Here is a 166805-nt window from a genome sequence, read left to right as displayed (position 1 = left end):
CTGCAGCGGCACCTTGAACTCGGTGTCCTCGTTGCGGCGGGCGATCTCCAGGAGCTGGTTGCGCGTCAGCACCAGCTCCGAGACCATCGTCATCAGATGTTCGAGCGTGTCGACGTTGACGCGGATCGACTGGTTGGCGACCTTGTCGTTCTCGTGCACCTCGCCGTCGGCATTGACCTTCGGCCGCGCCGCCTTCTTCGGCTCGGCCTTGGCCTCTGCTTCCGCCTTGGCAGGCCCGGCCTTGGCGACCGGCGCCGGGGCAGCGGCCTTGGGCTCAGGCGCCTTCTCATGCGCGGGCGGCAACTCGATCGCGGTCTCGCGGAAGGCCCGCTCGAGCTCGTCGAGCGACACTTCGCCCGGACGCAGCGGACGCTCCAGCGTCTGGTCGATCAGCGAGCCGTGCGTCACCGCGGGGGCGGGCGGCGCGGCCGGCACCAGCGGCGGGGCCGCCTCGCCGGCGGCCATCGCCGCCATGCCGCGCTCGACCATGGCCTCGAGCTCGCTGATGAGGTCGCGGTCCTCGCCCTCGGGCTCGGCCTCGTTGGCCTCGAGCTGTCCCAGGATGTCCTTGATGCGGTCGATCGTGGTCAGGATCAGCGTCACGGCCTCGCCGGTCACCGGCATGCCGTCGCGGAATTTGCCCATCAATGTTTCGGCGGCGTGCGCCAGCGCCTCGAGCCGAGGCAGGCCGAGGAAACCGCAGGTCCCCTTGATCGTGTGCACCAGCCGGAAGATGTTATCGAGGATCTTGGCGTTGTTCGGCTCCTGCTCGAACCGTACCAATTGATTGTCGACGGTATCCAGGCTCTCGCTGGTCTCCGTCAGGAACTCACGCAACAGGTCATCCATGAAACTGGCCTTCGCACGCAACGGAACGCGACATGACGCGCCCTTCAAACCGTGGCCAGTTTCGGTGCAAAGCGTTTAATATTAGTTGAGTAAGCGCAAATGAACGGACTCAACAAAGAGATAAGATGCATCCGGACAAGTTCGGACACATCGGCAAGGCTTGATTAACCATGGTGAATGGATTGTTGCGTCTGTCCCACGACACGAGGTCGCAGGGACTGACGCGGCAGGACGTCCGCCCGATCAGGCCGCCTGCACGACCATCGCATTGCCGTCGGCGGTGAGCGTCACCTTGAGGCCGCAGGCATCGGCGAGCAGACGGGTGTAGTAGGGCTGCACCGCGTGGGCATCGATGGTCGATTGCAAGTCGCCACCGAGCAGATTGACGATGTTCTGCGGCAGCCGGGCATTGAGCCCGGTGGCGGCGACGCGGAAGCTCATGGTCTCGCCATCGCCGATCGGGTCGACCGTCAGCATGCCGCCGCGCGGGATCGTCTGCTGCGCCACCACCATCATGTTGAGCAGCAGCTTGACCCGGTTCTTGGGCAACAGCAGCCGCGGCAGATTCCAGGTGATCGAGGTCTTGGCGTCCTCGATGTGGCCGCGCGCCATGGTCTGGGCGTCGCCGAGATCGATCTGCGCGCCCGCAGAGCCGGCCGCACCGAAGGCGAGGCGACAGAATTGCAGCCGGGCCGACGCCGTCTTGGCGCTCTTGCGGATCAGCTCCAGCGCGAAGTCGCGATCCTCCGGCTTCGGATTGTCGTCGAGCACCTCGAGCCCATTGACGATGGCGCCGACCGGACTAATCAGGTCGTGGCAGACCTTCGAGCAGAGCAGAGCGGCAAGTTCGAGCGTATCGGGAGCGGGAATCGGATTGGCGATCTCGGGAGAGGACGTGCCGGACATTCGATGTTCCTGAAATCCGCGAACCTGGGCGAATCATGCTTGCGTTAACGCTTGATACACTGCGAAAGCATGGACCGCCACCGAACTGAGAGCGGGACACGGGAAAGTACGTAGCGGTTTTCCCGGCAGCCGCAATGAACGTGCGAACGGCCGTACCCGGATGCGCCGGGCGCCAGAACAGGGATACGATGATGCCAGCTGCGTACGGAATGGCCGGAAGGAGCACCGCGCAATGACGACGGCACCGACTGCAGGAACCGTCGGGGTCGAGGCCGCCGCGGCGCTGATGACGCCCCTGACGGAGCTCGTCGTCGAGGCGGCCTACGCGATCCTCGCCGTCAACCGCCGCGCCATGGCCGTTACCGACAAATCCGACGGCTCGCCGGTCACCGAGGCCGATCTTGCCGCCGACCGGGTCATTGCCGAGGGGCTGGCGCGGCTGGCGCCCGCGATTCCCGCGCTGTCGGAGGAGCGGGTCGGGGCGAGCGCAGGACCGTTCGAGGGCAGCTTCTTCCTGATCGATCCGCTCGACGGCACCAAGGAGTTCGTCGCCGGGCGCGGCGAGTTCACGGTCAACCTGGCGCTGGTTACCGACGGCAGCCCGCTGCTCGGCATCGTCTGCGCGCCGGCGATCGGCCAGATCTGGCGCGGCCTGGTCGGCCGTGGCGCCGAGCGGCTGTCGTTCACCGAGGCGGGTCTGGCGGCCGCCGAGCCGATCCGCACCCGGCCGATGCCGCCGCAAGGCGCGGCATGGGTCGCCGCGGTCAGCCGGTCGCATGGCGATGCCCGCACCGAAGCCTTCATTGCGGCGCGTCCGGGCGCGGTGCGCCTGCCGCTCGGCTCGGCCGTGAAGTTCGGCCGGCTCGCCGAAGGTCTGGCCGACATCTATCCCCGGCTCGGCCCGACCTCGGAATGGGACGTGGCGGCAGGCCACGCCGTGGTCGCAGCCGCCGGCGGCACCGTCACCAGCGAGACCGGCGCGCCGTTGCGCTATGGCGAGCGCCCCGACGGCTTCATCGTGCCGTCCTTCATCGCCTGGGGCGACCCGGCTGCGGTGAAGGTTTGAGACAGCCCTGCCGCGCTATTGCGGCAGGTCGCCCTCGAGCGCCGGCCAACGGGCCTCCGCACCCGGCAGATAGCGGCTCGGGTCGGCCGCGAAAGCGTCGCGGCTCTCTTCGCGGTTGAACAGGAACAGCCGTTCCTCGACCACGACGAAGAAGCGCGGGTTGCCGGCCACCGTCACGCCGCGAGCCACATCGGTCGGGTCGTAGCCGCCGAATTGCGGGCCATAGACCTCCGGATGGGCCAGGAACGAGGCGCGATTGCCCTCGTTGCGAAACCGCCAGACCACTCCACCCTGGGACGCCTCAAAATCCGGCAGCCCCGGCATGGCCCTGCCATCCACGAAATAGGAAACAGGGTCGAAGCCGTCGATCGCCAGCCCGCTGAAGCGGTCGGAGATGATGCGCTGCGTCGTGGCCGCCGGCGCGCCGACCGGCGGCAGCGCAGCGAGCGCGATAGCGGCAATTACAAGGCGAAACAGCGACTTTGACCCGGTCTGGGGCGGTTGTTGCCGTTGTGCGGTCATAGTTGGTGCCGATAACATGGGAGTCGCAGGGGCATCGCCCCTCGCCCGACAATCGCCCGATGTGATTGGCGTCAGGTTAAGGCGAGGCTCGGGCAGCCGATAGCAGGGGATTTCCATCGATGAGTTTCGCATCCCGCCTTGCCGCCACGACGTTCGCGGCCGTGCTGGCCATGACCGCGTCGGTCGCCGCGCAGCAGGCGCCCCCGCCTGCCGCGCCGCCGTATCAGCAGCCCGCCCCCCCGCCGCGCCCTGCGCCGAGCCCGGACAGCTTCAACCCGGACGAGCTCGTCAATGCCGGCCACCGCTTCTTCGGCAACGTCTCGCGCGGCCTCGCCTCGGTGATCGAGCGCGCCGTCAGCCAATGGGGCCTGCCGAATGGCTACATCCTGGGTGAGGAAGGCGCCGGTGCCTTCGTCGCCGGTCTCCGTTACGGCGAAGGCACGCTCTACACCAAGAACGCCGGCGACCTCCGCGTCTATTGGCAGGGTCCCTCGCTCGGCTTCGACTGGGGCGGCGACGGCGCCCGCACCATGACGCTGGTCTACAACCTGCCGGCCACCAGCGCGATCTACCAGCGCTTCGTCGGCATCGACGGCTCGGCCTACATCGTCGGCGGCTTCGGCATGACGGCGCTCACCGCCAACAACATCGTGCTGGTCCCGATCAGGTCCGGCATCGGCCTGCGGCTCGGCGCCAATGTCGGCTACCTCAAGTTCACGCCGAGCGCGACCTGGAACCCGTTCTGAGGCGGCCGCCGATACCGCCAATTGATGCCGCGAGGACACGTTCTCCCGTGACGGATCAAGGTTAACACGGCATTGGGCTGGCGTTGAATCAGCCCGCCGTGCATTGTGATTCCGTTAATCATTTCTGACCGGGAGTTGTGCGTCATGGTCGAGCCGATCATGTATTTTGCGATCGGTTTTCTGATCGCCATGCTCTGTGCGCTGATGATCGTGCCGCTGGTGCACAATCGTGCGGTGCGGCTGACGACGCGCCGGCTCGAGGCGGCGACGCCGCTGTCGATGGCCGAGATCCAGGCCGACAAGGACCAGCTGCGCGCGGAGTTCGCGATGTCGGCGCGGCGGCTGGAGATGAGCGTCGACGCGCTCAAGAACAAGGCCACCGGCCAGCTCGCCGACCTCGGCAAGAAGACCGACGCCATCAACCGCATGAAGATCGAGCTCGGCGAGAAGAACGCCGCGATCTTTGCGCTGGAGGCGCGCGAGAAGGCGCTGAAGGATCAGCTGCGCGCCACCGAGGAAGAATTCGCCGCCAAGACGGAGGCGCTACGCGCCGCCGAGCAGGCGCTGAAGGAGAAGCAGGCCGAGCAGGTGCGCCTGACTGCCGAGCTCAACGACAAGGCTCTGCTGGCCGACAGCCGGCAGGTCGAGCTGGTGTCCGTCAGGACCCAGGTCGAGGAGCTGCGCAGCCGCGTGGCCGACGCCGAGAAGGAATTCTCCGCGACCCAGACGCGGCTCGCGCTGGAGCGCGACGAATCCGACACCGCGACCAAGGCGCTCAACGACGCCCGCGCGCGGGTCGAGAATCTCAGCCAGCGCGTCACCGAGCTCGACCGCCAGCTGATCGTCCAGGTCAAGGAAGCCGAGATGCTGGCGAGCCGCGTCGCCGACCTCGAGGGCCGGCTGTCGACCCAGGGCAAGCTGCTTGCCGAACGTGATTTCGAGAACAACCAGCTGCGCGAGGCCAACGTGGCCGCCGACCGCGCCTTGAAGGAGCTGCGCGAGGAGCTGGCCGGGATGGGCAGCGGCAAGTCGGCCGCGTTCGAGCGGCTCAAATCCGAGAAGGCCGCCCTCGAACAGCAGCTGCAGGCCGCCCGCGACGAGCGCACCAAGCTGCAGCGCGAGATGAACGCCATCCAGCAGCAGGCCGAGAGTACCTGGGCCCAGGAGCGGATGGAGAACGCGCTGTTGCGCGAACGTATCAACGACATCGCCGCCGAGGTCGCCAAGCTCGCGATGCAGATCGAGGGCCCGAACTCGACGATCGAGGCCATGCTGGCCGCCGAGCCGGCCCCCGCCAAGCCTGCCAACGCCAATGGCGTCACCGCGGCGCCGGCTGCTGCGGCCGGCGGTGCGCCCCAGGGCGGTACCCTGGCCGACCGCATCCGCGCGCTGCAGTCTCATGCCTCGCGAGCACGGCAGCTCGGGGCCTGAGGCCGCCGGATCGGAGCCGAGTGCGGCGGATATCTGCCCCTCGCTTCAGTATGGAGGCCGGCCCGCGAGAGGGCCGGTTTCGGCCCCGATCGAGGACGGGCCACCGCACCCCGGCAGTTTTCCTCGCCATCTCCGCCGCAAATCCTTGACACCCCCTGCCCGCGCTTCGTAAATCGCGGGCTCCGACGGACTGCTTCGGCGGCTCGCTGGCTCACAGCCACGACCGCCACCGGCAACCGGGCGCATAGCTCAGCGGGAGAGCGTTCCCTTCACACGGGAGAGGTCCAAGGTTCGATCCCTTGTGCGCCCACCATTTGCCGTCGCCATCCTTTTCCTTTCATGCGATCGCTTGTGCTGGTCTGGCCCGTCGTCATGCCTCCGGCGACGCGACGGTCACGCAGGATTGAGCGGGATCAACGACTGCGTCGGCGCCTGGCTTATGTTAGCTGTCTTGCTCTGCGACCGGAAAGGTAACTCCATCTCGATGCGGCTCGTCCGTACCATCCTGGCGTTCGCGATTGCCCTGTCCGTGGCGATGCTGCCGATCGGCGCATCGGCGGCTGTGATGGCGTCGTCGGACGAGATGCAGACGAGCATGCAGATGGACGACGGGGCCGGCATGTCGATGGACGAATGCTGCCCCGACGACATGAAGGGCACCGGCTCCCCGTCGCACAACACCAAATGCAGCATGGGTTTCTGCTGCGCGGGAGGGACGGTTGCGCTCGGCGATGTCAGGGCCGTTGCCTTCGCGCCCCTCGCCGTGAGCGCGACCAGGATCGCCATTCCCGCCGATCAGGTCGCTTCTCTTCACAGCGGCAGTCCTCCGTTCCGACCTCCTCGAGTCTGATCTCGCACGAGCCGACGCGCACAATGTCTGCGCGCCGATGACTGACGTGCGCGCCGCGGGCGCCACGGCCGAGATCCATTCATGAGGACAGGACCATGCTTTCCAGAATCAGCACCGCGGCCCTCGCCGCCACCCTTTCGCTCGCCGCACCGGCCGCCATCGCCGGCGCCGCCGACTACAGCTTCGAGCCCGTCACGGCCGAGATGAAGAAGGGCGACGACGTCACGGTCGCCGTTCGTCTCACCCATAAGCAGACCGGCAAGGCCGTAACTGACGCGGTCATTTTCAAGACACGCGTCGACATGGCGCCGGATGGGATGGCCGACATGGTGTCGGAGGTGGCGCCGCTGCCGTCCAAGGAGCCCGGCGTCTACGCCTTCAAGACCGACCTGCCGATGGCCGGGCGCTACCAGGTCACACTCTCCGCGAAGGTGCAGGGCGAGCCGGAGACGGTCACCGGCAAGGTCGTCGTCAAGGCGACGAAGTGAGCCTGCGGGGCGCTCCCCGACGAGCGCCCCGCCCTTCCCAACGGATCGCGCGCGTCGCGCGCCTCACGGTGATGTCATGAACACATTGCGTCTGCTCGCGGCCGTTACGCTCGGCGCCGGCCTTGGTTTGGGTGGTCTCTGGTCGATCCAGACATCGCCGCCGTCGCTCCGCCCCCATCTTGCCGCCACGGCGGCGGAGCGGATGCCGCTGTATTATCGCGATCCCAGCGGCGCCCCTGCCTGGTCGGCAGGCCCCAGGAAGGACGAGCGCGGGCGGGACTACCTGCCGGTCTACGACGACGATCAAGCCGCGCCCGCCCCCGCCAAGCCGAAGCAGCAGGCGGACTCCTCGCGCCGGATTCTCTACTACCGCAATCCCATGGGCCTACCTGACACGTCGCCTTCTCCGAAGAAGGACCCGATGGGAATGGACTACGTTCCCGTCTACGAGGGCGACGATGCCGAGGATGGCGTGGTGAAGCTGTCGCCCGGCAAGATCCAGCGGACGGGCGTGAGATCCACGCCGGTCGAGCGGCGCACGCTCCGCATCGCCGTCAAGGCACCGGGAACGATCCAGCTCGACGAGCGCCGAGTCTCCGTGATCGCGATGCGGGCCGAAAGCTTCGTGCAGAAGGTCGCCGACGTGACCACGGGCACGCGCGTGAAGGCGGGCCAGCCGCTGATGGAGATCTACAGCTCGGCGATGGCCGCGGCCGCAGCCGAGTATCTCTCCACCATCAATTCCAACATCGTCGGCGGCAACGCAGCCTACGGCCGCGGCGCGCGCCAGCGCTTGACCAATCTGGACGTCCCGGAGCCGGTGATCATGGCGATGGAGAGGTCGCGCGTCGCACCGATCACGGTTCAATGGTCGGCGCCGCGCGATGGCGTCGTGCTGGAGCGCAATGCGACCGAAGGCATGCGCGCCAATCCGGGCGACGTGCTGTTCCGGATCGCCGACATCTCGACGGTCTGGGCCTTGGTCGATGTCGCCGAACGCGACCTCGGCAGCATCGCCGTCGGACAGCCCGTGACGATCCATGCGCGCAGCTTCGCGGGCCGAACCTTCGCCGGCACGATCGCAGTCGTCTATCCCCAGGTGAACAAGGACACGCGGACGGCGCGCCTACGGATCGAGCTCGCCAATCCGGACCTCGCGCTGCTCCCCGACATGTATGTCGATGCCGAGATCGACACCGCGGACCCGGCGCCGCTCTTGGCCGTGCCCGCTGATGCCGTGCTCGACACCGGCAGGCGCCAGGCGGTCCTCATCGACAAGGGCGGCGGCCGCTACGAGCCGCGCGCCGTGACGCTCGGCCGGCGCGGCGCCGGCTATGTCGAGGTGCGCGATGGCCTGTCGGATGGCGAGGCGGTCGTCACCTCGGCCAACTTCCTGATCGACGCCGAAAGCAACCTGAAGGCCGCGCTGAAGAGCTTCGCGGACTCCGACGAAGCGCAATCCGCCGGCAGCGACCACGCCGGCATGGGAGACCACAAATGATCGCCCGCATCATTGCCTGGTCGGCGCGCAACCTGCTGCTGGTCCTGTTCGGGACCGGCTTCGCCGCAGCAGCCGGGCTCTACGCACTCATTCACCTGCCGCTCGACGCAATTCCCGATCTGTCGGACACCCAGGTGATCGTCTACACCGAGTATCCCGGTCAGGCGCCTGAGGTCATCGAAGACCAGGTCACCTATCCCCTGACGACCGCGATGCTCACGGTGCCGAAGTCGAAGGTCGTGCGCGGCTTCTCGTTCTTCGGCGTGTCGTTCGTCTACGTCATCTTCGAAGACGGCACCGACATCTACTGGGCGCGCTCGCGCGTGATGGAGTTCCTGAACAGCGCGGCCTCGCGGCTTCCGGCGGGGATCACGCCGACGATCGGCCCGGACGCGACCGGCGTCGGCTGGGTCTACCAATACGCCGTCATGTCGAAGGAGCTGAATCTCGCCGACACCCGCACGATCCAGGACTGGAACCTGAAGTTCGCGCTCGCCAAGGCCGAGGGTGTCGCCGAGGTCGCGAGCATCGGCGGCTTCGTCAAGCAGTACAACGTCGTGCTCGACCCGCAGCGCATGCGCGACCGCGGCATCAGCCTGCAGAAGATCCGCGATGCGATCCGCGCCAGCAATGCCGATGTCGGCGGCCGGACGGTCGAGCTGTCCGAGTTCGAATACGTCATCCGCGGCAAGGGCTATCTGAAGAGCATCAACGATCTCGGCAACATCGTGCTCAAGAGCTCAGGCGGCACGCCCGTGCTGCTGCGCGACGTCGCCAATGTCGAGCTTGGCCCCGACGAACGGCGCGGCATCGCCGAGCTCAATGGCGAGGGCGAGGTCGCCAGCGGCATCGTACTACAGCGCTTCGGCGTCAACGCGCTCGACGTGATCGAGAACGTCAAGAAGCGCCTGCATGAGATCGCGAGCAGCCTGCCCAAATCGGTCGAGATCGTTCCGGTCTACGACCGCTCGAACCTGATCTATGCCGCCATCGACACGCTGAAGCACACGCTGCTCGAGGAGAGCATCGTCGTCGCCTTCGTCTGCATCGTGTTCCTGCTGCACGTCCGCAGCGCCCTGGTCGCCATCCTGATGTTGCCGGTCGGCGTGCTGATGGCGTTCGGCGCGATGAAGCTGCTCGGACTCGGCTCGAACATCATGAGCCTGGGGGGCATCGCGATTGCGATCGGCGCCATGGTGGATGCCGCGATCGTCATGATCGAGAACGCCCACAAGCATCTGGAGCGTGCCGAGCCCGACGCATCACGCGTCCAGATCCTGATCGACGCGGCCGCGGAGGTCGGTCCCGCCCTGTTCTTCAGCCTGCTGATCATCACCGTGTCGTTCATGCCGATCTTCACGTTGGAATCGCAGGAAGGCCGGCTGTTCAGCCCGCTCGCCTTCACCAAGACGTTCTCGATGGCGGCAGCGGCGCTACTCTCGGTGACGCTGGTGCCGGCGCTGATGGTGATCTTCGTGCGCGGCAGGATCGTTCCCGAGCATCGCAATCCGATCAACCGCTTGCTGATCTGGATCTACCGGCCGGTCATCAAGGGTGTGCTGCGGGCCAAGACGCTCGTGATCCTCGCCGCGGCCGCCGTGCTCGCCATCACCGTCTGGCCGGCACGCCAGCTCGGCACCGAATTCATGCCGAGCCTGAACGAGGGCACGCTGCTCTACATGCCGACCACCCTGCCCGGCATCTCCGTCACCAAGGCCGCCGAGCTGATGCAGATGCAGGATCGGATCATCAAGTCGTTCCCCGAGGTCGCCTCTGTCTACGGCAAGGCCGGGCGGGCGGCGACCGCCACCGACCCCGCGCCGACCGAGATGTTCGAGACGGTCGTCAACCTCAAGCCCAGGGAGCAGTGGCGGCCCGGCGTCACGATCGACAGCCTCGTTGCCGAGATGGACAAGGCGCTGCAATTCCCCGGCGTCTCCAACGCCTGGACCATGCCGATCAAGGCGCGCATCGACATGCTCTCGACCGGCATCCGCACGCCGATCGGCGTCAAGGTAATAGGCACGGACCTGACCGAGATCGATCGTCTGGCCAAGCAGATCGAGCGGGTGATCAAGACCGTCCCCGGAACCTCCTCGGCCTATGCCGAGCGCGGCATCGGCGGCTATTACCTTGAGATCACGCCCGACCGCGAGGCCCTCGCCCGCTACGGACTCCTGGTCCAGGACGTCCAGGATACGATCGCGGCCGCGCTCGGCGGCCAGACGGTCACCACGACGGTGGAGGGCCGGCAGCGCTTCAGCGTGAACATGCGCTATCCGCGCGATCTCCGCGACAATCCGAAGGCCATCGCCAGCGATGTCCTGGTGCCGATGCCCTCAGGCGGCGCCGTGCCGCTCGGCGAGGTCGCGAAGGTCGAGCCGGCACGTGGCCCCACCTCGATCCGCACCGAGAACGGCCAGCTCGCGACCTACATCTATGTCGACATCCGCGACCGCGACATCGGCAGCTACGTCGCGGACGCGCAGCGCGCCGTCACCGAGAGCATCCAGTTTCCGGCCGGCACCTATGTACTCTGGAGCGGCCAGTATGAGTATCTGCAACGCGCGACTGCCCGGCTCAAGATCGTCATTCCCGTGACGCTCACCATCATCTTCCTGCTGCTGTATCTGAACTTCAGGGCCATGACCGAAACCCTGATCGTGATGCTGTCGCTGCCGTTCGCGCTGGTGGGCGGCATCTGGATGATGTGGTGGCTCGGCTTCAATCTGTCGGTCGCCGTCGCCGTCGGCTTCATTGCGCTTGCCGGCGTCGCCGCAGAGACCGGCGTCGTGATGCTGATCTATCTCGATCACGCGCTGGCCGCGGTGAAGGCGAGGCGCAGCGTCGAAGGCTGTCCGGTGAATCGGCAGGATCTCCAGGACGCGATCATGGAAGGCGCGGTCGAGCGCGTGCGCCCGAAGATGATGACCGTTGTCGCGATCATGGCGGGCCTGCTGCCGATCATGTGGAGTACGGGCACAGGGTCAGAGATCATGCAGCGCATCGCCGTGCCGATGATCGGCGGCATGATTTCGTCGACCCTGCTCACCCTCATCGTGATTCCGGCCATCTTCGGTCTGGTCAAGGGACGCAGCCTGTCGACCAGAACCGGGACGGCGGCAAGCGCCTCGAGCGGGTCGCAGGACGTGCAAAGGGCAGCTTGATCCACCGACAGCGAGAGGAGAGACGATGAGAAATTTCGCGACAGGAGCTCCGGTGGTCGCGGCGTTGCGGCTAAGGCGCCCGATCACGGTCAGCGACTAGCCGTACCGGCGCTGACAACGAACGATCGTCACCCCTGAGCCCGCCGACCGTTGATGTGGATCAACCTGAATGGCCCAAGTCTGGCCATTGTTGGTCGCCCCCTGAAGGAGGACTTGGTCATGCAAAAATTGCCCCTGGCTTTTCTGTTGGCGTTTTCTGCTTTGGCGCATCCCGCCTTTGCTCAATCCTCTAGTGACCATTCGGCCCATCATCCTGATCAGAAGGAAGCGCCAGCAACTGATACCGGCAAATCGACCAGCGGGGCGAGTTCGTCACAGACCATGATGGGCGGCGGCATGATGAAGATGATGGACGGCATGCCGATGTCCAACATGATGCCGATGATGTCCGGCATGACGCGGCCGTCCGACGATTGTATGGGCGGCATGGAGGTGCTCGATCATGTGGAGGGACGAATCGCATTCCTGCGGGCGGAGCTGAAGATCACGGACGCCCAGATGCCGGCATGGAACGGCTTCGCCGACGCGTTTCGCGCGCGTGCGAAGACGCTCGGCGATCTGCGGACTGCGATGATGTCGCAGGCCGGCTCGGAGACGGTGCTCGACCAGCTGACCGCACAGGAAAAATCGCTATCGGCTCGCCTCGACGCCACGCGAGCGATCAAGACCGCCCTGAGCGACCTCGTCGCAACCTTTTCCGACGAGCAGCGAAAGGTGGCCGACGAACTGCTCGCGCCCAATCTCGGCATGCCGCCGATGGGGATGCGGGGCGGCCGAATGAGCTCCATGCGGATGCAGCGGGGCCATTAGGAGAGGACCTGCTCCATGAAGCCGTCGACTCCGCCTCCGCCTGGCAGTCGTCAATCCGAACGGGGGATCCGCGGCGCTCGTCGGTTTCGTGCAATGACCGGTACGAAGGGGCTGCCGGGGGCCGATCGGCAAGCGGATACGCCGCGAGCGTCGCATTCGACGTCTGCGGTCGACATGGGAAGTTGACCTATATAGGGTACCCCCCTATATTATCCCGATGTCGCACACCATCAAACACAAGTCCAAGCTCCTCGCACGGGTCCGGCGCATCAAGGGCCAGATCGATGCGGTGGAGCGCGCGCTCGAAGCGGAGTTGGGCTGCGCCGACGTGCTCATGCTCGTCGCGTCGGTCAGGGGCGCAATCGGAGGCCTGACCACCGAGCTGCTGGAAGATCACATCCGGCACCATGTCGTGGACCCCGCGCACGAAAGCGATCCCGACAAGGCCAAGGGCGCCGCCGACCTGATCGAAGTGGTCCGGACCTATCTGAAGTGAGACTGGCATTGACCGATCTGTCTCAACTGCTCCAGCAAGGCAGCGCGCATGCGTGGCTGTTCGTGCCCAGCGCGATTGCCCTGGGTGCGCTGCATGGCCTGGAGCCCGGTCATTCCAAGACCATGATGGCCGCCTTCATCGTCGCAATCCGCGGCACCGTCCTGCAGGCCGTGCTGCTCGGCCTCTCGGCGACCATCTCCCACACCGCGATCGTATGGGTGATCGCACTCGCCGGTCTTCACTTCGGTCAGGAGCTTTCGGGCGAGCGCAGCGAAGCCCTTCTGCAACTGATCTCGGCCGTCGTCATCATCGGCATCGCGGCCTGGATGGTCTGGCGCACCTGGCGGGACCAGAGTGGACACCATGACCATGACCATCATCACCATCACGACGCGCTGCGATCGGTCGCGCTTGCCGGCCACGCGCTGTCGGTGGAGATCTTCGAAGATGGCGTGCCGCCGCGTTGGCGGATCCGGAACGACACCGGCGCACTCCCACCCGCCGACACGCTCCACGTCACGACCGTTCGTGGAGACGGCCGCGAGCAGCAGTTCAGTTTCCGGGCCAGCGGCGACGCCTTGGAGAGCATCGAGGAGATCCCGGAGCCGCACGCGTTCAAGGCGCGGATCACGCTTGCTGGCGCCTCCGTCGAGATCCTGTTCGAGGAGCATACCCACGATCACATGGACCTCGGCGACGAGGACGATGCCCATGCGCGCGCCCACGCCGACGACATTCGACGGCGCTTCGCCGGCCGTACGGTCACGACCGCACAGATCGTCCTCTTCGGACTGAGCGGCGGTCTGATCCCTTGCCCCGCCGCCATCACGGTCCTGCTGTTGTGCCTTCAACTGAAGCAGTTCAGCCTGGGCTTCATCCTGGTGCTCTGCTTCGGCATCGGCCTGGCCATCACCATGGTGTCCGTCGGCGTTCTGGCCGCACTCAGCCTTCGGCATGTCGAGCGCCACTGGTCCGGCTTCAGCCGCCTCGCGCACCAGGCGCCCTATCTCTCGGCTGCTCTGATCGTACTGGTCGGGACCTATACGGGTTGGCTGGGACTGCACCAACTGATGACTTGAGGCGAAAGCGCGACCTAAGCCGATCCGGCGCCACAGAGGATCCATGGGCGAATTCGTCCGTGAATGTCGGCCGGACTAGCCTCTCATCGGCAGATCGAACCGCCGCCGATCGATCGCCTCGCGCTCCAACAGTCCCGCCGCCCGCGCAGAGATCCGGCGTAGATCTGACGGCGGCGCTCCTGGCTCTCCGTAGCGGCGTCGATGCGAGATCATCGATGTCGCGCGCAGCTTCCAGGCAGCGCCCGAGCTTGGCGGGCATGCCGAGGTCCTGGTCGTGGGCTCGAGCGACCTCCGCCAGGATCTCGGCACCGCGCTGAGGCCGATTGGCATGCCATTCATTCCCATGACGCCGCGAGCCCACCGCACCGCGATGAGAGCCCGAAGCTCGCAGCCGCAGTTGGAGGCTGCTGTGTCGATGCACTGGGCCAAATTGGCCTCGCTCACCCGCGCATGGGCTCCCTGCGTCCGGCACAATCGTCACAGAATGCCCTCGCCGCTGCCCGTGCCGCCGGTGCAAGTCGGCTTTTGCGGGGCGGAACTCTCACGTTTTCCTGATTCCTGCGTCAGAACGCCGCTGGTCGAATTCGCCTATGGTCCGGCGCGTTTCCAACCCACGGAGGTTTTCCGCATGCGTAAACTGATCATCGCTACCGCCGCCCTCGCGTTCGTCTCGTCGGCCGCTCTTGCCCAGTCCACCGAGAAGCCGATGACGACCACCGGCCAGTCGGCGAAGAGCGGCGACGCCATGGGCGGGGGCGACGACATGAAGATGAGCAAGACGAAGAAGAAGTCGGCGAAGAAGTCGTCCGGCGACGCCATGTCGAAGTAAGGCGTGGGAGCGCCTGTCCGCAGGCTCCACATGCGCGACGAGATCGGGCCGCTCCTCTCAGGGGCGGCCCTTGTTCATTCGCGTCGACCGGCGATCACGCACCTCTTCTGCGAGATGTCTCAGCCGGCGGCGAGTCCCATCTGCTGCAATCGCCCCGCGAACCAGGCCGACAAGACCGGATCGATCCGGGCGCCGACATAGACCTCCGGCGTGATCACGCTGCGGCGGTCGAGAATCACCAGCACGCCGATCCAATAGGCGAACCACAGATGCGGATCGGTCAGCGCCATCAGCTTGTGGCGGTCATGCGCCAGCGGCTGGTGGTTGCCGGCCTTGCGGACCTCGATCGCCAGCAGATTGTCGGGCACGGCACGCTTGTGCACGACGATGTCCGGGTAGACCGATTTTCCCAGCTCGTCGTCGGTCGAGACGATGGTGCCACGCGGCAGCAGCATGGCGCGGTCGCCGAGCCGGTTGTAATCGCAATCGACGTCCCACCCCAGGAAGTTGCGTTCGAGATGCACCGCCAGCCGATGCGTCAAGGCGCGCTCGCCGAGATCACGGTCGAGGATGAAGCGCTCGCGCGCATAGAACTCCTGCAGCGCAGAGATCAGCCGGTTCAATTCACTGTGCATGCCGCTCAGATACAGGAGAGAAGGACACCTCACCATCAACACGCGATCGGCGTGAGTCGCCAACCCCATAAATGAGGCGATGCGCCTTCCCTCGGCCGGCGGCCGTTTTGCGGCCGCCAGCGTTGCGGATTTACATCTGCACTTCGATCAGGCGCGGACCATATTCGGCGTTCGCCTCGGCCAGCGCGGCATTGAACTCGTCGGCCGAGGTGACGGCGCGGCCGGGGACGCCCATGCCCTTCGCCATGGCGACGAAGTCGAGCGTCGGACGGTCGATCTTGAGCATGTCCTGGGCGCGCTGGCCGGGCTCACCGGCGCCGACGCCGTCGAACTCGCCGCGCAGGATCTGGTAGATCCTGTTGGCGAACACCACCGTGACGACGTTGAGGTTCTCGCGCGCCTGGGTCCACAGCGACTGGATCGTGTACATCGCGCTGCCGTCGCCCACGAGGCACATGACCTTGCGGTCCGGGCAGGCCACCGCGGCGCCGGTCGCGACCGGGGTCGAGAAGCCGATCGAGCCGCCCATGTTCTGCAGCCAGTCATGCGGCTTGGCGGCCGCCGTCGGCGGGAAGAAGCCGCGGCCCGTGGTGATGGATTCGTCGACGACGATCGCGTTCTCGGGGATCGCATAGGCGATCGCCTGGGCGATGGTGGTGTGGTTCAGCGCGCCGGTGGGCTTGATCAGCTCGGCGAGCGGCTGCGGCTTCACGTCGGCCGGCTTGGCGCCGAGATGGCCGGCCAGCGCCTCGAGCGCCGCGGCCGAGTTCTCGCCCCAGGCGGTCATGCGGTGTACCTCGGTGCCCTCGGCCTTGAGCATGCTCGGCTTGTTCGGATAGGCGAAGAAGGCGACGGGGTCGTTGGCCTCGACCAGCACGATGTGCTTGTAGTTCTTCAGGATCGGCAGCGCCTGCTCGATCACGTAAGGGATGCGGTCGATCGAGAAGCGGCCGGCGCCGCGCGCCATGCGCGGGTGATAGGTCTGGCCCATCACGCGGCAGCCGGTCTTGCCGGCAATCTGCTGGGCGAAGGTCAGCGCCTGCTCGGTCAGCGCGCCCGCCGTCATCAGCACCAGGGTCTCGGGGCCGTGGGCATGCAGGATCTTGGCCGCCTTCTCCACCGCGTCAGCCGAATAGCTCGGGCGCTGCGCCTCTCCCGGAACCTGGGCAATGCCGTCGGCCTCGTTCCAGGCGGTGTCGGCGGGCAGGATCAGGGTGGCGATCTGCGGCGGCGCGCTCTTGGCGGCGGCGATCGCGGCGGCGCCGTCGGCGGCCACGGCCTTGGCGCTCGGCGAGGTCCGCACCCAGTCCGACATCGGCCGCGCCAGGCCTTCGATGTCCGAGGTCAGCGGCGCGTTGAAGCCGATGTGGTAGGTGGCGTGCTGGCCGACGATGTTGACGATGCCCGAGCGGGCCTTCTTGGCGTTGTGCAAATTGGCAAGGCCGTTGGCGAGGCCGGGGCCGAGATGGAGAAGCGTCGAGGCCGGCGTGCCCTTCATGCGGAAATAGCCGTCGGCGGCGCCGGTCACCACGCCTTCGAACAGGCCGAGCACGCAGCGCATGCCCTCGACACGGTCGAGCGCGGCGACGAAGTGCATCTCGGAGGTGCCCGGATTGGTAAAGCAGACGTCAACGCCGCCCGCGACCAGGGTCCGCACCAGGCTTTCCGCACCGTTCATCCTATTCTCCTGCTGATTCCGCGCGCCATTTGCAATGCTGGGCAGATCAATCATTGTTCGCCGGCGGCGTCAAAGGGGCTGGCCGCATTGCTGCCATCGCCGCGGCGCTCATGCGCGGGCTTGGCTAACAGGATGTTGGTCCAGGACGCGCGCGATTTTCCGTGGGATTTGGGTCACGGACCGTCGCCACATACCGGCCTCACGCCGCCGTGGGTTGCGAAGTGCAACCGTTTATGGCCTGTCTGCGAACGGAATTTGATGTTTGCCAGGGGATGGAAATGAAGCGCTGTTTGGCTTTGGGAATTGCTGTGGTCGCCTCGGTGGCAAGCGCCGGGATGGCGCGGGCGGAAATGTTCGACACCAGGGACCTCTTCGGCGGCGGGCCGAACTTCTACCAGAGCGGCGTGAGCCCGATTCCGCGCCAGACCGTGATGTTCCAGAGCCAGTATGCGCCGGGCACCATCATCGTGAACACCAGCGAGCGCCGGCTCTATCTGGTCCTGCCCGGCGGCCAGGCGTTGCGCTACGGCATCGGCGTCGGCCGTGACGGGTTCCGCTGGAGCGGCGTGCACCGCATCACCGCGAAGAAGGAATGGCCGGCCTGGACCCCGCCGTCGCAGATGCTGCGGCGCCGGCCCGATCTGCCGCGCCACATGGCCGGCGGCATCGAGAACCCGCTCGGCGCCCGCGCGATGTATCTCGGCTCCACGCTGTACCGCATCCACGGCTCGAACGAGCCCGAGACGATCGGCCAGGCGGTATCGTCGGGCTGCTTCCGCATGACCAATGACGACGTCGCCGACCTCTACGACCGCGTCTCGGTCGGCACCACCGTGATCGTCAAGAACTGAGAGCCGCACGCGACCACGACGATGAGGCAATGTCACAGCGCGCATCCTCGCCGGCAGCACCGGTGCTCCGGGCGTCCCCTGCGGAGCGCGGTGGCTGCCGCGCTGGCTGCGCTCGTGACCGTGGTGGTCCCGCTGCCGGCGTCGGCCGCCGAAATTCCGGCGATCGCCGCCCGCCAGCGCATCGAGAAGAAGAGCTTCACCGACGCCGAGATCACCGACGGCTTCTTCAAGACCGCCTTCGGCGCCGAGTATCACCTGGCGGGCCGGGTTGACCGCATCCGGAAATACAGCGCGCCGGTGCGGGTGTTTGCCGACGGCCGCCGCGCCGACCGCAAGGCGCAGCTCGCCAAGGTCGTCAAAGATATCGCCGCCCGCATCCGCAACCTCGACATTGCGATGACCGAGACCGACGGCGACGCCAATGTCCGCGTCAAGCTGGTGCGCGACCGCGACCTCTACCACACCATCAGCCAAGCCTATGGCAGCGAGCGCGCGCGCGAGATCAAGACCTCGCTGGATCCGCAATGCCTGTCCGGCTTCCGCAAGAACGAGGCGTTCGAGATCGAGCGCTCCGACGTCATCCTGACCGTCGACAACGGCGATTTCGTCTTCCTCGATTGCGCCTATGAGGAGCTGCTGCAGTCGCTCGGGCCGATCAACGACACCTCGAGCGTGCCCTGGACGATGTTCAACGACAACGTCTCGATGGGCTATTTCGACGTCTACGACCAGTACATCCTCAACCTGCTGTACGACCCGCGCGTCAAGGCCGGCATGACGCTCGCCGACGTCAAGGCGGTGCTGCCGGACGTGCTGGTCGATGTGCGGGCCTGGGTCAGGAAGACCAACAATCTGGCGGAGTGAGCGGTCGGTTGATCCGAACGCGCTTGTGATCGCCTCATTGAGAGCCCGGACGCCGCCTCAGCCTCCGCTGTCGTCCCTGCGAACGTAGGGACCCATACGCCGCGGCCTCTGCAAGTGGCAAGCTGAGCGACGCCCGCTTCCAACAACAAGGTTCGGTGGTTATGGGTCCCTGCGTTCGCAGGGACGACACCAAATGTATGGCAACGCTGTCGGCACAAATCGACGCCAAGCGCAGCCGTCGCCCGAACGCCAAACGCGTCCCAATGCCTAGCGACAAATCTCCTTCAGCGCCTTCCACTCCTCCGCACTGAGCAGCGGCGGGCCGCTCGGCGGCCGGTCCTCGGCACGCATGCGGGCGAGACGGTCCTCGCTGAGCGGATGGCTGGCCCACAGCGACGGGCGCTTGCCGTCCTCCTTGCCGGTGATGCGGAACAGCAATTCACCCATCGGGCGCGTCGGCCGTCCGAGCTTATGCATCACCTCGATGGCGAAGCCGTCCGCGGCCGCCTCCGCCTCGCGCGAATAGGACGCGTTGATCATGGCCCGCGAGGCGAAGATCGCCGCACCCGCGCCGGTGACGTCGCCGAACAGCAGGCCGATCAGGAACGAGCTGCCGCCATTGTGGATCAGCTGCCTCAGGTTGTCGCGGTGCTTGAGGTGGCCGAGCTCATGCGCCAGCACGCCGGCGACCTCGTCGGGGTCATTGGCCTTGTCGAGCAGCCCCCTGAACAGGAAGAATCGCCCGCCCGGCAGCGCGAAGGCGTTGGGGATCGGCGTGTCCAGCACCTGCGACGCGATGCTGTCGTCGAGGCCGGCGGGGTGGCGCAGCGCCGTCACCAGCTTGGCGAACGCGGCCTGCCCCGCCGCCTCGCTGCAGAGCTTGTCGCCGAACACGGTCTGGATCTGCACCACGGCGGCCTCGCCGAGATGCCGCTCCATGGTCGGCGGCACCAGGGGCGTCAGCCGGTCGGAGGCGAACGGAATCACCACCAGCACGACGGCGACGATCGAGGCGGCGGCGGCCAGCGACCAGCCGACGATGCGCGTGATGGCGCCGCGGGTCATCCTGTTCTGGTCGATGTGGCTGCAGCGCGCGATCAGCTCGGCCGACAGCGCTGCGTCGCGGATCTCCAGCCGCGCCAGCGGCGACGCCGACAGGCAGCTCATGCGCAGCGTGCCGCTCGGTCCATCGACGCGGCGGATGTCGGCATAGGGCCAGGAGACGAAATTGTCGGCGCTGCGCATCACGAGCTGATTGGCAAAGCCGATCGTGACCACCTGCCGCCGGTTGGACAGGCCGTCGAAATAGACCGCAGGGCCGCCGAGCGGAGCGGCAGGCTCGACCGGCGTGGCGGCGGCCGGCGCAGCAGCGCCCGCCGGCCCGGAATCAGAATCCGGCGACGTCGAGTCCATCGGCAAATCCTTCGCCGAGCGCGCTGGCCAGATCGCCCTTGGCGGCGACATTGGCCATGGCCTCGATGCCATGCACTTGAACCGACTGCAGCACGGTCGCCCACATGTCGCGCACCAGATAGAGCCGCATCACGACGTTGAGCGCCAGGATCCAGGCGACGTAGCCCAATCCGACCAGCACCAGCATCGGTATGTTGTCAGACAGCGCCTGCACCTGAGGCAGGCCGTCGCTTCCCGGCCCCAGCAGTTTGATCATCAGCGCGGCGACGCCACTGAAATAGGCGCCGGAGGCGACCGACAGCAGAAACCACCAGCCGATCACCTTCCAATACAGACCATAGAACGCGTTGCCGGGCAGGTCCGATTCCAGACGCACGCCGCCGAAGCGGATGCCCGACAGCCACCAGCGCCACTCGATCGCTTTGAACTGCGCATAGACGAACGGAAACAACGGAAACAGCAGCAGCGCAAACGGCGCGATGACCCACAGATACCAGGCGCGCTTGAAGAACTCCCAGCCGCGTCCCTCGAAGTCGCCGCTGAGATCGCCATAGTGCGAATGCCGCATCTTGTAGCGCTCGAGCGCGGCGGCGCGCCACGGCCAGGCCAGCCCCAGCGTGACCACCGTCAACAAGGTCCACAGCATGGCGCGCCCGGCATAGGCCCAGCCCGAGCCGGTCATCCAGAATCGGATGCCGCGCCAGACCGTGCGCGTCAGGCGGTAGCGGCGCGCGCGGAAGATCGCGAACTGGCCGAAGGCGTAGAAGGCGATCACCAGCGGCACGCTGGCGAAGGCCTTGAAGCGCTCGGCCTCGACGCCGACGAGGAAGTAGGCAAGGTAGATCGGGACCAGGATCGCCATCGCGAACAGGAAGCCAATCAGGAGCTCCTTGCCGCGGCCGGTATATTCGGCGGCATCACCGTCGACGGCCGTGTTGACCCAGAGATGACGGCGGATGTCGGTCGCGAGCCAGAACCGGTAGAAGCCCAGCGTGATCAGTTCGATGGCCGCCCCGCGGCTGACCAGCCGGAAGAACTCGCCACGCGCACCCGAGAAGGTGGCGGTGAGAGGCGGAAGCGGCGGCGGCTGCTCCGGAACGTAGCTCATCTGGTTCACGGCTCAAGCCTCCGACACCCGCAAAAGATCTACAATATACCTCGATGGTTCGTCGCCGGGACGACTTCGAGGTTCGACGTATTTTCTACGCAAGTCGGCCGGAAAAAAACACCGGCCTCGACGAGGATGACTAAAATATCTGCATCCGGCCGGTTGGCGAACGCATGTCCCGCATACGCCAACCGCTTGGTCTGCGCCTCAAGACGTCTTCTCGAACAATTCCCGCCCGATCAGCATGCGGCGGATCTCGCTGGTGCCGGCGCCGATCTCGTAGAGCTTGGCGTCGCGCAGCAGCCGCCCGGTCGCATAGTCGTTGATATAGCCGTTGCCGCCGAGCAGCTGGATCGCATCGAGCGCACATTGCGTCGCCTTTTCGGCGGCGAACAGAATCGCGCCGGCGGCGTCCTCACGCGTCGTCTCGCCCCGATCGCAGGCCTTGGCCACGGCATAGACATAGGCGCGCGCGGCATTCATCGTCGTGTACATGTCGGCAACCTTGCCCTGCACGAGCTGGAAGGTGCCGATCGGCTGGCCGAACTGCTTGCGCTCGTGCACGTAGGGTAGCACCGCGTCCATGCAGGCCTGCATGATGCCGAGCGGACCTGCCGCGAGCACCGCGCGCTCGTAATCGAGGCCACTCATCAGCACGTTGACGCCGCGGCCGACCTGCCCCAGCACGTTCTCCTCCGGGACCTCGCAATCCTCGAACACCAGCTCACAGGTGTCGGAGCCGCGCATGCCGAGCTTGTCGAGCTTCTGCGCGGTCGAGAAGCCCTTCATGCCCTTCTCGATGATGAACGCGGTGATGCCGCGCGGGCCTCCTTGCGGATCGGTCTTGGCATAGACCACCAGCGTCTCGGCGATCGGACCATTGGTGATCCACATCTTGTTGCCGTTGAGGACGAAGCGGTCTCCCTTCTTGTCGGCGCGGGTCTTCATCGACACCACGTCGGAGCCGGCCTGCGGCTCGGACATCGCCAGCGAGCCGACATGCTCGCCCGAGATCAGCTTCGGCAGATATTTGCGCTTCTGCGCCTCGTTGCCGTTGCGGCGGATCTGGTTGACGCAGAGGTTGGAGTGGGCGCCGTAGGACAGGCCCACCGAGGCCGAGGCGCGCGAGATCTCTTCCATGGCGATGCAGTGCTCGAGATAGCCGAGGCCGGCACCGCCATACTCTTCCTCCACCGTGATGCCGTGCAGACCGAGCTCGCCGATCCTGGGCCAGAGATCGCGCGGAAACTGGTTGGAGCGGTCGATCTCGGCAGCGCGCGGCGCGATCTGCTCTTGCGAAAAGCTCGCCACCGTCTCGCGAATCGCGTCTGCGGTCTCGCCGAGATCGAAATTGAACATGCGCTGCGCGTTGGCGATCATGGGGCGGCCTCCTGCTAGTCTTCTGCTTTGCAACAATCGCCCAAAGCCATATTCCGTGACGTGGCGCTTGTCACGCCCGACGTCCGGACAAATACCAGCGTTGCGACGCAAGACCGGCCCGGCGGCCCCACTCCGCGCTTGCCCCGCGCTCCCGGGCAGGATGTAATCGCACCCAACATCGCCGGACAGCTCAAATCCGGCCATCAGGGAGACGTCCATGCACGGGACCACCACGACGGCCGAGGCACAGCGACACGCCGCAGCAGGCGAGCGCGTCGACGACACGGCCGCCAGCCGCGCCGCATCGTTGCCGCTCGCCGAATTCGACCCCGGTCATCCGGAGTTGTTCCGTACCGACACGCACTGGCCCTATTTCGACCGGCTGCGTCGCGAGGATCCGGTGCACTACTGCAAGGAGTCGATGTTCGGTCCCTACTGGTCGATCACCCGATACGACGACATCATGGAGATCGAGACAAACCACGCGGTGTTCTCCTCGGCGTCCGCGCTCGGCGGCATCACCATTCGCGACGTCGATCCTGACCTGCGCCGCGAGAGCTTCATCGCGATGGATCCGCCGCGCCATGCCGCGCAGCGCAAGACCGTGGCACCGATGTTCACGCCGACACATCTCGACGAGCTCGCGATCAACATCCGCAAGCGCTCCGCCGAATGCCTGGACAATCTGCCTGTCGGCGAGGTGTTCGACTGGGTCGATCGCGTCTCGATCGAGCTGACCACGCAGATGCTGGCGGTGCTGTTCGACTTCCCCTGGGAAGACCGCCGCAAGCTGACGCGCTGGTCGGATATCGCGACCACGATCCCCGGCCCCGATGGGCTTGTCGCGACCGAGGACGAACGGCAGGCCGAACTGATGGACTGTGCGCGCTATTTCGCCCGGCTCTGGCAGGAGCGCGTCAACCAGCCGCCGAAGAGCGACCTGCTGTCGATGATGGCCCACAGCGAGGCGACCCGGAACATGGACCCGAAGAACTTCCTCGGCAATCTCGTGCTCCTGATCGTCGGCGGCAACGACACCACGCGCAATACCATGTCCGGCAGCATCTATGCGCTCAGTCAGAACCCTGATCAGTACCGCAAGCTCAAGGACAACCCCGCGCTGATCGACAGCTTCGTCCCCGAGGTCATCCGCTGGCAGACCCCGCTCGCCCACATGCGCCGCACCGCGCTGGAAGACATCGAGTTCCGCGGCAAGCAGATCAAGAAAGGCGACAAGGTCGTGATGTGGTACGTCTCGGGCAACCGCGACGAGGCCGCCATCGAGCGTCCCTACGACTTCATCATCGACCGTGTCAGGCCGCGCCAGCATCTGTCATTTGGCTTCGGCATCCACCGCTGCGTCGGCTTGCGATTGGCCGAACTGCAACTCAAGATCATCTGGGAGGAGATCCTGAAACGATTCGATCATATCGACGTGATGGACGAGCCGAAGCGGGTCTATTCGAGCTTCGTGAAGGGATATGAGACGTTGCCGGTACGGATTGCAGTGTGAACTGATTGCGGTGCAGATCAACTTTGCCGTCATGCCCCGCGCAGGCGGGGCATCCCGTATTCCGGAGAACGATATTGCAATATGATTGACGTCTCGACGTACTGGATCGTCCGCCTTTGCGGAGGATGACGTGAGTACGATCGGTACGGCAGCAAGAAACAGCAGCAAGCAAAGGACCACCCCATGACCGTCCAGGCCGCGCTTCGCTCCGATAAGGCCGATCTGCTGCGCGACGCGCGCCTCGAGGCCTACTCGACGCCGATCGAGGACTTCCATCCCGGCGCGCCCCGGCTGTTCCAGAACGACACGATCTGGCCGTGGTTCGAGCGGCTGCGCAAGGAGGCGCCCGTGCACTACTGCACCAAGGCGCCGATCGAGCCCTATTGGTCGGTGACGCGCTATCACGACATCATGCATGTCGATACCAACCACGCGGTCTTCTCGTCGGACGTCAGCAATGGCGGAATCATGATCCGCGACGTGCCGCCGGGCTATGAGTGGCCGAGCTTCATCGCGATGGACGAGCCCCGCCATGGCGAGCAGCGCAAGACCGTGCAGCCGATGTTCACGCCGGACCATCTCGACGAGATGGCGGTGCTGATCCGGCAGCGCTCGGCCAAGGTGCTGGATTCGCTGCCGCGCAACGAGACCTTCAACTGGGTCGAGAAGGTCTCGATCGAGCTGACGACACAGATGCTGGCGACCCTGTTCGACTTCCCGTTCGAGGAGCGCCGCAAGCTGACGCGCTGGTCGGATGTCTCCACCGCCCTGCCCAAGAGCGGCATCGTTTCGTCGGAGGAGGAGCGCCGCCGCGAGCTCGGCGAATGCGCCGAGACCTTCGGCCGGATGTGGAAGGCGCGTCAGGCCGAGCCCGGCCGCGACCTGATCTCGATGATGGCGCACAGCGAGGCGACGCGGCACATGACGCCGGACAATCTGATGGGCAACCTGATCCTGCTCATCGTCGGCGGCAACGACACCACCCGCAATACGATGACGGCATCGGTGCTGGCGTTGAACGAGAACCCGGCCGAGTATCAGAAGCTGCGCGACAATCCGGCGCTGATCGAGACCATGGTGCCCGAGGTGATCCGCTGGCAGACGCCGCTCGCCCACATGCGCCGCACCGCGCTGGTCGATACCGAGCTCGGCGGGAAGACGATCAAGAAGGGGGACCGCGTCGTGATGTGGTACGTCTCGGGCAACCGCGACGGGGAGGTGATCGAGAACCCCGACGCCTTCATCATCGACCGCAAGCGGCCGCGCATTCATCTCTCATTCGGCTTCGGCATCCACCGCTGCGTCGGCATGCGACTCGCCGAGTTGCAGCTGCGCATCGTCTGGCAAGAGATCCTCAAGCGTTTCGACCGCATCGAGGTCGTGGGCGAGCCGAAGCGGGTCTATTCCAGCTTCGTCCGCGGCTATGAATCGCTGCCGGTGCGGATCCCGGGGTGAGTTCCTGTTGCTCCCGCCACTCCACATGACGATCGCGTGGTCGGCCGCATGGGGCCTCATGGTTCGAGACGCGCCGCGAGCGGCGCTCCTCACCATGAGGGTGAGGAGCCGCGCAGCGGCGTCTCGAACCATGAGGCCTCCCAAGCCGGACCACGAGGCCCTAGGCTGCCTATGAGAATCCGGCATGGCGGGTTGAACGAGATTCAATGGGCTTCGACGGTCGTTTCTGGCTAAATCATCCGCTGCACCATCGGTGCTCATGAACCTCAGGACGCCATGGCCGCTTCCGACACGCCCACCACCGACTGGCCGCTCGCCATCTACGAGGCGCTGAAGGCGGCCGACGTCCGTCAGCTGTGCTACGTCCCCGACGCCGGCCATTCCCGCCTGATCGGCCTCGCCCATGACGATCCCGCGATCGCCACCACGGTCCTGACCACCGAAGAGGAAGGTGTCGCGCTCTCCGCCGGCGCCTGGCTCGGCGGGCAGCGCGCAGTGCTGCTGATGCAGTCGAGCGGCGTCGGCAATTGCGTCAACATGCTGTCGTTGCTTCAGAGCTGCCGCTTCCCGTTCCTCGCCTTCGTGACGATGCGCGGCGAGTGGGCCGAGTTCAATCCGTGGCAGGTGCCGATGGGCAAGGCGACGCAGGCGGCCTTCGAGATCATGGGCGTCACGGTGTTCCGGCTGGAACGTCCCGAAGACGCCGGCGAGATGGCGGCCGCTGCAGCGAGGCTCGCGTTCGACAGCGATCAGCCGATCGCGGTGCTGATCTCCCAGCGCATGATCGGCGCCAAGAAGTGGACGGAGGCGAAGTGATGGGAGCACCGCTCGACCGCCGCACCGCCGTCAAGGCGCTGCTGCAGAACCGTGGCGACCTGCTGGTCGTCAGCGGCCTCGGCTCATCGTCCTACGACGTGTTCGCCGCGGGCGATCACGACGCCAACTTCTATCTCTGGGGCGCGATGGGCGGCGCGGCCATGATCGGCCTGGGTCTCGCACTGGCGCAGCCATCGCGCCCGGTCGTCGTCATCACCGGCGACGGCGAACAACTGATGGGGCTCGGCAGCCTCGCGACTGCAGCCGCGAAGAAGCCCAAGAATCTCTCGATCGTCGTGCTCGACAACGCCCATTTCGGCGAGACCGGGATGCAGATGAGCCATTCCGGGCTCGGCGCAAATCTCGAGCTGATCGCGACCGGAGCCGGCTTTCCCTCCGTCAGCACGCTCGAGGACAGCGCGGCGCTCGACGCCTTCCGGCCAAAGCTGCACGCGTTCTCCGGGCCGCACTTCGCCCGCGTCGCGATCTCGACCGATCACGTTGACCGCGCGCTGCCCGCACGCGACGGTGTCTTCCTCAAAAACCGTTTCCGCGGTCATCTCGGATTTCCCGTCAGCTAGAACGTCGCCGCAGGCGGCCTGCTCTGTCGCTCCGGCAAGGCTGCTCGGCTGCAACGCTGGCATTCCAAGCTTGCCAAGCGTGACCCGCTTGGTCATAGGCTATCAGGAAACAAGTCCAGGGAGAGAGCCCAGGCCGCGTCACGGCGGCCGGCGGAGCAACACATGACAGACCAGCATCAGCACGACGATTACGCCGATATCCGCGACGCGGTGGCCAAGCTGTGCGCGCAGTTCCCTGGTGAATATTGGCGCAAGCTCGATCGCGAGATGGCCTATCCCTCGGCCTTCGTCGATGCGCTGACCGAGGCGGGCTATCTCTCCGTGCTGATTCCCGAGGAATATGGCGGCGCGGGATTGAAGCTGTCGGCCGCTGCGGCGATCCTCGAGGAGATCCAGCGTGCCGGCTGCAATGGCGGCGGTTGTCACGCCCAGATGTACACGATGGGCACGGTGCTGCGCCACGGCTCCGCCGAGCAGAAGGCGAAGTGGCTGCCGAAGGTCGCCAGCGGCGAGTTGCGGCTGCAGGCTTTCGGCGTCACCGAACCCACTTCGGGCACCGACACGACGTCGCTGAAGACGGTCGCGAAGCGCGACGGCGACAGCTATGTCGTCAACGGCCAGAAGATCTGGACCAGCCGCGCGGAGCATTCCGACCTGATGATCCTGCTCGCGCGCACTACGCCGAAAGAGCAGGCGCAGAAGCGCACCGATGGTCTCTCCGTCTTCATCGTCGACATGCGCGAGGCCAAGAAGGCCGGGCTCACCATCCGCCCGATCCGGACGATGATGAACCACGCCACGACGGAAGTGTTCTTCACCGACATGCGGGTGCCGGCGGAGAACCTGATCGGCGAGGAAGGCAAGGGCTTCCGCTATATCCTCTCCGGCATGAACGCCGAGCGCATCCTGATCGCGGCCGAATGCGTCGGCGACGCCAAATGGTTCATCGCGAAAGCCACCGCCTATGCCAAGGAGCGCGTCGTGTTCGGCCGCCCGATCGGCCAGAACCAAGGCATCCAGTTCCCGATCGCCAAGGCCTATGCGTCGATGCGGGCCGCGGAGCTGATGGTCAAGGAGGCCACGCGCAAATACGAGGCCGGGCTCGACTGCGGCGCCGAGGCCAATATGGCCAAGATGCTCGCGGCCGATGCGTCGTTCGAGGCGGCCAATGCCTGCATCCAGACCCATGGCGGCTTCGGCTTCGCCGAGGAATACGACGTGGAGCGCAAATTCCGCGAGACGCGGCTGTATCAGGTGGCGCCGATCTCGACCAACCTCATTCTCTCCTACGTCGCCGAGCACGTGCTCGGCATGCCGCGCTCGTATTGAGGTCGGGCCATGCTGCCGCTTGAAGGGATCATTGTCGTCGCCGTCGAGCAGGCGGTGGCCGCGCCGTTCTGCTCGTCGCGTCTCGCCGATGCCGGCGCTCACGTGATCAAGATCGAGCGGCCCGAGGGCGATTTCGCCCGCGGCTACGACGCCGCCGCCAAGGGTCAGAGCAGCTATTTCGTGTGGCTCAACCGCGGCAAGGATTCCGTCGTCGTCGACCTCTCAAGGCCGGAAGGTCGCGCCGAGCTGGAGAAGCTGATCGCCGGCGCCGACGTGCTGCTGCAGAACCTGAAGCCCGGCTCGATGGACAGAATGGGCTTTGCCCGCGAGCGGCTGCGCAAGGACTATCCGAAGCTGATCTGCTGCACCATCACCGGCTATGGCGACTCCGGTCCCTACGCCGATCGCAAGGCTTATGACCTGTTGATCCAGGCCGAGAGCGGGCTGGCCTCGATCACCGGCGGGCCGGACGGCCCCTCCCGCGTCGGCATGTCGATCGTCGACGTCGCGACCGGCGCGACGGCGCATGCCGCGATCCTGGAGGCGCTGATCAGGCGCGGCCGCACTGGCGAAGGCGCCGACATCAGGATCTCGATGTTCGACGTGATGGCCGACTGGCTCACCGTGCCGCTGCTCAACGCGGAAGCCGGCAATGCGCCGAAGCGCATCGGCCTCGCCCATCCCTCGATCGCACCCTATGGCGTGTTCACCTCGAAGGACGGCAAGGACATCCTGATCTCGATCCAGAGCGAGCGCGAGTGGAAGACGCTGTGCGCCAAGGTGCTGGACCAGCCCACATTGCCGGACGATCCGCGCTTCGCCAACATGGTCGCGCGCGTGCGCAACCGCGCGCTGACCGACGGGATCGTTGCGGAGCGCTTCGCGGCGCTGTCGCGCGATGAGCTGCTGGCGAAGCTCGCGAGCGCCGACATCGCCTTTGCCGAGGTCAACAGCATGGCCGACCTCGCGGTTCATCCGCATCTGCGGCGGATCGAGGTGAACACGCCGAACGGCGTCGTCAGCTATCCCGCGCCGGCGGCGATCGTGGTCGGCGACGACAGGCATTACGGCGCCGTGCCCGCGATCGGCGAGGCCGCCTCGCCGCATCAGCGAAAGGGATGATCATGACGGACACGCTCGATCTCGATCACCTCCGGCAATGGGTCGGCCGCAGCGCCGAGGCCACCGACCTCGTCACCCCGCAGCTCACCAAGGGGCTGCGCGCGACGCTGTTCCAGGAGATCGGTGAACCGACAACCGGCGACATCGCGCCCTACACCGTGCACTGGTGTTTGGGCCAGCCGGTGTTTCCACACGATCAGCTCGGCCCCGACGGCCATCCGACCCGCGGCGGCTTCCTGCCGCCGGTGCCGCTGCCGCGCCGCATGTGGGCGGGCGGCGAGGTGCAGTTCATCGATCCCTTGCGCGTCGGCGATGTCGCGACGCGCCTTTCGACCATCACCGACGTCACCCTGAAGAGCGGCTCGACCGGCCAGCTCTGCTTCGTGTCGGTGGAGCATGTCGTATCGACGCCGCGCGGCGTCGCGATCCGCGAGCGCCAGGACATCGTCTATCGCGACATGGGTGGCGCCCAGGCTGCGCCGGCGAAGGCGCCGCCGCCTCCGCCGGTCGCGCAGCACAGCGAGACGCGCGTCTCCGATGCCGTGCTGCTGTTTCGCTATTCCGCCCTGACCTTCAACGGCCATCGCATCCATTACGACCGCGACTACGTCACCAGGGTCGAAGGCTATCCGGGCCTGATCTTCCACGGACCTTTGCAGGCCGCGCTGCTGGTCGAGTTCGCCGCCAGACTTAAGGGCAAACCGCCGGCCAAGTTCGCCTATCGCGGCGTGCAGCCTTTGTTCGAGGGCAGCGCGTTCTCGGTGAATGCGAATGACAAGGATGGCGGCCTGGAGCTGTGGACCGCCAACGCCGAGCGACAGCCGACGATGAAGGGCACCGCGAGTTGGTGACATAGACTCTGTCGTTCCGGGGCGGTGCGTCGCGACAGAATGGCGAAGCCATTTTGGCGCAGAGCATCGAACCCGGAACCTCGAGGTGAGGGAGAAGAACCGCTCGAGATTCCGGGTTCGATGCTTCGCATCGCCCCGGAATGACGACCCACAAAAAGCACCCGAGGGAACGCCTTTGGCCAAAACAACGAAAACAACAACCAAACCCGTCACCGTCAAGCAGGCCACCTTCGAGCTGCTGCGCGCCTTCGGCATCAAAAAGGTGTTCGGCAATCCCGGCTCGACCGAGCTGCCGTTCCTCAGCGACTGGCCCGAGGACATCGACTACGTGCTCGGCCTGCAGGAGGCTTCCGTCGTCGGCATGGCCGACGGCTATGCCCAGGCGACGCGCAATGCCGGCTTCGTCAATCTGCATTCGGCGGCCGGCGTCGGCAACGCGCTCGGCAACATCTACACCGCGCACCGCAACCAGACGCCGCTGGTCATCACCGCCGGCCAGCAGGCGCGCTCGATCCTGCCGCTGCAGGCCTTTCTCTATGCCGAACGCCCGTCCGAATTCCCGCGCCCTTACGTCAAATACAGCGTCGAGCCGGCGCGGCCCGAGGACGTGCCGGGCGCGATCGCCCGCGCCTACTACACCGCGATGCAGCCGCCTTGCGGGCCGACCTTCGTCTCGATCCCGATCGACGACTGGATGCATCCGGCGCAACCGATCACCGCGCGCAAGGTAAGCCGCGAGCTCGGCCCCGATCGCGCCGCCATGGACGACCTGGTGAGCGCACTTGCCGCCGCGAAGAATCCCGCGCTCGTGGTCGGCCCCGGCATCGACCGCGCCGGCTGCGTCGAACTGATGGTCGAGGTCGCCGAGAAGGCCAAGGCCGCGGTCTGGGTCAGCCCGTTCTCGGCGCGCTGCTCGTTTCCCGAGCGCCATCCGCAATTCCAGGGCTTTCTGCACGCCTCGCCCGGACAATTGTCCGACGCCCTGAAACCGCACGACCTCGTCGTCGTGATCGGCGCGCCGGTGTTCACCTTCCATGTCGAGGGCCACGCCGCGATCTTCGACGGCGCCACCACGCTTTATCAGATCACCGACGACGCCGAAGGCGCCGCGGTGCCGCCGGTCGGCACCAGCATCATCGCCACGATGCGGCCGGCGCTGTCGCTGCTGCTGGAGCTGCTGCCGGAGACCAGGCGCGCGGCGCCGAAGGGCCGCGTGCTACCCGACGCGCCGAAGCCATCCGATCCGATTCCGGTCGACTATCTCCTGCACACGCTGGCGCAGGCGCTGCCGGCGGGCAGCGCCGTGGTCGAGGAGATCCCCTCGCACCGGCCGGTGATGCACAAGTACATGCCAATGCCCGGCGCGGAGTCGTTCTACACGATGGCGAGCGGCGGGCTCGGCTACAGCCTGCCGGCGGCGGTCGGCATGGCGCTGGGCCGTCGCACCGGCCGCACGGTGTGCCTGATCGGCGACGGCTCGGCGATGTATTCGCTGCAGGCGCTGTGGACCGCCACGCAGCGCAGGCTGCCGCTGACGGTCGTCGTCATCAACAATTCCGGCTATGGCGCGATGCGCTCGTTCAGCCAGGTCATGCAGGTGCGCAACGTGCCCGGGCTCGAGCTGCCCGGCCTCGATTTCGTCAAGCTCGCGGACGGCATGGGCTGCGACGCAGTGCGCGTGAACCATGCCGCCGATCTCGCCGGTGCGCTGACGCGAGCCCTCGCCCATGCCGGCACGAGCCTCGTCGAGGTGATGGTCGACGCCGCGGTCCCGCTGCTCTACGCCCAGAAGGGCTGAGCCGCCGTTCGCACAGCGGACGACTTTCACGACATATGCGACAATGCGTCGCATCTTCAATGGCGGCGGCATGGCTCGCCGCGAAATGCTCATCGGCCCGCCGCAACCGTGCAACCGGCGTTCCGACTGCAACCGTTTGTTTCAAAAGCTTTCTGTTCCCCTGCGCCATCTCGTCGCGGCCGGCTTGCCGCAAACATCGCGAAATCCTGCCGTCAGCTTGCAGGCAGACGCCTTGCTGCTTGCAAGGTCCGACCATTCTGCAAGCCAAAATCATTTTCAAAAGGTTCCATCATCCAATCCAGCGTACCAAGGGAGTTGAGCTGATGGCGGATAAGAAGAATCTTCAAACCGCGGCGTCGAGGACCGATCTCTATCGCCATGTCAGCGTGCTGGCCCTGATGTCCGCTCTGGCGGTGACGGCGCTGCCGCATCAGGCCAATGCGCAGGCCATGACCACCGCCCTTGCCACTTCGGCCACCACCAACGCCGCCGCGAAGGCGGCGCAGGAGGCGGCGGCGAAGGCCGCAGCCCAGGCAGCCGCCAAGGCGGCCCAGGATGCCGCTGCCAAGGCTGCAGCCGCTGCCGCCGCCAAGGCCGCGCAGGACGCCGCCGCCAAGGCTGCGGCAAACGCTGCGGCCAAGGCTGCAGCGAATGCTGCCGCGAAGGCGGCGACCGACGCGGCAGCGAAGGCCGCAGCCAGCGCCGCTGCGAAGGCCGCGGCCGGCGCCGCCGCCAAGGCTGCGAACACCGCTGCGACCACGGCCGCCACCACCGCCGCGGCGACCGCGGCGAGCACCGCCGCCAAGACGGCGGCCGTAACGACCGGCACGGCTGCGGCCAAGCCCGTCGCTGCCGTCGCCACGGCCGCGACGACCGCCGCCAAGCCCGCCGCTGCCGCCACCGCCGCAACGACGACGACCGGTGCGGCCAAGACCGCAGCCGCGACCAGCACCACGACGAGCGCGGCGAAGCCGGCCGCTGCGGCCGCCGCGGCAGCGACCACCACCGTCGCGGTCGCCAAGGCCACCGCGACACCCGCAGCCGCAGCGACGCCGGCCAAGGCGGCTGCCGCGGCGTCGAGCAGCACCGATGCCGTCGCCAAGGCCAACGCAGCGGCCGCGGCCGCCGCGCAGACCGCCGCCGCCGCCGAGGCGCAGGTCGCTGCCGACCGCAAGGCAATCGACGTCGCTCGTCAGGCCGAGCAGAACGCACGCGGCGCCGCGATCGAGGCCCAGGAGCAGGCCGAGAAGAACCCGACCGCCGCCAACCAGGCCGCGGCGACCGCGAACGCTGCGAAGCTGACGGCAGCCTCGGCCGCGCTGCAGGCCGCGTTCCAGAAGCTCGACAAGGACATCGACGTCTCCAACGAGGCCAAGGAAGCCGCCAACGCCGCCAAGGACACCGCGCGCGAGACGGCCGAGGCCGCCGGCAAGGCGGCCCAGCAGGCCGGCCAGGCGGCCGGCAACGCCAACAATGGCGGCAATGCCAACAATGGCGGAGCGGCGGCCGGCAACGGCAACAACAATAACAACAATCAGCAGAACCAGGCGGCCCAGGAAGCCGCCGAGCAGGCCGCGCTGCAGGCGGCGTTGAAGACCGGCGAGCAGGCACGCGCGGTCGCCCAGCAGAAGACCCAGGCCGCGCAGGCGGCTGCGACCCAGAACCAGAAGACGGTCGAGGCCGCGCTGAACCAGAAGATCGGCACGATCGATGCGACGGTGGAAGCGGCCGAGCAGAAGGTGAACGCCGACCGGCAGGCGCTGGAGCAGGCGCGTCAGGCCGCGCAGCAGGCCAAGCAGGACGCACAGGAGGCCGCCGAGGTCCTCGAACGCGCCAACAATGCGGCCAACCAGGCCGCACTGGCGGCGGCCCAGGCCAAGGCGCAGACCACCGCCAACGCCTTCAACCAGGCCAATGCGACGCTGAATGCCGACAATCAGGCCCTGACCCAGGCCCGCGAGACCGGCGAGCAGCAGGAGCAGGCGCTGCGGGCCGCGGCTCAGCAGCAGATCCAGGCCGGCTACACCGCCGCCCAGCAGGCCACCCAGGCCGCCTGGGCCGAGGCGCAGCAGATCGGCAACGCTGCCCTGGCCGCGCTCGAACAGTGAGACCGCTGCGCTCCGCGCCGCCTGTCGGCTTACGCCGGGCGGCGCGGACACGGATAACGATAACAAGACCATCACCAGCCGCATGCCGAACCAATCCGGGACGACCCACGCGTCGGCGACCTGACCTCATCCCGCCGCGTGAGACGCCCGGGTCCCCCCCACCCGACCGGCATGCATTGCCTTCAAGCCCCGTCCCCTGCGGGGCTTTTCTTTTGAGCGCGACCAGCCGCTTGTGGTCGATGCAGACCAGCCGCGTCGTTCGCAATCCGGTCAGACATCCGTCGCGGCGTCTGGGTCCCCGTCGGCGTCGCACCCGCGCTGTCGCGCGGCTTGCCCGGGACGACGGCGGAGATGCAGGGCGGGGAAGGTGCGCCACCGGACCCGGCCGCTGCTCAATATTGGAATCGCACGCCGACGACGCCGACCACCGTCATGAAGTTGTTGAGAGCGATGTTGGAGCGGGTCCATTCGGTCCGGACCTCGCTCTTGAGCTGAACGTTGCGGTTCATCTTGTAGGTGCCGCCGGCGGCGACGAACATGCGCTGGTCGACGCGGCCGATGCCGACGAACTGATCCTGGCCGTAGCCGCCGCGCAGCGTTCCGATCAACCACGGCTCGAACTGATGGTCCATCTGCAGGATCACGTCGCGCGACAGGATGCCCGAGACGTTCATCGCCGGCGTCTCCGAGGCCTGCGAGCGCGCCACCAGCACGAACGTCGTGGCGTCGGTCGCGGCCCAAGCGAGCGTCGCATCCGCGATCACGCCGTTGATGTTCGGCATCAGCGGCGAGTCCATGCGGCGCGAGAGATAGCCGACCGAGGCCTCGCCGGTCAGCGATCCCATGTTGACGACGGCGCCGCCGCGCGCGGTGATGCCGCTGGAATCGCGGCGCTGGCCGTTGAAGTCGACCTGCAGATCGTGGTTGCGCCGATCGAAGCTCATGTCGACGAACGGCGAGATGTTCGGCGTGAGCACATAGGTGACGCGGACCTGCGCGCCCGGCTGGGTGTAGTTGCGGTCCTGCGTCCGCAACGGCACGTTGGCCAAGATCAGCGCGTCGTTGAACATGACGCGGTCGGCCGATCCCTTGAATGCGATCTCGGCGGGACCGATCTTCTGCAGCACGCCGGCGCTGCCGCCGAACGTCGTGGCGCGGGGCAGCTTGAGCGCGCCCGGAAGCGCCAATGCATCGTTGACGAAACGCGCCTCGCCGGTGATCGCAGTGCCCTCGGTGACGTCGTAGCGTCCTTGCGCCCGCGCCTCGAACGTCGGATGGCTGAGCGAGCGGACGTTGCTGTCCTCGGTGTAGGCGCCGCGGAAATCGGCGTTGAGCTGATGCCGCTCCCATTGCGAGCGGACCGCGACCTCCGTCGCCACGATGGCGACCGTTGAGCCCTGCCCGCCGTTGCGCCGCGTGGGATTGGTGTCATAACCGGCCTGGATCTCGACGGCCGGTTTCACCAGGAACGACCCGACCGTCACGCCCGTCGGATCATAGGGCTTCGCGTCGGCGGTCACCGGCTGCGGCTTCACCGTATTCAGGTTGCGATCGGGAAGAACGTCACGGTTGCGCAGCACGGCCGCGGGCTGGGCGGTTGCCACGGTCTCGTCTGGCTTGGCCGGCGGCGCCTCGGCGGCTGCCGCGGGCTTTGCCGCGATCTGCCGCGCAGCCGGTTGCGGCGCGGCGCGTTGAGCGTCTCCCGCCGGCTCGGCCGTGGCCATGCGCTCGCCACGGGCGGGCTGAAACGCGGAGAATCCGAAGCTGCCGACCGGCGCGCCGGGCCTGCCCGGCGCGGCCAGCGACGGCGCACCGGCCTCGCGCACCGGACGCAGCAATGCGCTCACGCCACGCGGGTCCTGGCGCATCATCAGCGTCCGGCTGTCGTTGGTGATCCGCGGAACGTTGTAGTAGATGCTGCGCGCCGTCACGTGACGAAAGAACAGCCGGTCGGCGCGTCCCGGGACGACGTCCGTCGGCTTGGCCTTGATGGTCTGCTGTGCGGACGCGCCGTCCACCACCATCACGGTCAGCAGCAGCACCTCGACGAGCGCGAGCGTGACCCCGCGGTGGGATCGCGTCACCATGAGCCGCTTGGTCCGCACCGCGAACGCGCCGGTCTTGTGTGGTGAATGAGCCTGCAAAGCAAATGCCGGGGTATGCCAATATCACGCGACGAGGTCGGGTCAGGGCGCCGTCGCGATGAATACGCAGCGCATGCACGCGACGAAGCCCCTTGCCTTGGAGATAGCCGGCAAACGTCGGCGGAAGTTTTGCCGAGCTGGGAACATTTCAGGCGAGATTGAGAGCTGTTCGCAACGAGCCGCCGCGGAGCGGCGCCTAAGCATCTTCGCGTTCGTAGAAAGCACTAATTAGTTGAAACGGTGACGATCGCTGCGCGGCTTCGCGGAAGCTGGCGAAATTCCGACTTCAGCATGAAGCTGTTTCGACCACGATCGCTCGCGTCCGAGACCGCTCGGCGATCGCGGGCCTTGCGCCATCGGCGACAGCCGACGCCTTTCAGATTCAGACCGCGAGGAAGCCGCCGTCGGCCGCCAGGACGTGGCCGACGACGTAGGGCGACGCGTCTCACCGCGATGCAGCTCGGCGCGGTCCTGCACCTGGAAAAATCCGGCGTCAGCCGCATGGTCCGCAAGCTGATCGACAGCGGCGAGTTGCAGGAGACAATCGATTCCGGCGACGCCCGCATCAAGCCGCTCTGCCTCACCGCGAAGGGACGGAAGAGGGTGGCCACGCTGCACGCCTTCGGCCGCCAGCAGGTCCGCGGCGCCCTGTCGGCCCTGTCGAAGACCGAGCGGCGCACGGTGCGCGAGGGCCTGTTGCTGTACGCCCGCGCGCTCGAAGCCTGGCGCGCGGCAGAGCAGGACATGCAACCGTCGGAGCCATGAGGGCGCCCGACGGGCAGATTGCGCATACACACCATGACGAAACTGCCCGTCGTGTTGAAATGCCGCAGCATGCGGCCTTGCGCCGTCGGGCAAATCAGGACGATCTTTCCGCGCATCCCGCCTCACCACGGAGGGGCGTTGCGCGCGATCGTCACGACACGCGAGGCGGGATGCGATGGCCGTGGCCATGCCGCAGCGTAGCTTGCTACGCGGACGAACGGCGTGGCCGCGGACGTGAAGTCGCAGCGTCCTGACCCCCCGATGCTGGTGTTACGTTCGCGATGGCGCTGATGCACCGCGCGGACAATGGTGGCCAACAGCCCGGCGCACCAGGGAGACTGCGTATAAGCGTGAAGACCATCGCGCAGGGAATGCCGGTGATCGGCTGCACCTGTGGTACCTGCCGCCTGCATTTTTTGCTGCAGGCGGGCCATGGGTGAGGCCTTCACCCGGCATTCCCTGCGCCCTTCGAATCTTGAAGGGACAAGTCAACTGTACAGCTCGGGCATGATGTGCCGCGAGAAGGCGCAATGATGTCTATCGATGTCGGATCAAGTCCGCTGCCCATGATGTCCGCACGATCTCTCCTTAGCGTCATTCCGGCGAACGCCGGATCCATACGCCGCGGTCGAAAACCTCGGGCGAGATGGTCGACGCGCGTGGCTCGAACTGCACCCTGGACTATGGGTCTCCGTGGTCGCGGGGACGACCGCGGAGGGCGTTGAGGCCGGGCGCCGTCACGTCGACCGACGATGGTCGCAGACCTACTTCCCGAACTCCTCGCGCATCTTTGCCTGGATCTTCGCCATGCCGCCGAGCCAGCGGTCGTAATTCTCGGTCTTCTTGCGCATGTAGCCGAGGACCTGCGGATGCGGCAGGATCAGGAAGCTCTCCTCGGCAAGGCCTTTCAGCACGTCCTGCGCGACCTGCTCCGGTGTCAGATCGCCGTCGCCGGATTGCGGCCCCTTCGGAATCGATCGCAGCATGTCGGTGTCGACGCCCTGCGGGCACAGGATCGAGACCTTGATGTTGTCGGCCTTGTGCGAGATCGCGAGATTCTCCGCAAATCCCACCGCGGCATGCTTGGTGGTGGAGTAAGGCGCGCTGCCGACCTGCGACAGCAGGCCGGCCGCCGAGATCGTGTTGAGGAAATAGCCGCCGCCGCGCGCCTTGTAGCGCGGGATCAGATGCCGCGCCGCGTAGACATGCGCCATCACGTGAATGGCCCAACTGCGCGCCCACGGCTCGTCGGAGGTGCCGCCGACATTGACCGACAGCGGGTCAAAGCCGCCGCCGATGCCGGCATTGGAGCAGAACAGCGCAATGGGCCCGAACTGCCGCTCGGTTTCCTCGATCACGTGCCGGATGTCGGCTTCCTGGGAGACGTCGCATCTGAAGGCGGCGCCGCCGATGCCATCAGCGACGGCCTTGGCGCCGGCTTCGTCGAGATCGGCTACGATCACCTTGGCCGCACCGGCGGCCGCGAAGGCCTCGCACAGCGCCTTGCCGATGCCGCGGGCTCCGCCGGTGACCACAACAATCTTGCCGGTCACCTGCATGCAAAGCCCTCCTCGTGGAATTTTCTAGGTCAAGACCAGGTCGAGCACTGCGGTATAATGAAAGCCGGCGCCCAGCAACACGAAACCATGCCAGATCGCGTTCTGGAAGCGCAAGCGCCGCCACGAGTGGAAGATGACGCCGAGGCTGTAGAGGATGCCGCCTGTGAGCACGCAGGCCAGGACCGAGGGCGGCATCACCGAGATCACCCGGTCGTACATCATGACGCCGCTCCAGCCGAGCGCGAGATACAGCCCGATCGAGAGCGCGTCGAAGCGGCCCGGCCAGCGCAGCTTCAGCACGATGCCGAAGATGGCGACGCCCCAGACCCCGAGCAGCAGCGCGGCCGAGAACACCGTATCCTTCAGGGCGGCGATGAACGGCGTATAGGTGGCTGCGATCAGCACGTAGATGGCGGAGTGGTCGAAGCGGCGCAGCACCCATTTGGTCGGCGACACCGGCCACAGATTATAGGTTGCCGACAGCGTCAGCATCGAGAGCAGTCCCGCGACGTAGATCGACACCACCACGATGTCGACGGCGCTGGCATAGATCGAGGTCAGCACGACGAGCACGGTTGCGGCGACCAGGCCGGCGGCGATGCCGACGACGTGGACGACGCCGTCCGCGATCATCTCGACCTTGTCGTAGTTCCAACGCATCGCGCCGGTGGCGGCATGGACGGAGGTCGAGGCGAACTGCTTCAGTTGAAATACGGTCATGTCAGAACCTGGTGCCGGTTTTCCGGGACAATTGTGCCGGAAGGATTATGGTTTCCAGTGGTCAACGTTCCGTTCAAAGTCTGGTTCTATCCGGAAACGGGCCGGAATTGTGAGCTTGAATCCGGCGTTTTGCATCGCCACCTGTCAAAAATCGCTCACGCCCTTTTCAACTGGCGAATTCCCCTCCTCCCATGGTGACCTTTTCCGAACTCGTCGAGGAAGCGCGGCTGTCGGCCCGTGCCCTGCTCGATTATGGCGAGAGCTTCCTCAACCCGACCGTCCGCCTTGGCGTCACCGGGCTGTCGCGGGCCGGTAAGACCGTGTTCATCACGGCGCTGATCCACGACCTCGTTCGCGGCGGGCGCATGCCGGTGTTCGAGGCCTTGGCATCGGGCCGCATCGCCCGCGCATATCTGACGCCGCAACCCGACGACGGCGTGCCGCGCTTTGCCTATGAGAGCCATATGCGGGCGCTGGTCACCGAGCGACGCTGGCCGAGCTCGACCGTCGACATCAGCGAGCTCAGACTGGTGATCGAATTCCAGCGCGCCAATGGCGCCGAGCGGACGCTCACGCTCGACATCGTCGACTATCCCGGCGAATGGCTGCTCGACCTGCCGCTGCTGAACAAGAGCTATGAGCAGTGGGCGCGGGAAAGCCTCGCGCTGTCGCGCAGCGAGCCGCGCGCGCATGTCGCCAAGGACTGGCACGCGCATCTGGCGACGCTCGCCCCCGAAGGCCGCGAGGACGAGTCGGCGACACTTGAGGCCGCACGGCTGTTCACCGACTACTTGCGTGCCTGCCGCGACGAGCGCTTCGCCATGAGCCTGCTGCCGCCCGGCCGCTTCCTGATGCCCGGGAATCTCGCGGGCTCGCCGGCGCTGACCTTCGCGCCGCTCGATGTCCCGGCCGACGGCCAGGCGCCGGCCGGCTCGCTATGGGCGATGATGGCGCGCCGCTACGAGTCCTACAAGGACATCGTTGTCAGGCCGTTCTTTCGCGACCATTTCGCCCGGCTCGATCGCCAGATCGTGCTGGTCGACGCGCTGGCGGCGTTCAATGCGGGCCCCGAGGCGCTGCACGATCTCGAGGCCGCGCTGACCGGCATTCTCGATTGCTTCCGCGTCGGACGCGGAAACATGCTGACGGCGCTGTTTCGGCCGCGCATCGACCGCATCCTGTTCGCGGCGACCAAGGCCGACCATCTGCATCACACCAGCCACGACCGGCTCGAAGCCGTGCTGCGGCGCGCGGTCAACCGCGCGGTGGCCCGAGCCGAGAGCACGGGCGCCGCAATCGACGTGGTGGCGCTGGCCGCCGTCAGGGCGACGCGCGAGGCGCTGGTCGCCCGCGGCCGCGACAAGCTGCCGTCGCTGCTCGGCACGCCGGCGGCCGGCGAAAGCGCCAATGGCGAGATCTTCGACGGCGACACCGAGGTGGCAACCTTTCCGGGCGAGCTGCCGGCCGATGCGGAGGAGCTGTTCAAGGGCGGCGCCTATCGCGGCCTGTCGAGCGCTGCCGCCGACGGCACCGACTTCCGCTTTCTTCGCTTCCGTCCGCCTTTGCTGGCCCCCGATCCTGGCGGCGAGCCCGCTTTGCCCCATATCCGCATGGACCGCGCCCTTCAGTTCCTGATCGGAGACCGGCTGCAATGAGCGAACGCGCCAAGCATCGTCGTCCCCAGACCTTCCGGCTCGATGATCCCGACGTCGTCGTGGTCGATGCCGAAGAGGCCGCCCGGCCGGGCCGCGGCACCATCCAGGTCACGCCAGAGGCTGATCCGGCGCAATTGCCGGTGCCGGTCGAGACCGTCCTGCCGGCGCGGCGCAGCTTCGGCTGGGGCGCACTTTTTTGGGGCTCGGTCGCAGGCCTCGTCCTGCTCGGCCTCGGCCTCGGCGTCGTCAGACTGATCGAGGATCTGTTCGCACGCAGCGAGGCCCTCGGCTATGTCGGCGCGGGGTTCGCGGCCGCAGCCGCGATCGCATTGGCGGCCGTCATTGCCCGAGAGACTTACGGGCTGGTGCGTCTCGCCACCATCGAGAAGCTGCACCAGCGCGCGGCCGCGGTGCTGCTGTCCGACGATCGCGCCGAGAGCCGCGAAGTGGTCGCCGAGCTGTTGCGGATCGCACATGCCAATCCCCGCCTGGCGCGTCCGCGTGCCGCGCTCGCCGGCCACGCCGACGACATCATCGACGGCGGCGACATGATCAAGCTTGCCGAGCGCGAGCTGATGGCGCCGCTCGACAGCGAGGCGCGGCGTCTGGTGTCGGTTGCGGCGCAACGGGTTTCCGTGGTCACGGCCGTGAGCCCGCGCGCGCTGATCGACGTGCTGTTCGTCTTCGTGGCAAGCTTGCGGATGATCCGGCAGCTCGCGCGGCTCTATGGCGGACGTCCCGGCGCGCTCGGCATGATCAGCCTGTTGCGCCACGTCGTCGCGCATCTCGCCATCACCGGCGGCATGGCCGCGAGCGACAGCCTGATCCAGCAGGTGCTGGGGCATGGCATCGCGGCAAAACTGTCGCAGCGCCTCGGCGAAGGCGTGCTCAACGGACTGCTCACGGCGCGGCTCGGCCTCGCGGCCATCGACGTGACGCGGCCGATGCCGTTCGCCGCGCTGCCGCGGCCGGCGCTGGCGGATCTCGCCAAGGATCTGCTGCGCAAGCAGGACGACCGGGAATGAGGCTCAGGCCCGCGGCGTGGAATCGAGGGCGCCGGCGAGCCAGCGCCATTGGTACAATGGCGAGTCCGGTGGCGGCGCCAGTTCAGGAGTCCAGCCCGTCAGCCTGCCGAACGCGTAACTGTCCATGACGCGGCCGCGCCAGCTCCGCTCGACGTGTCCGAGCGGCTCGCGGTGCGCGGTCGTGTCCGCCAGCAGCGGGCCGGTATTGTCCGGCTCGCGCACGACATAGAGGCCGGCATGTCCTGCGATCAGGTCCATGCCGGGATCACGGAAGCCGATGAAGCGGGCCCGCTCGTTGATCTGGAGCACCGGCACGCGGCCGCGAAAGAACCACCGCATCATCGCATAGGTGCGATAGTCGGAGGTCGCGATCCAGGTCGCCCCGGTCTTTTGGAGCTCCTGCTCGACCCGCGCCGCCACCTGCTGATAGCCCGCCTCGGCGCCGATCGGATCGGCCCGCCCGAGAAAATTCCACGGTGCGACGACGTAGTAGAGAAAGATCAGGACCACCATGGCAATGCCGCTGACGACGGCGATCCGCGCCCAGCGCACGGTCGATCGGACGAACCAGGCGGACGCGCCGTCCTGCGGCAGCTTGACGATGTTGATCGCGACCGCCGCAAACCCGATCGGCCACATGAACATCGGCCAGGTGTCGCCGATCCGCAAGGTGAACGATTTCCAGAGGAAGTAGAGAAACGGCACCAGCACCGCCGTCGACAGCAGGATGGCGACCGGCTCACGCGTGCGATAGCCGCGCCAGGCCGTGAAACTCAGCGCCGACAATGTGACCGGCAGCAGGACGAAGCCGACCTGTCCGAACTGCAATCCGAGATAATCGCCAAGCGTCCGCAACGAAAACTCATGCGGCGCGGTGGCGCGAACGAACTGGAAGCGGAACGAGGCCCAGTCGTGCTGCGCGTTCCAGATCAGCACCGGCGAGAACAGGGCCAGCGCAATCAGTGCTCCGCACCATGGATAGGGACTGAGAAGCCAGCGGCTGCGCCATGCCGGAACGAGCAGGAACGCCGCCACGCCCGGCAGCAGCATGACCACCGTGAATTTGGACAACAGCGCCAGTCCGCCGAACAGTCCGGCGGCGAGCCACCAGCGTTCATCGCCGCTCTCGGCGAGGCGCACCAGCGCCCAGATCACCGCGAGTGCAAACGGGATCGCCGCGACGTCCGGCGCCACCTTGGCCATCAGCAGGCCATAGTAGAGCGCGGCCTCGGGCAGCAGCACCGCGAGGATCACGGCCCGCATATCGTGAGTGGTACGGCGAACGATGTCGGCGAGCAGGAGCTGCGTCACCCCCATCGCGAGGATGCCGGCAAAGCGAACGCCGAGATTGGTATCGCCGAACAGGGCAGTGCCCAGCCGGATGAACCAGGCGATCATGGGCGGATGATCGAGGAAGCAGAGCTGCAGCTCCTTCGACCAGGTCCAGTAATAGGCCTCGTCGGTGCGCAGATCGAGCGTCCCGGCATAGACGATGCGGATGATCGTCATGCTTGCGATCACGGCCGCAGCCATCAGCCACGCAGAGCGCGTGGATCGAGACTTTGGGCTGTCGATGCCTGGGGAAATGGCCGTCACGCGGTGCTTTTCCCCGACTCCACCGGGCGAGTCAACGTTCCCGCGCAGCTCGCGCCGCCGGATGACCGCCGCCACCAGCCCTCTAGGACAACAGGGAATAAATCTCTAGCATTGCGGCTCCAGATCATACGGGCCACATGACCATTTCGATTTACCATCGTTTGCGGTCGACCTGTCGCGGCATCGGTGTGCGGCAGGTGCGGCTGATCTGCGGCTTCATACTCTTCAGCTACCTGCTCAGTCATTTTCTCAACCATGCGCTCGGCAACATCTCGCTGCAGGCGCTCGCCGAGGGCGTGTCCTATCATGTGGCGTTCTGGCAGTTTCTTCCGATCGCCGTGCTGTTCTATGCGGCCGCTCTTACCCATGGCGGGCTCGGCGTATGGGCGCTTTATCAGCGCCGGCAATTCAGCCGCAACACGATGGAGCCGCTGCAACTTCTGCTCGGCCTAAGCATTCCGGCGCTGATCTTCAGCCACATCGCCGGCGTCCGCATCGGACAGACCCTGTACGGACAGGAGAAGCTGTACCCGCAGGTCCTGTACTCGTATTGGACCGGCCCATCCTGGCGGATCTGGTTGATGTCGGCAGCCCTGCTGACGTCATGGGCGCATGGCTGCATCGGGCTGCACTTCTGGCTGCGGCTCAAGCCGTTCTACAAGCGCGCAGCGCCGTGGCTGCTCGCCTGCGCCGTGCTGCTCCCGGCGCTGGCGCTGCTCGGCTTCTATCGTGGGGGCCGAGACGTCATCGCCGCCAACGCAACACCGCGGTGGCGCGCCGAAAATCTTTCATTAAGGCAGACCGGCACGCCATCTGAACAGGCGGTGCTGGAGACCATCATGAACGGCTTCCTGGTCGGCTATGGCGGCCTGATCGGCTTGGCGCTCGCCGCGCGCGGCGTGCGCGCGGTGCATGAGCGACGTGGCGGCATGGTCACGCTATCCTACAACAATGGCCGCTCCATCCGGGTGCCAAAGGGTTTGTCCGTGCTCGAGGCCAGTCTGCGCAACAACGTACCGCATGCCAGCATGTGCGGCGGCCGCGCACGTTGCTCGACCTGCCGCATCAGGGTGATCGGAGATCCCGGCGCGCTGCCGCCGCCCTCGCCTCGCGAGGCCTTCGTGCTCGCGCAGATCGGCGCGGCGGACCCGTCGGTCAGGCTGGCCTGCCAGTTGCGCCCCACCGGCGATCTTTCATTCTTCCAACTGTTCATGCCGAACCCGACACCCGGCGAGCGCGGCAGCTCGCGCGCCGGAATCGGGCAGGAGCGCTACCTCGTCAGCCTGTTCGTCGACATGCGTGGATCGACCGGCCTCGCTGAGAAACGGCTGCCGTTCGACGTGGTGTTCATCGTCAACCGCTTCCTCAGCGCCGTCTCCCAGGCCGTGCTGGCGAATGGCGGGCAGCCCAATCAGTTCGTCGGTGACGGTATGCTCGCGCTGTTCGGACTAGCCACCGATTCACATGTCGCCTGCGGCCAGGCGATCCAGGCGGCGCGTGACATCGCGGCCAATATCGCCGAGCTGAACGCGTTCCTCAGCCATGATCTGCATGACCCGATCCGCTTCGGCATCGGCATTCACGGCGGCGAGGTGATCGTGGGCGAGATCGGTTATCGCGACCACATGGTGTTCACCGCGCTGGGCGACGCCGTCAACGTCGCATCACGACTGCAGGACATGACGAAGACCCTCGGCTGCCAGGTCATCATCTCGGACGAGGTCTACGCGCGGGCGCGACTCGGCTCCGACGTGCTGCCGGAGCGCGAGGTCGAGATTCGCGGCCGCGCCGAGCCGATGCGCGTCAGGACGGCCATGGACGCCGCTGAACTCGCGATGCTCTCGGACGAGGGGACGGCTGCGTGACGAGTTGCGTTGAACCTGTTTGCAGCCTGCGCTGTCATACCGAGAACGGTTGCAGCGGGTCCGCGGCGACTGGCGGAACGGTGGCACTGCGGTCAAAAGCCGCAAAGTCGCCACGATATCGATCATTTCGGGCCAAAACCGCCCGCTGTTTGCGCTATCACGCCTGTCACAACCGCAGTAGTCTCGAATTCCGGGCCTGACGGTTTGCGGGGACCGTGGCTCGTACTCGGATTGGTCCCGCGGAGGCGACGTATGGCTAAAGGTACGGTCAAGTGGTTCAACCCGACCAAGGGCTATGGCTTCATCCAGCCCGCGGCCGGGGGCAAGGACATTTTCGTTCACATCTCCGCAGTGCAGAAGGCCGGACTGGCGACCCTCAACGAGGGCCAGACCATCGAGTACGACGAGATTGCCAACCGCGGCAGGAGTTCGGCCGAGAACCTGAAAGTGTAGCGGATCAATTGGCGCGCCATTCCGCCTCGCGGCTTTTCGGCGCGATCGTTTCCCTCACCAAACCAGCATGATTGTCGACACGTCGAAATAGACAGGAGCGGTGCCCGCTCCTGATCACATCTTTGCGTTTGTTTGTAGTTTCAGCTCCCTCCCCGCCATTGCCTCGCCCGCCCGACCCGGGTCAAATGCGCCTCGAACCGCGCCGTCAACGTAATTCCAGCGCGCGGAAACAAGCGACGGGAGCGACGCAACATGGACGACAAGGGCATTTTCCATGGCCTGAAGGTGCTGGACTGCGCGAGCTTCATCGCGGCCCCCGCAGCCGCCACCGTTCTTTCCGATTTCGGCGCTGACGTCATCAAGATCGAGCCGCCCGGCGCCGGCGATCCCTACCGCAACCTGCCGAACCTGCCGGGCTATCCGCGCAGCGAGCATAACTACGCGTGGTATCTCGAAGCCCGCAACAAGCGCAGCCTCGCACTCGACCTGTCGAAGCCGGAAGCGCAGACCGTGCTGCAACGGCTGGTAAGTGAAGCCGATGTCTTCATCACCAATTTCCCGCCGTCGGTCCGCGCCAAGCTCGGCCTCACCCACGAAAAGCTGGCGCCGCTCAATCCGCGGCTGATCTATGCGTCGTTCACCGGATATGGCGAGAAAGGCGAGGAAGCCGACAAACCCGGCTTCGATAGCAATGCCTATTGGGCGCGCTCCGGACTGATGGACCTGGTCCGTGCCGACGAGAGCACGACACCCGCCCGCTCCGTCGCCGGGATGGGCGACCACCCCTGCGCAATGGCGTTCTATGGCGCGATCGTCACGGCGCTTTACCAGCGCGAGAAGACCGGCAAGGGCTGCCACGTCGCCTCCAACCTGATGGCCAACGGGGTCTGGGCGGCCTCCGTGCTTGCTCAGGCCAAGCTTTGCGGCGCGACCTTCGTCGAGCGGCGGCCGCGCGAACGCGCGCTGAACGCAGTCGCCAATCACTACAAATGCCAGGACCGCCGCTGGATCATGCTCTCGCTCCTCAATGAGGAGAAGCAGTGGCCGATCCTCGCCCGCTGCCTCGGCCGAGAGGAGCTGATCGACGATCCGCGCTTCGTCACCAAGGCCGATCGCCACGCCAGCTCGGTCGAACTGATCCACGAGTTCGACGCGGTGTTCGCGACCAGGCCGCTGGCCGAATGGCGCCGGATCCTCGACGGCAGCGGGCTCGTGTTCGGGGTGGTCGGGATTCTCGACGACATTCCAAACGACAGGCAGATGATCGAGAACGAGGTGCTGGTGCCGTTCGAGAACGACACCATGCTGACGGTCAACAGCCCGATCTTCATCGACGGCCAGCGCAAGGTCACCCCGCGCAAGCCGCCCGGCATAGGCCAGCACAGCGACGAGATCCTGCGCAGCGCCGGCTTCGACGACGAGGCCATCCGCGACCTGCGCGCGCGCGGTGCGGTGGCCTGAGCTAGCGCGTCGCGATGAAGCACATGCCGAACCGCGTCGCCGGGCCGGTCTGACAGGACAGGTTCGCGGCGCAGGTCCAGCTCGAGAAGCTCTTGTCGTTGTCCGCGGCCGCGGCGTGGCTCGCGTAGCAATGCCCGCCCCAGCCGTCATTGTAGACCGTGCCGGCGAGCTCATCGCTGCCGCGCAATTGCGGGCGGCTGGCGAAGCCGCGCGAGAAATCCGGAGTCCGCCCCTCGGCAAAGGCGGTGAGGATGTCGCGCCGGCGGACCTGGTCGCCGAAGAAGTGCGGCGAGCCCGGCACCACGACGGTGTTGGACGGCTTCTCCGCCATCCAGTCGACGCCGGGAAAGTGAAAGCCGCCGATGCCGCGGGTCTGATGGCAGCCGCCGCAGCTCGAATCGTTGAGGCGTCGCTCGAAGCCCGCGACCGACCGGATGTTCTGCAGCACGATGCCCTGCGCGGCCGCCTTCTCCAGCGCACCGACCACGTCGGCCTCGGTGAACACCGCGCCCTGCCCGGCCGCGCTCCCCTGCACCAGCCCGTAGGCCGGCAGCAGATCGGAATTGACGAATCCGACCGGGGTCGGCGCCACCGCAACCTTGGCCAGGAACTGCTCGGGGATCACCGCGGTGCCGCGGTCGAGCTCACCGAGATGGACGGGGTCGAGCAGCCAGGCCTTGAACTCGCGCGCCAGCGCGGCATCCGCCAGCAGCCGGTCGCGATCGACCTGATCCTCCAGCACCGCCTCCTCGAACGTCCCGCTCGCGGCCTGATAGTCGAACACCTTCATCATGTAGTCGGTGCGGAAATCGCGGATCGCCGATTTCGGCGCATGCGCGATCTGCAGGTTGGTCTCGATGCGATGGATGTTCTCCGACCTGATCAGCGCCAGCGGGCCGTCCGGCGCCGTCAGCTTCGCGGCAAGCTCAGGCCCGGTCAGTTGCAGATCGGACGTCGCCAGCCACCGCTTGGCGATCTCGGCACAACTCGGCGAATTGCTCTTGGCCTCCGCATCGCTGCGCGCCTTGAGCACGATGTTGAGCGTCATCGGCAGCCGCGGCGAGGCGACCTCGCCATCTTTGGCCTCGGGCGGCGTGGTCCGCGTCAGGCGGTACAGCAGCCGCACCTCGCCGCAATGATCGGGATCGACGAAGGCGCGATCCATGCGATTGACGACGCCGGCCAGCACGAAGCGGGCATCGGGCGAATCGAGCACGGTGCGGTCGAACAGCTGGAACGCGTAGGACGTACCGACGCCGATGCTCTCGTTCGGCAACGTCGTCTTGTGCTTGTCGACGTAGCGGTCGAACTCCGTGTCGAGCGCCTTGCGTACGGGCATCATCGACGGCAGCGCAAACAACGCCGCGTCGGTCAGCGGCGCATCACTGGCGTGCGCAAGCATCTTCCCGAGGCCGAACGCGCCGTTGTCGAGCTCACGCAGCGCGAACGGCTCGAGGATGGCGGCGCCGCGCTCGACCGGCGGGCTCTCGTCCGCATGAGCGAGCGGGCCGCAGCACAGCATGACAAGGCCGAATACCGACAGTCGCAAGACGCGCCTCCTCACTTCCACGAACATGCAATTGAGGGCCTGCTAGTCCTCGAAGATAGCCGAAAGGCGGGCGGCTTCGGACAATTGTGCGACGAGGCGCCTCACGTCGCGGTGAGGCGCCTCGTCCAGATTCGTCTCCAAAAACAGATGGTCCGTCAGCGTGCGACGACAAGCCCCTTGGTGGTGACGACCACCCAGCGACCGTCCTGCTTGCGAATCGCGTCGACCTTGCCGAGGCCCGGCACGGGATCGCCGGCATAGACCTCGTAGAGGCCACCGCGGCCCTCGATCAGCGCGCCGCCACGACCGACGTCGCGCAACACCCAGCCCTCGACGACCTTGGGCTTGGTGGCCTCCGTGCGGTTCGGCTCGGGGCGAGCGGTCTCCGCCCTGGCCGGCTCGGCCCGGCTCGCCTCGGTACGGACTGCCTCCGTCCTGGCTGCCTCGGCGGTCCTGGCCGCGTCGGCCCGGCTCGCCACGCCCGCGGGCGGCGCCGCCGCATTGATCGCACCCACCGCCTGCGGCGCGGACGCGGCGCTGTCACGCGCGGGGGCCTGCGCGGTCGCGGACGCCTGCGCGGCGCGCAGCCGGTCCACGGCCTCGCTCAGACGCTGCAACTCGCTCGGCTTGGCCGACGATTTCGTCGACAGGTCACCCAGGATCTTCTCGAGCCGGTCGAGACGCTCCGCGGACTTGTTGAGCTCGACGAGGCTCGTCTGATTGGTCTGGTCGAGGCTCGCCTTCAGCGCGGCGACATCATTGTCGATTCGCGCCACGGTCGCGCCAAGCGTGGAGTCTGCAGCCTCGCCGGCCGTCGCATCGGCCGCGTCGCCGCCGCCGGAGCGCGTGACGAATTTGGCCGTGACCAGACCACCGGCAACGCCGCCGACAACCATCGACAGCAGCAGGATCGCAGCCATGGCCGGTAGGCCGAGCCTGCCGTTTGCGGCATGCGGCGGCGGGGTCTGGCCCGGTTGCGGAGGTGGCAGCGTCGCTCCCGCAGCGGCCGTGCTGGCCGCCGTTGCGGCAGCGGCCGCCGGCTTGGACGCCGCATTGAACTTGAAGGGCTCGGTCTTGAACTTCGCTTTGGCCCAGGCCGCGGCCTTGTCGACCGCGGCAAAAGCACCCGCCCTGGTCGCCGGTCCGGCATCCGCCTGGACTGGCGTGACCGGGCGCGTCGCGGACGCCCCGGGTTTGGCCGCGGATGCCTGCTTGGCAACGGGCTCCGACTTGGCATCCGGTTTGGCATCCGACTTGGCAACAGTCTCCGGCTTGGCAGCCGGCTCAGGCCGAACGACGGCTTCTGTCTTGGTGGCAGCCACCGACTTGATCGGCGCGTCCGGCTTGATGGCCGTCTCCGGCTTCGGCGCGGCCGCTGCCATCGGGCCGACTTTCGGCGCATTGGCCGCGAGCATCGACAGCTTTGGTGTCTCGACCTTGAGGAGCTCACCGGCCGCAGCCGTCTTGATCGGGTCCGACTTGACCGGCTCCGTCCTGATCAGATCCAGGATCGTCGAGGGAGGTTTCGCAGCACTCGAGGCCACTGCAGCTTCGACTTTGCCCGGCGCCGCAACGTTGCCCCCCACCGCCTGGGGCTTGGTCAGCTCCGGCTTGACCTTGTCGGATTTGCCCTTGTCGGACTTGACCAGGTCGAGCCGCGCGGGCTCGGGTTTGGCTCGCTCCGGCTTCACCGCTTCGATCTTGGAGGGCTCGATTTTTTCCTGCTCGGCCGTGAGGGTTTCGACCTTGACCTGCTCGGGCTTGACCGGCTCGACCTTGGTCGTCCCGATCTCGGTGTCGGCCATCACCTCGGTCTTGATCTCGGACTGGCTGGCCTCCGGCTGTGGCCCGGGCGCGGTCACCGCTTCCACGATCTTCGCCTTCGGGTCGATGCCCGGACGGTCAGCCGCCGGCGCTTCGTGATCCGGCGCGATCATGGGCGGGGCGACGGTCGCGATCGCAGGCACGGCCAGGTCGACTGCATCGGGGACTGCGGATGTCTTCGGCATCGGGTCGACACTCGCACTGGCCGCGCCAGTCGTACCGGCCACGCCAAGGCTGGCCCGCTCGGGCTTTTGGTCGCTCACGTTCAGAGTCTCCGCATGACGTTGAGCACTTGGTAACCTTAGTTAGCGTTCGATTGATTGCCAAAATCTTACTTTTGCAGGGCTTACCTGAGTTTTAGGGATTCATACCGGGCGGATTTGCGCCGACAAAGTGGAGCAGATGTGGCGAGCGGTGCCCGAATATTCAGCTCTGGGGGCCCCATCCGGCGGCAGCAGGCACGATCGGCACGCGGCACAGCGTGGTCGACGCAGAGTCAAACGCGGAGTCAAACAGAGCCGCTCTCGCGGCGCGATTGCACCCGAGCTTTGACCATCATTCCCTCCGGATCGGTCGGAGGGTGCAGGGAAGGCCGGGTGCCGACTGGCACCCGTGGCCCCCGTGCGGAAAGATTGCACGGGGCAGGAACCACAGGTTCAGCCGGAACGACCCGGCCCTCCCTGCGCGATGGCGTTACGGCTGCTTCGTAGTCTCCCCGGTGCGCCGGGCTTTCTGGTCACCGTCATCCGCACGAGGCGAAGCCTGCATGCGAACTTGGCATCGGCGTCGGGATGCCAGGACCCTACGACTTGACCGTCCGTACCTCGCTTGCTCGCCGGCCCGCTCGCGCAGAGCCCCAAGCCTGATACGGCCACCGCTCCCCGCTGCTACGCCTCGTGACGATCGGCCGAGCCGCCCCTCCTCATCGCGAACGGGATGGCCGGGATCATCGTCGTGATTTGCCCGACGCTGCAAGGCGGCGCACATGCGACAAACTGGCTCGACGGGCAGTTGGCGCATGGACGGATTGCCGGAATTGCCCGTCGGGTGGGTGGGCGATGGGCGACTGCAGGCTCGCGAATGTTGTAGTCCTGCAATGCAATCGACAGATGGAAGGCGTGCACCGTCAGCGAAATCACCTCCGGCCGAAGCGGCAACCACCGATTGCATAATGTCCCGTACAGCCCGCCGTTTTCGATGAACGCTCTGGTTGCTTTCGTAGACTAATACTCTGCGTTCGGGCTATTTTTCATTTCCAGCATTTCAAGGGGAGCGCTCATGCGAAAGCTCATTTCTTCGATCGGATTTTTGTGCGCCGCGTTTTTGATCCTTGCCTCGCCAGAGGCTCACGCGCAGGCGACGCGGACCTGGGTGTCCGGCGTCGGCGACGACGTCAACCCGTGCAGCCGCACGGCGCCCTGCAAGACCTTCGCCGGAGCGATCTCGAAGACCGCCGCGGGCGGTGAGATCGACGTGCTCGATCCCGGCGGCTACGGCGCCGTCACGATCACCAAATCGATCACGATCGACGGCGGGGGGACGATGGCCTCGATCCTGGCATCGGCGACCAACGGCATCAACGTGAATGCCGGCGCCAACGACGTCATCATCCTGCGCAATTTGAGCATCAACGGCGCCGGCACGACCCTCGGCCTCAATGGCGTCAATTTCCTGGCCGGCCGAAAGCTCGTCGTCGAGAACTGTACCTTCGAGAACTTCTCGCAAAGCGCGATCTCGGTCGCGCCGACCGGTGCGGCCCAGGTGGTGATCGCGGACTCCTCGCTCAAGGCGTCCGCGTTCGGCGTCACGGTCTCGACCGCGAATTCGAGCAGCGCGATCAGCGTGCTCGTCTCTAACACCAAGGCCATCGAAAATGGCAATGCCGGGATATCCGCCACGGTCCCGGCCGGAAAGCCGGGGATGGGCGTGTTTCTCGACCGGCTGACCTCCGAGTTCAACAACACCGGCGTTCTGGCGAGCGGCAGCGGCGCCATCGTGACGTTGGGAAATTCCGTCATCCAGGGCAATTCCAACGGCGTCGTCCAGACCGGCGGCGGCTCCGTCTCGTCCTTCAAGAACAACGCAATCAGCAACAACGGCGTCGACGGCACGCCGCTCACGGGGATCAGCCTGAACTAGCGACGCCGCCGCGGGAAGCCCGGCATTTGGCGAGCTGCGCCTGCCGGACAACGTGCAATCACATCAGTGAGGTCCCGTTGCCGGCGGGACCTCGCTCGATTGCGTCGATGCTGGCGCTCAAACGCCGGGGGCGGCCGCGTGCTGGGCCGCCATCTCGGCATCCGCGGCGGTGACGCGCTGGAACGCCGGACGCTGGGTGATGCGCTCGGCGTAACGCGCGAACACGTCCTTGCGCGGCACGACGCCGAACATCATGGTCCAGTTGAAGGCGACGCCCCACAACACGTCGGCGGCGGTCATGCGCTCGCCGAGGAGATACGGCCCCTTGGCGAGCTGCTGCTCCAGCGCGCCCAGCATCGTATCGTAGTCGGCATAGGGTGACTGCGTGATCGGAGCCGGTTCGCGCTTCATGAAATGGTCGATCACGGCGGGCTCGAACGACGCACCGTAATAGGCGATCCAGCGCAGATAGGGCCCGCGCATGGCATCGTCGAGCGCCGGCGTCAGCCCCGCTTGCGGAAACAGATCGGCGAGATAGATGAAGATCGCGACCTGCTCGGTCACGATCTGGCCGCGATGCCCGATCGTCGGCACCTTGCCGAGCGGATTGACGGCCAGGAACTCCGGCTTGCGCTGCTCGCCCGCTTTCATGTTGAGGACATGCAGATCGTAGGGCGCGCCCAGCTCCTCGAGCAGGACGCGGGTGCCGGCGGCGCGGGTCTGCGGCGAGTAATACAGCGTGATCTTGTCGTCGGCGGTCATGATGGTGTCCTCCCATTGCCGGCTGCGGTGCTGGCTTGTCGCACACCATACCTGACAAGGTGTGTCAGGTATGTTTAAAGAAGGGCATGCGCGCGAGCCGGCTGCTCTCCATCCTCACCACCTTGCAGGCCAAGGGACAGGTCACGGCGCCCGAACTCGCAGGCGCCTGCGAGGTCTCGGTGCGCACGATCTATCGCGACATCGACGCGCTCGCCGCGGCGGGCATCCCGGTCTATGCCGAGCGCGGCGCCGAAGGCGGATTCCGCCTGCTCGACGGCTATCGCGTGCGGCTGAACGGGCTGTCGCCGACGGAAACCGACGCACTGTTCATGGCGGGCCTGCCGGGCCCCGCCGCCGCGCTCGGGCTCGATGGCGCGATGAGCGCGGCGCAGACCAAGCTGGTGGCGGCACTGCCGCAAAGCCTGCGCGCCAATGCCGGCCGCATGCAGGCGCGCTTCCATCTCGACGCGCCTGGCTGGTTCGGCGAGTCCGAGGAGCCGACGCATCTGCGCGCCATTGCCGACGCCCTGCTCCGCGACGTCATGGTCGACGTCCGCTATCAGACCTGGCGTGCCGAGAAGCGCCGCCGCGTCGCGCCGCTCGGCCTCGTGCTGAAGGGCGGCAATTGGTATCTCGCCGGGCAGGTCGAGCGCAGCGTGCGCACCTATCGCGTCGCGCGCATTCTCGACTGTGCCGTGACCGACGAGTGCTTCGCGCGACCTGCAGACTTTGACCTCGCCGCCTATTGGCGCGCCGCGACGGAGCGGCTGGAGGCGGAGCTGCATCCGAAGCAGGCGACGGTGCGCCTGTCAGCGCTCGGTGTGAAGCTGCTGGAGGTGTGGAGCCAGCCTTACGTGCGCGCCCGCACGCGCCTCGCCGACGACACCGATGCCGACGGCTGGCGCATCGTGACGATCCCGATCGGAACGACGCTGTGGCATGCCGCCGGCGAGCTGCTGCGCTTCGGGCCCGAGGCCGAGGTGCTCGACCCGCCCGAGCTGCGTGCGAAAATGGCCGAGCTGGCGCGGGCGATGGCGGAACGCTACGGCGCATGAGCTGCGGCGGCGTGAGTTGTGGACGTATTTTCCATCCGCATCATTGGCGAGAGGGGTGCGCGCTCACGTCCAGCCAGGATGAGCGCGACCGGCAAGTGAGCGCGACCCGTATGATCGGAGCTAAAGCACCACTGGTGTGTCGGGCAGCTCGTTGGGATCGCCGGCATGCGGCGGGTAGTGCCTGGCGAGCTCGCGTGACACCGCGGCAATGCCATCGACCACGCCCCGCTCAAAGCGGCCTGCGCGAAACTCCGCTTCCATCGCGCGGCAGATCGTCTCCCAGCCTTCGGCGCCGACATGTCGATGAATGCCGCGATCGGCGATGATCTCGACGTCGCGATCGGCCAAGAGCAGGTAGATCAGGACGCCATTGTTGTGCGCGGTGTCCCAGATCCGCAGGTTGGAAAAGATGTCCAGCGCGCGCTCGCGCGGCGGCTGGTCGCGCCACAACGGCCGGCCGTCGAGCGCGCCCTCGACGACGAAGCGAAGCTGGCCGGCATGGGTGCGCTCGCCGTCCTTGATCGCCTGCTCGATGCGTGCCAGCACAGCCGGCGTGAAGATGCGCTTCAGCTGCCAGTGATGATGCAGGAGATGCCGGCCGATCCGCCTGATGCTCATGGTCGCGCGCCTCGTCCTCACCAGTTGCCCGAGGCGCCGCCGCCACCAAAACTGCCGCCGCCGCCCGAGAAGCTGCCGCTGTCGCTCGAGCTGCCGCTGCTCCAGCCGCCGGATGACGAGCCGCTCGACCAGCCGCTGCCGCGGCGCCCGCCCGACGTCGGCATCGACGAGGACAAGCCGCCGGCGATGAAGGCAATGACGATGCCGGCCACGCTGGACAGCAGCGCAAGCGTGATCGATCCCACGAGCACCCAGGTCAGAATCCCCAGCGCGCCGCCGGTCGCAAGCGAACCCAGCAGCCGCCCGAACAAGGCCCGCAGCACGCCACCAATAAAGATCGCACCGAAGAAGGCGACAGGTGCGAACGAGGAGATGGTGTCGATATCAATATCCGTGCCGTGCGAGGCCTGCGGCTGCGGCACCGGCAGACTCTCGCCATTGATCACGCCGATGATGCGGTCGACGCCGGCGTCGATGCCGCCGGCGAAATCGCCGCTGCGAAATCTTGGCGTGATGACCTCGTCGATGATGCGCCGCGCGGTGACGTCGGTGAGGCTACCTTCGAGGCCGTAGCCGACCTCGATGCGCAGCTTGCGGTCGTTCTTGGCGATCACCAGCAGCGCGCCGTCGTCGACCTTCTTGCGCCCGATCTTCCAGGTCTCGACGACGCGGAGCGAAAACTGCTCGATGGTCTCCGGCTGCGTCGTCGGCACGATCAGCACCGCGACCTGGCTGCCCTTGCGGGTTTCCAGGTCCTTCAGCTTCTGCGTAAGGCCTGCGATGTCCGAGGAGGACAGCGTGCCGGTCTGGTCGACGACGCGGCCGGTGAGCTGCGGCACCGCGACGTCGGCCAGCACCATCGTGGCGAAGCAGACGAGCAGCGCCGCAAGCAGCGCCTTGAGGACCGGCAGCGCACGCACGATTCCCTGCTCCGGCTATTTCGACGGCGCAGGCGACGGCGCGTTGAAATCGACCTTCGGCGCGACCGATATCTCGCGCTCGTTCTCGACGGTGAAGTTGGCCTTTTCCTTGTAGCCGAAGACCATCGCGGTCAGGTTGTTCGGGAAGGTGCGGATGCCGACGTTGTACTCCTGCACCGCCTTGATGTAGCGGTTGCGCGCCACCGTGATGCGGTTCTCGGTGCCTTCGAGCTGGGACATCAGGTCGCGGAACAGCGCGTCCGATTTGAGCTGGGGGTAATTCTCGGTGACGACCAGCAGCCGCGACAATGCTCCGGTCAGTTCGCTCTGCGCCGCCTGGAACTTCTGCAGCGCCGCGGGATCGTTGACGACGTCGGGCGTGGCCTGCACGCTGCCGACCTTGGCGCGGGCGTTGGTGACGCCGAGCAGCACGTCCTTCTCCTGCTGGGCAAAACCCTTCACGCTGTTGACCAGGTTGGGCACGAGGTCGGCGCGGCGTTGATACTGGTTGACGACCTCGGACCAAGCCGCCTTGACCTGCTCGTCATTGGTCTGGATGGCGTTGTAGCCGCAATTGGTCAGGCTCAGCGTCATCAGTGCCGCCAGCACGGTCAGCAATCTCCGCATCGCGCGTCCCCCTCTTCATCCGGTTGTACCGCCTTCACACAGCACAGCTTTGGCGACGGCGCAATGACGGCAGCCGGCCGCCGGACATGGGTCGCGGCGGCCGGTGCGTCGGTTCAGGGAGGTTCCGGGTCTGCCGCGGATGCGGGTCATTCGCGCGGAATGACCCGCGGAGAGAGGCAATGTCGTCTTTGCAGCGGGACTCGCGGCTGGATGATGGGCCTGCGCCAACCACACACCCCGTCATTCCGGGGCATCCGCGCGCCCCGGACGACACCATAGGCGCTTACGCTCAACTGCCCTTGCGGTCGCGTAGCTGGGTCACGAACATGTCCTGCCAGCTCGCCGGTTTGACCTTGATCGAGCCGACGCCGTGCATGAACTCGGCGATCTTCAGCACGCCCTCCGGCGTCGACGAGAACCAGGTGTCCTTGTCCTGCAGCATCTCCAGCACGTCCTCCTTGGTGGTCTTCACCTTGGCGGTGCGGGCATAGATCTCGGCCGCGGCAGCCTTGTCGTTGGCGATCAGCGTGCAGGCCTCGTCGAGCGCGTCGAGGAACGCCTGCACGACCTTGGGATTGGCGTCGACGAAGCGCTTGGGCGCGAACACCACGTCCATCGTCATCCGTCCGAGCACGTCGGCGGAATTGGCAACGCGGCGAATCTTCGAATCCTTCAGCTCGATGTAGGAGAACGGCGGCGAGGTGAAATGCGCCGTGATCTCGGTCTTGCCCGAGGTGAGCGCCGCCAGCGCCTCCGGATGCGGCAGGCCGACGGTCATCGGATCGAGCTTGGCGTAATTCTCCTTGCCGAACTCCTGCGCCGCCATCATCTGCAGCATGACCGCCGACAGCGAGGTCTTGATGCCCGGCAGGGCGATCTTGTCGCTCGGCTTGAAATCCTTCAGCGACTTGATCTCAGGATTGTTGGTATTCATCCACAGCGAGGTCGAGCTGAGGCCGCTGACGCCGACCACCTCCACCGCCGGAATGCCCTTGGCCTTGGCCCACAGCGTGATGAAGCCGGGGGCGCCGGTGCCGGCGATGTCGAGCGAGCCGGCCATCATCGCGTCGTTGATGATGTTGCCGCCGTCGAGCATCTGCCAGTTAACCTTGAACGGACCGAGCCCGGCCTTCTCCGCCTGCTTCTCCATCAGCTTCTGATCCTCCATCACGATCAGCGGCAGATAGAGGATGCCGTAGCCCTTGGAGAGCCTGATCTCCTTGACCTCGGCCTGCGAAGCACCGGTGGCGCCGAGCAGCGCGGTGAGGCCGAGCGCGGCGGCCGTGAATGATTTGCTCCAGGACATGGTCGTCTCCTTCCCTGTTGTTGTGCTTATAACTCGAAATTCAGTGCTGCATGCCCCAGCGCCGCACCGTCTTGCGCTCGATGGTCGCGAACACGACGTTCTCGACGACGAGGCCGATGAAGATCACGGTGAACAGGCCGGCGAAGACGTTGGCCGTCTCCAACTGGTTGCGGTTCTCGAAGATGAACCAGCCGAGGCCGCCGGACCCCGAGGACACGCCGAACACCAGCTCGGCCGCGATCAGGGTGCGCCAAGCGAAGGCCCAGCCCACCTTCAGGCCGGTGAGGATGGCCGGAAATGCGGCGGGGATCAGGATGAAGCGCACCAGCTTCAACCCGCGCAGGCCGTAGTTCAGGCCGACCATGCGCAAGGTGTTCGACACCGAGCGGAAGCCGGAATGGGTGTTGAGCGCGATCGCCCACAACACCGAATGCACCAGCACGAAGATGATGCTGCCCTTGCCGAGGCCGAACCAGATCAGCGCCAGCGGCAGCAATGCGATCGCCGGCAGCGGATTGAACATCGAGGTCAGCGCCTCCAGCATGTCGGCGCCGATCCGCGAGCCGATCGCGATCGTGGTCAGCACGGCCGCCAGCGCGATGCCGATGCCGTAGCCGATCAGCAGCGTCTCCAGCGACACGAGGGTGCGCGCAGGGATGATGCCGTTGCCGATGTTCTCGAAGAAGGCTGAGAGCGTGTCGGTGAAGGTCGGAAACAACAGGGGATTGCCGAGCCACAGGCCATAGGCCTGCCACAGCGCGGCGAGCGCCACCAGGATGATGGCCTTGCGGACCGCACCGACGTGGTAGATGCGTTCCAGCCAGGACAGGCTCGCCTCGACCTTGACGTCGCCGAGGGGCGTGTCTGCATTGACGATTTCGGGGCGCAGCGCCAGCGTCTCGCTCATGGATGCTCTCCTCGTCTCAGTGTTGGCCGAACAGCATGTCGTTGATGCGCCCTTCGAGGGCGACCTGTTCGGGCGAGCCCATCGTGCCCGGCGGCACGCTGTTGAGCTCGGCGCGGACGCGGCCGGGATGCGGCGACAGCAGCAGGATGCGGGAGCCGATCTTGATCGCCTCCTCGATCGAATGCGTCACGAACAGCACGGTGAAGCGGGTGTCCTGCCAGAGCTGCAGCAGCTCGTCCTGCATCTTGCGCCGGGTCAGCGCGTCCAAGGCGGCGAACGGCTCGTCCATCAAGAGCACGTCGGGCTCCATCGCCATGCCCCTGGCGATCGCGACCCGCTGCTTCATGCCGCCGGAGAGCATATGCGGATAGGAGTCGATGAACTTGGTGAGGCCGACCTTGTCGATATAGGACTTGGCGCGCTCGTTGGCTTCCGCGGTGCCGAGCCGGCCGCTGGCGGTCAGCGCGAACACGACGTTCTCGCGCACCGTCTTCCACGGCAGCAGCTGGTCGAACTCCTGGAATACCATCATGCGGTCCGGGCCGGGCTCGCTGACATCGTGGCCCTTGAGGCGGATGCGGCCCTCGGTCGGCTTCAGATAGCCGCCGATCGCCTTGAGAAGCGTGGATTTGCCGCAGCCGGAGGGGCCGAGCAGCACGAAACGGTCGGAATCGAAGACCTTGAAGTCGACGCGGTAGGTCGCCGTGACCAAGGTGTCCGGCGTCTTGTACTGGAGCGTCACGCCCTCGACCGAGAGCAGCGGCTCGAACTGAGATGGCGATTGATGGACGGTCATCGTCCTCCCCTCCTTTATATTGCAATGCGAAATTTCGCTCGGTGCACTTCGGCGCCCTTATTCGAAGTGATAGAGGAGGAGACTGACGCGAACCTGACTCCGAGGCGGACAACAAGACCTTGCGCATCCTGCTGGTGGAAGACACGCCCGAGATCGGCGCCGCCGTGACCAGCCGGTTCGAACGGATCGGCTATGCCGTCGACTGGGAAAAGGACGGCCGCACCGCGAGCGAGCTGATCGAGGTGCAGACCTATGACCTTATCGTGCTCGACGTGATGCTGCCGAACATGGACGGCTTTGCCGTGCTCAAGCACCTGCGCAAGCGCGGCCTGCGCACGCCGGTGCTGGTGCTGACCGCGCGCTCGGCGGTCGACGACCGGATCGGCGCGCTCGACCTCGGCGCCGACGACTACCTGATCAAGCCGTTCGACTATCGCGAGCTGGAGGCGCGGGCGCGGGCGCTGCTGCGCCGGGCCGCCGGCCAGTCCGACAATCTGCTGACCCTGGGGCCGCTGGTGATCGACCGCGCCGGGCGCACCGCCAGCGTCGCCGGCCAACCGCTGGACCTGACGCGGCGCGAGCTGACCGTGCTGGAAATCCTCGCCGCACGCCCTGGGCGTTACGTCGCCAAGGAGGAGCTGGTCGAGCAGCTCTTCAGCTTCGACCAGGATCCGAGCCCCAACGCCGTCGAGCAGTTCGTCGCGCGTCTCAGGCGCAAGCTGGCGGCGACATCCGTCGAGATCAAGACCGAGCGCGGCCTTGGCTATCAGCTCCACGCTTCGTGACCTCAGGACCTCGCTGCGCGCGCGGCTGCTGATCGCGATCGGCGCGATCCTGGCCGTCGGCGCCGTCGTGCTGAGCCTCGCCGCCTGGCAATATGCAGCCACCGCCGCGCGCGACGCCTATGACAAGCTGCTCGCCGGCGGCGCCGTGCAGATCGCCGAGAACATCTACATGCAGGGTGGCGTCGTGACGCTGGATCCGCCGGCGGCGGCGTTTGCGACATTGTCGGCCTATGACCTCGTGTTCTATCGCGTCACCGATCCGCGCGGCGTCGTCGTCGCCGGCTATGACGATCTCGCCGTCACCGCGCCCGCCAGGGCGCTGCGTGAGGGCGTCGTCCTGCGAGACGGCATCTATCGCGACCAGGCGGTGCGCATCGCGGCCGTGGCGCGCAAGCTCGACGGCGCGCCCGGCGACGGCTGGAGCGAGATCGTGCTGGCGCAGACCCTGCGCGCCCGCGACGCGCTGACCTGGGATCTCGCCTCCAAGGCGATCGGCCTGATCGCTGCGATGAGCCTGCTGGCGCTGGTGGCGACTGCGCTCTGCCTGCGGCTGGTGTTCGCGCCGCTGACGCGGATCGAGGCCGAGATCGTCAAGCGACGGCCGGACGATCTCAGCCCGATCGCGATCACGCCGCCGCGCGAGGTGCGCGCGCTGGTCGGCGCGATCGACGGCTTCATGCAGCGCCTCGCCGAGCGCATCGCGCTGATGCAGCGCTTCATCGCCGACGCCACCCACCAGCTGCGCACGCCGCTGGCGGCGATCGATGCTGAGGTCGAGCTGCTGAGCGATCAGACCAAGGACCCGAAGGCGCTCGACAGGCTGCGCGGTCGCATCGCGGATCTCGCCCGCCTCACCAGCCAACTGCTCGATCACGCCATGATCCAGCACCGCGCCCAGGCACCGCGCTTCGCCGCGGTCGATATCAACGCGCTGGCGAAATCGGTGCTGTCGCAGAGCGTGCCGCTCTCTCTCGATCGCGAGGTCTCCGTCAGCTTCGTGCCATCGGAGGACGAGGTGATGCTCGCCGCCGACGCCATCAGCCTGCGCGAGGCGCTCGCCAATCTCATCCACAACGCGCTGGCGCATGGCGCGCGGACCCGGCTGATGGTGACGGTGGGAAGAACCGCGACGCATGTTGCGATCATGGTCTGGGACGACGGACCTGGGATCGCAGCCGACGCGCAGCAACGCCTGCTGACCCCGTTCCAGAAGGGCGACGGCTCCCACGGCTCAGGCCTCGGCCTCGCCATTGCGAGCGAGGTCGCGCAGGCCCATGGCGGCCGTCTGCGGTTCAGCGGAGTGGCAGGCGACTTCAGTGTGCGACTGGAGCTGCCGGTGGATCGGTCGACGGCAGTCGATCCACGTCCAGATTCACAGCTCAAACAGCAGCAGACATGACGTCGTCGTCCCGCGGCGGATCACGCCCGAGTCTTGCGATCGACATGCCCTTTCGAAGATCGAGAGGGCGCAGGGAAGGCCGGGAGCATTCCAGCGTGCACTTGCAAAGTGTAAAGGCTTGGCGGAATGAGTTGGCAGAATAGCGAGACCGTGGAATTCTGACACGAACTCCGTCGAGGATCGTTAAGCCCATCTTTTGGGAGAACCTCTCATGGCCTGGGTGATCTTATTCATTGGCAGCCTTTGCGAGGTGGGTTGGCTGATCGCTCTCAAATATTCCGAAGGTCTCTCGCGCCTGCCGTCGATCCTGGTCACCGTGGGTTTTATGGGCGCCAGCGTCGGTTGTCTTGGCCTCGCCGTGAAGACGATCCCGATGGGCACGGCCTACGCCGCGTGGACCGGCGCGAGCATCGCCGTCGCCACTCTCTTCGGAATCTATCTGTTCGACGAGCCGACGACCGCGACCCGGCTCGCCTCGATTGGTCTCATTGTACTTGGAATCGTCGGACTGCGCCTCGAGTCCGGATAGGCGTGCCAATCCTCAAAAATAGCTCTCGAGGGCCCCGCGCCGCCTGATGTCGAGTGTCGCGCAATGGAATGCGCCGCCAAATGCGGCGTAATGCAGGAATTCGCAGGGGATCGGCTCGAAACCCCATTGCTCGATCGCACGCATCGTTCGCACATGATGCGGATCAACGATGATGCGCTTTTCGTCCACCATCAGTACATTCATGTTGAGCCATTTTCCGCAGAGCGACGTGATATTGAGCAAGCGATCGGTGATCGGATCAGGCTCGGGAGCGACGAGAATGTCCCATTTCTTCAGTATGTCCGGGAGGCGGCTGACGTCGATGTATTCGGGATTGATCAGAAGCCTGCCCGGCCCCAGCGGCAAAATGGTCGTGTCGATGTGCATCGGGCTACGACAGCGGCTCTCGATCTCGTGGATGCGATAGCCGTCGCCGAGATGGCGGCGCAGCCATTCGATGCCGGATGCATTGGTGACATTGCTGAGGGTTACAAACAGATCGCGCCCGCAGCGGACGAAATCGGCAGCGTCGAACACCGGTTCGAATTCAGTCAGAATATATGACATCGGCTCACCGTTTTCGGGCCGTCTGAAATCGGCGTTATACAGTTCGTCCGTGAGTTGCGGCCGTGGCGCGGCAGTCCAGCGGGCGCCGCGACGGAAATAGTCCTTCAGGACCGGACGAAAGGAATGGGTCTCGAAATAGCGGCTGGGCCACGCCATAGGCGTTTCAATGATTTCGTCTCCGATCACCAGCATGCTATCGCGCGGGCAGGAGTTGCAGAAACCGCGCGAAGACCATTCGGGCGTGCTGAAGCGCTTCTTGAAATCAACCGGTTCCGGCCGGGTGACCACCACGCCAAGCGACTGCAACAGCGCAATAAAGCCATCGAGCTCGCGCTGAGCCGGTTCAATCAGCATCCTTGGATAGCGAAAGCCCCCGAGCAGCGCTTGCGCCCGTGCAGCCATTCCCGGAATGTTACAGGCGACGACCGGATGAGCGGATGGAATCGTCGCGCCTTCGAGCCTTCCGACAATCACTTCCTCGAGTGGATCCCACTCATTGTGCGAGTTGACCGGAGAAATCCTTACCTTGCGGTCGGCATCCGGGCCGCTGTCGTGCGTGATCATGGCATGACCAAAGCAAGAGGTGCTGATGTGGCACGAATACTCTAATGCGGTAGCATCGCCGGCGCATAGCCTCAGTGCAGCAATGCACCACAATCCGTCCTTAACAAACGGCGCGGCGCTTCCAGCCCAGTGCGGTGGCAGGGCTTCACGGCGAGCGCTCCGCAGTCATGTCGCGCGGCGTGCGAGCGCCACAACGCGGATATAAAGATGACGTTGTATCTGTCCGTAGGGCTCTGCCCTGTCAGGAGCCGCCTTTCTTGAATTCCAGCGGCGCGGCCGGCTTGAACTGGCTGCTCACCTCGCCGACCAGATCCCTGTCCGCCCCGGACAGGTCGAGCTTGCGGATCGGAGCGCCGACGGAAAGGTCCAACAGCGGCAAGTTGACCCAGACGATGTTCGGGCTGAGTGTCGATTCGAAGAAATAGAGCCGGTCGGTCGAGTCGGCGACGGCACGCCAGATCGTGTGCGACGCCTCCGGCCGCTTCGGGTCTGGCCGCACGAAAGGCTGCGCCACGTTGCGCATGACCGACAACATGCGGGCCACGGTCTGGCGGGTGTCCGACGGCTTGGTCTGGTTCTGGATGTAATAGGCGGCGCGGACGAAGCGGTCGGCCGCTTCGCTCGTCCCCGGCAGCGCTTCGGTGCCGCCAAAGACGTGGTATTTCTTCAGATTGGCGAGTTGCTCGGGGAAGGGCGGCGAGTTCGTCATGACCAGATAGCGGCGGTCGTGATGAACGCGCACCTTGCCGCCATCGACGATTTCGATGATCGCCGAATCGCCCGTCGCGTCCGAAAGCGACAGATGCACGGTCGCCGTCGCGTATCCGGGCATGCCGGCGGCGATGAGTTGATAGCGACCGGTTTCGATGTCGGCCACCGCCTCGGCAACGGTGGCAAAGTTGTCGAGGTTGTATTGCGCCCATAGCGACAGCGCGAGGCCGGGGCGCTTGAGATCGCGCTTTCCGTAATCGCTCTCGGAGAGCCACAGCAGGTTGGCGACAAGACCTTTTTCATTCATGCCGTCGGCGATCGCCAGATTATAAACCGCCCCGCCGACGCTGCCGTATTTCGACGTCCAGCTCAGTTCGTTGTCGTCGCCGCTCTCGCCTTTGCGCGCAAGGCCGCGCGGGAAGGCCCAGAGATCGGTGCGCATGTCTTCGGGCCAATCCATGTTGCGCCCGGTGACAACGGCCTGACCATTATCGGCCCAGAGGACGCGCGAACACGCGTCCGCCAGAGATGATCCAAACACGACGATTGCCAAAGCCATCGCCCCGCTCATCACGCCCGCACACCGCCGCATGGTCGCGCTCCTCGTCGTGTTCAATACAATCTAGAGGCGAGTGCGAGTCGGCGACCTTGATCTGGGTCAATCATCGTCGGTCGCGGCGCCGCGACGATTCGCATGAGATCGCTGTCTTGCCGAGCGTGGCGGCGCGATCCGACAGCATCGTCCCCTCAGGTGCACAATTGCACCGAAAATCTCGAGATTCCGGATTCAGCCCTGACGGGCTGCCCGCGGAATGGCGAGCTATGACGGCAGCAAGATCAGTCGCCGCTGCGCATGCAGGGGCGCGACCAGATGCGGGCGTAACCCTCGCCGCCCTCGTCACCGAACAGCCCGGCGCAGATCGGCGCGTTGAGCGACGCAACAGGAGCACGTCCGGCGCGGGAGCGTCCCGCGCGCTCGCTCAGGCCGGCGCTTTGACCTTTGCCGCCTTCGCCTCGGAGATCGCCGCCCACACCTTCTCCGGCGTCAGCGGCGTCTGCAAATTGGTGATCCCGAGCTCGAACAGTGCGTCCATCACGCCGTTGGTGACGCAGGGCGGGCCGCCGATGGCGCCGGATTCGCCGCAGCCCTTGGCGCCCAGCGGGTTGGTCTTGCACGGCGCGGAATCGTCGAGCGTGACCACGATCGGCGGCACGTCGTCGGCGCGCGGGATGCAATAGTCCTGATAGGTGGCGGTCAGGAGCTGGCCGTCGGCATCGTAGGCGACGTTCTCGTACAGCGCCTGGCCGATGCCCTGGGCGACGCCGCCATGGATCTGGCCGGCGACCAGCATCGGATTGACCGCGACGCCGACGTCGTCGACCGTGGTGTAGCGCACCACGCGGCTGATGCCGGTCTCCGGATCGATCTCGACCTCGCAGACATGCGTGCCGTTCGGCCAGCTCGGACCGTCGACCTCGCCCTCGCTGTCGACCGACAGCTTGGCGCCCTGCTCCTTCCCGGCGATGTCGAACAGGCTGATGCGGCGGTCGGTGCCGACGACGGTGAGGAAGCCGTCGCGATATTCGATGTCCTCGACCGCGGTCTCCAAGAGGTTCGACGCCTTCTCCCGCGCCTTGGTGATGAGGTCGTTCGACGACACCGCCACCGCCGTGCCGCCGACGAACAGCGAGCGCGAGCCGACGCTGCCGAAGCCGGTGGCGAGATCGGTGTCGCCCTGCACGACGTCGATCTTGTCCAGCGGAATGCCGAGCGTATCGGAGATCATCTGCGTGTAGGTGGTCTGCAGGCCCTGCCCCATCGCCATGGTGCCGGAATGCAGGATGACGCGGCCCTCGGAGGTCGCGTGCAAGGACACCTTCTCGGTGTGGGCGCGGCCGCCGGTCCATTCGATATAGCTGGTCAGGCCGCGGCCGTAGAGCATGCCGCGCTTCTTCGCCTCGCGCTTGCGCGCGTTGAAGCCGTCCCAATCGGCAAGCTTGGACGCGCGCTCCAGCATGTGGGCGAAGGCGCCGGAATCATACACCTGGCCGACGGCGTTGGTGTAGGGGAGCTGCGCCGGCTTGATGTAGTTGGTCTTGCGGATGGCGCGCGGATCGATCCCGATCTGGCGCGCGGCCGCATCGAACAGCCGCTCGACGATGAACACCGCCTCGGGGCGTCCGGCACCGCGATAGGCGCCGACCGGCGCCGTATGCGTCATCACGGTCTTCACCTCGAAATGCACCAGCGGCAGATCATAGACGCCGGTCTGCACGAATGGCCCGAGCACCAGCGGGATGATGTTGGCCGCGCCCGACGAATAGGCGCCGGTGGCGCCGATCGAGCGCACGCGATAGGCCAGCACCCTGCCCTTGGCGTCCAAAGCGAACTCGGCGGTGGAGGTGAGGTCGCGGCCATGCGTGCCGCCGACGAACTCGTCGGTGCGCTCGGCGCGCCAGCGGATCTTCTTGTTAAGCTTGGTGGCGGCATAGGCGACGATGCCGTCCTCAGGATAGAGGTTGGTCTTCTGGCCGAAGCCGCCGCCGATGTCGCCCACCAGCACGCGCACGCTCTCCTTCGGGCGCTTCAGCACGGCTTCCGCCAGCACGTCGCGGGTCGAGGCCGGGGTCTGCGACTGCACGTGCAGCAGCAGCCGGCCGGTCTTCTTCTCGATCTCGGCGATGGTCGAGCGCGGCTCCATCGCCGAGGGCACCAGGCGCTGGCTGGTGATGTCGAGCGAGACCTTGTGCGCGGCGCCGGCGAACGCCGCCTCGACCTTGGCGGCATCGCCATAGCTCATCGCGGCGACGACGTTGTCGGGCGCCTCCGCCCAGACCACGGGCGCGCCTGGCGCGATCGCCTTCACCGGATCGGTCACCGCCGGCAGCACCTCGTAATCGACGACGATCGCTTCCGCGGCCTCCTGCGCGACCGTGCGCGAGGTCGCGACCACGGCGGCGACCGCCTCGCCGGTGAAGCGGACGATCTCATGGGCAAGCAGGCGGCGCGGCGGCACCGTCATCGGCTTGCCGTCGGGACGCTTGAAGATTGCCAGGGTCGGAATGGTGCCGACATCGTCAGCGACGAGGTCCGCGCCGGTGTAAATCGCCTGCACGCCCGCGATCTCGCGGGCAGCGGCGGTGTCGATCGACAGGATCCTGGCATGCGCATGCGGGGAGCGCAGCACGTAGAGCCACAGCGCGCCGTCCTCCGCCTTGTCGTCGATGAACTGCCCCTTCCCGGTCAGCAGCCGCTGATCCTCCAGACGCTTGAGGGGCTGCCCCGCACCAAACCGCATATTGTTGGGAAGAATGTTCATTCGTCAGTCCTTGGTCAGTTCAATGAATTTGGCAGGGTCTTAGCGGATCGGCGTTGCGGTGGCCAACACGTGTTTAAGCTGATGCGTCATGACGAACCGTCATTCCGGGGCGCGCGCAGCGCGAGCCCGGAATCCATAACCACGACCGGTAGTTTGGAGGCTCGATGTCTCCCGGTCTGCCCACCCGAGAGGTCGCGGAGTATGGATTCCGGGCTCAGCCCTTGGGCTGCCCCGGAATGACGATGAGGAGAGAGCGGGGGCCAAAGCCGGGGCTAGCTCACCCCAGGCTGCGCAGTACCTCTTCGACGACCTTGCGCTGCTCGGGCGAGAGCGGGGCCTGCGGCGGCACGGGATCGCCGACGTCGTAGCCCTGGATCGACAGGCCGGCCTTGATGCAGGCCGCGAGGTTGAAGCGGGCGAAGGCCTCGTTGACGCGCCACAGCTTCTTCTGCAGCAGCATCGCATCGTACCAGCACGACGCCTTGCAGAGATTGTAGAGCTCGACGCTCTGGCGCGGGATGATGCAGGCCGGCCCGGCCATCCAGCCCTTGCCGCCGATCAGCATCACCGCGGCCGGAATGTGTGAGGACGCCGCGAACACCTTGATGGCGTCGCCGCAGCGATTGATGATCGACAACAGCCGGCCGGTGTTGGTCGAAGCGTCCTTGATGTAGTTGATGCGCGGATGCTCGGCGAGGCTCGCGATGACGTCGAGCGACAGGTCGGAACGCTGGAACTGGGGATTGGTGTAGATGACGACGGGAACGTCGACGGCATCGGCAATCGCCCGGAAATACGCCTCGATGCCGGCGTCGTTGACCGGGAAGTAGGCTTCGAGCACCGCCAGGATGCCGTTTGCGCCGCGCTTCTGGTAAGCCTTGGCCTGCGCCACCGCGTCAGCGATCGCAGTCGAGGCCACGCCTGCGATCACGGGAACGCGGCCCTGGGCGGCATCGATGGTCGTCTCCACGACGGTCATGCGCTGGGCACGATCGAGATAGGCGAACTCGCCGGTGGAGCCGAGCGGCGTCAGGCCGTGCACACCGGCAAGGATCAGATCGTCGCAAAGACGCCCCAGCACCTCCGTACGGATCGTTCCATCCGCGCCGATCGGCGAGGCCAGGTAGGGAAAGACACCATGAAATTCAGTCATGCGGCCGGTATAGCGGCCGGGTCGCTGGTTCCGCAAGGCGGCCGCCGAAGCGGGAGGCGCCCTTCTCAGGCCCGGCCTGTTGCCCGCAGCGACATCTGCCTCAGGGACCTGACACCAGCGGACAAGAGCCGGTGTGTAGCAGCGCCACACTGCCGCGATGGAATGCGGGGTGTTGCCGCAAACCGAGCTGCCAATCAGCTCACGTTAAATCCGGCTTCAAACTTTCTCTTCACCATAGGTGCATGTCCCGCGGCGGAGGCGGTCAGAGGGCAGCGATTCAATCTGGGATTGCGCGCACCGTGGCGAAGAAGGACGAGCGCGATGACCTCAAACACGGCAAAAATGGCTACGAACTTCGCCATTTTCAGTCATTTTTCCGCCGGATTGACCAACCATCATGCGAAGCGGAAAGAGTTAGTACGAGTGCTCCAGCGTAAATTCGCCGTAGGAATTTCGATCGGAGACGAGGGAAGCCTGCAGCGAGAACGACGATGAAGACGCTTTACGATTTACTCGGAGCTCTTCCGGACGATGACGCTGACGATATCCGGGCGGCCTTCCGCAAAGCGGTCAAAGAGAGCCACCCCGACGTCAATCCCGGCGATCCGGATGCCGCGCTGCGGTTTCGACAGATCATCCGCGCCAACGACATTCTCGGCGACAAGGAGCAGCGCACGGCCTATGACCGGCTGCTCGGCGCCGCGCAGGACGAGCATCAGCAGGATTCCAAGCTGGCCGTCGTCGCCAAGGTCCACAAGGTTGCGTCCGGCGTGATGGCGCTGGCCGGTGCGTCCGCCGTGGCGCTAACCGGCTACCTGCTGTTCACCCACATGTCGTCGGCTTCCGTCGCGCCGCTCAAGCCGATCGTGGTTGCGACCAACAAGGTCAAGCCGAACGAGGTTCCCGCCAAACCGATCGATAGCGCCACTGAGGCGGCGACGGCCGGCGATGCGGCCGCGAATTCCGGCGGCGAGACGGCTGCCAGCGCAACGGTCGGCAGCGCATCGGGCAGCAATGCCTCGGTATCCGCCGATCCGCTTCCGCTACGCGTCAGCAAGATCGACACGGTCTATTCTGCCGAGCAGGAGCGTGCGCCCTGCGCGGCAGGCGCGACCGCGCCATGCACGGCGGATGCAATGCTCGCCGGGGGTACGGCTTCGAACGAGGCCCAGGCCCATCACGATCGCGGCATGGCCGCGTTCCAGAAGGGCGACTTCGCGGCGGCGCTGGCCGATCTCGACGCGGCGATCCAGCTCGATCCCCGCTACCATGAGGCCTATATCGACCGCGGCATCGTGTTCTATCGCATGCGCAAGTTCGACCGCGCCTTTGCCGACGTTGCGGCCGCAAAGCGCATCGAGAAGACGAACCGCGCCGTACTCGACGCGATGGCGAAGCGTCAGCCGCTGCGGCCGCTGAAGCTCGAGCCGCCAAAGTCCGACATCAAGGCGGAGACGCCGAAGGCAGAGGCGCCGAAAGTGGCGGCGGCGGCGCCGATGCCCTCGCGGATGTCGACGGCGACGCCGGTCTATCCAACCACCGACCCCAGCCGCGCCCCCTGAGCGATTGACGAAGATTTAAGGTAACTCCGAACCTTCGTCGCGCGAATCGTTCGCGCCCATCAACTGTTAGGAAAGGTGTCCCATGGTGTTCCCATGGGACATGGGCTGCTTTCCAGATTCATCCATCCGAACCCGGCGATCCGGCGCGAGCTCGTCGATCTGCTGTACACGTCTCTGCCGCAGGTCATGTCGATCAACGCGGCCGCCATCACCGGCTCGGTCACGCTTGCGGTCCTGCACGGCGATCCCGGCTACATCGCGATCACGTTCGCGATCATCGTCAACGCCATCGGTCGCGTGGTCAGCCTGCTGCGCTACAAACAATATGCGGGACGCCTGTCCGATCGCGACGTGATCCTCTGGGAGAAAGTCTACGCCGCGGGCGCCGCCGCCTTCGGCCTTGCGCTTGGCGCTCTCACCTTCCGCGCGTTCCAGCTCAACGATGCTCCGGGCGCATGGATCGCCTTCGGCCTGTCGATGTCCTATTGCGTCGGCATGGTGTCGCGCGCGGCGATCCGCCCGTGGGTCGTGCTGACGACAACCGCCGTGCTGCTCGCCCCGACGCTCATCGCCGGATTGATGCGCCCGGAGCTGCCCTATCAGCTCGGGGCCGTCCTGCTGGTGCTGTTCTGGTTCTCGATCCGCGAAGCCTCGCGCCATCTCAGCACCGCGTTCATCGAGCGGCTCGAGGCCAAGCACGCGCTGGCCCGCCAGGCCAACCATGATTTCCTGACCGACCTGCCCAACCGGGCGGCCTTCCTGGCTGCGCTCGAACGCACGACCCGGACTGTCGCGATCATTGCCATCGATCTCGACGGCTTCAAGCCCGTCAACGACCGCCATGGCCACCACGCCGGCGACGACCTGCTGCGTCAGGTCGCAGCCCGGCTGTCGAGCTGTGTCGGCCAGGGCGGTCTCGCCGCGCGCTTCGGCGGCGATGAGTTCATGCTGCTGAAGCCGGTGACGGGCGGCGCGGACGGACGCGACGAGGCGCTGGCGCTGGCGCGCGAAGCAATCCGCTCGCTGTCGATGCCATTCCTGCTGTCCGACATCCCCGTGGTGATCGGCGCCAGCGCCGGCCTGCTGGTGAACGACCGGCCGCTCACGGACGAGTCCATGGACGAGGTGCTGCGCCAGGTCGACAGCGCGCTCTATGCCGCCAAGCGCGCCGGGGGCGGCTGCTGTACCTGGGCCGAGGCCGCGGACGGCGCATTGCGGCAGGCGGGCTGACGCGCGGCCTTCGATCTCAGGCGACGATCACCTCGTGCAGCAGCGCGTCGATCTCGCCGGCGTCGAGCTCACCTTCGCGTCCGATCAGCACGAGCTGGGCCGTGAGGCCATCGGCGGGCGACACCGGCGACGGCGCCAAGGTGCCGCGCGTCGCCACCGACTGAAACAGGATCGGCTGTCCCGGATGGTCGGTGAACAGCAGGATGCCCTTGATGCGCAGGGTGCGCGGCGCGAGCTTTCCGATCACCTGCTGAAAGCGGGCCAGCGACAGCGGAGCACGGGAGGTCCAGGTGAGGGTTGCGAAAGGTTGCGACATCGTCGGCACCTGCTTGGGCAGCTCTCGCGGCGCGCGAATGTCGCGGCTGAACAGCAGGTCCGGCGCGACGACGCCATGCGCGATCTCGAAGATCGCCGATTGCGGCTTGGTGCCGCCGACGACGGCGCGGGCCGCATCGAGCGCGGCGCGGTCGAGCAGATCGGCCTTGGTCAGCAGCACGAAATCCGCGGCCCGCAACTGCGAGCGCCACAGCACATCCTGTTCGATCTCGGGATCATCGCGCAGCCGCTGCGGGTCGACCAAGGTGACGACGGTCTCGAGCGGCGCCACCTTGAAGATCACGGGATCCATCAGGCTGCGGATGATTTCGGCGGGATCGGAAATGCCCGATGTCTCGATCGCAATCGCGTCGGGTGCCGGATCGCGCTTGATGACGGAGGACAGCGTGCGCAGCAGGTCGCCCTGCAGCGAGCAGCAAATGCAGCCGTTCTTGAGGCTGATCACCTCCGCGGTGACGGAGCCGAGCAATTGCGCGTCGATGTCGACCGCGCCGAAGTCGTTGACAACAGCCGCGATACGCCGTCCGTCCGGATTGGCGAGCAGATGATTGAGCAGGGTCGTCTTGCCGGCACCGAGCGATCCGGCGACCAGCAGGACCGGGACGATCATGACAGGACCGGACGGCGTACCGCCTGCCCCGGCCTGACGTCGCGAACGAGCTCGCCATCAGTGATGACGGCGCGGCCATTGACGAGCAGATGCCGCACGCCCTCGGACGGCCGGTTCATGTTGAGGAAGTCGGCGCGGTCACGCAGGCTGGCGAGATCGAGCACGGCGATGTCGGCGTCGCAGCCGGCCTGCAGCCGTCCCTTCTTGCGCATCGCGGGCGTCGACGGTTCCAGAATCCGGGCCGGGATCAGCGTGCACTTGGCGAGGCCCTCCATCAGCGGCACCGCCTTGCGGTCCAGCACCCATTCGCGCAGGAATTTGGTGAACGTCGCCGATGAGCGCGGATGCGACACCGCGTCATCCGGCAGCGGCCAGGCGTCGCCGGTGTAGTCCGTGCCGTTGGACAGGATCCACGGCATCGCATCGGAGGCGATGGCGCCGCCCGGAAACAGCACGGAGACATCGAGCAGGTCGCGGTGGCGCTGGTTGACGGCGACATCGAGGAAATGGATCAGCACCAATGCGCCGGGATCGTCCTGCTGCCGCGCCAGCAATTCGTCACGGCTGCCGAGCCGATGGCGCTCGGCGACCATCTCGATTGCGTCATAGCCGGTGCCCATGCGCTGGCAGAACGCGGGATCGGCGAAGAAGCCGGCGCCGACCACGGTCGAGCCGGTGCCGTAGGGATAGGCTTCGGTCGTGACCTTCAGGCCTTGCTTCTGCGCGGTCTGCACCAGCTCGGCGCAGCGCTCGACATCCTGCAGGCTGGTGCTGTTGAAATGGCAGATGTGCATGTGGGCGCCGGTCGAGCCGGCCAGCCCGATCAGCCGCGTGTAGGCATCGACTGAGCTGCGCGGATCGACGTTCGACATATAGGCGATGTGCGTGTAGGTCGGCACGTCGTGCTTGGCCGCCAGGCTGCACAGCTCCGACAGCTCCTTCATGCCGGTGCCGGGCGCGTAGGCGTTCGGGAAGGCAATGCCGAGACCGCCCTGCTCCAGACCCTGCCGCGTGCGCTCGACGATCTCGGCGGTCTCGGCAGCCGTGGCGACCTCCTCGACCCAACGCTTGTCGCGCATCGCCTCGCCCATGCCGGCGATGTTGGACGCGGTCTGCTGCGTCGTCATCGTCGCGATCCGCGCGAACACCCAGCCCGACGCTGCGCCGTAGTTCAGAAGGCGGCCGATCGCCGCCTGCTCGTCATACCAGCGCGCCACCGGCATCACGCCGATCTCGAGCTCGAGCGTGGTGGTGACGCCGTCGAAGGCCTGCATGCGGTCGGCCGGCAGCGACTGGCCATGCGCGTGCAGATCGATGAAGCCGGGCACGACGGCGAGGCCGGCCGCATCGACCACCTGATCGGCGGCCCCGCCGACATCGCCCACGGCAGCGATCGCGCCATCCTTGATGGCGACATCGGCCGTGGCGTCGAGCTTCGTTTCCGGGTCGAGCACGCGACCGCCGCGAATGATCAGATCGTAGTGAGGCATGAAATCAGCTGGGCTCGCGAGGTGGAACTGCGCCCAGGCCTAACACAGATGCGCGGCGATGAGAACGCGGCGGGAGAGATCGATGCTCTCCGAGCCATGCGTGGCGCACTTATCAGTTCGTCGAGCTGGGGCGCCGCTCTTCCCCTTGCGCAAAGGATCGGTCAGGATTGCGAAAGACGACCTCTCGGCATCCGCCGTTCGACAGAGGAGACCCGAATGGCTTCGCACATACGGCGCATCGCCGACTTCACCTGCGAGAAGCAGCCGGCGACGGGCTCGCGCGGCATGGTGGTGACCAATCATCCGCTCGCCTCCAGCGCCGGTGCCGAGATGCTGATGCGTGACGGCAACGCGATCGATGCCGCGGTCGCCGCGCTGTTCGCGCTGACGGTGGTCGAGCCGATGATGGTCGGCATTCTCGGCGGCGGGCTGTCGCACATCCGCCTTGCGGATGGACGGCACATCGTGCTCGACGGATTGAGCACCGCGCCGCGGCGCGCCACGCCAGGAATGTATGATCCGGTCTCCGACGAGATCACGCTGGCGCGCGAGACCCGCGGCCGCCGCAACGTCGCAGGCGCGCTCGCGGTCGCCGTGCCCGGCGCGCTGAAGGGATGGTGCGAGGCCCTGTCGCGCTTCGGCCGGCTGCCGCTGGCCGAAGTGATGGCGCCGGCGATCCGGCTCGCTGAGCACGGCTTCATCGCCAGTCCCTATCTCAACGATTGCGTGCGGCTGGTCGCGGACGACCTCGCGCGTGACCCGCATCTGTCGACGCTGTTCCTGCCGGGCGGCGAGCCCGTCAGGCCAGGCACGCGCGTGATCCAGACCGACTATGCGGCATCGCTGCGGCTGATCGCGGAGCAAGGACCGGACGCTCTCTATGGCGGGCCGCTCGGGATCGCGCTGGCCGACTACACGGCCGACAATGGCGGGCTGATCGATGCGAGCGACCTCGCCGCCTACAAGGTGATCGAACGCGCGCCGATCCGCGGCCACTATCGCGGCCATGAGATCATCGGCCCGCCGCCGCCCTCCTCCAGCGGCGTGCACATCGTGCAGATGCTGAACATCCTCGAGGGTTTCGACGTCGGCGGGCTCGGCTTCGGTTCGGCCGATGGCGTGCACGTGCTTGCCGAAGCCTTGAAGATCGCCTTTGCCGACCGGGCGGTCGCCACCGCCGATCCCGCTTTCGTCGACGTGCCGGTCGAGCGGCTGACGTCGAAGGCCTATGCCGCGCAGCGGCGGGCGCAGATCGACATGAGCCGGGCCCGGAGCTTCGGCCCGGGCCTTGCGCCGACGGAGTCCGCCAACACCACCCATGTCACGGTCGCCGATGCCGAGGGCAACGTCGTCGCGGCGACCCAGACCATCAACGGCCTGTTCGGCGCCTGCGTACAGATCCCGGGCACCGGCATGACCGCCAACAACTACATGTACAATTTCGATCCGCATCCGGGCCGCGCGCTGTCGATCCAGCCGGGCAAGCGCGTCTTCACCTCGATGGCGCCGATGATGGCGCTGCGCGACGGCCGCTTGCGCTATGCGCTCGGCCTGCCCGGCGGCCTGCGCATCTTTCCCTCGGCCTTCCAGGCGCTGGTCAACCTGATCGACCACGGCATGTCGCTGCAGGAGGCGGTCGAGGCGCCGCGGCTCTGGACGCAGGGCGGCGTGCTCGAGCTCGAGCCGGCGTTTCCCGACCATGTGGCGCGGGAGCTCGCCGCACGCGGGCACGAGATCAAACGCGAGCCGGTCGTGGCCGGCGGCATGAACGCGATCGCGTTCGGCGACGACGGCACGCTGACGGGAGCCGCGTGCTGGCGCGCCGACGGCACCCCGATCGCGATCTCCGGCGGGCGCGCCCGCGCCGGGCTTCGCTTCGCCATCGCGTGAGCTCTACAGGCGCTCTCGCATCATCCGCGCGATCGCCTCGCCGATCACGACGGTGGTGAAATGCGTGTTGGCGCGGCAATCGGACGGCATGATCGAGGCATCGGCGACGCGCAGGCCGGCAATGCCCTTCACGCGGCCGTCCGGATCGACCACGCCGTCGCCATCGTCGAATCCGCTCATGCGGCAGCTCCCCGCCGCATGCTGGATGTCGCCGGTGACCTGCCGCAGCAGCGCATCGAGCTCGGCCTCGGGCAGCGCAGCCGCCTGCGGCAGCGTGAACTCCGTATCGCCGAGGCGAATCCAGTCGGCGATGTCGCGCAGCGCCGGCTGCACCGTGATCACGGCCAGCCGCTTCACCGCGTCCCGCATTCGCGCCACGTCGCGCGGATCGGCCAGCATGTTCTCCTCGACGATCGGATCCACGCTCGGATCGGTCGAGGCGAGCCTGAGCGTACCGCGCGAGAAGGCGTTGAACAGTCCGGCGCCGATCGCGCCCGGCACGCCGATGCCCCGATGGTTGAACGCGATCAGGATCATGTCGCGCTTGCCGCCGCCGGCGAGGCCCGACGAGTAGGTGACGCAGCAATTGGTATGGCGCGTGTCGCGGTCGGTCGGACGCAGCGCCTCGCGGAGCTGGATGGTGGTGCGGAACAGCGGATGATCGAAGAAGTGCCGGCCGACCGGAAGATCACGCACGACCGCAATTCCCATCTCCAGCAGATCGGTCGCAGGGCCGATACCCGAGCGCAGCAGGATCGCGGGGCTGTGGATCGCGCCGGCGCACAGCACGACCTCGCGCGCCGCGACGTTTTTCACGCCTTCACCTTCGACGTGGACGCGCACGCCGGTCGCCCTGCCGTCGCTGATCAGCAGCCGATCGACCAGCGCCCGCCCTCGGATCTCCAGGTTCGAACGGCCGCGGGCGGGCTCGAGATAGCCCTCATTGGTGGAGATACGGCGGCCGTTGCGGCTGTTGATCGGATAGCAGGCGACGCCCTCGCCATCGGGCCCATTGAGATCGTCGCACGAGCGATAGCCGCTCGCCAGCGCGGCATCGCGCAAGCCACGATCGATCGGGCCCCATGTGTCAGGCGGTGCGCGAGTGACCGGAAGCGGGCCGCCGCGACCGTGCCCCTCGCGATCACCGAATGCGAGATCGTCCTCGATCACCGCGAACAGCGGCATGATGTCCTTGGCCGACCATCCCGTGCAGCCATTGGCCGCCCATTCATCGAATGCGTCGGCCACGCCGCGGATCGCGATCTGGCCGTTCATCATCGAGCTGCCGCCCAGCCCCTTTCCGCGCCAGTAGAAGCGCATGTCCTGCCCGGCGACGCGGCGGGACATCAACTGCGGCCACTGCCATTTCTCCTGGAAGGCGCGATCATGGATGATCGGAATCGGGTTGGGCGTCACGATCTCCCACGGCGCGTCGTCCGCGCGCCAGTCCGCGCCGGCTTCGAGCAGCAGGACCCGCGTCCGGGGGTCTTCGGACAGGCGCGCAGCGACGACCGCTCCCGCGGAGCCGCCGCCGACCACAATGACGTCATACATGGACTGAATTCTCGCTGTTCTCAGGCACCGCAACCATGACGGCCAGCTTGCGCTGCCGAGAGCGATCCGTGAAGCCCTTGAAAACTCAGGCCGTCAGCATACCGACGCAGAGCTGCGGCGCATCCTCGGCAACGAGACAGGAGGCGACGGCGATCACCTCGCGAGCCGATTTCCAGGCGCCGCCGCCACCTGCCGGGCCATTGGTGTAGAGCGTCTCGACCTCGTTGCCGATACGGATCGCCTCCGCCATCGTCTCGGTCCGCCCGGCGACACGAACGCGCACCTCGTAGGGCTCGGTACCCTGTGCGCGATCGTCGCCATGCAGCGCATTCAACCCGATCAGGTCGCAGCGCAGCTCGTTCACCGCCACGCCGGTGAGCGCGAGGCGCTCCCTGACGACATCGAGCGCAAGGCGGCCGCGCGTGACCGCGCCAGGGCCGGCATAGGAGATCTGACCCTCGCCGACATAGGAATCGAGATAGCCGACCGAGGTCTTCAGCAGTCCCGTCTTCGGCCGGCCGCGACCGCCGACCACCCTGACCCGGTCCGGACCAAGCTCCTCGACGGTCACCTGCGAGAAATCCGCCACGACGTCGGGTTGGAAATATTGCACGGGATCGTGGATCTCATAGAGCAGTTGCTCCTTCACGGTCGCCGGCGTGACGCAGCCGCCGGAGCCCGCGACCTTGGTCACGATCAGTTCGCCATCCTCGCGCACCTCGCCGATCGGAAAGCCGAGCCGGGCGAGATCGGGAACATCCTTCGCTCCGGGATCGGCGAAATAGCCGCCGGTGATCTGTCCAGCGCATTCGAGCAGATGACCGACGACGGTGCCCTGCCCGAGCCGGTCCCAATCATCCAGGGCCCAGCCGAACTCGTGGATCAGAGGTCCGAGAAAGAGCGCCGGGTCGGCGGCGCGCCCGGTGATCACGACATCCGCGCCGGCCGCGAGCGCCTCCGCGATCGCGCCCGCCCCGACATAAGCGTTGGCCGAGACGACCCGATTGCCGAGGGCCCGGATCGTGTCGCCGGTGTCGAGCACGACATCCGCTGTCTTCAACGGCTCCAGAACATCGTCGCCGGTCACGGCCGCGATCTTCAGCCCCGTCAGTCCAAGCCGGCGCGCGATGGTGCGGGTGGCTTCGGCCGCGGCGACCGGATTGGCCGCCCCCATGTTGGTGATGATACGGACCTTGTTGGCGCGGCAGATCGGCAGCACGGCCTGCATGCGCGCCGCCAGCAGCGGATCATAACCGGCGGCCGGATCCTTCATGCGCGCCTGCTGCGCCAGCGCGATCGTGCGCTCCGCCAGGCACTCGAACACGAGATAGTCCAGGCCGCCCTTCGCCGCGAGCTCCACCGCAGGCTCGATCCGGTCACCGGAATAGCCCGCTCCGGCGCCGATCCTGATGCTCCGCATCGGCCGCTCCTCCTGACATCGTGCGCCGTTCGTCGGCTTCTGCCGGCCACATTAGCGGCCACGGTCCGAGCTTGCCAGCGTCCGCGTGGAACGGTCAGGCTGCGATCGTGCTGCTAGTCCGCGAGCGCCAGCGTCGGCGCCTCGCTGCTCGCCGTGCATGCGACGGCAACGGCCATGTGCTCGTCGGCCCAGCACCAACGCTGGCCGCCGGCACGCTTGGCCGCATAGAGCGCGCGATCGGCCTGGTCGAGCAGCGCCTCGGTGTCCGCCTGCCGATCCTCGGTGACCAGGATGCCGGCGCTGGCGCCGATCTGAACGCGCGTTCCAGCCAGCGTGAAGGGTTGCGACAGCGCCGTCACCGCCGCTTGCGCGAACGCGAGAGCGGCGTCACGTCCCACCGCAGGCAGCAGCAGCATGAATTCGTCGCCGCCGAACCGCGCCGCCAGGCCCGTTTCGCCGAGGCAATCCTGCAGACGTGCGCCGACCTGGCACAGCAGCTCGTCACCGGCCTGATGGCCGAACCGGTCGTTGACGAGCTTGAAGCCATCGAGATCGACCGCGATGATGGCGACGGGGCGATCGCACCGGCCGAGCGCGGCGATGAACGCGGCGCGGTTCGGCAGGCCGGTGAGGAAATCGCGCAGCGCCTGCCGCGCCAAGGCCTGCTGCGCCGTGATCCGCTCGGTGAAGGCGGCCGTGAGTCGATACGACGTGCCGCGCAGCGTGATCCAGAACAGCACCACCATGCCGGCGCCCATCCGGTACACCGGCTCGGGCTGCATCAGGCAGGCCACCACGGTCGGAATCAGCAGCACCGCCGAGGAGGTCATGACGATCCATGGGCTGACCCGCGATACGATGCCGACGCAGAAGGCCATCGACAGGCCGAAGCACATCCAGATGCCCGGCCCGTCGCCGATCTGAAACGCGCGTGCCGACAACGCACCGACGGCCAGACCGAAGGCGGCGGCGCCGAGGCCGTAGAGGCGTTCCCAGCGAATGATCGCATCGTGATCGAGCCGATCGAAGCGCGCGGCGAACATCCGTAGCTTGAGAACACGAAGGGCGCCGATCACCAGCAGCACCACCGTGATCGCGGCGTAGCCCGGATCGCGCGCAACCCAGGCCATCACGCTGCCGATCACGACGGCGGCGGCCGAGATCGTCCCGACCAGCGGCATCGAGCTGTACAGCAGATGCGCGAGATCGCGACGAATGTCCGGGTCCAATCGATGCATCGCAATTCCAGTTCGCAAACGCGCGCACTCTCGTACCCGCGCCTTAACGAAATCTCGCTGCACCCGCGAAGGGCTGCCATGCGCCGCGGATGCTTAAGAGATCCTCACCGCGACGATGACAATGCAAGTGGATACAATGCGAATGATGGTGCGCGCACGCGCGCATGAGCGATGCAGGGCCGGGATCAGCTCGCCCAATTGTCTCGGAATTCGCCGAACAGCGTGATGCCGCCGCATGCATAGATCGTCTGTCCGGTGATGTAGCTCGCTTCGGACGAGGCGAGAAAGGCGAACACGCCGGCGATCTCTTCCGGGCTCGCCACCCGCCCCATCGGAATGTGGGACTCGACCGCCGCGCGCTTGGCCGGGTCCCCGGTCCAGGCCGCGTTGATCGGCGTGTCGACGGCGCCCGGCCCGACCGAATTGACGCGGATGCCGCGCCCGGCGAATTCGAGCGCCAGGGTCCGCGTGAGGCCCGCCATCGCGCTCTTACTGATCGAATAAGCGAGATAGCCGGGCTTCGGAATGATCTGGTGCACGCTTGAGGTGTTGATGATGTTGCCGCCGCCGCGCGTGACGAAATGCGCCAGCGCGTGACGCGCGCAGAGCACGGCACCGTTGAGGTTGACCTCGAGGATCTTGCGATACGTGTCGACGTCGAGCGCCTCGCTGGGCGATTCCCGCTGAAAGCCGGCATTGTTGACCAGGCAGTCGAGCCGGGGCCAGCGCTTCAGCACCGTCTCGAACATCTCGGCGATCTCGGCCTCGACGCCGATGTCGGCCTTCACGGCAACGTGATCACGCGAGCCGTGACCATGCGCGGCAGAGGCGGCCTGCACCAGCGCCAGGGTTTCGTCGCCGGACGGCGACGGGCCGCCGAAATTGATCGCGACATGCGCACCCTCCTCGGCAAACCGCACCGCGATCGCGCGGCCGATGCCTTGCGTTGCGCCCGTCACCAGCGCGTAGTGTCCGACGAGACGCGACGCCCGTTCGGCTGGTTGGTCAGATGGCTCCATGTCTCGACTCCGTGAAAATGATCTCGCCTCAGCACGCTGCGATGACTCGCGTTCGGATGACAAGGCTATCAGGAGTCTGGTATCGCTCCACTCCGTATCCGTCGTTGCGCACGCAGGCGTGAGACGTCATGTATCTCGGCATCGATCTTGGAACATCCGCGGTCAAGACGATCATCGTCGATGACACGCAGCGCGTCGTTGCGAGCCGCAGCCACGCCTTGACGATGGACGTGCCGCGACCGGGCCGGGCCGAGCAGGACCCCGCCGCATGGATCGGCGCGGTATTCGCCACGCTCGATGCGCTGAAGGCGGATCATCCCGGCGCGTTGGCGGCGGTGGACGCCATCGGCCTGTCGGGCCAGATGCATGGCCCGGTGCTGCTCGATGCCGCGATGAATCCGTTGCGGCCCTGCATTCTCTGGAACGACGGCCGGTCGGAGCGCGAATGCGCTGCGCTGGAGCAGCGCTGGTCCGCCTTGCGCACGATCACCGGCAACAAGGCGATGCCCGGCTTCGCCGCGCCGAAGCTGATGTGGATCGCGGCGCACGAGCCCGAGATCTTCGCGGCCACGCGGCTGGTTCTGCTGCCGAAGGCCTATGTCCGGCTGGTGCTGACGGGCGATGCGATCGAGGACATGTCCGATGCGTCCGGCTCGCTCTGGCTCGATGTCACCAGGCGCGACTGGTGCGACGAGGGCCTCGCCGCCACCGGCCTCACCCGTGCGCAGATGCCGCGCCTCGTCGAAGGCTGCGCGCCGGCAGGCCGGCTGCGCAGTAACCTCGCGGAACGCTGGGGCATGACGAAGCGCCCAACCATCGCGGGAGGCGCCGGCGACAACCCGGCCGGCGCCATCGGCATCGGCGCGATCCGGCCGGGCGCCACGTTCATCACGCTCGGCACGTCCGGCGCCGTGATCTCGCCGGTCGACGCCGTCACGGCCAATCCCGAGCGCGTCGTTCACACCTTCTGTCATGCCATCCCGGCGATGTGGCTGCAGGCTGGCGCGATGCTGTCGGCGGCCTCATGCCTCGCCTGGGTCGCGCGGCTGCTCGGCGCGAGCGAGACCGAGCTGCTCGCCCCGCTGGGCGCGGGGCCCGCCGCGCCGTCGCCGGTCAGCTTCCTGCCCTATCTCGCGGGCGAGCGCACGCCGCATGACGATCCCCATGTCCGCGGCCTGCTCGACGGCCTGAGCCACGCCACCGACCGCAACGCCATCGTCCAGGCAGTGCTCGAGGGCGTTGCCTTCGCACTGGCCGACTGCCGCGACGCGCTGACGGAAACCGGGCTCGTCATTGCCGAAGCGGATGCGATCGGCGGCGGATCGCGCTCGGACCTTTGGCTGGCGATCCTGGCGAATGTGCTCGGCATTCCCGTTCATCGGCTGGCCGAGGGCGAGACCGGCGCCGCCTTCGGCGCGGCGCGGCTGGCACGTCTTGCCGTCACCGGTGAGGACATCGGCGCGGTCTGCACGCCGCCGGCGCGCGTGCGGACCTTCGCTCCGGACGTCGCGCTGTCGGCAGCCTATGCCGAGCGGCGGCCGCGCTGGCGACAGCTCTATCGTCGGCCGAGCTAACCGGATCTCCGAAAGGCATTCGTCGCGGCGACGTGTTGCGGCGGCGTCTCTTTCATATTGTATTCGGCAACAGCCTCTAGTTTAATGGCTTCCCGCGCCAGCGATCAACGAGCCGCGGACGACGAGACGACGTGCATTGGGAGGCACGATGAGCGGTCCGATCCTCGAGATGCGCGGGGTGTCGAAGTCATTCTTCACCATCAAGGCCCTGCACAAGGTCGACCTCACCGTCTACGCCGGCGAAGTCCATGCGCTGATGGGCGAGAACGGTGCCGGCAAATCCACGCTGATGAAGATTCTCTCCGGCGCCTATCGCCCGGATCCCGGCGGTGAGATCCGCATCGAGGGCCGGCCGGTGCGCATCGAAGGGCCGATGGGCGGCCGCAACGCCGGCATTTCGATCATCTACCAGGAGTTGTCGCTGGCGCCGAACCTGACGGTCGCCGAAAACATCTATCTCGGCCGCGAGCTGTCGCAGAGCGGCCTGCTCGCGCGCAGCACGATGCGCGAGGGCGTCGGACCGATCCTGGACCGGCTCGGCGCCGATTTCACGGCCTCCACCTTGGTGGCCGAGTTGTCGATGGGCCAGCGCCAGCTGGTGGAGATTGCCCGCGCGCTGCATGCACGATCCAAGATCCTGATCATGGACGAGCCGACCACCTCGCTGTCGGCCGGCGAGAGCGAGAAGCTGTTCGCGCTGATCCGCCAGCTCCGCGCCGAAGGGCTCGCCATCATCTACATCTCGCATCGCATGGACGAGGTCTATGCGCTCGGCGACCGCGTCACCGTGCTGCGCGACGGCCGGCTGGTCGGCTCGCTCGACAAGCCGGAGATCCGCGCCGACAGCATCGTCCGCATGATGGTCGGTCGCGACGTGTCGTCGTTCTACAAGAAGGACCACGACCCGCACGCCAAGCGTGATCGCGCGGTGCTCAGCGCCGTCGACCTCGGCGACGGCCATCGCGTCAAGAATTGCTCGTTGACCGTTCATGCCGGCGAGGTGGTCGGCCTCGCCGGGCTGATCGGCGCCGGACGCACCGAGCTCGCGCATCTCATCATCGGAGCCGCGCCGAAGACGACCGGACACATCGAGCTCGACGGTGAGAAAGTCAGCATCGACACGCCGCGCGATGCGCTCGATGCCGGCATCGCCTATCTGACCGAGGACAGGAAGGCGCTCGGGCTGTTCCTCGACATGTCCTGCGCCGACAACATCAACCTCGCCGTGATCGGACGGGACGCGAAGCCCGGCGGCATTCTCGACCGCGATAAGGCGCGCGCACGCGCCGACGAGGCGTTCAGCGCGCTCGGCATCCGCGCTCCCAATCCTGGCGTAACCGTCGGCGGCCTGTCGGGCGGCAATCAGCAGAAGGTGCTGCTGTCGCGCCTGCTTGCGACCGCGCCGAAGGTCCTGATCCTGGACGAGCCGACCCGCGGCGTCGATGTCGGCGCCAAGTCCGAGATCTATTCGATCATCGACAATCTCGCCAAGTCCGGCACCGCGATCCTGGTGATCTCGTCCGATCTGCCGGAGATTCTCGGCATCTGCGACCGCGTGCTGGTGATGCGCGAAGGGCATCTGGCCGGCGAGTTGCAGCAGAGCGCGACATCCCCCATCACCCAGGAAGACATCATGGCGCTGGCCACCGGGACGGAGCACGTCGATGCCTGACAACAGTTCGTCGCAAGCCAAGACCGCGCCTTCATCCGGCCTGCCGTCCGCATCGGACAACAAGCAGCAGCGGCTACGGCTGATGATCCGTGCCGCCGGCATGCTGCCGGTGCTGCTGATCCTCTGCGTCGGCTTCCACATGCTGTCCGACGGACGCTTCTTCTCAGGACAGAATCTCGGCATCGTGCTGCAGCAGGCCGCCGTGAATACCGTGCTCGCCGCCGGCATGACCTTCGTCATCCTGACCGGCGGCATCGATTTGTCGGTCGGCTCGATCCTAGCCGCGGCTGCCATGGCCGGCCTGACACTGTCGAAGATGCCCGATCTCGGCGCACTGTGGCTGCCGGCCGCGGTGCTGACGGGCCTTGCCTTCGGCGTCGTCAATGGCGCGCTGATCGCGCTATTGCGGCTGCCGCCGTTCATCGTGACACTCGGGTCGCTCACGGCGGTGCGCGGTCTCGCCCGCCTGATGGGTGGCGACACCACCGTGTTCAACCCATCGATTCCCTACGCCTTCATCGGCAACGCCTCGCTGACGATCATTCCCGGCGTCGTCTCGATCCCCTGGCTGTCGGTGATCGCGCTGCTGGTGATCCTGGGCTCCTGGCTGATCCTGCGCCGGACCGTGCTCGGCGTGCACATCTATGCCGTCGGCGGCAATGAGAGCGCCGCGCGGCTCGCCGGCATCAAGGTCTGGGCGGTGCTGATCTTCGTCTACGGCATGTCCGGCCTGCTCGCCGGCCTCGGCGGCGGCATGCAGGCGGCGCGGCTCTATGCGGCGAACGGCCTGCAGCTCGGCCAGTCCTACGAGCTCGACGCGATCACCGCCGTCATTCTCGGCGGCACGTCGTTCGTCGGCGGCATCGGCTCGATCTGGGGCACGCTGGTCGGCGCGCTCATCATCGCGGTGTTGTCGAACGGGCTCATCTTGGTCGGCGTGTCCGACATCTGGCAATACGTCATCAAGGGCCTCGTGATCATCGGCGCCGTCGCGCTCGACCGCTACCGGCTGCAGGGCTCGGCCCGCACCTGAGACAACATGGCGGGCGCCACCGGGGCCCGCCACAACGCATTCTTCCACGGCCACTGGTCCGCCGTGCGTAGACGAACAGGAAGGACCAGGGAGGAAACACATGGTCAAGTCGATGTTATCAGCCGGTGCCGCGCTGGCGCTCGTGATGAGCTCCGCGCCGTCATCGGCCAAGGAGCTGAAATCGATCGGCGTGTCGCTGGGCTCACTCGGCAACCCGTTCTTTGTCGCGTTGTCGAAGGGCGCCGAGTTCGAGGCCAAGAAGACCAATCCCAACGTCAAGATCACCGCGGTCGGCTTCGAATATGATCTCGGCAAGCAGGTCACCCAGATCGACAATTTCATCGCCGCCGGCGTCGACATGATCCTGCTCAACCCGGGAGATCCCAAGGCGATCGGCCCGGCGATCAAGAAGGCGCAGGCGGCCGGCATCCTCGTCGTTGCGGTCGACACCGCGGCCGAGGGCGCCGATGCCACCGTGACGACCAACAACGTGCAGGCCGGCGAGATCTCGTGCCAGTACATCGTCGACAAACTCGGCGGCAAGGGTGACGTGATCATCGAGAACGGGCCGCAGGTGTCGGCGGTGATCGACCGCGTCAACGGCTGCAAGAGCGTGTTCGCCAAGGCCCCCGGCATCAAGGTTCTCTCCAGCGACCAGGACGGCAAGGGCTCGCGCGAGGGCGGCCTCACGGTGACGCAGGGCTATCTCACCCGCTTCCCGAAGATCGACGCCATCTTCGCCATCAACGATCCGCAGGCGATCGGCACCGATCTCGCTGCGCGTCAGCAGCAGCGCACCGGCATCATCATCACCGCGGTCGACGGCGCCCCCGACATCGAGGCGGCGCTGAAGGATCCGGCCTCGCAGCAGATCCAGGCCTCGGCCTCACAGGATCCGTTCTTCATGGCCCGCCGCGCCGTGCAGATCGGCGTCGGCCTGCTCAATGGCCAGAAACCGGCCTCGACGGTCGAGCTGCTGCCCTCCAAGCTGATCACGCGCGACAATGTCGGCGAGTACAAGGGTTGGACCTCGGAGCGGAAGGAATAGAGTTCGATCGTCGACCCGCATCTGATTGAAAGCAATGAGAAGCGCCGCCCTCTCTGGGGCGGCGTTGTGCTTGGAACCGCATTCTGTCTCGTCGGCGTGCCTTCAACGACCGATCGCCGCGGACTCGCGCGTCGATGGGAGATGTGGCAAACAATGTTCTCGACGGGGGAATTCAACCTGCGCTGGAATATTACCTGCCTGCGTTCCAGGAAGTGGCGGTGGCCCCGGACGAGTTGAGGGACATCTTCACCGGCATGGTCGCGCTGGTGCTGCAGGAGATAATTCGGCGGCAGGCCAACGGCGCCGCCCACCTCAGACCTCGGCCGCGGCCTGGTGCGGGCGCAGGGCCTGTTCCATTCCACAGCAGGAATTCCTCGCCGCGCTCGGCCGCGCATAGGACCGCGCTCAATCAGCGCCCTGTCGCGTTTGCGACAAGACTCCCCTGTTTGTCCCCGCTTTCCGCTGGTCCGGAACTTGCGTGGGCCTGCCTGACCGCATCAATCAGCAGGCGATCCGATGGCTTTCACCGCAGTCTGTCCGACAAGCGCCATGACCGAAGGCGGCATGGGCCTGTACCAGGTCGGCAAGAAGAGCGTGCTGCTGCTCTGGCCCCGTGACGGCGAGCTGAAGGCCTACCGCGGCCGCTGCCCGCATGCCGACGTGCCGCTGGCGGAAGCGACCTTCGACGGCCGGACGATCACCTGCCCGCACCATCAATGGGGCTTCGACGCCACCCATGGCAAGTGCGTCACCCATCTCGTCCGCAATGCGCTGCACGCCTACCCGCTGCAGGTCGAGGGCGATGAGATCCAGGTGGATGTCGGGCCGGTGAAGCCGGCACGCGCCGCGAACTGATCGGGCCCCAGGCGGGGCGCTCGACGGTCGCGCGGCAGACACCTGCCGGCACGCCGCCGCAGCTATCCCGTTGCCATCAGCCGCTTCATGAACTGGTCGACCTCGCGACGCAGCGTCTCGACCTCACCATGGACCCGCTCGGAGGCATTGTTGACCCGCGCCGCGATCCGGCCGGTGTCGGCGGCAGCGCTGCTGATCGCGCCGACATTGGACGCGACCCGTGCCGTGCCGGACGAGGCTTCCTGAACGTTGTGCGCGATGTCTCGCGTCGCCGCCGCCTGCTGGTCGACCGCGGCGGAAATGGCGGAAGCGATCTCGTCGATCTCGGCGATCGTTCGCGCGATCGCCTCGACCGACGCGACCGACGTGGAGGTCGAGTGCTGCATCTCGTTGACCTTGGCGCTGATCTCTTCGGTCGCCTTGGCGGTCTGATCGGCAAGACTCTTGACCTCGGCCGCAACGACGGAAAAACCGCGCCCGGCGTCGCCGGCCCGCGCCGCTTCGATCGACGCGTTCAGCGCCAGGAGATTGGTCTGTTCCGCGATCTCGCTGATCAGCTTGACCACGTCGCCGATCCGGACTGCGGCATCGGCAAGTTCGCGGATCTCCCCGCCGGCACGATTGGCCTCGCTGACCGCACGCCCGGCGCTTTCGGTGGAGCGTGAAACCTGCCGGCCAATTTCGGCGATCGAGGACGCGAGCTGATCGGCCGCGCCCGCCGCCGTCTGGACATTGGACGACGCGCGCCCCGAGGCGGCGATCACATCCTCGGTCTGGCGGCTGGTTTCCGTCGCGGCCGTCGCGACGTGGCCGGCATCGGACTCGAGATCCTCCGCCGCACCGACGAGGCTGACGACGATCTGATCGAGTTGGGTGCCGAACTGCCGTGCCAGACCCGCAATGTCGACCACCCGGCGGCCGAGGCTGTCGGTGCCCTGGTTGATGATCGCCGCGGACCGGCGGAATGCGCCAGGCAGGCCTCGCGCCATGATCTTGCGGAAATGCTTGCCGCGGCTGGCATAGTCCATCGACGCCGACGCTTCGCGCACGAAGGCGTCGGTGATGTCGAGCATGTCGTTGATCGATTTCTGCAACAAACCGATGTCGCCGTGCTGGCGCCGGCTCAGCACCCGCGGCTCGAGGTTGCCTTTGGCCGCGCTGTGACACACCATGGCCGCTTCCGCGACCACGGCGGCCGCCAACCGCAGCTGCCACAGGGCAAGGCCGAGCAGCAGCGCGACCGCGATGAGCAGCGCTCCGCCTGCCGCGGGCGGGGTCGCGCCGGCGACGACGAGCCAGGCCAGCGCGCCGAGTGTCAGCAGCGCCGCCGCCGCGATCGCGATCTGCGCCTTAGAGAGAGAGCACGAACTCATCATATTCAACGCCTTGTTGTTTGATCACCGCGACCATCATGTCAAAGCTTGCGCGCAGGCCGTCCTTGGCATTGGCGTGGCGCGCCTCTTCGTCGCACAGCGCCTTGTAGATGGACTTGAGCCGCTCGATCGGCGCACGCTCGGGTCTGCGGCGGTTGGAATGGTAGCCGATGATATTGCCCTGGTCGTCCAGCGTCGGCGTCACATGGGCGAGCACCCAATAATGGCTGCCGTCCTTGGCCAGGTTGACGACATAGGCGAAGATCTCGCGCTTGGCCTCCAGCGTGTCCCACAGCAGCTTGAAGACGCAGCGCGGCATCTCGGGATGGCGGATCAGGCTGTGAGGCGCTCCCAGGAGCTCGTCATAGCTATACCTGGCCATGCGAACGAAGACGTCGTTGGCGTAGGTGATGCGTCCCTTGCGGTCGGTCTTCGAGACGATCAGGTCTTCTTCGCCGAGCATGTGCTCGATTCCCGTCGGCTTCACAACGTGGGCCATGGCTGGTCCTCCTTGCGGTCATCACGATGCGGGGCGGACAGACGGGATGTCCCGGCCTTCACGGACGGTCCGGTCGACGCGCTGGCGGAACCGGCGTCGTCCGGCATGCGGCCGGGTGTCGCCGAGACCCCCATCGACCGGCTTTCGTCGGCTCAGGAAAAAGGCTGTCCGCCTCACCGGCCTCAATCTGACGTTAACTGTCAAACATCGCGTTAACCGGGAGGTCCGCCAAACTACAGAGACCGCCCGCGGCAGGGACGGGACGCGCCGGCTCGATGGTCGGCGTTGGGTCTGGACCGCTGGCCGGAGGATCGCATCGGCCGTCGCCTTGTCGGAAGATGTGGCACAAGGACCAGGAGGTGCGTACGTGACGCCACGCAACCTCGTGAGACGCGCACGGGCCGGTCGGGGCGCTCATGCCCGACCGGCCCGGCGCCCCCTGCCTCAGAAGAAGCCGAGCTTCTTCGGGCTGTAGCTGACCAGCATGTTCTTGGTCTGCTGGTAGTGGTCGAGCATCACCTTGTGGGTCTCGCGTCCGACGCCGGACTGCTTGTAACCGCCGAACGCCGCATGCGCCGGATAGGCGTGATAGCAGTTGGTCCAGACGCGCCCCGCCTGGATGTTGCGGCCGAAGCGGTAGCATGTGTTGGCGTCGCGGCTCCACACGCCGGCCCCCAGGCCGTAGAGCGTGTCGTTGGCGATCGCCAGCGCCTCGTCCTCGGTCTTGAAGGTCGTGACCGAGACGACGGGTCCGAAGATCTCCTCCTGGAACACGCGCATCTTGTTGTGTCCCTTGAACACCGTCGGCTTGACGTAATAGCCGCCGGCGAGATCGCCGCCGAGCATGTTGCGCTCGCCGCCGATCAGGAGCTGCGCACCCTCGTTCTTGCCGATGTCGATGTAGGACAGGATCTTGGTGAGCTGCTCCGAGGAGGCCTGCGCGCCGATCATGGTGGCGGGATCGAGCGGGCTGCCCTGCACGATCGCTCCGACGCGCTTGAGCGCACGCTCCATGAAGCGTTCATAGATCGATTCATGGATCAGCGCGCGGCTCGGGCAGGTGCAGACCTCGCCCTGGTTGAGCGCGAACATCACGAAGCCCTCGATCGCCTTGTCGAGGAAGTCGTCGTCCTCGGCGCAGACGTCCTTGAAGAAGATGTTGGGCGACTTGCCGCCGAGCTCGAGGGTAACCGGGATCAGGTTCTGCGACGCGTATTGCATGATCAGCCGCCCCGTCGAGGTCTCGCCGGTGAAGGCGATCTTGGCGATGCGGTTCGACGATGCCAGCGGCTTGCCTGCTTCGAGGCCGAACCCGTTGACGACGTTGAGCACGCCCGGCGGCAGCAGGTCGCCGACGATCTCCATCAGCACGAGGATCGAGGCCGGTGTCTGCTCGGCCGGCTTGAGCACGACGCAGTTGCCGGCGGCGAGCGCGGGCGCGAGCTTCCAGGCCGCCATCAGGATCGGGAAATTCCACGGAATGATCTGGCCGACGACGCCGAGCGGCTCGTGGAAGTGATAGGCGATGGTATCGTGGTCGATCTCGGCGATCGAGCCTTCCTGCGCGCGGATCACGCCGGCGAAATAGCGGAAGTGATCGATGGCGAGCGGGATATCGGCGGCGGTCGTCTCGCGGATCGGCTTGCCATTGTCCCAGGTCTCGGCGAGCGCGAGCTTGTCGAGATTGGCCTCCATGCGGTCGGCGATCCGGTTGAGGACCATCGCGCGCTCGGTGACGCTGGCGCGGGCCCAGCCGTCCTTGGCGGCATGCGCGGCGTCGAGCGCGGCCTCGATGTCAGAGGCATCGGAGCGCGCGATCTGGCACACCGGCTGGCCGGTGATCGGCGAGATGTTGTCGAAATATTTGCCGGCGTTGGGGGCCTTCCAGGCGCCGCCGATGAAATTGTCGTAACGCGCAGCGAACGGCGGCTTGAACGCCGCATTGACGTCAACCTTGGTCATCTGTCTCTCCCATTCACGCCGATGCACACGGCGTTGGAGACAGGCTCGATCAAACCGACGCAACAGACCAGAGGCCGGAGCGAGCGCGTCCGAGGAAGTGTCGCAGTTCTGCGACATCTTGGCTGCGATTCGACAGCCGCGGCGCGTTCACCGCTCGAGCCCGAGCCGCTTCATCTTCCGGTGCAGGGTGGCGCGCGACATGTCGAGCTCCTTCGCCGCCTTCGAGACGTTGCCGCCGGCGCGCGCCAGCGCGCGCTTCAGAACAGCACGCTCGGCGGCGTCGATGTCGTCGCCCTCGGTGGTTGCGTCCTTGATCAGGTCGCCGGCTGGCACCGGGCGCGCCAGCGCGGACGAAGAAAGGTTGAGCGCACGGCGCGCCGCCCGTGTGGCACCGATGACGAGGTCGTTGCGATCGACTGCCAGCAGCGAGTTGATCTCGCGCTCGCTGTCCGGCGTGAGCACGATGCGGGCGTGCGGAAAGGCCTGGCGGAAATTCTCCGCCTCGATCAGGCGCGCGGCATCCGCGACGGTGGTCGCGATCAGCCGGCTGAAGCCTTCGGTCAGATCGGCACGACAGGAGGAGACGTCGAGCGCGGCCTTGAGCTGACCGTGCTCGTCGAAGATCGGCGCCGTGGTGCAGAACAGGCGCGCGTTGCGCGACAGGTAGTGCTGATCTCGGTCGATGGTCAGCGGCCGCTTCTCGACCAGGCAGGTGCCGATGGCGTTGGTGCCCTCGTGCCGCTCGCTCCACACCGCGCCGGTCCACAGGCCCCAGGATTCGAAGGTGGCGTCGTCCCCGCGGGCGCCGCGGCGCTCGAGCACGGTGCCGTCGGCATCGGCGAGCAGCACCGAGCAGCCGACGCCCCCAACCGCCAGGAACAGCCGGTCGAGGCTCGCCTGCGCGATCGCGAGCAGCCGCCCGAGCCGCGCGCGCGCGTCCGCGATTTCGGCGGCCGTCAGGCGAGCCGGCAGCTTCGGCGTGGCGGGATCGAGCGCATGGAGATGGCCGGAGCGGCGCCATGATGCCGCGAGCGCCGAGACCGCCGGCGCGCCTCTGTCGGCTCTGCTGTCAGCGTCAGCCTTCGCATCCCCCTTGGCCAAGGCCGCCAGGACGCGATCCGAATGGGCATTCCCGGGCGAACGCCCCATGTCCCTCCTCCCGGCTCTCCCCGCGTTGGCGCGGCTTGTTGCTAGACTAGCGCAACTACAGCACCGCGGTTTGACCGGCGTCAAGGAACGCCGACCAGGCTGCAATCCTTCGCTCGCCGCCGGGGCCGCGACCGATGCCTCACTTTCCCCGGACGACTACGGGGGTGTCGCAACACTGCGACACTCCCTCGCCCGAACTGGTCCGTGCGCCCTGAAATGGAGCCGGTGCCTTAAAGCGCATTAATCCTCAGTCCGGATGGTTCCCGCACACGCTTCGCACCGACGAACGTCATTGCCGGTGTCGCGAGGCAACCATGAGAGGGAAACATGCGCCTATCCTTTGCGGCAATACGCTCCATCCAGACCAAGATCGCCTTGATCGCCGGCTTCTGCCTGGCGCTCACCTGCGTCATCCTGATCGGCTACGGTCTGTTCTCGACGCAGAGCATGAACCAGTACGTCAACCACGAGGTGATGCAGCTCGTCGATCGCCAAACCAAGGAAAGCCTGATGAACCGGGCCTCCACCGAGGCCAACGTCATCAAGGCCGAGCTGGAGGTCGGGTTCGACTCCGCGCGCACCCTGGCGCAGTCCTTTGCGGTGTTGGCGGACGCCAAGAACGGGACCGCCACGAGCGCCCGCCGCGCGCAGCTCAACGCCGTGCTGCGGCATGTGCTGGAGCTCAATCCCGCCTTCAACGGCACCTATTCGGCCTGGGAGCCCGACGGGCTGGACGGCAACGATGCGGCCTTCAAGGCCAACAAGGAAATGGGCTCCGATCACACCGGCCGCTTCCTCCCCTATTGGACGCGAAGCGCCGGCGGCGCAATCGCCGTGCAGCCGCTGGTCGAATACGACAGCAGCGAGCGCCATCAGAACGGCCTCGTGAAGGGCGCCTGGTACATCAACCCGAGCACCACCGGGAGGGAGAACATCCTCGGACCGCTGCCCTACATCGTCCAGGGCAAGCCGGTGTTCCTGGCCACGATGTCCGTTCCCGTCATGATTGACGGCAAATTCCGCGGTCTCGCCGGCGCCGACTACAATCTCGACTTCGTGCAGAAGCTGGCAGTCAAGATCAACACCTCGCTGTTCGACGGCAAGGGCAAGGTCGTGATCCTCAACGACACCGGCCTCGTCGTCGCCGACAGCGCTGACCAGAACGTCATCGGCAAATCCGCCGCCGAGGCCGACTCGCGCTGGGCCGACAGCGCCGCCATCGTTCGAACCGGCAAGGGCACCGTTCTCGACGAGCCCAACAATCCCAACGTCGACATCTACGCCCCGATCACATTCGGTCTCACCGACACGCCCTGGTCGGTCGTGATCTCCGTCCCGCGCGACGTCGTTCTCGCCTCCGCACGGCAGCTCGACGCCTCGCTCAGCGGCCGCTCGACCAACAACACGCTGTGGCAGCTCGGGGTCGGAACGGTGATCACGGCGCTTGCGATCTTCCTCATCTGGGTGGCGGCACGGGGCATTGCCCGTCCGATCCAGGATTGCGCCGTGTTTGCCAATGGCATCGCCAAAGGCGACTTCAACCAGACCCTCACCATCGAGCAGGCGGACGAGGTCGGAGCCCTCGCCACCTCCCTGAAAGCCATGCAGGGCGACCTGAAGCAGAGCATCGCGCAGCGCGCCGAGGACCAGGCCGCCGCCGACGCCCAGCGTCGCCACGCGATGAGCCAGATGGCGGATCAGTTCGAGGCGTCCGTCGGCGGCATCGTCGAAACCGTGTCGGCTGCCTCGAGCACGCTGGAGACGTCGGCCGGCTCGTTGAGCGCCACCGCGGAGCGGGCGCAGACGCTGGCTACGACGGTCGCCGTGGCATCGGAGCAGGCGTCCACCAACGTGCAGTCGGTGGCGTCCGCGACCGAGGAGATGGCCTCCTCGGTGACCGAGATCAGCCGCCAGGTGCAGCAGTCCGCGCGCATGGCCAACGAGGCCGTCACGCAGGCACGCTCCACCACGGGGCGGGTCGGCGAGCTGTCGAAGGCGGCCGCGCGGATCGGCGACGTCGTCGAGCTCATCAACAGCATCGCCGGCCAGACCAACCTGCTCGCCCTCAACGCCACCATCGAGGCGGCACGGGCGGGCGACGCCGGACGCGGCTTTGCCGTGGTCGCCACCGAGGTCAAGGCGCTTGCCGAGCAGACCGCGAAGGCGACCGGCGACATCGGCCAGCAGATCGCGGGCATCCAGACCGCCACCCAGGAGTCCGTCGGCGCGATCCGCGAGATCAGCGAGACCATCGAACGCCTGTCGGAGATCTCGGCCACCATCGCCGCCGCAGTCGAGCAACAGGGCGCGGCGACGCAGGAGATCTCGCGCAACGTCCAGCAGGCGGCCCAGGGCACGCAGCAGGTCTCCTCGAACATCACGGATGTGCAGCGCGGCGCAAGCAGCACCGGGACCGCGTCCTCCGAGGTGCTGTCGGCCGCGAAGCTGCTGTCGCGTGACAGTGGCCGCCTGAGGGACGAGGTCGGCAAGTTCCTGAGCTCGGTCCGCGCGAGCTGAGCGCCGGCCGACCAAAACCGAAAAGGCCGCCTGGATGAACCAGGCGGCCTTTGTCGTGTGGGATGCAATGCGTCTGCTGCTGATCTCAGCGGCCGCCGCGCGACAGCATCTCGAAGCGGTAGTTGACACCGACCATCGCCGTGTGGAGCTGGGTCTTCTGGCTGACGACGTTCGGCCCCCCGGTGATCGCGGCGGCGCCCGGCAGCGTGCCGGTCACGGTGCCGAAATCGGCGTAATCATATTCGGCGAAGGCCGACCAGTTGCGGGCGAACATCCACTCGACGCCGGCGCCGACCGTCCATCCGCTGCGGTTGAACGCCACGCTCGCCGACTGCCCGGTGGCGGTGTTGACGACCGAAACGTTGGTCCGTGTCCACGCCGCACCACCGCGCACGTAGGCCAGGATCTCAGGTGTCACGAGATAGCCGGCACGCACCGTGGCGGTGTAGAGGTTGCTCGTCCGCGTGTTCATCGTCAGCGCCGGCCCGAGCGGGCTCGACGCGTTGATGATGCCGATATCGGCCATGGCCTGGATGCCGACGACGAAGCGGTCCATCTGATAATCGCAGCCGAGCTGCAGGCCGCCGATGACGTCGCTGCCATTGCTCGAGATGGCGGTCGGAATCTGCACGGCAGCGACGGGCAGCGGCGCCACGTTGCCGCCGCCTGCCACCGGCGGCTGGTTCTGCGGCGGCGGGTTGCCATTGTTGCCCTGCGGCGGCGGGTTCGGCTGGCCGCCGCCATTGTTCGGCGGCGGATTCTTCGGCGGCCAGGGCTTGTCCGGATGATACGGCCATCCGCCATGATGGTAGTTGCCGCCCTGCTGCTGCCAATGATCCTTGTCGGGCTGCTTGTCGCCATAGCCGCCCTTGCCGTCATCATTGTCGCGCGGCTTGCCGCCCCAGCCATAGCCGCCATGCTTGTCGTCGTCGCGTTGATCCGGCTTCAGCCAGGCGTAGCTGTCACGCTCGCTCTTCAGCGGCTGCTTCGACCAGCCGAAACCGAGTGGCTTGTCGTATCCGTCGTCCTTCTTCCCACCCCATCCGGAAGCCGGCTTGTCGTGATCGTCCTGCCGATCACGGTGCAGCCAAGCCGATCTGTCGGAGTAGCCGTTCGAATGCAGCTGCGACCAGCCGCTCGACTTGTCATGGTCGTCGTCGTGATGCTTGTCGAACCAGCCGCCACCATATTTGACGTCGTTGTAGTTGTTGTCCTTGTTCTTGGATGGCGCCGACGGCCAGGACGACTTGTTGTCGCCGCCTTTCGATCCAACCTTTGGCCAGTCGTGATCCTTGTCGCCGTACGGCTTGCCGGGCTGCCACCAGCCCTTGTCGCCGCGCTCACAGATCGGGGGCTTTTGCGGCGGCTTATGCGGCGGCTTCCATCCGCCGTTATTCCCGCCGGGGTTGTTCGGCGGCGGCGGGTTCGGCGCAGGGTTTGCAACCACAGGCGGTTTGACCACAGGCGGGTTGTTCGCGTTGCCGACCGGCTGCTGCACGGGCTGAACGGGCGCGGCGGCGGCATTGGCGACCTGGCTCCACGTCTGCTGCTGGCGCGACCAGGCCATCCCGGCATTCGCGCCGGCATGGCAGCCACTCCACCTGTAGGCGAAGACGTCAGGCGGCGGGAGCGGGGGAGGCAGGGCGAGATCAGTCGCCCAGACCGATGTCGTACTTCCTGCGAAAGTAGATAGGCAAAGGCATACGCCAAATACGCGACGCATCGAACTCACAACTCCTGAACACGTGCCGCAACAAACGGCGGCCGCATCAGGAGGGTGAGATTGTGTCGCGAACTGAATTGAAAAATGTCATTCGGAAGGAATGCAGATCGGGCCCCCGACGCGATCGAGATTCGGCTTTGACTGTTGCACGCAAGATGCAGGATTCTGGCGAAAAGAAGCAGCGCGCGACACGATTGCGACAAACGGCGCGATGCGCGATGCCGTCGCGGCTCATGAGTTCATTCGTAGACGAACGTGCGCACCGAACTCACTGGAGGCGCAGCGCGCGGCCCCGCGCTCGACGGCATGCTTCCTAATCGCGCGCACCTCGCGATCGTCGTCCTTCACATCTACTACACGCCTCGATTGCATCACATCGAGCGGGGCGGCACATCGGCTGCACGGTCGCCATCGTCTTCGACGCGCCGACGCTCGGCGGTCCATGCGTGTCGACAACCCCTGCTCTTGGTTTCGCCGTTATCGCGCAGCCTGTGCGACGTCATCGATCGGGAGAGAAAGCGGCGGACGCCGCCGCAATCGCACCGAATGAGGCGTGGCTTCGTCAACGTTGCGGCAACTCATCGGGGGCGCGTGCCGCGAAGCATCCATAATTGCGGCCGGTTGTGTCGTGCTCACTCGCCGGGCTCGAAGGCCCCAGAGGGGGGTCGATCCGATCCTGCACTCCGCAGAGATGCACCCATTTCCGCTCGTTCTGGATTGCGATGAGGATGGAACGAAGCAAGGTCACGGCCGATCGCGTCCGGAAATACGGATTTGAGCTCGCCGCTAAATCGTCCGGTCATCAGCGCAAGCGCCGCCTGCGGCGCGCAGCATCATGGCGGGGCTCGCCTCGGCCATGACGACAGACTGAGGCCCGTCGGGCGGATCAGCGCAGCGTGATCCGCCGCACCGCGCGGTGCGCACGGCACATGGCGTGTCATGCCACCATCATCACGGATTGCGCCGGGAGAACGAGATGGCATAGGCGCCGTTGCGGATGTCGATCATCGGATCGTCGGAGGCCTCGATGCCGTCGGTGAGCTGGCCCGGCAGGAACAGCAGCTTCTTCTGCGCGGCGTCACTGTCTTCGACCGCCTTGTCGATCGTCAGCACGCCGAGCTCGACCAGCTTGCGATCGTCAGGCCACGGCTTTGCCGGATCCTTGGTGTCGTCGCCGGCCGCGGCGAGCTGCGCCTTGAAGCGGAACGTCACCGGCCCCTGCTTCAGCCGCGCCGGCAGCTCGGCCATCAGGAAGTCCGGCGCGCGTTTCGCCGCGTCCTCCTGGTCGATATGCACGACCTTCTCCGGCAGCATCTGCCAGCGCACCGCCTGCTTCTCGCCGGCCTTGTTGACGAGGACGAAGGCGTTGACACCGAAATAGGCCTCGTCTGCAAGACTGTCTGGCGTCGCGATGGTGCCGAGCGCCGCCGGCACCGAGGGATGGCTGGCGATGAACTGCTCGAGCCTGGTCGGCTTGGCAGCGTTCGGTCCGGAGTCCGCGATCGCCAGGAACAGATCGCGCAGCTCCGCAGCGGTCGAGACGGGGAAGAATTTCAGCGAGTTGATCACGAGGTCCATGTCGCTGCCGTCGGCGAGATGAAACTTCACCGCCATGCCGTGCGGATTGGCGTCGCCGGATCCGTCCGGCAGGTTCGGCACGCCGGTGGAGTCCGAGAACCGCACCGTCACCGGAATCTCGCCGCCGCTGAACAGCGACGCCTTGCTCAAGGTCGCCGCCTCGGTCGACGGCTTGAACTTGCCCTCGACCACGACGCCCTTGGCGTGATTGGCGCGAAAGCCGGCGTGCACGCCGAACACCTTGTTCATCGCATTGACGAGTTGCTCCTCGACCGGCGGTTCCTGCGCGAGGGCAGCGGCGGGCAACGCGAGAGCAATCCCGGCCAGCGCGGCAACGAGTGTGCGTATCGTCATGAGCGGCGTCCTCCTGTATGAGCGATGCAGCATAGCAGCATGAATTGACGCGTGAGCGATTTTCGAGCGCGGCCGATTGGGCGCCCATCACAGCGGCATGATCCACCTTGCGGTCTGACAGGAGCCATCACGCCCCATCACCGCTCCTTGCGGCGAGATGGCGAATGTCTCTATTGTAGCCGCACGTGCCCGGTCTGCCTCCCTCCGCCCTGCGGTGCGGATCCGGGGATCGTGCCCCCTCCGACCCTGACGCCGGACGGCGCGCCCACGACGGAGTTTCGACTGTGTCCGCACCGGAAAGCTTCCCCATCGACAAGATCCACATCCCCGACAAGAAGCGCAAGGCGCTGAAGCAGGACGCGATCGACGCGCTGGCCGAAAGCATTTTGGAGGTCGGCCAGCGCGAGCCGATCCTCGTCCGCCGCGACAAGGACCATTTTGTCCTGGTCGAAGGTCTGCACCGCCTCGAAGCCTGCAAGGCCCTCGGCGAAAGCGCCATCATGGGTCTGCTGATCTCCGCCGAGGAAGCCCGCCAGCGCGAGCTGCCACCGCCGCCCGTCGATCCGGAGCGCGAGAAGATGGAGCGGCTGCGCAAGCTGCGGCTGGAGAAGGAGGAAGCGGAGAAGCTCACAACGGCGCCGAGGGGCGTCTCTGGCGCCCATGCCGCGACGCGCCCGCGCGCGCCGACGGAGACGACGAACCGGAGCAACAGGCCTGCCACCGCGAAACCATCGCGCCCCGGACAAGGATCGTCGCCCCGGACCTTGTCGGATTGGATCAAGCAACAAGAGCGCAGCGGCGGGCGATACTGACGGTTTCAACGCGCGAGTTCCTCCCCGGCCACGGTCTGATTGAGCGGCAGTCCGTCTGGCGGGTCAGCGCAGCGTGATCCGCCCGGCGGCCTCTCCGATGCGCCTTGCGCAGCGGGATCACGGCAGGCTGCATGCAGATCGGACCGGCCTGGTTCTGCCCGTAGGCGCCGCGAGTCCGTCCCGCATGTTGCTCCGCGGAGGACGGTGCGGGACGGGATCGCTAGGCAACTCGGATCAAGCCCATCTGACTCAGCGCGACGCGAGGGAGCGCGGCAATCACTGCGAGCATGCCAAAGGCTGCGACGTTGGCCCCCACGTCCCTCGTCGCAGCCGCCTTCGGCTGAAAAAGCCTATTCTCGGAGAAGATGCTCGCCGTCTGGATCATCGACTTTTTGCGCGCTTACGGGTTCGGACGCCGTTTCCGGTATTTCACGATTGCGCCGATGCGAGGTCTGTCGCTCGGCCAGGGGCTTATCGCGGCCGCCAAGGCCGATACGATTTCGATCGCGTCTTGGCAGGTCGGAATGCACGGCGTCACACTTGCCATTTCCACGGCCTCCGACACGTGCTCGGCACGCGACTGGAGGTCTACGGCTCGTGAAGGTCAGCAGCCCGGAGTTCCGTGCTCCTGGGTTCCTTCCCACCCGGCGAACTGGTGGCTTCTGACTCGGGGCTCGAAGGAGAAGAAGTAGCGACCTCCGCGGCCGATCGAGGCCCGTTTGGTATTGAGCTGCGGATTGTCTCACGCCCCCCGCTATACCGACAGTGCCAGAGATAGTCCGCCATGCGCCGAGGAATTGGGTTGGCAAACCGGATGGGGGCCCTTCTCGGCCCCGAACGGGTACGGATGCGGCGCGTGGAACCCCTGCTTCGACGAGACATTCTTTTCTCGTCCGTTGAATCACCGCCGCTGCCCCGCGCTCGTCGGCCATGAATCTTGGAGCGTTGACTTGACCTCATTTGAGCAGAGGCCGCTCGGCCCGATCATCATCCTCGTGGCAGCCGCCGCCGGCACGCTGCTCGGCCTCTACGACTACCTAGCTCCTTTGACCGGGGTCACTGGCGCCCCGGGCGCGTTGCTCGTCATCGGATCCAGTCTGGCACTCGTCGTCGACGCCTTCGTCCTGTGGTTTGGTCGAAGCGGGTGGCTCTTCTGGGTGTTCTGGTCCCTCGGGCTGCTCGGCGCGCTCGGCACAATAACCGCCGCCTGCTTTCTGCATGCGTGGTGGCTGGCGGCGGCCACGGTCGTCGCACTCGTCGGATTGATTGTGACGCTTGCCGCCCCACCCCAGCCAAGAAGAGCCGTGGCATGAGAATCCGTTCATTCTGCCGTAGCGCCCCATTTGCGGCGCTCACGCTGGCGGTCATGGTCGCGCTGCCGCCGGCGATTGCACAGAACGACACTGCTCATCCGGCTGCCACCCCCGGAAGCATTCCAGGCCCAGAGCAGCATGGGCCTTCGAGCACTGACTCGGAGCAGCCCCACAGCAATGCCGGTCGCGCATCGTCAGCACCGGGCAACGAGCAATCGGGAGCTGCCGACGCAGGCGCTCAGCTGCCGTCCGGCAGCTTGCCCACGCCGAAGCCGATCCCGCTCGTCCCGACCCATGCCGTCTGGAATACGTTTCACGGTCAGCTCAATGCCCAGAAGTACTCTCCCCTGACCCAGATCACAGCCGACAATGTCCGATCGCTGGTAAAGGTGTGGGAGTATCACACCGGCGACGTTTCGGATGGGTCGGGCAAGCTGCCGACCAGCGTCTGGTCCGCCACGCCGATCTTTGCCAATGACACGCTCTACATCGGCACGCCGTTCTATCGCGTTGTTGCGCTGGAGCCCGCGACCGGAAAGGTCAAATGGACCTTCGACTCCAAATCGACGCTCAAGGCCTTGACCCAGCCGGCGCTGAAGAACCGCGGGGTCGCCTATTGGGAGGCAGCGAATCCCGTCGCGGGCCAGCCGTGCCAGAAGATCGTCTATCTCGGCACCATGGACGCGCAGCTCTTTGCCATGGACGCGGATACTGGCAAGCTCTGTCGTGATTTCGCGAACGGCGGCGTCCTCAACGTCGATCAGTGGAACGACGTGAACAACAAATATCCGCTTTCGTTGCTTCAGCCGCCGACGGTCGCGGGCAATCACGTGATCCTGGGCTGGGCCGGCAAGGACTGGGCCTATGCTGAAGCACCGCCCGGCACCGTATTCTCGCTCGATCCGCAAACGGGCAAGCGACAATGGTCCTTCGCTACGCTGCCGCCGAAGATCGCGTCCCGCACCGGCACCGCCAATGTGTGGACGGGCATGTCGGTCGACGAGGGACTTGGATTGGTCTATCTCCCGGTCTCCAGCCCCTCCCCGAACTACTGGGGCGGCAACCGCACCGAGCCGATCCCGTTGGCCACATCGACAACGGCCCTCAACCTCGAAACCGGCGAGGTCGTTTGGTCTCGCCAGTGGGTGCACCATGACATCTGGGACTACGACATCAACTCCGCGCCGACGTTGATGGACATCACCGTCGATGGGAAGCAGATCCCAGCGCTGATGCAGGCAACCAAGATGGGGTTCCTCTTCGTCGTCGACCGACGCACTGGCAAGGACGTCTGGCCGATCGAGGAGCGCAAGGTGCCTGGTGGCGACGGCTCGATCCAGGGCGAAATCTACGCGCCGACGCAGCCGTTTCCGATCAGGCCGGCGCCGCTGCTCGACCAGTCGAAGAAGCCTCCCATCTGGTGGGTCGCCGACGCCCTCGGGCTCGGCCAATGCTCGAGGCTCTGGAAGAGCCTCAATTACGCCGGCATGTACTCACCGCCGACCCACAAGGACAGCGGCGTGCTCGCCTATCCCGACTCGGCCGGCGGCGTGCAATGGGGCGGCGTAGCCTTCGATCCGCGCGGCAAGACCGCGATCGTCAACTTCTCGCACGTGGTGCAATCCATCAAGCTCTACCCCCGGAAAGAATATGAGCAGCGCGCAGCCGGCTCGGGCAACGAGCAAGGCTTCTATCCTCAAGAGGGTGCGCCATACGGCATGTCACTCGACAACGCGCTGAACTGGCTCGGCATGCCCTGCTGGAAGCCGCCATTCGGCGAGATCGCCGCCATCGACATGACCACCGGTGACATCAAATGGCGCCGTCCCATCGGCGCCTCCCAGAAGTGGGGCTTCTACATGCCGGAGTCGATGGGATCGGTGACGATCGGCGGCCCGGCGGTTACGGCCGGAGGCGTGATCTTCATCGGAGCCTCGATGGACGCCAAGGTGCGGGCCTACGCGCTGGCCGACGGCAAGGAGCTCTGGTCCGACATCGTCCAGGCCCCCGCGGTCGCCAATCCCGCCGTCTATGAGTACAAGGGCCGCGAATACGTCGCCTTCATCGCGGGCGGCAACACGATCCTCAAGGACCAGGTCGGCGATCAGGTCGCCGTCTACGCTCTACCGTAGTGCGGCGGTGCTCGCCAGCTGGCTTGCGCTGAACCGGAGCGGAATGGCTTCCGTGCCTACGCCGCGGCGATACAGCTGCCGTCGCATTCGCTGCGCAGATGGCGCGGCCGACTGGACCGCGGCGAGGTCGCGATCGCCGGCGGGCGCATCCTCATCCCTCCGCCCGCCGTTACCACGTCTTTAGGCGAGGTCCGCCTTCATCAGGTCGCGCAGCGCTTTCGGTATGGGCTGCGCCCTGCCGCCGCTGATGAACGCAACTCTGACGTCGGCCTTGACGAGCACCTCCTCGCCGCGCCTGACCTCCTGCGCCAGCGTGATCGACGCGCCCTTCACCGCCACGGGCCAGGTGACGACGTCGAGCACGTCGTCCATACGGGCCGGCCGCAGGAAGTCGAGCGTCATCGAGCGCACCACGAAGGCGAAGCCCGGGGCCTCGCTTGCCGCCTCCGCGAACAGCGCGTGCTGCTCGGCGCCCATCAGCCGCAGATGATTGGTGCGGCCGCGCTCCATGAAGCGGAGGTAGTTGGCGTGATAGACGATTCCGGAGAAATCCGTGTCCTCGTAGTAGACCCGCACCTGCATGTGGTGGCGGCCGTCGCGGATCGCGCCGTCGAGATGTCGTTGGGTCAAGGGAAGCCCTCGATAGCCGGAAATGGCGATCGTTTCGCCCAGTTCAACGGCCAACGCAAGAGCAGGCCAGCGCGAGCCGGCTAGGACGTCACCTCGACGGGTTCCCTGCCGACGTTGACCAGCACGATCTCCGGCGGCATGCCGATCCGGACTGGCATGATGCTGCAGCCGAGGCCGCCGGAGACGATCACGTCGCATTGGGTGCGGATGTGGCCGTAGGCCAGATTGACGCCATTACGCGCGGGAACGGCCGGCGACCAGCCGAGCACGCGGATCTGGCCGCCATGCGTATGCCCCGACAACTGCAGCGCCACGCGCGGCGGCACCCGGAGCGCGACGTCGGGCTCGTGCGCCAGCAGAATTACCGGGGCGCTGTCCGTCACCTTGCGCAGCGTCGCTGCGAGATCATCGATGCCGATCCGCGGCATCGGCCGGAAGCGCCGCGCTGGCATGTAGGCCAACTGATCGCCGAGGCCAGCAAGCCAGAAGGCATGGCCATTCTTGGTGAGACGCACGACGTCGTTCTCGTAGACGGGAATACCGGCGGCCTCGAGCGCCTTCTGGGCATACGGCGCGCCGCGGCCGTCGCGCTGCACGGTTCGATCATCCCAATAATCATGATTGCCCAGGATGGCGTGCACGCCCAACGGCGCCTTCAGGCCGCCGAGCACCGGCGCCCAGGCATCGGCGTCGATGCGTCCGATGTGATGACGATGACCGGCGACGTAGTCGCCGAGCAGAACGATCAGATCCGGCTGCAGCGCGTTGGTTCGCTGGACGATCCCGTCGATATGAGCGAGCGACATCCAGGGATCGCAGGCATGGATGTCGGCGATGGCCGCGATCTTCAGTCTTAGCCCAGCCGGCCAGTTGCGTGGATGGATGTGATAGTCGGTGACGCCCAGGCGGAGCGGCTCGACGCCGACGCCGTAGGTCGCGGTCGAAAAACCGGTGGCGGCAAGACCGCCTGAGAATGACAGAAAGCGACGGCGTGACAGCATCGATAAACTCCTCGCAGCGGCTCCCTTCTCCCTGATCATTGCAACCGATTTCGGGTGCGTCTGTGCAGATTGTCAGCAGTTTCGTTAATCATCGTCCTCGCTGCCGAACAGACCGAACTGGCCGGGATCGCGGTTCGAGGGCTCGGCCAGGCCGAGATGCCTGAACGCGTGCGACGTCAGCAGCCGGCCGCGCGGCGTACGCTGCAGATAGCCGCATTGGATCAGATACGGCTCGATGATGTCCTCGATGGCATCGCGCGGCTCCGACAACGCTGCCGCCATGGTCTCGACGCCGACCGGCCCGCCGCCGTAGTTCAGCGCGATGGTCGAGAGATAGCGCCGGTCCATCGCGTCCAGCCCGGCGGCATCCACTTCGAGCGCGCTCAGCGCGTGATCGGCGATGGCGCGATCGATCGCACTGGCGTTGGCGGCCGACGCGAAGTCGCGCACGCGGCGCAGCAGCCGGCCGGCGATCCGTGGCGTGCCACGGGCGCGCCGCGCGATCTCGTTCGCGCCGTCGGCGGTCATGCCGACCCCGAGCACGCGGGCACCGCGCGTGACGATGCCTTCGAGCTCCTCCACCGTGTAGAAGTTCAGTCGGATCGGAATGCCGAACCGGTCACGCAACGGATTGGTCAGCAGGCCTGCGCGCGTCGTCGCGCCGACCAGCGTGAACTTCGACAGGTCGATCTTGACCGAGCGGGCCGCGGGGCCTTCGCCGATGATGAGATCGAGCTGGAAATCCTCCATCGCCGGATAAAGGACCTCCTCGACCGCCGGGCTGAGACGATGGATCTCGTCGATGAACAGCACGTCGCGCTCTTCGAGATTGGTCAGCAGCGCGGCGAGATCGCCGGCCTTGGCGATGACCGGGCCCGAGGTGGCGCGGAAGCCGACGCCGAGCTCACGCGCCACGATCTGCGCCAGCGTCGTCTTGCCAAGTCCGGGCGGACCGACGAACAGCACATGGTCGAGCGCCTCGCCGCGCTTGCGCGCCGCCTCGATGAAGATCGAGAGGTTGGCGCGCGCCTGCTGCTGGCCGACGAACTCCGACAGCTGCTGCGGACGCAGCGCAGTGTCGCCGACATCGTCGGAGCGCCGCTCCGGACTGACCATGCGCGCCGGCGGCTTCATCATCGTTCACCCGCCGGCAACTGCTGATGATCTAGTGGAAACGACATCTTTGAAACATACCATGCGCAAATTAGCTCGGCAGGAGTAACAACCATCGTCCAGTAGAGCAGCTTCTGGACATCGCTCGGCACGAGCCGGTCACAACAGTCCACGATATCCCTGTAGGTGATGGTCAGGGCAGCCACAGGAATCACGAAAAACAAAGCGAACGGCCACGAAATCCGCTTCGAGAATGAAACCTGAAGAGCCGCCGCTGTGGCAACGAACAGTTGCGCGGGTAGTATCCAGGCAAGACTGAGCGCGAACGCAGCAAATAGGTCAACGACCGCACCCTCTCGAGGGCGTTCGACCTGCAAGAGCAGCGGTCCGGTCAGCCATATCACGGGAGCTGAAATCAGCGTACCTCCGAGCAAGAAGATTGCGAATACGCGCGGCGTCCTAAAATTCATCCGGATTGCTCCGAAGTCAGGACCGCAGTGGGCGCAGACTGCCAACGGACGGTGTCCGCCCGCTGCCCGGTCAATCTGCGCGCCGGCGGCTTCATTCGTTGCCGCGCCTGTATTTGTTTGGCAGCAGTTCGCCGATGGTCACCGCCGCAGGCCCCTTGCCGTTCGACGGCACGATGACGCGCGCCTTGGCATCATAGTCGTGGATCAGCTCGCGGCAGGTGCCGCAGGGCGAGACCACGGCGACCTCGCCGGGCTCGCCGGGCTTGGGATGGCGCACCGCAACGATGGTCTCGATGCCGTGGTCGCCAAACTCGGTGATGGCGCGGCCGATCGCGATGGCCTCGGCGCAGACAGCGTTGCGGCCGAGATAGGCATCGATGTTGACGCCGGTGATGATGCGGCCGTCGCGCGTGCGCATGGCGGCGCCGACCTCCTGCCAATCGTTGCGATAGCGGCTCTTGACCGCTGATGCGGCCGCCTCGATCAGCTCCTTGTCCTTCTTGCTCACCATGGGGGAAACGGATGTCCTTCTGCTCGCCCGGCCGGGCGACGATTGCCTATTTCGCCAGCTCCTTGAGGCCGAGGCGAATGAGTTGCGCGGTCTCGGCCTTGTCGCCGGCCGCGCGTGACGCGGCGGCAATGGCGGCAGCCGCCTGCGGCTGGCCATAGCCGAGATTGATGAGCGCGGAGATCGCGTCCGCGATCGGCTGCGGCGCGCGGGATTCTTCGATGGCGCCGGACAGCCTGACGACACCGGGATCGACATCGGCGAACGCCGGCGCCTTGTCCTTGAGCTCGGTGACGATGCGCTCGGCGACCTTGGGACCGACGCCCGGCGTGCGCGCTACCGCGGCCTTGTCGCGCAGCGCGATCGCATTGGCGAGGTCTGCCGGCGGCAGAGTGCCTAGGACCGCGAGGGCGACCTTGGCGCCGACGCCCTGCACCGTCTGCAACAGGCGAAACCATTCCCGTTCGACATCCGAGCGAAAACCGAACAGCTTGATCTGGTCCTCGCGCACATAGGTCTCGATCGACAATGTGGCGGCTTCACCGGGCGACGGCAAGGCCTGCAGCGTCCGCGCCGAGCAGTGCACCTGGTAGCCGACGCCGCCGACGTCGAGGATGACGAAATCCTCCGCGTAGGAATCGATCAGCCCCTTCAGCTTGCCGATCATAGCCCGGCCACCTTCATGCGCAGCGCCTGGCCCTGGCGGTGATGGGCGTGGGTGATGGCGATGGCGAGCGCGTCCGCCGCGTCGGCCGACGGCGGCTCGGCCTTCGGCAGCAGGATCTTCAGCATCACCGCGATCTGGCCCTTGTCGGCATGACCGGCGCCGACCACGGTCTTCTTGACCTGGTTGGGGGCGTATTCGGCGACCGAAATTCCGAACATCGCCGGCGCCAGCATGGCGATGCCGCGGGCCTGGCCGAGCTTCAGGGTGGCGACGCCGTCCTTGTTGACGAATGTCTGCTCGACCGCGGCTTCCATCGGCGCGAACCGGCCGAGCACCGCCGATAGCCCCTCATGGATCGCCAGCAGCCGGCTCGCCAGCGGCAGATCATCGGGCGGCTCGACCGAGCCGCAACCGACATAGATCAGCCGGTTGCCCTCGCTCTCGATCACGCCCCAGCCGGTGCGGCGGAGGCCGGGATCGATCCCGATGATGCGGATTGCTGCGCGAATCGGCTGGGCTTTCATGGATTAGAGATAGCCTCGCGCCGCACCGATGGAAACATAAACGGAACGCACGAACGACGTGGTTGATCGTCCGTCAACCGCCCATCTTCGCCATCAGGGCGTCCGAGATCTCGAAATTGGCGTAGACGTTCTGGACGTCGTCGTGTTCGTTCAGGAGGTCCATCAGCTTCAGCAGCTTCTCGCCGGTCTCGTCGTCGACGGCCACCGTGTTCTGCGGCTTCCAGGTCAGCGCCGCCTTGCGCGGCTCGCCGAACTTGGCTTCGAGGTTCTTGGCGACTTCATGGAAACTGTCCGGCGAGGCATAGACCTCGTGGCCGCCCTCGCCCGAGATCACGTCGTCGGCGCCGGCCTCGATCGCGGCGTCCAACACGGCATCGTCAGAGGCGACGCTGCGGTCGAATTCAATGATTCCGACGCGATCGAACATGAACGAGACCGAGCCGGTCTCGCCGAGGTTGCCGCCTGATTTGGTGAAGAAGGAGCGGATGTCGGACGCGGCGCGGTTGCGGTTGTCGGTCAGCGCCTCGACGATGACGGCGACGCCGCCCGGGCCGTAGCCCTCGTAGCGGATCTCGGCATAGTTGTCGCCCTCGCCGCCGAGCGCCTTCTTGATGGCCCGCTCGATGTTGTCCTTGGGCATGTTCTCGGCCCGGGCGGCGACCACGGCGGCGCGCAGCCGCGGGTTCATCGCCGGGTCGGGCGTGCCGAGCTTGGCGGCGACGGTAATTTCGCGCGCCAGCTTGCCGAACAGCTTGGACTTCATCGCATCCTGCCGGCCCTTGCGATGCATGATGTTCTTGAATTGGGAATGGCCGGCCATGCGAGGTCTCTTGAAATCGTAGGGGATCAGGTGGGGAAGCGCGGCCTTATAGGCCGGGAATCGTCAAAATCAAAGATTTGAGGTGGTTTCAGGGTGGCTGCCCCCTCCTCGGAGAGCCAGTTGGCTGCCCCGCACCATAAGCCAAATGTTAACCATGGCTTCACAGTCAAGTGCAACGATGCCGCCCCTCTGCACCTTTTCACCCGCACCGGGGCCTACCCCATGGCGTTTGGTTTCTTTGCAAGACGAGCCTCTGCGCCCGAGCCGGTGGCCGAACCGAAGCCGGTAGCCGCGCCGGAGCCGCTGGCGTCGTCGGATGCCGATTCGGCCAAGGCCATCCTCGACCTGCTGGAGCTGGAACTCGGCGGCATGATTCGCCAGCTGGAGCGCGCCGCCGATGCGGTCGCCAGCGGCGCCGAGGCGACGGCGGGGACGCTGACGGACATTCGCCAGCGCGCCGATGCGCTGAGCGGACGCAGCAGCACCGCGCAAGGAACGGCGGCGACGTTCGCCCACGCCGCAGAGAAGGTGACCCAATCCGCCCACGGTATCCGTGCCCAGGTCCAGGACGCCGGCCAGCTCGCCGACCAGGCCAGCGCCGCCGCCTCGGAAGCCCGGGCCAACGTCGACCGCCTGCGCGAATCCTCGGCGGCGATCGGCAACGTCGTCAACCTGATCTCCCAGATCGCGCGCCAGACCACCTTGCTCGCGCTCAACTCGACCATCGAGGCCGCCCGCGCCGGCGAGGCCGGCCGCGGCTTTGCCGTAGTGGCCACCGAGGTCAAGGCGCTTGCCGTCCAGACCCAGAACGCGACCGAGGAGATCACCCGCAAGATCGAGGCACTGCAGAAGGACGCCGCCGGCTCGGCCGACGCCGTCCACCGCATCGCCCAGGCGATCGAGGCGATCCGCCCCGTCTTCACCAACGTCAACGGCGCCGTCGCCGAGCAGAACCAGACCACCGGCGAGATGTCGAACAATGCGGCCCAGGCCTCGCAGTTCATATCCTCGGTGGTCGACAGCGCCGCCGACATCAGCAGCGCCACCCAGCAGGCCGAGAGCTATGGCGAGCGCGTCACGAACGCCGGCCGCGCCGTGACGATGTACGCCCAGAAGCTGAAGGCGCGCTGCGCCGTGCTGCTGCGGCAGGGCGATCGGCCCGTGCGCAGCGGCAGCGAGCGTCTGCCCTGTCACCTCAAGATCGAGATCAAGTCGGGCGCACGCACGATCGGTGCGCCGGTCTATGAGATTTCCAACGACGGCCTTCTGATCACCGGTCCGGATGCGAGCCGCCTGCCCGTGAACGAGCGTCTCGACGCCGTGCTGGAGGACGTCGGCCCGTGCCGCCTGCGCGTCACCGAGCAGGTCAAGGCCGGCGCCCAGGCGCGGTTCGATGCGCCCAGTGCCGAGCTGCGCGAAAAGATCGAGGACAAGCTCTGGGCGCTGCACGAGGAGAACAACGAGTTCGTCACCCGCGCCATGGAAGCCGGCACCGAGCTGAACCGGATGTTCGAGAGCGCCGTTGCGCGCGGCGAGATCACGCTCGAGGACATGTTCGATACCAACTATGTCGAGATCCCCGGCACCAATCCGCAGCAGCACCGCAGCCGGATCCTCGACTGGGCCGAGCGCGTGCTGCCGTCGTTCCAGGAGGCCTTCCTTGCCAAGGACCAGCGCATGGCGTTCTGCGTGGCGATCGACCGCAACGGCTATCTGCCGGTGCACAACCGGATCTATTCGCATCCGCAGCGACCGGGCGATACGGCCTTCAACACCGCCAACAGCCGCAACCGCCGCATCTTCAACGATCCGGCCGGGCTCGCGGCAGGCCGCAACCAGCGGCCCTATCTGATCCAGAGCTACGCGCGCGACATGGGCAACGGCAACACCGTCATGATGCGCGAAATCGACGTGCCGATCCGGGTTCGCGGCCGGCACTGGGGCGGCTTCCGCACCGCCTACAAATTGTGAGCCAAGCCGTGATTTTCTGATCCTTTCAAGCCCGGGAGTCTGGACATGTCGGTCGCGCAACGCGCCATTCTGGAAAGTCACGACGCGCGCACCGGCGCCGAACGGCTGATGGACGAGATCGCCGACCGCATCGGCGGTCTCGGCGTCGAGCTCGCCGATGTCGCCGGCAACGTCCAGGAGGTCGCCAACCGCGTCAGCTACCAGTCGCAGCGGTTCGGGCATCTCCAGGCCACCGCCAAGACCATGGTCGCGGCCAATCACGACATCGCCACCGCCTCGCAGGCGGTGCAATCGGCCACGACCGCCGCGGTCGGCGACATCGCCCAGTCGCGCAACGTGGTCGACACCGCGGTGCGGCACATCGCCGAATTGGTCGAGTCCGTCGAGCGCATCGAGCAGCGGCTCGGCTCGGTCGGCGATGCGCTGTCGCAGGTCGCCAAGGTCTCGGTCGCGATCGAGGCGATCGCCAAGCAGACCAACCTGCTGGCGCTGAACGCAACCATCGAGGCGGCCCGTGCCGGCAGCGCCGGCCGGGGCTTCGCTGTCGTCGCGAGCGAGGTGAAGTCGCTCGCCGAGGCGACGCGGCAGGCCACCCAGGAGATCGGCGATACCTTGCGCGGGCTCGACTCGCAGGTGAAGAGCCTGCTCGGCGAGAGCGGCCAGGCCTCCTCCCGCGCCAAGACCGCGGGTGAAGGCGCCCAGCAGATCGGCGGCATCATCGTCCGCGTCCAGGACGGCTTCACCAGCGTCGGCCAGGAGATCGACGGCGTGGCGAAGGCCGCGACCTCCAACCTCGCGCATTGCGACGCCGTGATCAGCGAGCTCAACGAGCTCGCCAAGGGCGTCGACCAGTCCTCGGTCGAGCTCAAACAGGCCGACAGCCGGATCGCCAAGCTGCTCGATCATTCCGAGGCGCTGATCGGGCTGATCGCCGAGAGCGGCGTACAGACCGCGGACGCGCCGCTGATCAAGACCGTCGTCGACACCGCCCGGCAGATCTCGGCGACCTTCGAAACGGCGATCGACCGCGGCGAGATCACGCTCGCCGACCTGATGGACGAGAGCTATCGCGAGATCCCCGGCACCAATCCCAAGCAGTACATGACGCGCTACGTCGAATTCACCGACCGCGTCCTGCCGGCGATCCAGGACCCGATCCAGGGCAGCGATCCGCGCATCGTGTTCTGCGTCGCCTGGGCGCGCGGCGGCTACCTGCCGACGCACAATCCGAACTACCGCAAGCCGCAGGGGCCCGATCCGGTCTGGAACAACGCCAACTGCCGCAACCGCCGGCTGTTCGAGGACCGCGCGGTGAAGAAGGTCGCCGCCGCCAGCAACAAGCCGTTTCTGCTGCAGACCTACCGCCGCGACATGGGCGGCGGGCAGTTCGTGCTGATGAAGGACCTCTCGGCGCCGATCTTCATCAAGGGCCGGCATTGGGGCGCGTTCCGGATGGGTTTTCGGCTCAAGGCCTGATCCAGGCTCTCATCCTCCCCAGAACGAAGGCTTCGCCGGCGACAGCCGGCCGCCGATGCGCACCGGCGCGATCTTGATCGCAAGCCCGGTGCCGTTGTCGGTCTCGACCGCCACGCCGCTCAACGTCGCCTCGCCGGAGGCCGGCTCGAAGCGCGCCGACGGGATGCCCGACTGGAAGCGGCGCAGCGGCTCGTCCTTCTGCATGCCGATGATGGAGTCGTAATCGCCGGTCATGCCGGCATCGGTCATGTAGGCGGTGCCGCCGGGCAGGATCTGGTGATCGGCCGTTGGCACATGCGTATGGGTGCCGACGACGAGGCTGGCGCGGCCGTCGCAGAAATAGCCCAGGCCCTGCTTCTCGCTGGAGGCCTCGCAATGCACGTCGACCACGATCGCATCCGCCGCCTCGCGCAGCGGGCAGGCGCCGAGCTCGCGGCCGACAGCCGCGAACGGATCGTCGAACGGCGTCATGAACACGCGCCCGAGCACGTTGACCACCAGCGCGCGGGCGCCGTTCTTGGCGTCGACCAGCGCCGCGCCACGGCCGGGCGTGCCTGCCGGATAATTCGCGGGGCGCACCAGGCGCGGCGCGCGCTCGATGAACACCAGCGCCTCGCGCTGGTCCCAGGAGTGGTTGCCGAGCGTGACCGCGTCGGCGCCGGCATCGACCAGCTCCTGATAGATCGCCTCGGTGATGCCGAATCCGCCGGCCGCGTTCTCGCCATTGACGATGACGAGATCGAGCGCCCAATCGCGGATCAAGCCTGGCAGGTGGTCCGAGACGGCGCTGCGGCCGGCCCGGCCGACGACGTCGCCGACGAAGAGAATTCGCAACTCAATTGCTCCGGAAATCCAAGGTCTCGCGCTCGGTTAGCACATAATCCAGCGCCGCGTCGTGGGCCAAGGCCGGGATCGCCTCGGTTTCCTGCACGGCAAAGCCGAGGCCGACGCCGATGAGGTGATGCGATTTACGCAAGTGCGAGAAGGTGTAGTCGTAGTAGCCGCCGCCGTAACCGATGCGATGGCCGGAGCGGTCGAAGGCGGCGAGCGGGACCAGCATCACGTCCGGCACCAGCTCGGCCGCAACGGGCGACGGCTCGGGGATGCCGAGCGAGCCCAATGTCAGCCGATCACCCGGCGACCACGCCCGGAAGGAGAGCGAATGGCCGCGGGCCAGGATGACCGGCAGCGCCAGCCGCGCGCCCTTCGCCGCCAGCACGCGCATCAGCGGCACAGGATCGAGCTCGTTGCGAATCGGCGCATAGCCGGAGACCACCTGGCCCGGCTCCAGCGCGAAGGGGAGCCCGCGCGCCGCGATGGCCTGCGCGGCGGCGCTGCGCGCCTCGTCGCTCAGCGCGTCGCGCGCGGCGAGGGCTGCAGCTCGCAGCTGCTGCTTGGTGTGCTGGACGGCCTTCATCGGCATGCGGCGGGATCTCCGTCAAGAGCTCGCGGACGCGGGCACTCCAACGTTCTCAGAAACGCAGCAGGTCGGCAATCAAGGGGACAGAACAGAGGAGAGAGACAAGCGCGAAGCCGCAATCGCCGTTGAAACGCTCGATCCCGGAGTTCCCTACGAAAGTAGGTGGGCACCATATGTCCAGGTCCACGGACCTGGCCAGGGACAGTTCCCTAAAGGATCGATAAGGCCCCGGGGATATGTTGGTTCCGGACGCGCGTCGCAGCCTCGCTGACGCAATGTAACCATGGCGGGGTGATTTTGCCAGCGGTGGAAGCGGATTGACGCGCGCTGCCGTTGTCCAACCTCGGCGTCGTCGCCCGGCTTGACCGGGCGCCCCCGTACGCCGAGGCAGCAGTGGTTGAGCCGACAGGCCGCGGCGTACCGGATCGCCCGCTTTTCGCGGGCGATGACAGTTGTCGGGTGGTAGGAGCCGGGCCGAACACGGCAGAGCAGATCAGAATAGGCATGGCATCGCGTCCTCGTGGCGCTCGGCGTCCGAGTTGTTCATTTGGCTCGCCCTCTCGACACAGAGGGCACAGGGAAGGCCGGGCGTCGGCTGACGCCCGTGGCCCGCCTGCGAAAAAATGCAGGCGGCAGGTACCACAGGTGCAGCCGGAAACACCCGGCCTTCCCTGCGCGACAGTTTGAACGGCTGCTTCGCGATCTCCCTGGTGCGCCGGGCTTGTTGGCCACCATGCGCGACAACGCGCTTGCGCGCGTTGCGCGGGGACACCAGCATCGGGGTGTCAGGACCACGCGACTTGACCGTACGTGCATCGCCGTTCGTCCGCGCGATCAACTCACGCTGCGGCAATCCACGCCCATCGCATCCCACTGCCAATGCCTCGTGACGGTCGCGACACGCCCCTCATGCGGCAGCAGGACGAGCGGAAGCATCCGCCTGATTTGCCCGACACGGCAAGCCATGCGGCCTGCGACATCGTAACGCGACGGGCAGTCTGCGCATGATCGACATGCGCGGTTTGCCCGTCGTGCAGTTTACGACGTGCATCTGCTCGCGTGCCGCCAGCCCAACATTCCGCCGTCGTCCCGGCCTCGCGCGCCGTTGCGGCGAAGCAATTCAGGATCTCTCCGCAGATGCAGCCTGGATTGCTTCGCCTCGCCACTGCGCTCGCAATGACGCCCGTGGTGATGACGGCGCTCGCGCGGCAGCGCCGCGTCGGCAGCGCATAGTCTTGCCACGATTCAGGCTCATCGACTTGGAGCTGAGGTTGTGGCAGATCATGCCTACATCCCAATGCCCTGTATCGTACATTGGAGTCCTGGCATGCGCTTCGATCTCAAAACCGTCACGGCCGCCTGCGCGCTACTGATCGCGTCGGCTGCTGCGAGCCTCGCCGCCGACGTCAAGATTCATCGCGTCTCGATCCAGGTCGATCAGAACGATCCGGCGATCATGAATCTGGCGCTGAACAACGCCACCAACATCATGGAGACGTTCAAGGAGAAGGGCGAGGAGGTCGAGATCGAACTCGTCACCTATGGACCCGGGCTGAACATGCTGCGCGAGGATACCTCGCCGGTGAAGGACCGGCTCAAGCAGATCGCCGAGCTCAGCTTTCCCGCCAAGATCAAGTTCTCCGCCTGCAACATCACCAAGCGCGGCATGGAGAAACGCGAAGGACATCCGATTGCGATCGTCGCCGAAGCGAGCCTGGTGCCATCGGGCGCCGTCAGGCTGATGGAACTGCAGGAGAGCGGCTGGAGCTACCTGAAACCTTAGGTAGTTTCTGCCCCAAAACTGCCAGCTTTAGGGCTCATTGAGATACGACCTTGGATTGAGCTGTGTCATCAGTCTGCTCGGGGGATGGCGAGCAGGCGCGATCGGGGACTAGTCACATGCACAGAGTACTCGCCCGGCCGGCGCTGCTGGCGCTGGCAACGCTTTCGGCTGCCTTGCTCACCCCCGTCGGCGCGGTGCTTGCGCAAGGGCAGTCCGCCGCTCCGCTCTCGATCAAGCCTGCGCGCGCGTCGGAACGGCGGGCCGTCGAGCCTCGGGTCTCCGAGACCCGCGCGCCCGAGCCACGGAGCGCCTCGGACGAAGCCGCCATCAAGACGCGCATGAACCAATGGACCGTCGGCCTGGCCGCGGGCCTGCCCGACGGCGGCTTCGTGCGCTTCGCCAGCGAGATGGCGCGGACCATGGACGACGGCGACAACATGCGCCTGATCCCGATGGTGACGCGCGGCACCACCTCGAACATCGCCGACCTGCTCTATCTGCGCGGTGTCGACGTCGCGATCACCTATGCCGATGCATTCGACTTCTATGCCAGGCAGGCCGGCCTTTCCAACATCAACGACCGCATCCGCTACGTGCTGCGCTTCTTCATCTCCGACGTGCACATCTATGCGCGCGAGGAGTTCAAGTCGCTGCAGGACCTGAAGGGCCAGAAGGTCGCGGTGGGCACGGCGGGCGTCGCCGCCGCCCACACCGGCCCACTGATCTTCCGGCGCCTCGGCATCGACATCGAGCCGGTCGCGGTCGGTGGCCCCGTCGCACTGGAGAAGCTGCACAAGGGCGAGATCGCCGCGATGGTGTATGTCGCCTCCAAGCCCGGCGAACTGTTCAGCGGCAAGAAGGCGGATCCTGGATTCCACTTCGTGCCGGTGCCGTACACGCAGCAATTCTCGGACTTCTACTATCCGACCAGCATCAAGGCCGACACCTATCCGGGGCTGGTCGCACCCGACACCGCCGTGGAAACCATCGCCGTGCCGTCGGTGCTGGCCGTCTACAACTGGAAGCCGGGCAGCGACCGCGCCGACCGCGTCAACCGCTTCGTCGACACGCTGTTCACCAACCTCGCGCGGCTGCAGCAGCCGCCGTTCCATCCGGGCTGGAAGGATCTCAATCTCGAGGCCCAGGTGCCGGGCTGGCAGCGCTATCCGTATGTCGACGCCGTGCTGGAGCGGATGAAGAAGGAGGCCAATGTCGGCCTGCCGCCCGCCGCGGCCGGCAGTCTCTCGCAGCAGGAGCGCTTCGATGCCTTTCTCGAATCGCAGGCCAAGGCGCCGACCTCGAAGGCGGAGAAGGAGGAGCTGTATCGCTCCTTCCTGGACTGGAGCCGCAAGCGGCAGAAGTGAGCAGGCGATGGGCCGATGACAGCGGGCGAGGTGGTGGGCTGTCGACCATAAGTTCATTTGCATTCTCGCCCTAACGCTGGCGTGTTGCGAGACGCTGAAAAATAGTGAGACGAGATATGGCGGCTCGGGCAGTCTGCTCCCTCTCCCCGTTCTCGCGGGGAGAGGGTTGGGATCAGGGGTCGACGCACGGGGAGTGTACGTGGTGAGACCTGTCCCCCCTCACCCGGATTGCATCTGACGATGCAATCCGACCTCTCCCCGCAAGCGGGGCGAGGTACACCAAGCAAGCCGCCAAAGCGATCTTCCGACCCGCGACGATCAGCTCAACAACAACACCATGCCGGGATCGCCCTTGGCCATCGCGCGCTGATAGGCCGGGCGCGCGGCGATGCGGGCGAGATAGGCGCGGATGTTGGGGAAGGGTCCGAGATCATAGGGCAGGAAGTAGCGCATGGTGGTGAGCGAGAACACCGTCATGATGTCGGCGGTGGTGAGCGCGTTTCCCGCGAGATAATCCGCCTCGCCGCAACGCGCCTCGACCAGCGCGAAGGCACGGTCGAGCCTCGCCCTGATGGCGCCGAGAACCGGATTGTCGTCGGGCAGATGCAGCCGGTTGAGGATCATCAGTCGGCCCATCGCCGCCTGCAACGTACCGTTGGCGAAATGAAGCCAGTAGAGGAACGGCGCGAAGCTGGGGTCATCAGGCCCAGGCCGTAAGCGGTCTTGGCCGTAGGTCGCGGTGACGTAGTCGACGATCGCGCCGGATTCGGCGAGCACGAGATCGCCATCGGTGATCACGGGAGCCGCGCCGATCGGATGCAGCGCCTTGTACTCGGGCGGCGCCAGCATCGTCCGGGCGTCGCGCGTGTAGCATTTCAGTTCGTACGGAATTTCCAGCTCCTCGCAGAGCCAGACGATGCGTTCGGACTGCGACTTGCCGAGGTGATGAACCGTGAGCATGCGCTATTTCACCATCGCGCCATAGACGATGTCCTGCACCTGCTCGCGATAATATTTGCGCAAGTCCCCGGGCGCCGCCGTGCCGACCACGACGACGAGACGCTCCCTGGGATCGCAGAAGAACTGCGTGCCATAGGCGCCGTTCCAGCTGAACTCACCGGGATTGCCGGGCACCGCCGACAGGCCCTCGCTGACGCGCACGGCGACGCCGAGCCCGAAGCTGAAGCCGGCGCGATGCGGCTCCACATTGGCGACGGTGTTCTTGATCTCGGGCCCGAGATGGTTGGAGGTCATGTGGTGCACCGTCTTCGGACTCAGGATGCGCGCGCCGTCGAGCTCGCCGCCATTGAGCAGCATCTGGCCGAAGCGGACGTAGTCGCCGATGGTGGCGAACGAGCAGGCGCCGCCGCAGTCCGACCTGGTCGGCGTGTCCAGCAGCTTGATCGCCTGCGGCTTGCCGGTCAGCGGATTGTTCGGAAACGGATGCGCCAGCCGCGGGCGCTGTGCGTCGGTCGGCGCGAACGTCGCGTCCTGCATGCCGAGCGGCTTCCAGAGATTGGCCGACAGATATTCGCCGAGCCGCTGTTCGCTGACCTTCTCGATCACGGCGCCGAGCACGTCGATGGAGAAGCCGTATTCGAACTGCGTGCCGGGCTGATGCGCCAGCGGCAGTTTGGTGATGCGCTCGATGAACGCCTGGGTGTCGCCTTCGATCGCAGGCGCGGTGCCGTCGGGATAGAGCCGCGCCACCGCGCTCGAGCTGTCCGGCCGCCCGCCATACATCAGGCCCGAGGTGTGGCGGTAGAGATCATGGATCAGGATGGGGCGAGCCTGCGGCACCAGCAGCAGCGCTCCGTTCTCCTGGGTGACGCCGACCTTCATGTCGGCGAATGCCGGATAGTAGTCGGCGAGCCTGGCCTGCAGCGGCAGCCGCCCCTGCTCCATCAGCATCAGCCCGCCGACCGTAGTCATCGGCTTGGTCATCGAGGCCAGGGCGAAGATCGCGTCGAGCGGCATCGGCGTGCCCTTGACCGGATCGAGCTGGCCGTAGGCCTTGTAATGCACGAGCTTGCCGTCGCGCGCGATCGCCACGACCGCGCCGGGCACGCGCTTGGCGGCGATCTCGCGGGCGAAGAAATCATCCATTCGCGCGAGACCCGCCGGCGAGAAGCCGACCTCGTCGGGCTTGGCTTCGGGCAGCGGCGCGGCCGCGAGCTGCGTGATGATCATGGTGAAGGCTGTGGCTACGGCCGCCTTGAGCAGCGTCTTCATGGGCACTCCCTGATGCGCGGGCGATCCCGTTTGTCGCCACGGGATTCAATGGCTCCGCCTGGACAATGAGTAGAGGACACAGGGAGGAACGACAAGCGGTCGCAACACGATCGCATCGCGATGACGTGATCGGCTTCGCTGCCGCACAACGGCGTATCCGCGCGACCAATCGGAGGAGACGGGTGAGACCGCTGACACGCGAGATCACGCATGCTGAGGACAATCGGACTCATCCTTCACACGCTCTGGGCCATCTGTACGCTTGCGACCGGTGCCTTCGTCGGCGCAGCCGTCGGCTTTCACTATCATGGCTGGATCGGCGCCATTGTCCTCGGCGTCATTGGCCTGGGCGTCGGTAGCCTGGCGGCGGCCTACCCGCTGGAGACGATCGCGACGCTGTTGGAGGGTCTTTGACACGAGGGCCATGTAGCCCGCATGAGCGAAGCGACGCTCGGGAAAGCGCGGGCACCGAGATGGTTTCGGATATCGCTGACCTTCATTGAGGCTACGGGCTGGGAACCGCCATGCCGGCCCCGTGTTGTCCGGTGCAACGCGTTCGTCCAAACAGCCGCGCCATGACCGGACCCGAGCTCGCCAATCACTATCGCGGCTATATCGTGTGCCTGAATGCGCAGGCTTGGCCGCAGCTCGGCGATTTCGTGCACGAGCACGTCGTTCACAACGGCCGGCAGCTCGGACTCTCCGGCTATCGCGACATGCTGATCGGGAACTTCGCCGACATTCCCGATCTCCGTTTCAACATCGGCCTGCTGCTATCAGACCCGCCCCGCGTCGCGAGCCGGCTGGACTTCGACTGCACGCCATCCGGCGAATTTCTCGGGCTCGCCATCGACGGCCAGCGCGTCGCCTTCACCGAGAACGTGTTCTACGAATTCCGCGAGCGCAAGATCGTGGAGGTGTGGTCGGTCATCGACAAGGCCGCAATCGAGGCGCAGCTGTGAATGCGAACGCGCGGCGGCACCAGCCGCCCCAATGGGCTCAAGGCCGGGACGACACCTTGGATGAGGCGGCAAGTCAGACAATCGCTGATGGAGAGACTCACAACACGATGATACGTTGTCGCGAGGGCTTGAATCGTCTCACCCGATCGCCACCCCGCCACCGATCGTGCGGTTCAGCACCTGTGTGGTGCGCTCGATGCGCTCGGCGGCGGCGTTGAGGGCTTTGGCCACCGCGACCTGCGTGGCACGGGCGCGGTCGCTGGCCTGGTTGCGGACGTTGCGCAGGCCTTCGAGCTCCTGCTCCAGCACCTGGACGCGCTGATTGGCATCGATCAGCTCATCGCACACGGTGAGCGCCGCCATCACGGTGAGCCGGGCGTCGCCGATCTCGCCGAACTTGCCGCGCAGATTGGTGATGCGCGACTCGAGACTCTCCGCGAGCTTCAGCAGCCGCAGCTCCTGGCCCTCCTCGCAGGCCATGCGATATTGGCGGCCGTTGATGGTGACGTTGATGTGGCTCATTCCTCGTCCTCATCATCATGCGCGGCGTCCTGCCCGTCGCCGCCAGCGAGCACCGCGCGGATGGTGCCGATCGCGGTGTCCAGGCGCTCGGCGATCTCGCGGTTGGTGCGCTCGAGCCGGCGCGTCTTCATCAGGGAGCCGTCGAGCTCGTCGGCGAGACGCGAGCGGTCGGCGCCCAGCGCCTGGATGCGCGTCGCCAGCTCGTCCTCGTCACGATCCGCCTCGCGCCGCCGCTCGACCGCGCTCTCCAGCGCGTCGAGGGCCGTCATCAGTCGCCGCGTCGCCGCCTCGAGATCGGCGGCGCCGGGTTCCACCTGGCCGGTAAGATTGGCAGGGTGATCGTTCATGGCACGGATGCGAGGCCCTCGGAGCAAGCGGGAGGCGACAAAAGCGCTGTCCGGCAAGCGGTTACGGGCAAAATCTTACGTGGTGGGCGAGCCAAGCGCAACGCTCGGCCGAAACTATGCACTACTAAGCAACTTTTGGGAGGTTCCCGGCGTTGCAGAACCTTTGATTCCCGGAACCGAGGTGCTAATCAGCCCGCAAAATCCCGGCCCGCCAGCAATACCGGCGGCGCTCCTGTCATCAGCATTTCACGTTTGGACGGATTCCAGCATGACGCAGGTCGATCATTCCCGCATGGCCAACGCCATCCGCGGGCTCGCAATGGACGCCGTCGAGAAGGCCAAATCGGGCCATCCGGGCCTGCCGATGGGCGCGGCGGACGTCGCCACCGTGCTGTTCACCCGCGTGCTGAAATACGATGCCGCAGCGCCCGCCTGGCCGGATCGCGACCGCTTCGTGCTGTCGGCCGGCCACGGCTCGATGCTGCTCTATGCGCTGCTGTATCTGACCGGCAACGAGGAGATGACGCTCGACCAGATCAAGCGCTTCCGCCAGGTCGGTTCGCTCACCCCCGGCCATCCGGAGAATTTCCGCACCAAGGGCATCGAGACCACCACCGGCCCGCTCGGCCAGGGCATCTCCACCGCGGTCGGCATGGCGCTGGCCGAGAAGATGCTAGCTGCGGAATACGGCAAGAAGATCGTCGACCACCACACCTATGTGCTGGCCTCCGACGGCGACCTGATGGAGGGCATCTCCCAGGAAGCGATCGCGATGGCCGGGCACTGGAAGCTCAACAAGCTGATCGTGCTGTGGGACGATAACGGCATCTCGATCGACGGCCCGCTGTCGATCGCCGACTCGGTCGACCAGGTGAAGCGCTTCAAGGCGTGCGGCTGGGCCGCCGAGCTGATCGACGGCCATGATCCCGAGGCGATTGCGGCCGCGATCGCGCGAGCGCAGAAGTCGTCGAAGCCGTCGCTGATCGCCTGCAAGACCACCATCGGCTACGGCGCGCCGACCAAGGCCGGCACCTCCAAGGTGCATGGCGAGGCGCTCGGCGCGGAGGAATTGAAGGGCGCCAAGGAGAAGCTCGGCATTTCGCAGGAGCCGTTCTCCGTGCCCGACGACGTGCTCGCCGCCTGGCGTGAGGCCGGCCGCCGCGGCGCAACCGCACGGGCCGAGTGGGAGACCCGGCTCGCCGAGATGGGCCCGCGCAAGCGCGCCGAGTTCGAGCGCCGGCTGCGCCACGAGCGGCCCGCCGCGCTGGCGAAGGCGCTGAAGGACCACAAGAAGGCGCTGCTGGAGACCCCGCTCAACGTCGCCACCCGCAAATCGTCGGAGGCCGCGATCGAGGTGATCGCAGCCGCCATGCCGTTCGAGTTCGTGGCCGGCTCCGCCGACCTCACCGGCTCCAACAACAACAAGGCGAAGTCGGCCGTCTCGTTCTCGGCCAAGACGCCGAAGGGGCGCTTCATCCATTACGGCATCCGTGAGCACGGCATGGCGGCCTGCATGAACGGCATCTTCCTGCATGGCGGCTTCGCGCCCAACGGCGCCACCTTCCTGGTGTTCTCGGACTACGCGCGCGGCGCTATCAGGCTGTCGGCGCTGATGGGCGCGGGCGTCGTCTATGTGCTGACGCATGATTCGATCGGCCTCGGCGAGGACGGCCCGACGCACCAGCCGGTCGAGCATCTGGCCGCGCTGCGCGCGATCCCGAACATGCGCGTGTTCCGGCCGTGCGACGCGGTCGAGACCGCCGAATGCTGGGAGCTGGCGCTGAACCGCACCAACGGCCCGACGGTGCTGGCGCTGACGCGGCAGAACCTGCCGCAGCTGCGCACCTCCGCGCCGTCGGACAACCCCTGCAGCCGCGGCGGCTACGAGCTCGTCGCCGCGCAGGGCGAGGCCAAGGTCTCGCTGTTCGCGACCGGCTCCGAGGTCGAGATCGCCGTTGCGGCGCAGAAGCAGCTCGCCGAGCGTGGCATCCCAGCCCGCGTCGTCTCGGTGCCCTCGCTGGAGCTGCTGCTCGAGCAGCCGGCCGAGGCCAGGGCCAAGATCATCGGCAATGCTCCGGTCAAGATCGCCATCGAGGCCGCGGTGCGCTGGGGCTGGGATGCAGTGATCGGCCAGGACGGCATCTTCATCGGCATGCATTCGTTCGGCGAGAGCGGCCCGGCCAAGGAGCTCTACAAGCATTTCGGCATCACCGCCGAGGCGGCTGTTGCGGCGGCCGTACAGCGGCTGGCGTAAAGCCCACTCGCTCCTCCGCGGCGGTTCACCAAATCAGGAGCGCCGCGCGAACATGATTCGCGACGGTTGAGCGAGCGCAAAAAAAGGACTACGAAAGGGCCATATCGTCCGCTCGCGCCCGGCAGAACCGGGCGTCAACAGGTCCAAACCCTCGTAGAGCCCTTGCCAGGGGCCGGCTACGAGGGACGAGAAACGTCATTGAAGGAGACGAAAATGGCAGTCCGGGTCGGGATCAACGGGTTTGGCCGCATCGGCCGCAACGTTCTGCGCGCCATCGCGGAATCGGGTCGCAAGGACATCGTGGTGGTCGGCATCAACGATCTCGGCCCGGTCGAGACCAACGCCCACCTGCTGCGCTTCGACAGCGTGCACGGCCGCTTCCCCCATACCGTGACCGTCGACGGCGACACGATCGATATCGGCAACGGCAAGATCAAGGTCACCGCCGAGCGTGATCCGTCGAAGCTGCCCTGGAAGGACCTCGGCGTCGACATCGCGCTGGAATGCACCGGCATCTTCACCTCCAAGGACAAGGCCTCCGCGCATCTGACCGCCGGCGCCAAGCGCGTGCTGGTCTCGGCCCCGGCCGACGGCGCCGACGCCACCATTGTCTACGGCGTCAATCACACGACGCTGACCAAGGATCACCTGGTCGTCTCCAACGGCTCCTGCACCACCAACTGTCTGGCGCCGATCGCCAAGGTGCTGAACGACACCGTCGGCATCGAGACCGGCTTCATGACCACGATCCACGCCTACACCGGCGACCAGCCGACACTCGACACCATGCACAAGGATCTCTATCGCGGCCGCGCGGCGGCGATGTCGATGATCCCGACCTCGACCGGCGCGGCCAAGGCGATCGGCCTGGTGCTGCCCGAGCTGAAGGGCAAGCTCGACGGCGTCGCGATCCGCGTGCCGACGCCGAACGTCTCGGTGGTGGATCTCAAGATCGTCGCCAAGCGCAACACCGACCCGAAGGAGATCAACGAGGCGATGAAGCGCGCCGCCGAGCAGGAGCTCAAGGGCGTGCTCGGCTACACCACCGCGCCGAACGTCTCGATCGACTTCAACCACGATCCGCACTCCTCGACGTTCCACATGGACCAGACCAAGGTCATGAACGGCAACCTCGTGCGCGTGATGTCCTGGTACGACAACGAGTGGGGCTTCTCCAACCGCATGGCCGACACCGCCGTCGCGATGGGCAAGCTGCTCTAACTCTCGCCCAGTCATTCCGGGGCGCCTTGCAGAGAGGCCCCCGGAATCTCGAGATCCGGGTGCGGTCCTGCGGACCGCCCCGGAACGACGGCTGAGGAAGCGCGATGACCCTTCCCAACTGGCTTGGAATCCCCGGCGCGCTGCTGCTGATCGGCCTGATTGCCTATGGTTTCCGCCAAGGCATGCGGGTGACGACGAAGCAGGAAGGCGATCCGCCGGAAAACACCAACGGCTACAATCAGCCCTGATAGTCCCTCGTTCAACGGTGGCTTCAATGAAACAATTCCGCACCCTCGACGACGTCGACGTCAAAGGCAAACGCGTGCTGCTGCGCGTCGACCTGAACGTGCCCATGGAGAATGGCCACGTCAGCGATGCGACGCGCCTGGAGCGCGTCGCGCCGACCATCAATGAGATCGCGACCAAGGGCGGCAAGGTCATCCTGCTCGCGCATTTCGGCCGGCCGAAGGGGCGCGATGCCAAGGACTCGCTGAAGCCGGTCGCCACTGCGCTCTCGCAGGTGATCAAGCGTCCTGTCGCCTTTGCCGACGATTGCATCGGCGAGCCGGCGGCGACCGCCATCGCCGCGATGAAGGACGGCGACGTGCTGTGCCTGGAGAACACGCGCTTCCACAAGGAGGAAGAGAAGAACGATCCGGCGTTCGTCGCCGAGCTCGCCAAGCTCGGTGACATCTGGGTCAACGACGCCTTCTCCGCCGCGCACCGCGCCCACGCCTCGACCGAAGGCCTCGGCCACAAGCTGCCGGCCTATGCCGGCCGCACCATGCAGGCCGAGCTCGACGCGCTCGACAAGGCGCTGGGCCGGCCGGCCAAGCCGGTCATCGCGATCGTCGGCGGCGCCAAGGTCTCGACCAAGATCGACCTGTTGGAAAACCTCGTCACCAAGGTCGATGCGCTGGTGATCGGCGGCGGCATGGCCAACACCTTCCTGCATGCACAGGGCGTGCAGATCGGCAAGTCGCTGGCTGAGAAGGATCTCGCCGCCACCGCGCTCAGGATCATGGAGAAGGCCGAGGCCTCGAACTGCGCCATCATCCTGCCGGTGGATGCCACCGTTTCGTATCACTTCGCGGCCAACTCGCCGTCCTTCGCCTATGGCCTCGACGCCATCCCGCCGGACAGCATGATCCTCGACGTCGGCCCGCAATCGACCGCCCGCATCCATGCCGCGATCGACGACGCCGCGACGCTGGTGTGGAACGGTCCCCTCGGCGCCTTCGAGCTGACGCCGTTCGACCGCGGCACGATGGTCGCCGCCAAGCACGCGGCCGAGCGTACCAAGGCCAAGAAGCTGGTCTCGGTGGCCGGCGGTGGCGATACCGTCGCCGCGCTCAACCAGGCCGGAGTTGCCTCGGACTTCACCTATGTCTCGACCGCCGGCGGCGCTTTCCTGGAGTGGATGGAAGGCAAGCCGCTGCCGGGCGTTGAGGTGCTGAAGGCCTGATCTTTCCACGCTTGTCGGCCATGGATGTTTCTGTTATGTTCCATTCATGGCCGAGAGCCCCACAGACGCCGTCCACTCGATCCTGATCAAGATCCAGGAGAGCATTGCTGCGTTCCGATCGGAGTTTGGACAGTTCAGACAATCGACCGAGACGCGGCTCGATAGCTTGGAAACCTTGATCCGCAAGCAACGTCGCGATGCGGCCGGCATGCTGGTCATGATGCGCGCGGCCGCCAGTGACTTCGATGAGCGGGTCAGTGCGGTCGAGGAGCGCATCGCGGCTCTCGAAGCCAGGAAGAGCTGAGCCAGCTCTTACGTGTCCGTTGCGACGGATTTGGCTGCTAACCTGTGAATGGCAGCTGACAGCCCGGTCTGGTCGCCTGCGTCGCCCGCAACCCTTGGAATCTCCCGACCACCGCGTTATGCACGGTGCAGCAGTTTCGACACGTGCGTCAGCCGCCGCACCGTCCAATTCTTAATCAGGGAGTTCCAGCCATGGCTCGTATCACGTTGCGTCAATTGCTCGACCACGCGGCGGAAAATGACTACGGCGTCCCGGCCTTCAACATCAACAACATGGAGCAGGCGCTGGCGATCATGGAGGCGGCCAATGCGGTCGACGCGCCCGTCATCATCCAGGCCTCGCGCGGCGCCCGCTCCTATGCCAACGACGTCATGCTCAAGCACATGATGGACGCGGTCACCGAGATCTATCCGCACATTCCGGTCTGCGTGCATCTCGACCATGGCAACGGCCCGGACACCTGCATGACCGCGATCCAGGCCGGCTTCACCTCGGTGATGATGGACGGCTCGCTGAAGGCCGACGGCAAGACCCCGGCTGACTGGGACTACAATGTCGGCGTCACCAAGACGGTCGCCACCATGGCGCATCTCGGCGGCATCTCGGTCGAGGGCGAGCTCGGCGTGCTCGGCTCGCTCGAGACCGGCATGGGCGACAAGGAGGACGGCCACGGCGCCGAGGGCAAGCTGTCGCACGACCAGTTGCTGACCAATCCGGACGAGGCCGTGAAGTTCGTGCGTGAGACGCAGGTCGACGCGCTCGCGATCGCGATGGGAACGTCGCACGGCGCCTACAAGTTCACGCGCAAGCCGGACGGCGACATCCTCGCCATGAACGTGATCGAGGAGATCCACCGCAAGCTGCCGAACACGCATCTGGTGATGCACGGCTCGTCCTCGGTGCCGCAGGATCTGCAGGAGATCATCAACACCTATGGCGGCAAGATGAAGCCGACCTGGGGCGTGCCGGTCAGCGAGATCCAGCGCGGCATCAAGAACGGCGTCCGCAAGATCAACATCGACACCGACAACCGCATGGCGATGACCGGCCAGATCCGCAAGGTGCTGTCGGAGCACCCGGAGGAATTCGATCCGCGCAAGTACCTGAAGCCGGCGATGGAGGCGATGGCCAAGCTGTGCAAGCAGCGCCTGCAGGAGTTCAACACCGCCGGCCAGGCCTCGAAGATCAAGCGCGTGCTGACGACGGCCGAGATGGCCAAGCGCTACGCCAACGGCGAGCTCGCCCCGAAGGTCGCGTGAGCGTTCGTCGTGTAGTTCGACCTTCGCCCTGAACTCGGTGTGCTCCCCTACCCCTTGCGGGTAGGGCTATCGCATCTGGCGCTTTACGTCTTGCGCCCGCCTTTTTCCACTTCGTCATGGCCGGGCTTGTCCCGGCCATGACGGAGTAACTCGTTGGCAGCAGTTCGTGCCGCGATTGCCGAATTTCGTCAAATGCGATCGCCCTGCCCGTGCGGGGAGGGGAGCCGACTGCCGCTGAGTTGACAAGGTTGCCCCATCAGCAACCTCCCCTTCACCTCTCCGAGAGTCCGCCTCACCTACGGCCAATGTTTGCTCGGCAACCGCCCGAGAACCGTCTATTTTGATGGGCAGGGCAGGTGCGTCTGGAGCCAAGCATGAACCTCTCCGCACTGAACACCACGGCCCTTGCCATGGTCGCGCCGGGCAAGGGCATTCTCGCCGCCGATGAATCCACCGGGACGATCAAGAAGCGCTTCGATGCCATCAAGGTCGAATCGACCGAACAGAATCGCCGCGACTATCGCGAGATGCTGTTCCGCAGCGCAGGCATGTCGTTCATCTCCGGCGTCATTCTCTATGACGAAACCATCCGGCAGAACGCCGCCGACGGCACCCCGCTGGTGAAGCTGATCGAAGCGGCCGGCGCCATTCCCGGCATCAAGGTCGACGAGGGAACGCAACCGCTGCCCGGCTGCCCCGGCGAGCGGGTCACGGCCGGGCTCGACAGGCTTGCGGATCGGCTGGCGACGTACTACGCGCTGGGTGCGCGCTTCGCCAAATGGCGGGCCGTGATCGATATCGACAAGGACAATATCCCTTCGATGACAGCGATCCATGTCAACGCGCATGCGCTCGGCCGCTATGCCGCCCTGTGCCAGGCCGCGAACATCGTGCCGATCGTCGAACCGGAGGTGCTGATGGACGGCGATCATGACATCGCTCGCTGCTTCGACGTCACGCGCCGCGTCCTGAACGAGGTGTTTCGTGAATTGCGCATCCAGCGCGTCGCGTTGGAAGGCATGATCCTGAAGCCCAACATGGCGGTCCCGGGCAAGCAATCGCCGGACCAGGCCGGGGTGCAGGAGGTCGCCGAAAGGACCGTCCAACTGCTGAAGGAATGCGTGCCTGCGGCGGTGCCCGGCATCGCCTTCCTGTCCGGCGGACAATCCGACGAGAGCGCGACCGCGCATCTCGACGCGATGAACCGGCTCGGTCCGCTGCCCTGGAGGCTGACCTTCTCCTATGGCCGTGCGTTGCAGGCCGCGCCGCAACAGGCATGGGCCGGCAAGGCGGCGAACGTCGCTACCGGCCAGCGGGCCTTCACCCACCGCGCTCGCATGAACGCGCTTGCCAGCCGCGGCCAGTGGACCGCCGCGCTCGAGAAAGAGGCCGCCTAGTGTCCGGCAAGACGACATCCGCGCGGCCCGCGCCGCGCCTGTATCTGGCAACGCCGGTCGTGACCGACGCGGCGGCGCTGGCCGCCGGCCTGCCGGCGATCCTCGCCAGCGCCGATGTGGCAGCGGTGCTGGTGCGGCTGAAGGAGAGCGATCCGCGCAGCATGATCACGACGGTCAAGACGCTGGCGCCGGCGATCCAGGGCGCCGGTGCGGCGCTGCTGATCGACGGCCATCCCGACATCGTGGCCCGCGCCGGCGCCGATGGCGCGCATCTGACCGGCGTCGCCGCGCTGGAAGAGGCGCTGCCCGGCCTGAAGCCGGACCGCATCGCCGGCTGCGGCGGCCTGTCGACACGGCATGATTCGATGCGTGCCGGCGAGCTTGGCGCCGACTATGTGCTGTTCGGCGAGCGCGACGCGCAGGGCCGGCGGCCCTCGCCGGATGCCGTCAACGAGCGCCTGGCCTGGTGGGCCGAGCTGTTCGAGCCGCCCTGCGTCGGCTATGCGATCTCGCTCAAGGAGGCCGCGGACTTCGTCGCCGCGGGAGCCGATTTCGTGCTGGTCGACGACCTCGTCTGGAACGACGCCCGCGGTCCGGCCGCCGCTCTTGACGAGATCAGCGCCGCGATCCGGAGCGCGCATACGGCCGTGCCGGCCGACGCGCCGGGACAGAGCTGAACGGCCGCCGATGACGATCCTGCGCCTGACATGTGTTGTTGCTGCGCTCGCCATGGCGACGACGGGCGCGGCCGCGCAGATCTCGTTGACGCCGCCTGCTCAGCAGCCGCCGACGGAAAAGCCCAAGCCGGTCGAAAGGCCGGCGGAGAGGCCCAAGCCGCCGGCACCGTCCGCTGCGAAGAAGCCAGCCCCTGCCCCGTCGGCCAAGCCGGCCGCCCCGGCGCCGGCCGCGACGCCACAGCCCGCCGCCAATGATCCCAATGTCGACGTGGTCTACGGCGCCTATCAGCGCGGCCAGTACAAGACCGCGTTCGATCTGGCGTCGCCGCGCGCCCAGGCCGGCGACCCCAAGGCCATGGCGATGCTCGGCCAGCTCTACGAAAACGCCATGGGCATCCGCCGCGACTACGACAAGGCGGCGATCTGGTACAAACGCGCCGCCGAGGCCGGCGACCGCGAAGCGATGTTCGCGCTGGCGATGATGCGGCTGGCCGGGCGCGGCGGCCCTGTCGACAAGCTCGAGGCGGTCAAGCTGCTGGCCTCCGCCGCCAAGCTCGGCGAGCCCAAGGCGGCCTACAATCTCGCGCTGCTCTATCTCGACGGCCAGACCTTTCCGCAGGACCTCAGACGCTCGGCCGAGCTGCTGCGCCTTGCTGCGGATGCCGGCAACGCCGAGGCGCAATACGCGCTGGCGACCTTCTACAAGGAAGGAACCGGCGTGCCGAAAGACCTCGAGAAGGCCGCCCAATTGCTGAAGGCGGCCGCGATCGCCGACAATATCGACGCCGAGGTCGAATACGCGATCGCGCTGTTCAACGGCACCGGCGTGCCGAAGGACCAGCCCGCGGCAATCGCGCTGCTGCGCAGGGCCGCGCGGCAGAACAGCCCGGTCGCCCAGAACCGACTGGCATGGGTGCTGCTGTATGGAATCGCCACCCAGATGGACAAGGTCGAGGCCTACAAATGGCACCTGGTGGCCAAGACAGCCGGCAAGGGCGATCCCAAGCTCGACGAGAAATTCGCCGACATGCCCCCCGAAGACCGCGCCAAGGGCGAACAGGCCGCCAAGCGCTGGCTGGGCACCATCAAGTGATCGGCCGCTGATCCGGCCTTGACGCGGCGGCCCCGGCAGGGCACCCACAGCCAGCCATTTCACCCGCCTTCGTCCGCTTCCGGGGAAGGCGCGCACCGCGAGGTGCGGTCAGCCCAGCGCATCGAGCTCATGATCCATTCCGCCCTCATCAATGTCATGGTCAAGGCCGCGCGCCGCGCCGGCCGCAACCTCAAGCGCGATCTCGGCGAGATCGAGCACCTGCAGGTGTCGCTGAAGGGCCCGGCGAACTTCGTCTCCCGCGCCGACAAGAAAGCCGAGGAGATGCTGTACGAGGACCTCTCGAAGGCCCGGCCCGGCTACGGCTTTCTCGGCGAGGAAGGCGGCAAGCGGGAAGGCAGCGACAAGTCGCACACCTGGATCGTCGATCCGCTCGACGGCACCACCAACTTCCTGCACGGCATCCCGCAATTCGCGATCTCGATCGCGCTCCAGCGCGAGGACACCGTGATCGCCGGCGTGATCTACAATCCCGCCAATGACGAGCTCTACATCGCCGAGCGCGGCAAGGGCGCGTTCCTCAACGACCAGCGGCTGCGCGTCGCCGCACGGCGCCAGCTCCATGAATGCGTCATCGCCTGCGGCCTGCCGCATATCGGCCGCGGCGACCACCAGCTGTTCCTGCGCGAGATGACCTCGCTGCAGGTCAAGGTCGCAGGGCTCCGCCGCTTCGGCGCCGCCTCGCTCGACCTCGCCTTCGTCGCCGCCGGTCGCTTCGACGCCTATTGGGAACGCGACCTGCAGCCCTGGGACATCGCGGCCGGCCTGATCATGGTGCGCGAGGCCGGCGGCACCGTGTCGGGCATCGACGGCAAGGAGGACGCGCTGGCGACCGGGCACGTCGTGTGCGGCAACGAGGTCATTCACCGCGAGCTCGTGAAGGTGCTGAAGGCGGCGGCGTAGCTTTGCTTCTGCGCGGCCACGCCGTTCGCACCGCTCGCTTCACATACGGTGTCGTCCCGGCCTTGAGCCGGGACCCATAACCACCGGCTGTTCTGATGGAGCGAGATGGGGCGACCTGCGCGCCTCAAACATCTCCCTGGGGGTATGGGTCCCGGATCCGCGCGCGCATACGCGCGCTTCTCCGGGACGACGCCGAGGATGGAGTTGGCGGCCGAGCTCTACCGCCGGAAAGCTATCTACAGGCTGAACGCTATCGCCGCCCGCTGGTGAACGCCTGTGGCGTCGCGCCGGGCAATGCCGGGGAATTGATGTCGCTGTCGATGCGATCGGACGACTGGCCGGCATAGCTGAAGCCGAGCGACAGGCTGACATTGGATGTCGGCTTGAACTCGACGCCGCCATTGATCGCGTAGGCCGGCGCAGACGTCGAGCGTCCGTCGAATGTTGCGAACGGGCCGCCCAGGCCGGGATTGTATTTCAGCGTGTCGAAGCCGCCGTAGAGGCTGACGCCGCTCTTGAACGTGTAGCCGTATTGCGCGCCCTCGGTGGTATACGAGCCGAGCGCCCCATAGCGATTGACGATGTTCGGGCTCAGGCCGACTCCCGAAAGCGCCGCCCAATTGTTCGTCACGCTGTAGCGCCGCGAGAAGAAGCCGCTGTCGCTGCCGTTCGTCGTGAAGCTCGGAAAGTTGCCGTAGGAGTCGAGGCTGCCGGCATCGCTGAAGCCGACCGGCCAGCCCGGCAGCCAGTATTTCACGGGGCCCGACTGGGCGTGAGCCGCGTGGCTGACAAAGGAGAAACCAGCAAGCGCGATTGCGAAGACAGATTTGCGAGAGACCATCGACATGCCGTGACCGTTTACATGCTGTGGGAGCATACACGCGGAGAGTGGCGAACTCCAGCCGGCGTCGGTGGAGTTCCGTTCTCCCGGCACGAGCGGTGTGCTCCCCTCCCCCTTGCGGAGAGGGAAGCGGAGCGCCTGTGAGGCAAGACCGCGGCACAATCCTCCGAAAAGGCCTATTCAACCTCACTCACGGCTTCACCGGCGCCGGCGGCCCATAAGCCTCAAGCTCCGCCACCGGCTCCGTCTTCTCCCGATCCCCCGCGAGCACGCGCTGGACCGAGACGAAGAACACGGGGACCATCAACAGCGCCAGGATCACCACCGCGATCATGCCGCCCATCACGTTGGTGCCGAGCGCCTGCTGGCTGGCACCGCCGGCGCCCGTCGCCATCGACATCGGCAGCACGCCGCAGACGAAGGCGAGACCGGTCATGATGATCGGGCGGAAGCGCAAGGAGCAGGCCTCGATCGTCGCCGCGACCAGCGGCTTGCCGTGGGCGCGCAGATCCTTGGCGAACTCGATGATCAGGATCGCGTCCTTGGCGGCGAGACCGATGATGGTGATCAGCGCCACCGTGAAGTACACGTCGTTGGACAGGCCGCGCAGATTGGCGGCGACGACGGCGCCGAGGATGCCGAGCGGCACGGTCAAGAGCACCGCGAGCGGGATCGTCCAGCTCTCGTAGAGCGCAGCGAGACACAGGAACACGACCAGCGCCGAGAGACCGAGCAGCAGCGGCGCCTGCGAACCCGACAGCTTCTCCTGCAACGACTGTCCGGTCCATTCATAGCCGAAGCCACGCGGCAGCTTGGCGGCGAGCCGCTCCATTTCCTTGAGCGCATCGCCCGAGGTGTAGCCCGGCTTGGCCTCGCCGGAGATGCGGATCGCCGGATAGTAGTTGAAGCCGGCGATCTGGCTCGGTCCCTTGGCCCATTGGATGGTCGCGAACGACGAGAACGGCACCAGCTGCCCCTTGGCGTTCTTGACGCTGTAGTTGAGGATGTCGTCCACGTTCATGCGGCTGATGCGGTCGGCCTGCACCACGACGCGTTGCATGCGGCCGCGGTTCGGGAAGTCGTTCACGTAAGTAGAGCCGAGATTGGTCGAGATCGTGGTGTTGATGTCCTCGAAGGTGACGCCGAAGGCGCCGGCCTTCTCGCGGTCGATCATCAGATTGACCTGGGGTCCCGGCGGCAGACCCTCGACATAGACCTTCTGCAGCACCGGGCTCGCATTGGCTTCCGCGATCAGCTGGTCGGCGGCAGCGATCAGCGCAGCATAGCCCTTCTGGCCGCGGTCCTGCAGGCGGAAGCTGAAGCCCGAGGAGTTGCCGAGATTGTCGATCGGCGGCGGCTGCAGCGCCGTGATCTTGGCGTCGCGCAAGCCGGCGAGATCGCGATTGATGTCGGCGACCAGCGCCGCGGCGCTGTCACGCTTGCCGCGCTCCGACCAGTCCTTCAGCGAAATGAAGGCCTGGGCGGTGTTGACGCCCTGGCCGGCATAGCTGAAGCCGGTCAGGAAGGTGACGTCCTCGATCCCTTCGCGCTTGGCGAGATACCTCTCGACGGCCTCCACCGCGGCCTGCGTCCGCGCGTAGGACGAGTCCGCCGGCGTCTGGACGTCGGTGGTGATGAAGCCCTGGTCGTCGACCGGCAGGAAGCCGCCGGGCAACTGGATGAAGGCGAAGGTCAGCCCGACCAGGAAGATCGCATAGATCAGCACCAGCCGTCCGGTGCGCTTCAGCGCGCCGCCGACCACGCCGGTGTAGCGGTTGCGGCTGTTGTCCATGAAGCGGTTGAACCAGCCGAACACGCCCTTCTTCGCGTGGCCGTGGCCGGCCGTGACCGGCTTCAGCAGCGTCGCGCACAACGCCGGGGTCAGCGACAGCGCCAGCAGCGCCGAGAAGCCGATCGCCGCCACCATGGTGACCGAGAACTGCCGGTAGATGATGCCGACCGAGCCGGGGAAGAACGCCATCGGCACGAACACCGCCATCAGCACCAGCGTGATGCCGATGATGGCGCCGGTGATCTGGCCCATCGCCTTGCGCGTCGCCTCCTTCGGCGACAGCCCCTCCTCGGTCATGATGCGCTCGACGTTCTCGACCACGACGATGGCGTCGTCGACGAGGATGCCGACCGCGAGCACCATGCCGAACATCGTCAGCATGTTGATGGAGTAGCCGACCAGCATCAGCGTCGCGCAGGTGCCGAGCAGCGCCACGGGGACGACGATGGTCGGGATGATGGTATAGCGGATGTTCTGCAGGAACAGGAACATCACCACGAACACCAGCACCACGGCTTCGACCAGGGTCATCAGCACCCGCTTGATCGACGCCTTCACCACCGGCGTGATGTCGTAGGGAATCTCATAGCTGATGTTGGAGGGGAAGAAGCGCGACAGCTCCTTCATCTTGGCCTCGACCGCGCTCGCGGTCGCCAGCGCATTGCCGGTCGGCGACAGCAGCACCGAGAGACCCGCGGTCGGCTTGCCGTTGAGGCGGGTGTTGAACTGATAGCTGAGGCCGCCGATTTCGACGCGCGCGACATCGCGCAGCCGCACCGTCGAGCCGTCGGGATTGGCGCGCAGGATGATCGATCCGAACTCGTCGGGCGAATCGAGCTGGCCCTTGACCAGCACCAGAGCCGAGGTGCGCTGCGAGGTCGTCGCGGGCTCGGCGCCGATGCTGCCCGAGGCGACCTGCGCGTTCTGCGCGCCGATCGCCTTGGTGACGTCGTCGGCAGTGAGGCCGTAGCCGATCAGCTTGGCGGGATCGAGCCAGACGCGCAGCGAGCGCTCGGTCGAATACAGCGTGGCGCGGCCGACGCCGGGAATGCGCCTGACTTCGCCGAGCACGTTGCGGATCATGAAGTCGCCGAGGCCGACCTCGTCGAGGCTGCCGTCGGTCGACTGCAGCGTGATGATCTGCAGCACCGCGGCGGAGGCTTCCTCGACCAGGATGCCCTGCTGGATGACGGCGCGCGGCAGCCGCGCCTCGACACGCTTGAGGCGGTTCTGCACCTCGACCGAGGCGTCATTGGTCGACGTGCCCGGCACGAAGTTCGCCGTGATCTCGACCTGGCCGAGCGAATCGCTGGTGGATTCGAAGTTGAGAATGCCGGAGGCGCCGTTGAGCTCCTCCTCGATCAGCCGCGTCACGCTGTTGTAGAGATTCTCCGGCGACGCGCCGGGGTAGCTGGTCGAGATCGAGATCGAGGGCGGCGCGATGATCGGATATTGCGCCACCGCCAGCAGCGGAATCGCGATCGCGCCGATCAGGCAGATGAACAGCGCGACCACCCAGGCGAAGATCGGCCTGTCGATGAAGAAGCTCGGCATGGCGACTTACCGCGTCGCCGACTTCGATTCGAGCTGCGTCGCGGCGCTGACCTCGGTCCAGACCTGCGGCGCGACCCTGTCGCCGGCGGCGAACTTCTGGAAGCCGTCCACCACGACCTTGTCGCCGGCGCGCAGACCGTCGGTGATCAGCACCAGGCCATCCTGGGTCGGGCCGGTGCGCACCGGCCTGGCGATCGCGCGGTTGTCGTCGCGGATGACGTAGACCTCGGACCCGCCGGCCGCGTTGCGCTGCACCGCCTGCTGCGGCACGCCGACGGAGTCGCTGTCGATGCCCTGCTCGATGCGGACGCGGACATACATGCCCGGCAGGAGCTCGCGCTTCGGATTGGCGAACTCGCCGCGCAAGGTGACCTGACCGGTGGCGGCATCGACCTTGGCGTCGGAGAACAGGAGCTTGCCCGGAATCGAATACGGCGTGCCGTCGTCGAGCACGAGACGGACCTTGATCGCGTCGGGCGCGATCTGGTCGAGGTCGCCGGACTCGAACGCCCGGCGCAGGCGGTTGAGCTCGCTCACCGACTGGGTGAAGTCGGCATAGATCGGATCGAGCTGCTGGATCGTGACCAGCGAGGTCTCGTTCTGGACCGCGATGGCGCCCTCGCTGACCTGGGCCGCGCCGACGATGCCGTCGATCGGCGCGCGCACGGTCGCATAGTCGAGATTGAGCTGGGCACGCGCAAGATCGGCCTTGCGGGCCTCGATGTCGGCCGCTGCCTCGCGCTCGGTCGAGATCGCCTTCTCGTTCTCGACCGCCGGGGCTGCGCGCTCCTTGAACAGCAGGCTGATGCGGTGGGCCTGCTGCACCGCGCGCTCATGCACCGCCTCGGCCTTGGCCAGCGCCGCCCGGCTCGACAGGATCTCCACCTCGAACGGCTTCGGATCGATGCGATAGAGCGGATCGCCCGCCTTGACCTCGCTGCCCTGGCGGAACAGCCGCTCGACGATGATGCCCGAGACGCGCGGACGGACGTCGGAGACGCGGGTCGGCGCGATGCGGCCGGGCAGCTCGCGCACGATCGCTCGCGCCTTCTGCTCGACGGTCACGATGCCGACGTCCGGAATGACGATCTGCTCATTGGCGGAGGCCTGAGCCTGGATGGGGTCGTTACAGCCGGCCAGCAGCGGCGCGGCGGCCGCGAGCATCAATGCACTGCTGACCAGCGACGCGCGAAAACGTGACATGCGTGGAGGAGCCCCCTCGATGATGATGATGAAACCCAGTCGACCGGATGGCCCAGTCATGGCGCCATTCTGGCGCTCGCCTTGCTGCAACATAGAAAAGAGCTGCTGCGACGCAACGCGAAACCCAGGCGGCTTGATGTCACACGAACTACATAACTGATAGATCAAGCTTTTTCGGGACTCACCTAATTGTGAGCGCTTTGTGGCAGCAGGTTCCCAGCAGGTTCCGCAGAGCGAAACGCGAATCCCCCTCCAGCACTGCGGCATCCCGCCGCAGCGAACAAATTAGTTCGCCGGCCGCAGGCGGTAGTGGCTGACGCCCCATTCACGGCCTTCGTCGTGCCCGAACAGACCCGCGGTGGCGAGGAAGAACCAGCGCCAGCGGCGCATCCACAGCGCCGTGTCGTCGCCATAGACCGGCTGCAGCACCTGCAGGATGCGGTTGTAATCGGCATCGAAATTGGCGAGCCAGTCCCGTGCCGTGTGCTGATAATGCGTGCCGCTCCAGCGCCATTCCTTCTCGACCGCGAACAGATCCGCGTACTGCCGGATCAGGCCGTGGCTCGGCATGATGCCGCCGGTGAAGAAGTGCTGCGCGATCCAGTCCTCGCGATCGTTGCGGTCGAACAGGTAGGATCCGGTGCGGTGGGTGAAGATGTGCATGAACAGGCGGCCGTCCGGCGCGAGCCATGATCTGACCCGCGACAGCAGCTCGCGCCAGTTCATCATGTGCTCGAACATCTCGACCGAGACGATGCGATCAAAGCGCGCGTCGGGAGCGAACCCGTTCATGTCGGCGGTGACGACCCGCAGGTTGAGCAGGCCGCGCGCGGCCGCCATCTCCTCGATCGCGCGGCGCTGCGAGTGCGAGTTGGAGACCGCCGTGATCTTCGCACGCGGGAACTGCCGGGCCATGAACAGCGACAGCGAGCCCCAGCCGCAGCCGAGCTCCAGAATGGTCTGGCCATCCTGGAGATCGGCATTGGCGACGGTCTGGCGCAGCGCCTCCTCCTCCGCCTCCCGCAGGGTCGAGACCGGCTCCTTGTAGAAGCAGCAGGAGTATTTGCGGTTCGGCCCGAGCACGCGGGCGAAGAACGCCGCCGGCACCTCATAGTGCTGGCTGTTCGCCGCGTCGGTATGCTCGGCGATCGGCCGCGTCGTCAGCAGGCGGGCGAACTCTGGGTCACCCATCGCATCGGCCCCGCCGAGCCGCGCCGCCGTGCGCGCGCACAATTCGGAGATCGCGGAGCGGATGACGGCATCGGGCAGCGGCACGCGCTCGGCGGCGCCGATGATGGTCGAGATGAAGCTCATGCGGTGGCTCCGTTACTTCGTAAAAGGATTTGGCGGCAGGGGAAAGAACGCGCTGGTGCGCGCCTGATAGGCCCGGTAGCGATCGCCGCGCGAGCGCAGCATCTGCTGTTCCAGCGGCGGGATGCCGGTGACGTGGACCAGGATCCAGTACATGAACAATGGCGCGAGCAGGCTGGCGAGGCCCCACGGATGGTCGAACGACAGCGCGATGACCGGATAGGACAGCCAGCACACCCACTCGAAGAAATAGTTGGGATGGCGCGACCAGCGCCACAGGCCGACGTCGCACACCTTGCCCTTGTTGGCAGGATCGGCGCGGAACGCCTTGAGCTGAGCGTCGGCGACGCCCTCGCCGGCGATGCCTGCGAACAGCACGAGGATGCCGAGATAGTCCTGCAGCCGAAGCTCGGCGGCCGGCGCATGGGCGGCGACGAACATCGCGAACACCAGCGGGATCGAGCCCCAGGCCTGCTGCTGCAGGAACAGGAACATCTTTCGCGGTGCGGCCGCACCCCATTGCCGGGCATACTCCGCGTAGCGCGGATCGTCGGAGATGCCGCGGCTGCGCGCTGCGACATGGCCGCCGAGCCGCAGCGACCAGACCGCCACCAGCACCGCGACCAGCCACTGCCGCGCGTTGGGGGCGGCGCCGCCGGCGGGCCAGATCGCGCCGGCGGCGCCGACCAGCCCGACGGAAAATGTCCAGATCGTGTCGACCCAGCCGGAGTTGCCGGTGCGCTGCTGCACGACCCAGGCGAGCCCCATCAGCACCGACATCGCCACGGCCATCGCCAGCAGCGCCTGCAGATATTCAACGACGGTCATGACAAAGCCAGGGCGTTCCCGTTAGATATGAGCCACGGGACTAACTACGCCGCGGATGCCCGCCGGTTTCAGCCATAGTTCCGCGCAGGGACGGGATTGCGCTGATCGCGGCTTTTTTCCCGCTGCTGCTGTGCCATAGTGGATTTCAGGGACCGGTCCCCGCAACGGATGTCATCGACAATGCCTCAAGGCTCCCCTTCCCGCTCCGCGATGGATCTCGAACCGACCAAGCTGTCCACGCCCCGGATCTTCCTGGTGCGGATGCTGGTCTTCCTGGTGCTGTGCGCCCTGGTCGGTGTCGTGCTGTACAAGCAGATCATCCTGGCGTTCTTCGCCAATCCCGGCCTGAACGCGCTGATCGGGGCGGTACTGTTGATCGGCGTCATCCTGGCGTTCCGCCAGGTGGTCCGGCTCTATCCGGAAGTGTCCTGGGTCAACAATTTCCGCATCGCCGATCCCGGCCTGGCGGTGCCTCGCCACCCGGTCCTGCTGGCGCCGATGGCCGCGATCCTCGGCCGCGAGCGCTCGGGGCGAATGTCGATCTCGCAGCAGACCATGCGCCACCTGCTCGACTCGATCGCCACCCGGCTCGACGAGGCCCGCGACATCTCGCGCTACATGACCGGCCTCCTGGTGTTCCTGGGCCTGCTCGGCACGTTCTGGGGCCTGATCGAAACGGTCGGCTCGGTCGGCAAGGTGATCGAGGGGCTCAAGGTCGGTGGCGACGCCGGCGCGCTGTTCGATACGCTGAAGGGCGGCCTTGCCGCGCCGCTGGGCGGCATGGGCATCTCGTTCTCGTCCTCGCTGTTCGGCCTCGCCGGCTCGCTGATCCTCGGTTTCCTCGACCTGCAATCGAGCCAGGCGCAGAACCGCTTCTATACCGATCTGGAGGACTGGCTCGCTGGCACCGTGCGGGAATATGGCGGCAGCGGCGACACCGGTGCCGACCTCTCGGTTGCCATCGAGCGGCTGCGCACCGCGATGGAGGACGGCTCCAACCGCGGCGCCACCGCGGCGATGGCCAACCTCGCCGAGGCGATCCAGGGCCTGGTCGGGCACATGCGCACCGAGCAGCAGATGATCCGCGAATGGGCCGATGGCCAGGGCGAGCAGAACCGCGAGATCAAGCGGCTGCTGGAGCGGCTGGCGCGGCAGACCGAGAAGAGTTGAGCTGCTCGACCGGCCGGCCGAAGACGAACTAGGAGACGCTGAATGGCGCTTGCCCGTACCCGCCGTGGAGATTCCGGCCTCAACTACTGGCCGGGCTTCGTCGATGCGCTGTCGACGCTGGTGCTGTCGATCGTGTTCCTGCTGACCGTGTTCCTGGTGGTGCAGTTCTTCCTGTCGCAGGAGGTCACCGGCAAGGACAAGGCGCTGGAGCAGCTCAACGCCAAGATCGCGCAGCTCAACGAGATGCTGTCCCTGGAGAAGCTCGGCAAGCTCTCGCTGGACGACCAGGTTGCGCAACTGCGCGCCGGGCTCGCAAGCGCCGAAGCTGAGCGCGACCGCGTCAAGGGCCTCTATGACGGGCTCGCCAATGCCGGCAGCAATGCCGCCGGCCGCGCCAACGAGCTCAACCGGGCACTCGATTCCGAGAAGCAGGTCACGGCGCGGGCGCTGGCCCAGATCGAGGTGCTCAACCAGCAGATCAGCGCACTGCGCCGCCAGCTCGCCGCGCTCGAAGATGCGCTCGATGCCTCGGAGAAGCGCGACAAGGAATCGCAGAGCCGCATCGCCGATCTCGGCTCGCGCCTCAACGTCGCGCTGGCACAGCGGGTCCAGGAGCTGACCCGGTACCGCTCGGAGTTCTTCGGCCGGCTGCGCGCCATCCTCGGCAACCGTCCCGACATTCGCGTCGTCGGCGACCGCTTCGTGTTCCAGTCCGAGGTTTTCTTCGACACGGGGCAAGCCACCCTGCTGCCCGAGGGCCAGCAGGAGCTGAACTCGGTGGCGACGGCGCTGGTCGATCTCGACAAGCAGATCCCCGCTGAGATCTCCTGGGTGCTGCGGGTCGACGGCCACACCGACGTTCGTCCGATCAACAGCCCGGTGTTCAAGTCGAACTGGGAGTTGTCCTCGGCGCGCGCCATCTCGGTGGTGCAGTATCTGATCTCGCTCGGCGTCCCTGCGCAGCGCCTGGTCGCGGCGGGCTTCGCCGAATTCCAGCCGCTCGACCCCGCGAACACAGAGGACGCCTTCCGCCGCAACCGGCGTATCGAGCTGAAGCTGACGGAGCGGTGACGTCGAGCTCCACCCTGCGCCCCTATCGCGCCGACGACGAGGACGCGGCAATCGCGCTGTGGCAGGAGACGTGGCAGCTCGCCTATCCCGCGATCGACTTCGCTGCGCGGGTGCCGTGGTGGCGCGAACGCTGGCGCAGCGAGCTGGTGCCGAAGGCCGATGTGATCGTGGCCGAGGCGGAGGGCGTGCTCGCCGGGTTCGTCACGATCGATGCGACGGGCTATCTCGACCAGCTGGTCGTCTCGCCCGAGCATTGGGGCTCGCCGCTCGCTACTCAGTTGGTCGATGCAGCGAAGGAGCGATCACCTCACGGCATCACGCTGCTTGTGAACAAAGACAACGCGCGCGCGATCCGCTTCTACAAGCGCAACGGCTTCATTGAAGCCGGCGAGGACGTCAACCCGACCTCGGGCCGTCCCGTGCTGCGGATGGTGTGGATGCCAACACAATCTGTTGAATCCGAGATGGTGCCGCAATGACGCTGCGCTCCCTCTCCCCGTTCTTACGGGGAGAGTGTTGGGGTGAGGGGCAGCCACGCGCACCGACCGTGCGGAGAGCCCCCCTCACCCGGATTGCATCTGACGATGCAATCCGACCTCTCCCCGCACGCGGGGCGAGGTGCACCGAGCGCGCCGCGATTTCTATTCACACAATTGCTGGCGCAGGGAGCTAACGACTTCTCTGCTCGACCCGTTTCGTATTGTCCTCAAACGCCGCGAAACAGCACACCGATCGTCAGCACCACGAACGCGATCGCCAGCGCGTCGAAGGCGTGGGCGGCCGACAGCAGCGGCACCGAGGCGTGCATGTAGTGCGCGAGCATCGCGACGAGGGCGAGCACCAGCGCAATTGCGAAGATGACGAACGAGGGCGGCGTGAGGGCAAAACTGCCACGACGATAAGGCATGTCCGTTGCTCCTGTTGGGACCCGGCACGCCTGCTACGAGCGGCGCGCCATCTGTTCCGGCAGGGAACGTACAAGGCGGGAGAAAGGTTGCAGGGTCGGGAACGAGAATTCCGAGGGTGTTGCCGGCCGTCCACGGTGTTGCAGGAACTACACGCCCTCGAACTGCAGCCGGGCCAGCCGCGCATAGAGGCCGTTGGCCGCAACCAGCGACGTGTGGGTGCCCTGCTCGACGATGCGGCCGCGATCCATGACCAGGATGCGGTCGCAGGACAGCACCGTCGCGAGGCGATGCGCGATCACCAGGGTGGTACGGTCCTTCATCAGCCCCTCGAGCGCGGTCTGCACCAGCGTCTCGCTCTCGGCGTCGAGCGCCGAGGTCGCCTCGTCGAGCAGCAGCAGCGGCGCATCGCGCAGGATGGCGCGCGCGATGGCGATGCGCTGGCGCTGGCCGCCCGAGAGCGTGACGCCGCGCTCGCCGAGCGAGGTGTCGAAGCCGTCCGGCAAGCGGCGGATGAATTCGCTGGCATGAGCGAGATCGGCGGCGCGCTCGACCTCGGCGTCGGTCGCCTCCGGCCGGCCGAAGCGGATGTTCTCGCGCGCACTGGCGGCGAACACCACGGATTCCTGCGGCACCAGCGCGATGCGCTCGCGCATCCTGCGCGGGTCGGCCGCGCGCACCGGCACACCGTCGAACGAGATCGAGCCGGAGGCGGGATCGTAGAAGCGCAGCAGAAGATGGAACAGCGTGCTCTTGCCGGCGCCGGAGGGGCCGACGATCGCGACCTTCTCACCGGCGCGGATCGCAAACGAGACATCATCGAGGACGCGGACATCGGGGCGACCCGGATAGGCGAAGCTGACCCGCTCGAAGCCGAGGTCGCCACGCGCCGGCTCCGGCATCGGGCGCGGCTGCGCGGGCGCCGTGATTTCCGGCTGCACGTGCAACAGCTCGAACAGCCGCTCGGCGGCGCCGGACGCCGCCGACACTTCGCCCCAGACCTCCGAGAGCTGGCCGAGCCCGGCGGCCGCGAAGGCCGCGTAGAGCACGAACTGACCGAGCCGTCCGGCGCTGATCGCACCGGTCAGCACGTCGTGGGAGCCGACCCAGAGGATCGCGACGACGCTGGAGAACACGATGAAGATGATGATCGCGGTGAGCACGCCGCGCGCCTGGGTCGAGACCCGCGCCGCCTCGTAGGCCTGCTCGACCTCGCCGCCGAAACGCGCCGCCGCGAGCCTCTCGCTGGTATAGGCCTGCACCGTCCTGATCGAGCCGATCAGCTCGGACGCATAGGCCGAGGCGTCGGCGAGCGTGTCCTGGGCGTTGCGCGACAGCCGCCGGACCCAGCGCCCGAACGCCACCAGCGGCAGCACGATCAGCGGGATCGCCAGCAGCACGAAGCCGGACAGCTTCGGGCTCGTGATCACCATCATCGCGGTGGCGCCGATGAACAGCAGCAGATTGCGCAGCGCGATCGAAACGGAGGCGCCCGCCGCCGATTTGATCTGGGTGGTGTCGGCGGTGAGCCGCGACACCAGCTCGCCGGAGCGCGCGGAATCGAAGAACGACGGCGACAGCGACATCAGATGCGCGAACACGTCGCGCCGGAGATCGGCGACGATGCGCTCGCCGATCGTCATGACGAGGTAGTAGCGGGCCGCGCTTGCCAGCGCGAGCACCGCCACGACGGCGATCATGACGCTGAAATAGCTGTTGATCAGCTCGATGCCTTTCGGCGTGAAGCCGAAATCGATCATGCGGCGGACCGCGATCGGCACCAGAAGCGTGGTCAGGGCCGCGACCGTGAGCGCGATCAGCGCCAGCAGGGCGCGGCCGCGATAGCGCAGGACATAGGGAGACAGCGCCAGCAGCGGGCGCAGCTTCGAGCGCCGCACAGGGCTTGCCGGCTCGGCCAATGCCTCGACGGCCGCAACGGCATCTCCAACCGGATCCTGCCCTGGGGCAGCGCCCTGCCGCTCGTCAAGCCGTTCCACTGCGCTCATGGGCCACCTGAGAATTCTTCCAAATACCGATCTGCCGTCCTGATAGGCCCGCCGGGCCGGGCTTGGCAAATCCGGAAACGTACCAAGGTGTTCATCCGCGACCTTGGCTTGTTTTGGGCAGAACCTTGGGCTATAGAGCGCGCCAATTGTCCCCCTTCAGTGACGACAGGATCAGGCGCGGCCGCGTCGCATCATGTCTTCGCATCGTGCCGTAGGATCAGCCATGAAAGCCGACATTCACCCGAATTATCATACGATTACGGTCGTGATGACCGATGGCACCGAGTACCAGACCCGCTCGACCTGGGGCAAAGAGGGCGACAAGCTCAACCTCGACATCGACCCCAAGTCGCACCCGGCCTGGACCGGTGGCACCCAGCAGATCATGGATCGCGGCGGCCGTGTCTCGCGCTTCCAGAAGAAGTTCCAGGGCTTCCTCAAGAAGGATTGATGCCTTCTTGCCCTCGGCACCGGCCTTCCTGGCCTGCGCCTGATCGAGAGCTCACAGCAAAACGCCCCCGGAAACGGGGGCGTTTTGTTTCTGAGCTGGTCGCAACGAGACTTCGGCTGGGGGAGCGGCCCCGGCGGGGGCCGCCCGATGCCGGAGCCTACTGCTCGAACGCGGCCTTCAGCCGGTTGAGATGCGGCACCAGCGGATTGCCGATCGCGCTCTGGTCCGGCGGCGGGGAATGAATGGTCGAGTCGAGCCGGCGGACCCGCACCTGCAGGCTCATCGAGCGCGAGATCAGGCTCTGCAGCTGCTGCGGCAGCTTCTCCAGCAGATCATCCGGCCCGGGATCTGCGGCGGTGAGCTTGACCTTGGTCTTCTCGCGGTTGGCCTGGCTCAGGGTCATCTCGCCCTCCTTCACCGCGCGGTGCAGGAGCAGCCAGGACGCCAGTTGCATCAGGCGGGTGGTGAGACGCATGCTCTCGGTCGCGTAGGTCAGGCTGACGGCGCGGTCGAGCGCCTTGGCCTCGTTGCGGCCGTCGCCATCGAGATAGGCGGCGGTCTCCTCGACCAGATCCATGCCTTCCCGGAACAGCGCGCCGAATGCAGCAGAATTGGTGAGCCGCTCGTTGAACTGAACCAGAGCGCCATCGCCCAGCAAACGGTCCGACATGGTTAACGCCTCTTAAACGCGACTGTTTACGCAACCCGGCAACGTCGCCGGTATGATGAACAAATCATTGCGCGGCCGGTTTCGAGAGTCCAGCAGCAACGCCTTTTATGGTTTCCACGGCGTGGGCCATGCCGTGCCCTCGTACCATTTGCGACTGCAACACGGCCGATCGCGGCCGAGTCGCACGATCAGCTCAACTAGCAACCATGATCACGGCAATAGTTTGCAGTCGTCGAACGAGGATCGTCACGCCTGCCGCGGCGCACAGGATTCTCGCGCCTGACCTGCTGGCGACCGAAGACCGGCACGGGCGCAATGAGCCGGCACGACGTTCGTTCCACGATCGCCGCCTGCGCATGGGGGAGCGCGCCACGGGCGACCGCCCGGTTCGCCCGGCTCGGCGCGGGCGCAAAAAAAGAGCCGCCGTTTCCGGCGGCTTTGAAGTTGATAACAGGGAGGCGTCAAACAGAGTGGACAGGAGCCACTCGGTGTCCAAACGAGGACGGTTCCGGTTGTAAACGCGAAAGCTTAATCAACCGTAAATGGCGAAAATTTTTCAATCTTCGTTAGCCATGTCGGCCACTGGCCGACCGCGTTTCTACGGCCGCGAGGTTCACGACTTGAAGATGCTGGCGGCGGCATCACGCGAGGCGCGCTTTTTCGCCACCGCCTGCTCGATGCGCTCGATCTCGGCCCGGAGCAGCGCCACCCGGCTGGTCAACTCCTCGACCGACAGCATCGACAGATCCTGCCCGATCTCGTGCGAAACGGCCTTGCGCGGCCGATCGTCGTCCTCGTTCGCCATCTCACCCTCCTCCCGGTTGCCAGCCATGCCCCGGCTGGCTTAAGCACGCGGCAGCACCCGCTTTCAGCCCTCGCCGAAGGATTTCTCATGGAACAGCTGCCCGCGCAAATGACCGTGGTCGCCATCAGCCAGCCGGGCGGACCCGAGGTGCTCAAGCCGGAAACCCGGCCCGTGCCCAAGCCCGGCCCCGGCGAGATCCTGATCAAGGTGAAGGCCGCCGGCGTTAACCGTCCCGACGTCGCCCAGCGCTCCGGCAGCTATCCGCCGCCGCCCGGCGCCAGCGACCTGCCGGGGCTGGAAGTGGCCGGGGAGGTCGTGGCGCTCGGCGAGGGCGCCGTCCGGCACAAGCTCGGCGACACCGTGATGTCCCTGGTGGCCGGCGGCGGCTATGCGCAATACTGCATCGCACAAGATGCGCAGGCGATGGCGGTGCCGCCGGCGCTGTCCCTCCTGGAAGCCGGCGCCCTGCCCGAGACCCTGATGACGGTCTGGCACAACGTGTTCGAGCGCGGCGGCCTGAAGGCTGGCGAGACCCTGCTGGTGCATGGCGGCTCCTCCGGCATCGGCACCATGGCGATCCAGCTCGGCAAGGCATTCGGCGCCAAGGTGCTGGTCACCGTCGGCTCGCAGGACAAGGCCGACGCCTGCGTGAAGCTCGGCGCCGACCGCGCCATCAACTACAAGACGGAGGATTTCGTCGCCGCGGTCAAGGAAGCGACCGGCGGCAAGGGCGCCAACGTCATCCTCGACATGGTCGGCGGCGACTACATCGAGCGCAACTACGACGCCGCGGCCACCGATGGCCGCATCGTCCAGATCGCCTTCCTCGCCAGCCCCAAGGCGTCAGTCAATTTCGTCAAGCTGATGGTGAAGCGCCTGACCCATACCGGATCTACGCTGCGCCCGCGCAGCAACGCCGACAAGGCGGCGATGGTGGCGGCGATCGAGGCCAAGGTGATGCCGTTCCTGCGCGAGGGCCGCATCAAGCCATTGATGGACTCGACCTTTCCCCTCGCAGATGCAGCCAAAGCGCATGCACGCATGGAGACGAGCCAACATATTGGCAAAATTGTGTTGGAAATCTAGGCGCAGTCTAAACACAGCGTGTTTGGAAACTCTTTGATTCTCCTCGCTTTCGTGCCAATGATCGCGCACAGCTGAACCGTGCCTGGAACGGCTCCAATTAGCCCGGCGACGACCTCTTTCGATTTGGCTTGTTTCGCTTTGGATTGGTGTCGAACGCGGAGATTTGACATTGCGTCTGATCAGGTGCCTCGCGTCGTTGGCGGCGCTGGGCCTCGTGATGTGTGGTGCCGCTGCCCCCGCTCAGGCCGTTGACGCCGTCAGCGTTCGCAGCGACGCGCCTGCGATCGACCTCACGGGCATCCTCGATCATCAGCGCAGCGAGAACGACCGCATCCAGGTCTCGACCGCGCCCGGCACCGACGGCATCGTCCGCCGCATCGAGGTGCGGGCGCGCGAGGGCGGCCAGAACTGGATCGTGTTCGCACTGGCCAACAACACCGACGACCAGCTCGACCGCCTGATCGTGGCACCGCACTACCGCGTGGTCGGCTCCGGCGTGTTGTGGCCCGATCTCGGCCTGTCGCGCATCGCCACCATCACGCCCTCGGTCGGCGACCTGCCGGAGCGGCAGGAGAGTCCGACCGCCGACGTCTTCCGCGTCACCCTCGATCCGGGCTCGGTCGTCACCTTCGTGGCCGAGCTGCGCACGGACAAGCTGCCGCAGCTCTATCTGTGGGAGCCCGAGGCCTACAAGGACAAGGTCAACTCGTTCACGCTGTACCAGGGCATCGTGATCGGCATCTCCGGTCTTCTCGCCCTCGTTCTCACGATCCTGTTCGTGGTCAAGGGCAGTATCATGTTTCCGGCGGCCGCGGCGCTGGCCTGGGCGGTGCTGGTCTATATCGGCGTCGATTTCGGCTTCTGGGGCAAGGTCCTGGACATGTCGAACAATGCCGAGCGCGTCTGGCGCGCGGCGGGCGAGGCGATCCTCGCCGCGACACTGCTGGTGTTCCTGTTCGCCTATCTCAATTTGTCGCGCTGGCACGTTCGCTACTCGCACATCACGCTGGGCTGGCTGTTCTTCCTGGGCTCGCTGGTCGCGGTGGCGCTGTTCGACCCGGCGGTGGCCTCGGGCATCGCGCGCATGTCGTTGCTCTTGATCGCCGTGCTGGGCTTTGCGCTGATCGTCTATCTCTCCAGCCACGGCTTCGACCGCGCGGTGCTGCTGATCCCGACCTGGTTCCTGCTCACGGTGTGGGTCGCCGCCGCCGGCATGACGGTCGCGGGCCAGGTCACCAACGACATCGTCGGCCCGGCGCTGCTCGGCGGCCTCGTGCTGATCGTGATGCTGATCGGCTTTACGGTGATGCAGCACGCCTTCGCCGGCGGCGGCGCCACCACCGGCATCGTCTCCGACGTCGAGCGCCGCGCGCTGGCGCTCGCCGGCTCCGGCGACCTGATCTGGGACTGGGACGTCTCCGCCGACAAGGTGTTCACCAGCCCGGAGACCGAGAGCCTGCTCGGCCTCAAGCGCGGCACGCTCGAAGGCCCGGCCGCGAAATGGCTCGAGGTGCTGCATCCGCTCGATCAGGACCGCTTCCGCGCCGCGCTCGACAGTGTCCTCGACCAGCGCCGCGGCCGCCTGGTGCAGGACTTCCGGCTGCGCACGCCCGATGGCCATTTCATGTGGTTCGCACTGAAGGCGCGCCCCGTGGTCGGCTCCGACGGCGAGGTCTCGCGCGTGGTCGGCACCTTGACGGACGTGACCGAGTTCAAGAATGCCGAGGAGCGCCTGCTCCACGACAGCGTGCACGACAATCTGACCGGCCTGCCCAACCGCAAGCTGTTCATCGACCGTCTTGCCGCCGTCGCCAATTTCGCCAAGTCGATGCCGGCCATGCGGCCGACCCTGATGGTGATCGATCTCGACCGCTTCAAGCAGGTCAACGACTCCGTCGGCATCGCGGTCGGCGATTCCATCCTGCTGACCCTGGCGCGGCGGCTGTCGCGCATCCTCAAACCCCAGGACACGCTGGCGCGGCTGGCCGGCGATCAGTTCGGCCTGATCCTGCTGTCCGAGCAGGACCCCGCCCGCATCACCGCTTTCGCCGAGACCATCCGCAAGACCATCCGCGCGCCGATCGCCTTCAACGAGCGCGAGATCTTCCTGACCGCCTCGATCGGCCTCGCTTTGTCCGATCCGCAGACGCAACTGTCGGAGGACATCATCAAGGATGCCGAGCTTGCGATGTATCATTCCAAGCGCATCGGCGGCGACCGCATCGACGTCTACAAGCCGGCGATGCGCGCGCGCAAGAACGACCGCCTGACCCTGGAGAGCGAGCTGCGCCGCTCGATCGAGCGCCAGGAGATCACCATCCTGTACCAGCCGATCGTGCGGCTGGAGGATCGCTCGATCGCCGGCTTCGAGGCGTTGGCACGCTGGGACCATCCGAAGCTCGGCCGGATGTCGCCGATCGAGTTCATCACCATCGCGGAAGAGATCGGCCTGATCGTCGATCTCGGCACCTTCGTGCTCGACCAGACGGCGCGGCAGCTCTCGGTGTGGCAGCGCGCGACACGGCTGCGCGAGCCGATCTTCGCCAGCGTCAACGTCTCCTCCCGCCAGCTCCTGCGCCACGACCTGATCCACGACATCCGCTCGGTGCTGGCGCGCTCTTCGGTGGCGCGCGGCTCGCTCAAGATCGAGCTGACGGAATCGCTAGTGATGGAAAACCCCGAGCACGCCGCGCAGATGCTGGCGCGCATCCGCGAGCTCGGCGTCGGCCTGTCGATCGACGATTTCGGCACCGGCCATTCCTCGCTGGCCTATCTGCAGCGCTTCCCGTTCGACACCTTGAAGATCGACCAGTCGTTCGTGCGCACCACCGCGCGCGGCACCCGTCCCGTCATCCTCAAATCGATCATCGCGCTGGCGCACGACCTCGGCATGGACGTGGTGGCGGAAGGCGCGGAGACCGACTCCGATGCCGTCGAGCTCTATCAGCTCGGCTGCGAATACGCCCAGGGCTACGCCTTCGGCGAGCCGATGGACGCCGACGCCGCGATGCGGCTTCTCACGGAAGAGCGGCTGGAAGCGGCGAGCTGAGGCTGCAATGCATCCAGGACGGCAACAGCCTCAGGATGCATCTTTCATTTTGCTTCGTTTGAGGTAGATTTACCGCGGTACCGCGTAAAGGGTGCCGTGTGAGTGATGACCGATGCGTGCTTGCGGGGCAGAAGGCTCGCGACATGGCCCGTTCGCGACGAGCCTAGTCCGTCTCGAACTGCGACAGCGCCGTGAGCGCGCGGCGATAATTGTCGCCCCCGAGCCGGCGTGCCACCCGCTTCTCGTGCGCGGCGACCAGTGCATTGGCCTTCTTGAGCATCAGGCGGCCACGCGGCGTCAGGCCGAGCGCATGGGCCCTGCGGTCGTGCTCGGAGCGCTCGCGCACGATCAGGCCGGCCTGCTGCAGGTCGTCGAGCAGCGCGACCATGCGCGCGCGCTCGATGCCCAGCGCGCCGGCGATCGCGATCTGCGCGGCGCCGGGATTGGCCGCGATCGTCTCCAGGATCGAATAGAGGATGACGTCGAGGTCGATCGTCGCGAGCGCGGCGTTGACGTCGCGGAAAATCCAGTGCTGCAGGCGGCGGACGAAATAGCCGAGATGGTTCTCGAGCTCACCGAGACCGATCCCGGAATCCTGGCTGGTTGCGTCTCGCTGCGCTCCGGTGCTCGCGCTCTTCGGCATGCTGGCTCGCTGACATGAGGCATCCCTGCCTAGACCGATGCCGTCGCAGGGGCAAGCCGCTCCAATCGGTCACATCCACAATAATTGCAAAGTACAACCATTCTGTTAGTCTCGCGGTCAACGAATACAACATGGGAGGGAAACGCATGCCGTCATCGATGGCGACGGTTGCCTGCACTGCAACCGCAATGCGGCAGCGCATTGCACCCGATCGCGGCGCCCGCCGCGCTGCGTGTTCCTCCCGCACTGCAGCTTCAGCGATCACCTCCCGCAGCCCGGAGACACGCCATGGCTGATGCAGAACGCCGCGCCTCCGAGCCTGCGATGTTCGCCAAGCCGTCGATCGAGGCTGTCAGGCGCAACGACGGCGCGATCATCCTGCGCTCGCGCATGCCGCTGCAGCCGGCCGCGCGCTGCACCGGCGAATGGCTGGAGCATTGGGGCCGCCATTTCCCGGATCGCACGTTCCTGGCCGAACGTCGTGGCGACAACTGGACCTGGCTCACCTACGGCGAAACATTGATGCAGGTCCGCGCCGCCGCGGCCTGGATGCTCGCGCAGGGCCTCGGTCCCGAGCGTCCGCTGGCGATCCTCTCCGACAACAGCATCGCCCATGCCGTGCTGGCGCTCGCCGCGCAGCACGTCGGCATCCCCGTCTGCGCGATCTCCCCGGCCTATTCGCTGATGTCGACGGACCACGAGAAGCTGCGTGCGATGATCCGTCTGCTCGATCCCGGCGCCATCTTCGTCGCCCAGCGCGAGCCGTTCGCGCGCGCGCTCGCCGCCGTCGACGGCCTGCATCGGGCGACGGTCATCGCCGGCGACGGCGATGCAACGAGCGCGCTGTCGCTGCAGGCCCTGCTCGCGACAAAGCCCGGGCCGGAGGTCGACCGCGCCTTCGCCGCGGTCACGCCGGACACGGTGGCCAAGCTGCTGTTCACCTCCGGCTCGACCGGGCAGCCGAAAGCGGTGATCAACACGCACCGGATGCTGACCATGAGCCAGCAGGCCAAGGCGCAGTTGTGGACGTTCCTGCGCGAGGTCGAGGGCGGCCCCGTCATCGTCGACTGGCTGCCATGGAGTCACACCTTCGGCGCCAACCACAATTTCAACCTGGTGCTGAGCCACGGCGGATCGATCTACATCGACGGCGGCAAGCCTGCGCCGGGCCTGTTCGAGACGTCGCTCGCCAATCTACGCAGCCTGGTGCCGACGATCTATTTCAACGTGCCGCGCGGCTTCGACATGCTGGTCGCGGCACTCAGGTCCGACGACGATCTGCGCCGCAGATTTTTCTCCGGCGTCAGGTGCATCCTCTATGCGGCCGCGGCCTTGCCGCAAAATCTGTGGGATGCGCTCAACGAGATGAGCCGGGCCACGATCGGCCGCCCTGCACCGCTGGTGTCGGCGTGGGGCGCCACCGAGACATCGCCGCTCGCGACCGACTGCCACTTCTTCGCCGAGCGCGCCGGCAACATCGGCGTGCCCATCCCCGGCACAGAGCTCAAGCTGGTGCCGACCGGCGAGAAGCTCGAGGTGCGCGTGCGCGGGCCGAACGTGATGCCGGGCTATTGGAAGGCGCCCGAACTCACGGCCGCGGCTTTCGACGAGGAGGGCTTCTACAAGATCGGCGACGCCGTGAAGCTTGCAGATCCCGAGCATCCGGAGCGCGGCCTGTTCTTCGACGGCCGCATCACCGAGGATTTCAAGCTCAGCTCCGGGACATGGGTGAACGTCGGCGCGCTGCGCGTCGCCGGCATCGCGGCGCTGGCGCCGTTGGCGCAGGACATCGTGATCGCCGGCCACGGCACCGACGAGGTGCACTTTCTCATCGTGCCCAACATCGCAGCGTGCCGCGGCGCTGCCGGGATGACCGAGGCCGTCCCGGCCGGCGACGTTCTGGCGCATCCATCGGTGCGCACCGCCATCGCGCGAGGATTGGCCAGGCTCCGCACCGAGGCGGTCGGCTCGTCGCGCTATGCGACCCGTGCGCTGTTGATGGCGGAGCCGCCCTTGCTCGATGCCGGCGAGATCACTGACAAGGGCTATATCAACCAGCGCGCAGTGCTCACCCGCCGCGCCGATCTGGTCGCACGACTGAAGGATGAAAACGCGACCGAGCTGATCAGGCCCGACATGTCCTGACCCAGAACTACGCAACTACTCAACTCACTCACAAGACGGCGCTCGTATTACTACGGGAATGCCTCGCGAGTGCGGCAATTGGTTACCATCCACACTTAACCGGGCATCAACTGCGAATCCTTAAAATCACTCGCATCTAGCTCCCTCATTTGCCCGGACCGCCCCATGGCTCAGCCGCGTTTCTCTCTCGCTTTCCGCATCTACGCGATCATCGGCCTGTCGTTCTGTGGACTGGTGGGGCTCGCCGCAACGCAGAGCCAGAACCTCGAGACCGCTCTCAAGGATCAGCGGCAGAGCGAGCTGAGCCATCTGGCGCAGACGGCGGTCAGCATCGCCCGCGAGGAATATGACGCGATCGCGCGCGACAAGGTGGCGCCCGAGGTCGCGCAGAAGAAGGCGGCCGAGCGGATCGGCAAGCTGCGCTACGGCAGCGGTGACTACTTCTGGATCAACGACATGGGTCCGAAGATGGTCATGCATCCGATCAAGCCGGAGCTGAATGGTCAGAACCTCGCTGACAACAAGGACCCGACCGGAAAGCGGCTGTTCGTCGAAATGGTCGACGTCGTCAAGCGCCAGGGCGCCGGCGTCGTCGACTACATGTGGCCGAAGCCCGGCAAGGATGCGCCACAGCCGAAGATGTCCTATGTCGCCGGCTTCGAGCCCTGGGGCTGGATCATCGGCACCGGTGTCTATGTCGATGATCTCGAAGCCCAGATGTGGGAGAGCAAGCGCAGCGTGTTCATTGCCGCCATGCTGGTGATGCTGATCATCGGGTCGATCACGCTGATCATCGCGCGGCGGATGTCGTCGGCGCTGGCCGCGATGAGCGGCGCGCTGACCGAGCTCGGCAATGGAAACTTCGACATCAAACTGCCGGGCCAGAACCGCAGCGACGAGCTCGGCGACATGGCGCGCTCGATCGAGCAGTTCAGGCAGAAGACCGAGGAGAAGGCGCGGCAGACCGCGATGCTCGAAGACGAGCAGCGGCAGGTCGCAGAGCGCATCAAGACCAAGGCGCTGCAGGAGATGGCCGAAGCCGTCGAGCAGGCCGCCAGCAGCGCGGTCGGCGAGGTCGCGCAGGGAACCGGCCACATGGCCGACAATGCCAAGTCGATGACCGACAGTGCGCTGACGCTGGAGCGCAACTCGAGCAGCGTTGCGGCGGCGGCCGAGCAGGCCCTCGCCACCACCCAGACGGTCGCCAAGGCGTCGGCCCAGCTCGCCGCCTCGATCTCGCAGATCTCCAGCCAGGTCAGCTCGTCGCGCGAGCTCACGCGCAAGGCCGTTGCCGCCTCGTCCGACGCCCAGGCCACCATCGCGAAGCTGTCGGAAGCCGCCGACAAGGTCGGCGCCGTGACCAGCCTGATCAGCGAGATTGCCGGCCAGACCAACCTGCTGGCGCTGAACGCCACCATCGAGGCCGCCCGGGCCGGCGATGCAGGCCGCGGCTTTGCGGTCGTCGCCTCCGAGGTGAAATCGCTCGCCGAGCAGACCGCCAAGGCGACCAGCGAGATCGCGCAGCAGATTGCCGAGATTCAGGACTCGACCCGCGCCTCGGTCACCTCGATCGGGGCGATCGGCGAAGTCATCCGCAACGTCGAAGCCGTATCCTCCGGCATTGCCGATGCGATCCAGGCGCAGAACAGCGTGACCATCGAGATTTCGCGCACGGTCGAGGAGACGTCCGCCGCCGCGCGCGAGGTCGCCAGCCAGATCGCCGAGGTCTCTCGCGAAGCCAGCGAGGCCGGCCGGCGCTCGACCGACATCCGCGACGGCTCGACTGTTGTCGCCGACAAGGTGCAGCGGCTGCGCACCGAACTGGTGCGGGTGATCCGGACGTCGACTGCCGACGTCGATCGCCGGCTGTCGACGCGGCTCAACATCAACCGCCCGGGCACGCTGCAGGTGAACGGCGAAGCGATCCCTGTCACCGTGCGCAACCTCTCGCTCGGCGGCGCCCTGCTCGAAGCCGTTCCGGTTCGTCTGACGATGAACACGTCGGTGACGCTTGCCATCACCGGCATGGTGTCCGATCTGCCGGGGACCGTGACCCGCGTCGGCGACCGCACCGCGTTGGTCCAGTTCGCACTGACCCCGGAGCAATCGGCGCGGCTGACGGCGCTGGTCTCGGACCGTCAGGCGGCGTAACGCGCCGATCTCCGCCTCAACGGAAATGGCAGGCGACGAGATGCCCCTCGGCGCTTGCCTTCAATGGCGGCACTTCCTTGCTGCAGACGTCCTTGGCGATCGGGCAGCGGGTATGAAAGTGACAGCCCGATGGTGGATTGATCGGGCTCGGCACCTCGCCCTTGAGCCGCACGCGCTTGCGCTTGACACTCGGATCCGGGATCGGCACCGCCGACAGCAGCGCCTCGGTGTAGGGATGTTTCGGCGTCGAATAGAGCTGGCGTGACGGCGCGGTCTCGACGATGCGGCCAAGATACATCACCGCGACGCGGCGGCTGATGTGCTCGACGACCGAGAGGTCGTGGGCGACGAACAGATAGGCGATGCCGAACTTCTGCTGCAGATCCTCGAGCAGGTTGATGACCTGGGCCTGGATCGACACATCGAGCGCCGACACCGGCTCGTCGCAGATGATCAGCTTGGGCTCGACCGCGATCGCCCGCGCGATGCCGATGCGCTGGCGCTGGCCGCCCGAGAACTCGTGCGGATAGCGCGTCATGTGGTCGGCCTGCAGGCCGACGGTCTCCAGGAGATGAACGATGCGCGCCTCGTATTGCTGGCGTGAGGTCGCCAGCCCATGGATGGTCAGCGCCTCGCCGATGATGGCGCCGATGGTCATGCGCGGGTTGAGCGAGGCATAGGGGTCCTGGAAGATGATCTGAATGTCGCGGCGAAGCGCGCGCAGGCTTTCGCCGGACAGCGCGATGACGTCCTTGCCCTCGAAATTCAGTTCGCCCGAGCTCGGCTCGATCAGCCGGAGGACGCAGCGCCCGGTGGTCGATTTGCCGCAGCCGGACTCGCCGACGAGGCCGAAGGTCTCGCTCGGCTCGATGTCGAAGTTGACGCCGTCCACGGCCCGCACGCTGCCAATCTGGCGCTTCAAGAGCCCGCCCCGGATCGGGAACGCCTTGGTCAGGTTGCGTACGCTGAGCAGCGGCGCGGGTACGACGGGGGTGGCAATGGCAGCTTCGGTCATCACAGCAACGTCTCTTCGGCGCGGATGCACGCCACCTTGTGGCCGGGCTCGATCTCGCGCAGCAGAGGCTGCGCGGTCCTGCAATCGGGAATGGCGAAGCGGCAGCGAGAGGCGAAGCGGCAGCCCTCCGGCGGATTGACCAGCTTCGGCACGCTGCCGGGGATGCTTTCCAGCCGGCTCTTCCTGACCGCGTCGAGATCGATCCGCGGGATCGAGCGGATCAGGCCCTGCGTATAGGGATGGCGCGGATTGGCAAACAGCCGCTCGACCGGCGCCTCCTCCGCGACCCGGCCGGCATACATCACCACGACGCGCTGCGCGACTTCGGCGACGACGCCCATCGCGTGGGTGATCAGCATGATCGACATGCCGAGCCGCTCCTTCATGTCGAGCAGCAGATCGAGGATCTGCGCCTGGATCGTGACGTCGAGCGCGGTGGTCGGCTCGTCGGCGATCAGGAGCTTCGGGTTGCACGACAGCGCCATCGCGATCATCACCCGCTGGCGCTGGCCGCCGGAAAAGTGATGCGGGTAGTCGTGAATGCGGGCTTTCGGATTGGGAAGCTGCACCAGCGCCAGCATCTCCGCCGCCCGATCCATCGCCGCCTTCTTGGACAGGCCCTGATGCAGCCGGATCACCTCGGCGATCTGGTCGCCGACGGTGTAGACCGGGTTGAGCGAGGTCATCGGCTCCTGGAACACGATCGCGATCTCGCTGGCGCGGATCTTGTTCATCTCGGACGAGCCGAGCGGCACCAGGTCGCGGCCCTGCCACAGGATCTGGCCGCCGGCGATGCGGCCGGGCGGCATCGCGATCAGCTTCAGCACCGACATCGCGGTGACGGTCTTGCCGGAGCCGGACTCGCCGACCACGCACAGGGTCTCGCCGCTGCCGATCGAGATGTCGACGCCGTCGACGGCCTGGACCTCGCCCTCGTCGGTGTTGAAATAGGTCTTCAGCCCCTTGATCTCGAGCAGCGGAGCCACGCGCGCGTCCATCACATCACCTTCCGCGGATCGAGCGCATCGCGCAGGCCATCGCCGATGAAGTTGATCGCGATGACCGTGAGGAAGATCGCGCCGCCGGCGAACAGCGCCCAATGCGGCGCGATGTCGAGATAGTCCTTGGCGTCGAACAGCAGCCGGCCCCAGGTCGGAATGTCCGGCGGGAAGCCGAGACCGAGGAACGACAACGTCGATTCCGCGATGATCGCGGCCGCGACGTCGATGGTGCCGGCGACGATCACCGGCCCCAGCGCGTTCGGCAGGATGTGGCGGACGACGAGACGGGTGTTGGAGGCGCCGAGCGCGCGCGCCGCCTCGACGAATTCCTTCTCGCGCAGCGACAGGAACTGGGCGCGGACCAGACGCGCCACATGCATCCAGCGGAAGCCGCCGATCACGAGCACGATGAGCACGAACACGCCGCCTTCCGGGCCGAGCCAGCCTTTGAGGAAATCGCGGAACAAATAGATGATCAGGAGCAGCAGCGGCAGTTGCGGCAGCGACAGAAACAGATCGGTCAGCCACATCAGCGCGGCATCCACCGGTCCCTTGGCCGAGCCGGCGATCGCACCGACGAGAATGCCGACGAACAGCGCCACGCCCATCGCGGCAAAGCCGACCGCAAGCGAGATGCGGCCGCCATAGATCATGCGCGCCAGCAGATCCTGGCCGAGATCGTCCGTGCCGAACGGGTGCTCCCAGGACGGCGGCGCGAGGCGTGCCGTGAAGTCGATCTCGTTGATCGGAATCCGCCACAGCCACGGGCCGAGCAGGATCGAGAGCGCGAGCAGCAGCAGCACGACGATGCTGGCCGCCGCGAGGCGGTGACGGAGGAAGCGGCGGAGCGCGTCGCGGCCCGGCGAGAAACGCCGTTTGGGCGATGCGACGACCGGCACCGTCTCAACGGAAGGAGATGCGTGGGTCAAGCCAGCCATACAGAATGTCTGCGATGAGGTTGAAGAGGACGACGAGACAGGCGAACACGAAGGTCACCGCCATGATGACCGGCGTATCGTTGGCGAGGATCGCGCTGATCAGGAGCGAGCCGATGCCGGGAATGCGGAAGATCTGCTCGGTGACGATGGCGCCGCCGAACACCGTCGGCATCTGCAGCGCGACCAGCGTCACCACCGGGATCAGCGCATTGCGCACGACGTGCTTGACGATCACCTTGCCCTCGTCGAGGCCCTTGGAACGCGCGGTCGTGACGTAGTCGAGCTTGATGACGTCGAGCACGGCGGAGCGAACATAGCGCGTATAGGACGCCGCCTGGTAGAGGCCGAGCACCATGACCGGCATGATCGCCTGCTTGATGCTCTCCCACCACCATTGCCAGCCGGTCGCCTGCAGGTCGGCGCGATAGACGAACGGCAGCCAGCCGAGATTGACGCTGAAGATCAGGATCAGCAGCAAGCCGGTGAAGAAGGTCGGCAGCGAGAAGCCGATGAAGGCGAAGGTGTTGGCGATCTGGTCGAAGATCGAATACGGCCGCCGCGCCGCGAGCACGCCCACCGGCAGCGCCACCGCCAGCGCCAGGATCTGCGCGGTGCCGACCACGTAGAGCGTGGTCGGTATCCGCTGCAGGATCAGCGTGTCGACGTTGACGCGGCTGGCGAAGGAGAAGCCCCAGTCGCCCTGGAACATGGCGACCAGCCAGTGGACATAGCGCAACAGCACGGGATCGTTCATCCCGAACTTGATGCGCAGCGCCTCGCGCACCTCGGGCGGCACGTTCGGGTTGCTCGCGAGCTCGCCGAATGGATCGCCCGGTGCCAGCGCGAGCAGCACGAACAGAATGAGACTGATGCCGAGCAGGCTCGGCACAGCGACGATGAGGCGCCTGAGAAGATAGTTTCCCATCGCTCCACCCCTACGATGTCTGGCTGGTCATGCTGGCCGCGCGTCAGCTCGCCCGATACCAGGTGGCGATGAACGCCAGATCGTTGTCCCAGCCGCTCTTGTACAGCACCATGCCGTTCTTCACGCCGATCGCATTGAGCCGGTTGATCTCCGGCAGGACGTAGTTGTCACGCACGACGAGATCGTTGAGCTTGATGAACAGCGCGGCGCGCTTGACCGGATCGAGCTCGCTCTGGGCCAGCATGTAGGTCTCGTCATACTCCTTGTTCTGCCAGCGGCAGATGTTGCGGCCCTGCCACTTGTTCTCCTTGGTCGCGGCCTCGGTGGACACGAACTGGTTCATGAAGAACTGCGGATCCGCCTGCGGCATCGTGGTCTGATACATCTGCATGTCGCAGTAGAAATGCGAGTAGGTGTCGGGGTTCGCGACGTCCGAGGAGAAGAACACCGACGCGACCACCGACTTCAGCTCGACCTCGATGCCGGCCTTCTGGAACGCCTGCTTGATGATCGCCTGGTTCTTCTGGCGCGGGCCGTTGATCGAGGTCTGGAACACGAATTTGAGCGGCTTGCCGTCCTTCTCGCGGATGCCGGAGGCGCCCTTCTTCCAGCCGGCGGCGTCGAGGATCTGGTTGGCCTTCTCGATCGAGAACTCGAAAGTATTGTTCTTGGAGCGGAAGCGCTCGGGGTTGTTGAGAAAGTTGGGCGTCGCGACGCCGGCGCGTCCATAGATGAATTTCTGCACCGACGCACGGTCGATCAGGAGATTGATCGCCTTGCGCACCTCGGGATCGGAGAACAGCGGGTGCTTGGTCTTCAGGCTGGCGCGCTCGCCGTCGACCTCGACATTGGGGTCGGTGACGTTGAGGCCGATATACTCGATGTTGCCGGTCAGCGTCAGCTCGGTCTTGCCCTGGCCGCCCGCCTCGAGCTTGGTCAGGATCTCGTCCTCGACCTGCAGATTGTAGGCGTAATCGTATTCACCGGTCTGCAGCACTGCGCGCGCAGCGGAGACCGCGTCGCCGCCGCCCTTGATCTCGACCGTGTCGAAATAGGGCTGCGTCGGCACGTGATAGTCCGGAAAGCGCTTGCCGGCGACGGTGTCGCCCGGCTTGAAGTCCACGAACATGTAGGGACCGGTACCGACCGGCTTCAGGTTCGCCGGCGCCTCGCGCGACTTCGCCCCGATATAATCCGCAAAGTGATGCTTGGGGATGATGCAGCCGAACGAGGCGACGAAGGCATCGGCCCAGAACGGCGTCGGCTGCGGAAAGACCAGCTTCACGGTCAGATCGTCGATCTTCTCGATCGACTTGACGTTCTTGTAGCTGCCGATCGAGACCGCCGAGGTCTCGGGGTTGTTGGCGTATTCCCAGTTGAAGATGACGTCGTCGGCCGTGAACGGCTTGCCGTCGTGCCATTTGACGCCCTTCTTCAGCTTCCAGGTCACCGACATGCCGTCGGCGGCAAGACCGCCATTCTCCTTGCTCGGAATCTCGGCCGCGAGAATCGGCACCAGATTGCCCTCCTTGTCCCATCCGGCCAGCGGTTCGTAGAACAGGCGGCTGGCCTCCTGGTCCTTGGTGCCGATGGCGAAATGCGGATTGAGCAGCGTCGGCGCCTGCCAGAGCAGCAGCTTGAGCGGACCGCCGCCACCGGCCTTGGTCGGCTTGTAGGGGATGGCATCAGCAGCGACCGCGGCACCTGAGTAGGAGAGCATCGCGCCAGCCATCGGCGCGGTCAGCCCCACGGCAATCATCCGCTGCACAAATTCGCGCCGTGACAGGCGTCCTGCTTTGACATCAGCGATCTGGCTACGGAGGTCACGCTCGTTCATCCATCGACTCCAAAGGTGGTGCTGAATGCCAAAAACGCGTCCCCGTCCTGGATCGATCGGGAACTGCATAAAATTGGATCAGCCTTCGAAGCGACTGTCAAAGCAGAATCCGGGCCAATTCCGCAATAAAGAACGGATCGATTGTCGCACTTCGCAGATGCGGAAAGATTGACTGCGAGTCACATCCCGGAAAATGGAACTACGTCGCTCGCGACGGTCGCCACACACCGGAATGTTCTGCTTCGGAATGAACGCTCTCGATGTGCGCTCAGCTCTCGCGACACCAGTTCGGCAACTGCCAGAGGTCATTGTCCCATTCCGAGGAATGGCTCGACAAACCTTTGCGGATGCCGCTGACGCGCGGACCCGGCGACGCCATCGTTGATCATCAGCATCTCCATGTCGCAGTAGACGTGCGTGTAGGTGTCGGAATTGGCGACGTCGCTGGAGAAGAACGCCGAGCCACCACCGACTTCGGCTCGAGCTCGATGCCCGCCTTCTGGCAGGCCTACGTGACGATGACATGGTTCTTCGGCCGCGGGACGTTGGTGGAGATCTGGACCACGAGCTTGAGCGGCTTGCCGCCCTTCTCGCGAATGCCGCTCGCGCCCTTCTTCCAGCCGGCGTTCTCCAAAACCTCGATCGCCTCGTCGACGTTGAGCGCGAAGCACTACCGCCGGAAAATCAGGACACAGCCCCAGTGCCGCGGACACAGATGCAGCTCAGCGCTCCGGCTTCAGCTTGCGGAAGCGGACGCCCTTGCCATCGGGCAGCCGGGTCGCGACATAGCCTGCCGCCAGGCAGGCCTCGCGCTGCGGCATCTTCTCCTGCGGACTTCGCAGGCTGTCCCACCACGAGGCGCGCTGCGCGGCGCGCGGCAGGCCGTCGCCGATCAGCTCCTCGATCTCGTCGAGGCTGAGCACCAGCTCGGGGCGGGTCTGCCGCTTGAGATAGTCTCGAAGCGCATCATAGTCCGGCAAGTCTCGACTCCATCGTACCAGCGCGTGTGCGGCCGCCTTGACGACAGGCGCGGCGAACGCAACGACTCGTTAACCTAACATGCGTTACTTCGGCTTTATCCGTCAGTCTACGGACGGGACTCCACGGGGGACGGGACGATCCGATGCGCTGGACACGCCGAACGGGCCGGGCGACGCAGCCTTGGCGGCTCTCGGCGCGCACGCTGATCACCTGCTCCATCTCGACCATCATCGGTTTCTCCGCCATCTGCGCCAGCGTCATGATCGACCTGCGCCGGAGCGAGGAAGTCCGCGCCCGGCAGGCGCTGGAGAACATGGCCGCCAGCATCGGCGCCGACATCAGCCGCACCGTCGAGCTCTACGATCTCTCGCTGCGGGCGGTGGCCAGCAACATGTTGCTGCCCGAAATCAACGAGGTCAGCAAGCACGTCCGCCAATTGATCCTGTTCGACCGTTCGTCCACCGCGAAGAATTTCGGCACCATCCAAGTCTTTGATGCCCGCGGGCGGCTGTCGCTCGAGTCGTCGACGCTCGACCCGCTGCCGGAGGACCGCAGCGATGCCGATTTCTTCCAGGTGCATCGCGACCGGCCCGACACCGGGCTCTATGTCGGGCGGCCCGCTCAGCATCATGGCCAATATTCCATCGTTCTCAGCCGCCGCATCTCGACGCCGGACGGACGCTTCGCCGGCGTCGTCGCCGGCTCGATCCGCATCGGCTATTTCCGCGACCTGTTCGCAAGGCTCACGCTCGGGGCGGGCGACAACATCACCGGGCTCCGGCGCGACGGCACCGTCATCGTCAGCGCGCCGTTCGATACCGGCGCGATCGGGCGCAACCTGGCGCGGGCGCCGGCCGTGACCCGCGCGCTCACCGAGCCGGCCGGCTGGTCGAGCAGCTATGGCGCGCTGGACGATCTGCCGCGGCTGCTGGTCTGGCGCAATGCCAATGAGCCGCTGGTCGTGATCGCCAGCAAGTCGTGGGACAGCGTCTATGCATACTGGCGCCATGAGGCTGCAGAGATCGGGGCGATGATGCTGGCGCTGATCGTGTTCGTCCTGGCCGCGACGCAGGTCGCCGCGCGCGAGATCCAGCTCCGGGCGAAGGTCGAATCCAGACTGGAGCAGCTCGCGACCACGGATCCGCTGACGGGCCTGAAGAATCGGCGCAAGTTCGACGAGACCATCGAACTCGAATGGCGGCGGGCGCAGCGCGCCGGCGCGCCGCTGGGGCTGCTGATGATCGATGCCGATCACTTCAAGAGCTACAACGACACCCATGGGCACCAGGCCGGCGATCAGGTGCTGGTCGGCATCGCCGTGTGCATCTCCGATTCGGTGCGGCGCGCCGGCGACTGCGCCGCGCGTTATGGCGGCGAGGAGTTCGCGGTGCTGCTGCCGGGGACCTCGGAAGCGGATGCGCTGCGCGTCGCGGAGACGATCCGCAGCAAGGTCAAGCTGTGGGCGGGAGAAGCGTGCACCACCTCGATCAGCATCGGCGCCGCCAGCGTCACGCCGTCGCGCGACACGGACTGGACCGGCCTGCTCAATGCCGCCGACCGCGCCCTGTACATGGCCAAGGCCGCGGGCCGTAACCGCTGCGCCAGCGCAGCGGTGCGTCATCCGTCACCCGCGGCTTCGCTGGCGGCGTGATGCCGCCAACCGCCTCGAAGGCGCGGCATTTCGCGCCGGCTTGGCCTCAGCCCTTGCCTTCGAGATAGCGCTTCATGTCCGCGCGCAGGCCATCGCGCAGGTCGGCTCGCGCCATGGCGAAGGCGATGTTGGCCCTCAGGAAGCCGGACTTCGAGCCGCAATCATGCCGCTCGCCGTCGAAGTCCACGCCGTAGAATTTCTGCGTCTTCGACAGACCGATCATCGCGTCGGTGAGCTGGATCTCGCCGCCGGCGCCGCGCTCCTGCGTCGCGAGGATCTGGAAGATCTCCGGCTGCAGGATGTAGCGCCCGGTGATCGAGAAGTTCGACGGCGCGGTGCCCTTGGCCGGCTTCTCGACCATGCCGTCGACCTCGAACATCTTGCCGTCGCGCTTGCCGACGCCGCAGATGCCGTATTGATGGGTCTGATCGGCCGGCACCTCCTGCACGGCGAGCACATTGCTCTTTTCCGGCAGCTTGCTGGCGGCAGCAATCATCTGCGCCAGGCACCCCGGCGCGTTCAGCACCAGCTCGTCGGGCAGCACCACCGCGAACGGCTCGTCACCGACGATGTCGCGCGCGCACCACACGGCATGGCCGAGCCCGAGCGGCGCCTGCTGGCGGGTGAAGCTGACCGCGCCGGCCTCCGGCTGGTCGCGCGCGAGGATTTCCATCTCGGTCTTCTTGCCGCGCGCCGCGAGCGTCGCGTCGAGCTCGTACATGCGGTCGAAATGATCCTCGATCGCGGTCTTGTTTCGCCCGGTCACGAACACGAAATGCTCGATGCCCGCCTCCTTGGCTTCGTCGAAGACGTATTGGATGAGCGGCTTGTCGACGATCGTCAGCATTTCCTTCGGCATCGCCTTGGTGGCGGGCAGGACGCGGGTGCCGAGACCGGCGACCGGGAAAACGGCTTTGCGGATCTTCATGGGGATGACTAGACCTTGTGGCGATATGAATGCGAAATCGATCGCATTTTAGGTAGCTCGTTTGCAGCCGAGAACAAAGGCGGATGTTGGTCCAGTGTTCCGCTCGACACGGACCGAACGGCTAAATTTCGCTGCGGAAATCGTTAACCTTGTTAATCTCCCGTTAAGCAGGACCGGGCCTCGTGGAGGCCGATCTTCCATGCGATCTGGATCGAGACATGATGCGACGGAACGTGATGCTGACAGCTCTGAAGGCCGGTGCTGGCGCGGCGGTTCTGGTCACGGCGTTGACGGTGGTGTCTGGTTCCGCTGTCGCGCAATCCTCAGGCGGGCCGCTGAACTTTCTCGACGGCCTGTTCACGGGCACCCTGACGAAGGGCGACCCCGCCCCCAACCAGCCCCCTGCCGCCGGCGGGCCGCAGCCGTGGAGCGGCCAGGACGGCGCCTCCGGCCATCCGCTGATGACGGCGGCGGCGATCCGCGAAGCCGCCGGCAATTTCGACAATTGCGTCGCCGGCATGTGGCCAGATGCCGCACGACGCAACATCACCCAGGACAATTTCCAGCGCTTTACCGCCGGCCTGTCGCCGGACCTGCGCATCATGGACCTGCTCGACGCGCAGCCCGAATTCACCAAATCGATCTGGGACTATCTCGACATCCTGGTGAACGACAACCGGCTGGCGAAGGGCCGCGAGGTGCTGGCGAAGTACAAGCCGCAGTTCGATGCGGCCGAGCGTACCTATGGCGTCGACCGCTACATCGTCGCTTCGATCTGGGGCATCGAGTCCAACTACTCGACCCAGATCGGCGACCGTAGCGTGCTGCAGTCGACCGCGACGCTCGCCTGCATCGGCCGCCGCCAGGCCTATTTCAAGGATGAGTTCCTCTCCGCCCTGGAAATCCTCAATCGCGGCGATTTGCGCCCCGAGCAGTTGCGCGGCTCCTGGGCAGGCGCCTTCGGCCCGACCCAGTTCATGCCGACCGCGTTCAAGCGCTTCGCCGTCGATGCCGATGGTGACGGCCGCCGCGACGTCGTCGACAATCCGGCCGACCTGATCGCCTCCACCGCCAACAATCTGAAGAAGGACGGCTGGCAGAGCGGCCAGAGCTGGGGCTACGAGGTCGTGGTGCCCCAGGGCTTCAACTACATGCTCGCCGACCGCGCCAAGAGCATGAGCTTCGCCCAGTGGGAACAGCTCGGCCTGCGGCGGGCCAACGGTCAGCCGTTCCCGACTGGCGCCGAAAAGGCCTATCTGCTGGCGCCGGCCGGCGCCCAGGGCCCCGGCTTCCTGATGCTGCAGAACTTCCGCGTCATCATGAAATACAACCCTGCGGAAGCCTATGCGCTGGCGATCGGACACTTCGCCGACCGCCTCCGCGGCGCACCGCCGTTCGTTCAGGCCTGGCCGCGCGAGGAGCGAACGCTGTCGCGCGGCGAGCGGCTCGAGCTGCAGCAATTGCTCGCCGAGCGCGGATTTTACCGCGGAACGCCGGACGGCCAGTTCGGCGGCCAGACGCGCGAGGCGCTGCGGAACTTCCAGGCCTCGATCGGGGCGCCGGCGGACGGATTTGCCACCTCGGATGTGCTCGAACGGCTGCGGACGCGCTGATCGCAGCCCCAATCTGCCCTGCCGGTAACCTTCTGGGGCGATTACCGGCGCCGTCAACACCATCCGGTGAATGCCCGTTTGCGGCCTGATTCGCGTCCTATTATATGAATCGTCACGATCACGCCGCGCGACGGGTGCGCATGTCAAAGCTGAAGTCCATCCTCAAGCTGTTGAACGAGCCCGGCCCGCTGGTCGTGCTGGCGGTCGTCATCGCCATGCTCGTCGGCATCGCCGGTCCCGCCTCGGCCCAGTTCTTCAACTTCAACCCGTTCGCTTCGCCCCGCCCGGCACCGCGCGGCGGTGGAGGTGGCGGAGGTTGGTTCGGCGGCGAATTCTTCGCTCCGTTCCCGCAGCAACAGCCGAAGAGGGTGATCCAAGACTATTCCAAGGCGCCGCCGCCGGAGAAGCGTGATGGCGCGCCGGACCGCTACGTGCTGGTGCTCGGCGACGCCATGGCCGACTGGCTCGCCTATGGCCTGGAAGAGGCCTATGCCGAGCAGCCCGACATGGGCGTGACCCGCAGGATCCGGACCACGTCGGGCCTCATCAAGTATCAGCCCAGGGGCGAGCCGGCCGACTGGGCCGCCGCCGCCAAGGGTATCCTGGCGACCGAACGCGCCGACGCCATCGTCATCATGCTCGGCCTCAACGACCGCATCTCGCTGCGCGAGCCCGCGATCGAGAAGACCGACGACAAGAAGGGCGACAAGGCCAAGAAGGATGCCAAGGCCAAGCCTGGTGAGACAAAGCCTGGTGAGACCAAGCCGGGCGAAGCCAAGCCGGATGGCAAGGCCGACACGGCGGCCAAGCCCGAC

The 166805-nt window shown here is 66.4% G+C and carries 144 protein-coding genes, 1 tRNA gene and 1 other RNA gene (1 of these 146 only partly in view); 75 read left to right on the top strand and 71 right to left on the bottom strand.

Translation table 11 applies throughout. The features are described 5' to 3' along the window. The coding region (locus tag ACQR0W_RS17765) for an Hpt domain-containing protein (protein WP_434840718.1) at positions 1 to 849 on the bottom strand (849 nt) is incomplete at its 3' end. Between the two features lie 243 nt (positions 850 to 1092). Beyond that, complete coding sequence (gene chpT / locus ACQR0W_RS17760; RefSeq protein ID WP_315752676.1) at positions 1093 to 1755, bottom strand: histidine phosphotransferase ChpT; 663 nt, start codon at positions 1753 to 1755, stop codon at positions 1093 to 1095. A gap of 232 nt (positions 1756 to 1987) precedes the next feature. On the opposite strand from chpT, the gene cysQ reads away from it, so the two are divergent. Further along, positions 1988 to 2821 (top strand): 3'(2'),5'-bisphosphate nucleotidase CysQ, encoded by an 834-nt coding sequence (gene cysQ / locus ACQR0W_RS17755; RefSeq protein ID WP_316169369.1) that lies wholly within the window; start codon positions 1988 to 1990, stop codon positions 2819 to 2821. 15 nt (positions 2822 to 2836) lie between these two features. Here cysQ and ACQR0W_RS17750 read toward each other — a convergent pair whose 3' ends face one another. Next, positions 2837 to 3343, bottom strand: coding sequence for a YHS domain-containing (seleno)protein (locus tag ACQR0W_RS17750; protein WP_315752674.1), 507 nt, complete (start codon positions 3341 to 3343; stop codon positions 2837 to 2839). Positions 3344 to 3462: 119 nt separating this feature from the next. On the opposite strand from ACQR0W_RS17750, the gene ACQR0W_RS17745 reads away from it, so the two are divergent. The 11 genes from ACQR0W_RS17745 to ACQR0W_RS17695 all read left to right on the top strand — a co-directional run bounded on the left by ACQR0W_RS17745 (position 3463) and on the right by ACQR0W_RS17695 (position 14800). After that, positions 3463 to 4089, top strand: coding sequence for a DUF1134 domain-containing protein (locus ACQR0W_RS17745; RefSeq protein WP_315714007.1), 627 nt, complete (start codon positions 3463 to 3465; stop codon positions 4087 to 4089). Positions 4090 to 4233: 144 nt separating this feature from the next. After that, the gene (locus tag ACQR0W_RS17740; RefSeq protein WP_316169370.1) at positions 4234 to 5520 is read left to right on the top strand and encodes a hypothetical protein; all 1287 of its coding nucleotides are present in this window, start codon (positions 4234 to 4236) and stop codon (positions 5518 to 5520) included. Between the two features lie 238 nt (positions 5521 to 5758). Beyond that, a tRNA-Val gene (locus tag ACQR0W_RS17735) sits at positions 5759 to 5833 on the top strand. 171 nt (positions 5834 to 6004) lie between these two features. Beyond that, on the top strand, positions 6005 to 6370 hold the full coding sequence (locus tag ACQR0W_RS17730; protein WP_315752732.1) for a hypothetical protein: 366 nt from the start codon (positions 6005 to 6007) through the stop codon (positions 6368 to 6370). A 95-nt stretch (positions 6371 to 6465) separates the two neighbouring features. Beyond that, entirely contained in the window at positions 6466 to 6858 is a 393-nt protein-coding gene (locus tag ACQR0W_RS17725) for a FixH family protein (protein ID WP_315714005.1), read from the top strand. 76 nt (positions 6859 to 6934) lie between these two features. Beyond that, on the top strand, positions 6935 to 8359 hold the full coding sequence (locus tag ACQR0W_RS17720; RefSeq protein ID WP_315714004.1) for an efflux RND transporter periplasmic adaptor subunit: 1425 nt from the start codon (positions 6935 to 6937) through the stop codon (positions 8357 to 8359). Further along, positions 8356 to 11526 carry an efflux RND transporter permease subunit gene (locus tag ACQR0W_RS17715; protein WP_316169439.1) on the top strand — a complete coding sequence of 1057 codons (3171 nt, stop codon included), beginning with the start codon at positions 8356 to 8358 and terminating at the stop codon, positions 11524 to 11526. Before ACQR0W_RS17720 ends, ACQR0W_RS17715 begins: the two co-directional genes overlap by 4 nt. A 153-nt stretch (positions 11527 to 11679) precedes the next feature. Next, positions 11680 to 12396: a Spy/CpxP family protein refolding chaperone gene (locus ACQR0W_RS17710; protein WP_316169440.1), complete on the top strand. Its 717-nt coding sequence runs from the start codon at positions 11680 to 11682 to the stop codon at positions 12394 to 12396. A gap of 217 nt (positions 12397 to 12613) precedes the next feature. Beyond that, positions 12614 to 12892 (top strand): metal/formaldehyde-sensitive transcriptional repressor, encoded by a 279-nt coding sequence (locus ACQR0W_RS17705; protein WP_315714001.1) that lies wholly within the window; start codon positions 12614 to 12616, stop codon positions 12890 to 12892. A gap of 8 nt (positions 12893 to 12900) precedes the next feature. After that, the gene (locus tag ACQR0W_RS17700) at positions 12901 to 13971 is read left to right on the top strand and encodes a nickel/cobalt efflux transporter (RefSeq protein WP_434840717.1); all 1071 of its coding nucleotides are present in this window, start codon (positions 12901 to 12903) and stop codon (positions 13969 to 13971) included. A 628-nt stretch (positions 13972 to 14599) separates the two neighbouring features. Then, entirely contained in the window at positions 14600 to 14800 is a 201-nt protein-coding gene (locus ACQR0W_RS17695) for a hypothetical protein (RefSeq protein ID WP_315734232.1), read from the top strand. Positions 14801 to 14919: 119 nt separating this feature from the next. Here the strand turns inward: ACQR0W_RS17695 and ACQR0W_RS17690 are convergent, their stop codons facing one another. Both ACQR0W_RS17690 and ACQR0W_RS17685 read right to left on the bottom strand, forming a co-directional pair. After that, positions 14920 to 15435, bottom strand: a complete 516-nt coding sequence (locus ACQR0W_RS17690; protein ID WP_315713998.1) for a hypothetical protein — start codon at positions 15433 to 15435, stop codon at positions 14920 to 14922. A gap of 130 nt (positions 15436 to 15565) precedes the next feature. Then, on the bottom strand, positions 15566 to 17113 hold the full coding sequence (locus ACQR0W_RS17685; protein ID WP_316169441.1) for an acetolactate synthase large subunit: 1548 nt from the start codon (positions 17111 to 17113) through the stop codon (positions 15566 to 15568). Positions 17114 to 17391: 278 nt separating this feature from the next. Here ACQR0W_RS17685 and ACQR0W_RS17680 point away from each other — a divergent pair, with 278 nt between their 5' ends. Continuing rightward, on the top strand, positions 17392 to 17964 hold the full coding sequence (locus ACQR0W_RS17680) for a L,D-transpeptidase (protein WP_315826071.1): 573 nt from the start codon (positions 17392 to 17394) through the stop codon (positions 17962 to 17964). Positions 17965 to 17985: 21 nt separating this feature from the next. Beyond that, on the top strand, positions 17986 to 18828 hold the full coding sequence (locus ACQR0W_RS17675; RefSeq protein WP_410051222.1) for a DUF2927 domain-containing protein: 843 nt from the start codon (positions 17986 to 17988) through the stop codon (positions 18826 to 18828). A gap of 267 nt (positions 18829 to 19095) precedes the next feature. Here the strand turns inward: ACQR0W_RS17675 and ACQR0W_RS17670 are convergent, their stop codons facing one another. From ACQR0W_RS17670 to ACQR0W_RS17660, 3 genes are all read right to left on the bottom strand, one after another. Further along, the gene (locus ACQR0W_RS17670) at positions 19096 to 20241 is read right to left on the bottom strand and encodes a M48 family metallopeptidase (protein WP_316169442.1); all 1146 of its coding nucleotides are present in this window, start codon (positions 20239 to 20241) and stop codon (positions 19096 to 19098) included. Then, the gene (locus ACQR0W_RS17665) at positions 20216 to 21349 is read right to left on the bottom strand and encodes a DUF898 family protein (protein WP_315714374.1); all 1134 of its coding nucleotides are present in this window, start codon (positions 21347 to 21349) and stop codon (positions 20216 to 20218) included. Before ACQR0W_RS17665 ends, ACQR0W_RS17670 begins: the two co-directional genes overlap by 26 nt. A gap of 207 nt (positions 21350 to 21556) precedes the next feature. Beyond that, entirely contained in the window at positions 21557 to 22729 is a 1173-nt protein-coding gene (locus ACQR0W_RS17660) for an isovaleryl-CoA dehydrogenase (protein WP_315713993.1), read from the bottom strand. A 217-nt stretch (positions 22730 to 22946) separates the two neighbouring features. Between ACQR0W_RS17660 and ACQR0W_RS17655 the strand changes: the two genes are divergently transcribed. From ACQR0W_RS17655 to ACQR0W_RS17610, 10 genes are all read left to right on the top strand, one after another. Then, entirely contained in the window at positions 22947 to 24242 is a 1296-nt protein-coding gene (locus ACQR0W_RS17655) for a cytochrome P450 (protein WP_315767816.1), read from the top strand. A gap of 183 nt (positions 24243 to 24425) precedes the next feature. Beyond that, positions 24426 to 25697: a cytochrome P450 gene (locus ACQR0W_RS17650; protein WP_315713991.1), complete on the top strand. Its 1272-nt coding sequence runs from the start codon at positions 24426 to 24428 to the stop codon at positions 25695 to 25697. A 276-nt stretch (positions 25698 to 25973) separates the two neighbouring features. Next, a complete protein-coding gene (locus ACQR0W_RS17645; RefSeq protein ID WP_315752662.1) occupies positions 25974 to 26513 on the top strand; it encodes a thiamine pyrophosphate-binding protein in 540 nt (179 codons plus the stop codon). Beyond that, positions 26513 to 27094 carry a thiamine pyrophosphate-dependent enzyme gene (locus ACQR0W_RS17640; protein ID WP_315713989.1) on the top strand — a complete coding sequence of 194 codons (582 nt, stop codon included), beginning with the start codon at positions 26513 to 26515 and terminating at the stop codon, positions 27092 to 27094. The genes ACQR0W_RS17645 and ACQR0W_RS17640 overlap by 1 nt, the downstream gene beginning before the upstream one ends. 162 nt (positions 27095 to 27256) lie before the next feature. After that, positions 27257 to 28423, top strand: coding sequence for an acyl-CoA dehydrogenase family protein (locus ACQR0W_RS17635; protein ID WP_315713988.1), 1167 nt, complete (start codon positions 27257 to 27259; stop codon positions 28421 to 28423). Positions 28424 to 28432: 9 nt separating this feature from the next. Continuing rightward, the gene (locus tag ACQR0W_RS17630) at positions 28433 to 29545 is read left to right on the top strand and encodes a CaiB/BaiF CoA transferase family protein (RefSeq protein WP_315826066.1); all 1113 of its coding nucleotides are present in this window, start codon (positions 28433 to 28435) and stop codon (positions 29543 to 29545) included. A 2-nt stretch (positions 29546 to 29547) separates the two neighbouring features. Then, the gene (locus ACQR0W_RS17625) at positions 29548 to 30396 is read left to right on the top strand and encodes an FAS1-like dehydratase domain-containing protein (RefSeq protein WP_316169443.1); all 849 of its coding nucleotides are present in this window, start codon (positions 29548 to 29550) and stop codon (positions 30394 to 30396) included. A 175-nt stretch (positions 30397 to 30571) separates the two neighbouring features. After that, positions 30572 to 32194: a benzoylformate decarboxylase gene (gene mdlC / locus ACQR0W_RS17620; RefSeq protein ID WP_315713985.1), complete on the top strand. Its 1623-nt coding sequence runs from the start codon at positions 30572 to 30574 to the stop codon at positions 32192 to 32194. 43 nt (positions 32195 to 32237) lie between these two features. After that, positions 32238 to 32513, top strand: a complete 276-nt coding sequence (locus ACQR0W_RS17615; RefSeq protein ID WP_315713984.1) for a hypothetical protein — start codon at positions 32238 to 32240, stop codon at positions 32511 to 32513. Between the two features lie 4 nt (positions 32514 to 32517). Continuing rightward, entirely contained in the window at positions 32518 to 34302 is a 1785-nt protein-coding gene (locus ACQR0W_RS17610; protein WP_315713983.1) for a hypothetical protein, read from the top strand. Between the two features lie 392 nt (positions 34303 to 34694). Here ACQR0W_RS17610 and ACQR0W_RS17605 read toward each other — a convergent pair whose 3' ends face one another. Further along, on the bottom strand, positions 34695 to 36389 hold the full coding sequence (locus ACQR0W_RS17605) for an outer membrane beta-barrel protein (RefSeq protein ID WP_316169444.1): 1695 nt from the start codon (positions 36387 to 36389) through the stop codon (positions 34695 to 34697). 510 nt (positions 36390 to 36899) lie between these two features. Here ACQR0W_RS17605 and ACQR0W_RS17600 point away from each other — a divergent pair. After that, positions 36900 to 37211: a MarR family winged helix-turn-helix transcriptional regulator gene (locus tag ACQR0W_RS17600; RefSeq protein WP_409977923.1), complete on the top strand. Its 312-nt coding sequence runs from the start codon at positions 36900 to 36902 to the stop codon at positions 37209 to 37211. A gap of 764 nt (positions 37212 to 37975) precedes the next feature. Here ACQR0W_RS17600 and ACQR0W_RS17595 read toward each other — a convergent pair. Continuing rightward, positions 37976 to 38770 carry an SDR family oxidoreductase gene (locus ACQR0W_RS17595; RefSeq protein WP_315752654.1) on the bottom strand — a complete coding sequence of 265 codons (795 nt, stop codon included), beginning with the start codon at positions 38768 to 38770 and terminating at the stop codon, positions 37976 to 37978. Between the two features lie 24 nt (positions 38771 to 38794). Then, complete coding sequence (gene trhA, locus ACQR0W_RS17590) at positions 38795 to 39490, bottom strand: PAQR family membrane homeostasis protein TrhA (RefSeq protein ID WP_315826059.1); 696 nt, start codon at positions 39488 to 39490, stop codon at positions 38795 to 38797. Positions 39491 to 39681: 191 nt separating this feature from the next. Between trhA and ACQR0W_RS17585 the strand changes: the two genes are divergently transcribed. Together ACQR0W_RS17585 and ACQR0W_RS17580 are read left to right on the top strand one after the other, a co-directional pair. Next, a complete protein-coding gene (locus tag ACQR0W_RS17585) occupies positions 39682 to 41145 on the top strand; it encodes a YcjX family protein (protein ID WP_315826058.1) in 1464 nt (487 codons plus the stop codon). After that, a complete protein-coding gene (locus ACQR0W_RS17580) occupies positions 41142 to 42170 on the top strand; it encodes a YcjF family protein (RefSeq protein ID WP_315826057.1) in 1029 nt (342 codons plus the stop codon). Before ACQR0W_RS17585 ends, ACQR0W_RS17580 begins: the two co-directional genes overlap by 4 nt. A gap of 3 nt (positions 42171 to 42173) precedes the next feature. Here the strand turns inward: ACQR0W_RS17580 and ACQR0W_RS17575 are convergent, their stop codons facing one another. Then, complete coding sequence (locus ACQR0W_RS17575) at positions 42174 to 43679, bottom strand: glycosyltransferase family 39 protein (RefSeq protein WP_315752650.1); 1506 nt, start codon at positions 43677 to 43679, stop codon at positions 42174 to 42176. Positions 43680 to 43903: 224 nt separating this feature from the next. On the opposite strand from ACQR0W_RS17575, the gene ACQR0W_RS17570 reads away from it, so the two are divergent. The 3 genes from ACQR0W_RS17570 (at position 43904) to ACQR0W_RS17560 (ending at position 47545) form a co-directional block, all read left to right on the top strand. Next, positions 43904 to 45631 (top strand): adenylate/guanylate cyclase domain-containing protein, encoded by a 1728-nt coding sequence (locus ACQR0W_RS17570; protein WP_315752649.1) that lies wholly within the window; start codon positions 43904 to 43906, stop codon positions 45629 to 45631. A gap of 252 nt (positions 45632 to 45883) precedes the next feature. Then, complete coding sequence (locus ACQR0W_RS17565) at positions 45884 to 46084, top strand: cold-shock protein (protein ID WP_315713975.1); 201 nt, start codon at positions 45884 to 45886, stop codon at positions 46082 to 46084. 252 nt (positions 46085 to 46336) lie between these two features. After that, a complete protein-coding gene (locus tag ACQR0W_RS17560; protein ID WP_316169445.1) occupies positions 46337 to 47545 on the top strand; it encodes a CaiB/BaiF CoA transferase family protein in 1209 nt (402 codons plus the stop codon). 1 nt (position 47546) lies between these two features. Here ACQR0W_RS17560 and ACQR0W_RS17555 read toward each other — a convergent pair whose 3' ends face one another. After that, the gene (locus ACQR0W_RS17555; RefSeq protein ID WP_410051223.1) at positions 47547 to 49121 is read right to left on the bottom strand and encodes a hypothetical protein; all 1575 of its coding nucleotides are present in this window, start codon (positions 49119 to 49121) and stop codon (positions 47547 to 47549) included. A 128-nt stretch (positions 49122 to 49249) separates the two neighbouring features. Next, positions 49250 to 51181 (bottom strand): hypothetical protein, encoded by a 1932-nt coding sequence (locus ACQR0W_RS17550; protein ID WP_316169446.1) that lies wholly within the window; start codon positions 51179 to 51181, stop codon positions 49250 to 49252. Between the two features lie 1015 nt (positions 51182 to 52196). Between ACQR0W_RS17550 and ACQR0W_RS17545 the strand changes: the two genes are divergently transcribed. Further along, positions 52197 to 53057: a hypothetical protein gene (locus ACQR0W_RS17545; protein ID WP_315826053.1), complete on the top strand. Its 861-nt coding sequence runs from the start codon at positions 52197 to 52199 to the stop codon at positions 53055 to 53057. A gap of 117 nt (positions 53058 to 53174) precedes the next feature. Here the strand turns inward: ACQR0W_RS17545 and ACQR0W_RS17540 are convergent, their stop codons facing one another. Beyond that, the gene (locus tag ACQR0W_RS17540; RefSeq protein ID WP_315752646.1) at positions 53175 to 53819 is read right to left on the bottom strand and encodes a glutathione S-transferase family protein; all 645 of its coding nucleotides are present in this window, start codon (positions 53817 to 53819) and stop codon (positions 53175 to 53177) included. 86 nt (positions 53820 to 53905) lie between these two features. On the opposite strand from ACQR0W_RS17540, the gene ACQR0W_RS17535 reads away from it, so the two are divergent. Next, a complete protein-coding gene (locus ACQR0W_RS17535; protein ID WP_315826052.1) occupies positions 53906 to 54874 on the top strand; it encodes a helix-turn-helix transcriptional regulator in 969 nt (322 codons plus the stop codon). A 120-nt stretch (positions 54875 to 54994) separates the two neighbouring features. Here ACQR0W_RS17535 and ACQR0W_RS17530 read toward each other — a convergent pair whose 3' ends face one another. The 6 genes from ACQR0W_RS17530 to ACQR0W_RS17505 all read right to left on the bottom strand — a co-directional run bounded on the left by ACQR0W_RS17530 (position 54995) and on the right by ACQR0W_RS17505 (position 60048). Continuing rightward, entirely contained in the window at positions 54995 to 55492 is a 498-nt protein-coding gene (locus ACQR0W_RS17530) for a TPM domain-containing protein (protein WP_315713968.1), read from the bottom strand. A gap of 17 nt (positions 55493 to 55509) precedes the next feature. Beyond that, positions 55510 to 56412 carry a TPM domain-containing protein gene (locus ACQR0W_RS17525; protein WP_316169447.1) on the bottom strand — a complete coding sequence of 301 codons (903 nt, stop codon included), beginning with the start codon at positions 56410 to 56412 and terminating at the stop codon, positions 55510 to 55512. A gap of 15 nt (positions 56413 to 56427) precedes the next feature. Beyond that, positions 56428 to 57039 (bottom strand): LemA family protein, encoded by a 612-nt coding sequence (locus ACQR0W_RS17520; protein WP_315713966.1) that lies wholly within the window; start codon positions 57037 to 57039, stop codon positions 56428 to 56430. A 289-nt stretch (positions 57040 to 57328) separates the two neighbouring features. Further along, positions 57329 to 58345, bottom strand: a complete 1017-nt coding sequence (locus ACQR0W_RS17515; protein WP_315713965.1) for an ABC transporter substrate-binding protein — start codon at positions 58343 to 58345, stop codon at positions 57329 to 57331. 40 nt (positions 58346 to 58385) lie between these two features. Continuing rightward, on the bottom strand, positions 58386 to 59252 hold the full coding sequence (locus ACQR0W_RS17510; protein WP_316169448.1) for an ABC transporter permease: 867 nt from the start codon (positions 59250 to 59252) through the stop codon (positions 58386 to 58388). A 16-nt stretch (positions 59253 to 59268) separates the two neighbouring features. Further along, a complete protein-coding gene (locus ACQR0W_RS17505; protein WP_315713963.1) occupies positions 59269 to 60048 on the bottom strand; it encodes an ABC transporter ATP-binding protein in 780 nt (259 codons plus the stop codon). 119 nt (positions 60049 to 60167) lie between these two features. Between ACQR0W_RS17505 and ACQR0W_RS17500 the strand changes: the two genes are divergently transcribed. From ACQR0W_RS17500 to ACQR0W_RS17490, 3 genes are all read left to right on the top strand, one after another. Continuing rightward, on the top strand, positions 60168 to 60833 hold the full coding sequence (locus ACQR0W_RS17500) for a response regulator transcription factor (protein WP_315713962.1): 666 nt from the start codon (positions 60168 to 60170) through the stop codon (positions 60831 to 60833). Then, positions 60808 to 62232, top strand: coding sequence for a sensor histidine kinase (locus ACQR0W_RS17495; RefSeq protein WP_316169449.1), 1425 nt, complete (start codon positions 60808 to 60810; stop codon positions 62230 to 62232). Before ACQR0W_RS17500 ends, ACQR0W_RS17495 begins: the two co-directional genes overlap by 26 nt. 211 nt (positions 62233 to 62443) lie before the next feature. Further along, complete coding sequence (locus ACQR0W_RS17490; protein ID WP_315713960.1) at positions 62444 to 62761, top strand: DMT family transporter; 318 nt, start codon at positions 62444 to 62446, stop codon at positions 62759 to 62761. A 12-nt stretch (positions 62762 to 62773) separates the two neighbouring features. Here the strand turns inward: ACQR0W_RS17490 and ACQR0W_RS17485 are convergent, their stop codons facing one another. From ACQR0W_RS17485 to ACQR0W_RS17465, 5 genes are all read right to left on the bottom strand, one after another. Beyond that, entirely contained in the window at positions 62774 to 63892 is a 1119-nt protein-coding gene (locus ACQR0W_RS17485) for an amidinotransferase (protein WP_316169450.1), read from the bottom strand. Between the two features lie 241 nt (positions 63893 to 64133). Further along, positions 64134 to 65162 carry a linear amide C-N hydrolase gene (locus ACQR0W_RS17480; RefSeq protein WP_316169451.1) on the bottom strand — a complete coding sequence of 343 codons (1029 nt, stop codon included), beginning with the start codon at positions 65160 to 65162 and terminating at the stop codon, positions 64134 to 64136. A 421-nt stretch (positions 65163 to 65583) separates the two neighbouring features. Beyond that, positions 65584 to 67923: a xanthine dehydrogenase family protein molybdopterin-binding subunit gene (locus tag ACQR0W_RS17475; protein WP_316169452.1), complete on the bottom strand. Its 2340-nt coding sequence runs from the start codon at positions 67921 to 67923 to the stop codon at positions 65584 to 65586. A gap of 277 nt (positions 67924 to 68200) precedes the next feature. Next, a complete protein-coding gene (locus ACQR0W_RS17470; RefSeq protein ID WP_316169453.1) occupies positions 68201 to 69076 on the bottom strand; it encodes a dihydrodipicolinate synthase family protein in 876 nt (291 codons plus the stop codon). Positions 69077 to 69270: 194 nt separating this feature from the next. Continuing rightward, positions 69271 to 69438 carry a hypothetical protein gene (locus tag ACQR0W_RS17465; protein ID WP_316165740.1) on the bottom strand — a complete coding sequence of 56 codons (168 nt, stop codon included), beginning with the start codon at positions 69436 to 69438 and terminating at the stop codon, positions 69271 to 69273. A 129-nt stretch (positions 69439 to 69567) separates the two neighbouring features. Between ACQR0W_RS17465 and ACQR0W_RS17460 the strand changes: the two genes are divergently transcribed. Then, complete coding sequence (locus ACQR0W_RS17460; RefSeq protein WP_315713954.1) at positions 69568 to 70638, top strand: J domain-containing protein; 1071 nt, start codon at positions 69568 to 69570, stop codon at positions 70636 to 70638. 93 nt (positions 70639 to 70731) lie between these two features. Next, positions 70732 to 71868 (top strand): GGDEF domain-containing protein, encoded by a 1137-nt coding sequence (locus tag ACQR0W_RS17455; protein ID WP_315713953.1) that lies wholly within the window; start codon positions 70732 to 70734, stop codon positions 71866 to 71868. A gap of 16 nt (positions 71869 to 71884) precedes the next feature. Here the strand turns inward: ACQR0W_RS17455 and ACQR0W_RS17450 are convergent, their stop codons facing one another. Then, positions 71885 to 72814 (bottom strand): CobW family GTP-binding protein, encoded by a 930-nt coding sequence (locus ACQR0W_RS17450; RefSeq protein ID WP_316169454.1) that lies wholly within the window; start codon positions 72812 to 72814, stop codon positions 71885 to 71887. Continuing rightward, entirely contained in the window at positions 72811 to 74304 is a 1494-nt protein-coding gene (locus ACQR0W_RS17445) for an amidohydrolase family protein (protein WP_315826045.1), read from the bottom strand. The genes ACQR0W_RS17450 and ACQR0W_RS17445 overlap by 4 nt, the downstream gene beginning before the upstream one ends. Before the next feature lie 216 nt (positions 74305 to 74520). Between ACQR0W_RS17445 and ggt the strand changes: the two genes are divergently transcribed. Then, positions 74521 to 76194 (top strand): gamma-glutamyltransferase, encoded by a 1674-nt coding sequence (gene ggt / locus ACQR0W_RS17440; RefSeq protein ID WP_316169455.1) that lies wholly within the window; start codon positions 74521 to 74523, stop codon positions 76192 to 76194. A 3-nt stretch (positions 76195 to 76197) separates the two neighbouring features. Here ggt and ACQR0W_RS17435 read toward each other — a convergent pair whose 3' ends face one another. The 4 genes from ACQR0W_RS17435 to ACQR0W_RS17420 all read right to left on the bottom strand — a co-directional run bounded on the left by ACQR0W_RS17435 (position 76198) and on the right by ACQR0W_RS17420 (position 81425). Continuing rightward, entirely contained in the window at positions 76198 to 77748 is a 1551-nt protein-coding gene (locus tag ACQR0W_RS17435) for a GMC family oxidoreductase (RefSeq protein ID WP_316169456.1), read from the bottom strand. An 85-nt stretch (positions 77749 to 77833) separates the two neighbouring features. Further along, positions 77834 to 79168 carry an acyclic terpene utilization AtuA family protein gene (locus ACQR0W_RS17430; RefSeq protein WP_316169457.1) on the bottom strand — a complete coding sequence of 445 codons (1335 nt, stop codon included), beginning with the start codon at positions 79166 to 79168 and terminating at the stop codon, positions 77834 to 77836. Between the two features lie 113 nt (positions 79169 to 79281). Continuing rightward, positions 79282 to 80406 (bottom strand): GGDEF domain-containing protein, encoded by a 1125-nt coding sequence (locus ACQR0W_RS17425; RefSeq protein WP_315826041.1) that lies wholly within the window; start codon positions 80404 to 80406, stop codon positions 79282 to 79284. 185 nt (positions 80407 to 80591) lie between these two features. Continuing rightward, positions 80592 to 81425 (bottom strand): glucose 1-dehydrogenase, encoded by an 834-nt coding sequence (locus ACQR0W_RS17420; RefSeq protein ID WP_315713946.1) that lies wholly within the window; start codon positions 81423 to 81425, stop codon positions 80592 to 80594. Between the two features lie 128 nt (positions 81426 to 81553). Between ACQR0W_RS17420 and xylB the strand changes: the two genes are divergently transcribed. The 5 genes from xylB to ACQR0W_RS17395 all read left to right on the top strand — a co-directional run bounded on the left by xylB (position 81554) and on the right by ACQR0W_RS17395 (position 87607). Further along, on the top strand, positions 81554 to 82999 hold the full coding sequence (gene xylB, locus ACQR0W_RS17415; protein WP_315752631.1) for a xylulokinase: 1446 nt from the start codon (positions 81554 to 81556) through the stop codon (positions 82997 to 82999). 148 nt (positions 83000 to 83147) lie between these two features. Continuing rightward, on the top strand, positions 83148 to 84671 hold the full coding sequence (locus tag ACQR0W_RS17410; RefSeq protein WP_315713944.1) for a sugar ABC transporter ATP-binding protein: 1524 nt from the start codon (positions 83148 to 83150) through the stop codon (positions 84669 to 84671). Beyond that, complete coding sequence (locus ACQR0W_RS17405) at positions 84664 to 85704, top strand: ABC transporter permease subunit (RefSeq protein ID WP_315713943.1); 1041 nt, start codon at positions 84664 to 84666, stop codon at positions 85702 to 85704. The genes ACQR0W_RS17410 and ACQR0W_RS17405 overlap by 8 nt, the downstream gene beginning before the upstream one ends. A gap of 100 nt (positions 85705 to 85804) precedes the next feature. Next, the gene (locus ACQR0W_RS17400; RefSeq protein WP_315713942.1) at positions 85805 to 86752 is read left to right on the top strand and encodes an ABC transporter substrate-binding protein; all 948 of its coding nucleotides are present in this window, start codon (positions 85805 to 85807) and stop codon (positions 86750 to 86752) included. A gap of 516 nt (positions 86753 to 87268) precedes the next feature. Beyond that, positions 87269 to 87607, top strand: coding sequence for a Rieske 2Fe-2S domain-containing protein (locus tag ACQR0W_RS17395; RefSeq protein ID WP_316169458.1), 339 nt, complete (start codon positions 87269 to 87271; stop codon positions 87605 to 87607). A 62-nt stretch (positions 87608 to 87669) separates the two neighbouring features. On the opposite strand, the gene ACQR0W_RS17390 is transcribed toward ACQR0W_RS17395, so the two are convergent. The 4 genes from ACQR0W_RS17390 to ACQR0W_RS17375 form a co-directional block, all read right to left on the bottom strand. Then, positions 87670 to 88980 (bottom strand): methyl-accepting chemotaxis protein, encoded by a 1311-nt coding sequence (locus ACQR0W_RS17390; RefSeq protein WP_315826037.1) that lies wholly within the window; start codon positions 88978 to 88980, stop codon positions 87670 to 87672. Beyond that, positions 88958 to 89479 carry a PAS domain-containing protein gene (locus ACQR0W_RS17385; RefSeq protein WP_315752630.1) on the bottom strand — a complete coding sequence of 174 codons (522 nt, stop codon included), beginning with the start codon at positions 89477 to 89479 and terminating at the stop codon, positions 88958 to 88960. Before ACQR0W_RS17385 ends, ACQR0W_RS17390 begins: the two co-directional genes overlap by 23 nt. Positions 89480 to 89923: 444 nt before the next feature. After that, entirely contained in the window at positions 89924 to 91441 is a 1518-nt protein-coding gene (gene adh, locus ACQR0W_RS17380) for an aldehyde dehydrogenase (protein ID WP_315713938.1), read from the bottom strand. Between the two features lie 147 nt (positions 91442 to 91588). After that, on the bottom strand, positions 91589 to 92590 hold the full coding sequence (locus ACQR0W_RS17375; RefSeq protein WP_316169459.1) for a helix-turn-helix domain-containing protein: 1002 nt from the start codon (positions 92588 to 92590) through the stop codon (positions 91589 to 91591). Between the two features lie 327 nt (positions 92591 to 92917). Here ACQR0W_RS17375 and ACQR0W_RS17370 point away from each other — a divergent pair, with 327 nt between their 5' ends. Further along, the gene (locus ACQR0W_RS17370; protein WP_316169460.1) at positions 92918 to 95107 is read left to right on the top strand and encodes a methyl-accepting chemotaxis protein; all 2190 of its coding nucleotides are present in this window, start codon (positions 92918 to 92920) and stop codon (positions 95105 to 95107) included. Positions 95108 to 95192: 85 nt separating this feature from the next. On the opposite strand, the gene ACQR0W_RS17365 is transcribed toward ACQR0W_RS17370, so the two are convergent. Together ACQR0W_RS17365 and ACQR0W_RS17360 are read right to left on the bottom strand one after the other, a co-directional pair. After that, the gene (locus ACQR0W_RS17365) at positions 95193 to 96674 is read right to left on the bottom strand and encodes an outer membrane protein (protein ID WP_315713935.1); all 1482 of its coding nucleotides are present in this window, start codon (positions 96672 to 96674) and stop codon (positions 95193 to 95195) included. Between the two features lie 1107 nt (positions 96675 to 97781). Then, positions 97782 to 98762, bottom strand: a complete 981-nt coding sequence (locus ACQR0W_RS17360) for a catalase family peroxidase (protein WP_316169461.1) — start codon at positions 98760 to 98762, stop codon at positions 97782 to 97784. Between the two features lie 284 nt (positions 98763 to 99046). Between ACQR0W_RS17360 and ACQR0W_RS17355 the strand changes: the two genes are divergently transcribed. From ACQR0W_RS17355 to ACQR0W_RS17340, 4 genes are all read left to right on the top strand, one after another. Continuing rightward, on the top strand, positions 99047 to 99574 hold the full coding sequence (locus tag ACQR0W_RS17355) for a ParB N-terminal domain-containing protein (protein WP_315752627.1): 528 nt from the start codon (positions 99047 to 99049) through the stop codon (positions 99572 to 99574). Between the two features lie 365 nt (positions 99575 to 99939). After that, on the top strand, positions 99940 to 100266 hold the full coding sequence (locus tag ACQR0W_RS17350; protein ID WP_315752626.1) for a DUF4396 domain-containing protein: 327 nt from the start codon (positions 99940 to 99942) through the stop codon (positions 100264 to 100266). 258 nt (positions 100267 to 100524) lie between these two features. Continuing rightward, positions 100525 to 100887 carry a hypothetical protein gene (locus ACQR0W_RS17345; RefSeq protein WP_315752625.1) on the top strand — a complete coding sequence of 121 codons (363 nt, stop codon included), beginning with the start codon at positions 100525 to 100527 and terminating at the stop codon, positions 100885 to 100887. Between the two features lie 257 nt (positions 100888 to 101144). Then, a complete protein-coding gene (locus tag ACQR0W_RS17340) occupies positions 101145 to 103019 on the top strand; it encodes a pyrroloquinoline quinone-dependent dehydrogenase (protein WP_315713929.1) in 1875 nt (624 codons plus the stop codon). 180 nt (positions 103020 to 103199) lie between these two features. On the opposite strand, the gene ybgC is transcribed toward ACQR0W_RS17340, so the two are convergent. From ybgC to ACQR0W_RS17300, 8 genes are all read right to left on the bottom strand, one after another. Then, positions 103200 to 103649, bottom strand: a complete 450-nt coding sequence (gene ybgC / locus ACQR0W_RS17335; protein WP_315713928.1) for a tol-pal system-associated acyl-CoA thioesterase — start codon at positions 103647 to 103649, stop codon at positions 103200 to 103202. A gap of 80 nt (positions 103650 to 103729) precedes the next feature. Next, entirely contained in the window at positions 103730 to 104650 is a 921-nt protein-coding gene (locus ACQR0W_RS17330) for a metallophosphoesterase (protein WP_315713927.1), read from the bottom strand. An 84-nt stretch (positions 104651 to 104734) separates the two neighbouring features. Further along, on the bottom strand, positions 104735 to 105784 hold the full coding sequence (gene ruvB / locus ACQR0W_RS17325; RefSeq protein WP_315713926.1) for a Holliday junction branch migration DNA helicase RuvB: 1050 nt from the start codon (positions 105782 to 105784) through the stop codon (positions 104735 to 104737). Further along, positions 105784 to 106233 (bottom strand): hypothetical protein, encoded by a 450-nt coding sequence (locus ACQR0W_RS17320; protein WP_315752621.1) that lies wholly within the window; start codon positions 106231 to 106233, stop codon positions 105784 to 105786. The genes ruvB and ACQR0W_RS17320 overlap by 1 nt, the downstream gene beginning before the upstream one ends. Positions 106234 to 106324: 91 nt before the next feature. Then, the gene (locus tag ACQR0W_RS17315) at positions 106325 to 106744 is read right to left on the bottom strand and encodes a cytidine deaminase (RefSeq protein ID WP_315713925.1); all 420 of its coding nucleotides are present in this window, start codon (positions 106742 to 106744) and stop codon (positions 106325 to 106327) included. Positions 106745 to 106790: 46 nt separating this feature from the next. Continuing rightward, positions 106791 to 107408, bottom strand: a complete 618-nt coding sequence (gene ruvA, locus ACQR0W_RS17310) for a Holliday junction branch migration protein RuvA (protein WP_008961684.1) — start codon at positions 107406 to 107408, stop codon at positions 106791 to 106793. Beyond that, positions 107405 to 107932, bottom strand: a complete 528-nt coding sequence (gene ruvC / locus ACQR0W_RS17305; protein ID WP_315713924.1) for a crossover junction endodeoxyribonuclease RuvC — start codon at positions 107930 to 107932, stop codon at positions 107405 to 107407. The genes ruvA and ruvC overlap by 4 nt, the downstream gene beginning before the upstream one ends. A 73-nt stretch (positions 107933 to 108005) precedes the next feature. Then, the gene (locus tag ACQR0W_RS17300) at positions 108006 to 108752 is read right to left on the bottom strand and encodes a YebC/PmpR family DNA-binding transcriptional regulator (protein WP_315752619.1); all 747 of its coding nucleotides are present in this window, start codon (positions 108750 to 108752) and stop codon (positions 108006 to 108008) included. Positions 108753 to 108974: 222 nt separating this feature from the next. Between ACQR0W_RS17300 and ACQR0W_RS17295 the strand changes: the two genes are divergently transcribed. Together ACQR0W_RS17295 and ACQR0W_RS17290 are read left to right on the top strand one after the other, a co-directional pair. Next, entirely contained in the window at positions 108975 to 110723 is a 1749-nt protein-coding gene (locus ACQR0W_RS17295) for a methyl-accepting chemotaxis protein (protein ID WP_316169465.1), read from the top strand. Between the two features lie 45 nt (positions 110724 to 110768). Then, on the top strand, positions 110769 to 112199 hold the full coding sequence (locus tag ACQR0W_RS17290; protein WP_315713921.1) for a methyl-accepting chemotaxis protein: 1431 nt from the start codon (positions 110769 to 110771) through the stop codon (positions 112197 to 112199). A 9-nt stretch (positions 112200 to 112208) separates the two neighbouring features. On the opposite strand, the gene ACQR0W_RS17285 is transcribed toward ACQR0W_RS17290, so the two are convergent. The 3 genes from ACQR0W_RS17285 to ssrS form a co-directional block, all read right to left on the bottom strand. Next, positions 112209 to 113033, bottom strand: a complete 825-nt coding sequence (locus tag ACQR0W_RS17285; RefSeq protein ID WP_315713920.1) for a TIGR00282 family metallophosphoesterase — start codon at positions 113031 to 113033, stop codon at positions 112209 to 112211. A 1-nt stretch (position 113034) separates the two neighbouring features. Continuing rightward, on the bottom strand, positions 113035 to 113616 hold the full coding sequence (locus ACQR0W_RS17280) for a 5-formyltetrahydrofolate cyclo-ligase (protein ID WP_316169633.1): 582 nt from the start codon (positions 113614 to 113616) through the stop codon (positions 113035 to 113037). A gap of 109 nt (positions 113617 to 113725) precedes the next feature. Next, a non-coding RNA gene (ssrS, locus tag ACQR0W_RS17275) (6S RNA) lies at positions 113726 to 113887 on the bottom strand. 1059 nt (positions 113888 to 114946) lie between these two features. On the opposite strand from ssrS, the gene ACQR0W_RS17270 reads away from it, so the two are divergent. Continuing rightward, a complete protein-coding gene (locus tag ACQR0W_RS17270; protein ID WP_315713919.1) occupies positions 114947 to 115402 on the top strand; it encodes a DsrE family protein in 456 nt (151 codons plus the stop codon). Positions 115403 to 115518: 116 nt separating this feature from the next. Next, positions 115519 to 116766: a TAXI family TRAP transporter solute-binding subunit gene (locus tag ACQR0W_RS17265; RefSeq protein ID WP_315713918.1), complete on the top strand. Its 1248-nt coding sequence runs from the start codon at positions 115519 to 115521 to the stop codon at positions 116764 to 116766. 318 nt (positions 116767 to 117084) lie between these two features. Here ACQR0W_RS17265 and ACQR0W_RS17260 read toward each other — a convergent pair whose 3' ends face one another. Both ACQR0W_RS17260 and ACQR0W_RS17255 read right to left on the bottom strand, forming a co-directional pair. Further along, positions 117085 to 117726: a glutathione S-transferase family protein gene (locus ACQR0W_RS17260; RefSeq protein ID WP_316169466.1), complete on the bottom strand. Its 642-nt coding sequence runs from the start codon at positions 117724 to 117726 to the stop codon at positions 117085 to 117087. A gap of 3 nt (positions 117727 to 117729) precedes the next feature. After that, positions 117730 to 118998 carry a serine hydrolase domain-containing protein gene (locus ACQR0W_RS17255; protein WP_316169467.1) on the bottom strand — a complete coding sequence of 423 codons (1269 nt, stop codon included), beginning with the start codon at positions 118996 to 118998 and terminating at the stop codon, positions 117730 to 117732. A 210-nt stretch (positions 118999 to 119208) separates the two neighbouring features. On the opposite strand from ACQR0W_RS17255, the gene ACQR0W_RS17250 reads away from it, so the two are divergent. Both ACQR0W_RS17250 and ACQR0W_RS17245 read left to right on the top strand, forming a co-directional pair. After that, positions 119209 to 119412 carry a hypothetical protein gene (locus tag ACQR0W_RS17250; RefSeq protein ID WP_315713915.1) on the top strand — a complete coding sequence of 68 codons (204 nt, stop codon included), beginning with the start codon at positions 119209 to 119211 and terminating at the stop codon, positions 119410 to 119412. Between the two features lie 161 nt (positions 119413 to 119573). Beyond that, positions 119574 to 119960 carry an ester cyclase gene (locus ACQR0W_RS17245; RefSeq protein WP_316169468.1) on the top strand — a complete coding sequence of 129 codons (387 nt, stop codon included), beginning with the start codon at positions 119574 to 119576 and terminating at the stop codon, positions 119958 to 119960. 138 nt (positions 119961 to 120098) lie between these two features. Here the strand turns inward: ACQR0W_RS17245 and ACQR0W_RS17240 are convergent, their stop codons facing one another. Together ACQR0W_RS17240 and ACQR0W_RS17235 are read right to left on the bottom strand one after the other, a co-directional pair. Continuing rightward, positions 120099 to 120482: a cell division protein ZapA gene (locus ACQR0W_RS17240; RefSeq protein ID WP_316169469.1), complete on the bottom strand. Its 384-nt coding sequence runs from the start codon at positions 120480 to 120482 to the stop codon at positions 120099 to 120101. After that, the gene (locus ACQR0W_RS17235) at positions 120479 to 120829 is read right to left on the bottom strand and encodes a DUF4164 domain-containing protein (RefSeq protein ID WP_315713913.1); all 351 of its coding nucleotides are present in this window, start codon (positions 120827 to 120829) and stop codon (positions 120479 to 120481) included. Before ACQR0W_RS17235 ends, ACQR0W_RS17240 begins: the two co-directional genes overlap by 4 nt. A gap of 268 nt (positions 120830 to 121097) precedes the next feature. On the opposite strand from ACQR0W_RS17235, the gene tkt reads away from it, so the two are divergent. From tkt to ACQR0W_RS17185, 10 genes are all read left to right on the top strand, one after another. After that, on the top strand, positions 121098 to 123083 hold the full coding sequence (gene tkt / locus ACQR0W_RS17230; protein WP_316186670.1) for a transketolase: 1986 nt from the start codon (positions 121098 to 121100) through the stop codon (positions 123081 to 123083). 213 nt (positions 123084 to 123296) lie between these two features. After that, on the top strand, positions 123297 to 124304 hold the full coding sequence (gene gap / locus ACQR0W_RS17225) for a type I glyceraldehyde-3-phosphate dehydrogenase (protein WP_315826029.1): 1008 nt from the start codon (positions 123297 to 123299) through the stop codon (positions 124302 to 124304). Positions 124305 to 124408: 104 nt separating this feature from the next. Continuing rightward, positions 124409 to 124552 carry a hypothetical protein gene (locus ACQR0W_RS17220; RefSeq protein WP_315713910.1) on the top strand — a complete coding sequence of 48 codons (144 nt, stop codon included), beginning with the start codon at positions 124409 to 124411 and terminating at the stop codon, positions 124550 to 124552. A gap of 26 nt (positions 124553 to 124578) precedes the next feature. Then, positions 124579 to 125769, top strand: coding sequence for a phosphoglycerate kinase (locus tag ACQR0W_RS17215; protein ID WP_315826028.1), 1191 nt, complete (start codon positions 124579 to 124581; stop codon positions 125767 to 125769). A 46-nt stretch (positions 125770 to 125815) separates the two neighbouring features. Further along, positions 125816 to 126073, top strand: a complete 258-nt coding sequence (locus ACQR0W_RS17210; RefSeq protein ID WP_315826027.1) for a hypothetical protein — start codon at positions 125816 to 125818, stop codon at positions 126071 to 126073. 191 nt (positions 126074 to 126264) lie between these two features. Beyond that, the gene (gene fba, locus ACQR0W_RS17205; protein ID WP_315826026.1) at positions 126265 to 127332 is read left to right on the top strand and encodes a class II fructose-bisphosphate aldolase; all 1068 of its coding nucleotides are present in this window, start codon (positions 126265 to 126267) and stop codon (positions 127330 to 127332) included. A 374-nt stretch (positions 127333 to 127706) separates the two neighbouring features. Beyond that, positions 127707 to 128729 carry a class I fructose-bisphosphate aldolase gene (locus ACQR0W_RS17200; RefSeq protein ID WP_315826025.1) on the top strand — a complete coding sequence of 341 codons (1023 nt, stop codon included), beginning with the start codon at positions 127707 to 127709 and terminating at the stop codon, positions 128727 to 128729. Beyond that, a complete protein-coding gene (locus tag ACQR0W_RS17195; RefSeq protein ID WP_315826024.1) occupies positions 128729 to 129406 on the top strand; it encodes a thiamine phosphate synthase in 678 nt (225 codons plus the stop codon). Before ACQR0W_RS17200 ends, ACQR0W_RS17195 begins: the two co-directional genes overlap by 1 nt. Before the next feature lie 10 nt (positions 129407 to 129416). Further along, positions 129417 to 130499, top strand: a complete 1083-nt coding sequence (locus ACQR0W_RS17190; protein WP_315826023.1) for a tetratricopeptide repeat protein — start codon at positions 129417 to 129419, stop codon at positions 130497 to 130499. Between the two features lie 129 nt (positions 130500 to 130628). After that, complete coding sequence (locus ACQR0W_RS17185; RefSeq protein ID WP_315713903.1) at positions 130629 to 131420, top strand: inositol monophosphatase family protein; 792 nt, start codon at positions 130629 to 130631, stop codon at positions 131418 to 131420. Between the two features lie 250 nt (positions 131421 to 131670). Here ACQR0W_RS17185 and ACQR0W_RS17180 read toward each other — a convergent pair whose 3' ends face one another. The 5 genes from ACQR0W_RS17180 to ACQR0W_RS17160 all read right to left on the bottom strand — a co-directional run bounded on the left by ACQR0W_RS17180 (position 131671) and on the right by ACQR0W_RS17160 (position 138949). Then, complete coding sequence (locus ACQR0W_RS17180) at positions 131671 to 132267, bottom strand: outer membrane protein (protein WP_315826022.1); 597 nt, start codon at positions 132265 to 132267, stop codon at positions 131671 to 131673. A 184-nt stretch (positions 132268 to 132451) separates the two neighbouring features. Next, positions 132452 to 135607 (bottom strand): multidrug efflux RND transporter permease subunit, encoded by a 3156-nt coding sequence (locus ACQR0W_RS17175; RefSeq protein ID WP_316186669.1) that lies wholly within the window; start codon positions 135605 to 135607, stop codon positions 132452 to 132454. Positions 135608 to 135613: 6 nt separating this feature from the next. Next, on the bottom strand, positions 135614 to 136810 hold the full coding sequence (locus ACQR0W_RS17170) for an efflux RND transporter periplasmic adaptor subunit (RefSeq protein WP_315713900.1): 1197 nt from the start codon (positions 136808 to 136810) through the stop codon (positions 135614 to 135616). Between the two features lie 285 nt (positions 136811 to 137095). Then, positions 137096 to 138124: an SAM-dependent methyltransferase gene (locus ACQR0W_RS17165; protein WP_315826020.1), complete on the bottom strand. Its 1029-nt coding sequence runs from the start codon at positions 138122 to 138124 to the stop codon at positions 137096 to 137098. A gap of 12 nt (positions 138125 to 138136) precedes the next feature. After that, a complete protein-coding gene (locus ACQR0W_RS17160; RefSeq protein WP_316186668.1) occupies positions 138137 to 138949 on the bottom strand; it encodes a DUF1295 domain-containing protein in 813 nt (270 codons plus the stop codon). 180 nt (positions 138950 to 139129) lie between these two features. Here ACQR0W_RS17160 and ACQR0W_RS17155 point away from each other — a divergent pair, with 180 nt between their 5' ends. Genes ACQR0W_RS17155 through ACQR0W_RS17145 form a run of 3 tightly spaced genes read left to right on the top strand, consistent with a single transcriptional unit; the run spans position 139130 to position 141669 of the window. Beyond that, positions 139130 to 140119: a flagellar motor protein MotA gene (locus ACQR0W_RS17155; RefSeq protein WP_315826018.1), complete on the top strand. Its 990-nt coding sequence runs from the start codon at positions 139130 to 139132 to the stop codon at positions 140117 to 140119. 42 nt (positions 140120 to 140161) lie between these two features. Beyond that, positions 140162 to 141190, top strand: coding sequence for a peptidoglycan -binding protein (locus ACQR0W_RS17150; RefSeq protein WP_315734445.1), 1029 nt, complete (start codon positions 140162 to 140164; stop codon positions 141188 to 141190). Next, on the top strand, positions 141187 to 141669 hold the full coding sequence (locus tag ACQR0W_RS17145; protein WP_315713895.1) for a GNAT family N-acetyltransferase: 483 nt from the start codon (positions 141187 to 141189) through the stop codon (positions 141667 to 141669). Before ACQR0W_RS17150 ends, ACQR0W_RS17145 begins: the two co-directional genes overlap by 4 nt. A 227-nt stretch (positions 141670 to 141896) precedes the next feature. Here ACQR0W_RS17145 and ACQR0W_RS17140 read toward each other — a convergent pair whose 3' ends face one another. Together ACQR0W_RS17140 and ACQR0W_RS17135 are read right to left on the bottom strand one after the other, a co-directional pair. Further along, complete coding sequence (locus ACQR0W_RS17140; RefSeq protein ID WP_006614616.1) at positions 141897 to 142097, bottom strand: hypothetical protein; 201 nt, start codon at positions 142095 to 142097, stop codon at positions 141897 to 141899. A 147-nt stretch (positions 142098 to 142244) separates the two neighbouring features. Next, a complete protein-coding gene (locus tag ACQR0W_RS17135; RefSeq protein WP_316169477.1) occupies positions 142245 to 144101 on the bottom strand; it encodes an ABC transporter ATP-binding protein/permease in 1857 nt (618 codons plus the stop codon). Between the two features lie 223 nt (positions 144102 to 144324). On the opposite strand from ACQR0W_RS17135, the gene rpmE reads away from it, so the two are divergent. After that, positions 144325 to 144552: a 50S ribosomal protein L31 gene (gene rpmE, locus ACQR0W_RS17130; RefSeq protein ID WP_012046762.1), complete on the top strand. Its 228-nt coding sequence runs from the start codon at positions 144325 to 144327 to the stop codon at positions 144550 to 144552. A gap of 157 nt (positions 144553 to 144709) precedes the next feature. Here rpmE and ACQR0W_RS17125 read toward each other — a convergent pair whose 3' ends face one another. Next, the gene (locus ACQR0W_RS17125; RefSeq protein ID WP_315713893.1) at positions 144710 to 145222 is read right to left on the bottom strand and encodes a DUF1465 family protein; all 513 of its coding nucleotides are present in this window, start codon (positions 145220 to 145222) and stop codon (positions 144710 to 144712) included. Between the two features lie 613 nt (positions 145223 to 145835). Further along, entirely contained in the window at positions 145836 to 146027 is a 192-nt protein-coding gene (locus tag ACQR0W_RS17120) for a DUF1192 domain-containing protein (RefSeq protein WP_315713892.1), read from the bottom strand. Positions 146028 to 146114: 87 nt separating this feature from the next. On the opposite strand from ACQR0W_RS17120, the gene ACQR0W_RS17115 reads away from it, so the two are divergent. Together ACQR0W_RS17115 and ACQR0W_RS17110 are read left to right on the top strand one after the other, a co-directional pair. Next, positions 146115 to 147113, top strand: a complete 999-nt coding sequence (locus ACQR0W_RS17115) for an NAD(P)H-quinone oxidoreductase (RefSeq protein ID WP_316169478.1) — start codon at positions 146115 to 146117, stop codon at positions 147111 to 147113. 169 nt (positions 147114 to 147282) lie between these two features. Next, the gene (locus tag ACQR0W_RS17110; protein WP_315713890.1) at positions 147283 to 150162 is read left to right on the top strand and encodes an EAL domain-containing protein; all 2880 of its coding nucleotides are present in this window, start codon (positions 147283 to 147285) and stop codon (positions 150160 to 150162) included. 163 nt (positions 150163 to 150325) lie between these two features. On the opposite strand, the gene ACQR0W_RS17105 is transcribed toward ACQR0W_RS17110, so the two are convergent. Continuing rightward, on the bottom strand, positions 150326 to 150805 hold the full coding sequence (locus tag ACQR0W_RS17105; protein WP_315713889.1) for a MarR family winged helix-turn-helix transcriptional regulator: 480 nt from the start codon (positions 150803 to 150805) through the stop codon (positions 150326 to 150328). Positions 150806 to 151093: 288 nt separating this feature from the next. Here ACQR0W_RS17105 and ACQR0W_RS17100 point away from each other — a divergent pair, with 288 nt between their 5' ends. Together ACQR0W_RS17100 and ACQR0W_RS17095 are read left to right on the top strand one after the other, a co-directional pair. After that, positions 151094 to 152950 (top strand): feruloyl-CoA synthase, encoded by a 1857-nt coding sequence (locus ACQR0W_RS17100; RefSeq protein WP_316186667.1) that lies wholly within the window; start codon positions 151094 to 151096, stop codon positions 152948 to 152950. A gap of 165 nt (positions 152951 to 153115) precedes the next feature. Continuing rightward, positions 153116 to 155101, top strand: a complete 1986-nt coding sequence (locus ACQR0W_RS17095) for a cache domain-containing protein (protein ID WP_315713887.1) — start codon at positions 153116 to 153118, stop codon at positions 155099 to 155101. Between the two features lie 16 nt (positions 155102 to 155117). Here the strand turns inward: ACQR0W_RS17095 and ACQR0W_RS17090 are convergent, their stop codons facing one another. The 7 genes from ACQR0W_RS17090 to ACQR0W_RS17060 form a co-directional block, all read right to left on the bottom strand. Further along, complete coding sequence (locus ACQR0W_RS17090; protein WP_315713886.1) at positions 155118 to 156116, bottom strand: ABC transporter ATP-binding protein; 999 nt, start codon at positions 156114 to 156116, stop codon at positions 155118 to 155120. Further along, positions 156116 to 157114 carry an ABC transporter ATP-binding protein gene (locus ACQR0W_RS17085; RefSeq protein WP_316186665.1) on the bottom strand — a complete coding sequence of 333 codons (999 nt, stop codon included), beginning with the start codon at positions 157112 to 157114 and terminating at the stop codon, positions 156116 to 156118. Before ACQR0W_RS17085 ends, ACQR0W_RS17090 begins: the two co-directional genes overlap by 1 nt. Then, positions 157114 to 158055 carry an ABC transporter permease gene (locus ACQR0W_RS17080; protein ID WP_315826014.1) on the bottom strand — a complete coding sequence of 314 codons (942 nt, stop codon included), beginning with the start codon at positions 158053 to 158055 and terminating at the stop codon, positions 157114 to 157116. Before ACQR0W_RS17080 ends, ACQR0W_RS17085 begins: the two co-directional genes overlap by 1 nt. Next, positions 158021 to 158980: an ABC transporter permease gene (locus tag ACQR0W_RS17075; RefSeq protein WP_316165784.1), complete on the bottom strand. Its 960-nt coding sequence runs from the start codon at positions 158978 to 158980 to the stop codon at positions 158021 to 158023. The genes ACQR0W_RS17080 and ACQR0W_RS17075 overlap by 35 nt, the downstream gene beginning before the upstream one ends. A 43-nt stretch (positions 158981 to 159023) precedes the next feature. Beyond that, positions 159024 to 160817 (bottom strand): peptide ABC transporter substrate-binding protein, encoded by a 1794-nt coding sequence (locus ACQR0W_RS17070; RefSeq protein ID WP_316186664.1) that lies wholly within the window; start codon positions 160815 to 160817, stop codon positions 159024 to 159026. A gap of 508 nt (positions 160818 to 161325) precedes the next feature. After that, the gene (locus ACQR0W_RS17065; protein ID WP_410051199.1) at positions 161326 to 161451 is read right to left on the bottom strand and encodes a hypothetical protein; all 126 of its coding nucleotides are present in this window, start codon (positions 161449 to 161451) and stop codon (positions 161326 to 161328) included. Positions 161452 to 161539: 88 nt separating this feature from the next. Then, positions 161540 to 161797, bottom strand: coding sequence for a DUF7662 domain-containing protein (locus ACQR0W_RS17060; RefSeq protein ID WP_315713880.1), 258 nt, complete (start codon positions 161795 to 161797; stop codon positions 161540 to 161542). Between the two features lie 143 nt (positions 161798 to 161940). Between ACQR0W_RS17060 and ACQR0W_RS17055 the strand changes: the two genes are divergently transcribed. Then, complete coding sequence (locus ACQR0W_RS17055; RefSeq protein ID WP_316186663.1) at positions 161941 to 163449, top strand: sensor domain-containing diguanylate cyclase; 1509 nt, start codon at positions 161941 to 161943, stop codon at positions 163447 to 163449. Between the two features lie 46 nt (positions 163450 to 163495). On the opposite strand, the gene galU is transcribed toward ACQR0W_RS17055, so the two are convergent. Then, on the bottom strand, positions 163496 to 164377 hold the full coding sequence (gene galU / locus ACQR0W_RS17050) for a UTP--glucose-1-phosphate uridylyltransferase GalU (RefSeq protein WP_315713878.1): 882 nt from the start codon (positions 164375 to 164377) through the stop codon (positions 163496 to 163498). 218 nt (positions 164378 to 164595) lie between these two features. On the opposite strand from galU, the gene ACQR0W_RS17045 reads away from it, so the two are divergent. Both ACQR0W_RS17045 and ACQR0W_RS17040 read left to right on the top strand, forming a co-directional pair. After that, entirely contained in the window at positions 164596 to 165990 is a 1395-nt protein-coding gene (locus tag ACQR0W_RS17045; RefSeq protein ID WP_315713877.1) for a lytic murein transglycosylase, read from the top strand. Between the two features lie 140 nt (positions 165991 to 166130). Then, on the top strand, positions 166131 to 166805 hold the beginning of the coding sequence (locus tag ACQR0W_RS17040) for an SGNH/GDSL hydrolase family protein (RefSeq protein WP_316169486.1). The gene runs 1065 nt beyond the window's last position; only the first 675 of its 1740 coding nucleotides appear in the window; it begins with the start codon at positions 166131 to 166133; its stop codon lies off the right edge, out of view.

Source organism: Bradyrhizobium sp. HKCCYLRH1034 (assembly GCF_051168375.1).
Lineage (GTDB): Bacteria > Pseudomonadota > Alphaproteobacteria > Rhizobiales > Xanthobacteraceae > Bradyrhizobium.
The sequence above is the reverse complement of the archived record's forward strand: the minus strand, read 5'-3'. Positions and strand labels throughout refer to the sequence as shown.

Coding starts and splice junctions, on each gene's coding strand:
- chpT (WP_315752676.1), bottom strand. CDS start 1,755: ATGTCCGGCACGTCCTCTCCCGAGATCGCCAATCCGATTCCCGCTCCC.
- cysQ (WP_316169369.1), top strand. CDS start 1,988: ATGACGACGGCACCGACTGCAGGAACCGTCGGGGTCGAGGCCGCCGCG.
- ACQR0W_RS17750 (WP_315752674.1), bottom strand. CDS start 3,343: ATGACCGCACAACGGCAACAACCGCCCCAGACCGGGTCAAAGTCGCTG.
- ACQR0W_RS17745 (WP_315714007.1), top strand. CDS start 3,463: ATGAGTTTCGCATCCCGCCTTGCCGCCACGACGTTCGCGGCCGTGCTG.
- ACQR0W_RS17740 (WP_316169370.1), top strand. CDS start 4,234: ATGGTCGAGCCGATCATGTATTTTGCGATCGGTTTTCTGATCGCCATG.
- ACQR0W_RS17730 (WP_315752732.1), top strand. CDS start 6,005: ATGCGGCTCGTCCGTACCATCCTGGCGTTCGCGATTGCCCTGTCCGTG.
- ACQR0W_RS17725 (WP_315714005.1), top strand. CDS start 6,466: ATGCTTTCCAGAATCAGCACCGCGGCCCTCGCCGCCACCCTTTCGCTC.
- ACQR0W_RS17720 (WP_315714004.1), top strand. CDS start 6,935: ATGAACACATTGCGTCTGCTCGCGGCCGTTACGCTCGGCGCCGGCCTT.
- ACQR0W_RS17715 (WP_316169439.1), top strand. CDS start 8,356: ATGATCGCCCGCATCATTGCCTGGTCGGCGCGCAACCTGCTGCTGGTC.
- ACQR0W_RS17710 (WP_316169440.1), top strand. CDS start 11,680: ATGTGGATCAACCTGAATGGCCCAAGTCTGGCCATTGTTGGTCGCCCC.
- ACQR0W_RS17705 (WP_315714001.1), top strand. CDS start 12,614: ATGTCGCACACCATCAAACACAAGTCCAAGCTCCTCGCACGGGTCCGG.
- ACQR0W_RS17695 (WP_315734232.1), top strand. CDS start 14,600: ATGCGTAAACTGATCATCGCTACCGCCGCCCTCGCGTTCGTCTCGTCG.
- ACQR0W_RS17690 (WP_315713998.1), bottom strand. CDS start 15,435: ATGCACAGTGAATTGAACCGGCTGATCTCTGCGCTGCAGGAGTTCTAT.
- ACQR0W_RS17685 (WP_316169441.1), bottom strand. CDS start 17,113: ATGAACGGTGCGGAAAGCCTGGTGCGGACCCTGGTCGCGGGCGGCGTT.
- ACQR0W_RS17680 (WP_315826071.1), top strand. CDS start 17,392: ATGAAGCGCTGTTTGGCTTTGGGAATTGCTGTGGTCGCCTCGGTGGCA.
- ACQR0W_RS17675 (WP_410051222.1), top strand. CDS start 17,986: ATGAGGCAATGTCACAGCGCGCATCCTCGCCGGCAGCACCGGTGCTCC.
- ACQR0W_RS17670 (WP_316169442.1), bottom strand. CDS start 20,241: ATGGACTCGACGTCGCCGGATTCTGATTCCGGGCCGGCGGGCGCTGCT.
- ACQR0W_RS17665 (WP_315714374.1), bottom strand. CDS start 21,349: ATGAGCTACGTTCCGGAGCAGCCGCCGCCGCTTCCGCCTCTCACCGCC.
- ACQR0W_RS17660 (WP_315713993.1), bottom strand. CDS start 22,729: ATGATCGCCAACGCGCAGCGCATGTTCAATTTCGATCTCGGCGAGACC.
- ACQR0W_RS17655 (WP_315767816.1), top strand. CDS start 22,947: ATGCACGGGACCACCACGACGGCCGAGGCACAGCGACACGCCGCAGCA.
- ACQR0W_RS17650 (WP_315713991.1), top strand. CDS start 24,426: ATGACCGTCCAGGCCGCGCTTCGCTCCGATAAGGCCGATCTGCTGCGC.
- ACQR0W_RS17645 (WP_315752662.1), top strand. CDS start 25,974: ATGGCCGCTTCCGACACGCCCACCACCGACTGGCCGCTCGCCATCTAC.
- ACQR0W_RS17640 (WP_315713989.1), top strand. CDS start 26,513: ATGGGAGCACCGCTCGACCGCCGCACCGCCGTCAAGGCGCTGCTGCAG.
- ACQR0W_RS17635 (WP_315713988.1), top strand. CDS start 27,257: ATGACAGACCAGCATCAGCACGACGATTACGCCGATATCCGCGACGCG.
- ACQR0W_RS17630 (WP_315826066.1), top strand. CDS start 28,433: ATGCTGCCGCTTGAAGGGATCATTGTCGTCGCCGTCGAGCAGGCGGTG.
- ACQR0W_RS17625 (WP_316169443.1), top strand. CDS start 29,548: ATGACGGACACGCTCGATCTCGATCACCTCCGGCAATGGGTCGGCCGC.
- ACQR0W_RS17615 (WP_315713984.1), top strand. CDS start 32,238: ATGCGTCGCATCTTCAATGGCGGCGGCATGGCTCGCCGCGAAATGCTC.
- ACQR0W_RS17610 (WP_315713983.1), top strand. CDS start 32,518: ATGGCGGATAAGAAGAATCTTCAAACCGCGGCGTCGAGGACCGATCTC.
- ACQR0W_RS17605 (WP_316169444.1), bottom strand. CDS start 36,389: ATGGTGACGCGATCCCACCGCGGGGTCACGCTCGCGCTCGTCGAGGTG.
- ACQR0W_RS17600 (WP_409977923.1), top strand. CDS start 36,900: ATGCAGCTCGGCGCGGTCCTGCACCTGGAAAAATCCGGCGTCAGCCGC.
- ACQR0W_RS17595 (WP_315752654.1), bottom strand. CDS start 38,770: ATGCAGGTGACCGGCAAGATTGTTGTGGTCACCGGCGGAGCCCGCGGC.
- trhA (WP_315826059.1), bottom strand. CDS start 39,490: ATGACCGTATTTCAACTGAAGCAGTTCGCCTCGACCTCCGTCCATGCC.
- ACQR0W_RS17585 (WP_315826058.1), top strand. CDS start 39,682: ATGGTGACCTTTTCCGAACTCGTCGAGGAAGCGCGGCTGTCGGCCCGT.
- ACQR0W_RS17580 (WP_315826057.1), top strand. CDS start 41,142: ATGAGCGAACGCGCCAAGCATCGTCGTCCCCAGACCTTCCGGCTCGAT.
- ACQR0W_RS17575 (WP_315752650.1), bottom strand. CDS start 43,679: ATGACGATCATCCGCATCGTCTATGCCGGGACGCTCGATCTGCGCACC.
- ACQR0W_RS17570 (WP_315752649.1), top strand. CDS start 43,904: ATGACCATTTCGATTTACCATCGTTTGCGGTCGACCTGTCGCGGCATC.
- ACQR0W_RS17565 (WP_315713975.1), top strand. CDS start 45,884: ATGGCTAAAGGTACGGTCAAGTGGTTCAACCCGACCAAGGGCTATGGC.
- ACQR0W_RS17560 (WP_316169445.1), top strand. CDS start 46,337: ATGGACGACAAGGGCATTTTCCATGGCCTGAAGGTGCTGGACTGCGCG.
- ACQR0W_RS17555 (WP_410051223.1), bottom strand. CDS start 49,121: ATGTTCGTGGAAGTGAGGAGGCGCGTCTTGCGACTGTCGGTATTCGGC.
- ACQR0W_RS17545 (WP_315826053.1), top strand. CDS start 52,197: ATGCGAAAGCTCATTTCTTCGATCGGATTTTTGTGCGCCGCGTTTTTG.
- ACQR0W_RS17540 (WP_315752646.1), bottom strand. CDS start 53,819: ATGACCGCCGACGACAAGATCACGCTGTATTACTCGCCGCAGACCCGC.
- ACQR0W_RS17535 (WP_315826052.1), top strand. CDS start 53,906: ATGCGCGCGAGCCGGCTGCTCTCCATCCTCACCACCTTGCAGGCCAAG.
- ACQR0W_RS17530 (WP_315713968.1), bottom strand. CDS start 55,492: ATGAGCATCAGGCGGATCGGCCGGCATCTCCTGCATCATCACTGGCAG.
- ACQR0W_RS17520 (WP_315713966.1), bottom strand. CDS start 57,039: ATGCGGAGATTGCTGACCGTGCTGGCGGCACTGATGACGCTGAGCCTG.
- ACQR0W_RS17515 (WP_315713965.1), bottom strand. CDS start 58,345: ATGTCCTGGAGCAAATCATTCACGGCCGCCGCGCTCGGCCTCACCGCG.
- ACQR0W_RS17510 (WP_316169448.1), bottom strand. CDS start 59,252: ATGAGCGAGACGCTGGCGCTGCGCCCCGAAATCGTCAATGCAGACACG.
- ACQR0W_RS17505 (WP_315713963.1), bottom strand. CDS start 60,048: ATGACCGTCCATCAATCGCCATCTCAGTTCGAGCCGCTGCTCTCGGTC.
- ACQR0W_RS17490 (WP_315713960.1), top strand. CDS start 62,444: ATGGCCTGGGTGATCTTATTCATTGGCAGCCTTTGCGAGGTGGGTTGG.
- ACQR0W_RS17485 (WP_316169450.1), bottom strand. CDS start 63,892: ATGATCACGCACGACAGCGGCCCGGATGCCGACCGCAAGGTAAGGATT.
- ACQR0W_RS17480 (WP_316169451.1), bottom strand. CDS start 65,162: ATGGCTTTGGCAATCGTCGTGTTTGGATCATCTCTGGCGGACGCGTGT.
- ACQR0W_RS17475 (WP_316169452.1), bottom strand. CDS start 67,923: ATGAACATTCTTCCCAACAATATGCGGTTTGGTGCGGGGCAGCCCCTC.
- ACQR0W_RS17470 (WP_316169453.1), bottom strand. CDS start 69,076: ATGACTGAATTTCATGGTGTCTTTCCCTACCTGGCCTCGCCGATCGGC.
- ACQR0W_RS17465 (WP_316165740.1), bottom strand. CDS start 69,438: ATGGCGAAGTTCGTAGCCATTTTTGCCGTGTTTGAGGTCATCGCGCTC.
- ACQR0W_RS17460 (WP_315713954.1), top strand. CDS start 69,568: ATGAAGACGCTTTACGATTTACTCGGAGCTCTTCCGGACGATGACGCT.
- ACQR0W_RS17455 (WP_315713953.1), top strand. CDS start 70,732: ATGGGACATGGGCTGCTTTCCAGATTCATCCATCCGAACCCGGCGATC.
- ACQR0W_RS17450 (WP_316169454.1), bottom strand. CDS start 72,814: ATGATCGTCCCGGTCCTGCTGGTCGCCGGATCGCTCGGTGCCGGCAAG.
- ACQR0W_RS17445 (WP_315826045.1), bottom strand. CDS start 74,304: ATGCCTCACTACGATCTGATCATTCGCGGCGGTCGCGTGCTCGACCCG.
- ggt (WP_316169455.1), top strand. CDS start 74,521: ATGGCTTCGCACATACGGCGCATCGCCGACTTCACCTGCGAGAAGCAG.
- ACQR0W_RS17435 (WP_316169456.1), bottom strand. CDS start 77,748: ATGTATGACGTCATTGTGGTCGGCGGCGGCTCCGCGGGAGCGGTCGTC.
- ACQR0W_RS17430 (WP_316169457.1), bottom strand. CDS start 79,168: ATGCGGAGCATCAGGATCGGCGCCGGAGCGGGCTATTCCGGTGACCGG.
- ACQR0W_RS17425 (WP_315826041.1), bottom strand. CDS start 80,406: ATGCATCGATTGGACCCGGACATTCGTCGCGATCTCGCGCATCTGCTG.
- ACQR0W_RS17420 (WP_315713946.1), bottom strand. CDS start 81,425: ATGGAGCCATCTGACCAACCAGCCGAACGGGCGTCGCGTCTCGTCGGA.
- xylB (WP_315752631.1), top strand. CDS start 81,554: ATGTATCTCGGCATCGATCTTGGAACATCCGCGGTCAAGACGATCATC.
- ACQR0W_RS17410 (WP_315713944.1), top strand. CDS start 83,148: ATGAGCGGTCCGATCCTCGAGATGCGCGGGGTGTCGAAGTCATTCTTC.
- ACQR0W_RS17405 (WP_315713943.1), top strand. CDS start 84,664: ATGCCTGACAACAGTTCGTCGCAAGCCAAGACCGCGCCTTCATCCGGC.
- ACQR0W_RS17400 (WP_315713942.1), top strand. CDS start 85,805: ATGGTCAAGTCGATGTTATCAGCCGGTGCCGCGCTGGCGCTCGTGATG.
- ACQR0W_RS17395 (WP_316169458.1), top strand. CDS start 87,269: ATGGCTTTCACCGCAGTCTGTCCGACAAGCGCCATGACCGAAGGCGGC.
- ACQR0W_RS17390 (WP_315826037.1), bottom strand. CDS start 88,980: ATGAGTTCGTGCTCTCTCTCTAAGGCGCAGATCGCGATCGCGGCGGCG.
- ACQR0W_RS17385 (WP_315752630.1), bottom strand. CDS start 89,479: ATGGCCCACGTTGTGAAGCCGACGGGAATCGAGCACATGCTCGGCGAA.
- adh (WP_315713938.1), bottom strand. CDS start 91,441: ATGACCAAGGTTGACGTCAATGCGGCGTTCAAGCCGCCGTTCGCTGCG.
- ACQR0W_RS17375 (WP_316169459.1), bottom strand. CDS start 92,590: ATGGGGCGTTCGCCCGGGAATGCCCATTCGGATCGCGTCCTGGCGGCC.
- ACQR0W_RS17370 (WP_316169460.1), top strand. CDS start 92,918: ATGCGCCTATCCTTTGCGGCAATACGCTCCATCCAGACCAAGATCGCC.
- ACQR0W_RS17365 (WP_315713935.1), bottom strand. CDS start 96,674: ATGGCCTGGTCGCGCCAGCAGCAGACGTGGAGCCAGGTCGCCAATGCC.
- ACQR0W_RS17360 (WP_316169461.1), bottom strand. CDS start 98,762: ATGACGATACGCACACTCGTTGCCGCGCTGGCCGGGATTGCTCTCGCG.
- ACQR0W_RS17350 (WP_315752626.1), top strand. CDS start 99,940: ATGCTCGCCGTCTGGATCATCGACTTTTTGCGCGCTTACGGGTTCGGA.
- ACQR0W_RS17330 (WP_315713927.1), bottom strand. CDS start 104,650: ATGCTGTCACGCCGTCGCTTTCTGTCATTCTCAGGCGGTCTTGCCGCC.
- ruvB (WP_315713926.1), bottom strand. CDS start 105,784: ATGAAGCCGCCGGCGCGCATGGTCAGTCCGGAGCGGCGCTCCGACGAT.
- ACQR0W_RS17320 (WP_315752621.1), bottom strand. CDS start 106,233: ATGAATTTTAGGACGCCGCGCGTATTCGCAATCTTCTTGCTCGGAGGT.
- ACQR0W_RS17315 (WP_315713925.1), bottom strand. CDS start 106,744: ATGGTGAGCAAGAAGGACAAGGAGCTGATCGAGGCGGCCGCATCAGCG.
- ruvA (WP_008961684.1), bottom strand. CDS start 107,408: ATGATCGGCAAGCTGAAGGGGCTGATCGATTCCTACGCGGAGGATTTC.
- ruvC (WP_315713924.1), bottom strand. CDS start 107,932: ATGAAAGCCCAGCCGATTCGCGCAGCAATCCGCATCATCGGGATCGAT.
- ACQR0W_RS17300 (WP_315752619.1), bottom strand. CDS start 108,752: ATGGCCGGCCATTCCCAATTCAAGAACATCATGCATCGCAAGGGCCGG.
- ACQR0W_RS17295 (WP_316169465.1), top strand. CDS start 108,975: ATGGCGTTTGGTTTCTTTGCAAGACGAGCCTCTGCGCCCGAGCCGGTG.
- ACQR0W_RS17290 (WP_315713921.1), top strand. CDS start 110,769: ATGTCGGTCGCGCAACGCGCCATTCTGGAAAGTCACGACGCGCGCACC.
- ACQR0W_RS17280 (WP_316169633.1), bottom strand. CDS start 113,616: ATGAAGGCCGTCCAGCACACCAAGCAGCAGCTGCGAGCTGCAGCCCTC.
- ACQR0W_RS17270 (WP_315713919.1), top strand. CDS start 114,947: ATGCGCTTCGATCTCAAAACCGTCACGGCCGCCTGCGCGCTACTGATC.
- ACQR0W_RS17265 (WP_315713918.1), top strand. CDS start 115,519: ATGCACAGAGTACTCGCCCGGCCGGCGCTGCTGGCGCTGGCAACGCTT.
- ACQR0W_RS17260 (WP_316169466.1), bottom strand. CDS start 117,726: ATGCTCACGGTTCATCACCTCGGCAAGTCGCAGTCCGAACGCATCGTC.
- ACQR0W_RS17255 (WP_316169467.1), bottom strand. CDS start 118,998: ATGAAGACGCTGCTCAAGGCGGCCGTAGCCACAGCCTTCACCATGATC.
- ACQR0W_RS17250 (WP_315713915.1), top strand. CDS start 119,209: ATGCTGAGGACAATCGGACTCATCCTTCACACGCTCTGGGCCATCTGT.
- ACQR0W_RS17245 (WP_316169468.1), top strand. CDS start 119,574: ATGACCGGACCCGAGCTCGCCAATCACTATCGCGGCTATATCGTGTGC.
- ACQR0W_RS17240 (WP_316169469.1), bottom strand. CDS start 120,482: ATGAGCCACATCAACGTCACCATCAACGGCCGCCAATATCGCATGGCC.
- ACQR0W_RS17235 (WP_315713913.1), bottom strand. CDS start 120,829: ATGAACGATCACCCTGCCAATCTTACCGGCCAGGTGGAACCCGGCGCC.
- tkt (WP_316186670.1), top strand. CDS start 121,098: ATGACGCAGGTCGATCATTCCCGCATGGCCAACGCCATCCGCGGGCTC.
- gap (WP_315826029.1), top strand. CDS start 123,297: ATGGCAGTCCGGGTCGGGATCAACGGGTTTGGCCGCATCGGCCGCAAC.
- ACQR0W_RS17220 (WP_315713910.1), top strand. CDS start 124,409: ATGACCCTTCCCAACTGGCTTGGAATCCCCGGCGCGCTGCTGCTGATC.
- ACQR0W_RS17215 (WP_315826028.1), top strand. CDS start 124,579: ATGAAACAATTCCGCACCCTCGACGACGTCGACGTCAAAGGCAAACGC.
- ACQR0W_RS17210 (WP_315826027.1), top strand. CDS start 125,816: ATGGCCGAGAGCCCCACAGACGCCGTCCACTCGATCCTGATCAAGATC.
- fba (WP_315826026.1), top strand. CDS start 126,265: ATGGCTCGTATCACGTTGCGTCAATTGCTCGACCACGCGGCGGAAAAT.
- ACQR0W_RS17200 (WP_315826025.1), top strand. CDS start 127,707: ATGAACCTCTCCGCACTGAACACCACGGCCCTTGCCATGGTCGCGCCG.
- ACQR0W_RS17190 (WP_315826023.1), top strand. CDS start 129,417: ATGACGATCCTGCGCCTGACATGTGTTGTTGCTGCGCTCGCCATGGCG.
- ACQR0W_RS17185 (WP_315713903.1), top strand. CDS start 130,629: ATGATCCATTCCGCCCTCATCAATGTCATGGTCAAGGCCGCGCGCCGC.
- ACQR0W_RS17180 (WP_315826022.1), bottom strand. CDS start 132,267: ATGTCGATGGTCTCTCGCAAATCTGTCTTCGCAATCGCGCTTGCTGGT.
- ACQR0W_RS17175 (WP_316186669.1), bottom strand. CDS start 135,607: ATGCCGAGCTTCTTCATCGACAGGCCGATCTTCGCCTGGGTGGTCGCG.
- ACQR0W_RS17170 (WP_315713900.1), bottom strand. CDS start 136,810: ATGTCACGTTTTCGCGCGTCGCTGGTCAGCAGTGCATTGATGCTCGCG.
- ACQR0W_RS17165 (WP_315826020.1), bottom strand. CDS start 138,124: ATGAGCTTCATCTCGACCATCATCGGCGCCGCCGAGCGCGTGCCGCTG.
- ACQR0W_RS17160 (WP_316186668.1), bottom strand. CDS start 138,949: ATGACCGTCGTTGAATATCTGCAGGCGCTGCTGGCGATGGCCGTGGCG.
- ACQR0W_RS17155 (WP_315826018.1), top strand. CDS start 139,130: ATGCCTCAAGGCTCCCCTTCCCGCTCCGCGATGGATCTCGAACCGACC.
- ACQR0W_RS17150 (WP_315734445.1), top strand. CDS start 140,162: ATGGCGCTTGCCCGTACCCGCCGTGGAGATTCCGGCCTCAACTACTGG.
- ACQR0W_RS17140 (WP_006614616.1), bottom strand. CDS start 142,097: ATGCCTTATCGTCGTGGCAGTTTTGCCCTCACGCCGCCCTCGTTCGTC.
- ACQR0W_RS17135 (WP_316169477.1), bottom strand. CDS start 144,101: ATGAGCGCAGTGGAACGGCTTGACGAGCGGCAGGGCGCTGCCCCAGGG.
- rpmE (WP_012046762.1), top strand. CDS start 144,325: ATGAAAGCCGACATTCACCCGAATTATCATACGATTACGGTCGTGATG.
- ACQR0W_RS17125 (WP_315713893.1), bottom strand. CDS start 145,222: ATGTCGGACCGTTTGCTGGGCGATGGCGCTCTGGTTCAGTTCAACGAG.
- ACQR0W_RS17120 (WP_315713892.1), bottom strand. CDS start 146,027: ATGGCGAACGAGGACGACGATCGGCCGCGCAAGGCCGTTTCGCACGAG.
- ACQR0W_RS17115 (WP_316169478.1), top strand. CDS start 146,115: ATGGAACAGCTGCCCGCGCAAATGACCGTGGTCGCCATCAGCCAGCCG.
- ACQR0W_RS17105 (WP_315713889.1), bottom strand. CDS start 150,805: ATGCCGAAGAGCGCGAGCACCGGAGCGCAGCGAGACGCAACCAGCCAG.
- ACQR0W_RS17100 (WP_316186667.1), top strand. CDS start 151,094: ATGGCTGATGCAGAACGCCGCGCCTCCGAGCCTGCGATGTTCGCCAAG.
- ACQR0W_RS17095 (WP_315713887.1), top strand. CDS start 153,116: ATGGCTCAGCCGCGTTTCTCTCTCGCTTTCCGCATCTACGCGATCATC.
- ACQR0W_RS17090 (WP_315713886.1), bottom strand. CDS start 156,116: ATGACCGAAGCTGCCATTGCCACCCCCGTCGTACCCGCGCCGCTGCTC.
- ACQR0W_RS17085 (WP_316186665.1), bottom strand. CDS start 157,114: ATGGACGCGCGCGTGGCTCCGCTGCTCGAGATCAAGGGGCTGAAGACC.
- ACQR0W_RS17080 (WP_315826014.1), bottom strand. CDS start 158,055: ATGGCTGGCTTGACCCACGCATCTCCTTCCGTTGAGACGGTGCCGGTC.
- ACQR0W_RS17075 (WP_316165784.1), bottom strand. CDS start 158,980: ATGGGAAACTATCTTCTCAGGCGCCTCATCGTCGCTGTGCCGAGCCTG.
- ACQR0W_RS17070 (WP_316186664.1), bottom strand. CDS start 160,817: ATGAACGAGCGTGACCTCCGTAGCCAGATCGCTGATGTCAAAGCAGGA.
- ACQR0W_RS17055 (WP_316186663.1), top strand. CDS start 161,941: ATGCGCTGGACACGCCGAACGGGCCGGGCGACGCAGCCTTGGCGGCTC.
- galU (WP_315713878.1), bottom strand. CDS start 164,377: ATGAAGATCCGCAAAGCCGTTTTCCCGGTCGCCGGTCTCGGCACCCGC.
- ACQR0W_RS17045 (WP_315713877.1), top strand. CDS start 164,596: ATGATGCGACGGAACGTGATGCTGACAGCTCTGAAGGCCGGTGCTGGC.